We start from the raw sequence: 230686 nt of genomic DNA, 5'->3' as shown, positions 1-230686 counted from the left end.
GTCGACATATTCAAGTTACGCTTTATTAATGATGAGGTTCTCCGGAAGGAGAGCCTTTTTTTGTTTAACAAAGCAGAAAATAGGGCAAAATACTATTTGAATTTCCATTTTGGAAATAGTCGAGGAGGGATCAGGTTGATTGAGTTTCGGGATGTGTCAAAACGTTATGAGGACGGGACGTTAGCCGTCAAAGAATTAAGCTTAACAGTGGAAAAAGGAGAAATCTTTGTATTGATCGGACCTTCCGGTTGTGGAAAGACTACAACAATGAAAATGGTGAATCGTTTAATTGATCATACGGATGGAAAGATTCTAATCGATGGAAAAGAAATCTACCAGTTCAATATTTTCGAATTGCGTCGTAACATCGGTTACGTGCTCCAACAAATTGCTTTATTCCCCCATTTGACAGTGGAAGAAAACATTTCTGTCGTACCTGAACTATTAAAATGGAAAAAAGAACGAACAAAAGACCGGGTGACGGAATTGATGAAAATTGCCGGTCTCGATCCAAAACTACGTTCGAAGAAGCCTTCGGAACTATCTGGGGGTCAACAGCAACGTGTGGGTGTATTGCGCGCCTTAGCGGCTGACCCGGACGTCATCCTCATGGATGAACCTTTCTCTGCACTTGACCCGATTAGCCGTGGCCAATTGCAAGATGACATCAAACGATTAAATGATGAACTCGGAAAGACGATTCTGTTTGTCACACACGACATGCAAGAAGCGATGAAGCTCGGGGATCGCATCGCATTGATGAGGGATGGTGAATTAATGTTAGTTGGTACACCTGAGGAGATATTAGCGAGTGAAGACCCATTCGTCTTAGAATTTACACAACGCGGAAGAGGTGAGCTGGATGCTTGAGACGTTCCAAAATAGACAAGGACAGCTTGTCGAGGCACTGATTGAGCACTTACAGCTCTCTGTCGTATCACTTTTGATTGCCGTCTTAATTGCCGTACCATTAGGGATTTGGCTGACGCGTCGCAAGAAAATCGCCGAAACCGCCATTGGTGTCACTGCGATTATTCAAACAATTCCTTCGCTTGCCTTGCTTGGATTGATGATTCCGCTCGTCGGGATCGGGGCATTACCTGCCATCATTGCGCTTGTTTTATATGCGCTCCTACCGATTTTACGAAACACATTCACTGGTTTAAACGAAGTGGACAAATCGTTACTTGAAGCAGCTCGAGCTTGTGGGATGAAACCGAATCAAAGTTTGATGAAAGTCGAACTTCCGCTCGCCCTACCTGTTATCATGGCAGGTATCCGTACAGCGATGGTCCTCATCGTCGGTACGGCGACACTTGCCGCACTCGTCGGGGCAGGCGGACTCGGTACGCTGATCTTGCTCGGGATTAACCGTAACGATAATTACTTAATACTACTGGGTGCCATCCCGGCCGCCATTTTAGCACTACTGTTTGACTTCTTGTTACGTCAGATGGAAGGTGCGACAGCGACCCGTAATAAGACGAAATTGATTGCCGTCTCTACCGTACTCGCCCTCATCATCATCACACCGCTCGCATTTGGTCGTTCGCAAGAGACAGACCTTGTCGTAGCCGGGAAACTCGGTCCAGAGCCAGAAATTCTTATGAATATGTATAAGTTGTTGATTGAAGAAGAAACAGATTTGACTGTATCGGTGAAGCCGAACTTTGGGGAGACGACATTTGTATGGGGCGCCCTCCAATCTGGTGATGTTGACATTTATCCAGAATTCACCGGAACGGCACTCGCGAGTCTCGTCAAGGAGACGCCAGAATCAAATGATGCCCGTGAAGTATATGAACAAGCTAGAGAGGCGCTTGCCGAAGACGGGTACGTCATGCTCGAACCGATGCAGTTTAACAATACGTACGCACTCGCGATTCCACGTGACTATGCCGAGGCAGAAGGTATTTCGGCCATTTCAGATTTACGAAACGTTCAGTCAGATATTAAAGCAGGCTTTACACTTGAATTCACCGACCGTGAAGACGGATATCCAGGACTTCAAAACGAGTACGGTTTTGATTTCCCTTCTGTCGTCTCGATGGAGCAAAAATTACGCTATCGTGCCATTTCACGAGGAGATGTCAATTTAGTAGACGCATATGCAACGGATCCTGATATCGCCGAGAACGACCTTGTCGTTCTAGAAGACGATCGGCAATTCTTCCCGCCATACCAAGGGGCACCGCTCCTGAAGGAAGAGACGCTTGAAGAGTATCCAGAGATTGAGGATGCGCTCAATCAGCTTGCAGGTAAAATCACAGACGAACAAATGTCTGAATTGAACCGTCGTGTGGCGTACGGAAACGAGCGTGCATATGATGTAGCGAAAGACTTCTTAGAACAGGAAGGGTTATTATGAGAGCATTGATTATTTCGAATCCGAAGTCTGGTACGAGCGAAACGATGCTCGGGGAAGTCCTCGGAACGATTGAATCGCTCTATGAAGAAATCATCATCAAGAAGACAAGAGAAATCGGGGACGCACTTCGATTTGCAAAAGAAAGTGGATTGTTCGACCATCTGATTGTCATCGGGGGAGACGGTACACTCAATGAAGTAGTCAATGGGTTGATGACGTTAGAGCTTGAGGAGCGACCGACAGTAGGAATCATTCCTGCAGGGACGTGTAATGACTTCGCACGAGCGCTCGAACTTCCCATTCAACCAACACAAGCCGCGAGCATCATCAAATCGAACCATGAGCAACATGTGGACGTGATTCAAGTAGATGAGATGTATGCCCTCAATTTCGTTGGAGTCGGATTGATTGCAGACACATCACGTCAAATCGACCCGGACGAGAAAGAATCATTAGGTTCAATCGGCTACTTTCTGGCAACCATTCGTCAATTTCGTGAAGCTGACCCGTTTCAGATTCGGTTACGACGAGGAGATGAACTTCTTTACGAAGGAGACGTCAGCTTCTTATATGTAGGGAACGGGAGTTATCTCGGAACCGTACCGACGAAATTGGAGACGCAATCGTTTTCGGATGGTATGTTAGAAGTCGTTCATAGTTCGTCAATTGGATTTCCGATGATTCGACAATTGTTGGCCCAACAGCTCGGTCTTGATCAAAAATCGCCAGAGTGGAACCACTTTCAAACTTCACATGTCGATGTCGAATTGAATGAGGCTCAAATCATCGATATTGACGGTGAACATTTCGAGACCAATCATCTAACGATCCAGATTCGAGAGCGTGCACTCACGTTTTTAACGCCATAAAGCATCAACAGAGAAAAGTATTCAGACTTTTCTCTGTTTTTATGTTGTTCTGACCCTTGAACCGTGTTAGTATTTCACTATTATTATGAAAATGAAATGAAAAACAGGAAGTAGGGGTAATCATGGCGCAAAACTCATTCGCCTCAAAAATTGGATTCATTCTAGCTGCCGCAGGGTCGGCAATCGGTTTAGGTGCGATATGGAAATTTCCATACGTCACTGGAACTAGTGGGGGCGGTGCCTTTTTACTCATGTTTTTGGCGTTCACATTATTACTTGGTCTGCCACTATTGATTGGTGAATTCATCGTTGGACGTTCAACTCAAAAGACGGCACTTCTTGCCTTCAAAAAATTAGGACATGGTCGTTGGAGCATTATCGGTTACTTAGGTGTCATCGCATGTTTCTTGTTGCTTTCCTTCTATAGTGTTATTGGAGGATGGGTCCTTATATATATCGGGCTCGGTTTAAGTGGGACATTAAGTGGTCGTACAGCTGACGAGTTCGGAGATGTATTTGGAAATGTTGTGTCAACACCTGGCATCGCGGTACTCGGACAATTTTTATTCTTGTTGATCACGCTATTGATTGTTTTACGCGGGGTCGAAGCTGGGATTGAACGGATGAGCAAGATTTTAATGCCGCTTTTGTTCATCAGCTTCATTGTACTCGTCGTCCGTTCATTGACACTCGACGGGGCGATGGAAGGGGTTCGCTTCTTCTTACAACCTGACTTCTCTGCATTGACGGGTGAGTCGGTACTATTTGCCCTAGGACAAGCCTTCTTCTCCTTATCGTTAGGGGTAGCGGCGATGTTGACATATGCGTCGTATATTAAGACGAAAGGAACGTTGAACCGTTCTGCGAACATGATTGTTCTCTTGAACATCACGGTTTCACTCTTAGCTGGACTTGCTATTTTCCCGGCAGTCTTCGCTTCAGGACTTGATCCGGCTGAAGGGCCGGCGTTACTGTTCGTTGTATTACCAGCTGTATTTAACCAAGTACCACTTGGCGGGTTCTTCATGGTGTTGTTCTTCCTCTTATTCGCGTTCGCATCGATCACGTCGTCAATCGCGATGTTAGAAGTTGTTGTCGCGGGTGTGACAGATCGGTTGAACGAAAAGAAATCGACTTGGACGAAGAAGCAGGTGACCGTAACGGCAGCCATTCTCGTGTTCGTCGTAGGCGTTCCATCTGCATTGTCATTCGGACTATTGAGTGATTTACAGATTTGGAATGGGCGTACGTTCTTCGATACAATGGATTACCTCGTCAGCTATATTTTGATGCCGGTCGGGGCGCTCTTGACATCGATTTTTGTCGGATACGTCATCGATCAACGTATTTTGAAAGATGAGATTCAAACGTCAGAACCGGGTAAGAAGCTTTATCCGATCTGGCATGCGCTCATTCGCTACGTCATTCCTGTGACAGTAGCCATTGTTATGGTATCAACGTGGGTTACAACATAATGGACAAACCGTAGGCTTAAAGGTCTACGGTTTTTTTCATAGCACAACGGGAAAGAAGTCGATATAGGTATTCGTTTTTACACCTGTGGACGGAGGAAACAACAAATTTTATTATGCTAAAATGATAGGGATGACGAAACTTTTTTTGATAGGTTTCGTAATGTACAATAGAAGTAACATGAGATGAGGTGAAAAGAATGAAAACATGGATGAAATGGGCCCTGACAGGGGCAGTCATATACTTTGCCATCAACGTATTCGATTTCTCCTGGTTATTCATCATAGTAGGGGCGCTCGTCTTGAATGAAGTCTGGTCGACGAACAAGCGCAAAAATCGTCAACGAACACCGACAATGGTCGCGAAACGTGCCAAGAAAAAACTGTTGCTCGATGAGGACGAACCATTCTCAGGTTCAAGAATCCTCAAGCCGATTGAAGAACCCGTCCCGGCGCGTCAATTTGAAGCGACGGACGATTTAGAACTTCAATTTTTGCAACGTACGATTGAACAAGGATATGAAAAGCTGCAACAGATTGACCGCGTCCTTCCTGAAATCAAAGATGTGGAAGTAAGGCGTGAGATGAAAGCTGTCTCCAAAGAAGCACACGAATTGTTCGAAGAACTTTTCGAAAATCCACAAGACGCAAAACATGTTCGAGACTTGTTCACATTCTACTTAGATTCCCTCGTCTCGGTCGTCTTGAAATTTAAAGAACTTGAAGGAAAACGAGTCGTCATTCAAGAAGAGACTCGAGAGCAATTAATCACGAATATGCGACTAATTGTCGATAAATTTAAAGAACAACGCGGACGTCTTCTTGAAGATGACGCCGTAGACTTCGAACGCGAACTGATCATGATGGAGCGAGTCTTATCTGATCAGCCGGAAGGGAGAAAGAAACATGACTTCATCGAATGAAACGAACTGGCAGTCATGGCCGGAAGAAGAGCTGACATCTGATACGAAAACGAAAACAGAAACAGAGGGATTTAGCGACCCATCTGTGGAATGGTCATCTGTTTCACAACCTCACGAAGTACCTGCCATCCAAGCCAAGCCAGACGTGCCTCAAGAGCACCGTGAGCGAATTACACGATTGGCGGAGTCGATTGATATTAAAAAGACAGATTCGGTCATGTTGTTTGGCTCGAACGTTCAACGTGAACTTTCACAATTCTCTGACCAAATTCTGACGGAAGTTCGAATGAAAGATGGCGGGGATGCGGGGAAACTCTTGTCTGACTTAATGCAGAACGTCCGAAAGATGGACCCGGACATGCTTCAACCGGAGAAAAAGAGTTTTATGGACAACATCCCGCTCATCGGTCGTGCAAAGAAGAAAGCCGAAAACTATAAGCTTCAATTCGAAAAAATGAACGTCTATTTGGAAGAGGTCATCCATAACCTCGATCGTGCGAAGTTCGGTCTAATGAAAGACATCACGATGCTCGATCAAATGTATGATAAGAATAAGCGGTATTTCGAAGAGTTGAACGTCTATATCGCTGCGGGTGAAACGAAACTTGATCATGTACGTGAACATGAAATCGCGCCACTTCGTCAAGAAGTCGAAATTTCAAAAGATCAGTCTAAACTTCAACAGTTGAACGATATGATTCAATTGGCAGATCGGTTTGAGAAGAAGCTACACGATTTGAAATTGAGCCGTACCATCAGCCTACAAATGGCGCCACAAATCCGAGTCATCCAACAGAACAACCAAATCCTCGCTGAGAAAATCGAGTCAGCGGTCGTCAATACGATTCCGCTTTGGAAGAACCAAGTCGTTCTCGCGCTCAGTTTGACGCGTCAGAAGACGGCACTTCGTATGCAACAGGACGTGACGAAGACGACCAATCAGTTGCTTGAGCAGAACTCGAAGATGCTCAAAGACTCTTCGATTGAAATCGCTCAAGAAAATGAAAAAGGCATTGTCTCTGTGGAATCCCTAAAAGTCGCCCACGAGAATTTACTCTCGACACTTGATGAAACGTTACGCATTCAACAAGAAGGTAAACAAAAGCGTCGTGACGCTGAACGTGAACTCGACCGGATGGAGCATGAACTCAAAGAGAAAGTCATTGAGATTGCCTCAAAAAATAAAGAACTGCCAAAAGATACAGGATATTAAGAAGGGAAGTCTGAGCAATCAGACTTTCCTTTTCTACGAGGAGGGGCTTATATGGAGAAACAACGATTGTGGGACGAGACGTGGCTATTGTTCGCCGATATGATGGCAGAACGACATTCGAAGTGTGCATCGAAAAGTGTTGCTTGTGTCATCGTAAAAGATGAAAAACCGATTTCAATTGGTCTGAATGGTACACCTTCTGGTCATACGAATTGTAATGAGATTTATATCAAGCAAGAAGACGGGTTCTATAAGCATGCTGATTATGTTTCATCGTCGGATCTCGATATGATCAATGAGCCCGCTCGGCTCATCCGGGATGGTGTGACATATATCAAATGTACAGACCCGTATGATCATCATCACTGGTCGAAACAACATGAGATTCATGCCGAAATCAATGCGATCGGAAAATTGGCTGCCGATTCGACGAATGCGTTCGGTGCAACGGCCTACGTCACTCATTCACCGTGTCATGCCTGCTCTCTTGCTCTGATTGCAGCGCGCGTCGCCCGCGTCGTCTATGCGGTCGGATATGAGCATGGTGATGGATTAGAATTAATGCGTGAGAGTGGGATCGAAGTGTTACATATGCCACTTGAAAAAATGTACAAAAATACATTGTAAACGTTTTCATTAGATGATATATTATTAATGTACTGCCAATGGTGTTTTACTCTTCCATTATTCGCCCCTCTACGGAGGGGCCTTTTTTGTTGTTCAAAATGAAGTGAGACAAACTTTACACATAATGTTCAACATTTCACAATATACTCTTTAAAATCTTTTATATAATAAAAGTAGATTCAGGAGAGGGGAATTTGTTCATGGAAAAACACGTTCGCTTTACAGATGGTGCATATGAAGTAGAAGCGTTAATCACACTTGAAGAAGTATGGGAAGATAAATTTGCGATTGGCATGCATCAGGAATTGGCAGTCAAATCGTTGACCATCAATGGAAATGAAGTTTCTGAGATTAAGCATGTCCGTGCACTTCTTCGTTACTATCCGACACTCGGGGTGTCAGGCATTTTGTTAGCACTCGATAAGGCAGCCGCTGAAATCGTTGCTTTATCAAAAGATCAAGATCCTGCCCTTCAATATGTTGAACTTGTAGCCCTCCAAATGGATGAGGCAGCGACAAACGACTTGAAAACTTTATACGCAGCGATGTGATTTTAATTGGGTGAACCATTTCACCCAATTTTTTGTTGCATCTATTCTTCGTTATGGTATGATATTTACAGATGAAGAAATGGAACGCCATATCGTTGTCAAACATAAGCATGGGGATCTAGATAGCTAGATCGCTGTCAAAAAGCCACGTTCATAGGAACGTGGCTTTTTTTTGTGCAATGATGTCGAATCCAGCTGCTACATCTTTAGCGAGGTGAGCATCTGATCCTAACGTGAAAGGGATATTCAATTGGCTCGCATATTTGGCGAGTCCTGCGACGTATGGCTCACCACAATCAGGCTTTCTAAGTCCGGCGGTATTAAAATCGAGACCGAATCCTCTGCCGGCAATCGCTCGCAAGAGACGTTCTTCCTCTTGTCTGACTGCTGAACGATCCCAGTCATAATTTTTTTGATATTTGATCGGTAAGTCGATGTGTCCAATCCGAGCGACTTGAATCGTTTCCCATGGAAAGCTAAGACTACGTTCAATCGAGTCATAATAAGCTTTCATCACGTTTTCAAATGAACCGAGCGCTTGAACGAGGTCATCAAACGTTTCAGCAGAATAATCTATCGGCATATACACACCATCTACCAATAAAAAGTGTTGGGACAAGATGACTTCATCAAGAAGGGGAGCATATGATTTTAACAAAGCAATCGTCTCTTCTTCTAGATGTGGTAACAAGTCGACTTCTAGTCCTACATTAATGTCAATGACCTCTTGATACTGACTTTTCATCTGATGCAACGTATTAAGGTAGTCAGGAAGGAGGTCAATCGACATCGCGGAGTCTTGATTCGGCACCGGATCGATAAATGCCTGTGGGAACGGTGCGTGTTCTGTGAACGTCATCGTTTGCAGGTTTTTTTCAATCCCGACTTGAATATACTGTTCAATCGGGTCTTTTGTGCCGTGTGGACAAAATGGGGTATGCACATGGCCATCATGGGTAAAGTTAAACATCCGTTACACGTCCTTTTCAGTTCAATTGGTTGACAGGTGTTTCTCTGTTTGATAAATTTAACACACTACTTTAGTTTGGTAAAGTGATAATAAGATAAAGGGTGGTTATCATGATTTGGTCAAATTCGAAAGGTTCAATTCCAGAAGGATGGTATGAACTACAATCAGGAGATGTCATTCGACCAAAGCGGTGGATGCTGTCATTTTTAGAAAAGGCAGAGGCGAGCGGTTATGCTGTCATCGACCCGCCGTTACTCGAATACTATTCGCACTATCAAAATTTGGCGCTCTTTGACGAGTCGGCCTATTATCGTTTATTCGGGAATGACGGGGAACTTCTCGTCATGCGCCCTGACTATACATTGCAAATCGCAAGAAAATTAGCAGACGGTCATGAACCGATGCGTGTCGCATACGCTGGGGCCGTCTATCGTCGGACGATCAAGCATTCCGGTCAACCACATGAACGACAACAGCTTGGACTCGAGTGGGTCGACGGGGAAATGAAGGACAGTCATCTTATCGAATCATTTCTCGATATGACGGAAGGAGTCCTGCCTACTGAGCGTTTGACAATCAAAATCGGATCAGCGGCTGTCATCTCGCTCATCGCGAAAGAGACAGGCATTCAAGAACGGACATTCCGAAAAATCTTAGCACTTCGAAATTTAGAATCGCTACGTGAGTTAGCCGAAACGTATCGCTATCCATTGATTGCAAAACTACCATTTTTAATTGGGAATTCAGCGCTCGAAGAATTACGGGCTGAGGCACCAGAATCTCTAAACGATGCCATCGATGAAGTCGATGAGGCCGTACAACATTTGCGTGCAATCGGTCTAGACGTATCGTATGATTTCGGTCAAACGGGAGATTTTGATTACTATTCAGGTTTGACCGTGACGGGAAGTGTAGAAGGAAAGCGTGTCCTTTCAGGGGGTCGATACGATTCACTATATGGTCATTTCGGACACTCAAGACGAGCGTTCGGCATGTCACTCGATTTAGAACAGTTAGATGAGGTGATCAAATGAAGGTAGCGGTCGCGAAAGGACGAATCGAAAAAGCAGCTCGTCAATTTTTTGTCGAACGTGATTTACCCGTTTGGCCAGAGAAGCGGGGACGTGAACTCACAGTAAAAGCAGGAGATCATGAATTTATTTTCGTCAAAGGGGACGACGTCTATAAATATGTGATGCACGGAGCGGCTGATGTCGGAATTGTTGGTGGAGATATTTTACGAGAGAAAACGCCAGGTGTACTTGAAGTCGTCGACTTACCGTTTGGACGCTGTCGGATGGCCGTATGTGGTCCGAAAGTTCGACGTAATGGCACAAAGAAATTAAAAGTGGCGAGTAAATATCCGAACATCGCCATCTCACACTTCGCGTCAAAGCGACAAAACGTAGAAGTCATCGCGTTGAATGGGTCTGTGGAGCTCGCTCCGTTAACAGGACTAGCGGATTGCATCGTCGATATCGTTGAGACAGGTGCGACGTTAGCAGCGAATGACTTAGAGGAATATGAAACAATTTTTTCAATCAATGCAAAATTCATCACGAGCGAAACGGCTTTGGCAGAGCAGCCTGACGAATTAAAGGCATGGATTCGAAAGCTGAGTCAGGAGGAGAATGCATGAGTACAGAAACGAATCGATCACGGCGAGAAGCTTGGGCGGAAGCGGTCAAACCAATCGTAGAAGCGGTTGAGGCACGCGGAGATGAAGCACTCCTTGAATGGACGCGTCAATTCGATGGGGTCGACCAAATCGAGTCTGTCGATTTGTCTCGCTTTACCCCGCCGGCAGCGTATGCTGAACTGACGGAAGCGTTAACCTTAGCGGCAGAACGAATTCGCGCCTTTCACGCGCATCAAGTACGTCAAGATGATGTGTTCGAAGATGCGATGTTCCGACTCGGAAGACGTTATATGCCGCTCGATTCGGTCGGTGTTTACGTACCGGGTGGGACAGCCGTCTATCCGTCGAGCGTCCTGATGAATATCATTCCGGCGAAAGTGGCCGGTGTCAAACGAGTCGTCATGGTCACCCCACCAAAAGCAGATGGGATCGACATATCCCTCTTGATTGCAGCAAAAATCGCAGGTGCTGATGAGTGTTTTCTGGTCGGAGGCGCGCAAGCCGTTGCCGCACTCGCATATGGGACAGAAACGATTCGTCCGGTCGATAAGATTGTCGGACCCGGAAATGCGTATGTCGCGACGGCGAAGGCGCTCGTCTCGCACATCGTCGGGATCGACTCTGTAGCGGGACCGTCCGAAGTGCTGATCATTGCAGATGAAACGGCAAATCCGAAGTGGGTCGCGGCGGATCTTCTCGCACAAGCAGAACATGACGTAGAAGCGACGGCAATCGCACTCGTCACGACAGAAACGCTTCGTGATGAAGTAGACCAAGAACTTGAGCGTCAACTTTCGCTCTTACCACGACAAGAGATTGCCAGGGAATCATTGAAACGTGGCGGAGTCATCGTTCGATCACTAGAAGATGCCATCGAGTACGCGAACACGATGGCTGCGGAGCACGTCCAGTTGGCCGTCAAAAATCCTGAAACGTTGATGGGTGCGATACGTCACGGCGGGTCTTTCTTCCTCGGTCACGAGGCGGCGGAAGCGTTTGGGGATTATATCGCAGGACCGAACCATGTCCTTCCGACAAGTGGGACGGCGCGATTCTCGAGCGGATTGTCCGTCGATGACTTTTATCGCCGTCAGACGTTCCTTGAGATGACAGAGCTTGATGAGGCGATCACAAAGGCTGCAATTCGAATCGCAAAACAAGAACAATTAGAAGGACATGCCCGTGCGATGGCTGTTCGGATGGAGGACGTATGAGACGAAATTATCAGAACATCCCGCGATATGTGCCCCATGCCGTATCAGGGTACGCGCTCAATCAAAATGAAAGTCAATATCCGTTACCAGAGCGGCTTGAACGAGCTATTCGAGACGTTTCACTCGAGGCGCTCAGCCGTTATCCGGTCGAAGAATTGCTTGCCTTAAAAGCGAGTTATGCGAACTATGCGGGAGTCGAGACGACGCAACTGATGGTCGGAAGTGGAAGCGACGAGCTGTTGGCCATTCTGAGTCAGGCTATTTTAGATACGGAAGACCGTGTGGTCGCACCGGCCCCAGACTTCTCGATGTATGGCATATACACACAGATTGCGAGAGGGCACTTCATGCAACTGGAGAAGCATGGATTGAGTTACGATGCGCTAACCGAACTCATTCAAACGAATGAGCCGAAGCTCGTTCTGATTTCGAATCCAAATAACCCAACCGGTAAGATGTGGACACTTGAAGAATTGTCGGACATTGCGACAAGTGTCCCTTATCTCGTTGTGGATGAAGCCTATATCGATTTCACGATGGAGGATTCATTTGTGTCTCGCTTGAACGAGCATCCGAACGTCATCATTTTACGGACGTTATCAAAAGCGTTCGGTCTTGCGAACCTTCGAATTGGATTCATGATTGCGTCAGAAGAAATCATCGAACAGATCGACCGGTTCCGTTCGCCGTTCAACGTGAGTGGACTCAGTGCCGCGGTCGCCAACGTTGTATTGCGTGATGAGACGTATATCCAAGAGTCGATTCAGTTCCACACGGCGCAACGTGAGAAATTAACTGAGTTGTTACGACCGATCGGTGAGATTTTACCGAGTCGTGCCAACTTTATCTATGTAAAAACCGATGACAGTGAAGGGTGGGCATCCCGCTTCCTTGAAAAAGGCGTCCATGTACGTGCGTTTCCGGATGGATTACGTGTCAGTGCAGGGACAGATGAGGCGTATGCCTATATCCGACAAACGATTGAAGAGGTGAATTCTGTTGAGAACAGCTGAACTAAAGCGTGAGACGAAAGAGACAAAAATTGAGATTCGAGTCAATCTAGATGGTACAGGAGAAAGCACCATCCAAACAGGAGTCGGTTTTTTTGACCACATGTTGACGTTACTTGCCTTTCACAGTCAGATGGACTTAGAGGTGAAAGTCGAAGGAGATACATGGGTCGATGCCCACCATACAGTGGAAGATGTGGGGATTGCGCTCGGTCAACTTATCGCCAAATCTCTCGGAGACAAAGTCGGGATTCGCCGCTACGGATCGAGTTATATGCCGATGGACGAGACGTTAGCGCGAGCGGTCGTCGATGTGTCAGGACGTCCCTTCCTTGTCTATCAGGCGGATATTCGCAATCCGAAGCTTGGGGATTTTGATACCGAGCTCGCTGAGGAATTCTTCCGGGCGGTTGCCATGAACGGTCGACTCACGCTTCACCTCGCGGTCCTATATGGATCGAACTCACACCACATGATTGAAGGGTTGTTCAAAGCGTTCGGACGAGCACTCGCTGAGGCGGTCTCGAGCGATGGGACGGATCGTCTCCCTTCTACGAAAGGATGGATTGAAGGATGAAAGTAGCGGTCATCGATTATGGGATGGGTAACGTATTCAACGTCGAACGTGCGTTGCAGGCCATCGGTTGCTACGTCGTGATTACGAATGAGGCAAGCCAAATTGAAGAAGCGGACGCCATTTTACTTCCTGGGGTCGGTGCTTTCCCGCAAGCGATGCAATCACTCGAACAGACGGGGCTCATCCCGCTATTACAAAAGATGGCGACGGAAAAGCCGTTTTTAGGGATCTGTCTTGGGATGCAGCTCTTGTTTGATTCGAGCACGGAAGGCATGCCGACGAAAGGTCTCGGGTTGATTCCGGGAACGGTTGAGCGAATGCGCGCGAAGCGTCTTCCACACGTTGGATGGAACTCGATTCTTCGCGATGAGGACGTCTACTTTGTTCACTCTTATCACGCCGTGACGGACGATGCCTATATCGTGGCGGAAGCGGATTATATGGGAGAGCGTGTTCCTGCGATTGTTCAAAAAGGACTCGTCACGGGCATGCAGTTTCACCCAGAAAAAAGTGGGGCGTTCGGTCTCAGTTTACTTCAAGAATGGAAGGAGGCGGTCGAGCGTGAAATTACTACCCGCCATTGATTTGATTGGAGGCAAGATTGTCCGTTTGACGGAAGGCGATTTTTCGACGGAAGAACAATACGGTGACCCGTATGAATTATTAAAAGCGTGGCAAGGGAAAGTGCCGATGATTCACTTGATTGACTTAGAAGGGGCTAAGGCAGGCGAACCGCGTCACTTAGATGTCGTCCGTTATGCGAAGTCTCTTGGCTTCCTCGTACAGACAGGTGGTGGGATTCGTTCAGAAGCCTCACTCGATGCGGTCATGGATACAGGTGCCGACCGTGTCCTCTTAGGAACAAAGGCGTTTACAGATCCTGACTTTTTAGACAAGGCGATTGAAAAGTATGGCAAACGAGTTGCTGTGGCACTCGATGCATATGACGGAAAGGTCGCCATTAACGGATGGCAAGAAGCGACGAAGCTCGATGACATCTCGGTCGCTCAAGATCTTGTCAAGCGAGGGATTGAGACGATTCTATATACGGACATCGGATCTGACGGAAAACTGAACGGACCGAACGTCGCGCGCATGAAGGCGCTACGCCAAATCGTCAACGTCACACTGATTGCTTCAGGCGGTGTGACGACTGAAGAGGACGTGAAGGAACTAAAGATGGCTAAGATTGATGAGGCCGTCGTCGGGAAAGCACTTCTGTCTGGTAAAGTAAGTATCGATGAACTGATTGAATGGGAGGCGCGTTATGCTTAAACGCAGAATTATTCCATGTCTCGATGTGAAGGAAGGCCGTGTCGTCAAAGGGATCGAATTCGTTCAACTACGAGACATCGGTGATCCGGTCGAAATCGCAAAATATTATGATGAGTCCGGAGCCGATGAACTCGTCTTTCTCGACATCACGGCAAGTACGGAACGCCGCCAGACGATGCTCGATGTCGTCAGTGCAGTGGCACGGAAAGTATTCATCCCGTTGACGGTCGGCGGAGGGATTCGTTCACTTGATGACATTTCGTCATTGTTAAAAGCAGGAGCAGATAAAGTATCGTTGAACACGCTCGCTGTCGAATCCCCAAGTCTTATTCGAGAAGCGGCCGATCGTTTCGGGTCACAATGTATCGTCGTTGCGATCGACGTGAAATTTGAAGACGGGGAATACTATGTGTACACATATGGCGGTAAACAGAAGACAGAACTATTAGCGGTCGAATGGGCGAAACAAGTGGCCGCACTCGGAGCAGGTGAACTTCTTGTCACGTCCATGAACCAAGACGGAAAGCAAAGCGGATATGACCTTGCGATTTTAGAACAACTTCGCGAAGTCGTCGACATTCCGATTATCGCCTCAGGTGGGGCGGGGAATGCCGAGCACGTAGTCGAAGCGCTCGAGAAGGTCGATGCCGCACTACTTGCCTCCATCTTACATGACCGAAAAACGACAGTAGAAGAGGTGAAGCACGTATGCACGAGTCACAACTTGCCGATGCGGTTCGTTTCGACGAAAATGGATTGATTCCCGCCATCATCGTCTCAGAAGAAGACGGGGCCGTTCTCATGCTCGGATATATGAACGATGAGGCCATCCGTCAAACGCTACGTGAGCGGGTCGTAACGTTCTGGTCTCGTTCAAAAGGTAGGCTTTGGATGAAAGGGGAGACGAGCGGCAACACACTTGACGTCGTCAGTATCCATGTCGACTGTGACCAGGATGCGCTTCTCGTTCGTGTCCATGCGAACGGTCCGACGTGTCATACCGGTAATCGAAGCTGTTTCTTTACGGAGGTGAACGTATGATTCATGAATTGGAGCAATTGATCGAGTCCAGAAAAAATGAACCAAAAGAAGGTTCATATACGACGTATTTGTTTGAACAAGGCGTTGAAAAAATTGCGAAGAAGTTCGGTGAAGAATCGTTCGAAGTCGTCATTGCCGCAATGACGGACGAAGATTTGGTCGAAGAATCGGCCGACCTTCTGTATCACCTGCTCGTCTTATTGGCGGCTAAAGGTGTGCGCTTAGAAGATGTGGAAGCGTTACTTGCCAAACGTCACGGCACGACGACGCCGGCGAAGCCTCGTCGAGACGTCACGGAATGGTAAAACAAAAGGAAGGAGCGCGTCTCCTTCCTTTTTTGTGTCAACGATTGACCGAGGCAGCCATGCGAATGTATGTATGACGTCGCCCGCGAATGGCAATTGAAAGTGCCTGAATGTTCTCTGGTACGGCAATCCCAGACAATCCGGCGTCACCGATATGAACGATATCTGCGCCCCCGCGCTTTGAAGAGAGTGCGATCTCGCGAACAGTCGCCACATCGGCCCCTTCTTGAGATGTCCCGATTGCGGCTAACGTGAGTGCGCCGAGTGCTTGCAGTTCTTGTACGAGTTCGTGGAATGCCTCTTCACGGACACCCGGAACGGTTCCTGGAGCCGGTAGAAGAATGATGTCTGCCCCTGCTTCAACGAAGCGGATGTATGCGTCGCGATCTAATACGCTGCCGACACCGGCCTGATGCATCTTCCCGGCAATGATAGCGCCAGCGAATTCACGACGTCCCCGGATGATGGCTTGTTCGATTGCTTCATTCGTGACCCCGGTATTCGGGTTACCTGTCAGACAAACAAAATCGATCCCGAGTTCAGACGCTATTTGGAACGCTTCGACTGAAGCGAGTCTACCTCGTTTCACTTCATTCATTTCAGACGATTTCTCTGAAAAGTCGACAGGCTCTAAATTGACTCCAATCGGTAACCCGATCAATCGCTTTAGTTCCAAAATCGGATGGTCACTCATCTCCTCACCTGGCATGTCGCCGAACAGCGCGTGACTTTCAAGTCCTTTAATGTAAGGATGGAACACATCTAACATGTTCAATAAAATCAAGTCGGCGCCGAACGCTCTTGCCAGTTCTGCATTCGTGACTTCTGGGTAGAGCGGTTGCACCGTCGGGATGACCTCCGCCATGACCGTTCGTCCTTCTGCTTTTCGAATCGACCCGACTAAATCTTGACGATTAAACGTGATAAAATCACTTGCCCGACACTCTAAAATACGTTTCATCACATCTTCCTCCTTCTGCTCATCCTTATCTCTATTCCCTAAATGATTTGAAAATCCTCTATACTGAGTGTAAGGAGGGATCATGATGACGGAAAAAGAGAAGATGATTCGTGGTGAATTATATTTAGCTGGTGATGAGACGCTCGTCGCAGACCGGAAGCATGCCCGGCGATTGACCGAGCGATTCAATCGTTCCGGGATTGATGACTTGGGTGAAAGGAAAGAAATTCTTGATACTTTACTCGGATCGACGAAAGAGTCGTATTATATCGAACCGAACTTCAAGTGTGATTACGGGTACAATATACACTTAGGTGAACGATTCTATGCGAACTTTGACTGTGTCTTCCTTGACATCTGTCCGATCACTTTCGGGGATGACTGTATGCTTGCACCGGGTGTACATATCTATACAGCGACACATCCGATTGACCCGATTGAGCGCATCTCTGGGTATGAGTTCGGAAAACCTGTGACAATCGGGAACCGGGTGTGGATTGGTGGAGGGGCCATCATCAATCCGGGGGTGAAGATTGGTGATGAGGCAGTCATCGCATCTGGTGCCGTCGTCACAAAAGATGTGCCACCACGGACGGTCGTGGGAGGAAACCCGGCGCGCGTGATCAAAACGATCGACTGAGAAAAACTCCTGAACACGAGGTTCAGGAGTTTTTTACGTGACTTGTTTCTATGAATTGCTGGATTGCTGTATGTGCAAGCTGAAGTGCCGCTTCGTCACCGATGGTCACTCGAATGCCCGTCGGTTGTTTCGACGTGTGTACGTTCAATGCGGTCAAATGCGTCCATACCGCTTCAGGTTGCTCGAGTTCGATGTACAAAAAGTTTGTCGAGGCAGGGTAGACATGACCAATTGAATTAAATGCGGATGCCCACTTTTGACGCATCTCGTCATGCCATTCGATTGTTTCTTGAAGATAAGTCGCATCTTTTAAGAAGATGTTACAAATCTTTGCACTCACCCCGCTAATGTTGAACGGTGGGATGAATTGACGGAAATAGTGTGCGAGTTCGTTGTTTGTCACCATGAATCCGATTCGTACGTTTGCCAATCCAAACGCTTTTGACATCGTGCGAAGCACGATGAGATTCGGATGGTTCGCAATGAACGGAATCATGCTGCCATCCGGTGTGAAGTCCATATACGCCTCGTCCACCACGAGGTACGGAACGAGTGAGGCGAGGTGCATCAATTCTGCTACGGTCCACAACTTCCCGGTTGGATTGTTCGGGTTCGAGAGAAGAAGAAGCTTCGGGTGATGCGTCTCGATTGCCTCTACAATTGCCTCATATGATAAATCAACGGCTTGAACATGTTGCCCGTGGGCGATGGTCGTAAAGACGGGATACATCGAAAAGTCAGGTGCCGGGGACAAGACGATGTCATTTGGTGCGAGCAATGCTTGCGTCACGACATGAATCATCTCATCACTCCCACAACCAACGAGCAGTTGCTCAGGTGTCACACCGACATACGCAGCGTATTGTTCGAACAACTCATTGATTGGTTCGACCGGATATTCGTGTAAGTCATGATACGTCAACGAATCAAGCTGGCTCTTGATTCGGTCAGGTAACGGGAACTGACTTTCATTTTGATTTAACCGATGTCCCGTCGGATAAACGACGGGATAGATCGGCAGCTTGACTTGTCTCATTCAGTTGGCTCCATCGAGAACCATTTTTTCACCAATTCATCGATTTCGCCAGACTCCATCATCTTGTTCAATTCTTCGTTGAACTGGTCGCGTAACTCATCATCTAATTTGAAGGCAGCAGCTGATCCTTTTTCGCCATCCTCTTTTAAAGCGAATGTATAGAAGCTGTCGTCTTGATCGAGATACTTTTGTGCGACCGTGTCTTCGATGACCATTGCATCGATTCGACCTGTATTCAACTCTTGAACGATTTCAGGGATCTTGTTCAATGATACGAGTTCAGCGTCAGGCGCTTGTTCTTTTGCGATGTTTTCTTGAATCGAAGCCGTTTGGACACCGATTTTCTTACCAGACAAATCTACGATTGCCTGAAGCGACTCGTCTTTTGTCATAATCAAGTTTGTCGCGGAAAGATAGATGTCTGAGAAGTCGGCGTTCTCTTTCCGCTCTTCTGTTGGTGTCATCCCTGCCATGACAAAGTCGACACGCCCGCTGTTCAAGGCCCCAAGTAAGCTACCGAAGTCCATATCTTCAATTTTCAATTCGTAACCGAGACGTTCTGTAATCGTTTCTGCAATTTCAATATCAAATCCGACAATCGCATCCCCGTTTGCCGTATCGACAAATTCATATGGGAAGTAATCGGCGCTCGTCCCCATGACGAGTGTTTTTTGCTCTGTCGCTTCACCTTCTGTTTCTTGACTACATGCACCGAGTAAAGCCGCGCTTAACATAAGTGTACCTGCTAATAACCATTTTTTCATATGTGTATAATGCCTCCCTGTTGTAGATGAGACTAAGTGTATATGTATAATTATTAATTGTAAAGCATAAAAATACAAAAATATTAAAAAGAAAAACGCTTTTGAAATGAAAGCGTTTTAGATTGATTTCAAGTAGTTTCTGACTGCCCGTGACGATTTTAAGTGTATCAAATTCGGTTGCTTTGGATGTTGTTGAATTTGTCGTAACAGTTGTGGCCGTTGAACGTCAGGAAAATTCCAAACCCACTTGAGGAATGCGAAATCGAGCTTTTCCTCACAGGATGCGCCCATATCTGGTCGCGTCGTACCACGATATCGGATGACTCGTTTGAGGACGCGATATACACAAACGATTCGCGGGAGGTCAATCAAAATGACGGTATCTGCTGCCTGTAAACGTAAATCGAGCGTGTTCCCGAAGTTTCCATCGATGATCCATTGATCTTTTTTCACGAGTTGTTGTTGAATATCGATTCGTTCCTCTCTCGGTGCCATCACCCATCCCGGTCTCCACATAAGAGCATCCAAATGATAGACATCGAGGTGTAATCGTTCCCCGAGTTGACGGGCAAGTGTTGACTTTCCTGCACCGCCTGAACCGATGATGAGGATTCGTTTCATGCTTGTATTGCGATTAATCGGTAAGTTGCTCATCTATTCTTGCTCATCCTCCAATACAATCCATTTCTTCAATTGCTCATCCTCTTCATAAATGACCCGGACATCCATCTGTCCGATGACGAGACGTTGTTCCGAACTGAACATGACAATCGGATAGTTCGTTGACACGGGTTTGTCGGTCTCGAAAATAGGGCTATGCGCCTGCATCGCGTAATACCCGTCCGATCTCGTATTGGCTGCCCCTGCATCAATCTGAGTCACGTGTTCAAATCCTCTCAGTCTGAGCACATAACTATAAGACGTTCTCGCTCCTTGCTCGAGACGCCATTCTTCGATGATGGCGAATTTGCCGTCTACTGTTCGTTCTTCTAGCACTTTCTGTGCCGTATACTCTTTTTCATAAGGAATCATCTCCTGGATGCTGACGACGGTCATCGTCGCGAGCTTGAGCGATTCCTCGGAAGGTGGGGTAATCAGTATACCAATAAAGATGAGGATGGGAATCAATAAATAAACCATGACACGACTACGCATTTTCATCACCTTACCTTTTCAGACTGTAAACTATTTCTGCATAAGAGAATCAGTTCCCTTTAAAAGAACGCTGGAATCTCAAAAACCGATTCATTTCTTCAATTTTTTAAAGGAGCAGGTATGATACAGATAGGAGGGATGTACATGAAAATCGGGGTCATAGGTGGAGGTGTTGCGGGCTTGACGGCAGCTGCGCTCGCGCAACAAAAAGGACATGTCGTAACCGTCTTTGAAGCATCGCGTGAATGGGGCGGATGTGCCGGCAAGTTTCAACGGGGTGACTACTTGTTCCCGGCAGGAGCGACGCTCGGAATGGGATTTGAAAAAGGTGGAGTCCATCAGCGTGTTTTTGAGAAATTGGACGAATCGGTCGAGGTCACTTTATTGGATGAGGTGATGGACATTCATCTGCCTGACGTCACCCTCACTTACTATCGCGACCGAGAACGTCTGCTTGATGAGCTCAGTCGAGTGTTCTCAGAGCATTATGAGGCAATCCATGCGTTTTATCGTGAAGTGTGGGGTGACTTTGAGAAGATTCGTCCGTTGTTTCAGCAGTTACCTGCACTTCCGTTTCGCACGACATCGGATATGGTATACGCGCTGAAAGGTTTTCGACCGAATCAAATCACAGCGCTCCTGAAACTCCAGCGGCCACTCGGTGACACGTTGGCTCGTCATGGATTAAACGGTACGATGTTCGAGCGATTTATTGATGGAGTCCTGCTCGATAGTTTGCAGACCGGTGCGAAAGAAGCGAGTCATTTACTCGGTGCAGTGGCGCTGTCGGTCTATCACGAAGGAGCGTACTATGTGGAAGGTGGGCTGTATCAATTGGCTCATGCGTTAGAGCGCGCCGTCCGAACGTTTGGTGGCGAGACGAAATTAGGGAGAGACGTCCAGTCCATCGAACGAGTGACGGATGGATGGCTCATCACCGATCGAAGAGGACGACTTGAACTGGTCGATGTGATTGTTTCCGCCATCCCAATCGAGCGGACGAGCGAACTTCTCAAAGGACAGGAACAACGACGCTTCAAACGGCAATATCGAAGACAGTTGAGGCAGTCGCAATGGGGCACGTTCAGCCTCTACCTCGTCTTGCCTGAGGATGTCTGTCAACAGCAACCACTATTTCAACAAATCTATCACGAGCGATTACCGAGTGGGCATGCGTTCATTTCCATGTCGGCGCCGGATGACGTGTTGCGCACAGAAAAACCGGAACGGACCATTACGGTATCCACACATATCGATTTATCAGAATGGCAACATTGGAAAGACCGGGCGGCATATGAGAAACTAGAACAAGATTGGACCAATCGTCTAGTCGACGTCGTCGCCACTGCGTTCCCTGCATGGAACCGTGAATCGTCACTGCTCCTTCCTGGTGGACCAGGGGCATGGGTAAAGTATACGAAGCGACCGCATGGGGCAGTCGGGGGGTATGCCCAGACACCAAGCCAAGCGTTGTTCCATGCCGCGAGTTTTCGCACAGACTTGCCGAACTTTTATGTATGCGGGGATACCGTCTTTCCAGGGGCGGGGACGATTGGCGCAATGACGAGCGGGTTACATGTCGCCCGAGCACTCGGGGTGACGATAGATTAGGGGGATATTGATGAAGAAAAAAGCATTTGATGAACTGACAACATTGGAATTGTATCGCTTACTGGCGCTACGGACTGAGATTTTCGTCGTCGAACAGAACTGTCCGTATCAAGAAATCGATGGAAAAGATGAACAAGCCATCCATTATTGGATTGAAGAAGACGGAGAGATTGTCTCTGCGCTTCGTGTTTTGACGGAAGCCTCTCCAGTCGCCATCGGACGTGTCGTCACGAAAGCGACGCATCGAGGCAAAGGGTATTCTCGCCTCTTGATGGATGCGGCAATCAAGGATTTTGGTCATGAGACGCTCTATCTTCAAGCTCAGACGTATGTGGAACCTTTTTATGCCTCGTTTGGTTTCAAACGGACGAGTGATGTGTATCAAGAAGATAGTATTCCACACGTCGATATGTTACGAGAATCAACGAATCCCGCTAGTACCGTTTCCGAATCGTTCATGTTAGAATGAGAAAGAACATTCACGTGCCTTTGAGCACGATTACATCATAGACATAAAGGGGTTTACAATGGTGACCGATCAACAAGTAATTGCAAAAGCAAGAGAATTGGCAGACGTATTAGCACAAACACCAGAAGTGGCGCGTTTCAAAGAAGCGGAAGCGAAAGTGAACGGAAGTGACCGCGTACAGACGTTGATTAAACGAATCAAGTTCTTACAAAAAGAAGCCGTCAACTGTAAGCACTATGGCAAGACGGAAGCACTTGCAAAGGTCGAGCAAAAGATTGATAAAGCGATGGAAGAACTCGATTCAATTCCGGTCGTTCAAGCGTTCCAGGAGACACAAGTTGAAGTGAACGATTTGCTTCAATACGTGACGGTCACGCTCGCGAACTCCGTGACGGATCGCATCATCGAATCGACGGACGGAGACGTCCTTGCAGGGAAGACAGGGAGCGGCATGGCGGCTGAACAAGCACGCGGCGGCTGCGGATACTAAAACGACACAGCTGGCCGATGGTCAGCTGTTGTACTTTCTAGAGGTGAATTAACATGCAAGAAGTCCATCAGACACCAATGATGAAACAATATTTCTCCATCAAGGCAGACTATCCGGACGCCTTTTTATTCTATCGACTCGGCGACTTTTACGAGTTGTTTTTTGAAGATGCGCAAATTGTCGCGAAAGAGTTAGAGCTAACGCTCACTTCTAAAAATGGGAAACAGGCTGAGCATCCAATTCCGATGTGCGGCGTCCCGCACCATTCCGCGGCAATCTACATCGAACAGTTGATCGAAAAAGGTTTTAACGTCGCCATCTGTGAACAGACGGAGGATCCGAAGGCAACGAAAGGGCTCGTGAAACGGGAAGTCATCCAAGTGATCACGCCAGGTACATATATGGCGTCACTTAGCGAAAAAGAGAACCGATATCTCGTCGCCATCTCAGACGTCGCAGGCAGATTCGGAATTGCTAGGGGTGACGTCACGACGGGGGAATCGTGGTTGACGACACTCTCGTCAGAAGAAGCCGTCTTACGGGAAATCGAAGGATTGCTCCCGAACGAGGTCATTGTTGAGGATGAACGACTCGCTGACTTGTTACGACAGACCGGGATTCCTCTTTCGATTCAAGTGGACAAGCGAGATAGTCCACTCGCGCAAGGTGCGAAAGACGAGGCGCAGCGCTCGGCATTTGAGTTGTTGTTCGCTTATCTCACGAAAACACAGAAGCGTTCGCTCGATCACTTGCAACCGGCTGTCGCCTATGAGGTCGAACAGCATATGCAGCTCGACGCCAATACGGCCCGAAACCTTGAACTGTTCCGTTCCGCTCGTTCGGGAGAACGGAAAGGGTCACTTCTCTCACTCCTTGATGAGACGACGACGGCGATGGGCGGTCGTTTGTTGAAACGCTGGCTCGAACAACCGCTTTATACCGAACAAGGCATCAAAGAGCGACAAGACGCCGTGGAGAACTTAGTGGACGACTTCATGTTGCGCGATCAACTACAGGAAGAGTTGAAGCGAGTCTATGACATCGAACGTCTTGTCGCTAAAGTTGGGTACGGAACAGCGAATGCGCGAGATCTCGTCCAACTTCGCGACACGCTCGAGCGGATGCCTTCTGTCCGGTCACTCTTACAAACGGTGAAGGCGGATCGCTTGCAGCAAATCGAACAGAATCTCGACTCGTTCGAGACGTTGAGTGAACAGCTCCGGACTGCCCTCGTCGACTCACCTCCGATTTCGACGAAAGAAGGCGGGATGATTCGTCACGGGTATTCAGAAGAGCTCGATGAACTACTTGAAGCGAAAGCGAACGGGAAATCGTGGATTGCCAACCTCGAACAACAGGAACGTATCGCGACCGGCATCAAGTCGCTAAAGGTCGGTTATAACCGCGTATTTGGTTACTACTTGGAAGTGACGAAGGCGAATGCGAAGTTGCTCGAAGAAGGGCGTTATGAGCGGAAGCAGACATTGACGAATGCGGAACGATACATTACGCCTGAGCTAAAAGAGAAGGAAGCCCTCATCTTAGGAGCGGAAGAGAAGAGCTGTACGCTCGAATATGACTTGTTTGTCGCACTTCGCGAAGAAGTGAAGACGTACACGAAGGCCCTTCAACAATTGGCCCGTTCACTCAGTGAGTTGGATGTGCTACTCGCCCTTGCCGTCGTAGCCGAGAAACGGGAGTATGTGCGTCCAATTACAGCGAAGCATGTACAAATCGAACGCGGGCGTCACCCTGTCATTGAAACGGTCTTGCCGCGAGGCGAATATGTCGCCAATGACTTGACGCTTGACGACACACGTCAAATGTTACTCATCACCGGACCGAACATGTCCGGTAAATCGACATATATGCGTCAGTTTGCGTTGATTGCGATCCTTCATCAAATCGGTTCATTCGTCCCGGCAGAAGCTGCGGAACTCCCGCTCTTTGACCGCATCTTTACACGGATCGGTGCGGCGGACGATTTGGTGAGCGGACAGTCGACGTTCATGGTCGAGATGACCGAGACGCGACAAGCCGTTACCGAGGCGACGAGCAATAGTCTGATTCTATTGGATGAGATTGGTCGAGGGACGTCAACGTATGATGGGATGGCACTTGCACAGGCAATTGTAGAGTATATTGCTTCGTCTATTGGGGCGAAGACACTCTTCTCGACGCACTATCATGAACTGACGGTGCTCGAGGACTCGATTCCGTCACTTGAGAACGTCCATGTCCGGGCGATTGAGCGGGATGGACGAGTCGTCTTCCTCCACGAAGTGCATCCGGGACGTGCCGATAAATCATATGGGATTCACGTGGCGGAATTGGCCGAACTCCCAGATTCATTGATTGACCGGGCACGGACGATTCTGTCAGAACTCGAATCCGAAGCAACGAAACCTGCTTTGAACGAGCAACCTGCTCCACCTCAAGTGGAAGAAGTCAGTCAGTTGTCATTGTTCGAGTCGAATGACGCTGTTCGAGAACAGCTGCTCAAACTCGATTTATTGGCAATGAATCCAATCGAAGCGATGCAGGCGCTCTACGAACTGCAACAGACCGCAAAGAAAGGGTGAGTCGATGGGAATCATTCGAGAGTTACCGGAACAACTCGCGAACCGAATCGCAGCCGGGGAGGTCGTCGAACGACCGGCTTCCGTCGTCAAAGAATTAGTCGAGAATGCGATTGATGCGGGAGCGACGAAAGTGGACGTGGACTTACAAGAGGCGGGCATTCGTCTCATCAAAGTGCGTGACAACGGGCATGGGTTCCATGAAGAAGACGCCGCGCGAGCCTTCTTGAGACATGCGACGAGTAAGATTCGGGACGAGCACGACTTGTTTCGCATTCGGACGCTCGGTTTCCGTGGGGAAGCACTCGCCTCGATTGCGTCGGTCAGTCACGTCTCGTTGAAGTCTAAACGAGCAGATGAAGACGGTTTTGAGATGACGCTTGAAGGCGGTGTCGTCAAGGAGACGAATCCGGCGGCGACGAACGTCGGGACCGAAATTGCGGTCAGTCAGCTCTTCTTCAACACACCGGCACGGCTGAAATATTTGAAGACATCGGCGACAGAACTCGCGAGCATTACCGACACGTTGAACCGTTTGGCATTGTCCCATCCAGAGATTCGCTTCACCGTCTTTCATGAAGAGAAAGAATTGTTGCGAACGAACGGCAACGGAGACTTGAAACAAGTCATGCTCGCCATCTATGGTCGCCAAGTCGCCGCGCAAATCGTCACGGCCTCGAGTAAAACGAACGACTATACACTGAGCGCGCATCTCGTGCGCCCGGAAGTGACTCGTTCGAATAAACAATACGTGACCCTCATCTTAAACGGCAGAAGCATCAAGAACTTTGCACTGACACAAAGCGTGCTCGAAGGCTACCATACGCTCTTACCGATTGGTCGCTATCCGATTGCCGTGCTCGAAGTGAAGATGGACCCGATGTTGATTGACGTGAACGTCCATCCGACGAAACGTGAAGTGCGCTTGTCGAAAGAAAAAGAATTGTGCCAGCTCATTCGAGAGACTGTTCAATTGACGCTCCGTGAGCAACGTCTTATTCCGTCTGTTAAACAAGAGCCAAAACCAAAACGAGAAACACCATCCGAACAGTCGAAACTCGATTTCTCGATGGAACCGCAACCTAAACAAGTAGACACGGTCGAGTGGAATTATCCGATTCCTCGCGAGCGAAAAGAGTCGCTCACGTCTCCTTCCCAGTGGAACCCGGCGCCGCTCGTTCATGAACCAGAGCCAGAGATGCTCCAGGCAGAACAGGCCGAGGAACCCGTTCTTCAGTCCGAACGTCTTCCAGCATTAGACGTCATCGGACAACTGCATTCGAGTTATATCATCTGTGGAGCGGAAGACGGGATGTACGTGATGGACCAACATGCTGCCCAGGAACGCATCAAGTATGAATTGTTTTATGAGCAGTTAGGACGTCCAGAAAAAGAGTATCAACTCCTGTTGATTCCGTTGACGTTGGAGTTCACACAGGAAGAGACGCTCGCCATCGAAGAAGTGCTCCCGCTACTATCGGAAGCTGGTATCACATTAGAACCGTTTGGCGGCAACACGTTCCTCGTGCGCGAGATTCCGACATGGTATCCGCAACATGACTTAGAGGGTACAATTCGTGATCTAGTGGAGATGGCCATTCAACAACGCTCGATTGACATCGCGAAATATCGTGAGGAAGCATCCATCCTCATGGCGTGTAAACGCTCGATTAAAGCGAATTATCCACTCAATATGGACATGATGCGACAATTGATTGAAGATCTTAGTCGAACGACTTCTCCTTTCACTTGTCCGCACGGTCGTCCCATTCTCGTGAAGTGGAGCACGTACGAACTCGAGAAGTTGTTCAAACGCGTCATGTAATCGTCTTGTTACCTTGTTTTAATACGATGTCACGTTTATTTACGAGTCCTCATGGGAAAACTATACACATGTCACTCAACGCATCGAGGTTGAGAGGTGGCTTTTTCACTGCCTCACCCTCAAGATGTCGACATGAAATGTATATCCATGTAGGAGGAAAAGAAAATGACGAACAAACTTCAAGTTTCAAAGCGAGAATTACGCCCACGATCACTACGCACGAAGTTGCGTAACGAAGGAAAAGCGTTAGGAGTTGTCTATGGTTATAAAGTAGACAGCACGCCAATCGTGTTTGACGAGATGGACCTTCGTAAAATTCTTCGAGACCATGGTGACAACGCCTTGATTGAACTCCATTTTGATGGAAACAAAATCAATACGCTCGTGCACGGATCGGAAACAAATCCGTTCACAAACTTCTATCAACACGTTGAATTCATGGCTGTGAAGATGGATGAAGAGACAGAAGTCGAAGCGGATATCGTCCTCGTCGGCGACGCGAAAGGTGTCAAAGAAGGTGGATATCTCGCTCAGTCGCTCTATAAAGTGACGGTTTCTGCGACACCTGCCAACATCCCTGAACGCATCGAACTCGACGTGTCAGACCTCGAAATCGGTGACTCGGTGACGGTAGCGGATCTTCCAGAAGACAAATCGTACACGATTGTCTCTGAACCAGATATGCACATCGCCTCTGTGAATGAGCCGGTTGCAGAAGTTGAAGAAGAATCGGAAGAAGCTTCATCTGAAGGGGAAGCATCAGAAACCTCTTCTGAAGAAACAGAAGAATCGGCTGAGGATAAAGAATAAGAGTTTCTTTCGTGTCTGAAATAATCACACGATGCAAAGGAGAGGAGCATTGTCCCAAAGAAGGGGCGATGCTCCTTTGTTTTATTTGTCGAATTAAATCTGAACTTTATACTTTTAAATAAAAAGGATGAATCATACTTAATCAAACCAAAATATTACAAATTAGCATATATTCAATGTGATTCTAGGTATGAATGAGGTAAACTATATAAAAGTTTATTTCGTAAGGGGATGTACGATGATATTTTATTAATTTGATAATGAAACTGGTAAGAAGATCACAATATTTAATTCGAACTTTGTGATGTTACGAATCATACAAACTGAAAAAGGTTCTAATATTGGTTGTATGCATTTAGATCCGGGTGGTGTCATCGGTTATCATCAAGCAGTTGCACCCCAACTTCTTCTCATTATGGTGAGTGAGGGTTACGTTAGAGGTGAAAAAGATGAATATTTTAAAGTGCAAGCTGGAGATGATGTTTTCTAGACGAAGAACGAGTGGCATGAAACGAAAACAGATAGAGGATTAACAGCTATCGTAATTGAAAGTGAAGAATTAGATCCATCAATTTATATGACTGAAATAAAATTAATTAAATTCTAATGAAGCTTAGACGATTACTGATTAGTAAAGTAAGAGTGGGGGATTGAGACTAAATATGTCGCATTTATATATCGATTTAAGTGACATTACTTCTTCTTCGGAACTACATCAAATATTAAAAGAAAGTCTTCATCTTCCTGATCATTACGGCGAAAATTGGGATGCCTTTTATGATGTCATTACTGATGTGGATTGTATAACTTTTCCTGATCAAATCACTTTCATAGGATATTCTTTGCTTGAAACGAAATTAAGTGAGGATGCTAAGTACTTAAAAATGTGCTTAGAAGAGTATAACGAAGAATATTCTGTTTCACATTGTCATATTGTTTTCTTGTAATCTAATTGGCTTACTAATATATAAAGCTAGTCTCTAAGAGAGTATCCATTTCACAATCACTAATTTTCAATATAATTTTTATAGTCCCCGACCATCATAAGAATTAATAGAAAAAAACAGCTGATTTAAATTACAAGGTCTTTAAACTGAAAAATCAAAGGTGATCACTATGCAAGAGCTTACAATTATTGAAAGGAAGCGTCTATTAGAGCATCTTGAAGATAATTTAGATAATTATTTCATTATGGGTGAAATTAAAAAGGTATATGAGATCACTAGTTATGATGATTTAACTATTAACGATAACCAAAAAGCTTTAATTGATTTTTTGGTTTACCAAAATGTATATCCAATGGTCATAACATTTATATTATCTAAAAATATAAGTCAGGATAATGAGATGGTTGAAAAAATGGATTCAAGGAAAAATAAATATTCTATGAACTATTGCTCTGAGGATGAGAATTCTTTTTATTACTGCAATGCAAAAATAGAAAACGAAAAAGATTTAAGGTTTTTGATTAACGAAACGTACTGGATGCCTGCTCAAAATAGGTTTTATAATATTATCTTTAAAGATAAATTGAATTTCACTTTAAAAAAGTATGGTAAGTGGCTGTTCTCTAGAACTCAAGTTGTACCTTTAATTGATATGAGTATACCAACTTCTTTTATTAAAATAGATGGAGATGGACTTGGGTTTATTTTGTTTTCTAATGAAAAAAGATATGAGTCTATTGAAGAATTAACAAAGAATTTACCTCGAAAATTTGATATAGATTATTTAAACGAACAATGAAATATGAGGGCCTCAGTTTGAGCATGTTTTAACGCATAGTCATGTTACATAGATACTATGAAAAATGATATGTATGATGAGGTTTGGGGGTTTACTCATGATGACTCTTTGTTAGAATTATATAAACTGACAATAGCGGGTTTATCGATGTGAGAAATACAGTCCGTAGAGTTGGAATAAGAGTAAATTTAGCCAAATCATATAGCTTTGTATCATGATGTCCATATATACGATCAAAATTATTAAAACCATTTAAAACTTGTGAAGCCACGTAGTTAAGCAGCACATATTCCATAGAGAAGGTGAAAAAATGAAAGCTCAGGAAATATTAAGAGAAATTGAAAAGATATATTATTGGGATGCGCGCGTTTTAGGATTCGATTGCCGTTATTTTGGAGATGAGGTTTTAATAAAGATTGAAGATGAGGAAGAGAGTTATCGTCACTACGAGATTGAATTTTTAGGTTGTATTAAAGTAGAGGTTTCTGCTGCTCTAGATGATCGAACAATGCCAATCAAAGAATTGACAAGGGGACAACGTCCATATTTCATGCAGGATATTAGCATTGATAGTTACGAATTAGAGGGGCAGGAAATATTTATATGCCATCTCTTATTGCCTCCTGTTACGGCAGAGATTCATTTCACAAAAATTAGAATCGGAACGGAATATCACTGATTAAAGTTTCTAGGATTTAATCGCTACACATAATTAAGAAAAATATGACGGACGATTTTTACCTATACTCTGAATTGATTATTCAAACGGAAAACCTAAATTTAGTCAATGAATAAACCATTTTTACATATCCATTTCAAAACCTTTTTACAAGAGGAGTAGGTAATGTCAAACCCCAGCTATTATAAAATTGAAATTAGTGGTAAGTGTTTTAATGAAGATATATCATGTACTGGAGAACAACTTGAAAGTATTCTTCAAGCTATAAATGAGATACAGACTGATAGTTTGATATGGTATCTTTTTGATATCTTTGGGGGTAGTAAGGTGTCACTATTCGAACTTTTCCCATCAAATGATTTTGGAATAATTAATTTTTTTAGTACATATGAACTGATAGGGAGAGTTAAACATATAATTCAGTTCGAAAGTGGAGTATTTATAGGGAGTAAATTCAAAAATATAGAAATTGACTTTGAAAATCAACCTCATTCAGAAGCTGAGCTAGAGTTTCAATTAAATCAAACTTCAATTGAAATTAGAGCTTTTGATTTCGAGTGCTTCGAAATAATCTTACAAGATGAAATGATTTATCATTATTTAAAGAATAAGTTTCTTTAATGATTAGACTATGCACATTCGAAATTAAAAGTAGGATGTAAGATTTATTTTGGAACAGGGAGATTGATATTAAAATTGAAAATGCTAATTCATAGACATTCTCCCGAAAATCGGGAGAATTTTTCTTTGTCACAAATCCGCCATATGTAAACGATTACGATGTGAACACTCTGTCAATTCATGCAAGACAGGATTGCCAACAGAGACTGTACAGTTTATATTGTTAATGATTTCACATATTAGAACTGATACTTTCCTATTTAATTATTCAGAAAGAAGGGTTTGTGACATGGCATCAATGGAAATCCATGCACTCGAATCATTACGAAAAAAAGCACAAGCTTCCTCACAAATGATTCATTATCGTCCAATGGAATACTTTTTACGGGCAATGTTAGCCGGGATCTTTATCGGCTTTGCCTCAATCTTTACCTTGAAAGTCGTCAACGGTATGTATTTAGCGGAATCTCCGTTCACGACACTCATCGGAGGCTTCTCGTTCGGGATCGCGCTTGTCATGATCATTTATGGGGGAGCTGAGTTGTTCACGGGGAATACGATGTATTTCACAACGTCGACGCTTCGTGGTTATACGACGCTCAGTGATACGATGCTCGTCTGGTTGCTCTGCTTCGTCGGGAACGCACTCGGGGGAATCCTATTCGCCTTACTACTTGCACCGACTGGCGTCATCCAAGAACTCGGGATGAACAACTGGTTGTTCTCCGTTGTTGAAAGTAAAATGCATCATACGACGGTCGAAATTTTCTTCCGTGCCATCTTCTGTAACTGGATGGTCTGTCTCGCTATTTTCTTACCGAAACAAATGAAAAATGAGTTCGCTCAAATCTTCTCGATGATTTTCCTTGTCGCCGTCTTCTTCGCTTCAGGATTCGACCACGTCATCGCCAACTTCGTCTTGTTCGCCTTGACGCTCGTCGTCCCACACCCGGAGACGATCAGCATGGCAGGTGCAATTCACAACTTGATTCCTGCAACATTCGGTAACATTATCGGTGGAGCGCTCTTCATGGGAGCCATCTATACCTGGCTCAACTCGAAGGGTCTTCGTGAAGCACAAGAATTAGAGGAAGAAGTCGAATTAAAAGTTGTAAAAGCTGTTAAATAAATGATGTTTGTCACATGTAGCGTAGAGCCTTGTCTTATCGAAGACGAGGCTCTTTTTTATCGTATGGCCACACGTAAACTGTCACAATATCGACTCGTGACCATCGAGAAAAACACATGCCATAATCTATATATAGGATTCTTAAAACGAATATGAATGTTTTGAATCCATATATAGTGAGGTGATGGGTTTTGAAATTACTGCAGTTGTATGAGGACGTCTGCGTTTTACCAGACCAAGACTTGGTGCAAGAGAATGCGAATGTGGACGGGAAATCCCCGCTCGGAAAACTAGCACGACTCTCTTCAGAAGTGTCGAAAGAATTGTCGCAGACGTATTTGATGTCGGAACGGTCAAAACAAGCCGTCACTGATAACTATTTATATGTGCACGACGCCGACTATTACATCACTGGCTCGACGACATGTTGTCAAATTCCACTCGGTCAATTATTAAAAGATGGATTCCACACAGGGCATGGAACGATCCGGTCGCCAAAGGACATTCGCTCTGCCATGGCACTCGCGTCGATCATCCTTCAAGCGAATCAAAACATGCAGCATGGGGGGCAGGCCTTCCCAATGTTTGACGTCGACTTGGCACCGTATGTCGAGAAGACATATGAGCGTCAACTGAGCCGACTTCAATCATTACCCGTTGACTGGGACGATGCGCAATTGAAACAACTCGCGGAAGAAGAGACGATCTCGGCGACGTATCAGGCGTGTGAGGCGTTCATCCACAATGCGAACTCGATGCACTCACGAGGGGGCGGGCAAGTACCTTTCGTTTCAATCAATTATGGAACGGACACATCAAAGTGGGGACGTATCCTCATTCGAGAGTTACTTCGTGCCACGGAACGTGGGTTAGGGAACGGAGAGACTCCGATTTTTCCCATTCAAATCTTTAAAGTGAAGGAAGGAATCAACTTTCGGGAGGACGATCCGAACGTCGATCTTTTCCGTGAAGCGTGTCGGGTAACAGGCAAACGATTATTTCCGAACTTTTCCTTCATCGATGCTCCGTTTAATGTCGCTTACTATGATGGGACGTATGCATCTGAAGTGGCGTATATGGGTTGCCGCACTCGGGTCATGGGAAACCGACACGGAGAGGAGACGTCGGTCGGACGTGGCAATCTTTCCTTCTCCACACTCAACTTGGTGAAGATGGCACTGATCTCGGAGTCACTCTCTGACTTTTACCGCATTCTCAACCGCTATATCGATATCGGCATCGAACAGTTGATCGAGCGTTTCGAGTATCAATGTACGCGTCTCGCTGAAGAATTCCGTTTCCTCTACACACAAGGGGTCTGGCGTGGAAGTGAACAGTTACATATTCATGATGAGGTTCGAGACGTATTAAAACAAGGAACGCTTTCACTCGGTTTCATCGGACTCGCTGAAACGTTGAAGGTGTTGACAGGCAGTACACATGCTGAGTCGCGTGAAGCGGAACGACTCGGTCTCGATATCGTCACGCACTTAGCTGATCGGATGCGAGCGGCGGCCGAATCATACGATTTGAATTTCTCATTGCTTGCGACACCCGCGGAAGGACTGTCAGGCAAATTTGTGACGCGAGACCAGGAAGAGTTCGGGATGATTGAAGGTGTCACCAATCGTGCCTTTTACACAAATTCATTCCACGTGCCGGTCTATCAGTCTGTATCGATTCGTGAGAAAATCCGAATCGAGGCACCGTATCACGCATTGTGTGACGCGGGACATATATCATATGTCGAAGTCGATGGGTCACTTGCCCACAATGCGGAAGCGGTGGAATCGATTGTCCGCTTGATGCGTCAGCATAACATCGGCTACGGTTCCATCAATCATCCGGTCGACCGTTGCGGAAATTGTGGATTAGAAGGACTAATTGATGATGCCTGTCCGACGTGTGGCGAGGATACAAACATCGAACGAATCCGCCGCATCACCGGTTATTTGGTCGGGACGATGGACCGCTGGAATACGGCGAAACGAGAAGAAGAACGGGCGAGGGTGAAACACGATGCGCATTCTATCCGTCGTTGAAGAATCCGTCGTCGATGGGCCGGGGATTCGAACGGTCATCTTTACTGCCGGCTGTCCGCATCACTGTAAAGGGTGTCACAATCCTTCCTCGTGGAATCCAGCTGGCGGTGAGGATGTCGAAATAGAGGAACTTGTTCAACGCGTCAAGCTCAGTGGTTGGGACGGGGTGACCATCTCAGGAGGTGAACCGTTTCTTCAATCGTCACCGTTAGCAAAACTCGTAATGGCATGTAAGTCGCTCGGTAAAAATGTGTGGGTGTATACGGGCTATACAATGGAACAGTTGGTAGCGATGCAGGACGAAGCCGTTCAAACGGTGTTAGACTACGCCGATGTGCTCGTTGATGGTCGCTTTGAGCAGTCGCAACGAGACATGAGGCTCCGCTTTCGGGGATCGAGTAATCAACGGATCATCTTCTTGAATAAAGTGTAATCGAGGCAGAGATGTCTCGATTTTTTGTATAATGATGTAAAAGGGGGAGTTTTAATGAAATGGTGTAGTTTTGAGATGCAAGAAGAGCAACGAGTGGGGATCGTCGAAGGTGATTTCGTCTACGATGTCAGCAATCAAGTACATACGACAAATTTATTAGAAGTGATCGCGCGTGAGTTCGAACCGGATATTGATTTAGACGTGGCACCTTCATACCGAGTGACGGACGTGAAATTGCTTGCTCCGTATCGACCGTTGAAAAATGTGATTTGTATCGGGAAGAACTATGAAGAACACGTGAAAGAAATGGATACAGCGGGAGCGGGGAAACTCGTCATCTTCACGAAAGCACCAACTTCAGTAGTCGGACCGGACGCTGTCATCGAGCGCCATCCGGAATTGACGGACAAACTCGACTACGAAGGCGAACTTGCCGTCATCATTGGAAAGTCGGGACGAGACATCGAATCGGTCGAAGAACACATTTTTGGATACACGATTCTAAACGATGTGACGGCACGGGATGTGCAAAAAGAACATGTCCAATTCTTCCGTGGTAAGTCGTTCGATACGTTCTGTCCGATGGGACCGTTCATCGTGACGCCGGAAGAGCTTCAGTTCCCTCTCCGAATCAAAACGAATGTCAATGGGGAGACACGCCAAGACGGAACGACGGCCGATATGATTCGCCCGATTGACGAGCTCATTCGTACGTTATCGAAAGGCATGACGCTTGAAGCGGGTGACATCATCGCGACAGGAACGCCAGCCGGAGTCGGGCACGGGATGACACCACCGACCTATCTTCAAACGGGAGACACCGTCGAAGTGACGATTGAAGGTCTGGGCACGCTAAGAAATGTGATTGTCTGAATGAAATGACGCAAAATGTGAAGAATCTTGTAATTCATTTATCATTTTATAAATGAGTGTTCCTCTTCGTTATAGTAAGGGTAGAAGATAACACAGAGGAGATGAATCATTATGGATCGTCACAATCAATCAAATGAACACGATCAATTACATGAATCAGAACAGCAAAAAGATTGGTTAGATACAGAACTCGGTTCATCCAACCGAGAAGAAACAAAAGTACGAACACAGTCAAAACCTTCATTCGTCAGCCGCATGTTCCCAGGACTTGTCGGTGGGGTCATCGGGGCATTGTTGACGGGCGCAATCGCTTATCCGTTTATCGACCAACCCGCAACGAATGTGAGTGATACGAACGTGACCTCGCAAGGGACTCCGGTCCAGACGTCATCAAACGTGTCTGACTCTTCAGTCACGAATGCCGTCGCAACCGCTCAACCTGCAGTCGTCACCGTGAACAACTTCGCCCAAACTGGCTTCTCGAGTGAAGCCGTCGAGGCTGGCGTTGGATCGGGCGTCATCTACAAAAAAGAAGGTGACTCGGCATTTATCGCGACGAACCATCACGTTGTCAACGGGGCAGACAAGCTGACGGTCACGTTTAATGACGGAACGACAGCGGAAGCGACGCTCATGGGAAGTGACGCGACGTATGACTTGGCCGTCTTGAAAGTGGACGCTGACAAAGTACCGGCCGTCATCTCAATCGGCAAATCGAGCGAGTTAAAACCGGGACAAACGGTCATCGCCATCGGGAATCCGCTTGGACAATTCGAGAACTCCGTGACACGCGGTGTCGTCTCATCGACGTCACGTCTCGTGCCGGTAGATACGGATGAGAACGGACAGGCCGACTTCAATGCTGAGGTCATTCAAACGGATGCGGCCATCAACCCAGGTAACTCGGGTGGTGCGTTAATCAACGAAGAAGGACAACTCGTCGGCATCAACTCGATGAAGATTGCGACGGCAGAAGTCGAGGGAGTCGGATTCTCGATTCCGGTCGACATCGCCCTTCCGCTGATCAATCAAATCGAACAGACGGGAGAAGTCAATCATCCTTCGCTCGGCGTATCGCTACGTGATGTGTCAGAGTTCCCTCCAGGTTACTTGACGGAACAAATCAACTTACCTGAATCGGTAACGGCGGGAACGATTATCGTAGAAGTTCAACAAAATAGTTCAGCCGCAAAAGCGGGTCTTGAGGCGCGTGACGTCATCGTGAAAATCAATGACAAAGACGTCAGCTCGTTCATCGACCTCCGTAGTGAATTGATTCGAGATACGGACGGAACGGTCGACATCGAATATGTCCGTGACGGAAAAACGGAAACGGTTCAAGTCGAGATTCAAAACGCTAACGGTTCTGCATTGTAAAAGGTGGGCAATAAGCCCGCCTTTTTTGCTATGCTTATACAAAAGGAGGATGAGATATGGTACGAAACTTATATGGGGTGTTACTATTCGGGGCAGGAATTTTACATTTTGTCAGAGAGAAGGCATTCATGTCGATTATTCCGAAATCTTGGCCGTTCCGCCGCTTGATGGTGCAACTGAGCGGAGTCGTGGAAGTCGTCTTCGGGGCAATGCTCTTACTAAACAAAGGGACGACGTTCGTAAAGCGGACGCTACCAGCATTCTTTATCGCCGTCTTCCCAGCCAATATCAATATGGCCGTCAAGCCATCTAAAATCGGTGGGAAAGTCATTCCGAAATGGATTACATGGGGACGACTCCCGCTACAATGGGTTTTGATCAAAGGTGTCAAAAAAATATAAAGGTGTGGAGATACATATGACAAACGTATTGAAATGGTTTGAACAATTTCATGCACATCCAGAAATCAGTTGGAAAGAAATCGAGACGACCCGAACGATTGCTTCGATTTTATCAGACTGGTCGATTCCGCATCGGACGTTCGAGGATGTGACCGGGGTGATCGCGGAGATTGGATCGGGAGAAAACGTGATTGCGGTCCGCGCCGATATCGATGCGTTATGGCAACAAGTGGACGGTACGTTTCGTGCGAACCATTCATGCGGGCACGACGCGAACATCAGCATGGTACTCGGTGCACTCGAACAATTGAAGGACGAGGCGTTACAGAAGCGGATCCGTTTCATCTTCCAACCTGCCGAAGAGCAAGGGAATGGTTCCCTCGCCATGATCGAACGTGGGGCGTTAGAAGACGTGACGCAACTGTTCGGGATTCATTTGCGTCCACAAGAAGAGTTGAAGAAAGGTCAATACGCGGCGGCGATTCAGCATGGCGCTGCCTTCTTCTTAAAGGGAGAGGTGATTGGGGATGACGCGCACGGCGCAAGACCGCATCAAGGACAAAACGCACTCGATGTCATCTTCACGATTCAACACATGCTCAAAAGCATTTACTTATCACCGTTTGAGCCACACTCCGTCAAGTTGACGAAAGTACACGCCGGGAGTGACAACATGAACATCATTCCAGGGAATGCGACGTTCTCGATTGACGTCCGCGCTCAACAAAATGAGGAATTGCTCGAACTGCGAAATCGTGTCGAAGACATGTTACTCCATGTCGGTCAGCTTCATCGTGTGACATTGGAGTGGGAGTGGCAAGACTTCACACCGGGAGCGGTCGTTGGGGAACAGTCGAGTCAGATTGCAAAGCAGGCGATCGAGCAACGCTTCGGTCAGTCGGCTCTCGTCGAGAGGATTGTCACCTCAGGTAGCGATGATTTTCATTTCTATACCGTCGAGAAACCGACGCTTGATGCGACGATGATTGGAATCGGTGCAGATTTAGGTCCAGGACTTCATCATCCGCATATGACGTTTGACCGTGATGCGTTAGAAGACGGGGCACGCCTGCTTGCGGATGCGCTCCGAATTGCAGCATCATAATTCAGGATGAGTGTGATAGACAGATGTCTGTCCACTCATTTTTTTATTGCATCAAATAAGTGTAAGCGCTATCATAACGTTATTAGCGACAATATAACGACAATTCTGAATTTTCGCTATAGGGGAGGAAGTTAGATGGAAACAACGGGGAACAAGCAAGACATGAAGCTAGGGTGGGCGCTCTTACCACTTGGTGTGATGATTGTTGTCATGCTCATCTCAATCGTCAAGCTCGGACAAGGACCACACATCCCGCTCATCGTCGGGACGGCGGTCGCTTCGCTCGTCGCCTGGCGTCATGGGTTCAAGTGGAAAGAGATTGAAGAGATGATGTATAAAGGGATTCGTCTCGCTTTACCGGCAGTCGTCATCATCATTTTGGTCGGATTGACAATCGGTGCTTGGATTGGTGGGGGAATCGTTGCCACGATGATCTATTTCGGACTGAAGATCATCTCGCCGGCATACTTTTTGTTAACGATTTGCCTCATCTGTGCGGTCGTCGCGCTCTCGATTGGGAGTTCGTGGTCGACGATGGGTACAATCGGTGTAGCAGGGATGGGAATCGGACTGAGTATGGGGATACCAGCTCCGATGGTTGCGGGGGCCGTCATCTCAGGTGCTTATTTCGGGGACAAGATGTCACCATTGTCAGATACGACAAACTTGGCGGCAGGACTGACTCATACGAATCTATTCGTACATATCCGACACATGTTATATACGACCATTCCGGGTCTCATCATCGCGCTAGGTGTATACGCATGGCTTGGAAGACGGTTTGCGGATTCGACGACGGACTCGTCAGAGATTACACAGACGCTTAACATTCTTGAAGACAGTTTTGTCATCTCGCCATGGTTACTTGTCGTTCCGCTCGCAGTCATTTTACTCGTCGCAAAAAAAGTACCAGCGATTCCAGCACTCGTTGTCGGGATTGCACTGGGCTTCTTGGCTCAAGTGTTCATCCAAGGCGGGTCACTTTCAGACAGCGTAGGTGCTCTTCAAAGTGGCTATGTCATTGATACAGGTAATGAATTGGTCGATAACCTCTTTAGCCGAGGCGGTCTCGATGCGATGATGTACACAGTCTCGATGACGATTGTCGCGATGACGTTCGGTGGAATTTTAGAATATTCAGGTATGCTTCAATCGATCATGAATCAAATCTTGAAGTTGGCGAAAACGGCAGGCTCGTTGATTGCTTCAACGATTTTGGCCGGGATTGCGACAAATGCGACCTGTTCGGAGCAATATATCTCGATTGTTGTTCCGTCACGTATGTTTGCAGGGGCTTATGAAAAAATGGGATTACAATCGAAAAACTTATCACGCGCACTCGAGGACGGTGGAACATTGACATCGGTGTTCATCCCATGGAATACGTGTGGGGTATTCATTCTTGGTACGCTCGGGGTTGGGGCATTCGAATACGCGCCTTACGCTGTCTTAAACTTTATCGTACCGGTCATTTCGATTCTGTATGCCTTTACGGGATTCACAATCGAGCGCATGGCCGTCATTCAGCAAGAAGAGTCAGTTGTGAAGCAAGCAGCACAATAAAACAATTCCCGGTCGTCAATCGACCGGGAATTGAAATTTATAGACGGTGCGCGGACGACCTTGGCTGTAGCTCATCTCTTCGCCAATCGGATGAACGAGTTTTGCATCAACCAATTTTTTGATGAGTCGCTCTGTCGTGCGACGGGTGACTTGTAAGTAATCGGTCAACTCTTTAGCCGTGAACTCAAGTTGATTACGTGAGAAGTGGATGAGTTTTTCGATATTGGTCGGACTCATACCGGTCTGTTTCATCATGTCGTAGACTCGTGTTTGCGTGACGCGAAAATGAATGGGTGATGGTTGATCAGAGAACATTAGTCGCTTCGAATCATCGACGATGCGCATCTGTCGTTCACTTTTTGCATAAAGCGCGAGTCGTGCATGGTCGAGAGCGCGCTGATAGTCTGAGCCATATCCGATGCCGACATGGACAGACGAGGGATTCGGTAAAACAATACCATTTGAAATAGCGGTCTCAATTTTGCCTTTATTCGATAAGATTGTGACCCCCTCTTCATTCGATTGTAGCAACTTGCCACCGAAGAATTGTTGGTCCGACACGTGTGCTAACGTCTCTTCACTCGAATTCGAATACTGAAGAATGGCAAACTGAGACTGATCTGATTTTTGCAATCGAATCTGTTTAAGAAAATCATTAAAATGGTGAAGGATTCTCTCTTGTGGTTCAATCATGAGTTGACTCCGATAGCCGTCACTCATTAACCGGCGATGGATTTGCTCGACACTCGTCAAAGCGAATCGTGTCGTCCCATTTTCTTGAAGTTGTTTATGAAAAGCAATCAAGTCCTCGAAATTCATGTTTGGATGAATCTGTTTCACTTGCGATTGCGAGATACGAGTAGGGAATGGCTCTAACACCGATGCAAGTCGTGATGTGTCGACGAGGTCAATCGATAGATGTTCAAGCTCGACGTGTTGCGTTAACGTCATATATAAGAGTGAAGTCAATAAGACGACATCGTCTTGAACGACATGATGAGCATACGGGAGGTTCGCCTTCTCCATCGCGTACGTATACGGAAATGAACCGGAGAAGAAAACACCGTCAAAAAAGTGTAGTTGATGGGCGATGTCTTTCGCTTCGCGTGGGTCATCATAAGGAAACCCTTCAATCCGGACATCGGGTAAGGAAGAACCATTTACAATATGTTGAATAAACGCTAGTGAGCCGACGACGGCGATATGGATGGACATCACAAAATCCCCCTTGCAATTTAACGACTATATAACGACAATATAGAGGAAAGCGTAGACGAAGTAAAGGAGTGATGAACTTGAACATTCAAAGCATTGAAATTTTCTCGGTTCGATTCCCACTAAAAGTTCCGTTTATCGTGAGTTATCATCGATATGACGATATGCCATCTGTCATCGTCAAAATGACCACGTCTTGCGGACTGATTGGATATGGGGAAGCGGTAGCGGATGAGCACGTGACGGGAGAGTCAGCTGAAAGTACGGTGAGTGTCCTCCGTCATCTATTGGCACCATTATTGATTGGGAAAAATCCGATGCATTTGGAGAGGATTCATGATGAGATGGACCGTGCGATAAAAGGTGTTCCTGCAGCAAAAGCAGCACTCGATATCGCCTGTCACGATTTGATTGGAAAGAAACTAAATCAACCGATTTACGAATGGATTGGTGGTCGGTACCATGAATCGTTCCCGGTCACACACGTCTTAAGTATCGGGGAACCGGATCACATGGCACAAGAGGCTCTTGATCAAATCAATCAGGGCTATACGGCCGTGAAGATGAAAGTCGGGGTCGACGTACAAACGGACGTGGCACGTGTCAAAGCCGTGAGAGAATCCGTAGGACCAAGTGTTCCGATTCGGGTCGACGTCAATCAAGGGTGGGTCAATGCAGCCAACACGGTCCAAGCTATGCGTCTACTCGAACCGTACGGAATCGATTGGGTCGAACAACCGGTCAAAGCGGATGATTTTGAAGGGATGGTCGAAGTGAAACAAAAAATCTCGGTGCCACTCATGATCGATGAAGGTCTGAAAGACATTCACGATATGAGACGGTTGACGATGATGCAAGCAGCCCATAAAGCGAACATCAAGCTGATGAAATGTGGTGGCATCTATCCGGCGAAGAAGTTGGTCCATATGGCGGAGATGTCAGGGATTGAATGCCAAATCGGCTCGATGGTCGAATCGTCGATCGCATCGAGTGCGGGATTCCATGTCGCCTTTTCTAGTAAGATTGTAAAAACGGTAGAATTGACAGGACCGCTCCGCTTCGGGAAGGATGTCGGGAACTTAACATATGATTTGCCGATCATCTCATTGAACGACCGTCCTGGTCTCGGCATCGATGTCGATGAGGACTTATTGCGTGAACTGACAATCGATTCATACGTGATTGGAGAAGACTCACATGTGGCAAGGTAAGGTTAAAGATCTTCTGTTTCAAGTGCGTGTTCTGACTTTGTCAGACTTACCTGAGTTGTTGTCGATTCAAGAGGCAGTGATTCAAGCGTTGGCTGAACCGGAGCACTATCAATCGTTATCAATTGAAGAATTCACAAAATTGTTGGCAGATCAGACGTTGATTGGGGCAACGGCTGAAGGGCGACTGATTGCATTCCGTGCCATGTTGATCCCGCCGATTGACGACGAACATTTAGGACGAGATATCGGCTGGCCGGAGGCTTCGCTTGAACGTGTCCTTTATCAGGAAGTGACGAACGTCCATCCAGATTTCCGGGGATTTGGGTTGCAGACGCACTTGGGCAAACTATTAATGTCACAAGTTGAAGCGGATGATCGATTTGATGTCGTCTGTGCGACGGTCGCACCGTTCAATATTCCAAGTATGAAAGACAAGTTCATGCTTGGACTTCGAATCGGCGCATTGAAAGAAAAGTATGGCGGGAAACTCCGCTATATCTTTTACAAGGAGCTTCATCGGTCATGGCAACCCACATCAGAAGTGGTGGATGTTCCAATGGAAGAACGGGCGAGACAAGTTAAGTTACTCCAAGATGGTTGGTTCGGGACTGGTCTCATGAAACAAGGGGAACAGTGGGTTGTTCGATACGAGAAGTAAAAAAATCCTCGTCAAGCTGACGAGGATTTTGATTATTCTAGGACGAAGAGTACATCATTCGCGAATTTTTCATACGTGCGGTCACTCGGATGGAACTGATCGGTCGCGAGATCACGTGATAAATCAGAGATATAGGCGAACGGGTCGATCACATCGATATTTTGCGCATTCGCTAATTGCTTCGCAGAGGCGTTCCAATCGAGGATGAGCTGATTGAACGCTTGTCCATTCTCATCATTTTGAAACGGGTTGTATAGACCGATGTAGACAATCGTAGCTGAGTCGTTCAACGCGCGAATCTCAGAAAAAATCGTTTCAAGATTTGTCTTTGCATCCGTGACCACTTGTTGAATATCGACAGATTCAAAGTTGTCGACGTTCTCCCCGCGGTTGAACAAATCGTTTCCGCCGATGGTCAACGTGATATATCGTGCGTTTTCAATTGTCCGACGTACTTCGGGTTGCTCAAGCTGAGCAAGTAGATCTTCTGTACGTGCCCCGGAAACGGCCAGGTTTTGTGTACGGAGTGACTCATCTTCCAAACCTTCGCTGACGGGTTGTACATATCCCGCGCCTGACGTCGAGCCGACACCGCGAGTCAAGGAATCGCCGAGGGCGACATAGATGTCTCCTTCTGGCTCAGGACGTTCGTCTTCAGAGACGGAAAGTGTTCTTTCTGGCGGATTGACGATATCTTGATAACCAATCCAGAGACCATATATGGCGATTCCGGTCAAAAGTACGGCGCCACTTAAAAATGCATACCATTTCGACTGTTTCATGGACTGACCTCGCTTTCTATACAGACATCATATCAAAAATGTGACGATGTGCCCTATGTGAATGTTCGAATAGGACAGATTTGATTTTGTCCGATAGAATAAAGAAAGAGGTGAGACAATGGAACCGACGTTAAAGCTACATCAACTGACAAAAGTGATAGGGAAAAAGACGATCATCGATAATATTTCGTTAGAAGTCAACCCAGGTGAGGTGTTTGGATTTTTAGGACCGAACGGTGCCGGGAAAACGACGACGATTCGGATGATCGTCGGCTTGATTAAACCGACAAAAGGAAATGTTTCGATTTGTGGCTATCGTGTCGATAAACAATTCGTTCAAGCGATGAATCAGATCGGAGCCATCGTCGAGAATCCAGAGCTGTATAAATTTTTGACTGGACGTGAGAACTTAGAAGCCTTCGCCCGCATGTTGCCTGATGTGGACGATAAACGAATTCAAGAAGTGATCGACCTTGTCGATTTGACTGCTCGCATCGATGATAAAGTGAAGACATACTCGCTCGGGATGCGTCAACGGCTCGGTATCGCACAGGCATTATTGAACAATCCACGCGTTCTTATTTTAGACGAACCGACGAACGGACTTGATCCGATGGGGATTCGAGATTTACGACTTTTCATTCGTAGACTTGTCGAAGAAACTGGGCTGAGTGTTCTCGTGTCGAGTCACATCTTGGCCGAGATTGAATTGTTGGCGGATCGAGTCGCGATAATGTCGCGCGGGAAGATTGTCAAAGTGGGGACGGTCGATGCTTTGATTGAAGAACTCACATCGACGGTCGATTTGCACGTTGCCAATAGCTTTGAAGTGCTGCCAATCGTTCAAGGTTATGAAGGAATCGATCAAGCGGACGTGATCGATGAGCGAACGATTCGAATCTCGATGAACGTCGAGGAGACGGCAAAGTTGAATCGATACTTAATGGAACGAGATGTCGACGTGTTCGGACTCGAACGTCGTGTACAAACGTTAGAGGATCTCTTTATTACATTGACGGGCGGTGACCACATTGCCTAATCCATCTTTACTCGGACTCATACGTAATGAAGTATTAAAAATTCATCGGAAGCGTAGGTTGATGGTCGTCTCGATCATCCTGATTGTACTCGTCTCGATGTTCACATACGCGAACTATCGGCAAATCGAGAAGCAACGTGAAGAACAAGGGACGATTGATTGGCGTGTTGATCTTCAGCAAGAAATCATCGATACACAAAACCGACTCGCTTCCGCCAACGTCCAAGACGAGTTTCGTCAGATTTTAGAATTCCGTGTCCAACAGAACCAATACTATTTAGACAATGACATCAACCCGAACTATCCAGGCGCTCCGACGTTTATGCGTGTCTTCTTCTCGCAAGGGACGACGCTCGTACTGCCACTCTTTATCATCGTCTTGATGGCAGATATCGTCAGTGGGGAGCATAATGACGGGACAATCAAAACACTACTGTCCCGACCGGTAAGGCGTTATAAAATTTTGCTTGCCAAATGGTTGACGACACTTTTGTATACATCAATCTTAATATTTGTGACCGCCGTCGTCAGTTATGCCATATCGGGGATTGTTCTCGGATGGGACGGTTGGACAGCTCCAATCCTGACAGGCTTCCAAGCTTCACCGACCGGCACCTTCTCAACCGATTTTGTCCATACGTTGCCGATGTGGGAATACTTGCTCATGTCAATGGGGCTCTCATGGCTTGTCGTTGCTGCCGTTGGTACAATTTCACTTATGATCTCGGTGCTGGTGAAAAACACGGCGACCGGAATCGGGATCATGATGGCCGTCCTCATTTCAGGACCGCTTTTGACGTCGCTTGGATCAAATTGGGATAGCTCGAAGTACTTGGTGAACGTCAACTTCGGCCTTCATACCTATTTGGAAGGACAAGCCCCACCGATTGAAGGGATGACTCTACCGTTTTCTCTAGTCGTCATTCTCATTTGGTCAATGGCTGCTCTCGCGTACGCGTTTTATCACTTTACGCAAAAAGATGTATATTAATTGTTTATAGTGCTACCCTCCTGGGTGGCACTTTTTTTAGTGGCTAAATGATTATGAAAGAGAAATAATTAGTTCTAAATACTCAATATTTAGAATTGTCAAAATAATTAAAAAGTTGGATACATTGTTTGTGGGAAACTGTGTAAAGTAAGAGTCATCACAAAGGAGGCAAACACATGAAAAAAGTTGTATCTACATCATTAATCGCAGGTGTCCTACTCGTACCACAATTGGTCGGGGCGGCAGAATTGAAGTCAGGCACGTTGACGAAACCATCTGAAAGTGCTCCGACGACAATTGTCAAAGAGTTCGTGAAAGCAAAAGGTGAATTCAAAACGATCGAGTCGAAATCAGACAAACTTGGTAAAGTCGTCAAGTTACAGCAGACGGTAGACGGTGTCCCGGTATTCGGTGGTGTCGTGGTCGGTGTCGTTGATGAAGACGGACAATTGAAAACAGTCGTAGATGATGCAAAATCAGTAAAGAATCTACATAAGTCAATCAAATTGAGCGAGAAGAAAGCCATTGCAAGCTACAAAACGCTTGTCGGACATAAAGGTGCTTACGAACTCGAACCTGAAGCTGAATTAATCGTCTATCCAAATGGAGACAAGTCGGTCTACGCGTATCAAGTGACTGGAACGATTTTAGATGCTGAAGAGCCATCACGTTGGACGTACTTCATTGATGCTGGTACAGGAGAAGTTCTTAACAAATTCGATCAGTTGGCACACGCAAAACCGACGAACGGTGTGACGGGAACTACATATACAGGAACAGGGATTGATGTTCTTGGGTATAGTCAGACGTTCAAGACAACGAAGAGTGGTTCATACTACTACTTACAAGACTCGACACGTGGAAAAGGGATCTATACGTACGATGCTGGAAACCGTACACGCCTTCCGGGTTCGCTTTGGGCTGATGTCGATAACGTTTTGAACACGACATATGACCGTGCTGCCGTTTCTGCACACGTCAACGCAACGAAAACGTATGACTTCTATAAGAACACGTATGGACGTAACAGCTATGATAATGCTGGTGCTGCCCTCAACTCGACGGTTCACTATAGCCGTAGCTACAACAACGCGTTCTGGGATGGAAGCAAGATGGTATACGGTGACGGAGATGGTCAGACATTCACATACCTCTCTGGCGCACTTGACGTTGTTGCGCACGAATTGACGCACGCAGTCACGGAGTATACGGCAGGATTGATCTATCAGAACGAGTCTGGCGCAATTAACGAGGCGGTATCGGATATCTTAGGTACAGTTGCCGAGTACAGTGTCGGCACAAACTTCGACTGGTTGGTAGGGGAAGACATCTACACACCTGGAGTTGCGGGAGACGGCCTTCGTTCGATGGCAAACCCTGCTGCATATGGAGACCCGGACCACTACTCAAAACGTTACACAGGTACGCAAGATAACGGAGGTGTTCACATCAACTCTGGTATCGTCAACAAAGCGGCATACCTCTTAGGTAACGGCGGATCGCACTACGGTGTGTCTGTCCAAGGAGTCGGTGTTATGGAGATGGGGGATATCTATTACCGCGCGCTCAATGTTTACTTGACGCCAACGTCTAACTTCTCAAGCCTTCGCCAAGCGGTCGTTCAATCGGCGAAAGATCTTTACGGTGCGACTAGCCCACAAGCGGTATCGGCTGCGAAATCGTTTGATGCTGTCGGAATCAACTAAGAGTCTAATTGAGAAATCCTTTCCGAAATATTTCGGAAGGGATTTTTTGTGTCGATTTGGGGTAAATCAAATTGGAATGATGACTGAAAAGGAGAAATAACATGAATCTAAAAGAATATATGGCTACACCGAACAAGCAAATTCAGTTGAGTGATTTCTCTACCCATGTGAAAGATAAACCTGATGATTCGACTTTGACGGATGAACTGATTCCGGACAGTGTAGAACGATTGAAAGAGTTACATTGGAGACTATACGCCGAGAGCAAGACCGGAATCGTTGTCGTGTTACAAGCACTTGATGCAGGTGGGAAAGACGAGGCGATCAGCTACATTTTTTCAAACTTGAACGCTCAAGGGTTAAAGACGAATGCATTTCAGAAACCTTCCGATACAGAGAAAAAGCATGACTATCTGTGGCGAATGCACGACCTGCTACCGGAAAGAGGTCAAGTTGGCATTTTGAATCGGTCTCATTACGAGGAAGTGATTGCTCCTCGTATCCATGACTTGTTAGGGGAGGAAGTACTTCCGAATGAACAGGATCAAGAAAAAGTGTGGGAAATGCGATTTCGCCAAATTAACGATTACGAATTGTACCTGAAAGAGAACGGATTTGAAGTCATCAAGTTCTTTTTTTATGTGTCGAAAGATAAACAACGGGATCGTTTGCTCGAACGACTGAAAGACCCGAAGAAGAATTGGGAGTTCTCGTTCAGCGATGTGGAGGAACGGCAATATTGGGATGATTATCAACACATCTTTGAAGAGATGATCACACACACATCAACGGACGTTTCACCGTGGTTTATCTTGCCGGCAGATGACGAATGGTATAGTCGCTATATCGTCTCATCCGTCATGATCGATGTCCTCGAGCGAATCGACCCGCAATATCCGACGTTTTCGGATGAAGAGCAAGAACGCATCGATGAGGCGATTCAAATACTTGAAAATGAATAACGGATGACGTTCTCGTGAACAATTAAAAATCCCCTTGCGCTGAAAGCGAATTCAAGCTAAAGTGATACAGTAGAATAGAGGTCAGACATCTGTACAAAGGGGTAATGAGTGTGGGTAACGTAAGTTTATTATTTGGTGGCGTCGCGCTATTTTTAAATAGTCTTGTCCTTCTCGGGAAGGTTGATATGAAGAGTGCCGGTGTATTCAGTTTGTTCACAGGACTCTTGCAAACGTTTATCGCAACGTGGTTACTAATTGGGGCAAGTCCTGAAGAACAGTTCGGTCTCGCGAGCATATATTTGTTTGCGTTCACGTATTTATATGTCGGTGTGACATTCATTTTGAATTTAGACGGACGTGGCGTCGGCTGGTTCTCGTTATTCGTCTCGATTGCAGCTACTTTTTATGGGGTGATGGCAATCGCTGTAGCCGATCCAATGGGTGCATTGACATGGTTTTTCTGGTCACTATTATGGGGACTCTTCTTTTTCGGAATGGGACTCGGGAGACCGAATGAGGCCATCACAGCACGTGTCGCTCTCGTATTGTCGTGGTTGACGCTGATCATCCCGGCGATGGTTGGGATGGCCGGACTCATGAACGGATTGTATGACATGATTTGGTGGGCAGCGAGCGGGACAGCGATTCTGTATTTTATCGTCTCCGTCAAACGAACGAAACAGGCCGTAGAAGTGGCTTAAGTATATAGAAACACATATGAGGTCATCTGGTGAGGTATTATCGCATCGGATGACCTTTTTGTATAACATGAAATGGTTTGGTATATACTACATTCAACAGAACACGTTGTGTAGAAAGGGGACAGTGGATTGATTGCCTTAGAAGCATTGAAAAGTCGACTTACAGACAATCAATTGAAAGTACAAAGGGAAGAAGGGGATGTGGACACGTTACGATTTTCCTTCAATCAGCCTGCGACAGAACTTGAAATCAAACAATTGCCAAAAAGAACACCCGAAGCCATGATTCACTTTTTGAACATGCATAACGGCGCACAGCTATTCGTCCATCCGACATACGGTGGAGGGATTCAACTCTTTAGTGTGGAAGAAATTAACGAGTATCGGGAAGTATGGGAATGTCCTGAGCAGTTTATCCCCGTCGGCGCTGGTATGGATGGAGAATGGATTGTTTGTGAGGTCGTCAACGAACATGAAAACTACATTTGGGTCGGAGAATTTTTGACTTATCAAGATGACATTGAAAAACTTCCGATGGATTATACACGTTGGTTCGACTATTTGATTGTCGCGCAAGGTGCCCATTTTTGGGATTGGTTTAGAAGATAAGGTCTAACTAGTCGTTTCCGCATATATCTTAGTTGGCACACTCATCACGAGTGTGCTTTTTTCTCATTTATTTTGTGTCTAAAATGTGAAAAGTGGGAATGAGGATGCTAAAGGAGGCGAAAGCAGATGAGTGATGGACTCGTGTTATTACTCGGATTACTTTTATGTGGTTGGATGCTGTTTGCCGTCGTATTTGATGATAGAATAAAAAGAAGAATTTGATGGCCCGTCTCATGAGGAGACGGGTTTTTAATTGAGGAGTGAGAAGTATGGAAAAAACACCTGTCGTCGTCATCGTCGGACCAACTGCTGTTGGGAAAACAAAGACGGGCATTGAACTCGCGAAAGCGTTCGACGGCGAGATTGTATCAGGTGACTCGGTTCAAGTATACCGAGGCATGGACATTGGTTCGGCAAAAGTGACGAAAGAAGAAGCCGAAGGAATCCCGCATCATTTGATTGATATTTGCGACCCGGATGATGCAATGAGTGTCGCAACTTTTCAACAGTTGGCTCGTGCTGCCATTGATGATATCTATGCCCGTGGTAAGTTACCGATTATCGTCGGAGGAACAGGTTTATACATTCGTTCGATTTTATATGACTATGAATTTGTGGAGCGATCTGTGGACGAGGCGTTGCGGGCTGACCTCGAACGATTGGCAGAAGTCGAAGGACGTGAGGCGTTACATCAAAGATTAGTTCAACTTGATCCGGAACGTGCGGCTACGATTCATCCGAATAACGTCCGTCGCGTCGTGCGAGCGCTCGAAGTAGCGATGCAAGGCGATACGCAGACGACAGATAGCACACCGTCCGAACATTATGATTACCGATTATTCGTCCTTCACGCTGACCGGGAACTTCTATATGACCGAATCAATCAACGGGTCGATGCGATGATGGAAGCAGGACTTGTTGAGGAAGTAGAGAGCTTGATGGCGAAAGGATATCGAGATACTCAGGCGATGCGTGCCATTGGATATAAGGAAATCATTCCGTATGTTGAGGGATATATTTCGAAAGACCGTGCGACAGACTTGTTGAAACAACATACGAGACAGTTTGCAAAGCGTCAATTGACGTGGTTCCGTCATCAATTTGATGGAATTTGGGTGGATATGGGACGAAAATCATTTGAACTATCATATAAAAATATTTATGATGATGTAGAGGGGTTTTTTCGAAAATTCCGATTATTTTAAAGAGATAAAGACTAGGGGGAATCCAGCATGAAAGCGAGCTACAACATCCAAGACCATTTTTTGAATCAACTCCGAAAAGAAATGGTGCCAACGACCGTCTTTTTAGTGAGCGGGTTTCAAATTCGAGGTGTCATCAAATCATTTGATAACTTTACTGTCATCGTCGAATCGGAAGGTCGTCAACAATTGATCTATAAGCATGCGATCTCAACATTCTCACCGGCACGTAACGTCACGTTATACGAGCCAGATGCAGTCGAAGTAACAGAAGGATAAGCATAAGAAAAGGAGCGGCCCGGGGACCGCTCCTTTTCTTATGCTGTTTTTGATGTACCGGGCTGTTTGATTGCCTCTAAGACGCGCTGGACGGCGCAACCACCGAGGAGCGAATCCATTTGGTCACAAATTTGTGTCGGTGTCGAACGGTGTAACAATGTATATGTTCGTTTCCATGCCCGTTCTGCCGATTGAATCCGTACTAACAGGTCGGCATGGCTCAGTTCTTTCAACTTATCAATGTTAAGACGGTTCGTTCGTGTGAAAGCAGATAGAATGACCGCTTTCGCAAGTGGAGTTTGAAGTGGGTAACCAGATAGCTCGAGAGCGGCCATAGCGCCTTTCATCTCGTGTTCGACGATTTTATCGAGTGATTCATCTTTTGTATATGGATTACCCGAAAGGTGAGTGAGTGACTGTTCTAAGTCCTTCATTTCTATCGGACAACTAGACGCCTGTAGAATATGTTCAATGGATTGTTGCTCTTGTGCATAACGTGTCGCTTCCCCCGAGGCGATGAAACGCTCATACGTATCGATTAATGAAATCATTATCGCTTCCCCCTTTGTAGAACTATCTTTATCGTACCAATAATCGTAAGCGCTTTCAATATAATGAATGTGAAATCATGACCCTACTAGAAAGTATGTTCGCCTAATGTGTAGAAACGCGATACAATGTCAGAAGATGCGAGGAGGGAATGTTCATGAATTATTATCAACAGATTGATTCGGTCACAGGTTTATCGACGAACCGTGAAAGATTTCAGATACCACACATTGAAAAATCGGAAGAGCGGTTAGATCAGTTGCCAGACGGGGCTCCTGTTCAGACGAAAGCGCTCGTTAGTACGGTCGAAGTGAGAGAAGGGAAAAGCGGGGCGAAATGGCTACAGTTAAGTGTCACGACGGCGAGCGGGATGATGCGTGCGAAGCATTGGCTACGTGGAAATGAGAGTGAACTACTTCCGATTTATGAATCGGGTGTCATCGAATTGTCCGGGAAAATCGATGTCTATCCGAAACCGGACGGTGCTAAGTCGATTACAATCGATCGTGTCCAACCGATTTCAAAAGATGAGGCGATTTCTTTACTCCCAGGGTTACCGGGTGATGAGACGATGGAGCAGTTTGCAGATGAATTGTTCAGTTTAATCGATACGTTGTCACCGACCTATCAACAGATTGCATACGGACTCCTTGATTTCGTCTGGGATGACTTTGTACTTTCGCCTGCAGCTCTTTATCACCATCACAATTACGCAGGAGGATTGCTGAAGCATACCGCCTGCATGTTGCGTCTCGGATATCGAATTCAGGAGCAGGACGATTATTTGGCAATGGTGTTCCGTGTGATCAAGGAAGCCGAGCAGTTGCATAAAGTCGACCTTTGGAATACGATGAACGGTGTTAAAATCGAACAAGCCTATAAAGGTACGTTCGAATCATTATATGCGGCATGTGAAGCGATGGCAGAGCGGAAGGAACCACTCAATTGGGATGAGCTTGCGCTAGGAATCCTCTTCCATGACATCGGAAAAATATATGAATACAGTCACCTTTTATCGAGCCCTAACCGTTTTGAAAAACTGTCGCCTGTCGAAGGAACGAGTGAGACGACAGGGATCTCCATCAATCCGCTAGGAACGTTGATTGGGCATATGCCGTATGGTGGACTTCTATTCGAAGAAACGCTGCGTCGTGCAGATGTCCGTCTGCCAATTGATGTCCATCACCGTATTTGGCATATGATCTTATCGCATCATGGGAAACGTGAGTGGGGTTCGAGTGTATTACCGATGACGACAGAAGCGTGGATGCTTCACTTGATTGATTTATTAGACGCACGCTATGAGAAATGGGCTCGTGCGCACGAAGATTTGTAAGAAAAGGGTGGTATTATGATTCCCGTTCAATTAGTTACTGGATTTTTAGGAGCAGGAAAGACGACGTATATGAACCGTCTACTCGCTGCGACAGATGAGAAGATTTGTTTAATTGTCAATGAACTCGGGGCGGTCAATATTGATGAACAGTTGATCGTAAAAATGGACCAGGAGCAAATCGAACTCTCGAATGGATGTATTTGTTGTTCGATTCAAAATGACTTGAGTAAGACATTTTATCAACTTGTGGCAAAGAAGGAGACGTTTGACCGAATCATCATCGAGACGACTGGTGTTGCCGACCCGGCCCCAATCATCCAGACGATTTATTATGATGAGTACTTACGTCAACATTTTAAGATGAACGCCATCTTGACTGTCGTCGATGCCAGTCAAATGGATCGTGACTTATTCAAAGAAGGCATTCATCAAATCGCGTATGCAGACATGATCTTATTAAACAAGACAGATTTAGTCTCGAGCGAGGAATTGAAACACGCCCGGGCACGGATCACTCAAATCAATCCGACCGTTCGTGTAGTGGAAACGGTCCAGACGGAAGGGGAATTTGACCTTCTTGAAAATACGTTCCAACTGTCGCGAGTCGATGAAGAACAATTGAGTCGTCTAACAGAAGCGACCGAATCTGTCTCTTCGCTTCGGGCCGTCACGTTGAATGCAGATCGTCCGCTCTCTCGTGAACGCGTGACACGATATGTTCGTGAGGTATTGATGCATTATGAGGATTCAATTTATCGGATGAAAGCAATTGTTCGTCTCAAGGATGAGAATCGAAAATTTGTCATTCAAGCGACGAATCAACTCATGGGCGCGACGTTTGCGAACGAGGAACATGAAGGAAACCGCTCGGTATTCGTATGGATTGGAAAAGAACTAGATGCCGATGCATTGGCACGAGGACTAAAAGCATGTGAGGTGGAGCAGGATGAAACTCATTCTCGTTGATGGATTTAACTTATTATCACGTTATTATTTTGCAACGGAGCGTAGAAGAGCACTCGACCCAGATGTGACGGTGAAAGGGTTGCTGCGAAAAGTCGATGCCTGGACGACGGACTTTTCTCACATCGCTTTCTTTTGGGACGGGACGAGAGAAACGACGCATCGTTATGCCCTTTATCCTGAATATAAAGCGACGCGTAACGGATTGCCGGAACCGCTTTTCGAAGACTATGTCAAATTGAGAGCGGCTTTGGACGAGCGAGGGATTCTACAATCAGAATTGACCGGTTATGAGGCGGACGACTTGATGGGAGCTGTGGCGACAGCGTTCCCAGGAGAATCGTATCTTTACTCGTCTGATCGTGACTTATTACAATTATTGTCACCAAACGTGTTTCAAATCATGCCGAAAAAAGGTGAAGAACAACTCGTCAATGAGAGTTCGTTTGAAGCGATGTATGGGGTGAAACCATATCAGTTTGTCGACGTGAAAGCATTACAGGGTGATTCTTCAGATAATATCCCTGGGGTTCGTGGCATCGGGCCAAAAACGGCAACCATCTTGATTCAACATTACGATACGGTCGAAACTCTCTACACGCACGTTCAAAATGCAACGCTCGAGGCACCACACCAGAAGTTTGCAAAAAAATTAGACGGGCATGAAGAGATTGCGCTCTTATCTAAACGTCTGTCACAAATTGATATCCATGCGCCGATTAATACGGACTGGGAGGCGTATCGATTTGGTTCACATTTATTTTGACGCAGCAACAAATCAGACAACCGAAGAGAACGGGCTCGGTGTCTGGATCAAGTCATCAAACGGTACAGTCTCGACGTTCAAGCGTCAAACGCAAGGTTTGTCCAGTGTCCATGCAGAATTAGCGGCTTGTGCCTATGCACTTGAAATGGCGCATTCGATGCAAGGAGAGACGTCATTCATGCTCTACTCCGATGCGGAAGTGATTGTTCGTGCGTTGGAGCAACGGTTCATGAAAGATTCCTCGGCCAAACCCCTCTTTCTCAAAGCGTTGATTGCGTACGATGATTTACCGAACGTCTTTATCAAATGGATTCCTCGTGCAGAAAATCGTGCAGATGTCATTGCACGTGAAGCATTAAACGGAACGAAGTAAGCGACTAAGATCATTCTTGGTCGCTTTTTGGATTGAGTCGTTTCTTTTTAGATGGTTTTTCGCTAAAATGAAAGCGTAGTCAACTATAGAGGGGGAATTTAGCATGAAGGATTATCGAATCGAACGGGACACGATGGGGGAAATCAAAGTCCCGGCTGATGCAAAATGGGGAGCACAAACGCAACGTAGTCTTGAGAACTTTAAAATCGGTGCAGAAAAGATGCCGCTTGAGATTATACGTGCCTTCGCAATCTTGAAAAAAGGGGCGGCTCTCGCCAACGCTGAACTTGGAGTACTGGAAGAAGAGAAAGCTGAAATCATTGCGGAAGTAGCCGATGAGATTTTAGAAGGAAAGTACGACGCTGAATTTCCACTCGTCGTCTGGCAAACGGGATCGGGTACCCAATCAAACATGAACGTCAACGAAGTAATCGCGAACATTGCGAATATCAAATTGCATGCGCGTGAGCAATCGATTTGGATTCATCCGAATGATGATGTCAACAAATCTCAGAGCTCGAATGACACGTATCCGACAGCTATGCACATTGCGGCCATCCTTTCCGTGCAAGATGACGTCTTGCCGGCAATCGATGCCCTTCACCAAACTCTTTCGCAAAAAGCGGAAGCGTATATGGATATCGTCAAAATCGGACGCACACATCTTCAAGATGCGACACCGGTCACGCTCGGTCAGGAAATCAGCGGCTGGGTGCGGATGCTCGAACTCTCAAAACAAATGATTGAACGGACGATTGAACCGCTGACGGAGCTTGCTCTCGGTGGAACAGCTGTCGGTACTGGAATCAACGCTCATCCCGAATTTGGGGAAGTCGTGGCGAAAAAGATTTCTGAAGAGACAGGTAAACCGTTTGTCACGGCCGTAAACAAATTCCACGCACTTACAAGTCACGATCAACTCGTCTTTACACATGGTGCTTTAAAAGCGTTAGCGATGGATGCAATGAAGATTGCGAACGACGTGCGTTGGTTGGCATCGGGCCCACGTGCGGGGATCGGCGAAATTACGATTCCTGAGAATGAGCCAGGAAGTTCAATCATGCCAGGGAAAGTCAACCCGACACAAAGTGAGGCACTCACGATGGTTGCCGCTCAAGTTCTTGGTAACGACGCGACGATTGGTTTCGGGGCGAGCCAAGGGAACTTTGAACTGAACGTCTTCAAACCGGTCATCATGTATAACTTCTTACAGACTTGTCGTCTCTTGACGGACAGCCTACATTCATTCAACGATCATTGTGCGGTCGGGATTGAGCCGAATCATGAAGTGATTTCTCGTAACGTGGAACAGTCGCTCATGCTCGTCACAGCACTCAACCCACATATCGGATATGAAAATGCTGCGAAAATCGCAAAACTGGCACATAAAAACGGTACTTCTTTAAAAGAGGCGGCATTGGAAACGGGACTATTGACAGAAGAGCAATTTGATCAATGGATTCGTCCTGAAGAGATGACATCACCAAACCTAAAAGTGAAAAAATAACATGAAGCGGTCGGAAGACCGCTTTTCCTATGTCTATTTTAGGGCGTAAGACCTATGTATATGTAAAACAATAGAAAATAAATAAGGAAATAGTTGTATTTTATCTGTAGAAGTCGCATAATCGATACATAAGAGAATTCGGGGAGTACGAACGTAGGGGGGACGAAGATGGAGCAAGGTCAACTCACTGAGCGTATACATATGATTTTAAAAAAAATATCAGAGTCTAGACAAATTCCCAAATCCGATATCGAGTTTCTACTTGATTGGGTGAAGAAAGAGGTTAGACAGCGACGCTTTATGCATCTGTTAGAAATATTTAGTCGTGTCGAGTCTGATGCGAAGGAGTTGCCTAGCGTCCTTACCCAAGCAGAGGCAATGACCTTGATCTCACCGGTGAAACGATACATCCATACCGTTCTGGGAATCGAACAAGAAGATGAGGACCTCGTTTTGATTCTTTCTGCAAGTTTTTCGACATTTAGTCGGTATAAATCGCGTGTTGAGAAGCTTGGAGCACGTCCTGTATTCTTGCAAACACTCGAAGAAGCGGTCGAGTATGACTATGAGGACGTCCCAAAAGCCATCATCATGGACGTTGAACTATGGCCACAGTTTAAAGAACGTGACATCCAATCGTTTGTGAGCAAGATGAGAAAACTTTACGTTCCGCTCATCGTCATCGGAACGAATGAGCATTATCGTCTCGCTGCCTATTCCTATGGATTCGATGACTATTGGGAATCATGGGTACCGATGGAGGAACGGTTAGTCCGTCTTGGTCTTCATATTGAAAAGTCTCGTTTAGTTTCAAAGGCATTACTTGTCGATGAACTGACAGGTGCGTTCAACCGGAAGTATTTAAAAGCGACATTTACGCGCTTCATCTCAAGGTTAGAGCGCTCAGGTGAGAGCTTTGCTGTTGCGCTCCTCGATATCGATCATTTCAAGCAATTGAACGACACGTTCGGTCACTCTTATGGGGATGACGTTCTCCATCGTGTCTCCGAAGAAATTCGACACGCGATTCGATCGAGTGATGAACTCATCCGTTATGGAGGAGAAGAGTTTTTAATTCTCTTGAACGTATCTGACCGAGCAATCGTCGAATCGGTGTTAGAGCGCGTCCGTACCCGAATTGAAGAGATGGAGTTCCCTTACGAGCATCACGTGACCGTATCAATCGGATATACTCGTGTCTGCCAGACAGGATATACGCTTGGGGAATGGTGTGCATACGCAGATGAGGCGCTCTATAAGGCAAAACGTGATGGTCGAAATCGGGTTGTCCGATACACGTCGGCGGTTCGTGAGGAAAAGCGGATTGCTTACGTGACGATGTCCGAGAACACGTACACTTCGCTTGCAAACCGCTTGCCAAAAGAGCATCGTCGCTATGAGGTCGTGTATCGTCCATACGAAGCGTATTCTTGTAACGACAACATCGAAATGTTCGTCTTAGATGATACCCGCGTCCATGAAGCGAAAGGGACGCTCTCTGCTGTGAAAGAACAGCGTGGAAAATATAGTCACATCCTCGCGGTTTCGAAGCGTACAGCCTCCGAACTAGAAGCGATTTATGACGACTACGCTGATGATAATCAAGATGAAGTCATCACGAAAAAAATTGAACAGTGGTTAGAAAAACTACCTGACTAAAAAAGCAGACATCGATTAATGATCGATGTCTGCTTTGTCATATTGTATGAACGAAAAGGCATATGCATGTCTTTCGTCTTGCGGATGATCTGTCTGACTTTGGATCGTCCATGAACCGCTCCGTTCAGGGTAATACGTGTCTGCTTCGAACGTGGATTTTACTTCGGTGGCATAAATTCGACTTGTCATCGACATGGTCTGCTCATATAGCGTTGCGCCGCCAATGACAAACCATTCCTCGTTTTGACTTTCTTCAACGAGACGTTCTAAATCATGCCACACTTCAATGTGATCTGCTTTAAAAGTAGGATCGGACGTCACGACGATATTCCGTCGGTTCGGCAATGCCTTCCCGATTGATTCAAACGTTTTTCTTCCCATGACGACGGTGCCACCAGACGTGACAGATTTGAAGTGTTTCAAATCATCCGGCAACCGCCACAATAAATCATTGTCTTTCCCGATTTCCCGATTGAGTCCGTATGCGACGACATGCGAAATCATACGCTCACTTCTCCTTTAATATGTGGATGTGGGTCATATCCGAGAATCTCAAAGTCCTCAAAACGGAAGGATTCAATTGAAGATACGTCACGGACAATCTTGAGTTGTGGTAACGGACGAGGGTCACGCGACAGTTGAAGTTCCACTTGTTCGAGATGGTTATGATAAATATGAGCATCTCCGAGGGTGTGGACGAAATCGCCAACTTCTAGGCCGGTCACATGAGCGACCATATGTGTCAAAAGTGCATACGATGCGATGTTAAATGGAACACCTAAAAATGTGTCGGCGCTTCGTTGATACAACTGGCAAGAGAGCTTCCCATCAGCGACATAGAATTGGAAAAGTAAATGACACGGTGGAAGGGCCATCTCATCGAGCTGCCCAGGATTCCATGCGGAGACAATCAACCGTCTTGAATCAGGATTCGTTTTGATTTGTTCAATCACTTGAGCTAGTTGATCGACGGACGAGCCGTCCGGGCGTGGGAAAGAGCGCCACTGTGAGCCGTATACTGGGCCGAGGTTTCCTTCTTCATCTGCCCATTCGTTCCAAATCCGCACTCCGTTCTCTTGTAGATATCGAATGTTCGTCTCCCCCGAGATGAACCAAAGAAGTTCATGGATAATCGAACGAGTATGTAACTTTTTCGTCGTGATGAGGGGGAAGCCTTCTTGTAAATTGAATCGCATTTGATAGCCGAAAACGCTGGTCGTCCCTGTGCCGGTACGGTCTTCTTTCACTACTCCGTTTTCGAGGATATGTCGACATAAATCATGATATTGCTTCATAAGGTGATAAACCTCCTTCTCAATCTCCATTGACTAAAGGTATCATAACATAACACAAGATATAGTATCTAGGAGCGTATTCCATCCATATACTGAAAAAAACAACCTTGATTCTTCGTTTTCGCGAACCTCTGTTTCGGGTATAATGGGGAATGAACAAAAGGAGGGGTTTGATGAAACTACAAGGAAAGAAAGTCCTTCAACTTGTCAGTAATGACTTCGAGGATTTAGAACTTTGGTATCCTGTACACCGTCTTCGTGAAGAAGGAGCGCATGTCATTTTAGCCGGGGAAAAGGCAGACCATGCCTACATCGGGAAGTATGGTGTGCCAGCGAAGTCGGACGTATCATTCGATGATGTGGATATCACATCGTTTGATGCGATCCTCGTACCGGGAGGCTGGTCACCTGACTTGTTGCGCCGTTTTGATTCGGTGAAAGGCTTCGTCCGTTATATGGATGAACAAAAACGACCAATCGGTCAAATTTGCCATGCTGGATGGGTCTTGATTTCAGCGAATATTTTGGACGGGGTGAACGTCACGAGTACACCAGGAATCAAGGACGACATGGAAAATGCAGGCGCCATTTGGCATGACGAAGCTGTTGTCGTCGATGGACACATCGTCTCAAGTCGTCGACCACCCGATCTACCAGACTACATGCGTGCGTTTATCGACGTGTTCGCAAAACAGTAATTGAACCATAAAGGAGCTATACAACGTTGAACTTAAAATCGAATCCACTACTTCGTAAATCAATGCAGTCTACAGCTTACAGTGCCGAGCCGATGACGAAAGCAGGAACATGGTCAAAAGTGTTCACCTTGCTTCTTCTCGTCACAGCGGCAGCCGGAACGACTTGGCTCGTCGTTCCTACAATCGGGGAAGGGCTCTTGTTCCCGCTCATGATTGGGTCACTCATCCTCGGTTTCATCTTTGCATTACTCATCACGTTCAAGCCGAATACGGCACCAGTCGTTGCACCGCTATACGGAATTATCGAGGGTGTCTTCGTCGGTTCAATTTCATACTTCTTTGAAGCGATGGTCCCTGGTATTGTCGGCCGTGCCGTCATGACGACGTTCGTCGTCGCCTTTGCGATGTGGTTCGTCTATACGACAGGTCTTGTCAAAGTGACGCAAAAATTCAGAGCAGGGGTCATGGCTGCGATGTTTACGGTCATGTTATTGTACCTTGTTCAACTCGTCATGAGCCTATTCGGTTCAGGATTGGCGTTCATGACAGGTTCAAGCCCACTTGCAATCGGCGTACAGTTTGTCATTGTAATCGTCGCTTCGCTCGCACTCGTCTTAGACTTCGATTTCATCGCACGTCAAGTCGAAGAGCGGGCACCAAAACAATTGGAATGGGTTGCCGCGTTTGGTTTAATCGTCACGCTCGTCTGGTTGTATATTGAATTGCTAGACTTACTGTATCGTCTAGCGATGAGAGAATAACAATCAATCATCGATCCATTGGGTCGATGATTTTTTCACGAAAGGATGTGTTCATCTGTCTGAAAAGACAGGTACATGATGAAGAAAATTGTGATTATTGGGTCGGGCATCGTTGGTGTCTCCACAGCCTATCATTTAGCAGGAAAAGCTGACGTGACGGTCATCGACCGTAAGGAGGAAGGACGGGCGACAGATGCGGCAGCGGGAATTGTTTGTCCTTGGATTGCGCAGCGGCGTAATAAAGCTTGGTACGCACTCGCTAAAGGTGGTGCGCACTATTATCCGCATGTCGTGAGAGAGTTGGAAACTGAAGGGGAGACAGACACCGGATACAAGCGTGTCGGGACACTTGCACTCCATGAAGAGTCTAAACTTGATCAAATGATGGAGCGGACGATGGTTCGTCGCGAAGAAGCACCAGAAATCGGTGACTTAGAACGATTGACAGCAGAAGAGGCACAACGTCTTTTCCCTCCACTATCAGATGAATATGATGCGCTTCTAGTCAAAGGTGGCGCACGTGTGGATGGTGGGAAATTCCGTGCAGCACTTGAACGAGTCGCTATGAAGCGTGGTGTGAAATTTGTATACGGTTCGGCACGGTTGACCGATGGGGACGCGATTGGCGTCGAGTGTGATGAGATGTTTTATGAAGCAGATGAAATCATCCTTGCGACTGGGGCGTGGCTCCCGGAGCTGTTACAACCTCTCGGATATACGGTTCGCGTCGACGGAGAAAAGGCGCAACTCGTTCACGTCCAGTTAAAAGATACCGATGCGTCGGATTGGCCGGTCGTCATGCCACCAAGGCGACGTTATTTACTTGGATTTGAAGACGGGAAGGTCGTCATCGGCTCGACTCACGAGAAAGGTAAAGCGTTCGATGTTCGCCCGACGGCAATCGGTGTCCACGAAGTGCTGACGAAAGGGCTTGAATCAGCACCAGGACTTGCGGAAGCAGAACTCATCGAGACGAAAGTCGGTTTCCGTCCGGTCACACCGAACTCGATCCCTATACTCGGGAGAGTACCAGGTGCTGAAAAAATGCTTGTGGCGAACGGACTAGGGTCATCCGGTTTGACGGTCGGTCCGTTCATCGGAAAGGTGTTAAGTGACCTCGTGCTGACGGGCGAATGCGAAGTGGATCTTTCACTCTATCCGATTGAAGACTTTATATTCAAAGCATAAGAAAAGGTGGCTGTCTCTTTATAGACAGTCACCTTTTTAGCGTTTGATGACCCCGTTCAAAAAGAAATGAAAATAGTCTTCCATTGTCTCTTTCATGTCGCCGATTGAAAAATGCGGGTCGGACAGGATGGCCTGCTGCATCAATTGCACATAGCGTAAATAGGATGTGGTCGATAATGTGGCGTCGATCGCCCCTTCTTGTTTCCCGTATTCGATCAAACGGGCGAAAGATGCATAACCACGGGACGCCAACTGCTCCCAGTTTGGATCCTGTTGAATCATCGTGGTGATGGTCTCATCAAAAAGAACGGCAGTTTTGATTTTTCGTTTCAATATATCGACGAGTAACGTATCAAACGGAGCGTTCGACTCGATTTGTTCATCAATCCAGCTCATTTGTTCTTCCGTCATCTGTTGTAACACTTCAATGATGACTTGTTCTTTCGAGCCGAAGTAATTATAGATTGAGACGGGGGATACATGAGCTTGCTTGGCGAGTTCACTAACGGTAAACCGAGATTGTTTCTCCGTCATCAGGTCATATGCGGCACTTAAGATGGCCTGTCTTTTTTCTTCGGTGCGTTTTGCGAATCCGTCCATTGGTCGGAGCGCTCCTTTCTGTAGTTTTGTAATAAATATACCATTTCCATTTCAAAAAAGAACGTGATATACTAGTTTTGTAATCATATTAATCTTATATTTCAAAAAAGGAGGGTTTGTGATGATTCGGATTGAACGATTAACAAAACGATTCGATGCAACCCACGGTATTTTTGATGTGACACTCGATGTGTTACCCGGAACGATTTTTGGATTCATCGGACCGAACGGTGCTGGGAAATCGACGACGATTCGTCATCTAATGGGTCTGTTGAAACCGAGCGAAGGAAAGGCGACCATTAACGGGTTCGACTGCTGGAGCGAAACCGAGCAGGTCAAACGAAATGTCGGTTATTTGCCTGGGGAAATCAATTATCCACAACATATGACTGGAGAAGAAATCATTCGGTTAACGCGTCATTTGCATAAAACGGATCCTGCACGAGAGCGACGACTTCGCGAGCGATTCGCGTTCGATGAGTCGACGAAAGTTCGGAAGATGTCTAAAGGGATGAAACAAAAGCTCGCCATCATCACGTGCTTCATGAAAGAGGCACCCGTCTATATTCTGGATGAGCCTACGAGCGGACTCGATCCGCTCATGCAAGAACGTTTGATCGATTGGCTAATCGAAGAAAAAGAAGCAGGTAAGGCGATTTTGATGAGCTCTCACCATTTTCCTGAGATGGAGCGGACGTGTGATCGAGCCGCATTGATTAAAGACGGGCGCATCATCATTGAGGAAGACATGGAAGAACTTAGACAGCACAGTGTGAAACGATATCAGATTGAGTTTTCTTCCGAGGCAGAGGCAATCCGATTCATCAAAACTACTGGAACACAAGATGGAATACACGTAGAAGTCGCCATCACGTCGCCAGAAGAATTGAACAAATTGATTCGAACGCTTGCCGACTATGAGATTCTTTCATTGGAGAGTGGCGCTGACGAACTCGAACACTTGTTTATGCAGTATTACGGGGAGGCGACATAAATGTTAATACGCTCAATGTTTAAACAGAATCGCAGTTGGATTCTCGGTTATTCGGTCGGGACAAGTGTCTATCTCTTCTTTTTGGCCGCTATATTCCCATCCATTCAGGAAACGGGACTGATTGAGGCGAAATTAGAGTCACTTCCACCTGAGTTGCTCGAAGTGTTTCAAATTGATGCGACGATGGCGATGGATAATCTGCTCAATTTATTGTCGAGTAATTACTATGGATTAATTTTTTATGTACTTGCCGTGTTGTTTGCGTTGACGTTTGCCTCGAAACTTCTTGCTAAACCGATCGATTCAGGTGAAATCATGCTGTATATGGCAGCTCCGATTTCTCGTGTCAAATATGTATGGTCTACGTTCGTCATCCTGATCATTGCAGTTGGCTTGTTTGTCGGGTTAAATGGCTTCAGTCTCATGGCGGCAGATGTATTATTCGATTTACAAATCGACTATGCAGTATTATGGATGCTTCAATTGAACGGAGCGCTCATGCTTCTCGTATTAGGGGTCGTTGCCTATATGCTGGCCAGTCTGTTTGATGACAGTAGTAAATCTTATATGGTGACCGGCGGAATCTTCACGTTCTTCTTGATGGTGAATATCATCAACGGAGTAAGCGAGCAGTTCGAATGGTTAGGGAACATCTCTTTCTTTTCTCTCTTCGATGCTCCGGCCATCATGCGTGAACAGTTCGGTGGTGTTCACTTTATTTGGTTAATCGGCTTGTTAATCGTCTTTTCAGCACTCTCATTCATCCGCTTTACCCGAAAAGATTTAACGATTTAGTTTTCCGAAATAAATTGTCGGGTATGATACAATCAGCTCGTTAGAAAGAAAAGGGGATGAATGAAATGCTATATGCTACGTTACGAAACAAAGTAGAGATTCCGATGATTGGGTTTGGGGTATGGCAAGTCGACAATGAGACGGAGGCACCTGCCGCTGTCGTCGAGGCACTCAAGACTGGCTATCGCCATATCGACACGGCTGCCATTTATAAAAATGAAGAAGGCGTCGCAAAAGGGATTAAAGTCTCGGGAGTCGACCGCTCAGACCTATTCATCACATCGAAAATTTGGAATGACGATATTCGTGAAGGGAAGACGAAAGAAGCGTTTGAAGACTCATTAAAACGCCTCGAGACAGACTATTTAGACCTTTGTCTGCTTCACTGGCCAGTTGATGGTTTCGTCGATGCTTGGAAAGATCTGATCGAACTATATGAAGCCGGAAAGATTAAAGCAATCGGTGTATCCAACTTCAAAGAACATCATCTTGAGACGTTAAAAGAAGAAGGACTGATGGCACCGCTCATCAATCAGGTAGAACTTCATCCACAGCTTCCACAACCGGATTTGTTGGACTATTGCCAGGATGAAGGCATTCAAATTGAGGCGTGGAGTCCTCTTATGCAAGGGAAGTTTTTAGAGATCGATGCCTTCTCAGAAATTGCGGAGAAGCATGGAAAAACGCCTGCACAAGTCGTGCTTCGTTGGCACCTCGAGTCAGGTCATGTCGCATTGCCGAAGTCGGTGACACCGCATCGCATCCGTGAAAACTTCGATGTATTCGATTTTTCACTCGACGCGGACGATTTGGCAAAAATCGACCAGGTGGCGACAGGTGAACGTCTTGGACCAGATCCGGACGGAATCGACTTTTAATAACAAGGGGCTCGCATTTGCGAGCCCCTTTCTACGTGTAGAGTCACATGTATGCGGGTAATGATTATTATGTTGCTAAAAGGAGGTGTTTGATCTTCATTCAGAAGATCGTGCTTATGGACTTATCAAAATGGCCAATTGTCAACTGGGTCGCTTTTCTAGCGACCGTCGTCATCAATTATTTTGCGAGCGGTGATAATGCCGCGGTTTCAGATCGAATTGACATCTACTTTAAACCGGCGGGTTACGCCTTCTCCATTTGGGGCGTCATCTATGTCGCATTACTTGTCTGGTTAGTCTTACAATTGAAAAAAGGGACGACGGCCAACCGACAGGCCGAACGTATGAAAGCAGGATTTCTGATTTCATGTGTGTTGAACGGATTGTGGCTTCTCGCATTTACGAATGAGTGGTTCGTACTCTCGCTCGTAATCATGGTGTCATTCTTAGCGTCTCTATGCTGGCTATACTATATTGCATTCCGAACATCTACAAGTTGGCTCGATCGTTTCCCGTTCTCAATCTATATCGGTTGGGTGTCGGTCGCAACGATTGTCAATACGTTCGTCGTGATGAAGACAGAACAGATCACTTCTTTATTAGGTCTTGATGAACTTGCATGGACATCGCTCATGCTGATGGTCGGTGTTGTATTAGCTCTACTCTTCATGTGGTGGCATCACGATTTCATCTATCCACTCGTATTCGTTTGGGCCTATATCGGTATTTTCGCAAGAATCGAAGAAGGGACACTGTATGTCGTCATCGTCAGTGCGCTCGCACTGCTCGCGATTGGATATATCGGTTTGATCTTGTGGAAGCGTCCGAAATCGTTTCTACATCATCCACGTAAAACAGTAGAACATTAAGTTAGAAAAGGATATCTTAACAGGTATCCTTTTTTTGAGTTCTTGAGAACCTATAAATAAATAATATTCATGGATATTTATTCTTTATTTAACATAACTAAAACAGTAGAACCTATTGATATCAGATATGTATACGCTTTCAATCGTAATAGATTCAATTCTTATTATGCAAAAATACATACAGTCCACTTGATTTTTCAGAATATTTAGAACAGAATGTTAATTACGAAACTGTGAGTGAAAGGGGTCGATGATATGAGTCGAGTTGGACTGTATGACTCAAGATTTGAGAAAGACGCGTGCGGGATTGGATTATACGTCAATTTAAACGGACTAAAAAAACATGAGATTGTCCGTAAATCACTTTCGATGCTATGTAAATTAGAGCACCGAGGAGGGCAAGGTGTCATCGATGCCGGTGATGGTGCGGGTATTATGACTGAAATCCCACATGAACTTTTCACGCAAACGATGAACCTTCCGTCACTTGGTCGTTACGCTGTCGGAATGGTTTTTTTTCAGCCATCAGACGATCGACTAAAGGAAAAAATAAATTTGATGGAACGCATGGCAGATGAATTAGACTGTTCGACCATCGAGTGGCGAGAAGTACCCGTGGACGCAACGCAAATCGGGGAACATGCACGCGTGACGCAACCGGTCATTTATCAGTGGTTCATCTCTTGTCCATTTCTCGATGAAGATGCGAATGAACGTGTGTTCTATGAACTCCGACGAAAGATTGAAAAAGTTGAATCGCTAAACTTATATATTGCGAGCCTGTCGACGAGAACGATTGTATATAAAGGCATGCTGACGCCAGTTCAAATTGATGCCTTTTATTTGGACTTGCAATCACCGCATTATAAGAGCACGTTCGGAATCGTTCACTCTCGCTTCTCGACAAATACGTTTCCTTCATGGGAACGTGCACACCCAAACCGGATGATTGTCCATAATGGGGAAATCAACACGTTACGAGGCAATATCGATGCGATGCGCGCTCGCGAAGGGGTCACATCGACCGATCTGTTTGAGGATGTGAATCATTTGTTCCCAGTTCTCCAAGAGGACGGCAGTGACTCGTCGATGCTCGATAATGCCTTCGAGTTCTTCACACGCACCGGTCGATCGATTGCGCATACGGCGATGATGTTGATTCCCGAACCGTTTGTTGAAGGTAAGATGGAACCGTTCAAACGTGACTTCTACCAATATCACTCATCCATCATGGAGCCGTGGGATGGTCCAACGGGCGTCGTATTTACCGATGGGCGACAGATCGGTGCAATTTTAGACCGTAACGGGTTGCGCCCGATGCGTTACGTCGAAACATTAGACGGAGAATTAATCCTGTCATCAGAGACAGGAGTCATCCCTGTCGATGCCGAGAACGTCAAATCAAAACAGCGCCTACGACCTGGACAATTGCTCTTGATCGACTTGATTGAGAAACGTTTGATTCCCGATCAGGAAATTAAGGAGACAATTGCAAAATCGGAGCCGTATCATAAATGGCTCAAACAAATGATGAAAGTGGAAGATAAAGGTGTTCAGGAACAAGACGTCTCAGAACTCGATCGTGTGCAACGCACGTTCGGGTATACAAAAGAGGATATCGAACAGTATATGATTCCATTGATCAACGACGAGAAAGATCCGATTGGGTCGATGGGGCATGATCAACCAATCGCAGTTCTCTCTACCCGTCCTCGGTCGCTCTTCCATTACTTTAAACAACATTTCGCGCAAGTGACGAACCCGCCAATTGATGCCTTACGGGAGAAAGTTGTCACAGCGACGTTCACTTGGATTGGTCCGCAAGGTGATCCGGTCCATACCGGACGTGGTCATGCGAAACGTGTGTGGCTGGATCATCCAATCATCGATGGTTCGACACTCGATCAAATTGGTGAGCGACTCAAACTCGCTCGCGTCGATACGACGTTCACAAATGATTTAGAGGCGGCGCTTGAAGCTCTTTTGCAATACGTCAGCGAAATTGTACGAAATGGTGCGAACGTCATTGTCCTATCTGACCGTTATATGTCACGTGATCGGGCTGCGATGCCGGCGCTCCTCGTGCTTAGTGCCGTTCATCAACATTTGATTCGGGAGAACTTGAGATCGGACTGTAGCGTGATTTGTGAAAGTGGCGAAGTGCGAGAAGTGCATCAGGCTGCGACTTTGATCGGTTATGGAGCCGATGCGGTCTACCCTTATGTTGCCTATGCAACGATTCAACACTTGGTCGAACATGAACAAATCGCTCATTCATTTGAAGAGGCAATTCGCTCCTATCAAAAAGCAGTCGTTGAAGGCATCGTCAAAATCATGTCGAAAATGGGAATCTCGACGATTCAAAGTTATCGTGGGGCTCAAATCTTCGAAGCGGTCGGATTAGACCGTGATTTGATCGAAACGCATTTCCGAGGAACGACGTCTCAGCTATCAGGAATCGGATTCGTTGAATTAGAGGACGAGGCAAAAACACTCCACACACACGCATATGAGACAAATCGCCCGCTCGAAGCGGGAAGTGATTTCCAATGGCGTGCAGACGGAGAGGAACATGCGTTCAATCCGAAGACGATTCACTTGTTGCAACGCGCCTGCCGTGAGAATGAGCGAAAATATTACGATGCCTACGTGAAGTTACATGAGTCGTCGGGACAATTTATCCGTCAGTTGTTCGCGTTTAAGGAACAACGTCCGGTGCCGATTGATGAGGTGGAACCGATCACGTCGATCGTAAGCCGCTTTAAGACGGGGGCGATGTCATTCGGATCCTTGTCGAAAGAAGCACACGAGACGCTCGCTATTGCGATGAACCAAATCGGTGCGAAAAGTAACTCAGGTGAAGGTGGGGAAGACCGTGCTCGCTTTGTCCCGGATGAATTCGGGAACGAGCGCATCAGCCGCATCAAACAAGTAGCGAGTGGCCGTTTCGGCGTGACGGCGGAATATCTATATCATGCCGATGAGATTCAAATCAAGATGGCACAAGGGGCAAAACCGGGGGAAGGTGGACAACTTCCAGGGAACAAGGTGTATCCATGGGTCGCCGAAGTCCGGGGATCGGTCCCAGGCGTCGGACTCATCTCGCCGCCTCCGCATCACGATATTTATTCGATTGAGGATTTGGCACAACTTATTTTTGACTTAAAACATGTGAACCCGAACGCGAAAATCAGTGTCAAACTCGTTTCAAAATCAGGGGTTGGGACGATTGCAGCAGGCGTGGCGAAAGCGAACGCGGATACGATTGTCATTAGCGGATACGACGGTGGGACCGGTGCTTCTCCGAAAACATCAATTAAGCATACAGGTCTTCCGTGGGAACTGGGTCTCCTAGAGACACATCAAACGCTCGCATTGAACGGACTCCGGGGAAGAGTCACGCTCGAGACGGACGGGAAGCTTATGACGGGTCGCGATATCGTCATGGCAGCCATCTTTGGTGCAGAAGAGTTTGCGTTTGCGACAGCACCGCTCGTCGTTCTCGGATGTATCATGATGCGCGCATGTCATTTAGATACTTGTCCGGTCGGTGTGGCGACACAAGACCCGGTACTTCGTCAGAAATTTATGGGGAAACCAGAGCATGTCGTCAACTTGATGACGTTCTTGGCTGAAGAAGTGCGGGAAATCTTGGCGTCACTCGGTGTCACATCACTCGACGAAGTGGTCGGTCGAACGGATCTACTCGAAGAAAGCGTATGGAAGACGAATCATCCGAAAGCGCGACGTCTAGATTTGTCTCCAATGATTTCGATGCCGACACCGTTGCCGGAACGAGAAGAACTCACTCATCCGGCATACCGTTCATACGATCATCGTAAGCTCATCCCAGCTGTATCACGTTCCATCACTTCTGGCCAACCGACGTTCTTCGTAGGTCGCATCCGAAACACCGATCGAGCGGTCGGAACACAGTTAGGTTTTGAAGTGACGAAAGTTCATGGTCAGGTCGGTTTACCGGACGATACGATTTCGCTTCGCCTTAGTGGATCTGCGGGACAAAGTCTGGGGGCATTTTTACCGAACGGGATCACTATCTCTGTCATTGGCGATGCGAACGATTATATCGGCAAAGGCTTGAGCGGAGGGAAACTGGCATTGATTGCTGAAAAGCATGCGCCGTTTGATGAAAGTGAACAAATGATTGCCGGTAACGTCTGCTTGTATGGAGCGACGAGCGGTCAGGCGTTCTTAAACGGACATGTCGGTGAGCGGTTCGCCGTTCGTAACTCTGGTGCGACGGCAGTCGTCGAAGGAGTCGGGGATCACGGGTGTGAATATATGACCGGTGGGACGGTACTTGTACTCGGACAGATTGGACGAAATTTTGCGGCCGGTATGTCCGGTGGTACAGCTTATATTTACGGAGCGCAAGCCTATGAACAACTCGTCAATGAGGAGCTTGTTTCCGTCGTACGGGAGTTGGACGATGAAGATATCGAACAAATTTATGCGCTTCTTGAAGCGCACCAATTCCACACAGATAGCGTCAAAGCACGGACGATTTTAGAGTCATTTGAACAAGTACGTTCACAGTTTGTGAAAGTCGTTCCTAGAGACTATGCGAACGTCTTAGACGTGATGCGTCAAATTGAGGCAAATCGTCCTGAATTGAGTGAGGCCGACCGAGCACTTGAATTGTTCCGTGTCGTGACAGAAGGAGGTACCGTATGAAACATAACTTTTTGAACATCGCGCGAACGACGCTGCCAGAACGTCACGTCGAAGAGCGGGTGAGGGATTATGATGAATATGCGTCTCGTATGGATGATCAATCCGTTCAACAACAAGCCGCGCGCTGTATGGATTGCGGCACACCGTTCTGTCACGTCGGTGATTTGATTGGTCAGGAGACGATTGGATGCCCGATTCACAACTATATTCCAGAGTGGAACAAACTTGTCACGAAAGCTGACTGGATGGGTGCGTACCATCGATTGATGGAGACGAACAACTTCCCGGAGTTCACGGGAAGGGTTTGTCCGGCACCTTGTGAAGGATCGTGTACACTCGGGATCAGTGAAGATCCGGTTGCCATTAAGTCTATCGAGCGAACGATCATCGACCGGGCATTTGAAGAAGGATGGGTGAAACCGAGACTAGTTCATCGAAGAACCGGGTTGACGGTCGCTATCATCGGAAGTGGTCCTGCTGGTCTAGCCGCCGCTGATCAATTGAATCAACTGGGACATTCGGTCACCATCATCGAGAAGTCGGATGAAGCGGGAGGACTGCTCATGTATGGCATCCCAAACATGAAACTCGATAAAGATGTCGTAAGACGTCGCGTTCGGTTACTCGAACAAGAGGGTATTGTCATCCGGACGAACGTCGAGGTTGGTACGGATGTAACGGTCGAATCGCTTCGGAACGAATACGATGCGGTCATCTTGGCGACCGGAGCTCAAAAACAGCGCACGCTCGGGATTGACGGAGATGATGCCGCTGGAGTTGAAATGGCGATGGATTATTTGACGGCATCCATGCATGAACGAAAAGGAGCTCCCCTTGCCTCTGATTATGACGCCAAAGACAAAGATGTCATCGTCATCGGAGGAGGAGATACAGGAGCGGACTGCGTGGCGACGGCAATCCGTCAAGGTGCAAAATCAGTCGTTCAATTTGGGAAGCACCCGTCAAAAGGGTTGCTCCGTGCACCAGAGAAACCTTGGCCACTTCAACCTGACACGCTTACGACCGATTATGCGTATGCGGAATCACTCGCGGTCTATGAGAAAGACCCGAGAACATATTTGATTCGCTCCAACCAAATCGTCACGAAAGAAGGACGTGTCACAGGGATTGAAACGGAACGGATGACGAAAGTCGTCAACCCGGATGGTCAAGCGACTTTCTTCGTAGAGGAAGATTCGATGGAGACGTACCCGGCGGACCTCATCCTCGTCGCCATTGGATTTGAACGACCAGAGCACGAGTTGCGGAAAATCGGCGTCGAGAAAACGATAGATTTCCATACGGCAACGGATAACGTCTTTGTAGCTGGGGATGCGAAGCGGGGGCAAAGCCTAATTGTATGGGCAATTCGAGAAGGACGAGAGGTGGCAGAAGTGGTCGATGCGTATCTCGATACTTGCAAGACCGTTTTAAAAACCTCATCATAAAAAGGAGCGACAACTGTCGCTCCTTATCTTTTGTTTAGGAGGAGTTTTATGTTCACCGAAATCCTCATGTATACGGGAATCTGGTTTATTCTCATCCTGATTTTATTAGGAACCATTTATTCACGACGGAAAAAATGATCAAAGCACCATCGCGGCAATCACCCCGAAGATGATGAGTGGAATGTTGTAGTGTAAGAACGTTGGCCAAACCGTTTCACGAAGGTGATCGTGTTGACCGTCAGCGTTCAATCCACTCGTAGGTCCGAGGGTCGAGTCACTTGCAGGACTCCCGGCGTCACCAAGAGCACCTGCAGTCCCGATGATGGCAATCGTCGCCTCGACAGAGAAGCCATACTGTACACAAAGCGGTACGAAGATGGCCGCAATGATTGGAACAGTTGAGAAGCTCGAGCCGATGCCAAGTGTAATGACGAGTCCGACAAGTAACATGACAAGAGCTGCGATCATTTTAGAATCACCCATCAAATCGCTCGCACCGTTGACGAGCGGATCGATGGCACCTGTTTCACGAATAACGGCTGCGAATCCACTAGCGGCAATCATGACGAAACCGATGAATGCCATCATGCGCATCCCGCTCGTGAAGATGTCATCGGCCTCTGACCAAGGGATGAGGCGGAAAATCGAGAGTAAGATTAGTCCTGTCACCGCTGAAGCAATCATCGACTCCGTCTGCAATTGGACGATGAGGACGATGAGAACGACGACAAGTGTCATGATCATCTTGAAACCACTCATTTGACGAACTTCATAGTCAGACGGTCCGAGTGCAATCGTTTCGTACGTTCGTGGTTTCCGGTAGTGAATGAACGCGGCAATCAATCCAACGACCATCCCAAATGCCGGGATTCCCATAATCGAAATGATATTGACGTCTCCGACAGCTAAGCCGTTCGCTTCAACGTTTGCAATCAAAATCTCGTTCAAGTAAATGCCACCGAACCCGACTGGTAGCAACATATACGGTGTCACGAGACCGAACGTCAAGATGGTTGCGACGAGGCGGCGATCTAACTTCAACTCATTGAATAAGACGAGTAACGGCGGAATCACGATCGGGATAAAGGCGATGTGAATCGGGAGTACGTTTTGTGAGCTGATTGACAACAATAAAAGAAGCGACAATAAGAACGCTTTGACGTACATCACGCGCTTTCCTGACACGTCACGACCTGACATCGCAATTAACTTTTCAGCTAAGACGTCTGGTAGACCCGTCTTCGACAATCCGACGGCGAATGCTCCGAGAAGCGCATAGCTAAGGGCGATGCTCGCTCCGCCGCCAAGACCGTCGCTGAAAGCGGTCAACGTATCGTTAAATCCGAGCCCTCCAACAAGCCCTCCGACAAGCGCAGCTAATATTAAGGACAATACAATGTGCACACGACTGATGGCGAGTGCAAATAAGACGATGACTGCAAGTAATACTGCGTTCATATCCATCCAACACCTTTCACAATTTCTTTCTCTTGGTATCACTTTAATATGATAAAGACTTTTTGAAATTTAACATATGATGTGACCCTTGTCAAATCGATTATGAAAAAAAGCGATAACTCGTGAAAGTTATCGCTTACGTGTTACAGATCGACGTTGTGATACACTTGGCGAACATCTTCCAAGTCTTCGAGCACATCGATTAATTTTTCAAACTGTTCTTTCGAATCGTCATCGAGCGACACTTCGTTTTGTGGAAGCATCGTCAACTCGGCGACGGCGAACTCTTCAACCCCGGCAGACTTGAATGCAGTCTGAACGGCATGGAACGCTTCTGGCTCGGCGTAAACAATGACTGTCTCATCTTCTTCGATGACGTCACGAACGTCGAGGTCGTGTTCCATCATGAGTTCAAGGACATCGTCTGCCGACATTTGATTGACACCGATGACGGCTGTCGCATCAAACATGTAGGCGACCGAACCGCTGACACCCATGTTTCCTCCGTTTTTACCGAAAGCGGCACGTACTTCAGATGCTGTACGGTTTACGTTGTTCGTCAACGTATCGACGATGACCATCGCACCGTTCGGTCCAAATCCTTCATAACGTAGCTCATCGAAGTTTTCCTCGTCGCCACCTTTTGCTTTATCGATGGCGCGATCGATAATCGCACGGGGCACGTTATACGTTTTCGCACGCTCCACAACGAATTTTAATGACTGGTTCAACTCAGGATCAGGTTCCCCTTGACGGGCGGCCACATAAATCTCGCGACCGAACTTCGCATAGACGCGACTCGTGTTCGCGTCTTTCGACGCCTTCTTCTCTTTAATGTTGTTCCATTTACGACCCATTACATGTCATCTCTCTTTCCATTTGTACGTAGATTCATTACAGATTATATAAGAAGTTGCGTGAATTGACGAGAAAAGTTTTACTCGTCGCCCTTATCCATCTTCTCAACAATCTCGGTGAGCGTCTTCAAACTGTCAATGAGGCGGTCGGTTTCATCCTCGTTTAAAAAGGCGAGACGCTCCTCAAAAAGCCTCCGGAACGAGTCTCTCCGTTCGAGTAAAATACGCTCACCTTTCTCTGTCAACTGGTTCCAAATGACACGGCGGTCCCGTTCATCCGGTACGCGTGTAATATATCCTTCATTTAACAGTTTCGTGATGAGCGGGGTAACATTGGGCGGCGCGATGGAGAGTGTTTCACTAATTCGTCCATTTGTGACAGCCCCCTCGTCCTCAATCAACATCAACAGATGGAAATGAGAGAAGTTCAAGTTCGGAATTTGTGGGAAATCAGATCGACGTAGCAGTTTACGACGAATTAAAGGGATCAGTTTGACGAACTGGTCCGCAGCATCTTGTTTCGGCATAGTAGATTCACTTCCTAGTTAGGTTCTATTTTCATTATACACGAGTTAGGTGCAGTTGAACCTAAAAACGGGTTGATGTGATGATTGATACATCTTAGAAGAAATAGAACCGACACAATTTATGTAAGCGTTTACATAAACGGAATTACTTGTTTTCATGAAAACGCATTCGATTTTACTGAGGACACAGTTAAAAATCAAGGGGTATCAACAAATGACAAAAAAATATTGTGAAAGAGTTCACATTGTTGTCACCCACAAACTCTGAAAAACATTGTATTCTATGAATGTGAAGGAAAGCACAATCTCTTGAAAGCAGTCATCACATTGTGTCTTCCATCAAGTCAATATGTTCATTAAAAGCTCTCAATTATGAGGAGGAACCTAACATGGCAGTCAAAGAGAAAGCAAAAGTGGAAACTACGGCAGAACAAATGGTGGATACGCTTGTAGCGGGTGCACATGCCGCACTCGATACGTTGATGACGTTCGACCAAGAGAAAATCGATGAAATCGTACAAGCGATGGCGCTCGCTGGTCTTGAGCAACACGTCGCACTTGCGAAATTAGCACATACAGAAACTGGCCGCGGTGTCTTTGAAGACAAGATGATCAAAAACATCTTCGCGACAGAATATATTTACAACTCACTCCGTGGAGAAAAAACAGTTGGCGTTCTTGAAGACGACGTTCAAAACGGAATCACATACATCGCAGAACCAGTCGGTGTCGTAGCTGGGGTCACACCGGTCACAAACCCAACATCGACAACGATGTTCAAAGCGATCATCGCCATCAAGACACGTAACCCAATCATCTTCGCGTTCCATCCATCCGCTCAACAGTGTTCAAGTGAAGCGGCACGTGTTCTTCGTGACGCAGCGATAGCAGCAGGTGCTCCTGAAAACTTGATTCAATGGGTTGAAGTCCCGTCACTCGACGCAACAAAAGCACTCATGAACCACCCAGGTGTGGCGATGGTTCTTGCGACTGGTGGGGCAGCAATGGTCAAATCAGCTTATTCGACTGGTAAACCAGCACTCGGTGTCGGACCTGGTAACGTACCGGCTTATATCGATAAGACTGCGAAAGTGAAACGTGCCATCTCGGACGTCATCCTTTCAAAAACGTTCGACAACGGTATGATTTGTGCGTCTGAACAAGCAATCATCGTCGACCAAGAAGTTTATGAAGAAGTGAAAGCAGAAATGACGGCACTCGGTTGCTACTTCTGCTCACCTGAAGAAAAAGCGAAACTCGAAACACTCGTCATTCGCACGGACACATGTGCGGTCAACCCAGAAATCGTCGGGAAGCCAGCAGCGTGGATCGCTGAAAAAGCAGGTCTCAACGTACCGGCTGATACGAAAATCTTGATTGCTGAACTTGAAACGGTCGGCGCAACTGAACTTCTTTCTCATGAGAAGTTGAGCCCGGTTCTCGGTGCTTATAAAGTACAGTCACGTGAAGAAGGATTCGCGATCGCTGAAAAAATGCTCGAAATCGGTGGTCTCGGTCACACAGCGGTCATCCACTCAACAGATGACGATGCCATCCTTGACTTCGGTCTTCGCATGAAAGCTTGCCGTATCATCGTCAACTCACCTTCAGCACACGGTGGAATCGGTGACCTTTATAACGAAATGACACCATCCCTCACGCTCGGCTGTGGGTCATACGGTAAAAACTCCGTCTCAGAAAACGTGACGGCGAAACATCTACTCAACGTGAAAAAGGTGGCGAGACGTCGCGTGAATATGCAATGGTTCAAAGTACCTGAAAAAATCTACTTCGAGAAAAACTCGGTGCAATACCTTCAATCGCTCACAACGAAAAAACGGGCGATGATCGTCACGGATGAAATGATGGTCAAACTCGGATTTGCTGACAAAGTCATCAAAAACTTGCCTGCAGGTGTTGAGTACCGCATCTTTGACCAAGTCGAACCAGACCCATCTGTCGAAACGGTCATGAACGGTGCCGAAGCGATGCGTCACTTCCAACCAGACATGATTATCGCACTCGGTGGTGGATCACCGATGGATGCTGCAAAAGGAATGTGGCTCTTTTACGAACGTCCAGAAGAGAAGTTCTCAAACCTTCGTCAGAAATTCATGGATATTCGCAAACGGACGTACAAGTTCCCGACGCTCGGTAACAAATCAATGTTTATCGCCATCCCGACAACTTCTGGTACAGGTTCTGAAGTGACACCGTTCACCGTCATTACAGACAAAAAACGTAACGTGAAATATCCGATTGCCGACTATGCGATCACACCAGACGTTGCCATCGTCGACCCTGAGTTCGTCATGACCGTGCCAGCATCAATTACGGCTGACACAGGAATGGACGTCATGACGCACGCGATCGAAGCATACGTTTCAGTCATGGCGAATGATTACACGGACGGCCTCTGCCTCCGCGCCATCAAGATGATTTTCGACTACCTACCAAAAGCGTATGAAAACGGTAGCGATGCGGAAGCACGTCAGAAAGTGCACAACGCTTCAACGATGGCTGGTATGGCGTTCGCGAACGCGTTCCTTGGAATCAACCACTCGATCGCTCACAAAATCGGTGGAGAGTTCCACGTACCACACGGTCGTACGAACGCAATCCTTATGCCACACGTCATCCGTTACAACGCGACACGCCCATCAAAACTTGCGGCGTTCCCGAAATATGAGTCATTCATCGCAGACGAGCGTTACGCAGAAATCGCACGTTACCTCGGCCTCCCGGCAAGTACGACAGCAGAAGGTGTCGAGTCACTCGTCCAAGCGATCATCGAGCTCGGTCAACGTTTGAACATCAAACTCTCGTTCAAAGCACAAGGCATCAAGAAAGCAGAACTCGATGCGAAGATTGACAAAATGGCAGTCGACGCATTCGAAGACCAATGTACGACGGCAAACCCGAAAATGCCGCTCGTTGAAGAGTTGAAAGAAATCATGTACGCAGCATACGAAGGCGTATAAGAAATCAAATCAATCAAGGTGCCCGTTCGAGAGAGCGGGCACCTTTTTTGAGTAGATAAAAGGTTAGTTAAGAAACGGTACAGGCGACGACATATTTTTTTGGTCGTTCGTTTCGGGTATGATAGAAGTGGAGGCGATACGATGAAACAAGAGATGACGATTACGACAGCGTATGGAACAATTGCAGGAACTTTTCTTTCGCATGAGGAGCCTCGGGCGACCATTGTCATGTTGAGTGGAAGCGGACCAAGTGACCGTGACGGGAATATGGGTGGCGTCGGCTTTAATACGTACGGAAAGTTAGCTGAGGCGCTATACGATCATGGCTATAACGTCTTTCGGTATGACAAACAAGGAATCGGGAAGTCGGATGGTGACTTCAATAAGGTCGGGTTACATGATTTGATTAACGATGCGATTCTAGTCGTGCGGACGATTCGACAACTCGCAGATGTGAATCATCTCTATATACTCGGTCATAGTGAAGGGGCAATCCTTGCGCCAGCTGTACAATTGGAGACGAAATCCGATGGACTCATTTTATTGTCAGGGTTCCATGAGTCATCGAAACAGATGTTTTTATATCAGGCAGACGCCTTAGCAAAGGACGTCGAACGTGTCAAAGGATTAAAAGGCATGTTTTACCGGGTGACAGGGGTGGCGAAAAAGGTGAGACAGCGGCAGGATGACTTGCTCGAGCGATCTTTACGCACGAAAGTTTCCGCTTTTAAATACAGAGGACAAGTCGTGAACGCAAAATGGATTCGCGAACATGCCTCGTATGACGTACGGGAGCGGTTAGAACATGTCACTGTTCCGGTCCTTGCGATTACAGGAGGGCGTGACGTACAAGTCCCACCGGAGCACGTCCATATGATTCAGACGAAAGGGGAGGTTACGTCCTCGATCATCGATGACATGAATCACCTTCTCGTGAAGCGAGATTCACCGCATTCTCTTCTGACGCTTCATAAAGAATACCGTGAGGCGATTGATGAACCGATTCATCCAAAACTCGTCCAAGAAGTGGTGGAATGGTTAAGAAAACAGTCATAAACATAAAAAACGGTCATTATATGACCGTTTTTTATGTTATAATTGTGACAAATTGAATGTATCTGAATGTTTTTGAATGATTTTAGTTGTTTTTATAATGAAAACGCTTTATATTAGACATATGGAGGGAACAAGATGTTAACGAAACAACGACATCAGTTGATATTACAACGCTTATCTGAGCAGAAAGTCGTCAAATTGAAAGAGTTGGTTGATTTGACGGATTCATCCGAGTCGACGATTCGTCGTGATTTGACGGACCTCGAAGCGGAAGGATATCTGGCAAGGGTGCACGGGGGAGCGACACTCATCGCGACTCCTGACGAAGAACCGACATTTGAAGAGAAACGAGATCGTTTCGTCGATGAAAAAGTTGCGATTGCACGGAAGGCCGCAACATTCATTGAAGATGGGATGTCGATCTATTTAGATGCCGGGACAACGACTCAGGCGATGGTACCGTTTTTAGAAGGAAAGAAAATTGTAGTCGTCACAAACAGTCTACCGATAGCGAATGAATTATTTGATCTTGATATTAAGACGTTTGTGATCGGCGGAGAATTGAAACGGTCGACTCAAGCGCTCGTTGGATACAATGCCCGCGAGAGCATGATGAATTATCGAGTTGACCTCGCTTTCCTCGGAATGAACGGAATCGACCTTGACGCAGGCTACACGACACCGGACCCAGAAGAAGCGCTTGTCAAAAAGACGGCAATTGAATTGGCACAGACGTCATACGTGCTCGCGGACGCATCGAAAATCGGGAAACGAACGTTCAGCCGAGTCGCCACGTTAGACGCTGCGCAATTGATCACATCAAGCGATGCATCAATGAGTTCCATCCAAACAATAACAAAGGTGGTGAATGCGAAATGATTTACACGTTAACACTCAACCCTTCTATTGATTACTACGTGACATTACCAGAAGTAAATTTAGGAGAAGTGAACCGAATCGAAGAAACGACCGAACGAGCAGGTGGAAAAGGGATCAACGTTTCGATCGTGCTTCGAGAATATGAAAAAGAAACGAAAGCGCTTGGCTTTATCGGTGGAACGACAGGTGATTTCATCAAAAAGTCGCTCGTCGACCATGGCGTGCACACGGATTTTGTTGAAGTAAACGGAAATACTCGAATCAACGTCAAGATTCGTGCAAAAGAAGAGACCGAATTGAACGCGAGCGGACCGAACATCACGGATGGTGAACTCGAACAATTGAAAGCCAAGTTCGACCAAGTCGATGAAGGTGACATCGTCGTTCTTGCGGGAAGTATCCCAAGTAATTTACCGGACTCATTGTATCGGACAATCGCTGAATCGATTCGCGAAAAAGGTGCCGACTTCGTCGTCGATACGACGAAAGACGCCATGCTTGAAGTCCTTTCTCTCGAACCGTTGATGATTAAACCGAACCATCACGAGTTAGGCGAACTGTTCGATACAGAGATCGAGACGTTCGAGGACGCCCTTCCTTATGCGGAGCAACTCGTCGAACGTGGCGCGAAAAACGTCATCATTTCATTTGCAGGGGATGGAGCACTACTCGTCAACAAGGACGGCGCGGTCACGGCGAACACACCGGTCGGTAAACTCGTCAACTCAGTCGGTGCCGGAGATTCACTCGTTGCCGGATTTGTCGCAAACGTCAAAGAAAAAGGCGAACAGGAGGCGTTCCGCTACGCTGTCACAACAGGTAGTGCGTCCGCATATACGTTTGGTCTTTGTTCAAAAGAAGATATTGATCGATTGATTGATCAAGTACAACTCACACCACTCAAACGAATGGAGGAAACAACATGAAAATCACGGACTTGCTTCAACGCGATACGATTCAATTGAATCTTCGTGCTAGCTCTAAGCGTGAGGTCATCGAAGAACTCGTCGATGTCCTCGACCGTGCCGGCAAACTATCTGACCGCGACGGATATCGTGACGCCATCTTAAAACGTGAAAGCGAGAGCACGACTGGACTCGGAGAAGGGATTGCCATCCCTCACGCGAAAACGAGTGCTGTCCAAACACCAGCAATCGCCTTCGGACGCTCAGAAGGAGTCGATTACGAAGCGTTGGACGGTCAACCAAGCCGCCTTTTCTTCATGATTGCGGCAGGGGAGAACGCGAATAACGAACACCTTGAAACGCTCTCTAAATTATCGGTCTACTTGATGGACCCAGCATTCCAAGAGCGCCTCTATGCAGCGACTTCTGAAAGCGATGTCATCCGTGCCATCGAGGAGAAGGAAGCGGCAGAAGAGAAGCCGGAAGTCGTCAAACCGACGAACGAAGATGCTCCGTTCATCTTAGCGGTCACGGCTTGCCCGACAGGAATCGCCCATACGTATATGGCAGCGGACAGCTTGAAACAAAAAGCGGAAGCGATGGGCGTCGATATTAAAGTCGAAACGAACGGTTCTACTGGAGTGAAGAACGAGCTTACACGAGCAGACATCGATCGTGCGACAGCTATCATCGTCGCAGCGGACAAAGCCGTGGAAATGGATCGCTTCGCTGGAAAACGCGTCATCGAAGTACCGGTCGCACAAGGGATCCGGAAACCGGAAGAACTCATCAATCGTGCCGTCAATCAAGATGCGCCGGTATATGAAGCTTCCAAAACGTCTGGTGCACCGAAAGAACAACGCACAGGTGTCTATAAGCACTTGATGAGCGGTGTATCTGCGATGCTCCCACTCGTTGTCGCAGGTGGTCTCTTGATCGCAATCAGTTTCTTCTGGGGCATCAACTCTGCTAACCCGGATGATCCATCTTACAATGAATTCGCAGCACAGTTGATGACAATCGGTGGAGCAGCATTCGGCTTCCTCGTTCCGATTCTTGCAGGTTTCATTGCGATGTCGATTGCCGATCGTCCAGGTCTCGCACCAGGTCTCGTCGCAGGGGTACTCGCAAGCCAAGGGAACGCCGGATTCCTCGGTGGCCTTATTGCCGGTTTCTTGGCAGGTTACGTTGTCCTCTTCTTGAAAAAGGCACTCGCGAAATTGCCTGCTTCACTTGAAGGAATTAAGCCAGTTCTTTTGTATCCGTTACTCGGATCGTTTATCTCAGGTATGATCATGTTGCTTGTCGTCAATGAACCGATTGCAGCACTTATGACATGGTTGATGGATACATTGAACAGCATGAGTGGCGCGAATGCGATCCTTCTCGGTGTCATCGTCGGTGGTATGATGGCAGTCGATATGGGTGGTCCGATCAACAAGACAGCATACGTGTTCGGTACGGCAGCCCTCACAGCAGGAAACCAAGAAGTCATGGCAGCCGTCATGGCGGGTGGAATGGTACCACCAATCCTTGTCGCACTTGCATCAACCGTATTTGCTCGTCAGAAATTCTCGAAACAAGAGCGTGAAGCTGGTAAGACTGCTTACATCATGGGAGCTTCATTCATCACCGAAGCGGCCATTCCGTTCGCTGCTGCTGACCCAATTCGCGTCCTACCATCTGCCATCCTCGGTTCTGCAATCGCAGGTGGATTGTCAGCATTCTTCGCGATTCAATTACCGGCCCCGCATGGTGGAATCTTCGTCTTCCCACTTCTTGAAGGTGCTGGAAATGTCGCGATGAGTATGGGACTCTATGCCGTTGCCATCTTGACAGGTGCCCTCGTCGGTGCATTGCTCCTTTCATTCTTGAAAAAGCCGTTGACGACATCTGCACCAGTGCAATCAAAAGAAGTCGCATAAACCGAGAGAGTCGTTGCCTCAGTAGAGGTGGCGGCTCTTTTTTTGTGGTAGAAGAACAATGAAAATTCACATAATCTCGGATTGCAAGTTGGGGATTTGTGGTAAACTATTTGTAAAGCTTCGGGTTAGGAGGGGGTCACATTGGACATTCGAGTCGCCAAACCAGATGATGTGTATGGGATTGCGAGAGTGCGTGTGAACGGATGGCGTACGACCTATCGGGGGATCGTACCGACTGAGTATTTATTGAAAGTTTCGTCCGGTTCTATCGAATGGGCAGAACGGTTGCGGACAGCGCTTCGTCGGCAGGAAGTCGCCGGCTTTGTGGCGATCGTGGATGATGAGATTGTGGGCTTCGTCCTCTACGGAGAAGAGCGTACGGGTGAGTATCCAGACCATACGAACGAAGTGTATGCCATTTATATTTTGGAAAATCATCAAGGGAACGGAATCGGGTCCGCTCTCCTTGAACATGCCGTCCAATCGATGTGCGAGGCGGGACTTTTGATTTGGGCGCTTGAGATGAACCCATTCCGCACATTTTATGAGCGGAAACAAGGGCAGGTCATCGACCAAAAGGATCGGGAATTTGGTGAATTGTTACTCCGTGAAGTGGCGTATGGTTGGGAAACGACCCGTCATGATTCGATTATGGGTGCCTAAGCTTAGTGACTGTAGAATGTTCTACGGTCTTTTTTTGTGCCGATTGGAGCTTTTTTCTTGGACGATGAAGTCTACTTTTTTGCTACAATCATAAATATATATGAAATATATTCACCGTTTCATTTTCTATGTTCAATAAATCATAGTAATATGCATCTAGTTATAATTGGGGAATTCATATTGCTACTTCATGTGTGGTGACAAAATGGTATTCAAATCACCTAGTTAAATTAGGGGGAAGTAGTGAAAATTTGGTTTTTTTAGGGGTAGAGAAAATGATAAATTTTGATCAAGAAATCCAAAAGATACAAACTATGGCACAATCACCAAAGAAGCTGTTCCTTGCAATCCGTGCTGCCAGAGAATTAGTCCGAGAGTACCCAGACGAATTCATCGCCTGGACGACTCTCATTAGTGCTGAAATGGATACGCCGGAAGAAGACTATGAAAGTGCCTCCAAACACTTATTCGAAGCATTTGATAAGTTTCCGGAGCATTCGATTTTCTTCGCCCTCGGCGTATATCTTGAATCAACTTTCGTCTATCCAGTATATGACGAAACAAAGATTGAGGAGATCGAGTCGATGCTGAATAAAATGGATGCTAAGTCAAAAGGGATCCTCTACTATTCAATGGCCAATCTACATGAATTCGAATATCCAGAACAGTATGAATCGTATCTATTAAAGGCGATAGCGGAGTACCCAGAATTTCCTCGTTACTATCTTTGTCTTGGACGGTACTATATCTCAAACGAGAGTATTGAAAAAGGAAAGCAGTATGTAAGAGAAGGTTTGCTAAGAGTAAAAGAGTGTTTCAATGAAGCATCACTCCCAGACTATGAAATTTCTCTATATTCGTTCATTGATGAAGAAATCGGTGGACTTTATATGTTCGATGAGTTTTACAAGGAATATAAAGAAATGTCCTTATGAATCAATTAAAAATAGTGTTGTTCCATTATATAAACTCTTCTATACTGAATTGAACATAAAATTCCAAATGAAGGGTTGGGGAAAGATGGAACACCGAAAAATCTGTATCAAGTTAAGTGGAGCCGCTCTAGCTGGTGATGGAACGGATAATTTTGACGAAATGAGCCTCAGCCTGATTGCAGAAGAAATATTATCACTCGCAAATAGCGGGGTTGAAGTGTGTGTCATGGTCGGCGGGGGAAATCTCTTCCGAGGGAATCAAGCAGAAGCATGGGGGATCAATCGAGTGGAAGCTGACAGCATCGGGACGCTCGGGACAGTCATGAACTCATTGATGCTGCGTGGCATCTTGAAACGTGATGCCAATCGAGAAGTACGCGTCATGACGTCGATTCCAATGCCAAGTGTAGCCGAGCCATACATTCAACTTCGGGCCATCAATCATTTGAAAAAAGGGTATATCGTCATTTTCGCAGGCGGTAACGGTCAACCGTTCGTCTCTTCAGATTACCCGGCTGTTCAGCGTGCCATCGAAGTGGGATGCGACGCTTTGTTTGTGGCCAAGAACGGTGTCTCCGGCGTATTTGACCGAGACCCTCGGTTGGACTCCGAGGCGCGTCAATATGAAACCCTACACTATAACGACGTCATTGCTCATGATTTAAAAGTGATGGATCAATCGGCATTACTCCTCGCAAGAGACCACGGTTTGCCGATTCACTTGTTCGACTTCAAGGAACGGAACGCCATTCATCGGATTCTCCAAGGAGAGACCATTGGAACGATGATTCATCACCATGACACGCAACTTTTGCAGAATTGAGGGGACGATATGCATGAAGTAACAGATGGTCAAGTCGTCGGGACAAACGGAATATCTGTCTCGTATTCGTTCCTGCAGCCTGATTCGTCATCCAACACGCTCGTGATGTTGTTGCCCGGATACGGATATACGAATGATTCCCCGATGTTTCGCTATACGACAGCGTTATGTTTAGAGAATGGATTGAACGTTCTTGAACTCAACTACAATTATCGGGATGAGCGGTATGATTCAGTCGATGTATCAGTGGCGATTGTTGACGATGTTCGTCTCGTCATCGACCAAGTGATACAATCCCATTCTATTAATGAATACATAATCATCGGAAAATCGCTAGGTACGATGGCGATGGCAAGTGAGCGTACCCGAAACGTGTTTCATGATGCCAAGCTGGTTTGGTTGACACCGTTGTTGAAACAAGACGACGTATACGAAGCAATCCTGTCTCATAAAGGTAAACAGCTCGTGCTAATGGGAACGGCGGACCAACATTATGTAGATGAGAGAATGAAGCGTCTTGAACATCTGGCCTTGACCGAACTCGAGATTGTCAAGGAGATGAATCATAGCCTCGAGTACACAGGAGAGACATACCGGTCACTACGGTTACTTGAAACACTTCTCAAGCGAGTGGAGCAATTTATCATTGCACCATAAAGTTGTAAGGTGGTGAAGAGAATCCATGAGGACACTCACTACGTTCAGCAAGGAGGAGTTAACGTGAAATTTACCACTGAACGTCTAGAAATAAGACCATTTACGGAGAAAGATTTGCATGCTACATTCGAAATGTATAGAAAACCAGAAGTATGTAGATATCTTTTACATGACCCTTGGACTTCCGAGAATATGAATGAAGCGTTTGCTAAAAAAATGACGAATTCTACTCTTACCGAGACAGGTACGTTAAATTTAGCGGTCATACATCAAGATGAAGTGATTGGAGATCTCACGGTCTGGTATGCGGGTATGAAAGAAACGGTAGAGATCGGGTATTGTTTTCCTGATTCACATTCAGGAAAAGGGTATGCGACTGAAGCAGTTAAGGGATTACTTGAAAAATTGTTCCATGAGTTCAACCTACATCGAATACAAGCCAATCTTGATACAAGGAATGTCGCTTCCCAAAAATTATGCGAGCGAATTGGAATGAGAAAAGAAGCTCATTTCTTGAAGGACTATTGGAATAAGAATGAATGGACCGATAGCATGGTGTATGGAATACTACATGAGGAACTCAAGAAGTGATCAGACGATCAGTAAAAATAAGACAAAGAAAAGGAGATGACACACGTCACCTCCTTTTTCGTTTATAGTTTCTCAACGACCGTTTTCGGGTCGACTCGTTCTGTATAGTCAGCGGGCACATCACTGAATGAAATCGCACCATTCGGTTGGATGATGAACGTCGCTGGCTTCGGAAGTTGCCAGTCCTCATTGCCGTTATGTGCATCGACGTGAAGACCAGACGCCTCATAAATCTCAATCAAATAATCCGGCATATCAAAGACAAGGTCAAATTGGCGTGCGACTTGATTATCCACGTCGCTCAACACGTAAAAATCGAGCTCATTCTTCTCTTTCGTAGATAGTGAGTAATCCGGAGTCTCCGGGCTGATTGCCACGAGCGTCGCACCCTTTTCCTCAATTTGTGCCAATTCTCGCTGATACGCTCGGAGTTCGAGGTTACAGTATGGGCACCATCCACCGCGATAAAACGTGACGATGACAGGTCCTTTTTCAAGAAGTGTTTTCAAACCGACTTCTGTCCCATCCGCATGAGGCAATTCAAACAGCGGAGCTTGATCCCCGACTGCTAAACCGGTAGCTACCCCTGATTCTTTCAATTCTTGTGTCGCCTGCGCCATCAAACGTTGTTTTTCGGCTGGCGCTTTTTGCTTGAATTGATCTTTATACGCTTTGATTTCTTCCAATAATGTGTTCATGTTTTTACCCCCTTTTCCGATATGTTAACTTAATACACTTCAGATTTCGAATATAATGATTTGTCGTTATGTTCTGAATAAAGTGAAACTCCATTTCAGCTTCCGAAAAATAATTTTCGAATAATTCAATCAATGATTAACATCTATTTTTCCTAACCGATATTGAAAGTAACCCAAGGAGGAATCGGTACCCCATACCGATGCTTCTTGAACAATCTATTCGGGGTAAGGAGATGTTTTATGAGACAGAAACGTACCATCAGCATCAAACAGAAATTAATTGTCTTATCAGTTCTATTACTACTCATTCCAGCAACATTGATCGGGGTCGTCGCTTATACGCAGGCGAAACAAAAAATCGAGTCACAAATGATCCAGTCTGCCAATTCGGGGGTAGACCGGATGAATAATGAAGTGACGAATTTGATTGCTCCGATTCAGACGGACATTTCATTCTTCTCCAATCGGATTGATGCATCCATCTATGAAGAAGGTGAAGACAATCAAGCGTTAGCAGAAAAGTTCATGGAATACTTAGACACACACCCTAAAGTGACAAATATTTATTTTGCCTCAGCGGAAGGTACGATGACAATCTATCCTGAGCAAGAATTGCCGGAAGGGTACGATCCACGGACCCGTCCTTGGTATGAGGCGGCAGAAACGAGTGGTCAAGACGTCGCCATCACAAATCCATACGTAGACGCCGCTTCTCAAAAAATGATGATCACGGTCTCTAAAAAGACGACGGATGGTCGCGGGGTCGTGGCGGTTGATGTGGACGTGAATGATATTGCAGAAGTCGCAAAGAATATTCAAATCGGTGAAGAAGGATATGTGGCCATCTTCGATGAGGCCAAACAAGTCGTCATTCATCCATCGATTGCTGTCGGAGAGAAATCAGAAGAGTCATCGATGGGATCTGTTTTTGCAACAGATGAAGGAATCCTGTCCGCTGAAGAGAATGGAGAGGGTGTCGAAAAAGCGTTCGTGACGAACCCGCTCACAGGGTGGAAAATCACAGGAACCCTATACGATGGCGAAATTCAAGACGAGACTGTCGGCATCCTTTGGACGACCGTGTTCGTCATTATCGGTATGTTCGGTGTGGCGGCTATTCTTCTATATTTCGTTCTTCGGTCGATTTTGCGCCCTCTACGCTTATTAACCGAGGGGGCAGAACGGATCAAATCCGGCGATTTGACTGAACCGATCAGTGTCTTATCGAACGATGAGATCGGTCGTGTTTCAGAGAGTTTCAATGAGATGAGTGCCTCACTGCGAATGGTATTACTTCGTCTAGACGATTCAATTAGTCAAGTCGCAGCATCTTCGCAGGAATTGATGGCGAACTCCGCACATAATTCCGCTTCGTCAGAACAGATTGCTCGTGCGGTCGACCAGATGGCGGTCAGTGCCGATGGTTCAAAACGTCAGCTCGATGACAACGCGACGTCACTTCAGGCCATCACGTCCGGAATCATGCGCATCTCAGAGAGCTCGATGGACGTGTCTGAACTATCACGTGAGACGTCAAACGAAGCAGAAGATGGGTCGACGACCGTGCGAGAGAACGTTAAACAGATGCAGGCAATCGATGCATCGGTCGTCACGTTTGAAGGTGTCATCCAATCGTTGGCACATCGTTCAAGTGAGATCGGGGAAATCGTCTCGGTCATCAACGGGATTGCAGAACAGACGAACCTGCTCGCTTTGAACGCAGCGATTGAAGCGGCACGTGCCGGTGAGAACGGGAAAGGGTTCGCCGTCGTGGCGAGTGAGGTCCGAAAGCTTGCGGAACAGTCCCAACAGTCGACGAAACAAATTGCGGCATTGATTGACCGCATCAAACAGGAGACGGAGCAATCCGTTTACTTGATGCAAGAAGTATCCACTCATACGAAAGCCGGTCTCATTTCTTCAGAAATGACAGCAGACCGATTTGAGAAAATCAAAGAGCGAACGGTCGCGATGACACCGCGAATCGAAGATGTGACCGCAACTGTAGAAGAGATTGCGGCAAACGTCCAAGAAGTAGCGGCGACCGCATCCCAAATTGCTGACATCGCCGACGAGAACTCAAGTGTCTCCAAACAAGTCGCAGCGACGACAGACGACCAGTTGAAATCGATTGAAGAAGTGTCACAATCGGCGAAGGCACTCGCGACGATGGCAGAAGAACTACAAGACCTCGTCTCACGATTCAAACTATAAAATGAAAAAGAAGCAGAGCGCCGAGCTCTGCTTCTTTCGTTATAAAATCGGGCTGAGGAGTCGTGAGACACCCTCCCGAGCACGTACTGTCCATTTCCGCTTTTCATAGTCTTCCATCGTATACGTTCGACTTACCGCCGTGTCTGTCTCAAACAGGGAAACGAGTTCGAGAGCGACGCGTTCGTCGTAAATGACTGCGTTCACTTCAAAGTTGAGACGGAAGCTTCGGGCATCCAAATTCGTCGTTCCGACCGTCGCAATCTCCTCATCGACGACAAGCGTCTTCGCGTGGAGGAAGCCTTCATCATACAGATAGACGTTTGCCCCATAATCAAGCAACTCTCCAAGGAAGGAGAGAGATGCCCACATGACGAACGGGTGGTCCGGTTTTCCTGGGATCATGATGTCCATCTGAACGCCGGAGTTGAGTGCCATTTTACATGCATCCATAAAACTCGTGTCGGGTATGAAATAAGGGGTTTGGATGACGACCCGTCGTTTCGCTGACATGATCATTTTAATCATCATATTTTTTAAATGTTCGGTATCCGAGTTTGGACCGCTCGTGACGATTTGCATTGGCGAATTGTCTTTAATCTCATGTCTCGCGAAGCAGAACGTATTCTCCGGGTCATGCTTGCGGTGACCTGAGTAATTCCAGTCCAGGATGAAGCGGTGTTGGAGATTGTAGACGACGTCTCCTTCGACGCGTAAATGGGTATCGCGCCAATATCCGAACTTCTCAACGAGTCCGAGGTATTCGGTCCCGACATTAAAGCCACCGACATAACCAATCTTCCCATCGATGATGACGACTTTTCGGTGATTGCGGTTGTTCAACTTGAAATTGATCATCCCGAGTGTCGGTGGGAAGAAAACACGTACTTCTCCATCGTTCGCAATTAATTCTTTGAAGTCTGAGTTCCGAAGACTACGAGAACCGACCGCGTCGTAAAGAAGCCGTACTTTGACACCCGCTTTCGCTCGTTCAATCAATTCCTTTAAGAGTGCTTGTCCGAGAGCATCACGCTGGATGATATAGTACTGAATATTGATTTCGGTTTCAGCGGAGCGGATGTCATCCATCAACGCCTTAAACTTTTGTTCGCCGTCATGTAAGATGAGGGAACGGTTATGTACACTGATCAATGATTTTGAAGAGCGCAAGTTCATTTGAAGCAGTTGGTCATACTTTTCGAACAGTGGTTGCGCAAGTTGCGTCTGACGTGTGTGAATCTGTTCGAGCTGTGCTTCCACTTGTAGCGCATGAAAAGAGCGTTCTTCCACACTCAAATTATAAAAGTTATCCTTTTTTAGTTGTCGCCCGAGGAACAGGTAAATGATAAAACCGAGCACCGGCAAGAAAAATAGGACGAGCAACCAGGCCCAAGTCGCGCCGACGTCACGTCTTTCGGCAAAAATGACGGCGAGTGCGAACAATAAGTTTAACCCGAGGACGATATATAGCCCCCAACTGAAAATAACGGACCAATCCAACGACATACACCCCTTAAAATCGATTTGTAGCTTAATCATACAACAAATGCGGGAATAGGTTGCTATCAAATGAAATAGGGGGAGAAGACAATGAACATGGAAGTCGTATGGAAGCAAGGCATGGCGTTTGAGACGCATACGCCATCGGGGCACACGGTGACACTTGATGCGTCCGAGGACGTGGGCGGTCTCGACACGGGACCTCGTCCGACGGAGATGTTACTTCACGCCACCGCGTCTTGCACGGGGATCGATATCGTCTCCATTCTGCATAAGATGCGTCAACCGTTAGAATCGTTCGAAATGAAGATTGATGGGGTTCGGGCAATCGATCATCCGAAACGCTTTACAGCTATTCACATCTTGTATATTCTGAAAGGCGAAATGTCAGAAGAGCGAGTGCGACGTGCGATTGAACTATCTGTTGAACGCTATTGTTCTGTTTCACATAGTCTCAACGCCACTTTATCCTACAGCTATCAATTAAACGATGGCGAGGTCACACCGTTCGAACTTCAACAGTGAGCAAGATGGTTGAAAGGCAATCTGTTCTCCGTTATATTTGTATTTCAAATACTGTATAACTAAAGGAGGACGTTATGATTCGACTCGCGACGAAGCGCGATGCCAACAACATCGCGAACCTAATCGAACAACGAGCCGTAGCGCTAAATGAACAAGGAAGCGACCAATGGACCGAATATTTGGAACAGGACCTCGTAGAGCGTGTGCGCACTGACATTGCAGAAGGCAGTGTATATGTCTTTGAAGATGACCAACAAATTTTAGCTTCAATCGCATTGTTGCCCCCGGACGATTGGGATGACAACTTATGGGATGACAGTGAGCGTGGACAATATATCCATCGAATCGTCGTCAGCGAAAAGCTGAAAGGTCGTGGCGTCGGGCAGCAGCTCATGGAGCACGTACTAGAGGAAGCCGATGAGGATGAACCAATTCGTCTAGATTGTGTCGCTGACAATGAATTTCTAAATAGTTATTATCCACGTTTTGGTTTCGTCTTTGTCGATTCACGAAACGGGTACAATACGTTCGAATACAGATTAGATGAGAGCATGAGTGCATAAGGGTCTTTGGACCCTTTTTTTTGATACAATGATAAAAGCGAAAAGGAGGAGTTTTCATGATTAAAACCATTTTGGTAGGGTTCGGCTTTTCAGCGAATACATTCCATCTGCCGTTTTTAAAGGCAATTGATTCATTCAATGTGAGTGGTGTTGTGTCATCACGTCCGGATGAAGTAAAGGCTGAATTACCGGATGCCACGGTGTATGCGACATTAGACGAGGCACTTCAAACGGATGCTTCTTTATATGTCATTACGACACCATCGCATTTACATAAAGAGATGATTGTTGCCTGCCTCAAAGCTGGGAAAGATGTGTTGGTTGAAAAACCAGCGTTCCTGACAACTGAGGAAGGAATTGAGTTGATGGAACTTGAAGCGAAGTCGGAAGGCATCGTCAACGTCTATCAAAACCGTCGTTATGACGGTGATTTCCTAACGATTCGGTCATTGCTCGACTCAAATGTGTGTGGGGAGTGGAAAGTGATTGAATCCCGATTTGATCGTTTCCGACCGAATGTACGCGACCGTTGGCGTGAAAATGCAGGTCCGGGATCAGGAATTTTGTTTGACTTAGGAAGTCATCTCATCGATCAGACGCTCGCCTTGTTCGGAAAACCTGACAAGATTCAAGCGGATGTGATGATTCAACGCGAGGGTGGACAGTCTGACGACGGATTCTATGTGACATTCTATTATGGAGAGAAGCGAGTGTATCTTCGCTCGAATCCATTCATCGCTGGCGAAACTCCCCGATTCGAAGTCCATGGAACGAAAGGTAGCTTCGTGAAGTTCGGGCTCGATCCTCAGGAAGAGGCACTGAAGCATGGGAAGTTGGCGAGTGACGTGTTAGAGACTGGGATCTTGTCGACGGATGAGGTCGAAACGATTCAAGTCGAGAAAGGTGACTATTTGATGTATTATCATCAGTTAGCCGAAAGTGATCAGACACGGCAACCTGTCGTTTCATTGAAGGATGCGACACTCACGACGCAAATGATCGAACTCGCTCGACAATCGTCCGAGACGGGTCAAGTGATTTCAGTAGATTGATGTCCTTAAGACTTCTATAAGAACGAATTCGCCTAAGTGCGAGTTCGTTCTTTTTTTGAACAAAAACGTAAAAAGAAATCACGATATTTATTTCGTGAATTACTTTAAACGGATATTGATTGTTAACAACAAAAAGTTAATTTTTTCATTGGTGTAATAATCCTCAAATGGGAAAAGTGGTTATGGAAATCACTTACTTAAAAGGGGATGAAATGATGGAATTCAAAATCATTAAAGACCGTTTGGAATGGGAGAAATGGTTAGATTTGATATCTTGTGATGTATATGATCATTTTGATTATATCAATGCGAACTGTGAATATAACGATAGGCAAGAAATGTTTGTCGCTGCCACATCGAAAGGAATGTTGGTTTATCCTTACATTCGACGACGTATTAATCAAAATTACGATGATCTTGTGACAGCTTACGGGTATGGTGGTCCGTTCCGAGTAGGAGAGTTCACGGACGATGAAGTAATGATTGCCCGCCAACATTTTGTTGCGCTTGAGGAGAATGATAGAACGGTAACTGAAACGATTCGCTATCATCCATTTAGGATGGATCATGCCATTATGAAAGCGTTTGGGAAGGCGGTCCCCGTTCGACAGACGGTGCACGTTCAACTGAATGAACCGTTTGAAAAATTGACCGAACGATTCCATAAAATGACGAAGCGAAATGTGAAACGAGCAATTCGTGAACAGTTGACTGTCGTGCGTGGTGACGCCTCGGATATTCATACGTTCATGCATCTATATGAGGCGACCATGAATCGCAGGAGTGCGATTGACGACTATTATTATCCCGATTCTTATTTCAATAATTTGATGACTAGTGAATCATTCGAATCCGAGTTTCTATTTGCTGTATTTGAAAATACTGTGATTGCAGGAGTTTTAGTAATGTACGGAGACGATGGAGCAAACTATCATCTGGGAGGTTCTCTGAAAGAATACTTACCTCTTCGTCCGAATCATTTCTTATTTAGTGAAATGATTCGTCGAGCAAGGGAAAAAGGAAAAACGCATTTGCATCTTGGTGGAGGTGCAACGGGACAGGACGCACTCTTTAAATTTAAATTGAGTTTTTCTGGAGATGAACCACTTCCTTACTACATTGGTCAATGTATTTTTAACGAGGAGATTTATCAACAATTGAATACCATTCATATACAACAGCACGGACTGTCTGATTACTTCCCTATCTATAGAACACCAGTGAGAATTGAAACTACACTTACTAAAACAAAATAAAAAATCGATGCCGCCGAACGAATTGTTCAAGCGTGCATCGATTTTTTATTTAAGCTGCGTCTTCTTCTGTCGATTCAACTTTTTCAGTATGTCGGACAATCGGGAAGTTTTTAAAGAGTCGACTTCCAATCAATCCGAATCCGATTCCAAGGATGAATAAAACAACAGCTGTCAGTGTGACGGTCTGCCAGTCGTTAAAACCATACATGACGAGTAGACCAGGAATACCCGCAGCCGACCCGGGGGCATCATTAATCATACCGGTCATCGCTACAATCAATCCTGCGATTGCACCCCCTACAAAGTTCACACTGTAGATGGGGATTGGATTCGCCGAGATGAGGTCGGCCTGTGTCAACGGTTCAATGGCTACAGAAAGCTGGTCTTTTTTCGTACCGATTTTCAGTTGACGGAACAACAGGTAGTTCATCGAAATGGATGCAGTCAACGCGAGAGCGGCAATCGCCATCGGCACACCTGTCAATCCGAGCATCGCTGTCAAAGCCATTGAGCTGAGAGGTGACGTCGACACGACAGTAACGATTCCACCGAGAACGAGTCCCATGACGACCGGGTTTTGCGTCGCGGCGAGTTCGATGACTGCACCGATTTGTGCAAGTGTATTTGAAACCAGTGGGTCCACGCCAGTAGCGACGAGACGTGCGAGCGGTGCCATCACGATGACGTAGAAAATCATATCGACACCTGTCGGAAGATAGCGATTGATTCGTGTGCCAGCCAGAGCCAGGATATATCCTGCGAAAAATCCAGGAAGGATCCCGAAACCAGATACGGATAACCCGATCATTAAACTATAAACGGGATTGATTCCGAGTGCGATGGCGACGAGTGCCGCGGCAGCAGGACCAGATAATGAACCGGCTGCCTGCCCGACTTCTTCATATAAAGGGAGTGGCAGTAATCCGCCGATGGCATAAGCGTTGAATGCTTCGACGAGAAAGCTTGCGATTGCCGCACCTGCCAATGCGCCCATCGCTTTCATTCCGTATGGCGCCTTGTAACTGAAAAGTGTGAACAAGGCGAGGATGAGCAGTAAAAGTGCAATTCCTTGAATAATGACCATAAACTCTTCCTTCTTTCTATCTATCTGTATTCATTCATAATTTCTTCTATATTCAATGATTGAAAGGCTTCTGTAAAGCCATTTTAATCAGAAAAATCAAAATTGATTCATGATACCGTTTACATGAAGAAATAAAGAATCATGGGAGCGTTTTCTTTGAAAAATGACATCAATTATACAAGTTTGGACGTGTCGAGCCGCATCAGATTGGGAACAGATAGGGGATAGATGTTTCATAAAGTATTGGTCGAGGAGGAAGGAACATGCAGAACGAAAACAGGGAATGGCATGCGCTCGAGGTAGACGAGGTTCAGTCCCACGTGGAGACTGATGTGGAATCAGGTCTCTCGAAGCAAACGGTCACTAATCGTCAGGAGGAGTTCGGAAAAAACGTCCTACCTGAAAAGGAGAAGACGCCTGAAATCATAAAATTTTTAAGACAGTTCAATGATATTCTCGTTTATGTTCTTTTAGGAGCGGCAGTTGTCACCGGTTTCCTTGGCGAATACATCGATACGATTGTTATCGTCTTGGTTGTGACGGTCATCGGAGTTGTCGGTTATCTTCAAGAGAATAAAGCGGAAGAAGCACTAGAAGGAATCAAAAAGTTGCTAGAGACGAAAGCGACCGTCATTCGCGATGGTAAACAATCCGAGATTGATTCAAGTGATCTCGTCGTCGGGGATATTCTCGTGCTTGCTGCCGGCGACAAAGTACCAGCCGACGCAAGGGTCATTCAAGCGGAAAAATTTAAAGTGGAAGAATCCGCATTGACCGGTGAGGCCACAACGGTCGAGAAAAAAACAGACATCGTTAAAGAAGAGGCCGTGCTCGCAGATCGCAAGAACATGGTCTATTCAGGAACGAGTGTGGCGACCGGAAGTGCAAAAGCCATTGTAACGGCAATCGGAGAAGGTACGGAACTTGGTCAAATCAATGCGTCCATTTCAGAAGTACAAACCGTGAAGACGCCACTGATTCGTCAGACGACGAAGTTTGGTCAGACCGTCTCCATCGCCATCCTAATTATCTCAGTCATTATTTATGCATTCGGTTATTTCTTACGAGATTATGAACCAGTCGAACTCATGTTAACGACGATTGGTCTAGCAGTCGCGGCCATTCCGGAAGGATTACCAGCTGTCATTTCGATTATCTTGGCGCTCGGGGTCCGAAATATGGCTGAACAAAAAGCAATTGTTCGAAGTTTGCCATCTGTTGAGACGTTAGGTGCAGTCTCGGTCATCTGTACCGATAAGACCGGAACGTTGACGAAAAACGAGATGACCGTCAAACAAATCGTGACGGCGAAACATGACATTGAGGTGTCAGGGAGCGGGTATGCACCGAACGGAGACTTAGAATTGAACGGTCAACCGTTTGACTTGGATGACGATGAGTCAATGATTGACCTATTAACTGTTGGGAAGACGTGTAATGATGCACAGTTGAACGAAGAAGATGGGGGTTGGGTGATCAATGGGGACCCAACCGAGGCGTGTTTATTAACTGTCGCTGAGAAAGCGGAGCGCCCGATTGAGCGTCTTAAAGTCATCTCTAAAATCCCATTTGATTCAGAGTACAAATACATGGCGACGCTCGTTGAATATAAAGACGAGCGTATGATCTTCGTCAAAGGGGCTCCGGATCGCTTGTTTGATATGGCGACAACAGACGGATTCAAACAAGAGTATTGGGATGAAAAACGAAAAGAGATTGCCGACCGCGGTCAACGCGTCCTCGGGGCCGGATTAAAACGTGTCGACAGTTCAAAACAATCGATTGATCATGAGGACGTTGAAGATGGTCTGACTTTCCTCGGTTTATTTGGTATCGTCGATCCGCCGCGTCAAGAGGCGATTGACGCAGTCGCCGCATGTCGCGATGCTGGGATCCGAATTAAAATGATCACGGGTGACCATAAGGATACGGCTGTCGCCATCGCAAAAGAGCTCGGTATGGAAGTGGAAGGGGCGCTCGAGGGTCGAGAGCTGACAGACATGTCTGATGAAGAAATCAAAGAGGCGTCGGTTCATAATGACGTATTCGCGCGAACGAGTCCGAACGATAAACTTCGTCTCGTAAAAGGGTTACAAGAGAATGGGTTGATCACCTCGATGACCGGCGACGGTGTGAACGATGCGCCTGCCTTAAAACGTGCCGATATCGGGGTCGCGATGGGGATCAAAGGGACGGAAGTCGCAAAAGAAGCCTCTCAAATGGTTCTTGTCGATGATAACTTCAAAACCATCTATAACGCCGTCCGTGAAGGTCGACGTGTTTATGATAACTTGAAGAAAACCATCCTCTTCCTACTCCCTACGAACGGCGGACAGGCGTTACTCGTTGCGATGAGTATTTTACTCGGCGCAGCAGCACCACTCAGCCCGGTTCAAATCTTATGGGTCAACATGGTCGTCGCGATTACTCTTTCATTAGCGATTGCCTTTGAACCACTTGAAGAGAGTACGATGAAGCGTCCTCCACGACCGGCGAACGTTCCACTTCTCAGTCGCTATTACATCTTCCGTGTCACGTTCGTATCGATATTGATCGGGGGAGGTAGTTTATGGATCAACTACATGCTCGGAGATTTCGATTACTCCACCGAGAAATTACAGACCATTACTTTAAATGCGATTGTCATGGCACAGTTGTTCCACTTATATAACTGTCGTACCGAGTTGGTTCCCGCGTTCAATCGTCGTTTCTTTGATAATAAAATCGCGTTCCTCGTATCTGGGTTGCTCATCGCCCTCCAATTGTTCATCACGTACGTTCCGTTTATGCATACGCTGTTCGGGACTGCACCACTTACGTGGGAAGATTGGATTTATCCAGTGGCATTTGGAGCCGCCGTATTTATCATCGTAGAGATTGAAAAAGCCATCTCAAGACGAGTGATTGGGAATCAAAATATACATTGATACGTTTCATGCATATACAAAACGGATAAACAAATGGAGTAACGATGAAGGAGGGATACGATGAAACGAGACGAATCTCAACCAGGGGTACATCCAGATCCAATTCCGGATGATGAATCAAACCCGGCACAAAAACCGGCTCCGACCCAACACCCTGATCCAGATCCCGATGAAGAATCGGATGAATAAAAGGATTAACTTGTAAGTCAAAACCTCCTCGTCGATTAGACAAGGAGGTTTTTCGTGTCGAGGTTACTTTTTCGCTTTTGAGGAACGGCTGTTTTGTAGACGATTAAACTTCTTTTCATCCATATGTTCTGTGATGACGAAGTCACCGACAGGGCATTCCCACTTTCCTTTTGCGACAACACATTCACGCAACGTCACTTGATCATCATACAGATCAAGCTCTAGCGTTTCTTTTAAAAATTGATCTACTTTTGGATTTGGCACTTTTACATATTCATTCAAGACAAGTTCTTCATTCTTAACAGTCACATAAGAGGTGACTTGAAAATAGCGCATGCGATAATCTCCTTTAATTACAAAACTACTAACTAGTATAACGGTTCATGAGTCAAAACGGGATATCAATGTTTCATCTCGGCCCGCTCACGTTTTGGTGGTGCCTCGTTAAACGGTTTTTGATGCCGGATCATGAGCCAGAAGATCAAGCCAAATAGGGGAATGTATGGAAGAGGCCAAAGGCTCATCTTATAACGCTTCGCATCACGATTCATTAACGTGATCTGAATAAATGCCAATAAAAAGAAATCGACGGTCATCGTTCGGACGAACTGATTGTTCTCCACATACGACCAATATTCTGCTACATTCCCTGTATTTGCGGCGGCGATAAACAATCCGATTGTCACCAGCAACAATACGACACCAAGGATACGTGTCGGAAGCGGTTTAACGGGAGTTGGATAAGGGGATTGTCTCGCAAAAGCCAAATAGGGAGCGAGTAAGAAGCCTCCTACAAAAAAACTACTGATTGCCGCAAACAGCGGATTTGGTTTCAATTGGTTCACTTCTGACCAAAGCAGCGGGAACATGGCTAATGGAAATACACCTAGGATACTGAATAAGGAAAGAGAATAGCCTTCGTAGGCATCCGTATTATACGTCACGAAATCAAGTAAGAAACGCCCGTCGAACGGTACGTTCGGACCGAAAATAGCCAAAGCAATGGCCACGCCCCATGGAATCAATAGAAATTTTCTTGTCATACGAACACCTCACCCAATGATAGTCATAATAGTAGTATACCCTCTTTTGGAAACACGAAAAAATGAGAAGATGCGATGGCGCATGTTCTCATTTATTTTCACGTGCATACATTTTAATCATCGTGACAAGTTGTTGCGTTTCTTCCATTTTGGCATCAAGTAAAATACCATAATCGTATAATGAACCTAATTGACTGCGATGTCTGACATGTCCAATCAACTCAATAGGTTGAAGAGTCGGAACGAGATCGAGGACGAAGTGGACCTGCAAATCATCGGATAGTGGGAAAAGATAATCGGAGCGCAATTTCAGTCCATGTGAGCTCACATTCAGTAGAAGTCCTTCTCCATCATAAAGTTCCTTCTCTTCCCAAACGAGTCGATATGGGATCGTACGGGGATTCGGTAGAATATAGCGAAAAGTTTCTTGTCTGCGATAACGCATCAATTCACCCCATTTCTCTACTCCCTATATCGGACATTTACAATTCGAAATGAAGTGGAAATGTGTATAATTTTTAGATAAGCTCGCTTTACAAATGTGAAAACGCTTTCTATAATGGGTATACGATTTAAATAGGGAGGAGATCAGATGAATGTACATGATTTACTCCGACGTTACTCGATTCAAACACCAGTCATCTATGAAAAAAAACGTAACGGGGAGTGGGTTAAACTCGAGCGTTTACCTGCCTATACCATTCTTGAAGTCGAAACGAACGATCAAACGATCGAAGCGGTCGCCATTGATGCATTCAAGGCGATCACCGTCTGTCGAGAGTCGGCGTCGATTGAAGAAGCCCGTCCGTATGCTGTGCGTATCCAGATTGAACGACCATAAGAAAAGCCGTAACTTCGACAGTGAAGTTACGGCTTATTTTATGCAGCGTCTTGTTCGGTTTCATCTTGTGGATTCGTGCGTTTTGCATAGTACATGAACGGTGTTGCCATCCAAGCAATCACGAATTTCGCAACGTACGTCGTAATGAAGATATTCCACCAGATGTCCCAATCCATTCCCCAGAAAGCGATGATACAGAAAGTGAACGTATCAATTAACTGGGAGAGCACGGTAGAACCTGTCGTTCTGAGCCAAAGTTTTTTCTCGCCCGTTTTGGCGCGAATCTTCGAGTAGACGAAGACGTCAAACAATTGAGAGACGAGGTAAGCAGCAAGGCTACCAAGTGTGATCAACGGAAGCATCGAGAAGAGTGCCTCAAAACTTTCGTGCATGAAGAGCGCTTCTTCGAACGGTTCATACAAGAGGGCATACTGCATGAGTATCGTCGAAACAATCAAAATGAAGAACCCGAGCCATACCCCTTTTCGAGCCGCAGCTCGTCCGTGTTTTTCGTTCAAAATATCAGTCGCTAAATAAAGCGAACCGTAGACGATGTTACCTAGCGTAAAAATGTATCCGCCAATTACAATCTGTTGTGTGACTTGAATATTTGCGACAACCGAAGCCATCGCAATCCAAGCATATAATCCGACCCGTCCAAACAATTTGTAACTGAGGACGAGAAGACCGAGTGTAAGGATGGCAGAAGGAATCCATAACCATTCGTTTAGCATGAATCATGCTCCTTCCTCTAACTATTCAATGATTTCAACTTTTCAAGTTTATAGAGGAACGGAAATGATGTCAAGGTGATGAAGGAGACTCATTCTGAAGTGTATTAGCAAGCAAAGGAGACCTTTAGCTATTTCTACTCTATAATGTGGACTTGCAAACTCAGCTATGAAGGATAATCGTTCGACAAAATAAAAACCGATTCGACAAACGTGCGCTCGCTACATGAAAAATAGGAAAGTGGGAACGGGCAAAAAGAAAGCACCTCCTGTCATAAACAGGAAGTGCTCTGAACCGCTTCGTTGAGCGGTATTCTTGATGCCTCCGACGAGAATCGAACTCGTGCTGCAGCATTACCATTGCTGAGGTCTGCCACTAACCTACAGAGGCGTTACACCAACTATGTTACACACGTTCCTTCCATTTTTCAAGCTTTTTCAGAATAATAAGACCTCCAATCTTCTTTGTTAGAAGACTGGAGGTCAAATGGTTCATCCTTATTTTGTACGGATCCAAACAGCACCTGCAGAGTTGTCTTTCGCTTCACCGACAACGTCAATGACGAGCCCGTATTGCGGAAGTTTACGTCCTGCATCTGGGATGAGTGAGTTGATGTACGAATTCGCATCATTGAACTGTTTCACGCCAGCTTGTGCTTTGTAGTCATACACACCACGACTTGGTGAATCGATGTACCAAGCGAGTGTTTTATCAAGACTGAATGCAGCATCAGCGATTTGGTAACGCGTGCTACCTGCAACTGTCTCTTTCCCGTTCAAGTTTCCGATGAGCGCCTCTGGGTGAGAGTCGACGACACCGAGGAAGCCTTCACCAGGGTGGACACCGACCCAGTTGTCTGTGTACGAGTCATCACCGTACCATACGACAAGACCAGTGTTGTATTTCACGCCACGGCCGTTGAGAAGACCCATATCCGACCCGGCATGGTTACGCCATTCGAGGTAGTAGTAATGCGGTTTTGAATCGTATCCGTCTGAGTTGACAAATCCATCAAGTGTGACGGCTTCAGCACCTTCCGCATCGTCTGCGAAAAGTGTTGCTGATTCTGATTGGATTGACAAGTTGTCGACCGCGAAGCCTTTCATTGCGACGCCGCCATCTGTCACGTATTCGAATACAATCTGGACATCTTGTCCAGCGAATTGTGAGAGGTCATAAGATTTGTTGACCCATGCACCGTTCGTCGTCTCAGCAGGGTATCCAGCTTCGTTTGCACCGTTGACGTCATCACCGAACACATCGAGAACAACTTCTTTACCGCCGCTGACGGCTTTCACATACAAGTAGTCGTAATCTGATTCAACTTCATAGAATGAATCGAATGTGAGGACACCGTCCGCACCAAGTTTCACGCTAGGTGTAGCCATTTCCGTATGGATGTCGTCACCTTTTGTCGAGTAGTAGTAGCGCTCGCCATAAGCTGGTTCGATTCCTTTAATCTTCTTATCAGGAAGGTTGACTTTGATAATTCCTGGGTTGTTTGACTTCGTCACAGATTGGTCGAGTTGTGAGACAAAACCTTGTGAGTTGATATCTTCAAGGTCGACTTCTGTGATGTTCGCCCAGTTTCCACCCATGATTTTTTGGAAGTACTCTTTGTTTTGTGGTGAGAAGCTTGTTGGCTCTGTACCAGCGACTTTACCAGCCCAGCTACCACCACTCATGATTGACCATGATTGTACTGGCTCACCTTGACCTGTGTACTGCGTATCGTACTCATCTGGAAGACCGAGGTCATGTCCAAATTCGTGTGCGAAGACGCCGACTGCGCCGTCTTCTGGTTGAATCGTGTAATCGTACGCCGCCATTTTACCGCCCCAGTAAGGAACTGCAGCTTCTGTGTTGGCTACCGGATAAACGCCGTTAAGGACCCAACGGTGTGACCATACTGCATCGTCACCGAGTGCACCACCACCAGCTTCTTGACCAGTACCAGCGTGGATGATCATCAAGTGGTCGACGAGGCCGTCTGGCTCATTGAAGTCACCGTCGCCATCCAAGTCGTAAAGATCGTATTGATCGTGCTCGGCAAGATTGATTCCTGATGCGACAGCAGCGTTCAATGCATCTTTAACAAGTTGTCGCGGACCAGGACCGACGTTATCATGACCACCATCGCCTTTGTCTGCACCATAGTCTTTCGCAGTTCCTGGTACGGTTAACCATTCAGAAACTTCTCCGTCGACCGTGTAACTTCCACCTGATTGTTCTTCATAGTATTGTTTGAACGTTTGAACCTTTTCTCCGTTGAAGAGTTCAAATGGTTGGTCACCAAACATATAGTTCTCATAGTGCTCTTTGCTGAAGTTGTTACTATACATATAGCCTGCTTCTTGAATAATGTTATTGTGTTTGAAGTCGCTATACTCGACGAGAAGGACGAGGACCTTATCTTCACGCACTGCACCGTTATAAGATGATTGTTGTGCCGGAGAAACCTTCACTTGACCGTTCGGTTTTCCTTTACGGTAGTTCGCTTGTCCCTTTTTCGCTTTGTCGAGAATTCGTTCAGTTTCTTTTTCGAATTGAGTATGTATCTTCTCTTTTGCTTTTGAAGCCTTCTCATTCAATTCGTCGTCGTGCTTATGTGGATCTTTCGCTTCACCTTGTTTTTTCGCGATGTACGCGTCGACCGCTTTCATGCGCTCAGATGCTGACAATCCTTTTTTGATGACGCCACGCTTCTCGAGTGCTTTTGCGAGACGATCTTCATCGATGATGTTGTGGTCGAACGGAGCGAGCTCGCTCGTTGTCGGTACAGATGGTGCAACCGATAGCGGTGCAGCACCAGCAGCCGGAACGATACTGACTGTCATGGCAGATGTCATGAGAGCCGCGAGTGTCGTTCGACGGATGGAACGATTTTTCATTTGTATGAACCTCCTGTAAAAAAATAATGGGAAAATGTGTGAGCTTGTTGTAAATGTACCGTTTGTGTCTGATTAATGTCAATATTCAGAAAATAATAACCAGAAAAAGAGTCTAAAGACCTATTTAGTCAATATGAACTAAATAGTCTTAGACTCCAGGTCGATATATCCATAATGGAACTTCGATGTTTTTCGCTTTATGTGAGTAAAATCATAGCGTTTGAAGGCATCGCTCTCGAAATGCGCCTTTAAGACAATTCGTTTCTTAGCTACTCGTTTCGCTTCAACCATCAACTCTTCCGAGAGTGGGGAGGTGTCGGCGATTGAACGAAGTGGGTTCAGATGAACCGATTCTGAAATCGTCTTTTCGAACATCGGATCAAAGTAAATACAGTCGAACGAATTTTCCGCACATGTTTTCAAATATGCGAGAGAATTCGCATGAACGACCTCAATACGGCGCATCGCCTCATTGACCTGCTCATCTTTTTCGAACCATACGGACATACCTTCCCGGACGAGTTGTGCCGTTATGAATTGGCTCTCAAGACCGATTACTTTTCCGGTTGAGCCGACGGCATGGCTCATGACGATACTGTCCGATCCGAGTCCGAGCGTACAGTCTAACATACGATCACCAGGTGTTGCTTGTAATGCGTCAATGAGTGGATCTGTTCCACCACGACTGAGTTGCTTCACGCGAAAGACCGAGCTAGAAGGGTGAAAAAAGAATGGCTCTTTACTTTGCAGGGGTGTGAACTCAACACGTCGCTTGTCAAAGACAAGTACATCTTGGTGATGCCGCTTTTTCAATTCTTCAATTGAATGTTTGCGTCGCTCGACAAATTTCATATTGTATGTGGTGGCATGCGTTTGCGCCCGATACAATACTTCGTCTGTCGGACGTAAACAAGTGGTTACGATATACATGGGACGGGCTCCTTCATAAAAAATGAGACGCACTCGCGTCTCATTTTTTCTTACTGAGTAAATCTGACAGTTCGTCAATCAGTGCTTTGTGAGAAGCAAGTTCTTTCTTCTTCTCGTCGTTCACGTTCACCGGACGTTTTGAACGGCTTTGAAGTGCTTCGAGTGTTTCGTCGATTGACGATTTCAACGTATCACGCTCTTCAGGTTTCAAAGATACTTCGTGCGGATTTTCTCCAGACGCATCTAACTCACGAAGGCGCGCCATCAATTGTTTCGCCTCACGATTCAAATCCACTAGTAATCTGTCAATTTGTTCCAAACGTAATTTGATTCCATCTCGTTCTGTAAACATCTGTTTCACCTCTTTTGCGGTTTAACCCTAAGGTCTCTTCCTGTTTACTTTACCATAAAATTTGTTAAACGAAACTACCGGGAATATATTCCATTTATTTTGGCTGTAAGAAACATTGTTTCTCTATCCCCACACGAAGTTCACCTGCTATACTAACTGAGCTAATAAGGAGGTGGGCGGATGGAGACTACAAATCATCCACCAAAAGCGCTCAAGGGAGCGATTGTGTCGATCACGGCATATTTGATCTTATCTATATTAAAAGTGTTCTTCGGATACTTATATGAATCTGAGGCGGTTTTAGCCGATGGATTCAACAATACGACGGATATTATCGCGTCGGTCGCCGTCTATATCGGAATTCGGGTTGCGGCGTTACCACGGGATGCCGAGCATAAATATGGTCACGCGAAGATGGAGACAATCTCCGCTCTCATCGCTTCATTGATCATGATTGCGGTCGGTATTTTCGTCTTCTTTAATAGTCTGTCGAATTTAATCGGGGGGGAATATGCAGAACCGAACCCGTTGGCAGCGGTCGTCGCATTCGCCAGTGCGCTCGTCATGTTCGGGGTGTATCGCTTCAACTTGAACCTCGCGAAGAAGACAAAGTCATTGGCACTTAAAGCTGCGGCGAAAGACAATTTGGCCGATGCGATGATTTCAGTCGGAGCCACACTTGGTGTGCTATTCGCTTATTTCCAACTCCCTTGGATGGACACGGTCTTAGCAATCATTATTGCCGGTATGATCATCCGGACAGCGATCCAAATCTTTTTAGATGCCACCCATCAACTTTCTGACGGATTCCCTCCACACCTTGTCGAGACATATGAGGAAACGATTGAACAATTTGAGCGTGTGAAAGAAGTTCGGGAAATTAAAGGGCGTCATTTAGGAAATCACGTAATGCTCGATGTGACGATTGCAGTTGACGGAGATTTGACCGTGGACGCGGCCCATGAATTGTGTGACGAAATCGAACGAAAACTGGATGAACAGCATGCGGTCGATTCGGTGCATATTCATATTGAGCCGATTTGACGTTCGGTTATCTTTTGCGCTTCATGATTGGATTCGTTTATAATAAGCGCAGACAGATATTGAACTACTAGTTAAGGAGGGCACGGGATGAACATCGTGCGTCAACCTATTCGCCAGATTGATGAGATCGAGTATGAACATTTTCAGAAATATGGAGAAAACTCATATGGCGTTTCTGCTGAAGAGTTGAAAGGGATCCTCGAAGAAATGGGGACGGAGCAACTTTATCATGCAGAAGAGCATAGTTACGGAGAAGACTTTTATTACGACTTGATGGTCGATGACAAACTTGTCGGTAAAGTCTTGTTGCTCAAGCTTGCCCGAGTTTACCAACTTGACCTGATGGTGTTCGATGCATACAAAAATAAGGGATATGCGACGGAAGGTTTACGTCTCGCCTTATTGGACTCAAAATTGATGGATGGACAAACAGTCCGGGCCGGCATTCCACCGACAAGCCCACATCAACAAGAGATGCATCAAGTGCTCGTTCAAAACGGATTTGAAAAGCGGAACGGTCTATATTATTTAAATTTCAAGAAACGATATGTAGTAAACCATTAAGCTGACGGCGTCTCGCACGTCAGCTTTTTTCATATGGAGGGGTAAGGATGAAGCAGGTCACCATTAAAGATATCGCCGAACTCGCAGGGGTCGCAAAGAGTACAGTCTCCCGCTATTTGAACGGTGGGTCGGTAGGGAAGGCGACGAGAGAGAAGCTCGATCGGGTCATTCGGGAAACCAATTATGAACCGAATCAATTCGCCCAAAGTCTTAAGTCAAAGCAGACGAAGATGATTGGGGTCATCGTTCCGCGACTCGATTCTTACGCTGCCTCGCGTACAATGATGGGAATTGATGAACGATTGACAGAACGAGGCTATCAGATGCTTGTCGTCAACACGGCACAACAGACGGAACGAGAGATTGAACAATTATACAACCTCGCCAAACAAAAGGTCGCCGGCATCATTTGGCTCGGGACGACTGTCACCGACCGTCACCTCGAAGCGATAGAGGCGATTCAAATTCCTGTGTTGCTGATTGGTCAACAGCACGACAACGTGCACAGTCTCGTCTATCCGGATTATGAAGCAGCATACGCCCTCGGTAGTGAGTTCACGAAATGGGGTCATCGAGACGTCGTCTATGTCGGTGTTTCGGAAGCAGATATCGCAGTCGGACAAGATCGGCGCGATGGTTTTTTGAAGGCGCTTCATGAGGCGGATGCACGCGTCACAGTCGTTCAGACAACATTTAAAATCGAGGATGCCATCCCGATTGGAGAACGGTTGGCGAAAGAGATTGGCTCGACCTCGCTCATTATTTGTGCAACGGACAATATTGCCCTTGGTGTATTGAAGGGACTGGCGAATCAAGGGATTTCTGTTCCAAATGACATCTCTGTCAGTGGCTTTGGTGGCTATGATTTTACGGAAGTCTTACATCCATCGATTACGACCGTTCATCTTCCGTATCGGCGAACTGGGGCCAAGTCGGCAGATATGATGCTTCAACTTTTACAAGGAAATGACGTCCCGATGAAAACGTTCACAATTTTTGAATTAAAAGTGCGCGAAAGCGTTGACAAGTTGAATTAAATCGTTTACATTTGTGTTGCGGAACCGGTTCCGCAACATTTTTTATTCTGAATTGGAACCGGTACCAATCGTATATAGAACTTATAAGATTTTTGGAGGTGGACGATATGAACACCGTACATTGTATCGGCGAATTGTTGATTGACTGGGTATGCGAGGATGCCTCGAGCGACCTCGTCAACGGAACGACGTTCGTCAAAAAAGCAGGTGGCGCACCTGCAAATGTGGCGGCAGTCGTCAGTAAGCATGGTGGACAGTCGAGTTTTCTCGGACAAGTCGGGAATGACCCGTTCGGTCTTTTCCTGAAACAGACGTTGACCGACAACGGAGTCAGCACAGATAACCTTGTTGAATCGGGAGATACGACATTCGCTTTTGTGTCGATTCAAGAGGACGGAGAGCGGGACTTCACATTCCGTCGCGGAAGTGATGGAGATTATGCGTTTGAATCCATCGATTTGTCATTGATTCAAAAAGGTGATCTCATTCATTTCGGTTCTGCGACAGCATTACTAGACGGAAAACTAAAAGATGCGTACTTCAAATTATTACAATTTGCAAAGCGGGATGGTTTGTTCATCTCATTTGACCCGAACTATCGAGATGCGTTAATCACGGACCTTGAGCAGTTCAAACAAGATGCGAGACATTTCATCGCAGAATCAGACTTCATTAAATTGAGTGAAGAAGAAGCGCATTTGTTGACCGGTAAAGAGCAACTTGAAGACGCTGTTCAAGCACTACTTCAATTAGGTGCAAAACAGATTGCCATCACACTTGGGTCTCGTGGCACGTTGATTGCGACAAGCGCGCATCATGAAATCGTTCCTTCAATCTCGATCGATAGTGTCGATTCGACGGGAGCAGGAGATGCGTTCGTTGGTGCTTATCTATATCGGTTGGCGACGCTCGGATTTGACCCGGAGCGCTTACGTTCCGACATTGAATATGCGAACGTAACGGGTGCATTAACATGTACAGCTTATGGCGCAATTCCAGCAATTCCATCACGACAACTTGTGAATGAAACGTTAGGAGGGAAATGAAGATGGATTACAAAAAAGAAGCAGCATCGATATTAGAAGCGATTGGTGGGAAAGAAAACGTTGCGGCAGCAGCCCACTGTGCGACGCGCCTTCGTCTCGTATTGAATGATGAGTCAAAGGTTGATGAGAAAGCACTCGAACAACTTGATGTGGTTAAGGGAACGTTCTCAACGGGAGGACAATACCAAATCATCATCGGGCAGGGTACGGTCAACAAGGTTTATGCTGAATTTTCACAATTGACAGGTCTTGGAGACATGTCAACGACAGACGTGAAGTCAGCCGGAGCGAAAAAGATGAACCCGCTCCAACAGTTCGTCAAAATGTTATCGGATATCTTCGTTCCAATCATCCCGGCCATCGTCGCCGGCGGTCTCTTGATGGGGATCAACAATTTATTGACGGCACCGGATTTGTTCTTCGAAGGACGTTCATTGATTGACCAGTATCCAGGCATGGCAGACCTCGCAGCAATGATCAATACGTTCGCAAATGCCGCCTTCGTCTTCCTACCTGTACTCATAGGTTTCTCTGCAGCCAAGCGGTTCGGGGGTAACCCGTATCTTGGTGCAGCGCTCGGGATGATCATGGTTCACCCGGACTTGATCAATGCTTATGCACAGGCAACTGTTGAAGAGATTCCGGTTTGGAACATCTTCGGTCTCGAGATTGAGAAGTTAGGATACCAAGGACAAGTCTTACCAGTCCTCGTCTCGACGTATATTTTATCGAAGCTTGAAATCAATATTCGGAAGTTCATGCCGGCGTCACTTGATATCTTGCTTACGCCGTTACTCTCACTCCTCTTCACAGCGTTCATCACGTTCGCATTCGTGGGTCCAATCACACGTGAAGCAGGGAACTTGATCATTGATGGGTTGGTATGGACGTATGATTCACTCGGATTCGTCGGTGGTTTGATCATGGGTCTTCTCTACGCCCCAATCGTTATTACAGGTATGCACCATAGCTTCATCGCGATTGAAACACAGCTTCTTGCTGATATCGCCGAAACTGGCGGATCGTTCATCTTCCCAATCGCTGCGATGTCGAACGTCGCACAAGGGGCGGCTACACTCGCTGTCTTCTTCTTGACTGCTGATAAGAAGATGAAAGGTGTCGCATCAGCATCAGGGATCTCAGCATTACTTGGAATCACAGAGCCTGCCATGTTCGGGGTTAACTTAAAGCTTCGTTATCCGTTCATTGCAGCCATCGTCGGTTCAGCTATCGCCTCTGCTTTCATCGTCGGAAACGACGTATTGGCAGTAGCGCTCGGTGCTGCTGGGCTACCAGGAATCATTTCAATCGCACCTGGTTCGATCATCTCATATATCATCGGTATGGCCATCGCATTCGCCGTGACATTTGGATTGACATTCATCCTCGCGAAGCGACAAGCAAAAAAAGAAGCGGTCCAACAAGCCGCATAATGAAAAAGGAAGTGACACTATGAATTGGACGAAGGCCGAACGTTATCGTTCACTCCGTGACGTGAGCGCCATCGAAATGGAGGTGCTCCGTACAAAGACGGCCGCATCCCCGTGGCGGTTTGGATACCATATCCAGCCGCCTACGGGCCTCCTCAATGACCCGAACGGCTTCGCATATTACGATGGAGAGTACCATCTATTCTATCAGTGGTTCCCGCTCGGGCCAGTTCACGGTCTCAAACATTGGTATCATGTCAGTTCAACCGATCTCGTCCATTGGACGGATCGCGGGGTGGCGTTAGTCCCTGAAACGAAGGAAGATTCTCATGGTGCATATTCTGGAAGTGGATTCGTCGTTGATGACACCCTTCACGTGATGTACACCGGGAATCATCGTACCGACGATTGGACGCGTCACGCCTCGCAAATTATCGGTGTCTTACGTGACGGGGTAATTGAGCGTCGTAATGTGGCGATCCCGGATATTCCAGCAGGCTACACGGAACATTTCCGTGATCCGAAAGTATGGGAAGAAGATGGATCGTATTATGCGATTGTCGGTGCACAGCGAACGGATGAGACAGGATGTGTCGTCTTATATCGTTCGACCGACTTGAATGAATGGACGTTTTTAGGTGAAGTGAAGACCGAGCTTGAGCGGTTCGGTTACATGTGGGAATGTCCTGACGTGTTTGAACTGAATGGAAGACATGTCCTCATTTTTTCTCCTCAAGGGATTGAGCCTGAGGGTCATCGCTACCACAACATCTATCAATCCGGATATGTCTCAGGTACGCTTGATTTAGAAACGCTCGTCTTCACGCACGAGTCATTTGAAGAGCTCGATTTCGGTTTCGACTTTTACGCTCCGCAAACGACGGAGCATGAGGGTCGTCGTATTCTAGTCGGCTGGATGGGCTTACCGGAGATTGAATATCCGACAGATCGCTACGGTTGGGCCCATGCGTTGACGCTTCCTCGAGAACTCTCGGTTGAAGATGGCGTATTAAAACAACGACCAGTCCCTGAAATGAAGCAACTCCGAACTAATCAGTTCGCAGACGAATCAGGTACGCATATCGAAATGATTTCGCCCGAACGTTATGAATTGAAATTGTCGACGTCCGGAGAAGACTTCGAGCTTGAACTATTGAAGACAGAAGAAGAGTCGCTTGTGATTCGGTACGAGAAAGATACACGCGAATTGACCATCGATCGGACAAACGCGGGTGAACCGTTCGCGACCGAGTTCGGGACGACCCGGACAAAAGTGATTAAGGTCACGTCCCTTCATCTGTTCGTCGATTCCTCAAGTGTTGAATGTTTCGTCAATGACGGTGACGCAGTGGCAACGCTTCGCGTCTTCCCAAGTGACGACGAGAAAGGGATTCGCTACGTCGGAGTGGATGCGACATTAGTTGGTTGGAAGTATGAATGAGTGTAAAAGCTGAGCGTTTGCTCGGCTTTTTTATTTTCCAAATTTTGAAACCGTTTCACAAAAACAAACGTATATAAAACGAGACGGGAGGTTAGAGTGATGGATAAATGGATTCGTTGGGCAGATGAGATTCGTAAAATGACGATGTCTTATAAAATCGATACAGAAGAACTCGAGAGAGAAGAAATGGAACGAGTGATGGTGGCGGAGTCATCAGAGCGCGGAACATTTAATCCAGAAGTAGCGTTAGAGTTCCATGAATTGAGCCAGGTGCGGGTGTTCGCGGAAATGCTCCGAAGTTCAGAAGAAATCGAAGGCATTGAGATTGAAGTGGCTCCTGATTTTGACCTTACAATACAGTACAAAGGCGGGGAGTATGAACGTTATCAACTTTGGCTCGGTCAACCGAACCGTCCGAGTGTGATCACGAAACTCGAACGGACGGACGTTATTTGGAAGTTACCAGAACATACGACGAATCGCTTGATAGATATCCTAGGATTAAATACGTAAAAAAGCACCTCTTTTGAGATGCTTATGAGTTGAATCGAATGAACCGTTCGATTTGTCGCTCTGATTTTCTCGCTTGCCGTCCGACCCAAATGAGGTGTCCCGGGCTGTTCAGGATCGTTAGCTGAGCATGGGGAATCAACCGCTTCGCATAATGAGCATGGCGTACGGGGACGGCTTTGTCATTTTTCGAGTGAATGATATAGGTCGGACACGTCACACCGATCAACACCTCGCTTGATACACGCTGCTTCAAGTCGAACTGTGCCCCTAAACCAAACGCCATTTGATTGGCGACACGTTTGAGGAGGAAGATGTCATAAGGAGACACCTCTTCCCGAATCGTCTCAAGTGCCAACACACTCGTCGATTGAATCATGCGTGCCGTCGCTTCGAACGGATGTTTTTGAATGGCACGAGCAACGAACTGTTTCATGATGTATTGAAGTGCGATGAATGCGGGTTGGACAATATTTCTGCTGACTGTGTCCCGATACGGAAAAACGACGACACTCGTCACGGCGGCAGCGAGTGTCAAGCTTCTTACACGTTGGTTTTGGGAAGCGAGCTCAATCGCGGTCGGTCCTCCGGCAGAGATGCCGTAAACATGATATCGATCAATTTTTAGCATTTGCATCAAGTGAGCGAGTCGGGATGCAAAGAGTTGAGGAGATGCTGAAAAAGAGTACGGTGTTTCTCCATATCCGGGTCTAGATGGGACTATGACCCGAAAACCGGACAAAACGAGCTGGTCCACATGGTATGGTTCTAAACTCGATGACTGGGTCCCATGAATCAGTACGATCACAGGACCGTGACCACGGTCTATATATTCAATTTTTGAGCCGTCGACGTGTGCGTAATATTTCACTTCAGATGGCGCCTCCTTAAACAGTTTGTAATGGAAAATACCTTTATTTCGTGGAAATAAAATGATAATGTCTGTTTATACATATTATAGATATAGAAATGAAAGGGGATAGAACCGTGAATAACCGAGAGCGGTTACTTGAAGTTCGACGTTTCTTCGAACGTTACACGGACGAAGCAAATCCTAAAACACTAGAAGATTTGCTCGAATACTTGTCAACAATTGGAGATACTTCTAAGTTAGCAAAAAAATCGGTGAAAGACGATATCCAAGCACTGAATAATTCGGGGTTTGAAGTGCAGGATGAGTTGGAGAAGAATGGTCTCGCCAAAAAATATTGGCACTCTGCTCGTTTGTTCGAGATTCACGAACTTCGGATGATGGTCGATGCCATCGTCGCAGCCAAATTCATCTCGGAAGATGTGACTGAAGAGATCGTTGAAAAGCTTCAAATGCTGACGAGCAATCCTGAGGCGCAGACGTTGCAATCGATCATTAAGACACCGAAGAAAAAGCACGGACAGATACCGTACCATATCGACCGCATTCAGCGTGCGATTCATGAACGGAAAGCCATCTCGTTCCAATATACGGATGTCATCGGATTCGACGTGACAAAGCGGACGTTCCCGCTCCGTCGTGATGGAGAGCGGTACGTCATCAATCCAATCGACTTGCATTGGAATCACGAACAGTATTACTTGATTGGGATCGATGAATCGATCGGAGAGGTTCGGAACTATCGGGTCGACCGAATCGTCAACTCCGAGATTGTAGAAGACGGCACCATTCGTCCGAAACACCATCTTCCAGATGACTATTACCAAAAGTCCTTCAATATGTACAACGGCTTGGATGAGCAAATCGTCTTGTCGGTCGATGAGCGCGTTCTCCCGGTCATCTTCGATAAGTTAGGAGAAGACGTCTCTGTGTCTGAACATGAAGAACGTTTCCTCATCCGTTTCGATGCGGCCGTGTCTGACGGATTCATTTACTGGTTGCTCTCTTTAGGGGCACAAGTAGAAGTCGTTGAACCACTCACGCTTCGCGACCATATGAAGGCAACGATTGAAAAAATGGCAAATACTTATGAGAATACAAGCATTCATTCATCCATCGAGTAATCAGATGTGCTATACTGCTTGCGACACTTAATGAAGGGGGACAGGCGGATGTTGAATTGGATGCCATTGATCATTCCGATTGTCGCTGTCATTTTCGTAACGATCGTCGCAAGGCGCGCCATGAAAATGGATAAAGAGAACTAACACGAAGAGACATCATCCTTGAATGGGAGATGTCTCTTTCGCTATGGAGGTAGAACGTGGATACGATTACACATACGTTATTCGGTTTAACGCTATATGGTGCAGCCGATAAACGTGATTTACAACAACATGAAAAACGAGCCTTGTTCGTTACGACGCTCGTCGGGAGTCAAATCCCGGACAGTGATGTGATTTCAAGACTATGGGACACGGAAGGGATGTATCAGATGTGGCATCGCGGCATCACACACTCCATCTTTCTCGTCCCGCTCTTTGCACTACTCATCTACATACTCGTTCGTCTTCTCTTTCGAGTGACGGACATCCGTTATTTTTGGTGGGCTCTGTTGTCTGTGTTCATACACAACACATCTGACTTGTTCAATGCGTGGGGGACGGGCTACTTCGAACCGATCTCGGACGTGAGGATTACGTTCGGTGTGATCCCGATCGTAGATTTTGTCTATTGGGGCATCTTCTTGGTCGCCTGGCTTGTCGCGCGTAAACAAGAAGTCCGCTATAAAACGTATCGGTATGCATGGTCTGCCCTCGTCCTGTATGTCGCGATTCAAAGTGCGCAAGGAGCTTACTTGTATCAGACATATGCAGATGAACATGACGAAGTGGCGCTCTCGGCTTCATTTATCCCGACTCAGTTCACCGTCATTACGAAGACTGACGAAAACGTATCGCTTTATACAGACTCTATTTACCAAGAGGCAACCTTGCAATACAAATTGACGTCTGACGAACAAGTAAGTCTCGAACCATTGTTTGAAGCGAATCAAGAAGCACTCACTTTGATGAAATGGTCGCCGTTCGTCGTCATCGTGGCGAATGAGGAACGGCTCGGTGTATTTGACCCGCGTTTTTATGACGGGGAGTCTTCTTTCTTATACGAATATATAGAAAGGTAGGACGAATCGATGGAACGCATCCGTTATCTCTTTATTTTCGCTTATGAACAAGCTCTCAGCTGTATTTTCCCAGTCGCCATCTTTGGTGCACTCGCCGTCACGAAATTTGTGGAGTTACCGCTCCCGCGATATGACGTTTTATTTATCTGGTGTGTGTTCGTCCAAGTGATCCTTGTAAAGTCAGGACTTGAAACGATGGAAGAAGTAAGGGTCATCAGCTGGTTCCACGTCATCGGTCTCGGACTTGAACTGTTCAAGGTGCAGATGGGGTCATGGAGCTATCCGGATGAGGCGTTCACAAAAGTGTGGGGCGTCCCGCTCTATGCGGGCTTTATGTATGCGAGCGTCGGGAGTTATGTTGTTCAGGCGTGGCGTCGCCTCGATTTACAGTTCACGAAGATGCCAAACCCAATCATCGCTTTCGGACTAGGCATTGCGATTTATTTTAATTTCTTCTGGCACCATGTTTGGCTAGATCTGCGATGGCTGTTGATTGCACTCATCTTCTTGGCGTTTGGCCGTTCGATTGTTTCGTATAAACTCGATGACCGGCGATTCAAGATGCCGGTCGTCCTGTCATTCTTCTTGATTGCCTGCTTCATCTGGCTCGCTGAAAATATTGTTACCTTTTATAACGGCTGGGCGTATCCGGACCAGTTGAATGGCTGGGACATCGTTGATCTAGGGAAACTATCCTCTTGGTTCCTACTCGTCATCATCAGCATCCTACTTGTCGCTTGGCAAAAGCGAAAGCCCAAATATGAAACGACTTAACTCGACGTGTGTCGAGTTTTTTTATTTTTTCTCCTTGCGTTGAAGTGAACTTCAAGGTGTACGCTTTTATTGTAAGTCGCTTGACGATAGTTTAAGGAGGGAAACAGATGAGTAAGAAAGTAACGGCAGGATACGATCAACTCAGGCAATTCGCACCTGCTTTCGCTAAAGTGAATGATGATGTGCTTTTCGGTCAAATTTGGAGTCGGACGGATGATCTGTCCGCTAGGGATCGCAGTTTGATTACAATTTCCGCGCTTATGGCAACTGGAGCATTTGAACAACTAGGTGTGCACTTGAATCGTGCAAAAGAGAACGGGATCACTCGGACAGTAATTGCAGAAGTCATCACGCATCTCGCATTCTATGTAGGTTGGCCAAAGGCGTGGAGCACATTTGGGATGGCGAAGGAAATTTTCGCTAGCGACGATGAAGCTGCAGATTCTCCGCTCGGAACCTTGTTTGAAACAGGCGACCCGAATCCTTACGGGGAGTTCTTTACAGGGAACAGCTACTTGAACCCACTGCTGTTTGATCAAGAAATGGGCGTGAGCATGGCGAATGTGACGTTTGAGCCAGCTGCAAGAAACCATTGGCACATTCACGAAAATGGCTATCAGTTGCTGATTGTGACTGGTGGCGAAGGTTGGTATCAAGAAGATGGAAAAGAAGCGAAGTCACTTTCGAAAGGTGACGTCATTCTGACAAAAGAAGGAATCAAACATTGGCATGGTGCAAAACGTGACCAATGGTTTGAACATGTTGCGATTACGTTTGGACAGGCGAAATGGTTTGAACCGGTCGATGAATCGATATATGAGGGATTAGATTCAGGAGGTTGACATGAACATTAAACAAGCGGCTGAACAGTTCGATTTAACGACAGATACATTGCGATATTATGAGCGGATCGGATTAATTCCGCCAGTTTCGAGAAATGAAAGTGGTTATCGAGACTACAGCGATATTGATTTGAACTGGGTCTCCTTTATCAAATGCATGCGGGATGCGGGCGTGTCAGTCGAAAGTTTGATTGAATACGTGTCACTGTTCCAAGAGGGAACGGATAGTATCTCGACACGAAAAGAAATTTTGATTGACCAACGCCAGGAACTGGCTGAAAAGATTAGAGTTATGCAAGAGACTTTAGCGAAACTCGATGAAAAAATAGAGGGTTATGAAGAAAATATGCTTGCATTTCAAACTGAACATTTACTAAGCAAAAAAGGAGAGAGCGTACATGAATGAAAACTATACACTAGCGAATGGGGTTAAAATTCCAAAGTTAGGTCTCGGGACGTGGATGATTGATAACGACAAAGTGGTTGAAGTCGTGAAGCAGGCGATTGATCTCGGTTATCGCCATATCGATACGGCACAGGCTTATCAAAATGAAGAAGGGGTCGGACGTGGCGTTCGAGAAAGCGGTATTGCGCGGGAAGAACTATTCCTGACAACAAAACTCGCAGCGGAGATTAAGACATACGAAGAGGCGAAACAGGCAATTGATGAATCACTTCAAAAAATGGGTACCGACTATATCGATCTGATGCTCATTCATAGTCCGCAACCGTGGATGGAATTTGGCGAGGAAGATCGATTCTTTGATGGGAATGTAGAGGCATGGCGTGCATTAGAAGATGCATATGAAACAGGGAAACTCCGGGCAATCGGTGTTTCGAACTTTATTGAAACTGACTTAGAAAACTTGTTCGAACATGGGACGATTCAACCGATGGTCAACCAAGTGCTAGCACATATCAGCAACACGCCATTTGATTTGATTCAATATGCGCAAGACAAAGGAATTCTTGTCGAAGCGTATTCTCCGATTGCGCACGGTGCCGTTCTCGACAATGAAGACTTAATTGAAATGGCGAAACGATATGGTGTGTCTGTCGCGCAGTTATGCATTCGATATGACTTACAGTTAGGTCTCTTACCGCTTCCGAAAACGCAGACATACGAACACCTCCGATCAAATCAGAAGCTCGATTTTACGATCTCAGATGAAGATATGGAGACGTTAAAGCATGTTGAGAAAATCAAGGACTACGGAGAAGCTCGTGTCATGCCTGTCTTTGGTGGCAAGTTAAAATAAAGTGAATCCATCGCTTCCTTTGTTACGTATTGTAACGTGAGGTGATTGGGTTGTTGGAAATTGTATTCTATTGGTTCATTGGATTATTGTGTCTCGCTTCTCTTGTCATCTATTGGATGGAGTGGCGGAAGACACGCGATCGTGTGAAATTAGGTCAAGTCTTTCTCGCGATTTTTTGCTCTGTTCTTGTAATTGGAATGGCTGGAATGGAGACGTACGATCGTGCGACGACGAATTACATCGTCGAGACGGGAGAATGTTATGTAGTCGCTGACCGATCATCGAAGGGTTCATCGAACGTGACGCTATGGTTCGGCGATCGGACATACGGCTTCAAGGAAATTCCGGATGTTGCATATGGTCCGGGGCATGTTTTTACATGTCGCGCGACGATGACGAAGCAGATGCAATCAGGAATCGATTATGAGTTGCGCTCACTTGACGGTGAGTTATTGTTTTCGACCGAATAAGATCGGAATAGAGATGACTTGTACTAGGACTAACCTGGTACAAGTTTTTTTATTTGTTAATGGTTATGAAGTAGAAAACGTTTTTACAAAAAAAGTAGCTTAATACCAAATTTTATGTATATTAGAATTATATAGAATTTATGAATATGAAATGAGGAGGGAAGTAATGGGTACATTCGTGTGTAATCAAATGACTCGAACGTTTTCAGGTGAAGGGGTCGAAACCAATGCGTTATCAGATGTTACTTTGACGTTTAAAAGTGGGGATTTCATATCCATCATCGGTCCTTCGGGTTCGGGTAAGTCGACGTTGTTGAGTTTACTTGGAACATTAGACGTTCCATCGAGCGGTGAACTGTATTACAGTGATCAGCTCTTGAATAAACTGAAAGCTAAAGAGTTAGCTGACTTCAGGTTCGAAAAAGTCGGATTTATCTTTCAACAGTTTCATCTCATCCCAACTCTGACCGCGGTTGAGAATGTGATGGCACCGCTATTCGGTCGTAAAGTCGACTATGATCCGAAAGAACGCGCACTCGCTTTGTTGAATCGGGTCGGGTTAAGCGACAAGGTAGATGCTCTCCCGTCACAGTTGTCAGGCGGACAGCAACAACGTGTCGCGGTCGCACGCGCGCTCATCCACGAGCCGGAATGGCTGCTCGCGGACGAACCGACTGGGAACCTTGATTCGGAGACGGGCGAGGTCATCTTTGAGTTGTTACGAGAGTTGAACCGAGAGAAGGGGTGCGGGGTCATCTGTGTGACCCACGATTCGGGTATTGCCGAGCGAGGCGAGGTGCAGGTTCGAATGAAGGATGGTGAGGTCATCGAAGTGATCGATACGAGGGTGACAGGACATGCTTAAGTTCATCTGGAATTCATGGTGGCGCAACAAGGAACGGTTCATCCTGCTCCTCGTCGGTGTCTTGATTGTCAGTACGGGGCTGTCATATCTCGTCGGATTGACCGAGTCGAACAAAGGGACCGTCGTCTCTGAGCTCGAGAAACGGTGGAAGTCTTCTTACCACATCGTCGTTCGGCCACCGGGCACGCGGAGCGTGACCGAGGAGTTGAACCTCCTCGAGCCAAACTATATGAGCGGACTACAGGGTGGGATCACGCTCGAACAGTATGAACAGATTAAGCAAATTGACGATATCGAGGTCGCGGCACCGATCGCGATGATCGGGTCATATGACTATTTCAAAGATGTCGGGGAGTTTAAACTAGATCGGCCGGTCGTCTACCGTGTCAAATTCACGGAGAAAACAGATACGGGTGCGAGAGTCGAGTCGGATGAATATTCCACCTATTTTCTAGGACAGTGGCAACCGACGGATGCTGATCCTGGTTATGGTCTAAGTCCGACCATGCCAGGTGAAAAATTTACAGCCGGTTTCGGTTCGAACTTTATGATAGCAGGCATTGATCCAGAAGCAGAGGCAGCACTTGTCGGATTAGATGAGGCGATGATTGAGAAAGAGAACGTCAGTCAATACTTTGAGCAGACGGGTCAAACGAAAAATGAAAATGGAATTATCGAGATGCCTGTCATCATGAGTACGAAAACGTTTGTTGATTCAACGATGGAGTTCGACTTAGAAGAGGTTCAGTTACCATTTGATTCGACGAACACGAGAGAAATTGCTTCGAAAATTCGAGATGCGGGCGGACAAGAGTATCTTGATACGCTAGATGGAAAGACCCTTGATCAAATCGAACGTATTTCTTCCCAACAAGTACATAAGGAGCTTGTCGATACATTTCTAAAGGATGGCACGCTTGATTTTTCGAATGGGGATCAAGCCTTCAATTTCCTGGCGTTTAAGCCTTCGTCGTTAAATTATCAGACTGTCAAAAGTCCGTTCGATGAGCGGTGGCCATTTGCCTATCAAGTACAGCCGTACGAAGTGCCCGAGGATAGCATCTATCCGTTCAAACAAATGTATCGCCCTTTATCTTTATATGGTGAAACAAGTGAGGATTGGCCGAGAGTCAAACTGAATTACATCGGCGTTTTCAATCCAGAAAAGCTCGACATGGCGCGCGACCCGCTCACCGATTTGCCGATGGAAACGTATTTTCCAGCAAAGGCTGATTGGGTGATCGATGCGAATGACGAGCCGGTTAACCCGGTGAAGGAGATGTTGCCGGTCAATAACGACCGTGGTTTCTTGACGCGCCCACCTCTCGTCCTGACGACACTCGAGGCGGCCGTCGCCATCATCGGTGAGAAACCGATTTCAGCAATCCGGGTCAATGTGAGCGGGGTCGACGAGTTGAATGAGGAGAGCGAGGCAAAACTCCAAGCGATCGCGAAGGAGATCGAGGAGATGACGGGGCTCATCACTGACGTCACACTCGGGTCGTCCCCGCAGATGGCGCTCACGTATTTGCCGGGCCTCAAAGAGGGTGAAGCGCTCGGCTGGGTTCAACAGCCGTGGGTCCGCCTGGGATCCTCGTTCACCATCTTTGAGGAGACGAAGATGGGCATGGGTGGCGTCATCGCAAGTGTCATTCTCGTCGCGATTTTGTATGTGTTCACGTCGAACGTGATCATGTTGTACGCCCGGAAGAAAGAGTTCGCGGTCCTACTTTCACTCGGCTGGGGACCAAGACAACTCTCACGCCTCCTCTTGCTAGAGGCATGCTTACTGGGCAGTGTTGTTGCCCTCATCGCATGGTTGATTTTAGGTTCATTTTTGCTCGCGGGGGATACGGCGACAACAGGATTACGTGTGATCCTGATTGGATTCGCAGGTTTAGCCATCTATCTTTTAGGTTCGCTTGTGCCAATGATGATGATTCGACGTATCAAGCCATACGAGGCACTGCGCTCCGGTGCGACGACACGCGGGCTACGGCTCGTTCGGTCCGAAGGCGTGATCGGGATGGCGTTCAACCAGCTCGTCACGCAGTGGAAGCGCACGCTCTTGACGCTCCTCGCGATCGCCGTGCCGACGAGTCTGTTCATGTTCTTCTTATTCGTCTCCGTCCGACTGCAAGGAGTCATGTTCACCTCGCTCCTCGGAGAGTATGTCGCACTGGAAGTGGGGATGATGCATTATGTCGCCATGGGTGTTTCGCTCCTGATTGCTGTCCTGACGACGACGGAGGTCATGTGGCAGAACATCAACGAGCGCAGAAGTGAGATTGCGATCCTGAAGGCGACCGGATGGCGCTCTTCCAACATTCGAGGACTCGTGCTCCTCGAGGGAGGTCTGCTTGGCCTTTTGGCAGGGGTGCTCGGTCTGATAGTTGCAGGAATCCTTGTCTGGAACGTATATGGATCACTCCCATTCATCGAGGTGCTTTTCCTCACGGCGACTCTACTCGTCCCAATCATAACGGGGCTCGGCGGGGCACTTCTTCCCGCACAGATGGCCGTCAATGTGATGCCTTATCAGGCAATGCGTGGGACACAGGTGAACACGAAGAGGACAGAGAGACGCTTCAAGTGGGTCTTGGGGACCGTCGGAGGTGGTCTCGGAGCAGCCGTAATATTACTCTTTTTCTTTGCACTCCCAGAAGGCGGAGAGTTGGAAACGACTGATAAGAGCAGACCAGCCGTTCAGGGAACGACGGGTGAGAAATTAGCGGACCTTAAAGAGGATCAAAAGAAACAGCAACCTGCTAAAGACGAAACTGATTTGGAAGATGCTATTCAAGAGCGAGGGGAAGCTGCATATCAAGTTTTTGAAGTGGATGGCTTAAAACAAGAAAAAGAGGAAATCCAGGTCTTCAAACCGGTTGATTCACCAAAGGAAATTAACATTTCGAATTCTAAATCACGCTTACTCACGATTCCAGTAGAACTTACATTGAAAGTAAAAGATGTTCCGGGTCAGGAAGACTTCATCTTTAGATTTATGCCGCAACATTATCCTTTACTAGACGGCAATGGTGACAAATATGAGGTGGAAAAGGTAACGATACTTAAAAAAGATGGATGGGATGGTAAAAATCAATTAACTGCACCGGCGGATATAAGAGCTTTATTGACTTATGAGATCCCAAAAAATGTTGAACAGGTTGCTTTGCTCGTGAATGGGCAATTATTTATTGGTGAGCATGTGTATGTTATAAATTTAGATGTAGAGTAATGGAAGTTGTGATTTGATTATAAGCATATATGATGCCTAAAAAACTAATGTCAAAAAAACATGTTCGAAGCCAGAAATATAGCTTCGAACATGTTTTATATGTAATTACTTATTTTTAATTGAATCTGATTCCTTTTTTGATTCCATCAGCTTATTTCGTTTTTTCTCTAAAAAGATCGGAAGAAGATTTAAAAAGATTGCCGCAATCGTCAAGAACCATAATGCGCGTGACATTCCGGGCACCACATCCTTTAAGGCAGCCCAGTCCTCTGCTTCGACCCACATATTGATTAGGCTATACTCGGCGCATAGCGTGAGAGCAGTCAAGGATAGCGCAATCGCCATAGGTAGTTTGTAATCCTTTTCCATCATAAAGACAGTCAAATTCAATAGCGTGGCTCCAATGGCCGCCAATCCAAAAATAATCCACATGCTTCAACCCCCTAAATATTTCTATAAATCCATCATAGCATACATCATTCCCCATATTAATTTCTGAAAATTGTTTCTATTCACATAATAAATATGCTAGAATCAATAGAACGTGACTTTGGATATTATTCCCTTTACAAAGTGAAGGAATAACGAGAGTCATTCCACACTTATGATTGAGATATGTCATCTAAAGGAGACAGAACTATGGCCTATATTGCACGAAAATCTGCACATCTTGTCATCGCATTCTTTGTCTTGATTGCGATCAGTGCGCTACCGACGATTGTCGTTCAAACAGATTTTAGTCTGACGAGTTACTGGAACGGTATCCAACAACAGCTGGACCAACTCCAAAAGCTTGATGAAATTACATACTACAACGTCACCGCTCAAACAGATTTACCTTTATTACCTGCACTTGGACCGCTCGTCAAAGAGTCGGTCATCATTTTTACAACGGCGCTTGCCGTGTCGACCATACTTGGTCTCCTGTATGCCTTCTTCTATTATCGGAGCGGCAGACGGGTTCGCACCGTCCTGCACCAAACGAGTCAAACGCTCGAGATGGTGCCTGATTTATTTTGGTTAATCTTTTCACAATTTCTCGCTATTTCTATACATAGAGCAACAGGGTTTGACCGAATCGAAGTAGCTGGTGGGTTCGCAGAATACATACGATTTCTACCGATTGTCACATTGACACTGACAACGTTGTTCTTCTTTATCAAATGGTTGACCATCCATATCCATGAACAAGAAGCCATCTCTTACCTTGAACTTGCCCAAGCGAAAGGGATTCGACCGAGAGGACTGTTTTGGAACCATTTGTTGCCGAACATCATCTATCGCTTCTACCTTTTTTTCCGTTCAAACATCATCACTATCTTATCGACGCTACTCATCGTCGAATATCTGTTCAACGTTCAGGGACTGTTTCGATTCGCCGTCTACAATCCACAGATGGAGATCTTACTCGTCATTCTATTCGTCATTTATATCCCGATTTTTCTGTTGGACCTATTTATTGAGTGGATCATTCCGAATGCATGGAAAGGAGGGATTTGATGCGACGCGTATTAATGCGTGACCCGATTTTTATCTTCTGCTTTGTCATCGTCACGGGTCTATTGTTGATGAGTGTTGGAAATACCGTGTTTCGTGAGGGGAACGTTGACCAAACCCTTATGCTCTACTCAGATGAAGGGAGACTCATCGGAATACCACCACTAGAACCTTCGAAATACCAATGGCTCGGGACAGACAATGCTGGATATGATTTATTTCAGATGCTCGTGGAAGGATTTAAATGGACCGTTAGTATCTGTGCGATTGTCGCACTCGGACGAATGGTCATCGGCTTATTGATAGGGATACCGCTTGCTTTTAGAGGAGCGCGATTGAATCACTTTTTTAAAACGTTGCTCGATGGATTCTTGATTTTGCCGATATCTTTACTCGCATTAATGATGCTCGCCTCGACGATGATTTTTTGGGATTCGACACAAGTGCCTCCACTATGGGATCGGGTGAAGATTGAGCTAATCGTTTTAGTCGTTCTCGGATTACCTGCCGTCACGCTATATCTCATCACGGAGATTCGTCAATTGTTACAACAAGAGTTTATGATTGTTGCCCAGACACTTGGTGGAAGCGTCTGGCATCGCGTGAAACTTCATCTCTTGCCCCATCTGATTCCGACGCTTGTCATCGTATTTATGCAACAATTCGTACAGACACTCATGTTGCTCATTCATCTTTCATTGTTTGGAATCTTTTTTGGAGGGACTGTTCTTTTGCATGAAGGAGTCATGCCTACGATTTATGAATGGTCTTCGATGTTTGGATACTATTTCGGACAATTCACAGCGATGACATGGATGACAAATCATCTATTCCTGATCCCTGCGATTGCGCTCGCAGCGCTGATTTTTATCTTTAATTTATTGACCAGTCGACTCGAACGGGCGTTCCGGCTACGTCGTCAAGAACCGATGGTGACCGAAATTAACATTGCACAGTCAGAAGCGGCAGCCGCGTCACTCGACAGTCCGTTTTCTCTCGTCAATGCGAGTGTATCATTTAAGAATGAACCGGATGATATCGTATGATGTCATCTGGTTTTTCTATGCCAAATCGACTGAACCCTCGTGATTGCGGGAACGTGTATAACAGAATGAGATGAATAGCCAAAAAAGGAGTGAATCAACGTGAAAGCTGCGATTTGTACGAGGTATGGGGGACCAGAAGTGTTCGTCATTCAAGACGTAGACCGACCGAAGCCGAAAAGTAATGAGTTACTGATTCAAGTACATGCATCGGCCGTTCATTCAGGAGATCGACGTCTTCGCGCACTGGACGTTCCTGCACTCGGAAAACTACCGATGCGGATCGTTATGGGGTTTAATGCGCCAAGACAACCGATTCTTGGTGTCGTGTTGGCGGGTGTTGTGGTAGAGGTCGGCAGCGGTGTAAAGAGTTTTCAAGTAGGGGAGAACGTCTATGCGCTCACCGGGATGAGGTTTGGCGGATATGCGGAGTTTGCTTGTGTGAACGAATCGAAATGTGTGTTTCAGATGCCCGAGCATGCCAGCTTTATCGAGGCGGCGGCACTTCCGTTCGGAGGGACGACCTCGCTACATTTTTTACGGAAAGCAAACATCGAACGGGCGAAGAATGTTTTGATTTATGGTGGCTCGGGTGCAGTCGGCTCCACTGCCGTACAGATTGCGAAACATTTCGGTGTACATGTCACAGCAGTTTGTCATGGGCGGAACATCGAGCTCGTGAAGCGACTCGGGGCAGATGTGGTCGTCGATTATTCGAGAGAAGGATACGACCGCGAATTGGGTACGTATGATGTGGTTTTTGATGCGTCTGGAAAAATTGATAAGAGATTGGCTCGAAAACATGTTTCGGGGAACGGGTCATTCCTCTCTGTTGCGGGGCAGGGCCCAGCGAGTGAACGAAAAGAGGATTTGATGTTCTTGAACGAACTGTTTGAAGCAGGAGAGCTGCAACCTGTTATTGATTCAGTTTATCCACTGGATGAGATTGTCGAGGCACACCGATACGTCGATCAAGGAAAGAAGATTGGGAATGTGATTGTGACAGTCAAATAGGAATAAGTCAGATGATCGATGGTATGATGAAGAAGGATTGAATTCGTGCTTTATGGTGAGGTGCATACGATCATCTCACATACATATGAATACTAGACGTAGTCAATGGAGCGGGGGACTAATGATGAATGTATTAATTGGACAACCAAAGATGGAACGAAATCTCGAGCAACTAAAGCTAGAGGTTGAAACGAACCCGACAGTAGACTTGATTCTCTATCCGGAGGGATATTGTACATATACAGAATTAGATATGATCCGTCAGTTAGCTAGTGCATTCAAGACGGCAATTGTTTTAGGTTATCGGGATGATACGAATAAAGATCGGGTCCTCATTGTAAATAAGAATGGTGAAACGCTGTTAACGCGACGGAAAACACCTGAAAGTGTGCGCTTGTTCATGCCATCAAGTGTCAAGGACGGAGCGGAGGAATACGGATATTTACTTTGCAGGGAGATTTTTATGGGGGTAGAGGGATTAAAGAATCATGAGCATCTATCAATCATATTCAATCCAATCGGGGTCGGGATGTTTAGTGAAGAACAATTCATGGAGTGGTCCGAAGAAGCGAGAAAGATTGCGATGGAACGTAAAGCGATGATTATCGGAACGAGTCACGCGGATGGGTCGTATCGAAATTGTGGTGTATCGATACCAATCGCGTATTGTTATGATGAAAAGGGTGAAGAAGTGTTTCTATCGAAAAATGATACGAGGACGAGAGTGTTAGATACTGTTTCAAAAGGTACAATGATTGTCTGACCTATTATAATATTATTTGTATTTTGTTATTTCACATACCGTATTTTAACTTAAAAATAGAAAGAGAGAATGTATGAGATACCCATTCAAACGAAAACACAACAAAAATTGTACTTGCTCAAAATGTGGCAGGAGTACAGAAAGTGAAGTTGGTTTTGGATCAATAATGCCAACAGTTCTAAACGGATTGACAACACGTGAGATGAAAAAACGTGTCGTATTGACAGATGATGTATGCGTCCTCGATGAAGCTCACTTTTTCATTTATGGATGCCTAGAAATTCCGATCATTGGGGAAGAAGACCCCTTCATCTGGAACGTCTGGGTGTCACTCAGTGCGGATAATTTTTTCAAAGTCATCGATTCATGGGATGAACCCGCTCGTGTTGACCTTGACCCGATGTTCGGCTGGTTATCGACGGAATTGCCGATTTACCCAGATACAATCAATCTGAAGACAAACGTCCATATGCGTGGAGTCGGATTACGTCCGTTGATTGAACTCGAACCGACGAATCATCCTCTTGCCATCGAACAGCGCAATGGCATTACGAGGTCGAGGGTCGATGACATTTTCCGACTCGTTGAAGGTGATGAATAAAGGAGTCAGGCCATTTGTAACGAGCTGTTAGGCATGGATATGAGTTCGGCAGCATATAAAAAATACAAACGAATGACCAAGTAAAGGGATGAAGAATAGTGATGAGGAATGTGAGGGAAGATTTCATGAGAATCACAGAAACGATGCTTTACACGAACCGGCTTGACGAAATGAAACGTTTTTATACGGAAAAACTTGGATTATCAGTCATTGAAGAAGACTCGACGAGTTTTCGAATCAATCTAGGTGAAGATGCGCTGGTGTTTCAAGAGGCAGCGACCGTTCGAGAGCGACAGTATCATTTCGCCATTAATATCCCGTCCAATCGATTCAAAGAAGCGAAAGAATGGATTAAATCACGTGTTCCACTTTTGAGTGAAGATGAGGAGGATGAGATTTATTTTGAAGGGATTGATGCCTCGTCACTTTATTTTTACGATGCGGACGAGAATGTCGTCGAATTGATTGCTCGACACTCGATTAACCGGGAAAGTGATGCAGAGGTATTTTCTACTGTTGATTTTCTTGGAATCGGCGAGATGAGCTTGACTGCAGTAGACCCGATACATGTCGCACAGGAACTTGCGAATATCGAGATTCACCGCCGAGACGGCAACCCGATTGATGAGCATCACCTCAATTTTTTAGGCGCACCGAACAGCGATACATACATATTGTTGGTGCCTCCAGGTCGTGTGTGGCTGTTTTCACCAAAGCTGTCGATTCCGAGTCCTATTCAAATGACCATCAATCGACAATATGTCATTGAAATCGATGAGAATCATGAACTGAGCATCCATATGAATAAAAAATGAGTTCATTCCTGAACTCATTTTTTTTCGTCTTCACTCAAGTACATCCGAATCTCATCCAAACTCATAAATGAATTCTCTAAGGTCACTTCAAATGATTTATCTAAACAATCAATAGTAAGTGGTTCGCCATCTAGACGAGAGTATCCTTGTAACAGTGGTTTGATGCGTTCATGAACGATTTGTGCATTTTCGAGTGAGGTTTGAGGAAAAAGGATGGCAAAGGTATCGGAGGCAACCCGATATTTTTTATCGGTCCGTCGTGTCGCTTCATGTAATTCGTCACTGAAATAATCTAAAAACCATTCATATTCGGATCGTCCATAACGTTTTTCGAAATCGTTGAGGAGCGGTAATGTGACGAATGTGACGACGAACGTTCCACTATTTCGAATCAATCGATCCCGCTCTGCTTCAAGGTCCATGAAGAATCGATTACGATTATCAAACCCGGTCTCAGGATCGACGGCAATTAATTGACTGACTCTCGCTTCTGCGACACTCAATGCAAATTGTGAGCGAAATAAACCGACTTGAAGCAAGTAAGCTAGAATCGTTAACATCGCAAACAACAGAAGAATCAGTAGTTGAATATTTAAGGGAATTGTAGTTCCAGACATCATGATGAAAAAGTAAGCGCCGAACCCTAACGAGATCAGTACTCCAGATGCTCGGTGTATGAGTAGCGTTGAAAGATAGAGGACAGGGATACAGATCATCCACCAGACCGGTAGATTGTTCATCATCAGAACAGAAGACAATAGAGTACTTACAATCAATGAGCCAACGATGAGCGCAATCAGTTGAAGTGACATGGCAGACCAATGTCGCATCTCATCTCCTCCTTCCTAAAAGAAATAAATTGCAATAGTAACACTATTATCCATTTTCCGAAATAGTGATCATTCAAACTGATTCGTACACTTGATTCATTATAAGTGATTCTTTAATTGAATAACGGGATATTTTTGAAAATACGCCAATGTTTCAGAACACTTCTTTACCGAAAGAGAGTTCATTGATTGGTGTATAATGGAAATGAGGTGATGACATGAATCAAAAACATATTTTAATTGTCGGTGGTACCGGAATGTTAGCTGAAGTCACATCTTGTTTAGCAAGCGAACATCTTGTCACTGTCATCGGGCGAGACCCGGAAAGAATGGCAAAAGTCGTTCGACGAAACCCTGAAACGTGTCATTCACTACTACTTGATTATCGTAGCGAACAGGATTTATCAAAAGGGCTACAAGAATCGATCAAGCGGTACGGACCATTCAAACAAATCATCGCATGGGTACACCGGGACTCCGGGAAGGCGATGCAAATCATCTTGAATCATTCCTCACATGCAGATGTTCTACATATTTTAGGGAGTCAGGCGAACTCCGAACAGGAAAAACGGTCTTTATACATAAACGAACAACAAACGTACCGACAAGTCCAACTTGGCGCAATCTATGAGCATGAAACTTGGCGTTGGCTGACACACGAAGAGATTGTGAAGGGTATACTAACCGCTTTGCACCAACAATTTGATTATCAGTGTATTGGTATAAATAAGGAGGAATCGGATGCTCACGAAAGAAAGAATGAGTGAATTGATGAAGAAACATCATGTCTCTCAAATAGATATGGTATTTGTTAATGAGAGTGAAGAAATGTCTGTATATCGAATGGGAGATGCTTCTCCTGAGGGCAGAATGTTTGCCGCCTGTTCCATCAGTAAACTTGTAACGACTATTCTTATTCTTAAGCTAGTTGAAAACCGGAAGCTGAGTCTAGACTCTCCAATCAACGACTATTTTGCCTCTTTTTCGTTGAATGATCAAAATGGTATGCGTTCCCAGGTCACAGTCCGTCAACTCATCCAACATCAAGGGGGTCTGGTCGATTTACCGAATCAGTTTGGAACAACGGTTCAACGTACAAGCTTTCCGTCAATGAAAGAAATCCTATCGGGCACGACACCATATTATGAACTTCCTGTGTTTGTCCAGTCACAGGAAATAGGTAAGTTCCATTATTCAGATGCAGGTTACTGTTTACTTCAATATGCGATAGAGGAATGTATGTCATCTACATTCGAAAAGATTATGTCTGATTTCATCTTTACACCACTCGATATGAAAACGAGTTCGTATGACTTGGAGATAGTGGAGAAGTTTGGCGTTAATGGGATTGAGCCAGATGAATCAATCGTTTCTGCATATACTTGTTTTTACCCGTATCCCGCAGCGAGCGGTCTATGGACGACGACTTCGGATTTAGCGACGCTCGTCAACGCGATTACGACAAAAGGGTTCTTGAATACTGAGTCAAGAAGGATCCTGTTCACAACCTCTTCTATGAATGCTGAAGTAGGACATGGTCTATTTCTAAATCCGAATGAACCGAGTAAAGGATTCTCGTTCGGTTGGGGTATTGGGTTTCAAAGCATACTCGTAATGGAGAAAAACTCTCCAATATGTTTGATCTGTTTGTCAAATCGGAATGAAGGAATTCATCAGTTTGAAGGGATGATTGGACAGGTGCTACGTGCATACACATAACATAACGTGAGGAGGTATAAACGTTGGCTAGACACTATTCAACTGGAGATGTCGCGAAAAAATTGAACGTGTCGGTGCGTACGCTGCGATACTATGACCAAATCAACTTGGTTACCCCATCGTATACAAACGATGTACAGAAACGATTTTATAGCGACCACGAAATGTTTCGACTTCAAAAAATCATGCTCCTAAAATCAATGGCCGTTCCGCTTGAAGAAATTCGGAGAATCCTAGATGAGGAATCGTTGACAGCCATTTTGTCGGCACATCTCTTCTCTTTAAAAGGAAAGATAGAAGAATTGCAACAGGCGCAGAATCATACGATGACACTCCTTCAATCCATGAAGCTCGAAAATGAAAAAATCGATTGGACGAAACTACAACATATTCAAGCGAAATCAAATGACCGGAAAAAATGGACGGACTATTTTTCGGAAGAAGAGTCTGACTCATTGAAAGCAACTTTACCTAAATTAGAAGACGGTGAGCATGATACGAAAAAGTGGATCAACTTGATTCGGAGAACCGAAATTCTAATCGAACGTGGGGTCTCCCCTTCCTCAAAAGAAGCCCAAATTCTTAAAGAAGATTTGACGTGGTTAACAGACGAGACATTTGGAGAAGATCAGCAATTGATTGAATCATTTTGGAAGATTCGAAAATCAACTGATGCATCGAATGAATTAGGACTGTATCCAATCAATGCATCGATTCTTGCCTATATTGATTCACTATATCAAGAGATAGCAGACTGATTCATTCATGCCAATGCAGTCAATAGAACGGCCAGCCCATTAAAGGTACCATGGATGACCATGCTGGAATAAATGGAGTTTGTTCGTTCATAAACCCAGGCGAACACAAGCCCAGATACAAAATTGACGAGTAATGTGTTTGTTGTCGGTAAATGAGCGAGAGTAAAAATTCCAGCACTTACGATCATCCCAATCCAAACCCCAAATCGTTGCTCAAAGAAGCGGTATAAAAACCCGCGATAAAAGATTTCTTCATAGATTGGTGAAACGATGGCCGCCGATCCGAACGCAATCAGTATGGAGATAAGCGACAAGTCACTTTGTAAACTCTCTGTTTTTATGTTCGATGTACCGATGCCGAAATAGGTTTGGATTACAACAATGATGAGACTAATTACAATTAATACCATCGTCCATAGAAGGATTATCTTCGAATCTTTACATGAAATACGACGAAGCCCTAACGTTTCGAGGGATATGGCCCGTGGTCGTATTGCGACGAAATAGAGGACAGTCATAAACACTACGGCTAACGCCAAGCCAATACTTGTTCCTGAATAGAGGGTGTTTCCCCATGATTGCTCTAAAAAGTTGTGTAAGTGTTTTTCGATGAGTAGGGGCGTCACTCCGAATAGAAGAATCATTGTGATTGCGAACTGATTCCATGTCCAAATGGGAGTTGTTTTCTTTTGCATTAGACTGAACATCGTGTTTCCTCCTCATGTCGTTGTAGCCCCATCATATCGGGTGACGTAACGTCACCTGCAAGCAGAAAAATAAAAAAGGAGTAATAAGACTATGAAACAGTGGATTGGATCAGCTGCTTTATGCATCAACGACGAAAAGAAAGTTCTGTTCGTAAAGAATCGTGACGTACAAAAATGGAGTTTGCCATCAGGTGGTTTAGAAGAAGGAGAAACTCCTGAACAGTGTTGCCTGCGTGAAGTGTTCGAAGAAACGGGCTATCGCATTTCTGTGAATCGACTATTACATATCAAACGAGCCATCATTTCAACCTATCAAGTCGAGACGCATTATTTCTTGGCAACGTGTGACGAGCGAGTGGCGAATGCCATAATCGACTCGGACATCGATGAAGTCAAATGGTGGTCAATTCATGAAATAGAGCATTTAGTTCATGCATTTCCAGAAGATCTTGAACTGATTAAACGGTGGAGTGTATGAATGATCTGATTAAAGTAAATGGGTATGACATAGAATACCGGTTATTCGGTTCCGGAGAACAACTCATTGTGGTCATGACAGGTATAGGAGGTTCATTTGAAGAGTGGGTTTCTCTTTCTGAACAATTAAGCGAGTCTTATCAAATATTGCTTTATCATCGTTCCGGTTATGGTGAGAGTGAGATGAACAATCGTTCGAGTCGAACAGCATCACACTTTTTGGAATGTGTTGAATTGTTGGATGCCCTTCAGCTACATCAACCGATCATATTAGTCGGTCATTCGTACGGAGGTTTGTGTGCACAACACATGACCAAAGTTTTTCCGAATAAAGTAAGCGGGGTTGTACTCGTCGATTCTACTTCCCATGATCTTACTTTATTAGATAAGTTAGAGACGCCTGAAATGGATCGTCAATATTCAGATAAAGATTGGAGAACGATGTGTCATTCCTATGCGATCCTTTCAAAAGAAAAACTAAAGAAAGTTCATCAGCCTGATTTGTCAAACGAACAGAAAAACCTGTCATCAGATGCAATTGACCGTCTCAGAAACTTTTATCAATCACCAACGCTATACAAAACGATGTTGGAAGAAGAATCGTTTTGGCGTGATGACGCTGCAATTATCAAACAAATGGGAATATTTTCAGCGATTCCATTAATTGTCATCTGTCGAGACCGTGAAGCGATGATTCAGGAAGGAATAAATGGAGGGGCGCCTGAGTCAGAAGTACGCTTATTAGAGGAAACATGGCATGAACTCATCCATCAACAATTGAAATTATCGAATCAATCGGAACTCATCATCGCAGAAAAGGCAGGACACCAAATTCATTTACAACGACCAGACACAATCATCGAAGCGATTCATCGAATCGAACAAGCCGGTCGCATAAAAACGACCGGCTCATGACTTATGACGCTTCTTCAATTTGATTGTGTATGAAATACTCCCTTTTCGAGCGGTCGCGAATGACATATATGGTGTAACAACCAACGAGGAAGAAGACAATCGAGAATGCGAGATAGACTGGGCGAATCCCGATCATTTCGGCAAGGAGTCCAATCCCGAATGTGAGCAGGATGACAAGTAGCGACTCTGCCACATTGATGACACCAGAGAATCGGCCCATGATTTCCACAGGAACATGGTGTTGATAGAATGACAAAAATCCGGTATTGGCGAACGCAAGCGCGAACGTCAGAATAAAAAATCCGATGGAAGCCATCGTGAACGAAGAAGAACCTGCGAATAGGAGATAGCCGACTGGTGTCATGATTGCCCCGAAGCCGATACAAAACGATAAGGATAAACGGTGACTCCATCTTGAATTGATGAGTGACCCAACGATAATTCCAATCCCAGCGATACTGACGAGAAACCCATATCGGCTTTCAGACAAGTGAAGGACTTGGGTCGCGAATGACGCCTCCAACGAATCGAGCCCAGACATGAAGATGGTCATGACACAGAACAATCCATAGATGATCGTCACATATCTGGCATTCGAAGCGAATCGTACGACGACTTTCCAATCTTCGATAATTAATCGGACGGAGAAGGATTCAATAGATGCATTCGTTCGAAGATGAGACGGAAGGTGCGACAACATTCCGACCGAGAGAACGAGTGCGAACGCGTTCACGAAAATTGCAGTTGTTGGACTCCCGACTAGGAAGAGTAGTCCGGCAATTGTTGGACCTAAAATAAACCCGGATGACTGCACAAAGTTCTTCATCGCATTGAACTTTTGTCGATTCGAGGCAGGTACGAGTTGCGTCATGTAGACCAGACTCGATGATTCGAAAAACGAGCTCATTACATTGAGGAGAAAGACAATTACGTAGATGAGCCAAAGTGAATCAATCCAGCCTAAGCTGAATACGAGGAACGCGCGTAAAGCATCCAATATCATCATTAGTCGCCTCGTATCGACTCGGTCAATCAGGCTACCTGACCAAAGATTCGAGATGAGCGATGCGAGCGGGACTAATACATAGAGAATCGAGACGGCGAATGGGGATCCCGTCATCTCAAGTACAATCAAGTTGAGTGCGATAAAGTATACCCAGGCACCGAGGTTTGAGATTCCGACACTGACGAGTAGCAGCGCAGAGGTTTTTCGAAACGAGTTCAAGTAAATCACTCCTTCTATTTTTTATAATTTTCGGAACGCAAAAAAAATCCCACCCCCAAGAACGAATTCCTGGGGACGAGATTCTCATCGTGGTGCCACCCCTGTTCATCCGCACGTCTCCGTACGAACCTTGTTCGGTACTGCCGAAGGAGTCGGACTATACCTCAACTCTATAACGGGAGTGCCCGTCGCCATATCCCTCGGGGTGAGTTCCATGGCGCTGCTCAGAGGCTTGTTTCGACCAACGTTCTTTACTCCTTTTCACCGGGCGGAGCTCTCTTCGAAAGATTCATTGATGTACTGTTCTCTTCATCGCGTTTGTCAGATCATTTTGGTAAGGATAGCATATTGTGAAAATATTGGAAACAACATTTTATTGAATCTAACTCTAATCGCAATCAGTCAAGAAGTCGGGTTCAACAGTTCTGCTCAACTGAACAAGCATTTCACGGAATGGGTAGGTTGCACCCCGGCTCGATTCCGTGAGAATAAAGGGCATCAGCTCAAACGTGATTAGAGAGCTTCAATCTATCTTGGATTTGGTGGGGGAGGGCGTTGAACGGTCCCTCGCAAAATTGTACCGCATCTACATGATAAAACGTGCTCGTTTCCTCCATATTCATCATTTGATCACCCAAATCGTAAAGGAAAACGTGTTTATTCATCCCGAGAGCAATCCCGAGTTCGACGTGTGCGCCTTTGCCTCCAGGCAACAGGATGACAACGAAGTCCGCTGTTTGAATTCCAGAAACCTCTTCTTCGCCAATCGAGCGTAACGCATCAATTGAAGCGGCGCGTTCGTTTTGTGTCCAGTCATACGTATGCGTGTGACCGAGCGCAATCAGCTGATCACGGATGAACCGTACTTCTTCGATATTCGCAAAACTTGAACCGACATAAAATCTCATAGGAAACCCTCCAATTCGTTATAAGTGATTCATCTGGTAAAGCGCTACGACATAAAACATGGTGATCAACAGACAACAGAGTACAAGGAAAAAAATCACGCTAATCAGGACGAATTTTATCAAAGAAAGTGGAACGTATGATTGAATCAAGCGCGTGATCGATATAGACGAGAGGACGAGTAAAATGATTGTGCCAACTAACCAAATGCAGTCATACGCGATGTTTGGCATCTGCCAAAAGTAGACGATTGTTATGACGATTAGACTGAAAGCCATCACCAAATCTTTATGCTTTCGTGTCATCTGAAATCTCACGCTGATGTTCCAATTTCGATCTTACCTGTTCGGCATCTTCCGCATCAAACGTACTGTACCACCTCACATGATCGAAGTCGATGATACGATAATGTCCGCTGATGATATTTTGCTGAAGAATGAAGTGGGAACCTGACTCGATCGCATGCCAAAAGACGCGACCGCCGAGTGTTTTTTCTTTCGGTTCATAAGTGTTCTCGGTCGCAATCAGTTTGACGAACTCGACCGGGTCGTCACCGATTAAATGGATGAGGATCTCACTCTCATTGAACAAGGCGCATAGCGTCACTACGGTCGACCAACTCGCCTCATTTCGCTCCTTCTCGATTTGAATGAGTGTTTTTTTGGATATGCCAAGTAAATTCGCCATCTCATCCTGTGAATGCTGGGATTCAATACGAATCAATTTCATTTTTCGAGAGACTTGTCCAATAAATTCAGATTTTTGCATATAGTTTTTTTCCTTTCTATTCGTACAACTCAAAGTGACGCCGAGCTAATGAAGATCAGGATCCATGAGATGCCGAGAAACACGGTGAATAAGAGCAGGCAGACGACGATATAGCAGGAAATGTATTGCCAATATGTGAACCGTTTTGATTGATAAAAGTGGTATGTAAAACTGAAAGTCGCGATGCCGATGACTAAGAATGCGACGATATCCCAGATGATGCCGACCTTCAAAAACGATGGAGTAAGATATGATGCAACAAGTGCAAGTACAACCGTCACCACTCCAGTAGAAATGGCAGCGGATGGTGTTGAAGTGTTTTCCAACATAATCACCTCCTAATATATTACAAGTGTAATTTTACACTAAAAGTAGACAATGTCAATTTAAGAATCTAAAAAACCCTTCTCTATGGAAGGGTTCCGTCATTTGTCATGTTTATTCGTTAAGTATGTCGTCAGTGGGTAAACACCGATGCTTTGTAAGATCAGGGAGAGTAAAATGACTGCGAACGCGAGGGAGATCATTTCGCTCGACCCGTCGATATTCTCCGCTTCTAGCCAGAGGACGAGGGCAATCGACATCGTTCCTTTGATTCCAGACCACGTGAGTAAGGAAGTCGCCGTTAAATCGTCTTTAAATTCCTTACGCCAGACGGGGACCGAATAGACGAGGCCGCCGACGACAATGAACCGGGTCACGATTGAAAGCAGGAATAAAAGAACAGCGAACGTCCAGAGTGACACAGACAAATAGCTGGTCGCTTCGATTCCAATCAATAAGAACAAGAGAGCGAGCAACATCGGTATGACGATGTCCCAGAAACCATCCAAGTGACGCTGGACCGATTCGTAATCCTCTTTAGTTCCGAGTTCGTGAGACAACATCATACCCGCTGTCACCGTTGCGAGTACACCAGACACTTCTAGCGCATCGGCGAGGTAGAAGGCACCATATGCAGTCACAATCGTCAACATGACGAGCTCATGCTTTTTAAAGCTGACAATCATCAATTTCTTAAGTAAAAATCCAGAAATGAAACCGATGCCGATTCCTCCGGCAGACACAATCAAAAATTCGGTCAAAAAATTGAAGGTGGAGAAACGCTCTCCCGTTGCGAACATACTGAGAAAAATGGTGAAGATGACCACACTCGTTCCATCGTTCACCATCGATTCGCCTTCGACAACGTCCGCAATCCGTTTCTCACCTTTACTCCGTTTTAAGATGGCTGTCACAGAAACGGGATCGGTCGGAATCAAGATGGACGCTAATAGGAAGGAAGCGGTCAACGTGAGCGGGGTGAAGAACTCACTGATCCAAAACGTGCCATATCCCATCAAAATGGCGGTCAAGACAAGGCCCACCGTACTCAATATCGTGATGATCCCGATATTGTCCTTCAAATCTTTGTATTTGAACTGATAGGCAGATGTAAAGAGAAGTGCAGGCAGGAACACCTCGAAAATCATATCTTTTGAGATGAACACCGAATCAAAAAAGGCGATATACGAGAGACCAATCCCGATCAAGACCAAGATGACCGGAACAGGGAAGTAATTGCGTTTGGAATCAATCAAATAAATGAAATAGCCAATGAGTAGTAATGTGATCACCTGTTGCGCAATCATAACGACGTCCTCCTCTACATTCAACATGCTATACACTATCTTCCCATTCAAGGTCTAATCAAACGGGAAATGTGGAATATAGGGGATAGTACATTCATTTCATATAGGGAGGAATCGATATGGGAAACCCAATTGGCGATTTGTCGTGGACGTTTTATTCAGAGTGTGAGGTGCCGAGTGATATCACCGAGACATTCATCGATGGAGAGCGGGCCGTAGCTGCCTACAAGACGGTGCGTGACGTCGCCGTATTCACGAACAAACGCCTGATTGTCCGTGACGCACAAGGGCTCACGGGGAAGAAGATTGAAGTCTACTCACTTCCGTACGACTCGATCAATATGTACTCGACGGAGAACGCGGGACGCATGTTCGACTTGAACTCAGAAGTCCAACTGTTCACGCGCGCGGGAACGATCAAAATCAATCTGAATAAAAAAGTGGATGTGCGTAAGTTCGACCGTCTGCTCGCGGAAGCAATTTTGTAAAACAGTGGACCGAAAAATCTTCGGTCCTTTTATTTGGATTTTTCTGACAATCCATAATCTTGCATGATACGATAGGACATAATGTGTGACGGAGGTTACGATGCGATTTACAACCCGATTATTGATGATCATGCTCGGCAGTTTGGTGTTGGTGACTGGATTGATCCATCTGGCTCGTCTATTTTGGGAATGGTTTCACGACCCTACGGAGGGAGGGATTGTGCTCCTTTTTTCTGGAGAGGATGGTGAGAGCAGCGGTTTTTATGAAGGGAAGTCACGCCAGATGAGAGAGGACGATGAATTACAGTTCTTGAATATCGACTTTCTAGATTACACGTTCGGAGCAGATGGGACGGTGACGGAGTCAGGGAGTTCATACTGGTTATGGTTCCTTATTGGAGGATTGATTGTTTTAATGATTCTACTGATCATCGCGATGCGAAGAAGAAAGCGTGTCGTCTCGACCATTGATTTCTCGAGTGACGCCGTAAAACGAAGACGGAGAAAGACTAAAGCAAAAGAGTTTGTAGAATCCAAAGAGATTCAATGGACCGATAGCGAGATTCGGAATGCGCTCATCCAGTTCAACTTGGATTTACCGGTTTCATTAAAGCATCAATCGAATGAGACCGTTTTGGACTGGTTCAAACGAATCGGTGTTGAAGAGGTTGACCTCTCTCCTTATTGGAAATCGAGATATGTGGATGAAGGAGTGACTGATGTAGAATCTAGACAGTTTCGAGAGGCGTTACAGTTCATACGATTGGAAGAGGATAAGGGGTGATTGTGTATGAACGATGAAATAGAGGTGGTTGATTTCGATCTGCAGAAGTCAATGGGCTCCGCTCGTTTGGTAAAGTCCAATCATCGATTCTACATTAATTGGGATGAGCTGGTCATAGACCTTAAACAGCATGAATATGTCTCGGGTATTCGAATCATTGAAGAGAGTCACTTGTTCATTTGGGCGTTTACGTTAGAAGGAGAACTGACCAATGTGTGGGTGATAGATGCAGACGGCGACATCAAACACTCCTTTCACGCAGGTAACGCGATTGCAGCAGTTGTAATGAATGATACGGGAATCTGGATTGGATATGGGGACGAGGGCATCTTTGGAGATGGGATCTCTACCGAGGCACTCGTCTGTTTCTCAAAGGAGGGAACCGTACGTTTTCGCTATAATCAAGAAGTCAGAAAGGCTCCAGTTCTTCATGATTGTGACGTGATGTGTGCGTCAACGAATGGAGTTTGGGTCATCTCTTCAATCGATGCTCGTCTCGTCCATGTCAAAATGAACGGACGGATTGACTCCTATCCGATGCCCCGTCATCTCCTTGACTGTTCGTCATTGATGATTGAAGACGGTGTTGCCTATGTCGAGAAAGACGAGCAGGTGTATCGCTGGCCATTCGAGGATAGAAAGCGTGCCGAACTAGTCGAAAGTTAACGAAGATATAAAGTAGATTAAATGGGCAATCAATTGAATTCTTTATCGCATTGAGAGTCAGTGGATTTAGTCACAAAATTAAAGGTCAAAAAAGCTAGGGGTATTATTTCACATACCTAAATCATACTAAATATGTGTTTAAGTCATGAACAAAAAATAATCCGCTCTCACTCAAGAATTGCTTTAACAGATGGATATGTCCTAAACCATAAAGTACAAAGATGCGATCATTTGATTCCCTTAGTGACATCAATTCCTTAAAAATCATTAAGTTACGAAAATACCAGTAGTGTGATACCCACCTAATACCAGACACTTCAAGAGATGCAATCTCTAAATAGGCGCGATGCATAGATAATGTAATTGTAGGGTGATTGATTTCTTTATAATAGTCAGAAATCGTACGACTCTTAAATATTTTTTCGATATGATTCATGACATCTTGTTGGGATGATAATATTTCCTCCATTTCTCGCTTCTCATCTTGAATAATGGTTTCTAAACTGAATCCCTCATCCTCATTCCAATCGATTGGATATACGAAATCTAGATGAGATTGTTGTGCAAGTCGGAATGCAATTTGTTCGCGTTCATTAGCGGTTGCTAATTTCGGCTGCTGAATGATACGTTGTAATTGCTCATTTATGTATTCTTTCTTTGAAGTATTCATTTCTACACATACTTTAGTAGGTTCAAATTTTGCTAATTGATTCACGAATTGTTTAATTTCTAACTGACGTTTTTCGCTTAACACATCTGGCATGTCCGGCATAAATAAATCACCATTGTTTGGCATGTTTAGATGCGTTGTGCCAACGAGCAATATATCTGTTTTATTCATAGCAATTCTCCTAATCAATTTGATGTATAGTGTTAACTACGCTTATACTTCTTCTAGGTTTCATATTTTGTTACTTGATTTCAAAAGAACCAAGTCAATATTTCTCATGGACCTTCGAGTTCATCCTAGTTAACAAACTTGTAAAAAATCTACATAGAAATGAGGAATTCACATGATCCGTTTCGGCATCATAGGTACAAACTTCATCACAGACTGGTTTATCGAAACAATCAATCAGTTGGATTACGTAGAAGTGACGGCACTTTACTCGCGCACGGAATCACGTGTTAAAGAATACGCAGAAAATCACTCCATTGTACATACGTTCACGTCACTTGAAGAGATGGCTCAGAGTGATGTCATCGATGCCATCTATATTGCGAGCCCGAACTCACTTCACGCCGAACAGAGCATCTTGTTCATGCAGCATGGGAAACACGTCCTGTGTGAAAAACCGCTTGCCTCGAACGTCCAGGAAGTCACTCGTATGATTGAAGTCGCAAAGGAGAACCACGTCGTCTTACTTGAGGCATTACGTAATCTGTTCATGCCGAACCTTGAACGGGTTCAACAAGCGATGGAACAAATCGCTCCGGTTCGCCGGGCCGTCTTCAATAAATCACAGTATTCTTCACGATACGACCTGTACAAAAAAGGGGAGAATCCGAACACGTTCAATCCTGATTTTTCGAACGGCTCGTTGATGGATCTTGGTGTCTATCTCCTCGGACCTGCTTTGAAACTGTTCGGTCAGCCGAATGAGATCCAGGCGAGCGGCGTAAAGTTGGAATCTGGAGTGGACGGGAGTGGTACGGTCCTTCTCTCTTATGCCGACCTTGATGTAGTTGTCATGCACTCAAAAATCCATGCGACATCGACGCCTTCTGAGATCATTGGGGAAAAGGGACGCATCATCATCGACGATATTGCGACGTGCGATGAAGTCCGTCTAGAGTTACGGAATGGCACGTCAGAAATCATATCAGAAGCGCAGAATGCTCCGATGTCCTATGAGGTCGAAGCGTTCGTCCGTGCAATCGAAGCTAGGAAATCAGAGACGGATGCGCATTCAGGAACTGATATGATTCGTCTTGCTGATGTGATGACAACGGTACGAAAACAAGTTGGTGTGGTTTATCCAGCAGACAAATAAGTACACAAATAAAACGGTCCTCGATGTCATGTGCATATCAAGGACCGTTCTCATTATTCTTTGTTCAAATAGAGATATCTCAGAAACAGTCCCAAGACGATTGTCATGACGACGGCAGGGATGAGTCCGATGAGCAGTAATGTGTTCATACCGTTTCCTTTCTGAGCGATTCGAGTCGTTCACGCATCTCATCAAAGGAATGGCTATCCGTCAACATACTGAGCTCTGCAGCGGCGAGTTCTTTCACCTGATTCGACCACTCTCGTTCAATCTCGATTTCAGAATTCCTGATCTCCTCGTTTGCCCGCTCGACCTGTTTCTTATGAATGCTCTCGAGACGAGTGCGAATCATGTCACGGAGGAGTGCCGTCAATTCATCCTTCAGTTGCGTCCGACCATCCCCTTCGAAAAATTGACTCGCGTTCTTATAGCGCTTCAACACCGACTGATAAGGTGGTGTCTCGAGATGAATCGGTTCGACAGCCTCTCGAAGCCATGCCACGTCGAGTTCACGGTCGAATTCAAGCGTCGGTAGGATAGACACTTGACGTTCGGTCAACCGTTCGACCAAGGCTACGAATTCGCGTTTAACGTATCGCTCTAACCGATATTGAAACACTTGGAGCTCTTGTTGGATGTCATAGGCGTATTTATCGAGTGTACGTCCAAGTGCACGCTCCAAGCTCTTCCTCGACCCGTCGACCTCGACCGGGTGGAACGTCTCTTTGACGAAGTCCGAGAGGCGGAGAAGCGAACGGGTCTCGAGGTGGGCGAGGAGTTCTTTCGCTTCCCGGTCAAATAGGTCGATGAGTGCTGACACATCGAGTGCCGGCGGGTTCTCGAGTACGGCAATCAATTGCTTACGACGTTGTTCTTTCAACGACTCGTCTTCTTCCGCTTCGTGTAAGACGCGATTGAAGGCGACGAGCAATGCTGTCGTCTCTTCTTGTATACGCATCGCGTTCGCGAGACGAAGGTCTTTGTCGACATAGCGTTCAAGCGTCGAGACGAACCGATCGAATCCCGCGTCATCCCCTTGCATGGCGTTTCGGCTTGAGATGGGGAGAACGGTCGGTCGTCGAACACCGAGCGCGGTCAACTGTTGCGAGACATAGCTTGTGACCGCATCCCGTTCTTCGTCATCTGTCGCAAGATCGGAGGCGTTCACGAGGAAGAACATCTCGTGGTCTCCGGTCCCTTGGACACGACCGAGCTGGATGACGAGCTCTCGGTCCGCTTCCGTGAACGCATGATTATAATACGTGACGAACAAGACAGCATCCGCGTCACGCATGTAACCGAATTGCACCTCGCTGTGTCGGTTGAACTGCGAATCGGCACCTGGTGTGTCGACGAAGACGATGCCGCGTCGTGCCCACGGTGAGTCGAGATACAGTTCAATCTCCTTCACGATACAGCTTTTCTCTTCTTGTGCGACGAACGCGCAGAACGTGTCATAGTCGACGGTCTCCATTTGCCCGAGATAATCGAGCGGTGCTGATTTAACAGCATTGACGAACGGGTGGTCGACATCGAGTAAGGCGAGGGAAGTCCCATAACCTTGTAACTCATCCTCAAGTTCATCTCGTGACTTGAAGGTGATTGTCGCCGTACGATTCGTCCGATTGTTCGGCGGAACAATCTTCGTGATTGACGCCGTGAGCGGGTTCGGCGATGTCGGTAACACCGTCTCTCCGAGAAGGGCATTGAGGGTCGAAGATTTTCCGGCTGAAAACGCACCGAAGATGGCAAACGTATATTGTTCATGCTTCGCACGCTCGATTTTCTTACGAAGAGTCGTGACACGGGAGCGGAATAAAGGATGACTCTCTAATATTTCACATACCGCATTTTCATAAGAAAAATTAAAATCAAATAAATCATGATCATCTTCCAAAATCGATGTCGACGCAACCTCTGATTGGACAACTCCCGCTTGTTTTTCAGGGAGATACGTTGCATCGACATAGTTTCGAACGGCCAACTGATCTAACTGACCTGAATCAAGTTGCAACGCTTCATATTGACCGATAGCATCTAGACGGTTCAAAAGGCGTAAGCGTAATGCTTCATTATCGAGCGCTTCATACAATTCGTCTTCTTCAGTCGAAAATTGTTCCAAGCGCATGTCGACTTCAGCTTTCATATACGTATCCGTCGAATGGACCCAAGGTTCCGAGACTTTCGTCACCCATGTCGCAAGGGCCGTCTCGATGTCACGACTGAACTGTAACACCGTATCACCACTGAGTGATGCGCCGGACTTCACTTGTTCAGTGATAAGTGAGCTTGGTGCAATCGGGAGGACATCACCTTTCGGTAGCAAGGTCTCTGGAAGTTTCAAATCCCGAATGATGTCTTCTGCATATTTCACGAGGTGCGGACGTAAATTCATATCAATCAAACGGTTGAACTCTTTTACGGCCACGTCTTCACGACGAGTGCGTTCTTGTTTTGTTTTCTCTTTCGAGAACAAAAGACCGACCTTGAAGGAAGGGGCACAACTCTCGAGATAGGAACGAAGCAATTCACGAAATTCATAGGTCATGATGGGTGCACTCTCGACGATTGGCGCTTGGTGTTTGAAGAATTCACGACGGAACGATATCCACCATGCCCGTTTCTTCTCAAGGCGGTGCAGGCGAGATTGCATTTCCTTCGGACTCTTCTCATAGGTCGGTAATTGATTCAACGTCGATTGAATCGAAGCTTCGTTGCGTCGGACCAACGTATTGATCAATGCATCCGCATGCTCGACTTGCTGCTGTCTCGATTCCGTGATGACTTGTCGCACATACGACCGCAAGCGCTCGACTTCGTTATGTGGATGCTTTAAATCACGAAGTGAGATGTAGAACGTGTCATTTGGAACGATGTCATGATGACGGAATGCTTTCGTCAATGACGCCTTGAAGTCCACAAAGGAAAGCTCATCCTCATCATGCTTGTCGATTTGGTTAATGATGATGGAGTAGGGACGTCCTTCCCGGCTAAATTGTTTCATCAGTCCGATGTTTTGTTCCGATTGGACATGGTTGTAATCCATCATAAAGAACAAATGATCAGCCAAGAAGAGCGATCGTTCCGTTGCTTGGCGATGTCGTTCATCCGTTGAATCAATCCCAGGAGTATCCATCAACACGACATGTTCATCAAATGGGAATCGGTCGATTGTATATTCGACTTCCTTGATTTCCTCGACTTTGCAATAGTCACTGATGTTTGATAGGGAAGAAGCGTCTAATGAAATCCAATCCGTATCATTGATTGCGACGGCTGCCGCTGATTCTCCACCACGTAACGTGACGATATTGGCACTTGTCGGAATCGGACTTGTCGGAAGGAATCCATCTTCTAGCCAGTCATTGAGCAATGTCGACTTCCCGGCTGAGAAGTGACCACAGACGGCAATCCAAACTTCTTCATTCATTACTTTTTGTAAGGCGGTGCGGGCGAGTCGTGCTGCGTCCGTCATCTCCTCTTGTTCAAACGTTAAAGCAAGCCGTGCTAATTGTTCTCGTTGTTCGTGCATGTTTCCCATCCCCTAATTATGATTCCGTCGTGATGCCGACACGATGTCCGACATATTCATCATTCGTTAAACAATCCAGCACCAACTCGGCGACATCGTCTCTCGAGATTGGACCTGATTGTTTCGTGCCTAACACTTCTTTTGAGACGATGATGTCTCCGCTCGATGGCTCATTGATCAGTTGAGTCGGACAGATGACTGTGAACGCCAATCCGGAGTCTCGTAATAATTCATAAGCCCGCGCATGATCCTCTGCTGCGGTTGTCATCGAACGCTTCGATTCTTTCGTTTCAAAGCGATAGTTGTCGCTATCATGCGCCCGCAAGATGCCGGCGGTCCCGACAGTGATGATGCGTGTTACATCAAATTGTTTCATCACGTCAATCACGAGTGGTGTGAATGTAGACAATACGTTTTGTTTGTCCGTCCCTAACGCCGAGATGACGATGTCTGCAGATTGTACCGTTTCTAGGACTGCTTCTTGGTCCGTCGCGTCTCCGATGATTTCGTTGACACCTTCCTTTGAATCCAACGAATGTCTCGTTAAGAGTTTGACGTTATGTCCTTGATTTAATAAACGCTCAAGTATCCGTTCCCCTGTACGGCCACTTCCGCCGAATAAAGCAATTGTTGACAAGTAAACCCCTCCCCATCAATATGAAAGAAATATCCAACGCCATCATAACACGGAAGCGTTCACAAAACTGCCTGAAATGGTTCGATTCTGCTTGAAAAGAATGTGGTACGTTTTAGAATTGAGGAAGAAGGCAAAAAATACATATGACAAGCGTAAGAGAGGAAGGCATCATCACATGAAATTTGGGGCTCGAACTATTAAGACCGGACTATCGGTCGCAATCGTTTTACTGATTGCCGAGGCGTTTCAGTTCCAACAGATCGTCGTCCCGGCACTCGCTGCGTCACTCGCGCTTCTCCCGTCTGTTTATCAGACCGGGCTTCGCCTAATCGAGGAGATGAAAGGGAACTTGATTGGGGCATTGCTCTCCGTCGGGTCCTTGTTGCTCACTCCGAATCCGACACCCATCGCCATCGGATTCGTCATCATCATCGCCATCTCCATCCTTTTGTTTTTAAATTTAGAATCGACGACACGGACCGTCATCTTGACGACGATTCTCATCATGGAAGGGGCAAGTCAGTCGGACATGCCGGTTTGGGTGTTTGCGGGTGAACGTTACTTACTCATCATGATGGGGATTACCGTTGCATTAATCGTAAACGCACTTTTGTTCCCACCTCGATATGAACGGAAGCTGGAAGAGCAGGTGACTGAGGTATTTCAAATGGTCGTTCGGATCGCACGATTGTTTGCGGAAACGGAAGGCGGTCGTTCATCCTTTGAATCCTTGCCTGAGACGAAGAAGTTGCATAGTGATTCAAAACAAACATATGCCTATTTTGAAGAAGAAATCAAAGCGAATCGTTGGCTCGAGAAGAAGACGCCGATTTTCCGTCGTGCCGTCCTGAAGTCCAAGATGATTGAGACGAACCGAGCCGCGCTCCATGTCATCGAGAAACTCGATCATGATTTCCATACGATTGAACAACTTCCTCCACAATTGAGCGATGAGTTGTATCGCCACATTCGGCATTTGTTGCGTCGACATGAGCGTCTGTTCTCAGCTTATGAGCTTGAGAACGAGCACCTCATCGACCGGGATGAGGATCTTATTCATGAGAACTTTGACTTTGCGAAGTTAATGATCGAGAGGATGCGAGAAGAAGAGGAAGAACTCATCCTCATTGTCGTGCCGCTCGTGGCGACGATGACTGACTGGGTCAAGGCAATGAATGAACTCGAACGCTACCTTGTGACGGAAATGAAGAAGCATGGAGATAACTTAAAAGTGGAACCACGTAAGAAATGGTTTTTTGAAGACTGAGAAACGGGCCGACATTCGGCTCGTTTTTTAAGAGAGTTAATTTTGTTATAGAAGAGAGGGCATTGAGTATGAAGAAATCTTTTCAACACATCACAAAGTATTGGAACATCATCGTTATAGGTGATGAATTTGCTGTAAACTACGGAAAAATCGGGACAATCGGAAAGGTACAAGTAAAATCTTTTGAATCCGATTCGGAATGTATGAAAGAAGCAGAAAAACTTATTCGTCAAAAGTTGAGAAAAGGATATGTTGAATGCCCTTTTGATTGGGACAACCATATGTATGTGGATGACCCGGAAGTTGGACCGAGTTTTCTGACCTCTCATCCGAAGTATCAGGAATGTTTCAACGATGAATTCTATATGGATTGTACGGAAGAATATGCTCCGTTCGGGAATGATGCTGGAGCCGATGCATTGGTTATGTACGAAGAAGTGCTCCGAAAGGATAGAGACCTTTGTTATCTTTCATACGCTTACGCCTTAATTGAAAGTTGGGTTGATCGAGATGTTTCCGGTCCAGAAGATTGGTCAACGTATGAATATGCCTATACATGTGATCAAGTCGTCGTCGCTGGTGCGTTTGCTTCCATAAAGATGACGGGAAAGCTGACAGATAATTTGAAAATAACAGGATTAGCTGCCATCCATCGATTAAAGCAAGCTTTCGAAATAGAGGATCAGTCTATATTTGATGAGTTATATGCACGCTTAAGTACATTCCCGACCGAATCCTGAAACTTTTCGTAAAGAAACACGTATACAATAGAGACAGATACATATGAACGATAGGGGGATTCACCATGTCAGAAACAACACCGACACCAGAAGAAGGTGTCACACCACAACGAATCAGCGGAACGCTTCCGATCGAGGCACGGGCGGTCTTTCGATTATCGAGCGCGATTTTTTATCTCATCGGTCTCCTCATCACGGGAGCTCTCGTTGTCGCATCATACTGGTTCGACTGGCCGACTTGGCTACAGATTGGCTTTGTCGTGCTGCTTGTCATCGATGTCGTCTATAGCTTGATTGATCTCATCTGGTTCCAAAAGTGGAAACAGGAACGATTCACGTATGATGTCCAGCCACTTGAGATTCGGATTCATCATGGGATCATCACGACACATGACGTACTCATCCCGATGACGAAGGTCCAATATGTTCATGCGGAACAAGGACCGCTTCTACGTAAATACGGGTTACAAACCATCACGATCGGAACAGCGGCCGGTTCACACGAAATCTATGCGATCGAAGAATCATTCGCGAAAACACTCCGTGAGCAGATTGCCATCTATGCACGTATTGAAGAGGAGGATGTCGTATGACCGAGACCGCGTTAACATGGCATCGACTCCCGAGTCGCGTTTTGGTGCTGCGTATTCTCGAAGTCATCAAGTCGTTCGCTATTCCAATCGTCCTACTCTTTGTGCTCAACAACGACTGGGAGTCGACAATCGGCATCATCATTCGAGTCGGGATCCTACTCTTCCTATTACTCGACATTGTCCAGAAGTTCTTTGGATGGTTAAACTTCCGATATGCACTGGATGAAAAGACTGTCTATGTGATCGAAGGGAACTGGTTGAAAAAAGAAAAGTCGCTTCCACTTTATAAAATTCAAAGCGTTCATTCGAACAGTCCATTCCTCTATCGATTGCTTGGTGTAGTGGAATTGACCTTCGATACGAATGCCAACAGTGACGATGCATCATTCAAACTGGCTGGTGTCTTTCCGACCGAAGCCAAACGACTTGAAGAGATTCTCGAGCAAGTCCGGCTTCGGAAACAGAATGCACAAACCGAAGACAATCCAGAAATGACAGATGCGACAACAGAACAGGCAGAATCTTTACCAAGCCGTCTGTTATATGCCTTGTCCACGCGCGAAATCGTGTTGGCCTCCATCACGTCGCTCTCTGTCTTCGCCATCTTCCCGGTCGCTTCAACGATCATCTCTTCGATTGATGACTTCATCAATTTGGATGGGGCGTTCAACCAGGTCGAAGATTATGTGGTCCATGCGTCCATCATCGTCATCGGTCTTCTCGTCATCGGGGTGCTGATGCTGTCGGTCGTGATCGGCATGGTCATCAACTTCTTGAAATATGGGAACTTCCGACTCGAACGAAGAGGGGAGCGCATTCGCGTCGAAAAAGGATTATTGAACCGGAGTGCGAAAGAGATCCCGTATGAGAAGATTCAAGCGATTCGAATCAAAGAGACGTTCATCCGTCGCTGGTTCCATATCGTTGGAGTCGAACTTGTCGCAGCAGGAACGATGGATGAATTAAAGGACGAATCATCAACAATTCTTCCGTTCGTTCGACGTGACCGTGCAATGCGAGTACTCCGTGAGCACTTCACGCACTTCACATGGTCGGATGAATTACATCGACTTCCAAAAAAAGCGTTAGGAATCAAACTACTGCGAATCAGCTGGTTCGGCTTCATCTTATCAGGACTCGTGCTCTATTTCTTCCGAGATTATGCATGGTGGCTACTTCTTTTATGGGCCATTATCATCGGGGGACGTGTGCTCAGTTACGTCACGACAAAATATGTCCGTACCGATCAATTCATTCAATTGCGGACAGGTGCATTCAACGTCCGGTCGTTCTTGACGGACAAACCACGAATCGAACAGATTCAAGTGAAGCAATCGCTCTTGCAACGTCGATTCGGACTGTGTACGGTTCAGTTCTCGACTCGAGGAGGATTCTTGTCCGTCGAGACAATTGACGACATTCCGAAAGAAGAAGCGGACGCGATGCTCGTCTGGTTCTCTCGTTATAACGAAATGAATGAAGAACGCTCAGGATAAAGTTTCCTGAGCGTTTGAATTATTTGTGATTTTCGTATCAAATGATGTTTCTCTTACTGAAAACGCGGATAAAGTATGGTATGATGCAAGTAGAAAGAGACCGGTGCTGGACACACCGACCTCTGGCTTACAGGCTCCCACTTTAAGAGTGGTCCCAGCCGCCACAATGGTTAGTGAATCAGAAAGTGACCCATCTCATTGCGCCGAGGGGGTCATTTTTTTGTGCGTTCAGACGTTGCACGATCGGATGTTCGGTGTATCACCAAGTGAACGATGATCGGAGCGAGGATTGGGATCATGACATAATCTCCAACCCAGGTCCAAAGTTGTTCCATCCGCACCACCGCCTTCCTCCATTGTGGACTTGGCGGCTGACCCCACTATTGCTGCGTTAACCTGCCCCTTCATTATAACAGATTTGTTCGTAAAATGGCGTTAAAAATAAGAACAAACGTTCTCGTTTCGTAAAATGAATCTTTTGATGGAATCGGTCTCATGAATGGGTCCAAAGAAGGAATTGAGTCGAATCGCTCTTGCTTGTTAGATGTCTGACAGGATATAATCAATCTCGTGTGTATACACGGGTGGGTGAGGGTGCCAATAAAGGATTGATTCCTATGGCAAAACAAACAGAATGGAAAACAGAAACATACGGGGGCGTGCTGAACTTCCTGGCGACAGCATACATCCCGGCCGTGCATGCGGCAATTTTGACACAAGCCGGACTCCCGTTCGAGGGGGCGCTCGTCGGAGCGATTTTGACAAGCATCATCGGGACGTTGATTGCGGGATTCTTTAATCTACCGCTCCTCTTGTTACCGGGAATGGGGATTAACGCGCTCTTCACGTACACGCTCGTCTTACAGATGGGATTGAGTTGGCAAAGCGCGCTCGCCGTCTCGTTCGTCTCAGGTGTACTCGTCGTATTATTGACGGTCACCAAAGTGGCAAGAAAATTGGCGAACGCGTTTCCGCCAATCATTCATGACGGATTGACGGTCGGTCTCGGCCTCTTCCTCATTTTGATTGGTCTTGAGGCGGCAGGAATTGTCTCAGGTGGGGGTGGGGCATTGCTCCACATCGGTGACCTCGGTGAGCGTAACGTCCAGGTGGCCTTTTTATCACTCTTTGTCGCCATCTTGCTGTTCTTGAAGATGGGACCGAGCAGCTTCCTATGGACAATCGGTTTCGGTGTCGGCCTCAGCGCCGTGATGGGAACGCTGGAGTGGACGGGAAGCTTCTCATTGTCACCGTTCTTCGAGTCGTTCGGCACGGTGTTTGGGAACATTTCGTTCGCGGAATCTGCGTCTCCGCTCTTCTTAGTCGCGGTAGGTGTACTGACGCTCGTCTTGTTGATTGAAAACATCAGCTTGATCCAGAATCAGACACGTGCAATCGGCAAAGAAGAAGATGCACCGAAAGGTCTCGTCGCACAAGGTCTGTCGACGATGGCCGGGGCCATGTTCGGTTCAAGCCCGACCGTCTCGACGGTCGAAGTTGCTGCAGGGATATCGGTCGGTGCACGAGGCGGGATCGCTTCATTCGTCACATCTGGATTGTACGTAGTATCGCTCTTATTGCTACCGCTCTTTGCCATCATTCCTGTGACGGCGATCGCACCGGTGTTGATTATCATTGGCATGATGATGTTCCAGAACGTGAAGCATTTGCCGCTCGATAACTGGGAGCATGCCTTCCCGGCGATTCTCGTCATCATTATGATTCCGTTCACGTATTCCATCGTCGATGGAATCGGTCTCGGGTTCATCGCATACACGATGATTGTTTTGTTCAAGAAGGGCTACCGGTCACTCAGTCCGGTCGTCGGTGTCTTGACCGTATTGTTCTTAGTTTTTTTCTCATTACCAGTCTGGTTATAGAGATACGCACGGCATCGTTCATGACGAACGATGCCGTTTTTTGATTTGAAAAGACTCGTTCGTGCTATAATCGCAGTAATTTGAAGAAAACGGGGAGGGGATTGGATGCAAGTCCTTCAAAAATTCGCATCGTACACAGAATGGCTCAAGTCGTTAGAAAAGCTGAGTGAATCTGAGTGGAATAAACAGATCGACTCGGAGAAGTGGTCCATAAAGCAAATCGTCTTACATATCGCCCATTGGGACAATCATCTGTTGAATGTCATCATCCCATCGGTGAAGAACGGCGAAGGGATGATATTCCCTGACTTTGACTCGTTCAACGCGCGGGCGACGAAAAGAGCGGAAAAGTTGACAGGTGAGACCGTACTGAAAGAATCCCTTAACAGTCGGCGAACGCTCGTCACGATGCTCGACTCCTTAAGTGAAGAAGCACTGACTTATAAAACGACAGCGAATGGCGTCTCACATGATCCTCATCAAGGTGTCCCATATTCACTATATGTGATTGTCAGAGAATTCATCGAGCATGACCGGCACCATATGAAGCAAGTCGAGTCCATCCTGAAATGAGACATCGGAAAGTGCGTGGTCTGAAACGAAAGTTAAGTCGTCTTCAGCGTAATTTGCAAGAAAATCATTGCGATTTTCCAACTGAGTTTCATATGGTTATTGGAATACCAAGATTCCGGTCGGACAAACCTTTTTATTGGCTATTCAACATAATGCCCAAATCAAACAGGCAATCATCCATATTCTGCTCGATGAAGCGAAACGACTAGCAAAGCGGCGTGTGGATGAGCGAATGCGAGTTGTCGTGTTACTGGACCTCCCTACATTGTGGAACTCTGAGCTTCTCGTGTTTCAAGATGAAGAGGTGCTACAAACGTTCATGCGGCGTGATTCATCCCACCAAAAATGGATTCCGATTCCTCATGAAAAAATGTCTTTGAACAAATGGGTCATCCGTAGTGACCGAGATATTCGCGTGTACGGATTTGAAGAGTGGAGATTCGATGAAGAGAGTGAAGGTAGAGAAGTGTGGATGCTCGTTCAATGAACGGGCATTTTTCTTTAGTCTAAAAATAACTGAATATTCCGTTAAGGTTCATGGTATAATCCATTTAATCCAATTTCCAAAAAAAGGATTTAGACTATGAGAGGAGCCGTCACTTGAGATGAAACCGAATCTACATATACGGAAACGCCAATGAAACAAGCCAAAACGATTTTTGTGTCAGGGATTCTATTCTCCTTACTACTTGTCGCCCTCATCTCCTATTCCGGTCAACTGGGATACCGTTACTACCAATCATTAGATATCTCAGGGAGCGAGATTACGAGTTGGGTCACCGACTGTCATGACAAACGAAAGTTTTTAGGGATTTTCGAAGTGACGGATGTTGATTTTTGGTGTGGGGAAGACAAAATTATTGAAGAAGACTGGCGAGGGGTCGAGCTTAGCTCTTCTAGTGAAGCTCCAGACGATAAAGGTGGAACTCCAAGAGAGAAGGTTAATGACGAGTCACCTTCTTACGGAAACCCCTCATCAGAAGAGTCGAACAACGTCTCCTACCTCCCATACATGATTACCGCACTAATCATCTTGCTCGGATGGTGGCTTTGGAAGAAACGACGCCCATCGAAGAAACAAATCGAGGAGGGAGAGTTAGATATCGAGGATCACTCGCTAGTGATCTCTGACAACTTATCGGAGCAGATAAAGCGAGCACTCAATCCATTACCAGCCTCGGCTATTCGACAACAGTTGATTCAATTCGAGGCAGCGTTACCTCCACATAAACGTCGCCGTCCGTATGAGACGTTGTCGACCTGGGCGAAACGAATCGAGCTCGATGCATCCCTACTCACCTATTTAGAGACGCGCTATGACGAAGGGGACATCTCACCACAGCGTGAGCGAGCGTTCACCCAGCAACTTGATGAATACCTACTACGCACACAAAAGGAGTCGAACTCATGACCATCCGACACGTATTGGACCAATTAGACCGCATTTACCTCGGTAAACCGGAAATCACAAAATTATGTTGCACAGCCCTATTGGCGAACGGCCATATCTTGCTAGAGGATGTGCCTGGGACGGGGAAGACGTTACTTGCGAAAAGCATCGCCAAAAGCTTTGAGGCAGACTTCGCCCGAATTCAATTCACAGCCGACCTGCTGCCTTCTGACATCATCGGTTCAGACTTCTTCAATATGCAGACCCAGACGTTCGAGAACCGTACCGGACCGATCTTCACGAATATTTTACTCATCGATGAAGTGAACCGCGCCGTTCCGAGAACGCAATCCGCCTTGCTTGAAGCGATGGAAGAACGCCAAGTTTCCATCGGTGGCGTCACCTATCAACTACCGAGACCGTTTTTCGTCATCGCGACGCAAAACCCGATCGAGTCGGCGGGAACGTTCGCCCTACCAGACGCCCAACTCGACCGCTTCCTCATGTCCCTTCAAGTCGGATATCCAGGGGCAGATGAAGAGCGGAACTTGATTCTGCAGACGATTTCAAAGACGAGACATGTGGTACACGCCTTGATGACGAATGCCGCTTTCTTAGAAGCACAAGAAAATGTCGAGAGCGTACGGATTCATGAAGATGTCGTCACTTATTTGCTCGCACTCATCCAAGAGACAAGGCAACATCCGTTAGTCGAAGTCGGGGCGAGCCCACGGGCGACGCTTGCGCTCGTCAAAGCCTCACAAGCTTATGCGTACTTGAACGACCGTCAATTCGTCACGCCTGAAGACGTCCAAGCCGTTGCGCCACACGTTCTCTCGCATCGATTGACCCTCACCCTTGAAGGTGATATCAAATCGACGAAGCGCCAAGTGCTAGCGAACGTACTAGAGTCCGTAACTGTCCCCGTCGAAAAGGTGTAAAGATGCGACAGGTCGAAATCAGTACACCGTCCATCCTTCAGGACCAACTCTGGCCGGCTTATGTCAGTCTCGGTCTCCTCACCATGTGGATGCCTTATGTATGGCCCATCGCTTATGTATGCGGAGCATTATTAATCGTCATGTTCATCCGGAAACGAATCATTCGAACACTTTCAAACGAAGTCTCATTTTCCATCCGGCAGAAAGAAGATCTCTTGTTCATCGACGATGAGACATCATGTATCGTCCGTATCGATGGGTATGAGCGAATCATTGCCCTTGGTGTTCCGCTATTGATTCGACTAGAGGGTAATGAACGGATGGTATTCGAGGACGGGTCACAGGCATACGACACAAGGATCGAACAGGACATACATCATGTGAGCGTCTCGGCTGTGAAGCGTGGACCTGCTTCGATTCGTATGTGTGTGATGCGTGTCACGTTACCGTTTTATTTAGGTACTCTTTTTTTCACGGATGAGGAGATGGATATGCCCTCATGGATTGTGTTACCTACAATCACGAAGTCATCAATCACCGAATCTCGCATGATTCGGATGGGTGACCGTATCGTCAAGCACTCCCCGTTGAACGATCCGTTGATGATTCAAAGTGCAAAACGATATGAGAAGGAACCGGCTAAACAGATTGACTGGGTCGCCACTTCAAAGGTCGGTCATGTACAGGCAAAAGTGTTCGAACGACAAAATCTCGACACGTTCACGATTTCCCTTGATTTGAGCGGTCCTCTCGGGAACGGGCTCCATGCGCAATATGAAGACTTGATTCAACAGACGGCCTATTTGGTCTCTTATTTGATCAAGGAAGATTGTAAAGTGGAGCTGTTAATCAACCGACTCGACAAAAACAACCAAGTTGACCGTGTTACACTGGGAGAAGGAAGAAAACAATTACGGCTCATTCTCGTCCGACTGGCGATGATTCATGAATCGAACGCGTTTGTTGCGTCATCACGTTTCACTTCATATGTCAGTCGTCACAAACAGCCGCACGCCGAATTGATTCACATCAGTCATGCGATGCTGCTGAAATCTTCAGGGTGATGAAAGGAGAAACACATGCAACGAATGACGAGCTTACTCATAGGTTGTGTCGGACTGCTTGCAAGCACGACGACCGTATCAGCCGAGATGACTGAATCTTCGCCGGAACATTTTGCAGATGCATATTTCTATGACATTGTGATGGATCATATTCAGGGGGATGATCCGACTAATTATCATATGACGGACAGTGAGAACATCACGTTCGGTCCGTTGTTGGAGACGTATATCCCGTCATCCTCTTGCTACAAAACGGGGGAAACATGTACGTTAGTCCCAACAAAAGAATTTGTGGCGACCGTTTTTCAAGATGATGAACCGGTCAACGTGATCGGAACGTATGAACAATCAGCGGGTACATATGCGTTTTCAACGTTCGGTTCAGACAAAGAAACTCCGAAAGCGTTGATGGACGTACAGGGACATCTCGTGAAATACACAGAAAGGTCGGCATGGTTTGATTATGATGGGGACATGTTGGTGGCATTGACATCCTACTCAAAACAGATAATCAGTGGGGATGCAATTTCCACAAAGGACTTCCAAGCCTTATTGATCGAAGAGCATGAAAGTATTGAAGGGGATGTCGAAGAAGGGATGATGGATGGAGCGGGTGGCTATTCGGATGAAGCGAAATCAAATAATCCAACATTGAATACCAACCGATTGATTGGTTTTGCAGTGTTAGCGATGTTGCCATTCGGATATTGGTTCCTTAAAAGACGAAAAACAGCATGATGTCAAAAGATTTATACAATCAACATGAACCACTAGAATTAGTGATCATTCCGAGTCATGCACTGAGAGAAGGAGAAGCAAAGCGATTGATTTTTCGACATCTGAAAGATGAGGACTTTCCATTGCGCCTTGTACGTAAACGAACTGCGAAGGGTACGAGAAAACATCGCTTCTCTTTTGAACGTCAAGAAGAACATGTGACGACCAAAACCATCAAGAATCGTGAGTCATTAGAATCGGAATTGACACTCTCTTCGAATGAAATCATCGTCCTACAAAGAGAGACAGATTGGATTCTGAGTTATTATGAGGACGGTTTGACGCTTCAAGGAAAGCAAGTGAGTCGTGTCGGAACAAAGGGAATAGCCAATTTCGAGGTATTTTTTGAATATGTGACGACAGGTGCGTTTCCAATCGAGGTATCATTTTGTTTAGATGGAACGCTCGGTCCTCGTGAGAACGTGTATCGCTTCACGTTGCCTGACGCAGATTGGAAGACATTGATTGAAGACGAACTTTTGCCTCAGCTTCAAATTCCGAAAGCGAAGAATGTATGGCAGTCCCTTTTCTTTCCGACAAACAATCAGACAATCGAATGGTTCACTGGTGAATTTCATCCAAACATCTTGGGAAACTTCGTTTTCGCCCACGATGCCCATGACACGTATTATTTCTTGGATCACGTGAATGGAGACATCAAAGTGTTTTGAATGACCCAACTAAAGAAGAAGTAAATTTGCGTCAATCGATTGAGTCCATCAAACTCAAAACCCGAAGCAAAAAGTACTCCAGTTATGAGAAAGTAGGGATGGAACATGAACTATTTAGAACATCTAGAAAAACATTGTGGCACGTTCGTCAGCGGGTTTGATATCCCTTACTTGATAGAAGATGATGTCCAAATCATCGAACTTGAAGAAGAGTCCTCTAAAATCACGAGTATTTCGACATTAGGACTGCATTGGCATGCACTTCAATTCGAAAATGGTTCGATCGCTCACCAGGAGTTGCTGTTCCGCTTCAATCAACAGCATGCCAAAGAGGAATTTGTTGAATTGATGTGGCAGCTGACCGATTATGCGCTGGGAACGCACCAGGCGTTCGAGTTGGGCGAACTCTACGAACTGCCAGAGGAAGTGCTTGAACAATATTCATTTTCTTCGGTCTATGTGACCGCTCCTTTTTACTCAGATGAGTCGTTCATCACATATGAGAACGAGGAGCAGAGCGTCCTAGTCGTCTGGTTTGTACCGATTTACCCTTCAGAAGAGCTGTTCATCGAAGAACACGGAACCGAACGGTTTGACGAACTCCTATATGAGACTGATCGCGAGTTATTCGACTTGAACCGAAAAGAACTTGTCTAACGAACATCCCCTCATGCGCGCATGAGGGGATTCTTTACATATAGGGGCCGTTCACTTGGACGACGAACTGCGAGTGCTCGTAATGATACGTGATGCGTGAGTAGTCGAACGGTTTTCCATTCGTCAGATGAAAGATCGTTTCGATGCGAAGTGTCGGGTCATTCTCTTGCAATCCGAGGTGGCCTGCTTCCACATCCGTCAATCGACCTACCTGTAGATACATGTCAGAAAAACCAATTGTGACACCGAGCGCACTTTGGACGTAATCGAAAATGGAGTCGGCCACAATCTCTCGATTCAAGTAAGGGACGATGGCTTTTACATAATACGATTCTTCATGACAAAGTACTTCCCCGTCCACATACCTTACCCGTTCGACACGATACACATCGTCTGTTACGTCAATCCCGAGATTTTCGGCCACCAACGCATCTGGTTTCATAACAGACACATCGAGTACATCAGAGGTCAAGATTCGATCTCCAAGGTTACTCTTGAATCCTTGGGTGGAAAAGAGACTCATATAACCGGGACGATTATGGCGTCTGACGAAAATGCCGCTACCACGGAGTTGAAAGATGATGCCTTTTCGTTCGAGCAGTTCCAACGCTTTCGTGATCGTACTCTTACTCACGGCATATTGACTCATCATCTGCTCAAGGACAGGTAGCTTGTCACCTTGTTTTAAATTCTGTTCATGAATGTATTGTTCTATTTCATTCGCGATTTGTTGGTATTTTAACATGGTCATTCCTCACTTTTACGTCACTTCTTGTATTATATCATGAAAAAACAAGATTGTTTCATTGTATCTACCTTGTTAAATTGTACCGGTACAATTATACTTGACGTGTATGATTCATCAGAAGGAGGAATAGAGGATGAAGACGTTACCGAAAGATTTTCTATGGGGAGGCGCACTCGCCGCCCACCAATTCGAGGGTGGTTGGGACGCTGACGGAAAAGGACCGAGCGTCGTCGACGTCTTGACAGCAGGCGCACACGGTGTCGCGCGTCGGATCACGGACAAGGTTGAGCCGAACGAATTCTACCCAAACCATGAGGCAATTGATTTCTATCATCGTTATAAAGAAGACGTAGCGCTTTTTGCCGAAATGGGATTGAAATGCTTGCGTACCTCGATTGGATGGAGTCGCATCTTCCCAAATGGTGATGATGCAGAACCGAACGAGGCGGGTCTTCAATTTTATGATGATTTGTTCGATGAGTTACTCAAACATGACATCGAACCGATCATCACGCTCTCGCATTTCGAGATGCCGCTCCACCTCGCACGTGAGTACGGCGGATTCCGCAACCGTGCCGTCGTCGACCATTTCGTCCGTTTTGCAGAGGTCTGCTTCAACCGCTACAAAGACAAGGTCAAGTATTGGATGACCTTCAACGAAATCAACAACAAGATGGACGTCAACAACCCGCTCTTCTTATGGACGAATTCAGGTGTCCTTCTAGAAGAAGGGGAGAACGCGCGTGAAGTCATGTATCAGACGGGACACCATGAACTAATTGCGAGTGCCCTCGCCGTCGCCAAAGGGAAAGAAATCAATCCGGATTTTGAAATTGGGGCCATGGTCTCTCACGTTCCGATCTATCCGTATTCATCGAACCCGGACGACGTCATGTTGGCCGAAGAGATGATGCGCCAACGCTATTTCTTCCCGGACGTACAAGTACGTGGGTTCTATCCGAATTACGCGTTGAACGAGTTCGAGCGCGAAGGGTACAACATCCCGATCCTTGAAGGAGACGAAGAAATCCTTCAGAACGGAAAGGTCGATTATCTCGGTTTCAGCTACTATATGTCGACAACCGTGAAGAGTGATGTCGTCGCGGACAATCGTGGGGATATCGTGAACGGTGGTCTGCCGAACGGCGTTGAGAACCCGTACATCCAGTCGAGTGACTGGGGATGGGCCATCGATCCGGTCGGTCTCCGTTATGTGCTCAATCGTCTGTATGACCGCTATCAGATTCCGCTCTTCATCGTGGAAAACGGATTCGGTGCTGTCGATGAGATTGTCGACGGGAAGATTCATGACGCGGCCCGAATCGATTATTTGAAGGCACATATCGAACAATTGAAGCACGCCGTCCTCTATGACGGAGTCGACTTGATCGGCTACACGCCTTGGGGCATCATCGACATCGTCTCGTTCACGACGGGAGAGATGAAGAAACGGTACGGGATGATTTACGTCGACCGCGACAATGAAGGGAACGGCTCGATGGAGCGGATGAAGAAAGACTCGTTCGACTGGTATAAGCGGGTCATCGCGACGAACGGGGAAAAATTGAACAGCGAAATTTGAGAATTTCAGCATACATTTGTATAATGGCGTTATGAAACCATTACACCATCCGTCTATCGACACCATACCGTATACGAAAGTCCTTCACGCACTCAGTGAACCGAACCGATTGCGCATCATCCGATGCCTCAGAGAATCCGGTGAAAACAACTGTTCCACTTATTCACTTGAATTAATGTTAAATAAATCAACGGTGTCCCATCATATCAAAATCTTAAGGGAAGCCGGACTGATCAAAGGACGCATCGAAGGAAAAGAGCATTACTACTCGCTCCGAAAAGATGAGATTGAACAGAAGTTTCCTGGATTATTGAGTTCCGTGTTCGCCGTGAAAGATGAAGACTTATAAGCATGCGCTCGAGGCGCATGCTTTTTTTTTTGATCAAAATGCTTGCGAAGTATAACTTACGGTGATACGATACTTTTAGTTTGATGGTTATCGAACTATAAAACAATTTCCGAAGGAGTTTTGAAAGATGAAAAACGTATTAGTAATCAACGGACACGAGTATTATGACTTTGCAAAGGGTGAATTGAACAAAACGATGTTCGACGAAATCATTCAAACACTCGACGGAGCCTATGAAGTGAAAACGACGGTCATCGATGCCGGTTATGATATCAAAGAAGAGCAAGAAAAATATAAATGGGCGGACATCGTCATCTACCAAACACCAATTTACTGGTTCTCACTCCCAGCGAAGTTCAAAAAATACATGGATGAAGTGTACGAATATGGAGTCTTCTTCGCAGGATCTGCAGAAGGGTACGGAAAAGGTGGATTGATGAAAGGGAAGAAATACATGTTCTCGACAACGTGGAATGCCCCTGTCACAGAATATAACAATGCTGAAGGTTTCTTCGCTGGTAAAGACTTTGAAGATTCAATCGCCCACCTGCACTATGCACAGCAGTTCATTGGAATGGAACCATTAAAGAGTTTTGGAGCGCATGACGTGATTGCGAACCCGGACATCAACCTTTATAAGCGTGAACTCCAAGCTCATTTGGAAGACGTGTTCGAAATCACAGTAAATCAGTCTTGACACTCCCACGATTAAAACCGTGGGATTCTGAAGTGAGTGTGCGAGCGCAGTCCATTTCTGTTTTGCTCAAGCCTTCAGATGAGGGTGTGCCATCACCCCTCCTGAGACAGATCATATAGATTCTCAGGCTGGTGGACTGTTACCATCCACCACAGGTCGTTGCAGGTGTATCCATCTGATGTTTTAGCGTCTTTTGCATGACGACAGGCATCGTTTTACCGGTCATATGTTTTCATGACCGAACCGTATACGATTTTCAAGGGACGATGGACACAGGCGTTTTAGAGACTTGTTCTTGTCTATGGGATAAGTATATCCGAACGTCGGATGTAAAAACATCCGAACTCACTTCCATCCCATGCCTAAAGGCGGGCTATTCCCGATATGGGCTTTCCCGTTCGTAAAATCTGTAAAAGGAGAGAGGTCACATGCTTCGGGAAGAATTAGCAGCGGTACGGGACCGATTCTTAGATCGTGCGCCCACCCACGTCAAACAAAGTGTTGCGGAAGCGACAGCATCATTGATTGAATCAGGAGTTGGTCAAGGGTTACAAGTAGGAGAAAAAGCCCCTGACTTTACGCTCGTCAACGCTAAGGGTGAAAAAGTCACCTTGTCCGAATTATTACAAGATGGAAAGGTAATCTTGAACTTTTATCGAGGGGGATGGTGCCCATACTGTAATCTCGAACTGAAGGCGTATGAACGCATTTTGCCGAAAATCAAACAGAAAGGGGCACAACTCGTTGCCATCAGCCCTCAAATGCCAGATGAGTCTTTATCGACGTACGAAAAGAACAATCTGACATTTGAAGTGCTCAGTGACCCCGATCAACATGTAGCAGAATCTTATCGCCTACTCTTCGAGTTTCCAGCTCACTTGATTCAAACATATGAAACGGAATTTGGACTTCAACTCGCGAATTATAATGGAGATTCGAATCCGTGGCGCCTTCCAGTACCTGCGACTTATGTCATCGACCAGGATGGTGTAATTCAATTTGCCGAGGCGGACCCTGACTATATGGTTCGACCGGATCCGGAGCGCGTGCTCGCCTCTTTATAAGAAGAAAAGCCAAGGAATTCTCAGAAATAAGGGATTGCTTGGCTTTTTTCGATATAATGAAGAAAAATACAATATTGGAGGGGAAAATGATGCAAGTGAAACAGCATGGACCAGTGACCTCAGTTTGCGCCAAAGTGAAGAACGGTCCATTCGAGATGTCGATGTATGTGTATTATCTCGATGGGATGATCATCGATACCGGGACACGTACGATGCTCCCCGCTCTCCAACCCTTTTATGAATCGGTCCCAATCGACCTCGTCAGCATTACGCATCCACATGAAGACCACATCGGGACGGCCGCATGGCTCGAACAAACGTATCGCGTGCCAATCTACATACATGAGTCTGCCAGAGATATGTGCCGGACGGGGCTAGATATCCCCGATTATCGGGCACGCTTCTCCGGTGACCCGGAACCGTTCCAGCCGGTCGCCTATCACGACAATCAGATCACGTCAGAGCATCATACCTATCAGGTGATCCATACACCCGGTCATGAACCGAATCATATCGTCTTATATGATGAGGAGAACGGTCGACTGTTTTCAGGTGATTTGTTCGTTCATCCGTATCCAAAGGTCATGATTCCAGAGGAGTCGGTCCCTGAACAGATCCGTTCGCTCAAGCGTGTCCTGTCCCTCTATTTTGAGGAAGTGTACTGCCAGCATGCCGGACGTCTCGAACAGGGAAGGGAGCAGTTAAGCAAAAAGCTCGATTATCTAGAACGTTTGACCGATGACGTGTTAACGAAAACCGCTGCGGGCTATACGATTGACGATATCAACGCTCACCTTTTCCCTGACCCGTCGCCGCTCGTCCAAATCTCCAAGCGGGATTATGACTCCAGACATATGATTTCAAGTATTCTTCGAGAAGTCTACGAACAACTTCGTTGACAGAAGGCGAATCACCTAGTATTCTGAATACATGATTAAACGTTTAAACTTTTAAACGGAGTGATGAATATGAAACAACCAGATACAACACCCGAGGCGTCGCTATCTTTATTTGAAGATGCAATCCCATTGTTCCAAGTATTAGCCGACGTCAATCGTCAACGCATCATTGTCGAGATCGCCAGACATGAGCGATTGAACGTCAATCAGATTGATGAAAAGATCGAGTTGTCTAGACCGGCCATCTCGCATCACCTCAAACTGTTGCGACAAGCAGGAATCGTCTCATCCGAGAAAATCGGGACAGAGAACTTTTACTTCTTGACCCTCGAGGACGCGGTCGGACTGCTCAAAGCACTGACACGTGCGATCGAAGATGAATGTATCTTATGACCTTTCTTTTTGGAAACAAAGAGAAAGGCTTCTTTTCCACTAATCAGTTTAAAAGTTTAAACATATAAACATTAAGAGGAGAATGAAAATGAATCAAACCATTGTTATCACGGGAGCATCAAGTGGGATTGGTCGAGCGACCGTCGAACTGTTCAGCAAACGAGGCTGGCATGTCGCCGCGACGATGCGAAGTCCTGAAGAACATCAAGAACTGTCCAACCTAAAAGGAGTCTCGCTCTATCAGCTAGATGTGACGAACGAATCGAGCATTCTTGACGCCTTCGAGCAAATCGTCTCGGATCACGGCACAATCGATGTGTTATTGAATAATGCCGGGTACGGAGCGGTCGGGATTTTTGAAGAAGCCTCTTCTGAACAGATTCAGCGTCAGTTTGATACGAACGTCTTCGGGGTCATGAACGTGGTCCGAGCATCTCTTCCGTATTTCCGCAAACAGCGGAGCGGACGTATTGTGACCGTGTCTTCGGTCGGTGGTCAAATCACATTCCCAATCTATAGTCTGTATCATAGTTCAAAATGGGCAATCGAAGGGTTCATCGAATCGCTTCAGTTTGAACTGGCACCGTTCAATATCGACATGAAATTGATTGAACCAGGACCAATCAAGACAGACTTTTATGGTCGTTCCCAGGAACTCGTCCGTGACCAACCGCTCGACGTATATGATAACTATACGGAAGTCGCGCTCCATAACACGAATGCCGCTGGTGCGAACGCTGAAGGCCCGGAGGTCGTCGCCGAGACGATTTGGCGTGCAGCGACCGACCGGAAGAAGCGTCTCCGCTATCCATCGGGTAAACAGGCAGGACTGTTGATCGCGCTGAAGCGTTATCTGCCGAACCAAGTGTTCTTCTCTATCGTGCGACGTGTCGTAGAGAAAAACTAACAACAAGTATCTGTTTCGAACTTCATCAGTGTTAAAAAAGAATTTTTTCATCCACTCATTCAATGATAAATATCACACAAATTCACCCGATATAACTTGTAAGAGGAGGGGTTTGATGAAAAAAGTCTCACTGGCACTATCGACGTTCATTCTTATGATTGGATTGACGGCAACACCGACAGAGTCGGTCGATGCTGCGGCGAAACGCTTCAAAAACTGCACGGAGATGAACAAAGTGTATAAAGGGGGCGTGGCCAAATCGAAGACGACCAAAAACAAAGGTGGAAAGACGCGTTATAAACCTTATGTCAATAAAGCCTTATATGACGCGAATCAATCAAAAGACCGCGACAAAGACGGAATCGCCTGTGAACGGTGATCATAAATCATGCATCGAATCAGCCGCCATACGAGGGCGGCTTTTTGTATGGACATAGACAACGATTCGACCACATGATATTATCATAAATAATAACATTATCAAATATGACAACATTGAGGTGGAATCGATGAATCAAGACGTTTTAAAAAGTTTATTGAACCCGATTCGCATGAAAATCTTTCAACACGTTCTGATGAATGAAGGAGTCACGACCGGAGACTTAGCAAAAGCACTTCCCGATGTTCCTCAAGCGAGCCTCTATCGCCATATCAACAAAATGGTACAAGACGAGATTTTATCTGTCATGAGCGAAAATAAAGTTCGCGGGGTGTATGAGAAAGTGTATGCGATTCAAAACAATCCGTTGACCAGTATCAACAAGATTGTCGAGGAGGAAGACCGAGAGCAACTGTATATGGTCTGTTACACGTTTGCGATGTCACTGCTCATGGATTTCGGCAACTATCTGAAGCGCGACTCGATCGACCTCCCAGAAGACAAAGTCGGATTCCGGAGCATCCCGCTCTACCTATCCGATGCCGAAAGTGACCGATTCTTGAGAGATCTTTATGCCTTGTTAGACGATGTGTTGGACCATGATCCTTCCGAAGAACGTACGTTGCGAAAGTTCTCGTACGCGTTCATGCCGGTCGAAGAAAAGGAGGAGATGGATGATGTATAAGCAAGAAGAGGTATTCATTCAAGGAGAATCAACCATCTCGGCTACAATGACGACTCCACATGGTGGCCAGTCGCCATTTCCTGCCATCGTCCTTATCGGGGGGACCGGTGGATTGGACCGCGACGGGAATGGGACAGGCTTCAAGTCGAATCTGTATAAAGATTTGGCAGAATGGCTGACGACGCAAGGGTTCGTCACGTTACGTTTTGACAAACGTGGCATCGGCAAGAGTGGGGGAGATCGGAATACCGTCGGTCTGTCTGGGCTCGTTGATGACGTGGCAACGATGATCCGTTATCTGAAATCGCTTGACCATGTCTCAAAAGACATCTTGCTGCTCGGTCATAGCGAAGGATGTATCGTCGCGACGCTTGCGGCTGAACGCGAGTCGGTTTCCGGCCTGATTCTATTGTCTGGTGCCGGTGTGGCCTTGAAGACGAGCATGCAGGAACAGGCGCACTTCTTACTCGATGAAGTAAAGCGTACGAAAGGAATCAAAGGGAAACTACTCCGACTCAGCTTGAACGAGAAGTCGGTCATCGGAAAGCAACAAAAACTGTTCGAACGTGTCACAGCGACGGACCAGGGTACGATGCGAATCCAACTGATGAAATTCCCTGCCAAATGGTTACGGGAGCACCTTGCGTATACGGATGAGTCGCTCCGGGATCGCTTGGTTCAGTTGAATGTACCGACACTTGCACTGACAGGAGATCGAGATGTTCAAACGGACGTCCATCATCTTGACGAGCTCGATGCTCTTCACGCGGAACATGTCGAGGTACAAAAGATTAGAAACATGGACCATATGTTGAAACATTTCGACGGGGAGATGAGCATTCTGGACGTGAAAAAACAATATCGTGCACAACTTAAGGAGCCGCTTCATCCCGAGCTACAACACCAGCTCCACGAATGGCTCATACGCCACAACTGGATATCATGATGAAGAAGAAGGCAGCGGAGAATTATCCGTTGCCTTCTTCTGTACGTAAGAACCGCTCAACGTGTTCCATCGAGAAATGACGACTCCACTGGACGAAGTGCCCGCCTGGGACGGCAATCAATTGCACAGAGGGATGAAGCTCCCGTTCCGCTCGTTTGATATGCCGAAGCGTCCGTTTCGCCTCCTTCAAATCAATACCTGTGAAGTCCGCATAATAGAGTTGCGTCGGCACTTTGACCCGTCGAAGCAAATCCTTAAAGTCCAGTCCGTCGTATCCGAACAGTAAATGTAGGCCACCGGTCGACAGACGAGCGGGCTGTTCGAAAGCCGTTCGAATCATCGGTGTTGATTCTACCCCGATCCGTCGACAGAACAATTGGAACCGTTCCTCGGAAAATACGGAATCACTTTTGTTCATGCGAGCTTCAATCGAGTTCAAGAGGCGTTTCGGGGAACTGTGATAGAGCAGTCGCAACAGGGGGAAAGCGAATCCGAATATGCCATATTCACGAAAAGGCATCATGGCATTCGGTTTATGCCCTTGGTCGAGGAGAATCAACCGTCTGACCTGGTCTGGGTAATGGACCGCGTAAGCAAGCGCGATGGCCCCGCCCATGGAATGTCCGATTAACCGAATGGACTCCAGTTGTCGTGAAGTTCGGCACGACTCGACCCAATCCGCGAGCACTTTGGAGGTCGCATATGTATGTAGTCCTTCACTCTCACCAAAACCAGGTAAATCTAACAGATGGATTTCAAATTGTTTATGTAAGGCTTCGACAAACTGTTGTCCTTGAGACCCGGTGAATCCGCCACCGGGAAGAAATAGGATAGGGTCGCCTTGACCGTGGATGGTTGCCTTGAATTGTCTCACGTCATCTCTCCTCTATATAGATTGGGTACCATTCAAGTATAAAGATGATTGGAAATCAATTGAAGAAATTTTGCCATCTTTCTCATAGTGTTCGTGAACAAATGTGGGTATAACTTAGTGATAGGTAGATTTCTATCATCACGCATCATATATGCTCTTATGTTTAAAGGAGGAATGATGGATGAAACTTTCGGGGAAAACAGCAATCGTCACCGGGGCCGGCTCTGGTATGGGGCGGGCCATCGCTAAACTCTTCGCGAAGGAAGGCGCGCGGGTCGTCGCATTCGACATGAATGAAGATTCTGTGCAGGCGGTGGTCGAAGAGATTAAGACGGGAGGTGGGGATGTCGTCGGTATCGCTGGTAACGTCACGAATCAAACGGATATCGACCGTCTCGTCGATACGGCGAAAGAAACGTTTGGATCGGTCGACATTCTCGTCAATAATGCGGGCATCATGGACAACTTTATGACGGTCGGGGAAGTGACGGATGAACTATGGGACCAGGTCCTTGCTGTCAATTTGACCGGACCGATGAAATTAGCCCGTGCCGCCATTAAAGTAATGGAGAAACAAGATAGTGGCGGAGTCATCATCAACAATGCATCTGTCGGAGGATTGTTCGGCACTCGCGGAGGCGCAGCATATGTGGCATCGAAACATGCCCTGATCGGGTTGACGAAAAATATTGCAGCGACACATGGGACACTCGGTAAGATTCGTGCAAATGCCATCGCGCCGGGTGGTGTCAACACGAATATCGGTTCGACAATCACCGCTCCGAGCGAACTCGGGATGCGTGCCATCCAAGGTGCGGGGGAAGCACCAATGGGTGAGCCCGAACAAATCGCGAACGTTGCGCTCTTTTTAGCATCGGACGATTCAAGTTTTGTAAATGGCGATGTACTGAAAGCGGATGGTGGTTGGACGGCAAGATAAACGAAAAGAGCCGAAATCACTCGGCTCTTTTCGTTTGGTATTTTTTTCGATAGGCGAGCGGGGTGATCGAATGATGTGATTTAAATGTCTGGACGAAGTGACTGACTGATGAGTATTCATATAACTGAGCAGTTTCAGCAATTGATATTTGTGACGTAAGTAAAGTATTCGCAGCATTGTGCATACGAACTGACTGGATATATTGAGAAGGAGAAGTATCTAGATATCTAGTGAATAACCGACAACATTCACTTTTACTTAACTTGTTATGATCAGCTAACTGAGTTAATGTCAGCCGCGAATATTTTTCTGAATGAATCGAATGAAGAAGATTCGTAACACGATTTAGTGAACTAGAACGATACATCGGCTCGTTCATTCGTTGGATTCGATGGCGCCACACAACAGTTAAGTGAAGGAGTGAATCAAACAATGAAAAGTCATCGCTTGATAATAGTCGATTCACCGCTTTCTCAGCCGCTTGAAGTGCGGTACGATCTTGTTTCTGATTAGAATTATATATGTAGGGTGGGTAATGGTTCTCTATATACGGTCGAACATATATGTCTTCTAATAGTGTTGATAACGTCCCTTTCGGGGTAAAGCAAATTTCATATACGCGGCTCACCGATGTTGAAAGGCGTATCGAATAGAATTGATTCGGTCCAATCATACATCCTGACTTGGATGTAAGTTGATAACGAATCCCGTCAATTGATAAATCACATTCGCCGTCTATTACCCAAATTAAGTGGAATTGTTTCGAAACATAAAAATGAGACGTGGGGCAGTGTGAAGAGTCCCATATTGTTGCGGACGGAGATTGAGTCCCTTCCAATGGATCACCTCAAAATCATGATATTTTTTAATGAGTTATACCGGGAAATAAGAAATAAAACCGAAAATCATGCCAAAAATCATACATTTTTCCAGACTGAACGAATGATAACTGAACCAGTTTCTTCTATATTACTGATCAATCATTCCGCAGCTCACTCTTAACTCGGTCAATTGTACGGATATTCTGGTCTGATATATGTAATGATTGTTAAAATCGCATCATTATAGCCTGCGAGTTTATGTTCAATGGCTTCATCTTGGTGTTCAGATGTCTTGAATGAATCAGTTACTGAATCCAGCAACGTTAGATACTTGTTAATAAATTCATCTTCATACATAACCGTAACATCTTCTAACATTTGTTCGAATGCTACTAACCGACCTTCGTCATACGATTGATAGTAGGCTTTATCAAATATTGTCTGCTTATGAATAAACATGATTTCTCTCTCAATCATGTTTGCTAAAGTGAAACTCGACAACCATTCATTCTCCAAATGTCTCCCCTCCAGAGCGTCTATCAAAATGATCCCAAAACCTAAAAAAAAAGTTTTCATCAATCGGACTCTTCAAGTCAGTACAATAAACCCTCAAAGTAATCTTCTAACGCAATACAGAATTCGGGATCAATACAAGATAAGATATTGATGACTGCAGTAGTATAACCGTTCAGATGATCAGCCTGGCTTCGGCTCGAAAATCCACCCACTTTATATCGCTCATTCAAATCATCCATCTCTGTGAGGTATTTTTCTAAAAACTGATTCTCTTTCATCTCAATGGCATCTGATAACATATTACGTAGAGCCAGCAACTTGCCTGTTTGAAAATCAATTAGCCGACCTACTTGTAAATCGTTCACAAACAAATCTTCAAATGCTTTGTTCGTCTCAACAACTTGAATTTGTCTCTCAATCACATCAATGATTGTGAACGAAGATAGTTTCGTATGATTCACTAGAATGTCTCCTTCATAATTGATTCAAAAGATGAGCCACCCTGTAAAAGCCGCGTGGACGAGAATGGCAACAGGTACCCCGATCCGGAATTTAGGCTTCAATGTCTTATGTCGGAAGATGCGCATTGCCAAATAAGCACCGAATGCCCCACCAATCCATGCCATCGTCAATAACGTACGCTCCGAAATGCGCCAAGCCCCGACGCGAGACCGTCGTTTATCGACAAAAAATGACACAAACGCTAGTAAATTAGTCACAATGTAATATAGCAGTAATAGTTCCAAAGACCAAAACCTCCTTATTTCTCTCTTTATTATATCTTAAAATGGCTCTACAAAGCCGTTTTTATGGATTAAAACAATTTTCTGAATCCTCTCATCCCTATGAATTGTTCTGTAAATGAACTGATATGACTCTCATATCGTCCTGTAATCGCTATGAAATATAGAGGTGTTACAGTAAGGGGGCGTTAGAAAAGGGAGGAATATTCTTATGAAAAAACCACTATTGACACTAACGGCACTCGCTGGCCTTAGTTTAGGAGTCGCTGCTCCAGCTTCGGCAGCATCAACACACACAGTTCAGTCTGGAGATACACTCTATCGTATCGCCGTGAACAACAACGTCTCTGTAAACGACATTAAACAAGCGAACGGCTTAAACTCAAATATGATTTACCCGAACCAAGTCTTGAAACTTGGAAAGGCAGAAGCAAAAGCTTCTACTGCATCTAAAACGTATACAGTTAAATCAGGTGATACACTTTATCGTATCGCATTGAACCACGGGATCTCTGTTAATCAATTGATGACTTGGAACGGTCTTGATTCAGATCTTATTTTCCCAGGACAAGAGTTCGCCGTGAAAGGTGCAGCAGCTGCATCGGTAGCGAATGATGCGAAAACATCAGCACCGAAGACATCAACATCAGCACCAGTAACAAAAACAGCATCGTCTACAACGCAAACCCAAGCTCCGGCTTCAGGTAAGACAATGACTGTTGAAGCAACAGCTTATACACCATACTGCGCTGGATGTTCTGGTATCACAGCGACAGGTATCGACGTTCGTTCGAACCCTAACCAAAAAGTCATCGCGGTCGACCCTTCTGTCATTCCGCTCGGCTCTAAAGTATGGGTTGAAGGATACGGAGAAGCAATCGCAGGAGACACTGGTGGTGCCATCAAAGGTAACAAAATTGATATCTTGATGCCGACACAAGAGCAAGCGCTCAACTTCGGTCGCAAGTCAATCACAATCAAAGTCTTGAACTAATTCAAGCTCATCAAAGACACTGCCATCGGGCGGTGTCTTTTTTGTGCCTAGCCCTTTTCCCAAGGATTCTTTACTTTCGTCAATCCTAATCGTTTGGCGAGCGGCTTAATCGTCAATCCATGCAAGGCGACCGAGATAACGACGAGACCGAGCGTGGTCGGGAGCATCCGTTCTGCGTCTTCAATCCCTAATTCCGCAATCTCTTGTGCGAAAAATGCTGTCACCGTCATGGCGACGATCCCGCGTGGGGCAATCCAGCTGATGAGCGCCCGCTCTTTCGTCGTCAATGACGAACCGAGTAACGACGATTGCACCGAAACGGGACGTACGATAAATAAAATTGCTAGTATCGACAAGAGGAGCGGCCAGTCGAAGATGGCAAGTAAACTGTCACGGGTCAAACTCGCGGTCAAAATGATAAACACGGTGGAAACGAGTAAGATAGAGATATTTTCTTTAAATTCACGAAGTTGTTTCAAAATGTGGAGATGTCCATGTTTAGAGTTCGCCATCGTCAACCCCATCGCCGTCACGGCCAACAGTCCGACTTCATGCATGACCCATTCACTGATGGAGTAGACAAGAAGGACTCCGGAGAACGTCAACGTTGTCCGTAAATATTCTGGGACTTTCTCATTTCCGAACAAGCGGATGAGTAAATGTCCGACGGCAATCCCGAAAGCAACGGCGACGATACAGGACCAAAAGAACGGTAAATGGCTCGCTAGTCCGTCATTTTGATAAAAGATAAAGCCAATCCGTACGACGAAGAGACCCATCAATGCACCAAGTGGATCGACAATAATCCCTTCCCACTTCAACACTTTCGAAGGTCGAACGGATAAGTTTGCTTGACGTAATAACGGGATGATCACGGTCGGTCCCGTCACGACGAAGATGGCACCCAGTGTGAAAGCCGGTAACCAATGAAAATCTCCAATCCAAATCAATAAGATGGAGGTCAGGATAAACGAAATGAAGACACCGACGGTAACGAGACGAAAGATTGGCTTTCTTAAATCATCAATCTCTTTAAACTCGAGACTGAGACTACCTTCAAATAAGATAAGCGCCACGGCGATCGAGATGAGTGGGCTATATAAATCACCCAATATCAAGTCTGGATCTAACCATCCGAAAATCGGACCAACCAGGATACCCGCAACCGTCATGATCAAGATGGCCGGGAAGTCAAAACGCCATGCAATCAACTGCGAAAGTGCGCCGATGAGGACAAGTAAGCTGAATCCAATCATCATGTCTTCCATAAACACCCTCCATTTCATCGCTTCCTCATATATGTATACCCATATCATGAAAAACATCTGCTAAGATTGCCCGATTTCGGGTAAGAATTGAAGGAAAGGGAGGGATACGATGGAAGTAACAATCGGACTCATCATCGTCATACTGACATGGCTCATCTTATTACTTAACCTCACGTTCGCCGTCACCATCATCTTTTTTGAGAGGCGAGACATCGGTACGACGTGGGCATGGCTGCTCGTTCTCTTCTTCTTACCACTCATTGGCTTTTTCGTGTACATCTTCTTCGGCCGACTGATCAAGTCTCAAAACTTTTATGAAGTGGAAGAAGAGAAACGCGAAGCGTATCACCACCACGTCGAAGAACAACTCGATCAGCTCGACCGTTCGCTCGCCCCGTTCAATCATCCGCTTCTTTTAAAGTATCGTCGGCTGGCACGTCTGAACCTCGTGTCGACGAATGCGCTGATGTCATTCCACAACGATATCACCGTCCTGCACGACGGAACGGAAAAGTTCGACCAGATGTTTCAAGACATCGAGCGTGCGACGAAAGAAATCAATATTCAATATTACATCATCCAAAACGACCCGCTCGGTCAGTCGCTCATTCGTCTGTTAACGGAGAAGGCGAAACAAGGGGTACGCATCCGTCTCCTTTATGATGCTGTCGGATCGAGAGGATTAAGACATAAACACTTTAAGGATCTACTCGCTCACGGAGGAGAAGTCAAATCGTTCTTCCCGTCCAAACTCGGCATCAATTTCCGCGTCAACAATCGAAATCACCGAAAACTCTGTATCATCGACGGTGAACTCGGTTATATCGGCGGTTTTAACGTCGGGGATGAATACCTTGGAAAAGATGAGCACTTCGGCTATTGGCGTGACGTTCACTTACGAATCTCCGGCGACGCCGTCAAGGAACTGTTAGAACGGTTCATCTTAGATTGGAATCGCTCGGTCCCGACAAAAACGAAAGCGCGGAAAGACGATTTTGTCTGGCCGACCGAGGGAATCTCACATCATGCTGCACCGGTTCAAATCGTGACCTCAGGACCGAACTCCTCGACGGAGCACCTGAAGAACATGAGCGTCAAAATGATCACCCAGTCAAAAGATTGTATCTATATTCAGACACCATACTTCATTCCGGATGCAAGCTTCCTTGATGCCTGTCGGATCGCTCTCATGGCAGGTACCAAAATCAAGCTGATGATTCCAAATAAGCCGGACCATATGTTTGTCTACTGGGCAACTTATGCGAATGCGGCGGAACTCGTACGCTACGGGGCCGAGGTCTTTACGTACGAGGAAGGGTTCCTCCATGCGAAGACGCTCGTTATTGACGGAGAGGTCGCTTCCATCGGGACAACGAATATCGATGCGCGAAGCTTCCGTCTCAACTTTGAAATTTCAGCGCTCGTCTTCGACCGAGATGTTGCCCAGTCTGTCATCGATGCATTCGAACGGGACGAATCCCGTGCCGAACGGTTGACGATCGAGCGATACGAGTCGAGGACCCGTTGGATTCGATTTAAAGAGAGCGTGTCACGCCTACTCAGCCCGATCCTATAACACGAAACATCCGGAGAGATATTCCTCACCGGATGTTTTTTAACGTTTCTTCAATTGTGTGACAAGACGCTCGAATGATTCATTGACGTCTTGTGGAGCTTCCTTATCTCCATATTCCGCTGCCTCTAACCATTCAGCGTATAAGGCATGGTCCGTGAACTCAATTCGTTGTAACCAGTCAGATACCGTCTCTTCACGGAGACGTGGTTGCACTTGTTCGAGCTTCCGACCCGTTTCGAGAAGCTGAATTTGTCGTGGGGAGCGGACGATTCGTTTATCTGAAATCGTCGGATGATAAATACTCTTTGGAATCATCCCGTCTTCCTGGATGTCCCTTCGCTTCTGTAAATAGAAGAACAAACCGACACCAATCAATAGCGTGACAACAAAGATACCGATGAAAAAGAGTGACTCGTTCGAAGCAGACTCCAGTAGCGTCTCCTGCGACACCGTCTCCGCATCGATGTTTGGATTGTCTGGCACGAGGAAGCGATTCACACGGTCATTCGGATCCAGTGTGATGCCGTCGAACCAGCTGCCGATCCATAAGAAAAAAGGACTGATCCAGGCAATGACATTCCCAAACAACAGCTCTTTGATCGTACGGATGACGAGAGAGACAGCTAACCCGATTCCTAGCCCGAGAGCAAGCATCGTCACCATGCGCTTATAGTCACGACGATAGTAAAGGTTTCGCTGCCAGATCAAAAAGATAAACGGAAAGAGCACCATCGCGAGCGGCTGGGTCGCCGGTGGGAATAACCAGTCGGCCACTAAGAACAGGACACTCGCCATCGCGTAACGGTCCGTCCAATCCAACGTTCGGATAAATGCATGCACGTACGTGAAGACCAAAAGCAAGATGCTCATCTCATAAGAGAAGTACAGGGCACCGATCGAAAGGACCGTCTGCACGATAAGCTGTGTGTTCCGAGGGAGGCGTAGCGTCAATAAAAAGAGGAGCGGAAACACGTGACCGATATAAAATGCCGCAAAGACCCACCATAACCATCTCATTGACCGTCACCCCCTAACCGTAAAATCGATTGGTTCCCGCTATACTTGGCGACTTTTCGTTCGAACAAGGAGCGTGCCAATGGAAAATCGCTCTCCGACAGACAGGCGAACGTCGTCATGATCTTACGGAAATGCACCTCGCCGCTTCCAGGCGGTAGGTCGTATGTGATCCCATCTTTCGTAAGCGTCGGGACGATGAGACCATAACTCGCGTTCTCTTTCTCAAAATCGCGACATAGGGCTGCCGCTTGTGAGATGAGTCGTTCCATCTGATAGGTGAGGGCTCGTCCGTCTTTCGTCAACAAATCGAGGACGATCACATACTCGTTCGCTTGGACCGGTTGCTCCGTACGGGCAAGCAGTTCCCCTGTCTTTGCATAAGCGGACCAGTACAACTGTCGCATCGGTTGTCCGTGATACGGGGTGACCGACTGGAACGTTTCCGGGTCACGATAGGCGCTATGTCGGACCATCTCTTCACCAGGGAGGGTAGGTGGCCGTTTCGGGATCGGATACGGTGAAAACTCTGGGAACACATAACCGATTCGGGGAAGGGTGTCTTCCTTGTATAGAGAGAACATACGAAGCGGGTCACGAATTTCCATCCCGATTGCCTCAAGACGAATGGGGCCGCGCTTCTTAGCATGGAGCGGGATGGTAAAGTCGACGGTTGCATTCGTCTCGACAAAGTTCTCCTGGCGCCAAAACGCGTGACCTTCCGACTCGACGGTCGGATGTAAATACCCGGATAGCCGTACGACTCCGAGTGGTACTTTTGCAGTGGATATGAGTTTTAACACGTAGACGGCGTCGTCGTTCGGGAACAGTTTTAACTCCTCGGTGAGGTCGACATGCACATGCTCCGCTAACCGAAACATGAAAGCTGGCATGACCAGAGCATAGAGACTGAAGCCAATGATCAGACTCGCAATCAAGACGTTCCCATATAGTGCTGTGAAGACCCCGACGACAAACAAAAGCCACATGTATCCGGACTCGAGATAGCGTGGGCTGACTAACTGCATCTTACACCTCTGATGGGACCGGGATGGTCTCGAGTACAGATTTGATGAGCTTCGTCGGCTTCGTCTTCAAGGAAGCTTCGACCGTCAAGACGATTCGGTGTCCTAGGATCGGGAGAGCGAGCGCTCGGATGTCTTCTGGCGAAACGAAGTCTCGTCCTTCCATATAGGCATGTGCCCGAGCCGCCATCGTATAGGCAAGGGTCGCTCGCGGACTCGGACCCACCTCGATATCCCGGTGGTGACGGAGTGACTCCATCAAATCGAGGAGATAATCCTCCATCGCCTCATGGAACTTCACATCGCGTACCTCTTGTTGCATCTTCAACAGCTCGTCACGTTGAAGCGAGAATGGCTCTGTCGACAGATGCTCGTTCCGAATCAAACGACGCTCTGAATCTCGTGATAGGGGCGCAAGTGTCAATTTGAACAGGAATCGATCCAATTGTGCTTGCGGAAGCGGAAATGTCCCTTGTCCGTCGAACGGGTTTTGTGTGGCAATCATAAAGAACGGTTCCGGTAACTGAAGTGACACTTCCCCGAGCGTCACTTGACGTTCTTGCATCGCCTCAAGCAAGGCCGATTGCGTACGCGGTGTCGTCCGGTTGATCTCATCGACGAGTAAGATTGACGTAAAAATCGGCCCCGTCCGACGTTCGAACGCCCCCGTCGTCGGATTGAACAATTCCATTCCTAAAATGTCACTCGGTAAAGTGTCCGGCGTACATTGAACACGCTGAAACGTCGCCGATACGGAACTCGCGAGACTTCGGGCGAGAGTCGTTTTCCCTGTTCCTGGACGGTCTTCCAGTAACACGTGTCCTCCTGATAATAATGCGATCGAGGCAAGCTTGATTGCTTTTGATTGCCCGATGACTTGATCATTTAAATGTGAAACCCATGGATGCACCATTCAAAATCCCCCTATATTTTTCTGATAATTAAGAAAATCATAGCATAATCGACGATTGAGGTGTGCGGAAAATCCAACGATAATCTAAAAAAGACCGACCGGCATCAGCCAGTCAGTCAACGTTTTGGGGAATCTAAATATCGTTCAAAATGACGTTCGAGCCACTCTTGGAAAAACGACATGAACGTACAAATCGCCCAGTAAATCAATGCCACGACGATATAAACCGTCATATAATCAAACTCACGACCCCCGACGATTTTCGCCTTATTGAAAATCTCCGGGACAGTGATCATCGCCGCAAGAGAACTCGCTTTAATCAAATCGAGAAAGACGTTCGAAAGAGGGGGAAGGGCGATCCGTGTCGCCTGAGGTAGAACGACACCTTTGAGCGTCAACCATTTTCCCATCCCGAGCGAACGGGCCGCTTCCACCTGTCCGTCATCAACCGCACGGATCGACGAGCGGATAATCTCGGCGATATAGGCGGCAGAGTTCAAACTAAACCCGAGAATGGCTGCCGTCAATGCGGCAAACTCGATACCGATGAACGGGAATCCCGAATAGAGGATGAACAAGATGATCAGAATGGGCACACCACGCATGAATGAGATATAAAATGTCGATGGATAGCGAAGGAGTCGCGTCGGAGACAACTTCCCAAGCGCCAATATCAGACCAAGCACAAGACCGAAAAACATGCTCGTAAAGGAAATCCAAAGTGTGTTCGGTAATCCACCTAACAGATAAGGGAACGACTCGATGGCTAGGTCTACGTCAAAGATGGCGTCCCATTTGATGTCTGAGAACGTCATATCATGTCCTTACTTCGTCTCGACGATTGTCGCGTCCACATCAGGTTCAACCGAGACGTCCGCCCCGTTGTAGAATTGCTCTGACAACTCTTTGACTGTACCGTCCTCGAGCATCTCTTCTAATACACGGTCGATATTTTCTTGAAGCTCGTCGTTTTCGTTATCCATCAAGAATGCGACTTCTTGCGGGTTATAAGCGATATCAGGGTGAATCGTGATATCAAACTCTGGGAAGAAGGCGAGCGCAAGCGTTTGAAGATAGTAATCGTTCAAGATGACATCGGTACGTCCTGTCGAGACGTCACGCAAGTACTGGTCGTTCGTGGCGTTGTCATAGATGACTTCTTCAGCTCCGTATTGACGTGCCACTTCCATGAAGACGGTCGTCGCTTCGCCAGCGGCTTTTTTACCTTTCAAGTCTTCAAGCGATTCAATGCCTGAAAGGTCGCTCTTTCGAACGATGGCTGTTCCATATGTGTACTTATACGGTTTCGAGAAAGCGAACTTTTCCTTGCGATCTTCGGTGACCGAAATATCATTCGCCGCGACGTCGATTTGTCCGTTTTGAACGCTTGTCAACATGTTGTCAAACGCCATTTCTTTGAACTCGACTTCAAGCTCAAGGCGCTTCGCGATCTCTTTCATGAGTTCCACGTCAAAACCTGTCAACGTATCACTCTCTTCTTCACGGAAAGAAGCGGGGTAGAGCGTACCAGCCGTTCCGACTGTCAACGTTCCTTCTTCTTGAATTTCTTCCCAACGTGTCGTATCTGCTTGATTCGTGCTATCATCACCACAAGCGGCAAGTGGGATTGCTAAAAACAATGTTGCTGCCAAACCTTTTGTTGTTCGTTTCACAAGAATTCCTCCTTAGATGCTTCATCTGTCTAAAAATAGCATGACTTGTCCAGTCAGGCAACTTTGAAGAATTAAGAAACAGTGTATTTATAATCGATGAAACAATAATTCATAAAAACGCTATCAATATGATGAAACGGACTATCAACTAACTAGTACAGTTAGTAAAAATGATAGAGACAGTGCTTTGTGGAACAATGAGATAACTATGCGATGAGCTGTCTTAATAAGAATCAAAATAGTAGTTATTATTATGTAAAAAGGAAAATGCACATTCGAACAAATCAGAGTCGAACGAAATTTTTATTTATGATGTTCAATCATTGATTTAGTCAGCCTAAAATGACTTAGACTACAATGACTTAGCTTAGATATCTTATAGGAGGTAAATCACAATGGAATTTAACGTATTGCGAGACGGGAAGACGGTTTTAACGTTTAAAGATGGTGAATTAATGGGGAGAGCCGGATCGCTTCAAACAGTTACCGAAATGCTATCTTTAGGGGATGAGTACGGAACTAAATTAGGTGAGTATGATCCAATCCGCCCGGCCATTAAAGATCCATTGGCAATCCGGTTATGCTGCGAAATGTATTTAGGCAGCGTTACATTTACCGGAGACGTTCCTTTGTTCTCGGACGTGATTGAGTAAGAAGACTATCCTATGAAGCCGTAATCTTTAAAATACATCGAAAAGGGTGCTCTAAATGAATCAAATATAAGAACATCTCTTCACTAGTTTACATAACATATATTATCAGTAAAAATAAAGTCTCATCTCATTATCTTAGTATACTTATGATAGTGAGATGAGATAAAAAATTAAGAAGAGTGTGTATATCGAATTAATGTGACACCTGGTTCTGGTTCAAATTCAGCACTTCGCACAAACCCAAGTTTCGTATATAGACGCTTGGCGGGCCCGTTATGTTTGCCCGTATGCACGTATACGAGCTGTCCTTTATGAATACTCAAGACGTGCTCAAGTAGCGTCGTCGCCAGTCTCGCCCGGAAATATGTCGGATCAATACAAAGCTTTGTGATCTCCACCGTGTTTTCAGATGCTTCAATGGTGACAAATCCAATCAACCGCTCCTCGACATACAATCCATAGCTCGTACCTGGCAAGTTTTGAATGACATCAATCGTCTCATATCGTGCCGGAATCTCGTCAAATCCGAGTAATTCCGCTTCAACGGCATATGCATTCCGCTGAATCTCGAGCATCTGCTGTGCCTGTTCGAATTGATGGATCGGGATTTCTTTTAGTTGCATCGTCTCATCCCTCCATTATCGAGTAAACTTCCTTGCCTGTTTGCGTTTCGCCCGCTTCAATGCCAAATAGAGACGATGTGTCCCTTTGAGTGGCGGACCATGCCCGACAAACGTCAGGAGTGGTGACAAATCGACCAGCCGCTCCGCACTCCCTACAGCAACGGATCGGTTCCATGTCGCAAGACCAGGCAGCGGGAACAACGGACGGACGTCCCCCGCCACTGCGGCCCCTCCTTGCGACTGAAAAGCGTCTCCGGCGAATAACACCCGATTCGTTTCATCGTAATAGGCAATTGATCCTGGTGTATGACCGCTTGCTGCAAGAACACGTAGACCGAATAGCCGCTCCCCGGGATCTAACAACGTATCTGGTGTAGAACGGATCGTCGGCAATGAACCCCGTATCTTGTGCTCTTCCTCCTCATCTAGTGAACGGTCTCCTGATAGTAAGCGGGCATCACGCCGGGAGATGAACAATTCTGCGAGTGGATGCTCCGCTTTGATGGCGTCTACCCCGCCGACATGGTCTCCATGGGCATGTGTCAATAAAATGGCAAGGAGCGGTTTATCGAGTTCTTCAATATACGCCAGAATATGTGCCGCATTCCGTTTTAGCGCCGTGTCGATCAAGACGAGCCCGAGTTCATGTTCGATCAGCTGGACGTTGATCGGAAGAACGGGAGCGTAAAAGGTTAGTTGGTGGATATGTCCGTATCGTCTCACTTTCATCAAAAAATCCTCCTAATCGAATAAGGTGGTCCAGTCATCTTCTTGCCAGTGCGCATCGAAGCACATATGAATCTGTTCGAGCGTGTTTCGGGCAAGGGAGAGCTCTGGTAAATGGTCACGTTCAAAGAATCCGACATCCGTCGTCTCTACGCCGGCAGCACCTTCCCCGTCACCAATCAATGCACACTCGATAAAGAGTTTGTAATAGTGCTCAGAAAGTGGCGGGTGTGGATGTTCGTGCATATCAAATAAGGCGAGTAACCGCACCGGAATGACATCCAAGCCGGCCTCTTCTTCGACTTCTTTGATGATATTCGCAGCAGGAGAACGGTTCACCTCACAAAAACCACCTGGTAGTGTCCATAACCCGTCCGACCGCTCCTTGACGAGTAACAATCGGTCTCCCTTGAAAACGACGCCTCGTACATCGAGCTTCGGTGTGGGATACCCTTGAACATGGGCCAATTGTGAGATGGCCTCGTTCGATAAGTCCGAATGTCGTTCATACATCTCTTTTGCGATTTCTTGGAGCTCTTCATATCGTTCTCGGTCATATTGATCACGTGTGAACGTCAGACCGGCCTGAGACAGCGCCTGAATCCGTTTCGCCCACGTCAGCCATTGAGACATATAGATCCCCCTATCATTTGTCCTACATGTTTCTTTCGGCAAATCGTCGCGTTCTCCTTTTTAGATTTATATTCCCCGAAGACTCGGACAAGTCACGTATACTGAAAGTAAACAGAAAAGAGGTGCAGCATGAATCGTTATGAACTGACTCATTTCAAAGAAACTTTGTTACATTATTCAGAATCTGACTTACGGTATAAATGCTCCCCTGCGATTTGGTCAATTGGTCAGATGTACGATCATATCATGTTGGTCGCGAATGAGTATTTAGATGAAGTCGACCGTTGTCTTCAAGAAGACGGCCAACTCGGTGGAGAGAAGACATCATTTGGGAAAAAGTTGTTTCGAGAAGGTGGATTTCCTCCAATCAAAATCGAACTCCCTCCCGAGATGAACCAACCTCCGAACAATACCGATACGAATGAGCAGTTACTCGGGCGGATGACCGCCTTGATTTCAAGGATGGATGCGTTAGAAGCCCGTCTAGGGGACGCCACAGACGATCGGAAGACCTTTCACGGTGGGTTCGGCTGGTTGAATGCGAGAGAGTGGTTCGAGCTTGTCGAGATGCATACACGACATCACCGTCGACAGCAACAAGAACTAGAAGGATGGCTAACACAAAAAGACCTGTGAGCGGCGATTATGCCGATCGACAGGTCTTTTCTTTAATCGAGATACACGTCCTCGATCTCACCGAATGAATCTTCGTCGAAGACGAACGATCCGTTGGCATAGCGATCAAGTAGCGTGAGAGTTTTTGTCTTCACTTGTTTTGCTTTCTCTTTTCCGACGATATGCAAGGTCTCATCCCCATGTACAGGGAGCACACGACGGATCTGGTGCGGTTTTGATTTGACTTCACGAATGAGCATCGTTCCGCGAAGGTTGCGGTTCGTGCAATCGAACTGGTCTTCAAGTTTCATCTTCTTGACCGCTCCTCGTTGCGTCACGAGGACGAATAACGGTGGCGTGAAGAACGAGAAGGCATCTGCGACGACGTCACCGTCTTTCAAGTTCATCGCTTTCACACCGGCTGCCCGCTGTCCGACGACCGGGACGTCATCTTCTTTGAACCAGAGGCCGTATCCACGCTCGGAGACGAGGAACAACTGCCCAGGACCGTCACTGATCCCTGCGAAGACGACCTCATCGTCACCTTTTAGCTTCAAGGCCATGAGCGGCTTCGACTTTCGCTGCGCATCATAGTCGCGTAACGGCGTACGCTTGACCATGCCGTCTTTTGTCACGAAGAGGCAATGGGCGTCCGTCTCGAACGTCGAGACGACGTCTGCCGAAATGACCTGTTCTCCTTCGATCGGGACAAGGTTGGCGACGTGCTGACCGGCATCCTTCCACTTCGATTCAGGGATCTGATGGATTGGGATGAGGAGGTAGCTCCCTTTGTTCGTCCAAACGAGCAAGTGATCTGTCGTCATCGCTTGTGTCGTGAGGAGAGGACGGTCTTTATCCTTCATCTCCGGTAAGACGTCACTTGAGGCGCCGTATGAGCGCATCGAGGCCCGTTTGACGTATCCGTCACGACTGACGAAGACCATCGTCTCCTCAACGGCAATCATGACTTCCGTCTTCAGCTTCAATTCTTCGACTTCCGACTCGATGACCGAGCGACGGTCATCCCCGAACTCATCACGTAGCGCCGTGAGTTCTTTCACGATCAACTTCCGTTTCGTCGCATCCACGTCAAGGATGTTCGAGAGGCGGGCGATCTCTTTTTGGAGCGCCTTCGCTTCTTTTTGCAATTCGACGATGTCCGTGTTCGTGAGTCGATACAATTGGAGCATGACGACCGCTTCGGCCTGGCGTTCTGTGAATGAGAACCGCTCCATCAGTTTCTTCTTCGCGTCCGCTTTATCTTTCGCGGAACGGATCAATTCGAGCGTCTCATCGAGGACCGAGATGGCTTGTTCTAAAGCATCGACGATTTCAGCGCGTTTTTTCGCCTGTTCGAGTTCAAACGTCGTGCGACGTGTCACCACTTCTTCGACATGCTTCAAATAGGCGTCAATGATCGGGATGATGCCCATCTGTTTCGGTGTCCGGTTCACGATAGAGACCATATTGTAATTATAGGCGAGCTGCAGGTCCGTATGCTTCAAGAAGAAGTGAAGGACGCCTTCCGCGTCTGCCTCTTTCTTCAATTCGATCACGACACGAAGGCCGGTCCGGTCCGTCTCATCACGGACTTCCGCGACACCTTCGACCTTTTTGTCGAGACGGAGCTCTTCCATCTTTTTGACGAGGTTCGCCTTGTTCACTTCATACGGAAGTTCGGTGATCGTGATCTGTTCACGACCACCTTTTAGCTGCTCAATCTCTGATTTCGCGCGGATGATGACCTTCCCTTTACCGGTCTCGAACGCCTTTAGGATGCCTTCTTTCCCCATGACCGTTCCTCCGGTCGGAAAGTCAGGTCCTGTGACATACTCGAGGGCGTCTTTTGCCGTATCGACATTGCCTTTCAGGCGTGCGATGGCGAGGTTGAGCACTTCCGTCAAGTTATGCGGCGGGATTTCTGTCGCGTAACCAGCTGAGATCCCTGTCGTCCCGTTCATGAGTAAGTTCGGGAGGAGTGACGGCAAGACGAGCGGCTCTTCCGTCGAATCATCAAAGTTTGGCGTATAGTCGACCGTGTTCTTCGCGATCGACGTCAGCATGACCCCAGCAATCTTCGAGAGACGGGCTTCCGTATAACGCATGGCCGCTGCCGGGTCACCGTCCATCGACCCGTTGTTCCCATGCATGTCGATGAGCGGATAGCGTAGCTTCCAGTCCTGAGAGAGACGTACCATCGCCTCATAGACAGACGAGTCACCGTGCGGGTGATAGTTCCCGATGACGTTCCCGACCGTCTTCGCGGACTTCCGGTACGGCTTGTCGTTCGTATTCCCCTCATGGTGCATCGCATAGAGGATACGACGTTGTACAGGCTTGAGTCCGTCCCGTGCGTCCGGCAAGGCACGGTCTTGAATGATATATTTCGAATAACGCCCGAACCGGTCACCGACGACCTGTTCGAGAGATAAGTTTAAAATGTGTTGAATCGTCGACATCGTTACATCACTTCCTCAATCGCTTTAGTCACATGTTCATTGGCGATGATTGAATCATCTTCCTGGAGTCCGAAGGCGACGTTCTCCTCGATCCACTCACGGCGATGCGTGACGTTATCGCCCATCAAGACCGAGACACGCTTGTCCGCGACGGCCGCGTCGTCCACCGTGACACGGATGAGCGTACGGGTATCCGGATTCATCGTCGTCTCCCATAACTGGTCCGCGTTCATCTCACCAAGACCTTTATAGCGCTGGAGGATATAGCCTTTCTTATACACTTTGACCAACTTCTCGAGCGCCTCTTCGTCCCAGGCGTAGTCGAACTGCTCGGACTTGCCTTTCCCTTTTGAGATGCGATAGAGCGGTGGCAAGGCGACGAACACACGGCCCGCCTCAACGAGCGGTCGCATATAACGGAAGAAGAACGTGAGAAGGAGCACTTGGATATGCGCACCATCTGTATCGGCATCCGTCATGATGATGATCTTGTCGAAGTTACAGTCATCCAAATCGAAATCATGACCGACCCCGGCACCAATCGCGTGGATGATCGTATTGATTTCTTCATTCTTCATGATGTCCTGGAGTTTTGACTTCTCGGAGTTGATGACTTTCCCGCGTAACGGAAGGATGGCTTGGAACGTCCGGTCACGCCCTTGTTTGGCGGAACCACCGGCCGAGTCACCCTCGACGAGGAACAGTTCGTTCTTCGCGGCATTCTTCGATGTCGCCGGCGTCAATTTCCCGTTCAAGATGCTCGAACGTTTCTTCTTCTTACCGTTCCGTGCCTCTTCACGTGCTTTTCGTGCCGCCTCACGCGCCTGAGCCGCGCGAATCGCTTTTTTGATGAGCATCGTGGCCATCTGTGGGTTCTCTTCTAGGAAGATTGTCAGTTGCTTCGCCATGACGCTATCCGCACTCGCGCGCGCCTCTGGGGAGCCGAGTTTCGACTTCGTTTGGCCCTCGAACTGGAGGAACTCCTCAGGGATTCGGACCGAGACGATGAGCGTGAGTCCTTCACGGACGTCGCCGCCGTCTAGGTTCTTGTCCTTCTCTTTGAGCAATCCGTTCTTACGCGCATATTCATTCATGATCCGGGTCATCGCCGTCTTGGCACCGACCTCATGCGTCCCACCGTCACGCGTACGGACGTTGTTGACGAAAGAAAGGACGTTCTCGGAATAGGCGTCCGTGAACTGGAATGCGAGCTCGATCTCAATCTCGTTCTCTGTCCCTTCGAAGTAGACGATCGGATGAAGCGTCGCCTTATCGTCATTTAAATATTGAACGAACTCAGCGATTCCATCCTCGTAATGGAACGTCTCTTGTTTATCGGTACGTTCGTCCGTCAGTGTGATCGTCAATCCTTTTAATAGGAAAGCCGATTCACGAAGGCGTTCGGCGAGCGTGTCATAGTTATACGTCGTCGTCGAGAAGATGGATGCATCCGGTTTAAAATAGACGCTCGTTCCGGTCTGGCGCGTCTTGCCCGTCTCGAGGAGCGTCGTCTGCGGCACACCGCCGTCCGCGAATGTCTGCTCGAACACTTTCCCATCGCGATGGATGGTCACGACGACCTTGCTCGAGAGTGCGTTGACGACCGAGGCACCGACCCCGTGGAGACCGCCCGACGTCTTGTAACCGCCTTGCCCGAACTTCCCACCAGCATGGAGAACGGTGAAGATGACTTCAGGTGTCGGTTTTCCAGAGGCGTGCATTCCTGTCGGCATCCCACGTCCGTGGTCACGGACCGTGATTGCATCGTCCTTATGAATCGTCACATCGATTTGACCACCGAACCCGGCGAGCGCCTCATCGATCGCATTGTCGACGATCTCATAGACGAGATGGTGAAGCCCGCGATGGTCGGTTGACCCGATGTACATCCCCGGTCGTTTTCGTACGGCCGTGAGTCCTTCGAGAACCTGGATGGCGTCTTCGTTGTAATTAAATAGATCTGTTGACATAGCAGTCACCTCAATTTCGAACACACGTTCGTTTTTCTTTCCTATTGTATAGCTGTTCATCGATTCTGGCAAGCCTCCCTTGTCAGCCGTTGCTGAAAAAAAGGAGACCTACCAAGGAGGTAGGTCTTATCCGAGTAGACGAGCATGCTCCACGTACAGGCAGCGGTTCTCGATGTAGTCGAGCCCGGCATCGCGTACGATTTGCTCCGCCTCTGGACTTGAGAGACCGAGCTGGTTGAAGACGAGCCCGACATCCCTATGTCGTACCGCATCTTCCGCGACACCTGCCAAAAACTCGCTGCGACGGAACACGTCGACGATATCGATTCTACCCGGGATGCTCTCGACGGATGGATATGCCTTACGGCCGTTCCACTCCTCGAGCATCGGGTTGACAGGGATGACGGTATACCCGACACGTAGTAAATACTCCGCAATCTGGTTCGCCGTCTTGTTCGGGTTGTCGGACACGCCGACGACCGCGATGGTCTTCGCTTCAGACAAAAGTTGCTTCAAACGCTGATCATCCATCCAAAATCCCCCTTTGGTTTACGTTTACAGTGTAACGTTACCTGACTTGCCGTTTCAAGTCCTATTTTCATCATAAGGTATAATGGTCCAACATTACAATTTCAAGACAAATCAATATGGTTTACATAACAAATTATTGTCTACCATTTATTTTGCGATAAAACTTATTGGTCGATTAACCACTCGATTCAGAAACAATCACGTAACTCATAAACTTTGCGTGAAATATCTATTTCACGCAATAATAAGGACGTGTTATAAGGGGTTTTTATGGATGATTTTGATGACTTTTATATAAATACAAGTGTTCTTTCGCTATACTGAATGAGAGGAGGTGTGAGATGGGAACAATTTATGATGCCCGTCGCGGAACGCTGTATAATGAACGCATCATGTTTTATGGCAACGTCATCGCCTGGTTCGTTCATCTCTTGTTCTGTCTGTTATTCTGGCGATCGGATGTGACCTCTTTGTTCATCTCTAATGGAGTGAGCGTCCTATATTACACGATTTCATTTTATTTTGTACATAAGCGATGGTACGGTATTTTCTTCACCGGACTCTTCATCGAAGTCGTGTATAACGCAATCATCTCGACCATCATTCTCGGTTGGGATGTCAACATGCATTATTTCATACTCATGATGGCCTATGGCGTCTTTTTCATGCCGAGCGTGACAAAAGGACAACGAGTCTTGACGACCGCCCTCGCGATGATGATCTATAGCATCCTCTTCGTCAATGTGTCAGACGGAATGGTGACTTTGCCGCAACCTATCGAACAGGCGCTTGGGCTCTTTTGTATCCTTTCGACGGTCATGATGATTGCCGGTCTCTCTTTCATCTTTGAATCGGCCGTCGTCGAGGTGACGGATGAACTCGAGCAATCGAACGAACAATTGCAGGTTCTCGCTTCGACAGACGGATTGACAGGGCTGCTGAATCGAAAAATCGGGCACGAACGCGTCTCGGAATCCATCGAGCAGGCTAGTCGTGGCGGCATCTCTTACGCCATTGCGCTATGTGACATCGACGGATTCAAGTCGTTCAATGAGACATATGGTCACGATTGTGGAGACCGTGTCATCCAACAAGTCGCATCTATCCTATCCTCGGTTGACGGGCTTGCCGTACGCTGGGGCGGTGAAGAGTTTTTGCTCTTCTATACGAACTCGTCTGGAGACGTTTACGCCATAACGGAACAGTTGCGACATCAAATCGAATCCACACGTTTGGAATACGAAGGTGAACAACTCCATATCACGTTGACGTTCGGACTTGCCGTGCGTACACAGTTCGATACGTTAGAGGAGATTGTGAAAGAGGCAGATGATTATTTGCGTGAAGGAAAACAAAATGGAAAGAATCAAGTCAGATACGTAAGAAAAGGAGGGGTTCAATGAGTATCTTCCGTCAACTTGGACAACGGCCGACAACAACGAACTTGAAACGGTTTGAGCTGAACGGATTGCACCGATTACCTGTGTTCATCCAACAGTTCTTCCACCACTTAGCGGCCAAGCACTACTCCAAACAGACCGCTCAACGCTATGTCTATGATGTATTGGACTTCTTCCGTTGGGTTGAACACGTGAGCGGAACTGAATTAGAACCTGAGACAATTGATTTGGCGGCATTTACGGAAATCGATCATGCAGGGGCGGAAGCATATGCGACTTACCTCGCCCTCGAGCTCGAGAACGCCCCGAGTGTCATTAATCGAAAATTGTCTACATTACAATCACTCTTCAATTATTTGATTGAGACGAACCAGGCCACAATCAATCCATTTCAGGCCGTGGAGCGACCAAAACGAGGCAAACGGAACCCAATCTATTTGACAGAGTCGGAGTGGCTCGACTTCTCAACGCTCGTCCGAAGCAATGTCGGGATGACGAACCGTGAGGCGAGCTGGTATGAGGCAAATCGCGAACGTGACTTTTTGATCATCCAACTTCTCGGACTTACGGGTATGCGCGTGTCGGAACTCGTCGGACTCAATTGGACCGATATCAACTTCGAAACCGAAACCATCCGCGTTATCGGTAAAGGGAATAAGGAGCGCCTCATTCCGATAGCAGGTCCTCTTCAGCCTTTGCTCATCGAATACCGTCAATTGTCGCGTGAAGGTGCGTTATTTCAGAATGAAAAAGGGAAACGAATTGCCGTTCGTACAGTTCAACACGTGTTAAAAGGTCATATCGATCGATTGAAACCATATCTCCCTTTCTTGTCATATAAACAAGTGACACCCCATAAACTCCGCCACACGTTTGCTACACGACTGGCGATGAGCGGAATCGATGTATTGACGATTCAACAGCTGCTTGGTCATGAATCGGTGGCCACAACACAAGTGTATGCCCATATCGGTGACGAGCGGAAAAAACACGCGATATCAGGTTTACAATAATATGTTATGTAAACTATATATCCAAATATAAACACCACCTAATAAATGGGTGGTGTTTATATTTATGTGCTCGACATGGATAGGATTAATACGGCATCATCGATGACCATATAATAGGCATTTTCATAGGCAAAGCGTTCCTCTGTCTCTAAATCGAAAATGACGACGCCGCTCGTAAGACCTTCTGTATACTCATGAACGAGATAACGACGACCGATCACGCGCTCGAACGGTTCCACATCGATATAACGTGCTCCAGTCGCAATATCGATGACCTCCGTATGCATGTCACTCTCATCTACCTTAATGAAGATTGTCGAACTGACATCGTCATACGTGAAGTCGAGCGGTTCATAGGCACCCCAGTCGACAACCGATACTTCGTGTAACACATCAGGTGCCGTCAAATCATAGATGACTTCTTCGTTCAAAGAGTCGACGAACGCTGAAAATCGAAGGATACCCTCGTTCTCACCAAGGTATTGTACCGTGTCGCCTTCCCCTTGCAATCGGAGAACATCATCGAATGGCAATTCATCTCGTTGATCCCAGATCGCCTCGATCGCCTCCTCGAGAGGACAGATGAGTAGCGCCTCAGAATGGTCAATCGGATCGTCCGGAGAGACTCGTCCATTGTCGAGTGCATCATAGTAGTCAAATTCATCGAGTCTGGCGTTACAGACGATATACGCGATACCCGCGAATGTCGTCGTGAACAAATACAGCTCACGGAATCGTTCTGTCTTCCCGATTAGACGCTCGTCCCGAATACGCTCACGCTGACCGGTCACCCGATCATACAACCATGCCTCATCAGACGATTCAAACGCCGTCAAAAAGAGGAAGTAACGATGGTCGAGTACCCAGAATAGCGTACTATTCCCTCTCTTCTCAAATGTCGTTACAATTTCTTCTTTCCCTGCTTTATAAGAGAACGCGATCAACTCTGTCTTGATGATTCCCTTGCCGTCTGGGATCTCGTTTAAGAAGTACACGACGTCCCCATCCACAAAGAGTTTCGAATACCCGTAGTCTTCATAGGGACGACGGTTCAACTGGGTAATCATCCCGTCCTCTTCATCAAAACGATAGAGGGAGAAAGTCGTCTCATCTTTCTTTTCACGATAGTAGACCGAGGATGATGTGACAGCAATCAAATCCTCATGGTCGATCGGCATGGCACGTGCGTCCACAATTCTCATAAAGCACCTCTTTCATGTCCAGATTCAGCAGGTTCGACAGTGACAAGGCCCGGTGGTCGTTTCGGGAACGTGATACGGAGATGGGCATATTCAATCACATTCTGGTGTGGATGATTCTTATCGATCCAACGAATACGCTGTTGATTCGCCAGAGCATGACCAATTTTCTCTTCCATCTGAAACTTTGAGATGTCCCGATATGCGACTTCTTGGATATACGTCTCTTCATCGGTCTCGAACTGTTGCCAAATCCCCATAATCAGTTGACCGAGTGCTGACACGCGTCGTTCCGGTAACGTGATCGTCCCTAACGTCTGACTCACTTCCTTGAGACATTCGTTAGGGTCATCCGATACCGCAAACAATCGCTTCGCCGTATTGTTCATAACGCGATAGCGACGCTTTCCGCTCTCGAGTCTGAGTACTTGCGCATAAGGCTCGACCGGCACGCCATGAAAGAACGTCTCTGTACCACCCCATGCGAATCCGAAGGCAGGGTCGAACTTTCGAATCGTCTGCATGAACGACATCATAAAGTCCTCAACTTCTCTCCGCTCGAGTCGGAGCCATTCGGCAAGAGCGAGTGTGCCTTTGTGTTTTGAGATGCGGTCGACCGGAAAAAAGAGTTCACCGTCTGCCAGACGATGAGGCTTTAACTCGACGCCATCCGCCCGATAATCGGTCGATGGTCTACCCCCCCTACCTGCGTAAATGACCCATTCCTCATCTGTACTCTCGATAGCATACGCCTGGTGGGCCCACGGTGGGGTGACATATAAGGCCGGATATTCCTCGAATGTGTCAAGATGGATATAGGAGCGGTCATTCCATAGGTGAGCGACGAGCCGGACGACCTCGGCCGTCTCAGAATCTTTCGGGGCGATATAGTTCCCGGTATCACCGATGAACGTCAGCACATGGAATCCATATCCGTTGTATAAATGACGTACGATTCGTTCGAACACGGCTGTCACCATCCGCTCGAATAAGGGATGATCCTCATTTCGGTCAAGAGTCGGCGAATCGACCGCACACATGAGCCAGCCCATCCGCTCATACAATCGGACACGGAGCGGATAAGAAATCAACGGAGAAGAGCTCGCATGAATCTCAGTCAAGCGAATATTGGACATGTTTTCGACTTGCAAGGTGAATCCACTGCGCCTTAACTGTTCCTCCATTTTTTTCTTCCAATTGATCGTCTCCATCCCATCCACTCACTTTCTCTCATCATCTCATTGTGAATTTTTCCCGATTCTCGTTTTACACAAACGCTTTTCGCTTCATTTGCGTGCTGAGACGTTGGATTGCCTCGTCTAGCAATTCGCGACGCGTCCCGATATTCATCCGTTCAAACGCTTCACCTTGAGGACCGAACGGAGTACCCGGTGACAAGAAGATTCGTACGTCTTGATGTAGCCAAGACTTTCTCTCCTCGGCAGACATCGGGAGCTCCGAAAAGTCGATCCACAATAAATAGCTCGCCTCAGGACGCGCCGTACGGAGCATCGGTAGATTGGTTTCAATCGAGTCGATGACCTCGCTCATTTGTTGCTCGAGTTCTTCACGCAATTGATCGAGCCATTGCTCCGCACGTTTGTCTGTATAGGCCGCGATGATGGCTGTATTCGCAAACGGTGTCGGGAGGACGTGATGTTTGTTTTGTACTTTCGTGATCTGTTTCCGCCATTCATCGACCGGACAGATGATGTAAGATGCAAATAAACCTGCGATGTTAAACGCTTTTGAGGGCGCACTTACCGTGATGACACGGGGGTCGAGTGAGCCGATTGCATTATGTTTGTGAGAAGGAAACGTCAAATCCGCATGAATCTCATCTGCGACGACGATGACATCATATTGATTTGCAAGCTCGACGACCTTTTCCAGTTCTGCTCTCGTCCAGACACGTCCGACCGGATTATGCGGAGAACAGAGCAAGAAGAGCTTGGCTTGTTTCATCGCTTCCTCCAAGGCGACGAAGTCCATCTCGTAACGTCCATCGTTCTCATTCAATGGCGCATCGAACACCTGTCGCTTCGAACCGATGACGAGTTCATGGAAAGGTGGGTAGACGGGTGACTGAATGACAACACCATCCCCTACTTCCGTTAATGCCTCGACGATATGTGTCAATGCGGGGACGACCCCACTTGAGAATAAGACATGCTTCGGATCAATCTCCATATCGTGACGTCGTCCATACCAAGACTGAACCGCTTCCTGCGCTTCAGGTGCGAACAAGGTATAGCCGAATTCTCCTTGAGCGGCCTTCTTTGCGAGTGCCTCCGAAATAGACGGTGCTGTACGGATATCGATGTCGGCCACCCAGAGCGGCAACACCTCTTCTGACAGATGGAACCAACGCTCCAACCCATCCCACTTCACTGAGTTCGTACCAGTACGTTCAAGTTGTTGTTGTAAAATTGATTTCATGTTCATCCCTCCTCCTCTTACTGTATCAAAGTTGATTCGACTGCGTGCCAAAAAAGCATGGCAGTTTCTTGCCGACTTCGTTATACTCAATCGAGATATAGAGAGGAGGTAATGTATGAACGTCAACATCGTCAGACATAAACGAAGAAAAAAAGCCGCATTTTATGTCACACCAAATGGCATCGAGCTACGTATCCCAGCACGTTTGTCAAAACGAGTCGTCGATCGCATTTTAGAAGAGCACGACTCATGGATTCGTCATACATGGCACAACCTTCCGAAACAGACGTCTGTTCTTGATGAGGGGCTCGTCTTTCATGGAAAAAGCTATCCAACAAAAAGAGATGATGGCACGACACTCAGACATGACGGTTCCTCATTTTTCGTCCCGAGGACATGGGACGAAAACACTCTGTCTAAACATTATGAGGCATGGCTACGCGAACGTGCATTTGAATATGTGACCGAGCGGGCACCGACTTACGAAAGAATCTTAGGCGTGAAAGCGAAAAAGATTCGGATCGGTCACCAAAAGACACGTTGGGGGTCATGTAGTTCAAATGGGACCATCTCCATCAACGTCCGCCTCATGCTCGCACCAAAAGAAATGATGGACTACGTCATCGCTCACGAATGGGTGCATCTCGTCCACTTCGACCACTCTGCCTCATTTTGGAACACGTTACGTACAATATATCCAGAAACAGATCAAGCGAAAGCTTGGTTGAAGCAGAACGGCCATACATTACAGCTCAAAAAAACCGACTGACCCATCAAAGGGTCAATCGGTTCACAGGTTAGAAGTGAACGTGTCAGCCGTATCATGTAATTCGGCTGCTGCCTGCTCGAACGCATGGAATCGATCCATGGTCTGTTCCATCGTCTTTGCACTCAACTGAATTTCTTGATTGGATGCGGTGACACCTTCTACAATTTTTCGTAGTTCAAAGTTCATCCCTTCCGTATTTGAATTGACGTCGACGACCGCACGTTCAACCATACGGGAGAGATTCCGCACTTCCGTCGCCACGACATTAAAACCAAGTCCGTGTTCACCGGCGCGAGCGGCTTCGATGGCGGCATTCAGGGACAATAGATTCGTTTGTGCCGCAATCTCTTTGATGGACAGTGCGATTTTTGCGATGTCATCGGCTTGGCGTCGCAAGTTCTGAAGGGCATGGAGGTTGTCCGCTGCATCTTTTGCAAGCCGTTCAATCGTTTCATTCAATACTTTCGTATCTTGCATGCCTGTCTTCGCCCGTTCGTCGAGCACATCGGTCATCGATTTGAAGCGATAGGCGTAATCTTTAATCACCTGTTGTCGCTCCGTGATATCCGATGCGATCTTGACGACACCGACGACATCATCCCCTTCAAAGATTGGCATGTACGTCGCCTCGAGCCAGATCGTCTCTCCTTTTGCATTCTCACGCTCCACTTTATCCGAGAAACTGAATCCGCTCCAAAGTTTCTCCCAAAACGCCGAATACTCTGGACTATTGACAAAGGAGGAAGGGCAGAACAAATGGTGTTGCATGCCAACCATCTCTTCGCGTCTATATTTCATCGCTTTTGCGAATGTATCGTTCACATCGACGACCCGGCGTTGACGATCAAATCGAATCATCGCCATGTTCGTCTCGATGGACCGGAATACGTCATCTGAATGGATCATTTTCTGGTTCAATGTACTCATTAAAGATAGCAACCTTTCTTCTTCGTAGGATATTCGTACTAAATCGTGAACCTCAGTGTAACGTATTGTGAAGCAATCCATTGCATCCTTTTTGTATAGAAGGTCAATATCTTAAGTTTGAAGTATTTACCAAATGAAAAGACGCCGAGTGGCGCCTTTACTCTTTCAAGTCTGGAAAATAGCTGAAGAATGTCTCTGCTCCTGTGCTCGACAATTTGAACGTCTGCTTTCGATTTGAATCGGTTAAGTACACATCCACCTTTTTTGAGCGTCTCTGAAAGCTTAATTGAAACTCCTGACCGACCCACCCGTCGATGATCGTAAGCAGGGAATACTCCTCTATCTCCCCTTCTCGCTTGACCGGTTCTGCCTCATTGATTGCATCCATCAAATCAGACATCTCGATTCCTGCAGCCCGCAGCACGTTCGGGTAATCAATCGTTGCCTTTTCGTCTAAAGGAGTTTTATGGACGAACACGAACGGACCACTTGGTACGGCGGGATTCGATTCCTTGTCCGCTTCGATCGATTCATTCGTCGCAAATTCGCGATCCGTGTACGTGAGATGGACGTCTTTCGTCACACGCTTCCCGTCCTCAATAAAAGAGAACGTGTAGAGCGGTGTCTCGACCCCGGGTTCGAGCGATTCTGCCTGTAGTACCCGCTCAACTTTGAGCCCTTCAAATTGCTTTGGTTGCTGCTCTGGTTGCGAATAATCATCTTTTGTTATAAGGACAATCGGGTCATAAGAAAGTAACCCACCTTCCGACTTAGCGAAAATGTAAGCCTCTTTGGATTGTTCGTCGTAGCCGAGTGCGATTGTCATGCTTCCCATTTGCGCGTGATAAGGTTCAATGATTGAGAGCGGAAAGATTCCTTCGTCCTCTCCGATGGTTAAATGGATACTTCCATTCAAGGAAGGGGTCACTTGAATCATCGTTCCGTCAATGAGATTGACGGGATCCTCGAAAACATCGGAATAATCGCTTTCCTTCAAACTCTCTTCTTGTTCCGGAGTTCCATTTGCAATTGTCGGGTTACTTGGGATGGTGACGCCTTCAGAAGCCTGTACAAACGAAGGGAACTTCTCAACAAGTCCGACTCTCATCTTTGGAGAAAAGCCGTCCTGACAAATGACATAATTCTGTTCGCCTTTTACATACGTCACTAGCTTATAGGCATGTGCATCGTAGTCGGAAATCATGGCTTTTCGGTTCAAGACATACGAATGATAGACCGTGACGTCCTCATGGATTTGGGGAACCGGGTCATCGGTGCATGCAAGAAGTAAATCGCTCGCCCACGTCTCAGGACCAGTAGTAAAGCTGTTCGAGTTCATGTCTCGTACATCCCATTGTGAGGGCATATGGTCCAGTTTGACGACCTTTACCTCTTCACTACCACAACCCGATAAAATTCCAACTGTACATAACGTGAATAATAGTCGTTTCATCATGATTTTTCGTACTCCGGGAAAATATCCAAGAACACTTCCGCCCCTTTACTAGATAATTTAAATGTCTGCTCGCGAAGCGGGTCTGTCAGATAGATGTCGATCTTTTTTGACCGCTGTTTATAACTGACTTCAAACGCTTGACCTTTCCATCCATCCATCAACGTCAAGTATCGATAGTCTGCAGGCTCACCTTTTCGGCTGACCGGTTCTGCCTCCTTCAATACTTTCATGACTTGTTCAGATTCTTCCGTCGAGATTTCAATAAAATCAGGATAAGCGAGCTCATTTCCATCAAACGGTTTCCGGTGTGAGACGACTCTTGGACCATTTTCTTGGGCCGGCATCCACTCTTCATACATCGAATCGGGTTCTTCGCCTTCTTTCAGCAACGTACCTTCAACAAAGCGAACCGTCATCGTTTCAGTCACGGGTTCACCCTCCCGCATGTAATGGAACGTATATATGGGAACCGCTTCTCCTTTTTTTATCTCTCCAGGTTCGATGATGGTGTCGACGCTTAACTCTTCAAAAGACTGTTGTTCTATTGACGCAGGATCCTCTAGTTCTTCAAACTGTAATGGCTGATAAACAAAGCGTTCATTGAATGAAAAAAGAATATACGGTTGAGATGTTTGTCGATCGAGTCCGATGGCAATCTGTCGATGCGGCATATCGGTTCCGATTGGTTGAAAACTAGTGAGCGAATGTCTCGTCGCATTACCATCGAGCTCTAGTTCAAGCTCTCCGAATAGTGCCGGTTCAATTTCAAGCAATGTATCTCGGAACGGGATGATCTCGATTTCATCGATGTTCAGTCCGTCTGTTTTCATTAGCTTGTCCTTTGAGGACGAAGATGTTTGATGAAGGCTAGGTAATCGGGGGACGCTGATTCCTTCAGATGTATTCACAAAATCCGGAAACTTATCGATTGTCTTCGCCATCAATTGATTCGTATAATCTTCTCGACAAACCGCATATCGTTCGTCACCTTCTAAATAGGTAACTACCTTCATCGAGTACGGATCCATGGATGACACGATCCCATTTCGCCCTGCGAACACTGTCTGATATACAGTGACATCTCCTTTTAGCTCCGTCGTTCGTTCGCCCTCACATGCCTCGAGCACTTCTCGCGCCTCATGGATTTTAACAAATTCTCCTTCTTTCGTATAACTCTCGAGATTCCATTGATTTTCTATGTAATCTAGTTGAATGACTTCTATGTCAGATGCTCCACATGCGCTTAACAAGGAAGCGCTAAGTATCATTGTAATCCCTCGTTTAAACAAAATATCTCCTCCAGTCATCGTTCTATCCAATTTTACCATTATCTAACTATCCTATACGAAAAAAATCCGCCCATGTTTCATGAGCGGATGCTACATCGATTATTTACTTTGGTCGATCGCACGCTGCAATCTAGATTCGACGTCCGATGCAACGGCTTGTAACGATTCGTCATCTATGAGGCGAATCAACGTTGTCGGTTTCGGCATGCCGATTTGTGTGTGATTGTCCTTTTCGAAAACTGCAATTTTACACGGGAGGAAGTAGCCTCCCTCTAGATGGTGTGACAGCACTTCTTTTGCTGCCTTCGGGTTGCATACTTCTAAAATGCGATACTTCCCTTCAATGGCCTGCCCTTTTTTCTCTAACGTGTCGCTCAAATCAAAGTCCCATAATACACCGAATGCCTCATCTTTCAGCGCTTCTCCAAGACGGTCGATGACGTCCTCAACGGTACGGTCGGACTGTACAGTATAATCAAACATCTTCATTCCTCCTTATGTGGTCACTCTTGAAATCTGTACCCGAACGAAGTCTTCTTCAATCAAAAAGAAACTGTATGTGATTTGAAACATAATCACGAAACGTAACGTATAAAAAGAGATAATAGTTAGAACCAAACTGATGTAAAGGAGAAGTGGTTGTCGTGACGGTCACGGTATTCACGCATACGAGCTGCAGTTCTTCCAGAAAAACGATTGATTGGTTGCGGGAACAAAAGATTCCCTTCATCGAAAAGAAATTGACAGACCAAGGCTTATCCTTTGGTGAATTTAAAGAAATGCTAAGTCTGACTGAGAATGGGACGACCGACTTATTGTCGGTACAGAAGAGCGTCTATAAACAAGCGGCTGAGAAACTCGACGAGATGTCGATCCGCGAACTGTACAGTTTTGTCGCATCAAACCCTCAAATCCTGAAAAGTCCGATTGTCTTCGACCATCATCGCATCCAGGTCGGTTTCAGTGAGAAAGAGATTCGGACGTTCATTCCTCGGCATGACCGCATCGCTGAACTAAAACGTTTGCTCCACAACGCATAAATCGTGTCGCCAAGGCGACACGATTCTTTTTTAGGCTCGTTTTAATCTAGCTGCCAATCGGTTTCCGAATGACTGAATCGATTGAACGAGTAGGATAAGGACAAAAATCGTCACATACATGACTTCCGGTTCGAAACGAAGGTGTCCGTATTGATACGCGATGTCTCCAAGCCCACCGGCTCCAACGAGACCTGCCATGGCTGTCGCACCAATCAACCCGATTGTCGCAATCGTCAATCCGAGAACGATGGAAGAACGTGCCTCACGGATGAGGACGTACCAGATGATTTTTCTCGTCGAGATGCCCATCGCCTCATACGCCTCGATGACCCCGCGGTCGACTTCAAGAAGAGCAGACTCCATGAGTCGTGCGATGTATGGAGCGGTGAAGACGATGAGTGGTAGAAGTACACCTTGGACCCCGATCGTCGTACCCATGATGAAGCGTGTGAATGGCAAGATGAAAAACAAGAGAATGATGAACGGAATCGAACGAATGACGTTGATGACGCTCGATAATCCACCGTACACGAACCGGTTCGCGAGACGCCCGTTCGGTCTCGTCAGTACGAGCAACGTCCCGAGCGGAAGTCCAATCAAGGTCGAGATGAGGAGCGCGATACTCGTCATCGTCAACGTTTGAATCGTTCCCGTCCAAATGAGGTCACCCCAGTCTGTCCAGAACTGTTGCATGATTCGACACCTCCCTTACGTGTACGCCGCTCGTTTTCAAATAACGGACAGCAAGTTCTGTTTGATCGTGATCCCCGTCAAGGTGAACGAGCAGATTTCCGACAAGACCCGCTTTCAATTTCTTGATCCCGCCTCCGATGATGTTCGGTAAGATCCCGAATCGTTTCGTCAACTGGGCGAGCACCGCTTGTTCCGTTTGACTACCGATGAATGATAAATGAACGAGCGTGCCTCGCGTCTGTAATTCCGACACCACTTCTTCCGGTACATCGAGATTCGTCTTCAAGAACCGCTGCGTCGTTTCGTGTCTCGGGTTTGAGAAGACATCCAACACGTTGCCTTGTTCAATGATTTTGCCGTGATCGATGACGGCGACTCGGTCACAGATTCGTTCAATCACTTCCATCTCATGCGTGATCAAGAAGATGGTCAATCCGAGTTCTCGGTTAATCTCGAGCAACAACTCTAAGATCGACTCGGTCGTCTCAGGGTCGAGTGCACTCGTCGACTCGTCGCTGAGGAGGATGTCCGGTTCATGGGCGAGCGCTCGCGCAATGGCGACACGCTGTTTTTGACCGCCTGACAATTGTTCCGGATAATGATTCCGATGTTCGGATAAACCGACGATGTCGAGATAGCGGTCGACCCGTTCACGGATGACTTGCTTCCCGAGCCCTTCGAGGCGGAGCGGGATGGCGACATTCTCTTCGACGGTCGCGGTCTTTAATAGGTTGTAATGTTGAAAGATCATGCCGATTCGCTGACGTAACGTCGACAGACCTTTTTTCTTTAGCAGCGTGATGTCTTGTCCCTCAATTTCAACGACACCTGTCGTCGGACGTTCCAACAGATTGATCATCCGGATAAGGGTACTCTTTCCGGCACCGCTTCGGCCGATGATGCCGAAGATCTCCCCTTTTTCGATTGTGAGGGAGACGTCGTCGAGCGCTGTGATCGTATCTCCATTGACGTGAAATTGCTTGGTGATTTGTTTCAGTTCAATCATCGAATCCCTCCTCAGAACGCTGGTACGACAGATCCATTGAATTCCTCTTCGATGAAAGCACGTACTTCATCCGAATGGTAGTAAGACTTCAATGTCTCAACGACCTCATCTTCTTTGTTGGCCGAGCGGACGACCACATAGTTCGGATATGGGTTGTCGACCGTGTCCTCATGGAACAGGGCATCCTCGTTGATGGAGAGACCTGCACCCATCGCGAAGTTCGTGTTAATCGCTGCTAGTGCCACTTCCGGAAGTTGTGTCGGGAGCTGTGACGCTTCGAGTTCGATGAATTCGAGATTGAGCGGGTTTTCCGCGATATCTCGTTTAGTCGCTTTATCCGTCAGACCTTCTTTTAGTGTGATCAGACCTGCTGTTTCATATAGTCGCAAGGCACGAAGTTCGTTTGCCGGATCGTTCGGGACGGCTACTTTATCCCCTTCCTTTAAATCCTTGATATCTGTCAACTTCTCAGAATAAAGACCCATCGGGAATGCGACCGTTTTGAATACGTCGTCAATTTTATACCCTTTGTCTGACTTTTGAAGTTCGAGGAACGATAACGTCTGGTAACTGTTTACATCAAGGCTTCCCTCGTCGAGTGCCGTGTTCGGTGTGTTGTAATCATTGAATACTTTGATATCGATCTCAAGACCGTCCTCTTTCGCGAGTTCTTGTACTTTCTCCGCAATTTGCTCGTGTGGGCCACCAGTCACGCCGATCGTCAGTTCTTCCGTGCTGAGCGTCTCGCTCGCCTCGGATTGTCCACACGCAGAAAGTGCGATTGCTGCAAGGAATGACGTGCCTGCCAAAAGTGTTTTTTGTTTGATGTTCATGAATAGTTCCTCCTCCAAATGAAAAGCCCGCTACTCACGAAGAGCGGCGGGCACGACAAGTGAAAGTCGGACACGCTCATCTCCCAGACGTCTCGTCTGTTGGAATTAGCACCATGATCATACTGATCTGGTTGCCGGGTTTCATCGGGCCAGTCCCTCCACCACTCTTGATAAGCAAACGGTTTTATTATTTTGTTATTATATTACTGATAAAAGCATTATTTGTAAACAACTTCTTGTAGATTGATGAGAATTTCTTTTAACTGCTCTGAATCTTCAAGATTCCGAATCCCTTGAATCGTAATTTCTTCAACAATCGAAGTGACCAATTCATCGACTTGATCAGGATGAATCCCAAGTTGTGTTAGCGAAGTCGGCGCATCGATGGATTGAAGCCAGTCCTCGAGCAGGAAGGTGTCATCGGACCGAATCAACCGTTCTTGAACAATCAATCCGAACCCGACCTTGTCCCCATGTAACCAATGATGAGTCGAATCAAAGCGACTGAGTGCATTATGAACGGCGTGCGCAACGGCAACACGTGTGCCGGCATCCCCGAACCCACCGACCGCACCACCGATTGCGAGGACATGGTCGACGATATATCGGACGTCCGTTCCATAACGACGAAAGTCTTGTTCATGAATCGACAAGTCCATCAATTTACCGCACTGCGCAGCAAGTGATAACCCTGACTGAATCCCTGCATCCTTCGAAGTCGTCCCGCTAATATAACGAGCCTCGAACCACTTTGAGACCGTGTCGATGACGCCAGCCTTGAAATAGTCATAAGGCGAATCACGTAACAGTCGTTCATCTGCGATGACGCGCTCGATGACGACCGGAAACGTGTCATAGCGAATGTAAGAGCCTTCCTCACTGTAGATGACGCTCAGTGGTGTGAAGGCTGCACAGTTTGATACGAGTGTCGGGACGACAATGAGCGGGACTGACTGGGCGAATGCAATCCGCTTCGCCGTATCAATCAATTTACCTCCGCCGACGGCAATCCATACGTCTGGTCGATAGGCATTCAAACGATTTACTTCTTCGTCTGAACATTCCCCGTTGAACTGTACACTCGGAAGATTTGCTAGACGAGGGAACACGCGAACCGCTTCACCGTATCCGTTCGATCCTTTCAAAACGAGTGCCTTCCGGTTTCCAATCAACGTATGAAGGTTCTCGAGCGCATCATGCGAATGGTCATATTCGAGCACGGCCTGACGAATCACAAATGTACCTCCTCATAGGCTGCAAACAGTCTCTCAATCCGTTCTACCGCTTCATCAATCTTCTGTTCAGACGATACGAGACCGAAACGGATGTGGTGATCTCCCTCTGTTCCGAAGAAGTAGCCTGGTGTGACGGCAACACCCGCCTCGTGGAGTAACTTTGTCGAGAACGATTTTGCATCCCCCTCAGGTACTTTCGCCCATACAAAGAACGAACCCTTCGGTGCCTCAATCTCCCACCCCGCCCGGCGTAACCCATTAATCAATCGGTTTCGTCTTGTTTCGTAAAGTGAGGCTAGGTCATCACGTAAGTCGCGCGGAGATTCTAACGCCACAATCGCTGCCTCTTGAATGGCTGAGAAGACAGACACGTGGACGTGATCTTGATACGTGTTGATGGCTTCAATAATATCGGCATTTCCGACCGCGAACGCGACACGCCACCCCGACATATTGAACGCCTTCGACATCGTGTATACTTCAATTCCAATTTCTTTCGCACCATCTGCCTGAAGAAAGCTCGGGGGAACATAACCGTCGAACCCAATGCTTCCATAAGCGAAATCGTGGACGACCATCACATCATGCTTCTTTGCAAACGCGACGGTCTCTTCAAAGAATGCCGGCGTCGCGACAGCCCCAGTCGGATTACTCGGGTAGTTCAAATACATGAGTTTCGCGTGGGACGGGTCGAGTGTTGAATAGTCCGGAAGAAAGCCGTGTTCCTCTTTTAACGTCAAATCGATGATTTCCGCACCTGCGAGCCTCGCTCCAGAGATGTAATCCGGGTAACCCGGGTTCGGGAGCAAAATCCCGTCACCTGGTTCGAGAAGGCATTGTGGGAGTGTGATCAAACCTGATTTACTACCAATCAAGATGGCGACTTCTCGTTCCGGGTCGAGTTCGACACCATATTCACGAGAGTAAAATGATGCGACCGCCTCTTTCAATCGGGTCTGTCCTCGAAATGGACCGTATTGGTGTGTGGTCGGGTCCGTGATGGCACGTTCGAGCGCCTCACAGATTGGAGCGGGTGTCGGTAAATCGGGTGTCCCTTGCCCGAGTCGGATAACGCTCTTCCCGCTTGCCTCTACCGCTGCGACCTCTTCTGCTAATCCGACGAAGTGTTGCGTCGGTAAGGATTTTAATAATTGTGAACGTCTGTCTGCCATGATTCTTCCTCCTGATACGAAAAAACACCCCTTTCTGAGGAAAGGGGTGCTCAATACAGACGTATGTAGTCAACCACCTTCCCATCTCTCAAGGTCACCTTGCTGGAATTAGCACAGTATTTTGCAATCTGTTGCTGAAGCTTCATCGGGCCAGTCCCTCCGCTTCTCTTGATAGAAAGTGTTATTCGCTATGTAATTTTTGTATGTCCCTAAGTTAACCAGACATTTCCAACGGTGTCAAACATTTTTTTCAAAGTGAACATCTATTGAATCCTTTTCAAAAAACATTCATAGTAAAAGAGTAGAAAAATTATATTTGTATGAGGGGATAGAGCATTGGAGCTTAATCGTCAACTTATTTGGAAACTCAGTGTGATCGGTCTGATTTTACTCGTCTTATGGCGGGTCATCAGTGAACCGGATACCATCTCACGTGTTTTGCAGTACACGTTTCAGTTACTGACCCCAATCATCATGGGGATTGCCATCGCTTTGTTACTCAACACCGTACTCTCTTATATTGAAGAACGGTTCCATTTGAAGCGATATCAAGGTCTGCTCATCGTCTATATCACGTTTATCGGGATTTTAGCGATCTCGGTCGTCACGTTGTTCCCGCGGATCTACTCGAGTCTTTCATCACTCATCGAGGAGTTACCCGTCTACATCCGTCAAATCGATGCGTTCTTAGGTGATGTAAACAATTACTTGAAAGACTATAATGCGACGATCGCCCAGGCGATTGATTTTGCACGCTTCGAGGATCGTTATTCCGGATGGGTCGAGACGGCCGTCCTCTCTTCTGTCAGTTATGTCTCTAGTTTCACGATGACATTGATCAACTTCTTGATTGGGATTGTCATCTCCATCTATCTGTTAAAAGACAAAGAAGTCTTCGCTCGCATGTTCAAACGCCTTCTCTACGCGCTCTTACCAGTGGGCACTGCGAAGACGACAATCGATATCTTTCAGGAGATGGACTACATTTTTAAACGATACATCATCGGTAAATCACTCGATTGTCTGATCATCGGTGTTCTCGCTGTCATCGGACTCTTAATCATCGGGGCGCCATACGCGTTACTTCTTGGTGTCATCGTCGGGGTGCTCAATTTTATCCCATACGTCGGTCCGCTACTGGGGATGATTCCAGCGTTTATCATCACTTACTTCTATGATCCGTTCACCGCCGTATTGGTGCTCTTGTTCATCTTCTTGTTGCAGCAATTTGACGGGTTATGGCTCGGGCCGAAGATTTTGGGTGACAGCGTCGGAATCACTCCGTTTTGGGTCATCACATCGATTATCATCGGAGGAAGTCTATTCGGTCTCGTCGGCATGTTTGTGAGCGTTCCGATCACGGCGATGATTCAAGTCGTCTTGTCTAGACTGATTGATTATCGTTTGAATCGAAAAAATTTAAATGAATTACTCTAAATCCTCCCAATAATTTGTTGACACATTGATGAAATGTGTCATACAGTTGAAGAGAAGAACAACAATTAACAGAAAGGAGAGGTTCCCATGTCAGTAGTATCTTCGAAACCATTCATTCAAGTTCATACTGATTGGCAGGCACCTCTTCGATTGATTCATATCTAAGACGCCTGCCTAACTAGGCATGCATAAACAACGTGGGACGTCGTATGCCTTCATGCATATGACGTCCCTTTTGTGTCTAAAATTAAATAAAGCAGGTGACCTGTATGTTTCAATCACTCAAGCAACTCGACCGCAACATTTGGATACGTTTCTTAGGAGAAACGATCACGGGAATCATGATGTTCATGATTGCCCCATTCTTAGTCCTTTATTATAGTGACCAGTTAGACAGCTATCTTCAAGTCGGAATCATCATGGCGACGGGACCAATCATGGCGCTCCTCGGCTCGATGATTGGGGGACGGCTTGCTGATCTATACGGACGCAAACCAATCATGATGATCGCCATCGTTGGTGACGCGCTCGCCCTCATCGGTTTTGCGTTCGCCGACTCGTTTTGGCCGTTGCTCTTACTCAATGCCATGCTCGGCTTGACCAATTCATTGTTCCACCCCGCTGCCAGTGCAATGGTCGCTGATGTCACGGAACCCGAGCATATGAACGAGGCGTTCGGCCTCTTACGAATGGGGCATAACATCGGAGCCGCATTCGGACCGCTTCTCGGGAGTGCGGTACTGTTTATCGACAGGGAGCTCATTTTCTTTGCGGCTGCTTTCATCTTTGGATTATATGCCCTCGTGCTTGGGGCATTTATTCACGAGTCGTTGCCGGAGTTCACGGAAGATGAGACCCCGAGCAACCGTGAAGTGTTGCGCGTATTTTATAACGACCGCGTGTTTCTGATCTTTATCTTTGCGGGTATATTCATATCAATGGGGTTCTCGGTCGTCGAAAGTATGTTGCCGCTCTTTTTGAAAGAGTCGCTCCCGACGTATACAGATCAACAAAACCCATTCCCTTACTTGTTGGCACTTAACGGGATCCTCGTCGTTCTTTTCCAGTTCCCGATTGCATCGAAGCTTGGGAATAAGCCTTTTGGGAAAGTCATGTTTGCTGGAGCTACCGTATTCGGGATTGGGATGGTCTTGATTGCAATCGTCCCGAGAGCATTGTACGCTCTCGACGTTCCTTATCTCCCACTCGTCGGGATTTTACTCGCCGTCTACGCGTTTTACACGTTTGGCGAGATGATCATGTCCCCTGTCCAACAGACATTCATCGCCTTGATTGCGCCAGAGAACATGCGCGGCGCCTACAATGGGGCTGCGAGTGTCCAGTGGCTGATCGGCGGTGTGACGGCACCGATTATCGCAAGCGTCTTCTTCGATAATCGTGCCGGGCATATCGCACTGATTTTGATCGGCGGCGCGAGCTGTCTGTCAGGTATTATTTACTGGCAACTCGGACGTCACGTTCAAGCGACAGAAGCAAAGCAAAAATCCGCGTAATCACTCATTGACCACACTCTCTGTTTTTTAGAAAGTGTGGTCTTTTCATTCTTTTCATTCTTATTAAAATTTGAAATTATCATTCAATTCACTTTACAATCATAATAATCCTTTTTATGATAAAACGGTTAAGGAGGGATCTTTCATGGAAAGGATCGATAAACAGACAATCGTGGACAGTGTTCCACAAAAAGGCTTCTTCGGACAACCGAAAGGGTTGTTCACCCTATTCTTCACGGAGTTTTGGGAACGTTTCTCGTACTATGGCATGCGGGCCATCCTCGTATTCTATATGTACTATGAGGTTTCTGAAGGTGGACTCGGGCTCGACCGTAATGTCGCGCTGTCCATCATGTCCGTCTATGGTGCGCTCGTTTATATGTCAGGGGTCATTGGGGGATGGCTTGCGGACAGAGTATTCGGGACGTCACGTGCGGTCTTCTACGGTGGTGTGTTCATCATGCTCGGGCACATCGTCCTTTCGATTCCAGGTAGCGTCGTCTTCTTATTCATCTCCATGGCGTTGATTGTTATTGGTACGGGTTTATTGAAACCAAACGTATCAAGTATTGTCGGAGATATGTATAGTGAAACGGATCGCCGTCGTGACGCTGGATTCAGTATCTTCTACATGGGTATCAACTTGGGCGCGTTCATTTCACCGCTCATCGTTGGACAAGTTCAAAAAGACTACGGCTTCCATTGGGGCTTCGCCCTTGCTGCCATCGGGATGTTCGTTGGACTCGTCGTCTTCGTATTGACACGTAAAACGAACCTTGGCCTTGCTGGCTCGTACGTACCGAACCCGTTATCTCCTGATGAGAAAAAGAAAACGATTCGAATCGTCAGCCTTGTCACAATCGGAATCGCCATCTTACTTGCGATTTTGATTCCACTCGGCTGGTTTACGATTAACACATTCATCTCGCTCGTCGGGGTGTTCGGAATCGCGATTCCAACAGTTTACTTCATCATCATGTATCGCAGTCCGAAGACGACAGAGGTTGAGCGTTCACGCATCATTGCCTATATCCCGCTCTTCATCGCCTCCGTCATGTTCTGGGCGATTCAAGAGCAAGGGGCAACGATCCTTGCGAGTTATGCCGATACACGGACTGACCTTGAATTCTTCGGATTTACATTGTCACCAGCATGGTTCCAGTCGTTAAACCCGCTCTTCATCATCCTGCTCGCACCGGTCTTTGCTTGGCTGTGGGTTCGCCTTGGTGACCGAGAGCCGAGTATCCCGACGAAATTCGCTTTCGGGATCTTGTTTGCAGGGATCAGTTTCTTGGTCATCCTACTTCCTGCTTACTTCAGCGGTCCGGATGCCCTCGTCAACCCGCTCTGGCTCGTCTTGAGTTACTTTATCGTAGTGTTGGGCGAGTTGAGCTTGTCGCCGGTCGGTTTGTCGGCTACGACTAAACTTGCACCCGCTGCGTTCTCTGCTCAAACGATGTCACTCTGGTTCTTATCGAACGCTGCCGCACAAGGGATCAATGCCCAGCTCGTCAAGTTCTACTCACCAGAGAATGAGATGCTCTATTTCGGAGTCATCGGCGGAGTCGCCATCATCTTAAGTTTGATTCTGTTCGCACTCGCACCAAAAATCAAAGTATATATGCGCGGAATCCACTAATCATCAAAAACGCCAGCCGATTCGATCGGCTGGCGTCATTTTTTATTTGCGTACTTGAATGAGTGACAAGTAGCGGTCAATCATATTGTGGTTAAAGTAATCATGGAAGTTGTCTTGTTTCAGCGATTGAATTGATTCATGGAATGTCGCAGGAAGAGATGCGATTCCTTGGCTTTCGATTTGTTTCGCTGAATACTCGAACAAGTCGTCCTCGTTCGGCTTAGACGGTTCGAGCTTCTGCTCGATTCCTTCTAAACCAGCGTAAATGAGGGCAGCAAGTGCCAAGTATGGGTTTGCACTCGGATCAGGGTTTCGGACCTCTACTCGAGTCGCACTTCCACGAGAAGCCGGGATTCGAATCATCGAACTACGGTTCGACGGACTCCAGCAAATATTGACCGGTGCCTCAAACCCAGGAACGAGACGCTCATATGACTCAGGGAGTGGGTTTGTGAAGATGGCCGTCGCACGGGCATGCTTTAAGATCCCTTCGATGAAATGACGAGCAGTTTGAGAGAGGCCATAATCGGCGTCAGCCTCATCAAACGCGTTGTTTGTCGCCTTGCCCGCTTCGTCGTTCTTCCATACCGAGATGTTCAAATGCATCCCAGAACCGTTCACGTCACGCAACGGCTTCGGTAAGAACGAGACAGATGCCCCTTTTTCTTTCGCCGCAATCTTGACGATTTCTTTGAAGAACTGAATGTTATCTGCCGTATGGAGTGCATCGTCATATTTGATTCCGATTTCATGTTGTGCCGGAGCGACCTCATGGTGGACCGCCTCGATGTTGAATCCGACATTGCTCAAGCGGTTTGCAATATGCTGACGTACTTCATATCCTTTGTCTTCTGAACGAGTCGAGAAGTAACCGGCCTCATCATAAAACTCTCCATTTTCATCAAAGATGAAGAATTCAGGCTCTGCGCCGACGAAAACCGAGTAGCCATCGCGTGCAGCTCGCTCGAGTGCATCCTTCAACACATTACGTGGGTCGTATTCATATCGCTCACCCTCAGGTGTACAAACATCACAGAAGAACGCCAAAATACTCTCATCACCATCTTGCTCATAACGTGGACGATCTAAATCCGGTCTCAAGAATAAGTCGGAGTTTTTGATGGAAGAGAATCCGTTGATTGAAGAGCCATCAAACATTGTTTTTCCTTCAAAAACCTCTGGCAACAATTTTGCCGAAAGGGTCAAGAGTTTCAAATCACCGAGGACATCTGAAAAGTAAAGATGGATTTGGGTAATATTTTTCTCTTGTACCGTTTTCTCAATTTCTTGTTGCTTTTTTGCTACGTCATCCTTGTCTGTTCCGAATAGATTTGCCATGATTCTTAAAAACCTCACTTCAATGGATTTGACAGGCAAGCTGTCGTTACGCACCTTTCGTACGCTTCTCTATAGTTCATAACCGACTTCGTTTTTTTCTAAACATGAAATTTTGAAAGACGCAAAGTGGCTACATGACGTAAGACTTGATATGATGGATGGAGAATGTCACAGAGAGGGAGAACGCGATTGTATATTTTTATGACTGGTGGAACTGGATTTTTAGGAGGTCGACTCGCCAAAGAGTTGATTGAACGGGGGCATCGGATTTGCATGCTCGCCCGAACACCGGAAAAAGTAAATGCTCAGTTCACGGTGGAAGAAAGAAAATCAATCGATGTGTTGCCTGGCGATTTGACGGCACACGCACTCGGTGCTAATGAACAATTTATCGATTCACATAAAGGAAAAATGGATTTATTCCTACACATGGCAGCACTCGTCAAATTTGATGAAGAGTTACGCGATGAATTGTTTGAAACAAATGTAACGGGGACGAAAGAAGCTCTTCGATTGGCCAAGTTGATTGACGTTCCTCGGTTTTTCCATGTAAGTACCGCCTATACACTCGGGGCAAAAGAAGTCGGCGGCGAGACATTATATGATGTATCCCAATCCTTTTTAAATCCATATGAAGAGAGTAAGGCACATGCCGAACAGGCTGTCTGGCAATCGCGGGATGAACTCGACGTATCCATCTTCCGTCCAGCCATCATCGTTGGTGACTCGAAGACCGGAGAAGCGGATTCAAAGTTCACGATGTATGGCTATATGCGTGCACTCGAGCTGTTCAAACGGAAATTGGAGCGCCGCGGTCATGATTTTGAATCCATCCGTTTAATCGGATCGGCGACGGGCACCTCGAATCTTGTTCCGGTCGATTATGTCGCGGATGTACTTCTGGCCGCTATCGAGCATGCGAAAGCGGGCACGATTTACAATGTTACGAATGATAAGCCACCGCACAATGAGATAATGCTCGATTATATGAAGGAGTCGCTCTCTTTCCCGCATTTGACGATTACGGAGACGCCGTCGTCTACACTCAGTGCTGTCGAACAGTCATTTAACGACATGGTGAAAGTATTCAATCCATATTTGAATCGAAACATCACCTTCCATGATGAAAACACAAAACAATTGTTAAAAGATGCGGGATTCTCTCCACTTCGCCTCGACCAGCAGTCGTTGCGACGAATCGTGAATGCCTATTATCAAACAAAACACTAAAAAATGGACCGGGCTTCCGGTCCATTGTCATTTATCACAGACTAATACGATTTTTCCATCTTTGATTTCGCGCTCGAGTGAGTCGACCATCTCTTTCGTAAGACCGAGGCTTTCCATCTGTTCCATGCGATCTTCCGAGTTGCTCGTAAATTTCGAGAGCAACGACTCGAACATTCCCTTCTCAGGGATTCGGTACGGTTGGACACCGGCTTCTGCCGCCAGTCGAATCGTCAATTCTTCGTCTTTGGCGAATAAGTAGATGTGTTCGTTCACACACCCTCCTGAGACCATCTCGTTCACTTCATGGTCTACCGTTGTCATATCATTTACTACCCTTGTCTCTAACATGCCCCATCCTCCTAAACGTTCACAGTCATGGTTTTCACTGTTTTTGTTATTCCCGAAAAATGAGGTGGTAAACATAAATCGTCATCGTTTAATCATGAAAAGTCCATTCTTCCACATCAAAATGTTGCACGATTCCTTCGATGCGCTCACGTTCCCCTTCCATGGTAGCCCGCCCCAATATGCGCGCGGTCACAACGAATTGATTCCCATCTTCTCGGATGCGCGATATCCGATAATCCGCCTGTTGCAATAAACCAGCGATGATCTCCAGCTTTTCTCTCTCAGATGACCGAAATGTATGGTTCATGTTCATTCCCCCTCTGTATATATGCTACCATATCGTTTCGTGATGGAGATGATATACTAAGGACAGCGAAAAGGAGTGAGTGACGTGCCTAAACAAGATCTGAATACAATCATGCTGGAATACTTGAATGAAAAAGAAGATTATGAAGCGTTTGCCACAAAACTGAAAGCGCTCCTCAGTGAATTATTGACGGAAGCCGGGATCCAGTTTCATTCGATTGTCGCCCGAGCGAAAGAAGCGGACAGTCTCTATGCCAAACTCTCGCGTAAACCATACCAATACCGTTCGTTACGTGACGTACAAGACCTTGCCGGGATCCGGATCGTCACATACTTTCATGATGATGTTCGAGCAGTCGCACAAATATTAGAGGACGAGTTTACCATTGATCGAGAACAATCGATTGATAAATCGACTTTACTCGATGCAAATGAGTTCGGTTACTTATCAGTGCATTATGTCGTGGAACTAAGCGAAAAAAGACTTGCCCTTGGGGAGTACCGACGCTTTGCAGAAAAAGAAGCGGAGATTCAGGTCCGCTCGATTCTACAACATGCCTGGGCTGAAATCGAGCATGACCTCGGTTACAAAAACCCGAATGCTGTCCCTCCTGAAATCAAGCGTAGTTTCAGTCGTGTCGCTGGGCTTCTCGAGATTGCTGACTCTGAATTTGTGAACATCCGTAAACAACTAAGGACATTTGAACAAGAAACAGTTGAACAAATCCTCGATTCTCCTGAGAAAGTAGCTATTACTCGGGACAATTTAAACTATTATATTGCCAACGACCAAACCGTTGAAAAATTGGATCAAGCCATCTTCCAAAGCGAATGGTTGCTTGAAACTGATCTTTCGGCAATCGTGGAACTGACTCGAATGTTCCATTATGCAGATATTCGAACGTTCAAAGATTTGAACGACACGCTTTCGACCTACTTCACGCAAGCCATTCAATGTTCGACCTTACTCCCTTCTTCCCTTTTACCAAGACAAGGGATGGGTGTCGTCTATGCTGTCCTGGCCAAACTATTGGCAGAAGGTGATGATCCGCAGATTGAATTCTTCTTTAGACGTTTCTATCCAGATTTGAAACATTATGAGGAAATCATTCAACAAATCCGTGCGAAAGACGAGCCTTTATAACTTTACAGACAACATGTTTTTAATGTAGAATGTTTCTATGTTCTGAAGTATATATGAATAATATTATCACTAGGAGGTAGTTTCGAGGATGACAACACCTGTACCAACTGCTTCACGTCGTCAGCTCGTCGCTGATGCTGAACGTGGGATCCGGATGAACTATCGCGGAGTGAAAAAAAATCTCCGTTCGATGTTCTCACAATATTTGACTCGTAATGAATTCTTCATTCTACGTTCTCTTTGTCAACAGAGTCCTCAAATCGCCTCTGCTTTGTCGAATGAGTTTCAGTTTTCAGCTTCGATGATCACAGCACTCGCTGATGAGTTGACGAAAAAAGGGTTGATTTCTCGCGAACGCAGCGAACGTGACCGCCGTGTCGTCGAACTTCAAGCGACAGACGAAGGTCGCGAGTTGTTCGAGACGTTAGAGAGCATGAAAATTGAATACTTGATGGATGTATTTACTGATTTCTCTGATGAAGAACTCATTTTACTTTCAAAATTGTTAGACCGCATGGATGCTTAAGCCATGAACAGACCTCAGCCGTAATGGTTGGGGTCTATTTTTTATGAGACATGAAAAAGGAGATGCAAAACGTGTGTTTGCATCTCCTTGCTGTCAGTTTGTTTCAATCAGGTGTGCCGTGACGACGATCCGGTCACGATACCCAAGATTTTCATCGTATGGCCCTGCACATGTAATCAGTTGAATTCGTTTCGCCTGAGTCGCCGCAAAGATTGATGCAAGCGGGACTTGATCAAGGCGATATTGCTTCACACTGACCACTTCATACGTTGCGACTTGATCTTCCGCCTGGAGCGTCACCAGTTCTCCTAGGGGAAGTTGACCTAGATTCGCAAAGATGGCGGGACCGTTCAAGTCATCAAGATGACCCGACAAGACGACGTTTCCTGTCGCCCCTGCTTTCGCACCATACTGATACCAGCCGACTTGATCCACTTCAGACGGAGTATCCATTCGACCAGCCTCATCTTTCCCGACCGCTTCAATCGAGGCATCGACATCAATGGATGGAATGACCAGTCGTTTCGGGATGAAACTTTTCGAATGAAACGATTGTCTATCGACCTGTTTAGAGGTCAATACGAGTGGTTCAGCGAATTCGGCCGTCGGCATGACGAATGGTTTGTCTGGTGCTTCAGCTTGAGCGCCCGTCACTAGAAAAGTGATGGTACCTAGAAAAATCAGCTTAAGCGTCTTGCTTCTGACGACGAAAGACGTAGAATCCAGCCGCTGCTGCTCCAACTACTGCTGCTGCGAGCAACCAGTTCATTGATGCTGTTTGAGCGAGACCACCTTGTCCTGTTTCAGGGGCCATTGCCATCTCTCCACCGTCAGCGGCAAGGAGTACTTCAAACGCTGGTTCTCCTTCAAGGAGTCCGATTGCGAATGCTGTATAGTTCTTACCACCTTCGAGTGCGACACCGTCAAGTGCTTTCACGACATCAGTCGCTCCTGCTGGACGAACTTCAAGGTCATACGTGCCAGCATCGAGTGTGCCATAATCACTTACTGCTTTGAACTCGAGGTTCGAGAAGAGTGGGTCTCCACCTTTAGGTGCGACATCCACTGCTGGTGCATCTGGTGCAAAGTGTGCGACGCGGACTTTTGATTTACCGTCTTCGAAGTTCGCATCATCTTCCATTGCAGCGATTTCGATGTTTTCAAGTTGACCGATTGCAGCAGCTGTGTAGAATTTGCCTGCTTCGATTGAAAGGTCTGCTGCGACGACGACTGTTTCTGCGTCACCTGCCGGCTTGATCTCAACGTTGTAATCCCCTGCAGGAAGTGTCAAGTAGTCAGTGAGATCCTTGAACTCTGCTCCCTCGACCGCGACTTCCCCATCCACATACACGTCAACTGCCGGTGCATCAGGTGAAGCATGTAGCACACGGACCATCGCATTTTCATGTCCATCGGCGCTAACCGGTAGGATGAAAGCAAAGGCCAGTGCTAGTGTACCCAGTAAAGACATCAACTTCTTCATGTGAAATTTCCTCCTTTTGTCTACGGTAACCTACGACTTGCATACAACAAGTGTGATGCAGTGCTACATGGTGTGCTACATCTGATTGCTATGTAGCTCGGTGACATCTTAAACTTAAGACAATCCGACAATGACGTAAAGGGGACACTATGTCCTGAATGTGCTCCAATATGCTAGCGCATGAAAGCGCAACCTTTACATAAATTGTAGTTCCCTCCCATCAAATTATAAAACCCTTCAGTCGGCGACTAAGGGGTTTTACTTGCCCATTCGATATCATTGACGAAAATGGCGTCGACTTGTAACGCGTGGCAGCGCTCGAGTTGTGCATCTGTCTTGATCGTATAGGGTCTGACGGGCACACCATGTCGTTGCAACGATTGAATCTCTTCATCCGTGATGCGATCGATATGCGGATGAACTGAATCGGCACCAACCGATTCCAGATATCCAACGGTGTCATATAGTGGCTGCGCGAGTAAGATGGCCGCCTCGATGTCTGGTCTCAACTTTTTTAATCGGTGAACTGTCTCGTGATTGAATGAAGAGAAGAGGATACGAGACGGGTTGATGTCCGACGAATCGATTGTGTCGAGCAACCGGGATTCGATTCCAACGTATCGTAGCACATCCGTCTTCACTTCAAGATTTAATCGAATCGATTCATCCCTCACAAGTTCGAGAAGTTCTTGCAGGGTCGGGATGACCTCTTGTTGAGAGAATCGAAACCCGGCGTTAAACCTTCTCAGTTCGTCGAGCGTGTATGAAGACACCAACCCGCTACCGTCCGTCGTACGTTCCAGCGTCTCATCATGAATGAGCACGAGCTCACCATCTTTGGTCAAATGAACATCTGTTTCGATCCCATCTGCCCCCGTATCCAGCGCGAGTCTGAACGCCGACATCGTATTTTCCGGTTGAAATGCCATCACACCACGATGCGCGAATCGTCTCATTTGGACACAGTTTGATACTTGTCCGTCAAATAGCGAACAAGAGGTTGAACCGAGATTTCTTGACCCGTCACTTTTTGGATGAGTTCATTTGGTGTCAGACGCTTTCCGTATTGATGAACGTTTTCCTGTAACCAGTCTTTGATTGGCTCAATCTCACCATCTTGGATCAGTGTCTCAAATTGAGGTAGGTCTACTTTCAACGCCTCCGTCAACTGAGCTGCATAAATGAGGCCGAGCGCATAACTTGGGAAGTATCCGAACGAACCACCCGCCCAATGTACATCTTGAAGTACGCCTTTAGCGTTTGTTGGAACATCGAGTCCGAGATACTCTTTATACTTCTCATTCCACGCGGCCGGAAGCTCGTCTACGGATAACGTTCCTTGAATGAGTGCTTTCTCGAGTTCATAGCGGATGATGATGTGAAGGCTATACGTCAGTTCATCCGCTTCGATTCGGATAAGTGAAGGTTTTGCCTCGTTTACTCCACGATAGAACGTATCAAAATCGATGTCACCATATACCGGGTAGAGCTCTTGGAGTTTCGGATAGACGCGGCGCAAGAACGCTTCACTCCGACCGATAAAGTTTTCAAAGAAGAGCGATTGTGATTCATGGATTCCCATCGATGCGCCACCGCCTAGCCCGAGCTCGTCAAGCATTGGGTCGATTTGTTGTTCATACGTCGCGTGCCCTGCCTCGTGCATCGTTCCGAACAAGGCATTACGGAAATCAGCCTCATCATATTTCGTCGTGATTCGTACGTCGCGACGGTTGATCGTGATCTCAAACGGGTGCACCGTCGCGTCGAGACGACCACGGGACAAATCGTATGCAACGACATTCATCCAGTCATGACAAATCTTTTCTTGAATGTCTGCCGGCATCGACCAATCTAGTGAAAGTGACTCTTTTGGAAGCTGTTGAATGAGCGGCACCAGCTCGTCTCGGAGAGAAGCGAACAGCTGATCTAACAATTCGACGGTCATCCCAGGCTCATAGTCATAAAGCAGGGCATCGTATGGATGCTTCTCATAGCCAAAATATTCCGCAAATTTTTGTTGGAATCCGATGATCTTTTTCAAATATGGAGCAAACATGTCCCAATCGTTTTGATTCTTTGCTTTTTCCCAAGCCGTTTCCGCTTCAGATACGAGCGTCACGTACGCTTGATACTCATCATGAGGAATCTTTGCGTTTCGTTCATATTGCGTTTTTGCGATTTCAAGCGAACGCGATTCGACTTCAGACAATCCACCTTCTTCAGACATGCGTCCTAATAAAGAAGCGAACGACTCACTCGTTTGTCGTTTGAACGCCTCGGTCGACAAATATCCGATTGTTTCCGCACGAAGCGGTGCCGACTGTTCCGGCATCTGAGTACGCATATCCCAATATAAGAGAGAGATTGCTTCATCGAACGCACGCAATTGCTTAAAATGTTCACGCCATTCTTTTGTTAGTTCCATCTGTCATTCACCCCTATGTGTTGTTCTGTTCTCTTTCTACTTTATTATAGCTATCAACCTTTGCCTATACTAGTTTACAAATCTTCTCGCATCTTGTAGGGAAGTGGTTTTGTCGCAGGACCTTCTAGGACGGCTCCTTTCGCATCAAAACGAGACCCATGACAGGGACAGTCCCAAGTCCGTTCCGCATTGTTCCATTTCACCGTACAACCGAGATGGGTGCATGTCAGATTGACTACGTGACAATGGTTGTCTAAATCTCGATACACCCCTTTTGTTTGATGGTCCACTTGCACGATTCCGCCTTCATCTAGTTGAAGGTCCTCGACACCCCGGCGCTCGAGTGCGCGTTCCACGGTCCCTTTTGCGAATTGTGTCGCTGTATCGAGATTGGTTTTAACAAATGATCCGACATCAGTTGGTTTGACGATTTTCCGAAGTGGAGACACCAACTCCGAAAATCGATTCGGCTGATTGGTAAGTTGATCCGCGAGTAAATTCCCTGCTGCAATCCCATTAGTCATCCCCCATTTTAGAAATCCTGTAGCTAGTAAGATGTCTGGTTCCCGTTTGAGCATTTGCCCGACATAGGGAAGCGAGTCCAACGTGATGAGATCTTGAGAAGACCAGCGATACGACGCCCGATTCGTTCCAAAATAATGTTGTGCATCATTCTCCAGACGATCATAGCGACTTCGGGTGTCCGTCACCTGTCCCGCTGTATGTCCTTCTCCGCCAATTAATAAATACGTTTTTCCATCATCTACATATGACCGATACGATCGACTGTTTTGGTCAACACTTAAATACATCCCTTTCAGCGGAGCTGTATCCGTTTCACAAGCGACGATATAGGAGCGCTCTACTGAAAATTTTGACACGTACAGGCCGCGTAGGTCATTGAACGGATAATGAGTCGCAATCACGACCTGATTGGCCTGAACCCTTCTTCCTGTAGCAGTCGTGACAATCGGACGTGGGCCTTGACTCACATCTAACGCCCTCGTCTGTTCATAAATCTTCCCACCCAGTCGGACGAATCGATTTGCCAATTCACGTAAGTACTTAACTGGGTGGAACTGTGCTTGCTTTCGTATTACGAGCGCTTGATTGATTGAAAAGGGAAGCGTGTTTCTGACTTCCTCCGTCGCCTCCCCTCCGTCAAGTTTCAACCGACGATAAGCATCTAGTTCTCTAGACAGTTGTTCACTCGGTTCCGTTGAATATAAAAACGAGTCTTCTATCGAATAGTCACATTCAAATCCTTCATCGATTTGCTTTTGGAGATAGACGAGTGCCTCTGCATTAAATTCGTAGTATAGTCGGGCAGTCGTTTCATCGAAATGTCGAATCAGCTTCTGATATATCGCTCCGTGTTGGACAGAACACTTCGCCGTCGTGTGTCCTGTCGTGCCGTGTCCAATCTCTAATGCTTCTAGAAGCGTTACTTGTTTTCCTCGCTTTTGGAGTTCATAGGCACAGACTAGCCCGGCGATTCCGGCTCCGATGACCACGACATCAGAAGATTCCGAAGCAGTTAACGGTGGATAAAGTGTCCCTGTGTCATGTTGTCGCCAGATGGAGTTCGTGAACGGATAACGTTGCATGGCTTATTCCCCTCTCATTAATGGCATTCTTACCTCTATACCCGATACACCATCGTTTCATCATCAATCATTGACCTAGTTCTTTATTTTATCGGCGCAATAAATATGCGTTTTCTATTATCTTTATAGAGTAACGATAAAGGAGGGACTTGTTTTGACCCGTAGAAGGAGACACCGAAGAAGAACGTACATCATGCGAAGAATGGTTGCAGCGGTAGTGTTGCTCGGAATCGTCGCACTGATCCCGACATTGGTCGGATTTAAGCAGGATAAAGAAGCACCGACACCCACTGAAACTGCGGCGCCAAAAGTAGAACCGATGAAACAAGGTCCCGTATTCCCCGACATCAAGATGGGAACTTGGCACCCAAGTGAAACGATGTTACTCCATAACGAAGACATTCCAGTCGGCGCGATGACTTTCGTAAATGTGGACAAACAAGAGATCATGATTGACAAAAATGCTGACGACCGCGTCTTCCCTGCCAGCACGACAAAACTGATGACAGCTTTACTCGCCTACGAGAAAGCATCGGCGGCAAACGAACTCGACCAGCCGCTCATTTCAATCCAGACTTCTACACTCGACATCCCTTGGGACAGCCACATCGCGCATCTTGAGATTGGCGATACATTAACGGTACGCCAGGCGTTATACGCCACGCTTCTTGAATCAGGGAATGATGCCGCAAACAGTCTGGCAGAGTATACGAGCGGTTCGACCGAAGCATTCGTTCAATTGATGAATGAACGGGCAAAAGTTCTTGGATTGACAGGTACCCATTTTGTGAACGCACACGGATACTCCGATCCAAATCACTACACGACGGCGAATGATATGGCCAAAATCACATACGCATTTAGTACATATCCTGAACTCGTTGAGATTGCCGGTACATATGAATTCAAAGCTGAATTCAATGACAAAGACGGAAATGGCAAACGACGCTGGTGGTATCACCTCGGCTCATCCGTCAATGAGAGAAGTATCCATTACTCAAAGTATGTGACCGCTACGAAAACGGGGTATACCGACGAGTCGGGCTATACGATGGTGTTTATCATGAAACATCAAAACGAGACGTATATCTTGGTCACAATGCAGGCAAAATCCGGGCAAACTTTCCCGACGATGCGTCTGGTCGAAGAGAAGGCTTTTCAATAATGTAAGAAAAGGGCATGTAAATCCATGCTCTTTTTTCGTTTTTTCAGAAAAAAAGACGTCTAATGTTACATTAATGTTACAGAGAGAAGTCTTCAACATTTCAAATATTCAGAATATTTAAACTTTTTAACGTCTAATTTTCACTCTCATCCGTTGATATGATGGGCTTTAGAGCCATTTTTCTGAAAAGGTGACAGTTTGCAATCATTTAAATCGTTCGGTAAGGTAAGACACAAGTTCGCCTTTTCAACTTTTGTTATTGACTGTGTGATGTGTTCACACAATCGCGAACGAGTTTGATAAAATAGATTTTCTTAACTTAATAGGAGGTAATTCAATGCTATGGCAAGAATGGGTATCAATCGCGCTTTATCTCGTGATGATGCTTCTTATCGGATACGTTGCGTATAAACGAACGACCGATTCATCAGATTATATGTTAGGTGGCCGTAAAATGGGGCCAGGAGTTACAGCCATGTCAGCCGGAGCTTCGGATATGAGTGGTTGGATGTTAATGGGACTACCGGGTGCAATGTACGCAACTGGACTATCAGCAATTTGGTTAGCCGTTGGATTGGTCATCGGAGCTTACTTGAACTACTTGTTAGTTGCTCCACGACTTCGCGTCTTCACAGAGATGGCGAACGATTCGATTACGATTCCAGACTTTTTAGAGAATCGGTTCCGAGATCACTCGAACTGGCTACGGATCCTATCTGCATCCGTCATCATCATCTTCTTTACGTTCTATACGTCAGCCGGACTCGTTTCTGGCGGGAAGTTGTTTGAAAGCTCATTCGGATTAAACTATCAGACAGGTGTCATCGTTACAATTAGTGTCGTGATTTTGTATACCCTCTTCGGTGGGTTCACGGCAGTTAGTTGGACAGACTTCGCACAAGGTGTCATCATGTTCTTGGCACTCGTGCTCGTTCCATTTGTTGCTTTGACGGATCTTGGTGGAGTAGACACTGCTGTCAACTCTGCAACGACAATCAATGCCGACTTGTTTGATCTCTTCAAAGGGACAACGACACTCGGAATTATCGGTCTCCTCGCTTGGGGACTTGGCTACTTCGGTCAGCCACACATCATTGTTCGCTTTATGGCCATCCGTGATGTGAAATCATTGAAAACAGCACGTCGCATCGGAATGAGCTGGATGACCGTATCGATCATCGGTGCAGTCATGACAGGTTTCGTCGGAATCGCTTATTTCCGTGGACAAGGAAATCCACTCGGTGACCCGGAAACAGTCTTCATTCAATTCTCAGAAGTCTTGTTCCACCCGTTCATCACTGGATTCTTGTTAGCCGCAATTCTTGCAGCTGTCATGTCGACTGTATCATCACAATTGCTCGTTACTTCATCTGCTTTGACAGAAGACTTCTATCGTAAGTTCTTCAACAAAGAAGCAAGTGAAAAAACAATGGTACGTGCTGGACGTATCGGTGTCTTGCTCGTCGGATTTGTGGCGACGCTTATGTCACTCAACCCATCTAGTACAATCTTGACACTTGTTGGTTACGCTTGGGCCGGTTTCGGTTCTGCATTCGGACCAGCAATCCTGTTGTCACTCTACTGGAGCAAGATGACACGCCAAGGTGCCCTCGCCGGTATTCTTGTAGGTGCCATCACGGTTATCCTTTGGATCGTGACTGGACTTTCAACAGTCCTTTACGAAATGGTTCCTGGCTTCTTCTTAAGTATGTTGGCAATCGTACTTGTCAGTAACTTTACAAGCCAGAAAGAACAGAAACGCATCAACCGTGAATTCGGTGAAATGGAAGCTGAATTGGCAGCTGCGAAAAAAGAATAATCCAGATCAATTTAAAAACTCGGTCCCTTCGAAGGGACCGAGTTTTTGTATTACATCGATGCTGCGATTAACCAGACACGAATTACAAACGGCACGAGCACCAACACGAGCATCGCATTACGCATCCATTTGCTCCGATTCCAGTAATACGCCATCAACACGAACGGATGAAGTGCGACTAGCTCATATGGATTGAACCAGAACCACGTGATAATCAGGACAATCAAGTAATACAGAACCGACTTTTCCTTCGTTGATCGATATTCACGCCACATGTCATACGCCCCTTTGAAGAACGCAATGAATGTCGCAATCCAAAACAAAATGACAATGATATTGTCGAATCCACTAAACAACTGAGTAACCACCTTTTAGGAAGCATTTTCTACATAAAAACCGCCCCAATAAATATGACGGTACGTAAACTCTTTTCCACTCTCTACAGTAATCACAATTTCATCTTCCGTCAATACGAGGACGTGAACAGGTACTTCTCCTTGGCGTAGCATCGGGCTAAACAATTGAAATTGTTTATTGAGCCATTTGCGTTCTGAGAAATTTTGATAATGATGTAGCGCAAGCATCGGATGACTCAAGTATGCGGCCCCAACGATCGCGATGGCGATAGGTGGAGCTCCAATTTCCATCAAGAATGTGAAGACGAGAACGAGTGACAAAACTGAATAGCCAAACTCAACCAATTCCATGAAAGAAGCACGACTGGCGATGACATATTGTATCACGCGAAACATGAGATACAATATGATACTCACAATTAGAAACTCAGAGAATGGCGAATGGCGAAACGATACATCCAAATAGAACAAGACAGGTAACAGGAGGATCCATTTCCACAGATGTAAGGCGAGGTAAAACAATGATTGATCGATGAAACGACGATTGTGTACGAGCCGTTGCATATCCATGTTTCCCACCTCCGCTTAGATGATGTGACCTTACGTTACCATTCCCTATTCTTTTAAATGATAACTAGCATTTACACGTCTAACGAAGTTTTTCTTTTCTCTCGATTAATGTTGCGTTTAAGAGTCCTCCTAGCAAAATCACAGAAGCAGCAAGGTAAAACCAAATCAACAAGACGATGAACGCTCCAAGTTGACCGTAGAACTGTTCATAGTTCGCAAACTGGGAATAGTAGCTGAACACGTTTGAAACGATGAGGATTCCTATAGTCGCAAATGCCGCCCCAGCCCAACTATTCTTGAATGTACCTGAAACACTCGGTAACCACTTATAAACGAAGATAAATACGGTAAAGAGTAAACCAGTCCCTACAATCCATCTAAAGTAAAACCATATCTGGGCATAGGTCGTGACGATCTCATCGATGAACAAGATATATGAAGACACTTCACGTAACGCGGTTTCGATCACCGGTACGAGTAATGAAAACGGGAGTACAAACATGAGTGCCAATGTGATTGCGATGTCTTGCAAGACACCTCTCCAAAAAGCCTTATTTCGGACCGCCCGATAAGCATCGTTTAATGCCCGGACCAACGACTGCACAGCAATCGATGAAATCCAAAGTGCGGGTAAGATACTGAATGATGCCAATTTCAATTTAGAGTTATCGAAAATCGCTTCGATGTTCCCTTCTAACAGCCGATAGCTCGCTTCAGGCATAATGAGGGATAACGCTTGTATCACATCACCGCTCGTAAATGGTAAAAAACCGACAATCCCTAATACGAATAATAAGAACGGGAACGTGGATAAAATGAAGTAATATGCCAACATGGCAGCTTGGTCAAAGAAGCGTTCTGTAAAAAAACGCTTGACGACTGTCGATAAAACTTGTTTCATCTTTATTCTCTACTTTCTTTAATATAATATGAATACGGTATTTGAAATATTATTGCTAAAATGAAGGAGAGGCTTCCGGTAACGGAAGCACTCTCATATGGGTTAACTGATTTCTTCTTTTTTCGCTTCCCACGCCTCGATGTGTTCTTTTCCGGGAAGATCGACGCCTTCTTTAAAGAATTCTGGGTCTCGCCCTTCTTTCTTCTGGGCCATGTAATCATCGAGTAACGTCTTCGCGACTTTACTCAAGCGGAAGATCGCATACATGTTGACGAGCGCCATGAGTCCCATGAAAATGTCAGCGATGGACCAGACAAGCCCTGCCGACCGTACTGAACCAAACATGACCATACCGACGACTGCAATCCGATAGATGATGAGATAGCGTTTCTTTTCCGAGATGAACTCAATATTCGTTTCACCATAATAGTAGTTCGCCAGAATGGAACTGAAGGCGAAAAGTAAGATGGCGATGGTCATGAGCGTCGTCGCAATCGGTCCAATCTCGACGAGAAGTGCCTCTTGCGCAAGTTCAATCCCTTGGAACGACTCGGACCCTTCAACACCCGAGATCAAGACGATCATCGCCGTCGCTGTACAAATGAACAACGTGTCCACAAAAACGCTGAGTGATTGGATCAATCCTTGTTTGACAGGGTGACTGACTTCAGCCGTAGCTGCCGCATTCGGTGCGGAACCCATCCCCGCCTCGTTCGAGAAGAGCCCACGTCGAATTCCTTGAAGGACAGCCGCACCGACCGCACCACCGAACAATTGTTGGAAACCGAGTACACCTTCAGAGAAGATGGCCGAGAAGACTTGTGGCACGACATCAAGATTCGTCAAGACGACCCAGATGGCCAGCAAGATATAACCTCCTGCCATGATTGGTACGATGATTCCCGATAGTGTTGAAATTGAACGTATCCCCCCGAAGATGACGATGGCGGTGACGACTGACAGAATCAAGCCGACCCATACCGTGTCGACCTCAAACACATTGTTCACGGAGAGTGCAATGGTGTTGGCTTGTACTGAATTGAAGGCAAAACCGAACGCAAACGTAATTAAGATTGCAAACACGATACCGAGCCACCGTGCTCCGAGCGCCCGTTCGATGTAGTAGGCCGGTCCCCCACGCCAAGCCTTGCCGTCATGCACTTTATACACTTGGGCAAGCGTGCTCTCAACAAATGCCGAGGCCGCTCCGATCAAGGCGATGAGCCACATCCAGAACACGGCCCCAGGACCACCTAATGCAATCGCCGTCGATACACCGGCAATATTCCCTGTACCGACACGTGCTGCGGTCCCGATTGCGAACGCTTGGAATGAAGAAACTTGACCTTTCTCGTGTTTGAGCCCCTTGACAAATAGTAGTTTGAACATCTCAGGTAGCATTCGGAACTGGACGAACCCCATCCGAATCGTAAAATAAAGACCTCCTGCAATCAAGACGAAGATGAGAAGGTACGACCATAAATAGTCATTGATTTGCATAATGAGTTCACGGATATCCAACGAAATCGCCTCCTTTTATCGGGTTTTTACCCGCTATGAATCTGACAGAAACAGTGGGTTCATTGCACGTTTTTAAGAATCTCTTCACAAAGACGATGTGTCTCTAAACTATCCTCAGCTAGGACTGACTTGTTCGCTTCCCCATTTAAAAGTTTGATGAAGTCATCAATCAAGTCGATAAAGCCCCGACGCTTTAAATTTGACTCCCACGGATCGAGCGGCCACTCTTTTATCCCATCGACGCCATAGTCTATGACTCGTTCGACGTCCCGCGTGACACGCTTCACAGATGGAGACATGACTTCCATCACTTCTTCCGTGCATCCGTTATCCCGGTTCATCCAGCCGATTGCTTCAATCCCACCCGCCTGAAAATGAATCATCACCTGTTTCAACACATCTCCTTCATATCGCGGCGTGACAGACAAGCGTTCGACAGGGTGAAGGTCCGTCAAATAACGAAGCGTATCGACGACGTGCACAAAGTCCTCGATGATAAATTCTCGAAGTGTCGCCGGTTTATACGTTCTGTTCTTTTGAATAAGTATCATGTTCTTTTGTTCGACTTGTTTAAGCGCCTCTGTCGCCGTAGCAAATCGGCGATTAAAACCCGTGACGAGATGAACACCCTTCTCTTTCGCAAGTGCAACAAGACGTTCCGTCTCTTCAAGTGAGAACGTGATCGGCTTGTCGATGAAAACATGCTTCCCTTGCCGTAAACAATATTCGGCTTGCTCGTAATGGACAGCTGTCGTCGAATGAATCATGACCGCATCGATTTTTGTCATCGGTACGTCTTGAAGGTCCGTATATCCTCCTTCGAAACGATAGGTCGATATGATGTCCTGTAACTTCTCTTCATCCCTTGAGACAAGATACACGTTCACGTTTTTTAATCCGGCGTATACTGGCAGATATGCTTTTTTTGCCACGTCACCAATGCCTACTACTAAAATATTCAATCGGTCCACTCCTTTATGTCATATGTAGAAAGCCCGAAGCGACTGCCTCGGGCTCACGTAATAGATACAATCTCAAAACTGGTGATCGGTTCACGAATCGCGTCGGATACAATCTGGTAAGCCGCATTTAGTTCCTCTTGATTATTTAAATCTGGCACCCGGTCCATCTCCACCTCGACCGTCCGAGTGTTCTGTTCTTTCGCGTGTAATTGATATTCAACGGTATACTTTTGCATCACATGTCCCCCTCTAATTATACATATGTTATGTATAACCTGTTCATCGAATGATGAAACAAGTGAGTTTGTTCATCGGAAGCAAAAAAATGACCGCTCGCTAGAACGGTCATTCGTTTATGACTCCGATTTTGGTGACGCGTCACGATCTGGTCGTGGACGACGTTTTCCAAAGTACTGATAATATTGAGTTTCGATGTTACCGTTGTACAACTTCCGACGTTTCGTCGCTGGGCGACCGTATGCTTTTTCGAAGTCCTCATAACTCGTCAGCATGTAGACGCTGTATCCAGGATACTTCGCATATTGTGCGCCGATGCGCTCATACAAGTCGATGATTTCTTCTTCTGACTGAAGTCGTTCCCCGTAAGGCGGGTTACCGATGATGACGCCGTACTCTTCTTTCGGTTTCAATGCGGCCGCATCACTATGGACAAACGTGATCGCATCACGGACATCGGCGAGTTCCGCGTTGTCTTTCGCAAGTTTCACCATACGCGGGTCGAGGTCGATTCCATAGATTTTGAGCGGTTTATCCCACTCCGCTTTCTCGTTCGCTTCGTTCATGGCTGCATACCACGCTTTTTTCGGGATACATGTCCAGTCCTGAGCGAAGTATTCGCGATTGATACCCGGCGCGATGTTCCGTCCGATCATCGCCGCCTCGATTGCGAGTGTCCCTGAACCCGTGAAGACATCATAAAATGGCATATCTGGACGCCAGTTCGTCAATTGAATCATTGCCGCCGCCATCGTTTCTTTAAGTGGTGCCTGTGAATGCAACTCACGGTAGCCTCGACGGTGAAGCGGTCCTGACGTATCGATTGTGATTGTCGCTACATCTTTTAACAAAGCGACTTCAATCGGGAATTTCGCACCTGACTTCGGCAACCATTCCCCTCCCTTATGGTAGCCACGTTGCATCGCTTCGACGATTGCCTTCTCCGTGATCTTTTGACAGTCCCGGATTGAGAACAGTTTCGATTTGACCGAGCGACCGTCAACCGTGAACGCAGCGTCCCACGGCATGAGATCTGTCCACGGCAATGCCACAACCCCGTCGAATAGTTCTGTGAATGTTGTCGCCTTGAACTCCGTTACGACGAGTTTGACACGGTCTGCCGTACGCAACCACATATTTAATCGTGGAATGTCTTCCATTTCCGCATCAATGTAAACTCGACCATTCTCGACTTCACATGTGTATCCTAAGTCTCTTACTTCTTTTGCAACGAGTGCCTCGATTCCCATCGCTGCTGTCGCAATCAGTTTACGTTTTGCCATCTGCAATCGCCTTCTTTCTACATTAAAATCTTTCATTCATACTGTAAGTTGTAAAAAAATCATGAAAAAAGGAGCTCAAGTATATGTGCTTGAACTCCTTGTCGTTGTCAGTTGAGACTATGTTGTCCTGTAAGCCATGTTCTGTACTCCGGTGCTCATAGCGGTCTCCCTGGCACGATGGAGTGACAATCATCTATCTGCGCACATCGGCGCCCTCCGTCCCGTTCGGTTCCGGTTCGGAAGTTCCCCTACCATAGTTTGGGTTTCTCGCTCGTGGGGTTTACCTCGTTCCACTCTGAACGTTTCCGATCAGACTTCGTCACTGTGGCACTTTCAAGAAGCGTACACCATATCCGAGGACTTAGGTGTTTCTTCTGCCGTCAACTTGCGTTGCCTACACTTATCTTTTCGTGTAGCACGATCACTACAGCCATCACAGGCTGTGCGAGCATGGACTTTCCTCAAAACTTGCGTCCCGCGATTGTCCAGACCTCATAGTCACTTCAACCATTGTAGCGGAAATTTCAACGATTGACAACTGAAATTCGAAACTTGATTTTACATTCAGTCAGCGCTAAAATAAGGCGTGTTCATTGAATAAGGAGGGATTTTGATGCATCAAGATGCAAAAAACGGTTGGATTCAACGTCTGACTTATGTAATAGAAATCGATGACATTAAAGTGCTCCACCCGAACAACGGCGTGTTCGCCTTCTACCGAAATAATCGTCTCGTCCGAGGGTTCGAACCGTTCGATATTAAAGCACCGAACGAATTCTCGAAACGATCTTATCATTTTGACCATCATAATTTAGCACACTTAGAAGAGCGTTTCCCTGACGCGATTCCGGTGTTCGACGAAACCCTTGAAACGCGTCGCGCTTGGAGTGATCGGGTTCGTGTCGGATTATGCGAAATCATCCGCGATGGTAAACTCAGTTTTGAGCATATTGACGACCAAGGAAATGTATTAGAAGCGAGTATCCGTTGGTGTGGAGAAGCCATCACCATCGATTAAATTAGATTAGCCGTCTCTCCTTTCGGAGTAGACGGCTTTTTTCTTTATAATGATTCGACAACTGGCGGTTCTTCCTCGACCGCGGGCGGTGTATAACTCGCCGATACGACTTTTTCACGCACATCTGTCGGCTTTAGAATCACCGTCAACGGTTTTGTCGTATCTCCTCTCACCGGGAACGTTCCGGCGATATGGAGAGCTTCATACATTTTGTTGCCTTCCGCATCGAGAACGGTGACGACCCCTTTACGAGTAGTCTGTAAGGAGAACGTCTGAGCATCTGCCGCATCAACCGATACGGACGTTTTGACCGTATTGATATAATCAATCGTCTTACTCGTAGACCGTTTGTATTTTCCATCGGTCATTTGGGCGACAAGCCGATACTGCCCACTCGGTAGCCAATCACCATATGCAAACATCGTGAAATTTGTATTCGGACTTAACGTTTTAATTTTCTTACTGCCCATATACAGTCCATACGTCGTTTTGATTGTCGGACGCTGCATGAGATTCAGTTTCACATCGGTTATATATCGTTGCTTCCAAATAGAATCAGTACTTAATGTCAATGGTCGAGGGGTCGCATCAAGTAGTTTAGATGTATTCAACTCCGTATACGTTTTCCCTTG

232 protein-coding genes, 1 tRNA gene, 1 other RNA gene, 4 pseudogenes, 2 riboswitches and 1 other annotated feature (2 of these 241 running past the window's edge) are annotated in these 230686 nt (G+C 46.5%); of the genes and pseudogenes, 153 read left to right on the top strand and 85 right to left on the bottom strand.

What is annotated here, in order from left to right; translation table 11 throughout:
- The 9 genes and pseudogenes from ACQKD4_RS07350 to ACQKD4_RS07310 form a co-directional block, all read left to right on the top strand.
- Positions 1 to 29: the 3' end of a 3D domain-containing protein gene (locus ACQKD4_RS07350; protein ID WP_427372938.1), read on the top strand. Its footprint begins 709 nt before the window's first position; only the last 29 of its 738 coding nucleotides appear in the window; its start codon lies beyond the left edge, outside the window; it ends in the stop codon at positions 27 to 29.
- 106 nt (positions 30 to 135) lie between these two features.
- A pseudogene (locus ACQKD4_RS07345) lies at positions 136 to 852 on the top strand (ABC transporter ATP-binding protein); the annotation flags it as partial.
- Between the two features lie 10 nt (positions 853 to 862).
- A complete protein-coding gene (locus ACQKD4_RS07340; protein ID WP_214691955.1) occupies positions 863 to 2368 on the top strand; it encodes an ABC transporter permease/substrate-binding protein in 1506 nt (501 codons plus the stop codon).
- Positions 2365 to 3237, top strand: coding sequence for a diacylglycerol/lipid kinase family protein (locus ACQKD4_RS07335; protein WP_427372937.1), 873 nt, complete (start codon positions 2365 to 2367; stop codon positions 3235 to 3237). Before ACQKD4_RS07340 ends, ACQKD4_RS07335 begins: the two co-directional genes overlap by 4 nt.
- Positions 3238 to 3359: 122 nt before the next feature.
- A complete protein-coding gene (locus tag ACQKD4_RS07330) occupies positions 3360 to 4712 on the top strand; it encodes a sodium-dependent transporter (protein WP_427372936.1) in 1353 nt (450 codons plus the stop codon).
- A gap of 197 nt (positions 4713 to 4909) precedes the next feature.
- Positions 4910 to 5632, top strand: coding sequence for a 5-bromo-4-chloroindolyl phosphate hydrolysis family protein (locus ACQKD4_RS07325; protein WP_214691961.1), 723 nt, complete (start codon positions 4910 to 4912; stop codon positions 5630 to 5632).
- A complete protein-coding gene (locus ACQKD4_RS07320; RefSeq protein WP_074034586.1) occupies positions 5616 to 6845 on the top strand; it encodes a toxic anion resistance protein in 1230 nt (409 codons plus the stop codon). Before ACQKD4_RS07325 ends, ACQKD4_RS07320 begins: the two co-directional genes overlap by 17 nt.
- 51 nt (positions 6846 to 6896) lie before the next feature.
- Entirely contained in the window at positions 6897 to 7472 is a 576-nt protein-coding gene (locus tag ACQKD4_RS07315; protein WP_214783582.1) for a deoxycytidylate deaminase, read from the top strand.
- A gap of 200 nt (positions 7473 to 7672) precedes the next feature.
- Positions 7673 to 8023, top strand: a complete 351-nt coding sequence (locus tag ACQKD4_RS07310) for a hypothetical protein (RefSeq protein ID WP_074034584.1) — start codon at positions 7673 to 7675, stop codon at positions 8021 to 8023.
- A 151-nt stretch (positions 8024 to 8174) separates the two neighbouring features.
- On the opposite strand, the gene hisJ is transcribed toward ACQKD4_RS07310, so the two are convergent.
- Positions 8175 to 8993: a histidinol-phosphatase HisJ gene (hisJ, locus tag ACQKD4_RS07305; protein WP_427372935.1), complete on the bottom strand. Its 819-nt coding sequence runs from the start codon at positions 8991 to 8993 to the stop codon at positions 8175 to 8177.
- A 110-nt stretch (positions 8994 to 9103) separates the two neighbouring features.
- Between hisJ and ACQKD4_RS07300 the strand changes: the two genes are divergently transcribed.
- From ACQKD4_RS07300 to hisIE, 9 genes and pseudogenes are all read left to right on the top strand, one after another.
- On the top strand, positions 9104 to 10027 hold the full coding sequence (locus ACQKD4_RS07300; protein ID WP_214783576.1) for an ATP phosphoribosyltransferase regulatory subunit: 924 nt from the start codon (positions 9104 to 9106) through the stop codon (positions 10025 to 10027).
- A complete protein-coding gene (gene hisG, locus ACQKD4_RS07295; protein ID WP_214691980.1) occupies positions 10024 to 10632 on the top strand; it encodes an ATP phosphoribosyltransferase in 609 nt (202 codons plus the stop codon). Before ACQKD4_RS07300 ends, hisG begins: the two co-directional genes overlap by 4 nt.
- Positions 10629 to 11846, top strand: a complete 1218-nt coding sequence (hisD, locus tag ACQKD4_RS07290; RefSeq protein WP_427372934.1) for a histidinol dehydrogenase — start codon at positions 10629 to 10631, stop codon at positions 11844 to 11846. Before hisG ends, hisD begins: the two co-directional genes overlap by 4 nt.
- Complete coding sequence (locus ACQKD4_RS07285) at positions 11843 to 12859, top strand: pyridoxal phosphate-dependent aminotransferase (RefSeq protein ID WP_427372933.1); 1017 nt, start codon at positions 11843 to 11845, stop codon at positions 12857 to 12859. Before hisD ends, ACQKD4_RS07285 begins: the two co-directional genes overlap by 4 nt.
- On the top strand, positions 12846 to 13433 hold the full coding sequence (gene hisB, locus ACQKD4_RS07280; RefSeq protein WP_427372932.1) for an imidazoleglycerol-phosphate dehydratase HisB: 588 nt from the start codon (positions 12846 to 12848) through the stop codon (positions 13431 to 13433). The genes ACQKD4_RS07285 and hisB overlap by 14 nt, the downstream gene beginning before the upstream one ends.
- The gene (hisH, locus tag ACQKD4_RS07275; RefSeq protein WP_427372931.1) at positions 13430 to 14017 is read left to right on the top strand and encodes an imidazole glycerol phosphate synthase subunit HisH; all 588 of its coding nucleotides are present in this window, start codon (positions 13430 to 13432) and stop codon (positions 14015 to 14017) included. Before hisB ends, hisH begins: the two co-directional genes overlap by 4 nt.
- Positions 13995 to 14708, top strand: coding sequence for a 1-(5-phosphoribosyl)-5-[(5-phosphoribosylamino)methylideneamino]imidazole-4-carboxamide isomerase (hisA, locus tag ACQKD4_RS07270; protein WP_427372930.1), 714 nt, complete (start codon positions 13995 to 13997; stop codon positions 14706 to 14708). Before hisH ends, hisA begins: the two co-directional genes overlap by 23 nt.
- Positions 14701 to 15468, top strand: a complete 768-nt coding sequence (hisF, locus tag ACQKD4_RS07265; RefSeq protein ID WP_214692002.1) for an imidazole glycerol phosphate synthase subunit HisF — start codon at positions 14701 to 14703, stop codon at positions 15466 to 15468. Before hisA ends, hisF begins: the two co-directional genes overlap by 8 nt.
- Positions 15417 to 16054 (top strand): annotated as a pseudogene (gene hisIE, locus ACQKD4_RS07260) (bifunctional phosphoribosyl-AMP cyclohydrolase/phosphoribosyl-ATP diphosphatase HisIE). The gene hisF and the pseudogene hisIE overlap by 52 nt, the downstream one beginning before the upstream one ends.
- Positions 16055 to 16091: 37 nt before the next feature.
- On the opposite strand, the gene ACQKD4_RS07255 reads toward hisIE, so the two are convergent.
- Positions 16092 to 17015 (bottom strand): haloacid dehalogenase-like hydrolase, encoded by a 924-nt coding sequence (locus ACQKD4_RS07255; RefSeq protein ID WP_427372928.1) that lies wholly within the window; start codon positions 17013 to 17015, stop codon positions 16092 to 16094.
- Positions 17016 to 17100: 85 nt separating this feature from the next.
- Between ACQKD4_RS07255 and ACQKD4_RS07250 the strand changes: the two genes are divergently transcribed.
- Positions 17101 to 17655 (top strand): maltose acetyltransferase domain-containing protein, encoded by a 555-nt coding sequence (locus ACQKD4_RS07250; protein ID WP_427372927.1) that lies wholly within the window; start codon positions 17101 to 17103, stop codon positions 17653 to 17655.
- Between the two features lie 22 nt (positions 17656 to 17677).
- Here the strand turns inward: ACQKD4_RS07250 and ACQKD4_RS07245 are convergent, their stop codons facing one another.
- The 4 genes from ACQKD4_RS07245 to ACQKD4_RS07230 form a co-directional block, all read right to left on the bottom strand.
- Positions 17678 to 18691, bottom strand: coding sequence for a pyridoxal phosphate-dependent aminotransferase (locus ACQKD4_RS07245; RefSeq protein ID WP_427372925.1), 1014 nt, complete (start codon positions 18689 to 18691; stop codon positions 17678 to 17680).
- Positions 18688 to 19455, bottom strand: coding sequence for a transporter substrate-binding domain-containing protein (locus ACQKD4_RS07240; RefSeq protein WP_427372924.1), 768 nt, complete (start codon positions 19453 to 19455; stop codon positions 18688 to 18690). The genes ACQKD4_RS07245 and ACQKD4_RS07240 overlap by 4 nt, the downstream gene beginning before the upstream one ends.
- A gap of 117 nt (positions 19456 to 19572) precedes the next feature.
- Entirely contained in the window at positions 19573 to 20076 is a 504-nt protein-coding gene (locus ACQKD4_RS07235; protein ID WP_427373285.1) for a DNA topology modulation protein, read from the bottom strand.
- Between the two features lie 33 nt (positions 20077 to 20109).
- On the bottom strand, positions 20110 to 20616 hold the full coding sequence (locus ACQKD4_RS07230; RefSeq protein WP_427372923.1) for a hypothetical protein: 507 nt from the start codon (positions 20614 to 20616) through the stop codon (positions 20110 to 20112).
- A gap of 69 nt (positions 20617 to 20685) precedes the next feature.
- Between ACQKD4_RS07230 and ACQKD4_RS07225 the strand changes: the two genes are divergently transcribed.
- The 19 genes and pseudogenes from ACQKD4_RS07225 (at position 20686) to nhaC (ending at position 40363) form a co-directional block, all read left to right on the top strand.
- Positions 20686 to 22221, top strand: coding sequence for a phytoene desaturase family protein (locus ACQKD4_RS07225; RefSeq protein ID WP_427373284.1), 1536 nt, complete (start codon positions 20686 to 20688; stop codon positions 22219 to 22221).
- A 10-nt stretch (positions 22222 to 22231) separates the two neighbouring features.
- Complete coding sequence (locus ACQKD4_RS07220; protein ID WP_427372922.1) at positions 22232 to 22690, top strand: GNAT family N-acetyltransferase; 459 nt, start codon at positions 22232 to 22234, stop codon at positions 22688 to 22690.
- A gap of 58 nt (positions 22691 to 22748) precedes the next feature.
- Complete coding sequence (locus ACQKD4_RS07215) at positions 22749 to 23180, top strand: RicAFT regulatory complex protein RicA family protein (RefSeq protein ID WP_012726155.1); 432 nt, start codon at positions 22749 to 22751, stop codon at positions 23178 to 23180.
- A gap of 53 nt (positions 23181 to 23233) precedes the next feature.
- Positions 23234 to 25762 (top strand): DNA mismatch repair protein MutS, encoded by a 2529-nt coding sequence (mutS, locus tag ACQKD4_RS07210; RefSeq protein WP_427372921.1) that lies wholly within the window; start codon positions 23234 to 23236, stop codon positions 25760 to 25762.
- Between the two features lie 4 nt (positions 25763 to 25766).
- The gene (mutL, locus tag ACQKD4_RS07205; protein WP_427372919.1) at positions 25767 to 27584 is read left to right on the top strand and encodes a DNA mismatch repair endonuclease MutL; all 1818 of its coding nucleotides are present in this window, start codon (positions 25767 to 25769) and stop codon (positions 27582 to 27584) included.
- Positions 27585 to 27749: 165 nt separating this feature from the next.
- Positions 27750 to 28394, top strand: coding sequence for a 50S ribosomal protein L25/general stress protein Ctc (locus tag ACQKD4_RS07200; protein ID WP_427372918.1), 645 nt, complete (start codon positions 27750 to 27752; stop codon positions 28392 to 28394).
- A gap of 277 nt (positions 28395 to 28671) precedes the next feature.
- Positions 28672 to 29001 (top strand): annotated as a pseudogene (locus tag ACQKD4_RS07195) (cupin).
- Positions 29002 to 29056: 55 nt separating this feature from the next.
- Positions 29057 to 29341, top strand: coding sequence for a barstar family protein (locus tag ACQKD4_RS07190; protein WP_427372917.1), 285 nt, complete (start codon positions 29057 to 29059; stop codon positions 29339 to 29341).
- A 169-nt stretch (positions 29342 to 29510) separates the two neighbouring features.
- Positions 29511 to 30140 carry a hypothetical protein gene (locus tag ACQKD4_RS07185; RefSeq protein WP_427372916.1) on the top strand — a complete coding sequence of 210 codons (630 nt, stop codon included), beginning with the start codon at positions 29511 to 29513 and terminating at the stop codon, positions 30138 to 30140.
- 310 nt (positions 30141 to 30450) lie between these two features.
- Positions 30451 to 30819, top strand: coding sequence for a hypothetical protein (locus ACQKD4_RS07180; RefSeq protein WP_427372915.1), 369 nt, complete (start codon positions 30451 to 30453; stop codon positions 30817 to 30819).
- Positions 30820 to 30984: 165 nt separating this feature from the next.
- A complete protein-coding gene (locus ACQKD4_RS07175) occupies positions 30985 to 31440 on the top strand; it encodes a hypothetical protein (RefSeq protein ID WP_427372914.1) in 456 nt (151 codons plus the stop codon).
- 298 nt (positions 31441 to 31738) lie between these two features.
- Positions 31739 to 32569: a formate/nitrite transporter family protein gene (locus tag ACQKD4_RS07170; RefSeq protein WP_041918029.1), complete on the top strand. Its 831-nt coding sequence runs from the start codon at positions 31739 to 31741 to the stop codon at positions 32567 to 32569.
- A gap of 191 nt (positions 32570 to 32760) precedes the next feature.
- Positions 32761 to 34611 carry an anaerobic ribonucleoside triphosphate reductase gene (locus ACQKD4_RS07165; RefSeq protein WP_427372912.1) on the top strand — a complete coding sequence of 617 codons (1851 nt, stop codon included), beginning with the start codon at positions 32761 to 32763 and terminating at the stop codon, positions 34609 to 34611.
- Entirely contained in the window at positions 34589 to 35044 is a 456-nt protein-coding gene (gene nrdG / locus ACQKD4_RS07160) for an anaerobic ribonucleoside-triphosphate reductase activating protein (protein WP_427372911.1), read from the top strand. The genes ACQKD4_RS07165 and nrdG overlap by 23 nt, the downstream gene beginning before the upstream one ends.
- A gap of 54 nt (positions 35045 to 35098) precedes the next feature.
- Positions 35099 to 35917: a fumarylacetoacetate hydrolase family protein gene (locus ACQKD4_RS07155; RefSeq protein ID WP_427372910.1), complete on the top strand. Its 819-nt coding sequence runs from the start codon at positions 35099 to 35101 to the stop codon at positions 35915 to 35917.
- Between the two features lie 111 nt (positions 35918 to 36028).
- Complete coding sequence (locus ACQKD4_RS07150) at positions 36029 to 37294, top strand: S1C family serine protease (RefSeq protein WP_427372909.1); 1266 nt, start codon at positions 36029 to 36031, stop codon at positions 37292 to 37294.
- Positions 37295 to 37350: 56 nt separating this feature from the next.
- A complete protein-coding gene (locus tag ACQKD4_RS07145; RefSeq protein ID WP_427372908.1) occupies positions 37351 to 37695 on the top strand; it encodes a DoxX family protein in 345 nt (114 codons plus the stop codon).
- Between the two features lie 16 nt (positions 37696 to 37711).
- Positions 37712 to 38800: an amidohydrolase gene (locus tag ACQKD4_RS07140; protein WP_427372907.1), complete on the top strand. Its 1089-nt coding sequence runs from the start codon at positions 37712 to 37714 to the stop codon at positions 38798 to 38800.
- 135 nt (positions 38801 to 38935) lie between these two features.
- A complete protein-coding gene (nhaC, locus tag ACQKD4_RS07135) occupies positions 38936 to 40363 on the top strand; it encodes a Na+/H+ antiporter NhaC (RefSeq protein WP_214745263.1) in 1428 nt (475 codons plus the stop codon).
- Between the two features lie 15 nt (positions 40364 to 40378).
- On the opposite strand, the gene ACQKD4_RS07130 is transcribed toward nhaC, so the two are convergent.
- Complete coding sequence (locus ACQKD4_RS07130; protein WP_427372906.1) at positions 40379 to 41578, bottom strand: hypothetical protein; 1200 nt, start codon at positions 41576 to 41578, stop codon at positions 40379 to 40381.
- A gap of 80 nt (positions 41579 to 41658) precedes the next feature.
- On the opposite strand from ACQKD4_RS07130, the gene ACQKD4_RS07125 reads away from it, so the two are divergent.
- Entirely contained in the window at positions 41659 to 42789 is a 1131-nt protein-coding gene (locus tag ACQKD4_RS07125; RefSeq protein WP_427372905.1) for a mandelate racemase/muconate lactonizing enzyme family protein, read from the top strand.
- Positions 42776 to 43447 (top strand): N-acetyltransferase family protein, encoded by a 672-nt coding sequence (locus tag ACQKD4_RS07120; RefSeq protein WP_427372904.1) that lies wholly within the window; start codon positions 42776 to 42778, stop codon positions 43445 to 43447. Before ACQKD4_RS07125 ends, ACQKD4_RS07120 begins: the two co-directional genes overlap by 14 nt.
- Positions 43448 to 43479: 32 nt before the next feature.
- Here the strand turns inward: ACQKD4_RS07120 and ACQKD4_RS07115 are convergent, their stop codons facing one another.
- Positions 43480 to 44229: a GDSL-type esterase/lipase family protein gene (locus ACQKD4_RS07115; RefSeq protein WP_427372903.1), complete on the bottom strand. Its 750-nt coding sequence runs from the start codon at positions 44227 to 44229 to the stop codon at positions 43480 to 43482.
- Between the two features lie 118 nt (positions 44230 to 44347).
- On the opposite strand from ACQKD4_RS07115, the gene ACQKD4_RS07110 reads away from it, so the two are divergent.
- The 8 genes from ACQKD4_RS07110 to hfq all read left to right on the top strand — a co-directional run bounded on the left by ACQKD4_RS07110 (position 44348) and on the right by hfq (position 51718).
- Positions 44348 to 45268, top strand: coding sequence for an ABC transporter ATP-binding protein (locus ACQKD4_RS07110; protein WP_427372902.1), 921 nt, complete (start codon positions 44348 to 44350; stop codon positions 45266 to 45268).
- Positions 45261 to 46259: an ABC transporter permease gene (locus ACQKD4_RS07105; RefSeq protein ID WP_214745254.1), complete on the top strand. Its 999-nt coding sequence runs from the start codon at positions 45261 to 45263 to the stop codon at positions 46257 to 46259. The genes ACQKD4_RS07110 and ACQKD4_RS07105 overlap by 8 nt, the downstream gene beginning before the upstream one ends.
- Positions 46260 to 46435: 176 nt before the next feature.
- On the top strand, positions 46436 to 47965 hold the full coding sequence (locus ACQKD4_RS07100) for a M4 family metallopeptidase (protein WP_427372901.1): 1530 nt from the start codon (positions 46436 to 46438) through the stop codon (positions 47963 to 47965).
- Positions 47966 to 48066: 101 nt separating this feature from the next.
- Entirely contained in the window at positions 48067 to 48927 is an 861-nt protein-coding gene (locus tag ACQKD4_RS07095; protein WP_427372900.1) for a PPK2 family polyphosphate kinase, read from the top strand.
- A gap of 104 nt (positions 48928 to 49031) precedes the next feature.
- Positions 49032 to 49628 (top strand): AmiS/UreI family transporter, encoded by a 597-nt coding sequence (locus ACQKD4_RS07090; protein ID WP_427372899.1) that lies wholly within the window; start codon positions 49032 to 49034, stop codon positions 49626 to 49628.
- 129 nt (positions 49629 to 49757) lie between these two features.
- Complete coding sequence (locus tag ACQKD4_RS07085) at positions 49758 to 50237, top strand: SMI1/KNR4 family protein (protein WP_427372897.1); 480 nt, start codon at positions 49758 to 49760, stop codon at positions 50235 to 50237.
- 269 nt (positions 50238 to 50506) lie between these two features.
- Positions 50507 to 51442 (top strand): tRNA (adenosine(37)-N6)-dimethylallyltransferase MiaA, encoded by a 936-nt coding sequence (gene miaA, locus ACQKD4_RS07080; RefSeq protein WP_427372896.1) that lies wholly within the window; start codon positions 50507 to 50509, stop codon positions 51440 to 51442.
- 27 nt (positions 51443 to 51469) lie between these two features.
- Complete coding sequence (gene hfq, locus ACQKD4_RS07075; protein ID WP_012726185.1) at positions 51470 to 51718, top strand: RNA chaperone Hfq; 249 nt, start codon at positions 51470 to 51472, stop codon at positions 51716 to 51718.
- A gap of 38 nt (positions 51719 to 51756) precedes the next feature.
- Here hfq and ACQKD4_RS07070 read toward each other — a convergent pair whose 3' ends face one another.
- Positions 51757 to 52269, bottom strand: coding sequence for a hypothetical protein (locus ACQKD4_RS07070; RefSeq protein WP_427372894.1), 513 nt, complete (start codon positions 52267 to 52269; stop codon positions 51757 to 51759).
- 155 nt (positions 52270 to 52424) lie between these two features.
- Between ACQKD4_RS07070 and ACQKD4_RS07065 the strand changes: the two genes are divergently transcribed.
- The 6 genes from ACQKD4_RS07065 (at position 52425) to ACQKD4_RS07040 (ending at position 58871) form a co-directional block, all read left to right on the top strand.
- The gene (locus ACQKD4_RS07065; RefSeq protein WP_427372893.1) at positions 52425 to 53603 is read left to right on the top strand and encodes an HD domain-containing protein; all 1179 of its coding nucleotides are present in this window, start codon (positions 52425 to 52427) and stop codon (positions 53601 to 53603) included.
- 15 nt (positions 53604 to 53618) lie between these two features.
- Positions 53619 to 54569, top strand: coding sequence for a CobW family GTP-binding protein (locus tag ACQKD4_RS07060; protein WP_427372892.1), 951 nt, complete (start codon positions 53619 to 53621; stop codon positions 54567 to 54569).
- Entirely contained in the window at positions 54550 to 55332 is a 783-nt protein-coding gene (locus ACQKD4_RS07055) for a 5'-3' exonuclease (RefSeq protein WP_214692097.1), read from the top strand. Before ACQKD4_RS07060 ends, ACQKD4_RS07055 begins: the two co-directional genes overlap by 20 nt.
- A complete protein-coding gene (locus ACQKD4_RS07050; RefSeq protein ID WP_427372891.1) occupies positions 55313 to 55705 on the top strand; it encodes a reverse transcriptase-like protein in 393 nt (130 codons plus the stop codon). Before ACQKD4_RS07055 ends, ACQKD4_RS07050 begins: the two co-directional genes overlap by 20 nt.
- Positions 55706 to 55808: 103 nt before the next feature.
- Positions 55809 to 57212, top strand: coding sequence for a class II fumarate hydratase (fumC, locus tag ACQKD4_RS07045; RefSeq protein ID WP_214875721.1), 1404 nt, complete (start codon positions 55809 to 55811; stop codon positions 57210 to 57212).
- A 168-nt stretch (positions 57213 to 57380) separates the two neighbouring features.
- Positions 57381 to 58871, top strand: coding sequence for a GGDEF domain-containing protein (locus ACQKD4_RS07040; protein WP_427372890.1), 1491 nt, complete (start codon positions 57381 to 57383; stop codon positions 58869 to 58871).
- Positions 58872 to 58886: 15 nt separating this feature from the next.
- On the opposite strand, the gene ACQKD4_RS07035 is transcribed toward ACQKD4_RS07040, so the two are convergent.
- Together ACQKD4_RS07035 and ACQKD4_RS07030 are read right to left on the bottom strand one after the other, a co-directional pair.
- A complete protein-coding gene (locus ACQKD4_RS07035; protein WP_427372889.1) occupies positions 58887 to 59375 on the bottom strand; it encodes a dihydrofolate reductase in 489 nt (162 codons plus the stop codon).
- Positions 59372 to 60166 (bottom strand): thymidylate synthase, encoded by a 795-nt coding sequence (locus ACQKD4_RS07030; protein ID WP_214692107.1) that lies wholly within the window; start codon positions 60164 to 60166, stop codon positions 59372 to 59374. Before ACQKD4_RS07030 ends, ACQKD4_RS07035 begins: the two co-directional genes overlap by 4 nt.
- Before the next feature lie 173 nt (positions 60167 to 60339).
- Here ACQKD4_RS07030 and ACQKD4_RS07025 point away from each other — a divergent pair, with 173 nt between their 5' ends.
- From ACQKD4_RS07025 to ACQKD4_RS07015, 3 genes are all read left to right on the top strand, one after another.
- Positions 60340 to 60864, top strand: coding sequence for a type 1 glutamine amidotransferase domain-containing protein (locus ACQKD4_RS07025; RefSeq protein WP_427372888.1), 525 nt, complete (start codon positions 60340 to 60342; stop codon positions 60862 to 60864).
- A gap of 26 nt (positions 60865 to 60890) precedes the next feature.
- Entirely contained in the window at positions 60891 to 61625 is a 735-nt protein-coding gene (locus tag ACQKD4_RS07020; RefSeq protein WP_074034536.1) for a Bax inhibitor-1/YccA family protein, read from the top strand.
- 78 nt (positions 61626 to 61703) lie between these two features.
- Positions 61704 to 62813 (top strand): NAD(P)/FAD-dependent oxidoreductase, encoded by a 1110-nt coding sequence (locus tag ACQKD4_RS07015; RefSeq protein WP_427373282.1) that lies wholly within the window; start codon positions 61704 to 61706, stop codon positions 62811 to 62813.
- Positions 62814 to 62849: 36 nt separating this feature from the next.
- Here ACQKD4_RS07015 and ACQKD4_RS07010 read toward each other — a convergent pair whose 3' ends face one another.
- A complete protein-coding gene (locus ACQKD4_RS07010) occupies positions 62850 to 63413 on the bottom strand; it encodes a TetR/AcrR family transcriptional regulator (RefSeq protein WP_427372887.1) in 564 nt (187 codons plus the stop codon).
- 121 nt (positions 63414 to 63534) lie between these two features.
- Here ACQKD4_RS07010 and ACQKD4_RS07005 point away from each other — a divergent pair, with 121 nt between their 5' ends.
- From ACQKD4_RS07005 to ACQKD4_RS06980, 6 genes are all read left to right on the top strand, one after another.
- Positions 63535 to 64407, top strand: coding sequence for an ABC transporter ATP-binding protein (locus ACQKD4_RS07005; protein WP_427372886.1), 873 nt, complete (start codon positions 63535 to 63537; stop codon positions 64405 to 64407).
- Entirely contained in the window at positions 64408 to 65202 is a 795-nt protein-coding gene (locus tag ACQKD4_RS07000) for an ABC transporter permease subunit (RefSeq protein WP_214875731.1), read from the top strand. It abuts the gene before it with no gap.
- Between the two features lie 65 nt (positions 65203 to 65267).
- Positions 65268 to 66080 (top strand): aldo/keto reductase, encoded by an 813-nt coding sequence (locus ACQKD4_RS06995; RefSeq protein ID WP_427372885.1) that lies wholly within the window; start codon positions 65268 to 65270, stop codon positions 66078 to 66080.
- Positions 66081 to 66196: 116 nt separating this feature from the next.
- Positions 66197 to 66949, top strand: coding sequence for a tryptophan-rich sensory protein (locus ACQKD4_RS06990; protein WP_214761809.1), 753 nt, complete (start codon positions 66197 to 66199; stop codon positions 66947 to 66949).
- A 255-nt stretch (positions 66950 to 67204) separates the two neighbouring features.
- A complete protein-coding gene (gene gltB / locus ACQKD4_RS06985; RefSeq protein WP_427372884.1) occupies positions 67205 to 71644 on the top strand; it encodes a glutamate synthase large subunit in 4440 nt (1479 codons plus the stop codon).
- A complete protein-coding gene (locus ACQKD4_RS06980) occupies positions 71641 to 73092 on the top strand; it encodes a glutamate synthase subunit beta (protein WP_427372883.1) in 1452 nt (483 codons plus the stop codon). The genes gltB and ACQKD4_RS06980 overlap by 4 nt, the downstream gene beginning before the upstream one ends.
- A gap of 138 nt (positions 73093 to 73230) precedes the next feature.
- Here ACQKD4_RS06980 and ACQKD4_RS06975 read toward each other — a convergent pair whose 3' ends face one another.
- The 3 genes from ACQKD4_RS06975 to ACQKD4_RS06965 form a co-directional block, all read right to left on the bottom strand.
- Positions 73231 to 74550 carry a Na+/H+ antiporter family protein gene (locus tag ACQKD4_RS06975; protein ID WP_427372882.1) on the bottom strand — a complete coding sequence of 440 codons (1320 nt, stop codon included), beginning with the start codon at positions 74548 to 74550 and terminating at the stop codon, positions 73231 to 73233.
- A gap of 143 nt (positions 74551 to 74693) precedes the next feature.
- Complete coding sequence (locus ACQKD4_RS06970; protein ID WP_214783428.1) at positions 74694 to 75407, bottom strand: YebC/PmpR family DNA-binding transcriptional regulator; 714 nt, start codon at positions 75405 to 75407, stop codon at positions 74694 to 74696.
- An 80-nt stretch (positions 75408 to 75487) separates the two neighbouring features.
- Positions 75488 to 75934 (bottom strand): MarR family winged helix-turn-helix transcriptional regulator, encoded by a 447-nt coding sequence (locus tag ACQKD4_RS06965; RefSeq protein WP_031423822.1) that lies wholly within the window; start codon positions 75932 to 75934, stop codon positions 75488 to 75490.
- Between the two features lie 389 nt (positions 75935 to 76323).
- On the opposite strand from ACQKD4_RS06965, the gene adhE reads away from it, so the two are divergent.
- From adhE to ACQKD4_RS06915, 10 genes are all read left to right on the top strand, one after another.
- Entirely contained in the window at positions 76324 to 78915 is a 2592-nt protein-coding gene (gene adhE / locus ACQKD4_RS06960) for a bifunctional acetaldehyde-CoA/alcohol dehydrogenase (protein WP_427372881.1), read from the top strand.
- 141 nt (positions 78916 to 79056) lie between these two features.
- The gene (locus ACQKD4_RS06955) at positions 79057 to 79971 is read left to right on the top strand and encodes an alpha/beta hydrolase (protein WP_427372880.1); all 915 of its coding nucleotides are present in this window, start codon (positions 79057 to 79059) and stop codon (positions 79969 to 79971) included.
- A gap of 135 nt (positions 79972 to 80106) precedes the next feature.
- Positions 80107 to 80850 carry a DeoR/GlpR family DNA-binding transcription regulator gene (locus tag ACQKD4_RS06950; protein WP_214875742.1) on the top strand — a complete coding sequence of 248 codons (744 nt, stop codon included), beginning with the start codon at positions 80107 to 80109 and terminating at the stop codon, positions 80848 to 80850.
- On the top strand, positions 80847 to 81776 hold the full coding sequence (gene pfkB, locus ACQKD4_RS06945; protein WP_214875744.1) for a 1-phosphofructokinase: 930 nt from the start codon (positions 80847 to 80849) through the stop codon (positions 81774 to 81776). Before ACQKD4_RS06950 ends, pfkB begins: the two co-directional genes overlap by 4 nt.
- A complete protein-coding gene (locus ACQKD4_RS06940; RefSeq protein ID WP_337873777.1) occupies positions 81773 to 83680 on the top strand; it encodes a fructose-specific PTS transporter subunit EIIC in 1908 nt (635 codons plus the stop codon). Before pfkB ends, ACQKD4_RS06940 begins: the two co-directional genes overlap by 4 nt.
- Positions 83681 to 83821: 141 nt before the next feature.
- Positions 83822 to 84343 carry a GNAT family N-acetyltransferase gene (locus tag ACQKD4_RS06935; RefSeq protein ID WP_214692154.1) on the top strand — a complete coding sequence of 174 codons (522 nt, stop codon included), beginning with the start codon at positions 83822 to 83824 and terminating at the stop codon, positions 84341 to 84343.
- A 314-nt stretch (positions 84344 to 84657) separates the two neighbouring features.
- Entirely contained in the window at positions 84658 to 85278 is a 621-nt protein-coding gene (locus ACQKD4_RS06930) for a hypothetical protein (RefSeq protein ID WP_427372879.1), read from the top strand.
- Between the two features lie 85 nt (positions 85279 to 85363).
- The gene (pyrH, locus tag ACQKD4_RS06925) at positions 85364 to 86101 is read left to right on the top strand and encodes a UMP kinase (protein WP_427372878.1); all 738 of its coding nucleotides are present in this window, start codon (positions 85364 to 85366) and stop codon (positions 86099 to 86101) included.
- Between the two features lie 9 nt (positions 86102 to 86110).
- Positions 86111 to 86758 (top strand): alpha/beta family hydrolase, encoded by a 648-nt coding sequence (locus tag ACQKD4_RS06920; RefSeq protein ID WP_427372877.1) that lies wholly within the window; start codon positions 86111 to 86113, stop codon positions 86756 to 86758.
- 63 nt (positions 86759 to 86821) lie between these two features.
- On the top strand, positions 86822 to 87349 hold the full coding sequence (locus tag ACQKD4_RS06915; protein WP_427372876.1) for a GNAT family N-acetyltransferase: 528 nt from the start codon (positions 86822 to 86824) through the stop codon (positions 87347 to 87349).
- Positions 87350 to 87411: 62 nt separating this feature from the next.
- Here ACQKD4_RS06915 and ACQKD4_RS06910 read toward each other — a convergent pair whose 3' ends face one another.
- A complete protein-coding gene (locus tag ACQKD4_RS06910) occupies positions 87412 to 88047 on the bottom strand; it encodes a peroxiredoxin-like family protein (protein ID WP_427372875.1) in 636 nt (211 codons plus the stop codon).
- 240 nt (positions 88048 to 88287) lie between these two features.
- On the opposite strand from ACQKD4_RS06910, the gene ACQKD4_RS06905 reads away from it, so the two are divergent.
- Positions 88288 to 90261 carry a methyl-accepting chemotaxis protein gene (locus ACQKD4_RS06905; protein ID WP_427372874.1) on the top strand — a complete coding sequence of 658 codons (1974 nt, stop codon included), beginning with the start codon at positions 88288 to 88290 and terminating at the stop codon, positions 90259 to 90261.
- 39 nt (positions 90262 to 90300) lie between these two features.
- Here the strand turns inward: ACQKD4_RS06905 and cls (ACQKD4_RS06900) are convergent, their stop codons facing one another.
- The gene (gene cls, locus ACQKD4_RS06900; protein WP_427372873.1) at positions 90301 to 91764 is read right to left on the bottom strand and encodes a cardiolipin synthase; all 1464 of its coding nucleotides are present in this window, start codon (positions 91762 to 91764) and stop codon (positions 90301 to 90303) included.
- 84 nt (positions 91765 to 91848) lie between these two features.
- On the opposite strand from cls (ACQKD4_RS06900), the gene ACQKD4_RS06895 reads away from it, so the two are divergent.
- The 4 genes from ACQKD4_RS06895 to ACQKD4_RS06880 all read left to right on the top strand — a co-directional run bounded on the left by ACQKD4_RS06895 (position 91849) and on the right by ACQKD4_RS06880 (position 95154).
- Entirely contained in the window at positions 91849 to 92283 is a 435-nt protein-coding gene (locus tag ACQKD4_RS06895) for an OsmC family protein (protein ID WP_427372872.1), read from the top strand.
- Positions 92284 to 92357: 74 nt separating this feature from the next.
- A complete protein-coding gene (locus tag ACQKD4_RS06890; protein WP_074034518.1) occupies positions 92358 to 92846 on the top strand; it encodes a GNAT family N-acetyltransferase in 489 nt (162 codons plus the stop codon).
- A gap of 56 nt (positions 92847 to 92902) precedes the next feature.
- Positions 92903 to 93898 carry a Gfo/Idh/MocA family oxidoreductase gene (locus ACQKD4_RS06885; protein ID WP_427372871.1) on the top strand — a complete coding sequence of 332 codons (996 nt, stop codon included), beginning with the start codon at positions 92903 to 92905 and terminating at the stop codon, positions 93896 to 93898.
- A 215-nt stretch (positions 93899 to 94113) separates the two neighbouring features.
- On the top strand, positions 94114 to 95154 hold the full coding sequence (locus ACQKD4_RS06880; RefSeq protein ID WP_427372870.1) for a lipid II:glycine glycyltransferase FemX: 1041 nt from the start codon (positions 94114 to 94116) through the stop codon (positions 95152 to 95154).
- Positions 95155 to 95203: 49 nt separating this feature from the next.
- On the opposite strand, the gene ACQKD4_RS06875 is transcribed toward ACQKD4_RS06880, so the two are convergent.
- Positions 95204 to 96238 (bottom strand): PTS sugar transporter subunit IIC, encoded by a 1035-nt coding sequence (locus ACQKD4_RS06875; RefSeq protein WP_224860897.1) that lies wholly within the window; start codon positions 96236 to 96238, stop codon positions 95204 to 95206.
- A gap of 263 nt (positions 96239 to 96501) precedes the next feature.
- Between ACQKD4_RS06875 and ACQKD4_RS06870 the strand changes: the two genes are divergently transcribed.
- Positions 96502 to 99165: a cation-transporting P-type ATPase gene (locus ACQKD4_RS06870; RefSeq protein WP_427372869.1), complete on the top strand. Its 2664-nt coding sequence runs from the start codon at positions 96502 to 96504 to the stop codon at positions 99163 to 99165.
- Between the two features lie 60 nt (positions 99166 to 99225).
- Positions 99226 to 99354 (top strand): hypothetical protein, encoded by a 129-nt coding sequence (locus tag ACQKD4_RS06865; RefSeq protein WP_256441151.1) that lies wholly within the window; start codon positions 99226 to 99228, stop codon positions 99352 to 99354.
- A gap of 63 nt (positions 99355 to 99417) precedes the next feature.
- On the opposite strand, the gene ACQKD4_RS06860 is transcribed toward ACQKD4_RS06865, so the two are convergent.
- The 3 genes from ACQKD4_RS06860 to ACQKD4_RS06850 all read right to left on the bottom strand — a co-directional run bounded on the left by ACQKD4_RS06860 (position 99418) and on the right by ACQKD4_RS06850 (position 100842).
- Complete coding sequence (locus ACQKD4_RS06860) at positions 99418 to 99690, bottom strand: hypothetical protein (protein ID WP_427372867.1); 273 nt, start codon at positions 99688 to 99690, stop codon at positions 99418 to 99420.
- Positions 99691 to 99755: 65 nt separating this feature from the next.
- A complete protein-coding gene (locus ACQKD4_RS06855) occupies positions 99756 to 100397 on the bottom strand; it encodes a hypothetical protein (RefSeq protein ID WP_224860901.1) in 642 nt (213 codons plus the stop codon).
- Positions 100398 to 100485: 88 nt separating this feature from the next.
- Positions 100486 to 100842: a PilZ domain-containing protein gene (locus ACQKD4_RS06850; protein ID WP_214692194.1), complete on the bottom strand. Its 357-nt coding sequence runs from the start codon at positions 100840 to 100842 to the stop codon at positions 100486 to 100488.
- Positions 100843 to 100989: 147 nt separating this feature from the next.
- Here ACQKD4_RS06850 and ACQKD4_RS06845 point away from each other — a divergent pair, with 147 nt between their 5' ends.
- On the top strand, positions 100990 to 101238 hold the full coding sequence (locus ACQKD4_RS06845) for a hypothetical protein (RefSeq protein WP_214692196.1): 249 nt from the start codon (positions 100990 to 100992) through the stop codon (positions 101236 to 101238).
- Positions 101239 to 101276: 38 nt separating this feature from the next.
- Here the strand turns inward: ACQKD4_RS06845 and ACQKD4_RS06840 are convergent, their stop codons facing one another.
- The 5 genes from ACQKD4_RS06840 to ACQKD4_RS06820 all read right to left on the bottom strand — a co-directional run bounded on the left by ACQKD4_RS06840 (position 101277) and on the right by ACQKD4_RS06820 (position 106143).
- Positions 101277 to 101972 carry a queuosine precursor transporter gene (locus ACQKD4_RS06840; RefSeq protein ID WP_214760835.1) on the bottom strand — a complete coding sequence of 232 codons (696 nt, stop codon included), beginning with the start codon at positions 101970 to 101972 and terminating at the stop codon, positions 101277 to 101279.
- 317 nt (positions 101973 to 102289) lie between these two features.
- Positions 102290 to 102360: transfer RNA gene (locus ACQKD4_RS06835), tRNA-Thr, on the bottom strand.
- Between the two features lie 107 nt (positions 102361 to 102467).
- On the bottom strand, positions 102468 to 104861 hold the full coding sequence (locus ACQKD4_RS06830; protein ID WP_427372866.1) for an immune inhibitor A domain-containing protein: 2394 nt from the start codon (positions 104859 to 104861) through the stop codon (positions 102468 to 102470).
- Positions 104862 to 104999: 138 nt separating this feature from the next.
- Positions 105000 to 105791, bottom strand: a complete 792-nt coding sequence (locus ACQKD4_RS06825) for a class I SAM-dependent methyltransferase (protein ID WP_427372865.1) — start codon at positions 105789 to 105791, stop codon at positions 105000 to 105002.
- A 40-nt stretch (positions 105792 to 105831) separates the two neighbouring features.
- Positions 105832 to 106143: a hypothetical protein gene (locus ACQKD4_RS06820; protein ID WP_026826028.1), complete on the bottom strand. Its 312-nt coding sequence runs from the start codon at positions 106141 to 106143 to the stop codon at positions 105832 to 105834.
- Between the two features lie 180 nt (positions 106144 to 106323).
- Between ACQKD4_RS06820 and ACQKD4_RS06815 the strand changes: the two genes are divergently transcribed.
- From ACQKD4_RS06815 to ACQKD4_RS06785, 7 genes are all read left to right on the top strand, one after another.
- Entirely contained in the window at positions 106324 to 107187 is an 864-nt protein-coding gene (locus ACQKD4_RS06815) for a cation diffusion facilitator family transporter (RefSeq protein WP_427372864.1), read from the top strand.
- 87 nt (positions 107188 to 107274) lie between these two features.
- Positions 107275 to 107751: an N-acetyltransferase gene (locus tag ACQKD4_RS06810; protein ID WP_214783163.1), complete on the top strand. Its 477-nt coding sequence runs from the start codon at positions 107275 to 107277 to the stop codon at positions 107749 to 107751.
- A gap of 47 nt (positions 107752 to 107798) precedes the next feature.
- The gene (locus ACQKD4_RS06805) at positions 107799 to 108788 is read left to right on the top strand and encodes a LacI family DNA-binding transcriptional regulator (protein WP_214745164.1); all 990 of its coding nucleotides are present in this window, start codon (positions 107799 to 107801) and stop codon (positions 108786 to 108788) included.
- A 107-nt stretch (positions 108789 to 108895) separates the two neighbouring features.
- Positions 108896 to 109834 carry a carbohydrate kinase family protein gene (locus ACQKD4_RS06800; protein ID WP_074034503.1) on the top strand — a complete coding sequence of 313 codons (939 nt, stop codon included), beginning with the start codon at positions 108896 to 108898 and terminating at the stop codon, positions 109832 to 109834.
- A gap of 2 nt (positions 109835 to 109836) precedes the next feature.
- Entirely contained in the window at positions 109837 to 111267 is a 1431-nt protein-coding gene (locus tag ACQKD4_RS06795; protein WP_427372863.1) for a sucrose-specific PTS transporter subunit IIBC, read from the top strand.
- Between the two features lie 19 nt (positions 111268 to 111286).
- On the top strand, positions 111287 to 112705 hold the full coding sequence (locus tag ACQKD4_RS06790; RefSeq protein WP_427372862.1) for a glycoside hydrolase family 32 protein: 1419 nt from the start codon (positions 111287 to 111289) through the stop codon (positions 112703 to 112705).
- A gap of 99 nt (positions 112706 to 112804) precedes the next feature.
- Positions 112805 to 113218 carry a hypothetical protein gene (locus ACQKD4_RS06785; RefSeq protein WP_427372860.1) on the top strand — a complete coding sequence of 138 codons (414 nt, stop codon included), beginning with the start codon at positions 112805 to 112807 and terminating at the stop codon, positions 113216 to 113218.
- 22 nt (positions 113219 to 113240) lie between these two features.
- On the opposite strand, the gene ACQKD4_RS06780 is transcribed toward ACQKD4_RS06785, so the two are convergent.
- On the bottom strand, positions 113241 to 114086 hold the full coding sequence (locus ACQKD4_RS06780; protein ID WP_427372859.1) for an alpha/beta fold hydrolase: 846 nt from the start codon (positions 114084 to 114086) through the stop codon (positions 113241 to 113243).
- 116 nt (positions 114087 to 114202) lie between these two features.
- Between ACQKD4_RS06780 and ACQKD4_RS06775 the strand changes: the two genes are divergently transcribed.
- From ACQKD4_RS06775 to ACQKD4_RS06735, 9 genes are all read left to right on the top strand, one after another.
- Positions 114203 to 115210 (top strand): helix-turn-helix transcriptional regulator, encoded by a 1008-nt coding sequence (locus ACQKD4_RS06775; protein WP_214692229.1) that lies wholly within the window; start codon positions 114203 to 114205, stop codon positions 115208 to 115210.
- Positions 115211 to 115410: 200 nt separating this feature from the next.
- Positions 115411 to 116271: a metal-dependent hydrolase gene (locus tag ACQKD4_RS06770; protein ID WP_427372858.1), complete on the top strand. Its 861-nt coding sequence runs from the start codon at positions 115411 to 115413 to the stop codon at positions 116269 to 116271.
- A gap of 9 nt (positions 116272 to 116280) precedes the next feature.
- Positions 116281 to 117045 carry a DUF817 domain-containing protein gene (locus tag ACQKD4_RS06765; RefSeq protein ID WP_427372857.1) on the top strand — a complete coding sequence of 255 codons (765 nt, stop codon included), beginning with the start codon at positions 116281 to 116283 and terminating at the stop codon, positions 117043 to 117045.
- A 107-nt stretch (positions 117046 to 117152) separates the two neighbouring features.
- Positions 117153 to 117887, top strand: a complete 735-nt coding sequence (locus ACQKD4_RS06760; RefSeq protein WP_427372856.1) for a carboxymuconolactone decarboxylase family protein — start codon at positions 117153 to 117155, stop codon at positions 117885 to 117887.
- 1 nt (position 117888) lies between these two features.
- Positions 117889 to 118293: a MerR family transcriptional regulator gene (locus tag ACQKD4_RS06755; protein ID WP_427372855.1), complete on the top strand. Its 405-nt coding sequence runs from the start codon at positions 117889 to 117891 to the stop codon at positions 118291 to 118293.
- Complete coding sequence (locus tag ACQKD4_RS06750; protein WP_427372854.1) at positions 118286 to 119146, top strand: aldo/keto reductase; 861 nt, start codon at positions 118286 to 118288, stop codon at positions 119144 to 119146. The genes ACQKD4_RS06755 and ACQKD4_RS06750 overlap by 8 nt, the downstream gene beginning before the upstream one ends.
- Positions 119147 to 119199: 53 nt before the next feature.
- Positions 119200 to 119616, top strand: a complete 417-nt coding sequence (locus ACQKD4_RS06745) for a hypothetical protein (RefSeq protein WP_427372853.1) — start codon at positions 119200 to 119202, stop codon at positions 119614 to 119616.
- A gap of 166 nt (positions 119617 to 119782) precedes the next feature.
- Positions 119783 to 120481 (top strand): ABC transporter ATP-binding protein, encoded by a 699-nt coding sequence (locus ACQKD4_RS06740; protein WP_427372852.1) that lies wholly within the window; start codon positions 119783 to 119785, stop codon positions 120479 to 120481.
- Complete coding sequence (locus ACQKD4_RS06735) at positions 120474 to 123719, top strand: FtsX-like permease family protein (RefSeq protein WP_427372851.1); 3246 nt, start codon at positions 120474 to 120476, stop codon at positions 123717 to 123719. Before ACQKD4_RS06740 ends, ACQKD4_RS06735 begins: the two co-directional genes overlap by 8 nt.
- A gap of 105 nt (positions 123720 to 123824) precedes the next feature.
- Here the strand turns inward: ACQKD4_RS06735 and ACQKD4_RS06730 are convergent, their stop codons facing one another.
- The gene (locus ACQKD4_RS06730; RefSeq protein ID WP_427372850.1) at positions 123825 to 124151 is read right to left on the bottom strand and encodes a hypothetical protein; all 327 of its coding nucleotides are present in this window, start codon (positions 124149 to 124151) and stop codon (positions 123825 to 123827) included.
- 207 nt (positions 124152 to 124358) lie between these two features.
- On the opposite strand from ACQKD4_RS06730, the gene ACQKD4_RS06725 reads away from it, so the two are divergent.
- The 6 genes from ACQKD4_RS06725 (at position 124359) to ACQKD4_RS06700 (ending at position 129452) form a co-directional block, all read left to right on the top strand.
- On the top strand, positions 124359 to 125219 hold the full coding sequence (locus tag ACQKD4_RS06725; protein WP_427372849.1) for an ABC transporter permease subunit: 861 nt from the start codon (positions 124359 to 124361) through the stop codon (positions 125217 to 125219).
- On the top strand, positions 125219 to 126262 hold the full coding sequence (locus tag ACQKD4_RS06720; RefSeq protein WP_427372848.1) for an ABC transporter permease: 1044 nt from the start codon (positions 125219 to 125221) through the stop codon (positions 126260 to 126262). The genes ACQKD4_RS06725 and ACQKD4_RS06720 overlap by 1 nt, the downstream gene beginning before the upstream one ends.
- Before the next feature lie 99 nt (positions 126263 to 126361).
- Positions 126362 to 127273 carry an NAD(P)-dependent alcohol dehydrogenase gene (locus ACQKD4_RS06715; RefSeq protein ID WP_427372847.1) on the top strand — a complete coding sequence of 304 codons (912 nt, stop codon included), beginning with the start codon at positions 126362 to 126364 and terminating at the stop codon, positions 127271 to 127273.
- A gap of 124 nt (positions 127274 to 127397) precedes the next feature.
- Positions 127398 to 128036: a hypothetical protein gene (locus ACQKD4_RS06710; protein ID WP_427372846.1), complete on the top strand. Its 639-nt coding sequence runs from the start codon at positions 127398 to 127400 to the stop codon at positions 128034 to 128036.
- A gap of 73 nt (positions 128037 to 128109) precedes the next feature.
- The gene (locus ACQKD4_RS06705) at positions 128110 to 128637 is read left to right on the top strand and encodes a DUF2199 domain-containing protein (protein WP_427372845.1); all 528 of its coding nucleotides are present in this window, start codon (positions 128110 to 128112) and stop codon (positions 128635 to 128637) included.
- A gap of 125 nt (positions 128638 to 128762) precedes the next feature.
- Entirely contained in the window at positions 128763 to 129452 is a 690-nt protein-coding gene (locus ACQKD4_RS06700) for a VOC family protein (protein ID WP_427372844.1), read from the top strand.
- Positions 129453 to 129466: 14 nt separating this feature from the next.
- On the opposite strand, the gene ACQKD4_RS06695 is transcribed toward ACQKD4_RS06700, so the two are convergent.
- Positions 129467 to 130282, bottom strand: coding sequence for a GGDEF domain-containing protein (locus ACQKD4_RS06695; RefSeq protein WP_339963019.1), 816 nt, complete (start codon positions 130280 to 130282; stop codon positions 129467 to 129469).
- 218 nt (positions 130283 to 130500) lie between these two features.
- Here ACQKD4_RS06695 and ACQKD4_RS06690 point away from each other — a divergent pair, with 218 nt between their 5' ends.
- From ACQKD4_RS06690 to ACQKD4_RS06680, 3 genes are read left to right on the top strand one after another with little or no spacing between them, the layout of a single operon-like run.
- The gene (locus ACQKD4_RS06690; RefSeq protein WP_427372843.1) at positions 130501 to 131049 is read left to right on the top strand and encodes a hypothetical protein; all 549 of its coding nucleotides are present in this window, start codon (positions 130501 to 130503) and stop codon (positions 131047 to 131049) included.
- Positions 131024 to 132001, top strand: a complete 978-nt coding sequence (locus ACQKD4_RS06685) for a serine hydrolase domain-containing protein (protein WP_427372842.1) — start codon at positions 131024 to 131026, stop codon at positions 131999 to 132001. Before ACQKD4_RS06690 ends, ACQKD4_RS06685 begins: the two co-directional genes overlap by 26 nt.
- A 23-nt stretch (positions 132002 to 132024) precedes the next feature.
- Positions 132025 to 132759 (top strand): MerR family transcriptional regulator, encoded by a 735-nt coding sequence (locus ACQKD4_RS06680; RefSeq protein WP_427372841.1) that lies wholly within the window; start codon positions 132025 to 132027, stop codon positions 132757 to 132759.
- A gap of 5 nt (positions 132760 to 132764) precedes the next feature.
- Here the strand turns inward: ACQKD4_RS06680 and ACQKD4_RS06675 are convergent, their stop codons facing one another.
- A complete protein-coding gene (locus ACQKD4_RS06675) occupies positions 132765 to 133466 on the bottom strand; it encodes a CPBP family intramembrane glutamic endopeptidase (RefSeq protein ID WP_427372840.1) in 702 nt (233 codons plus the stop codon).
- A 91-nt stretch (positions 133467 to 133557) separates the two neighbouring features.
- On the opposite strand from ACQKD4_RS06675, the gene ACQKD4_RS06670 reads away from it, so the two are divergent.
- On the top strand, positions 133558 to 133944 hold the full coding sequence (locus tag ACQKD4_RS06670; RefSeq protein WP_427372839.1) for an NUDIX hydrolase: 387 nt from the start codon (positions 133558 to 133560) through the stop codon (positions 133942 to 133944).
- Complete coding sequence (locus tag ACQKD4_RS06665) at positions 133941 to 134858, top strand: alpha/beta hydrolase (protein WP_427372838.1); 918 nt, start codon at positions 133941 to 133943, stop codon at positions 134856 to 134858. Before ACQKD4_RS06670 ends, ACQKD4_RS06665 begins: the two co-directional genes overlap by 4 nt.
- Position 134859: 1 nt before the next feature.
- Here ACQKD4_RS06665 and ACQKD4_RS06660 read toward each other — a convergent pair whose 3' ends face one another.
- From ACQKD4_RS06660 to ACQKD4_RS06640, 5 genes are all read right to left on the bottom strand, one after another.
- Positions 134860 to 136092 (bottom strand): MFS transporter, encoded by a 1233-nt coding sequence (locus ACQKD4_RS06660; RefSeq protein ID WP_427372837.1) that lies wholly within the window; start codon positions 136090 to 136092, stop codon positions 134860 to 134862.
- Between the two features lie 59 nt (positions 136093 to 136151).
- Positions 136152 to 136405: a binding site (T-box leader), on the bottom strand.
- Positions 136406 to 136586: 181 nt separating this feature from the next.
- Positions 136587 to 136991 (bottom strand): nucleoside 2-deoxyribosyltransferase, encoded by a 405-nt coding sequence (locus ACQKD4_RS06655; protein WP_427372836.1) that lies wholly within the window; start codon positions 136989 to 136991, stop codon positions 136587 to 136589.
- 286 nt (positions 136992 to 137277) lie between these two features.
- The gene (locus tag ACQKD4_RS06650) at positions 137278 to 137757 is read right to left on the bottom strand and encodes a helix-turn-helix transcriptional regulator (protein ID WP_427372835.1); all 480 of its coding nucleotides are present in this window, start codon (positions 137755 to 137757) and stop codon (positions 137278 to 137280) included.
- 29 nt (positions 137758 to 137786) lie between these two features.
- Positions 137787 to 138083 (bottom strand): hypothetical protein, encoded by a 297-nt coding sequence (locus ACQKD4_RS06645; RefSeq protein WP_214874358.1) that lies wholly within the window; start codon positions 138081 to 138083, stop codon positions 137787 to 137789.
- 99 nt (positions 138084 to 138182) lie between these two features.
- Positions 138183 to 139388 (bottom strand): cation:proton antiporter, encoded by a 1206-nt coding sequence (locus ACQKD4_RS06640; protein ID WP_427372834.1) that lies wholly within the window; start codon positions 139386 to 139388, stop codon positions 138183 to 138185.
- 119 nt (positions 139389 to 139507) lie between these two features.
- Here ACQKD4_RS06640 and ACQKD4_RS06635 point away from each other — a divergent pair, with 119 nt between their 5' ends.
- From ACQKD4_RS06635 to ACQKD4_RS06625, 3 genes are all read left to right on the top strand, one after another.
- Entirely contained in the window at positions 139508 to 139876 is a 369-nt protein-coding gene (locus tag ACQKD4_RS06635; protein ID WP_214692319.1) for a PH domain-containing protein, read from the top strand.
- A gap of 100 nt (positions 139877 to 139976) precedes the next feature.
- Entirely contained in the window at positions 139977 to 140660 is a 684-nt protein-coding gene (locus tag ACQKD4_RS06630; RefSeq protein WP_427372833.1) for a hypothetical protein, read from the top strand.
- 6 nt (positions 140661 to 140666) lie between these two features.
- The gene (locus ACQKD4_RS06625) at positions 140667 to 141326 is read left to right on the top strand and encodes a hypothetical protein (protein ID WP_427372832.1); all 660 of its coding nucleotides are present in this window, start codon (positions 140667 to 140669) and stop codon (positions 141324 to 141326) included.
- A gap of 121 nt (positions 141327 to 141447) precedes the next feature.
- On the opposite strand, the gene ACQKD4_RS06620 is transcribed toward ACQKD4_RS06625, so the two are convergent.
- Positions 141448 to 142167 carry a DUF5694 domain-containing protein gene (locus tag ACQKD4_RS06620; protein ID WP_427372831.1) on the bottom strand — a complete coding sequence of 240 codons (720 nt, stop codon included), beginning with the start codon at positions 142165 to 142167 and terminating at the stop codon, positions 141448 to 141450.
- A 172-nt stretch (positions 142168 to 142339) separates the two neighbouring features.
- Here ACQKD4_RS06620 and ACQKD4_RS06615 point away from each other — a divergent pair, with 172 nt between their 5' ends.
- Entirely contained in the window at positions 142340 to 143320 is a 981-nt protein-coding gene (locus ACQKD4_RS06615; protein ID WP_427372830.1) for a Gfo/Idh/MocA family protein, read from the top strand.
- Positions 143321 to 143465: 145 nt separating this feature from the next.
- On the opposite strand, the gene ACQKD4_RS06610 is transcribed toward ACQKD4_RS06615, so the two are convergent.
- Both ACQKD4_RS06610 and ACQKD4_RS06605 read right to left on the bottom strand, forming a co-directional pair.
- On the bottom strand, positions 143466 to 146852 hold the full coding sequence (locus ACQKD4_RS06610; protein WP_427372829.1) for a dynamin family protein: 3387 nt from the start codon (positions 146850 to 146852) through the stop codon (positions 143466 to 143468).
- A gap of 16 nt (positions 146853 to 146868) precedes the next feature.
- The gene (locus ACQKD4_RS06605) at positions 146869 to 147489 is read right to left on the bottom strand and encodes an NAD(P)-dependent oxidoreductase (RefSeq protein ID WP_427372828.1); all 621 of its coding nucleotides are present in this window, start codon (positions 147487 to 147489) and stop codon (positions 146869 to 146871) included.
- Between the two features lie 175 nt (positions 147490 to 147664).
- Here ACQKD4_RS06605 and ACQKD4_RS06600 point away from each other — a divergent pair, with 175 nt between their 5' ends.
- The 13 genes and pseudogenes from ACQKD4_RS06600 to ACQKD4_RS06540 all read left to right on the top strand — a co-directional run bounded on the left by ACQKD4_RS06600 (position 147665) and on the right by ACQKD4_RS06540 (position 159538).
- On the top strand, positions 147665 to 148756 hold the full coding sequence (locus ACQKD4_RS06600) for an FUSC family protein (protein ID WP_214692333.1): 1092 nt from the start codon (positions 147665 to 147667) through the stop codon (positions 148754 to 148756).
- A gap of 68 nt (positions 148757 to 148824) precedes the next feature.
- Positions 148825 to 149496 carry a WGR domain-containing protein gene (locus ACQKD4_RS06595; RefSeq protein WP_427372827.1) on the top strand — a complete coding sequence of 224 codons (672 nt, stop codon included), beginning with the start codon at positions 148825 to 148827 and terminating at the stop codon, positions 149494 to 149496.
- A gap of 65 nt (positions 149497 to 149561) precedes the next feature.
- Positions 149562 to 150089, top strand: a complete 528-nt coding sequence (locus ACQKD4_RS06590) for a PH domain-containing protein (RefSeq protein ID WP_427372826.1) — start codon at positions 149562 to 149564, stop codon at positions 150087 to 150089.
- Positions 150086 to 151585 carry a PH domain-containing protein gene (locus ACQKD4_RS06585; RefSeq protein ID WP_427372825.1) on the top strand — a complete coding sequence of 500 codons (1500 nt, stop codon included), beginning with the start codon at positions 150086 to 150088 and terminating at the stop codon, positions 151583 to 151585. The genes ACQKD4_RS06590 and ACQKD4_RS06585 overlap by 4 nt, the downstream gene beginning before the upstream one ends.
- Positions 151586 to 152202: 617 nt before the next feature.
- On the top strand, positions 152203 to 153465 hold the full coding sequence (locus ACQKD4_RS06580) for a solute carrier family 23 protein (protein ID WP_427372824.1): 1263 nt from the start codon (positions 152203 to 152205) through the stop codon (positions 153463 to 153465).
- Between the two features lie 105 nt (positions 153466 to 153570).
- Positions 153571 to 154038 (top strand): DinB family protein, encoded by a 468-nt coding sequence (locus ACQKD4_RS06575; RefSeq protein ID WP_427372823.1) that lies wholly within the window; start codon positions 153571 to 153573, stop codon positions 154036 to 154038.
- A 106-nt stretch (positions 154039 to 154144) separates the two neighbouring features.
- Positions 154145 to 154525: pseudogene (locus ACQKD4_RS06570) on the top strand (DUF3916 domain-containing protein); the annotation flags it as partial.
- Positions 154526 to 154675: 150 nt separating this feature from the next.
- Positions 154676 to 155449 carry a hypothetical protein gene (locus ACQKD4_RS06565; RefSeq protein ID WP_427372822.1) on the top strand — a complete coding sequence of 258 codons (774 nt, stop codon included), beginning with the start codon at positions 154676 to 154678 and terminating at the stop codon, positions 155447 to 155449.
- A complete protein-coding gene (locus tag ACQKD4_RS06560; RefSeq protein ID WP_427372821.1) occupies positions 155446 to 156369 on the top strand; it encodes an AAA family ATPase in 924 nt (307 codons plus the stop codon). Before ACQKD4_RS06565 ends, ACQKD4_RS06560 begins: the two co-directional genes overlap by 4 nt.
- Before the next feature lie 2 nt (positions 156370 to 156371).
- Positions 156372 to 157433, top strand: a complete 1062-nt coding sequence (locus tag ACQKD4_RS06555; RefSeq protein ID WP_427372820.1) for a DUF58 domain-containing protein — start codon at positions 156372 to 156374, stop codon at positions 157431 to 157433.
- A 15-nt stretch (positions 157434 to 157448) separates the two neighbouring features.
- Positions 157449 to 158171 (top strand): hypothetical protein, encoded by a 723-nt coding sequence (locus tag ACQKD4_RS06550; protein WP_427372819.1) that lies wholly within the window; start codon positions 157449 to 157451, stop codon positions 158169 to 158171.
- Entirely contained in the window at positions 158168 to 158881 is a 714-nt protein-coding gene (locus tag ACQKD4_RS06545; RefSeq protein WP_427372818.1) for a hypothetical protein, read from the top strand. Before ACQKD4_RS06550 ends, ACQKD4_RS06545 begins: the two co-directional genes overlap by 4 nt.
- 105 nt (positions 158882 to 158986) lie before the next feature.
- Positions 158987 to 159538 carry a suppressor of fused domain protein gene (locus ACQKD4_RS06540; protein WP_427372817.1) on the top strand — a complete coding sequence of 184 codons (552 nt, stop codon included), beginning with the start codon at positions 158987 to 158989 and terminating at the stop codon, positions 159536 to 159538.
- A 34-nt stretch (positions 159539 to 159572) separates the two neighbouring features.
- Here ACQKD4_RS06540 and ACQKD4_RS06535 read toward each other — a convergent pair whose 3' ends face one another.
- Positions 159573 to 160283, bottom strand: coding sequence for a GntR family transcriptional regulator (locus ACQKD4_RS06535; RefSeq protein ID WP_427372816.1), 711 nt, complete (start codon positions 160281 to 160283; stop codon positions 159573 to 159575).
- 136 nt (positions 160284 to 160419) lie between these two features.
- Between ACQKD4_RS06535 and bglA the strand changes: the two genes are divergently transcribed.
- The 10 genes from bglA to ACQKD4_RS06485 all read left to right on the top strand — a co-directional run bounded on the left by bglA (position 160420) and on the right by ACQKD4_RS06485 (position 168187).
- Positions 160420 to 161868, top strand: a complete 1449-nt coding sequence (bglA, locus tag ACQKD4_RS06530; RefSeq protein ID WP_427372815.1) for a 6-phospho-beta-glucosidase BglA — start codon at positions 160420 to 160422, stop codon at positions 161866 to 161868.
- A 31-nt stretch (positions 161869 to 161899) separates the two neighbouring features.
- The gene (locus ACQKD4_RS06525) at positions 161900 to 162217 is read left to right on the top strand and encodes an ArsR/SmtB family transcription factor (protein WP_214749121.1); all 318 of its coding nucleotides are present in this window, start codon (positions 161900 to 161902) and stop codon (positions 162215 to 162217) included.
- A 127-nt stretch (positions 162218 to 162344) separates the two neighbouring features.
- Complete coding sequence (locus ACQKD4_RS06520) at positions 162345 to 162914, top strand: NAD(P)H-dependent oxidoreductase (protein WP_427372814.1); 570 nt, start codon at positions 162345 to 162347, stop codon at positions 162912 to 162914.
- Between the two features lie 428 nt (positions 162915 to 163342).
- Positions 163343 to 163978 (top strand): peroxiredoxin-like family protein, encoded by a 636-nt coding sequence (locus ACQKD4_RS06515; protein ID WP_427372813.1) that lies wholly within the window; start codon positions 163343 to 163345, stop codon positions 163976 to 163978.
- Positions 163979 to 164067: 89 nt separating this feature from the next.
- A complete protein-coding gene (locus ACQKD4_RS06510; RefSeq protein WP_427372812.1) occupies positions 164068 to 164877 on the top strand; it encodes an MBL fold metallo-hydrolase in 810 nt (269 codons plus the stop codon).
- Positions 164878 to 164946: 69 nt separating this feature from the next.
- Positions 164947 to 165270, top strand: a complete 324-nt coding sequence (locus ACQKD4_RS06505) for an ArsR/SmtB family transcription factor (protein ID WP_214692369.1) — start codon at positions 164947 to 164949, stop codon at positions 165268 to 165270.
- Positions 165271 to 165358: 88 nt separating this feature from the next.
- Positions 165359 to 166177 (top strand): SDR family oxidoreductase, encoded by an 819-nt coding sequence (locus ACQKD4_RS06500; protein ID WP_427372811.1) that lies wholly within the window; start codon positions 165359 to 165361, stop codon positions 166175 to 166177.
- Positions 166178 to 166331: 154 nt separating this feature from the next.
- Positions 166332 to 166556 carry an excalibur calcium-binding domain-containing protein gene (locus ACQKD4_RS06495; RefSeq protein WP_427373281.1) on the top strand — a complete coding sequence of 75 codons (225 nt, stop codon included), beginning with the start codon at positions 166332 to 166334 and terminating at the stop codon, positions 166554 to 166556.
- Positions 166557 to 166686: 130 nt separating this feature from the next.
- On the top strand, positions 166687 to 167241 hold the full coding sequence (locus tag ACQKD4_RS06490) for a helix-turn-helix domain-containing protein (RefSeq protein ID WP_427372810.1): 555 nt from the start codon (positions 166687 to 166689) through the stop codon (positions 167239 to 167241).
- Positions 167234 to 168187, top strand: coding sequence for an alpha/beta hydrolase (locus ACQKD4_RS06485; protein ID WP_427372809.1), 954 nt, complete (start codon positions 167234 to 167236; stop codon positions 168185 to 168187). The genes ACQKD4_RS06490 and ACQKD4_RS06485 overlap by 8 nt, the downstream gene beginning before the upstream one ends.
- Before the next feature lie 22 nt (positions 168188 to 168209).
- On the opposite strand, the gene ACQKD4_RS06480 is transcribed toward ACQKD4_RS06485, so the two are convergent.
- Entirely contained in the window at positions 168210 to 169061 is an 852-nt protein-coding gene (locus ACQKD4_RS06480; protein ID WP_427372808.1) for an alpha/beta fold hydrolase, read from the bottom strand.
- Positions 169062 to 169242: 181 nt separating this feature from the next.
- Between ACQKD4_RS06480 and ACQKD4_RS06475 the strand changes: the two genes are divergently transcribed.
- Entirely contained in the window at positions 169243 to 170001 is a 759-nt protein-coding gene (locus tag ACQKD4_RS06475; protein WP_427372807.1) for a glucose 1-dehydrogenase, read from the top strand.
- Between the two features lie 16 nt (positions 170002 to 170017).
- On the opposite strand, the gene ACQKD4_RS06470 is transcribed toward ACQKD4_RS06475, so the two are convergent.
- The 4 genes from ACQKD4_RS06470 to ACQKD4_RS06455 form a co-directional block, all read right to left on the bottom strand.
- Positions 170018 to 170368: a helix-turn-helix transcriptional regulator gene (locus ACQKD4_RS06470; RefSeq protein ID WP_427373280.1), complete on the bottom strand. Its 351-nt coding sequence runs from the start codon at positions 170366 to 170368 to the stop codon at positions 170018 to 170020.
- Between the two features lie 640 nt (positions 170369 to 171008).
- On the bottom strand, positions 171009 to 171398 hold the full coding sequence (locus ACQKD4_RS06465) for a hypothetical protein (RefSeq protein ID WP_427372806.1): 390 nt from the start codon (positions 171396 to 171398) through the stop codon (positions 171009 to 171011).
- A gap of 17 nt (positions 171399 to 171415) precedes the next feature.
- Complete coding sequence (locus tag ACQKD4_RS06460; RefSeq protein WP_427372805.1) at positions 171416 to 171799, bottom strand: hypothetical protein; 384 nt, start codon at positions 171797 to 171799, stop codon at positions 171416 to 171418.
- A 24-nt stretch (positions 171800 to 171823) separates the two neighbouring features.
- Positions 171824 to 172084 carry a DUF1294 domain-containing protein gene (locus tag ACQKD4_RS06455; protein ID WP_214749089.1) on the bottom strand — a complete coding sequence of 87 codons (261 nt, stop codon included), beginning with the start codon at positions 172082 to 172084 and terminating at the stop codon, positions 171824 to 171826.
- Positions 172085 to 172292: 208 nt separating this feature from the next.
- Here ACQKD4_RS06455 and ACQKD4_RS06450 point away from each other — a divergent pair, with 208 nt between their 5' ends.
- Positions 172293 to 173075, top strand: a complete 783-nt coding sequence (locus tag ACQKD4_RS06450; RefSeq protein WP_214692395.1) for a LysM peptidoglycan-binding and 3D domain-containing protein — start codon at positions 172293 to 172295, stop codon at positions 173073 to 173075.
- 47 nt (positions 173076 to 173122) lie between these two features.
- Here ACQKD4_RS06450 and ACQKD4_RS06445 read toward each other — a convergent pair whose 3' ends face one another.
- The gene (locus ACQKD4_RS06445) at positions 173123 to 174343 is read right to left on the bottom strand and encodes a cation:proton antiporter (RefSeq protein WP_427372804.1); all 1221 of its coding nucleotides are present in this window, start codon (positions 174341 to 174343) and stop codon (positions 173123 to 173125) included.
- A gap of 109 nt (positions 174344 to 174452) precedes the next feature.
- Here ACQKD4_RS06445 and cls (ACQKD4_RS06440) point away from each other — a divergent pair, with 109 nt between their 5' ends.
- Positions 174453 to 175919: a cardiolipin synthase gene (cls, locus tag ACQKD4_RS06440; protein WP_427372803.1), complete on the top strand. Its 1467-nt coding sequence runs from the start codon at positions 174453 to 174455 to the stop codon at positions 175917 to 175919.
- Positions 175920 to 175958: 39 nt separating this feature from the next.
- On the opposite strand, the gene ACQKD4_RS06435 is transcribed toward cls (ACQKD4_RS06440), so the two are convergent.
- From ACQKD4_RS06435 to ACQKD4_RS06415, 5 genes are all read right to left on the bottom strand, one after another.
- Positions 175959 to 176936 carry a hypothetical protein gene (locus ACQKD4_RS06435; RefSeq protein WP_427372802.1) on the bottom strand — a complete coding sequence of 326 codons (978 nt, stop codon included), beginning with the start codon at positions 176934 to 176936 and terminating at the stop codon, positions 175959 to 175961.
- On the bottom strand, positions 176933 to 177961 hold the full coding sequence (locus tag ACQKD4_RS06430) for a DUF58 domain-containing protein (protein WP_337873857.1): 1029 nt from the start codon (positions 177959 to 177961) through the stop codon (positions 176933 to 176935). The genes ACQKD4_RS06435 and ACQKD4_RS06430 overlap by 4 nt, the downstream gene beginning before the upstream one ends.
- 1 nt (position 177962) lies before the next feature.
- Positions 177963 to 178871 (bottom strand): AAA family ATPase, encoded by a 909-nt coding sequence (locus ACQKD4_RS06425; protein ID WP_214692405.1) that lies wholly within the window; start codon positions 178869 to 178871, stop codon positions 177963 to 177965.
- Between the two features lie 116 nt (positions 178872 to 178987).
- Entirely contained in the window at positions 178988 to 179686 is a 699-nt protein-coding gene (locus ACQKD4_RS06420) for an amino acid ABC transporter permease (protein WP_214692406.1), read from the bottom strand.
- Positions 179687 to 179695: 9 nt separating this feature from the next.
- The gene (locus ACQKD4_RS06415) at positions 179696 to 180544 is read right to left on the bottom strand and encodes a transporter substrate-binding domain-containing protein (RefSeq protein WP_214692415.1); all 849 of its coding nucleotides are present in this window, start codon (positions 180542 to 180544) and stop codon (positions 179696 to 179698) included.
- A gap of 395 nt (positions 180545 to 180939) precedes the next feature.
- Here ACQKD4_RS06415 and ACQKD4_RS06410 point away from each other — a divergent pair, with 395 nt between their 5' ends.
- Positions 180940 to 181197, top strand: a complete 258-nt coding sequence (locus ACQKD4_RS06410; protein ID WP_427372801.1) for a hypothetical protein — start codon at positions 180940 to 180942, stop codon at positions 181195 to 181197.
- A 170-nt stretch (positions 181198 to 181367) separates the two neighbouring features.
- On the opposite strand, the gene ACQKD4_RS06405 is transcribed toward ACQKD4_RS06410, so the two are convergent.
- Genes ACQKD4_RS06405 through ACQKD4_RS06395 form a run of 3 tightly spaced genes read right to left on the bottom strand, consistent with a single transcriptional unit; the run spans position 181368 to position 183179 of the window.
- Positions 181368 to 181820, bottom strand: a complete 453-nt coding sequence (locus tag ACQKD4_RS06405; RefSeq protein WP_214692424.1) for a GNAT family N-acetyltransferase — start codon at positions 181818 to 181820, stop codon at positions 181368 to 181370.
- Positions 181821 to 181835: 15 nt separating this feature from the next.
- A complete protein-coding gene (locus tag ACQKD4_RS06400) occupies positions 181836 to 182549 on the bottom strand; it encodes an MBL fold metallo-hydrolase (RefSeq protein WP_427372800.1) in 714 nt (237 codons plus the stop codon).
- Positions 182550 to 182561: 12 nt separating this feature from the next.
- Entirely contained in the window at positions 182562 to 183179 is a 618-nt protein-coding gene (locus ACQKD4_RS06395; RefSeq protein ID WP_214749061.1) for an NUDIX hydrolase, read from the bottom strand.
- Positions 183180 to 183308: 129 nt separating this feature from the next.
- Between ACQKD4_RS06395 and ACQKD4_RS06390 the strand changes: the two genes are divergently transcribed.
- Positions 183309 to 183815: a DinB family protein gene (locus ACQKD4_RS06390; protein ID WP_427372798.1), complete on the top strand. Its 507-nt coding sequence runs from the start codon at positions 183309 to 183311 to the stop codon at positions 183813 to 183815.
- A 32-nt stretch (positions 183816 to 183847) separates the two neighbouring features.
- On the opposite strand, the gene parC is transcribed toward ACQKD4_RS06390, so the two are convergent.
- The 3 genes from parC to ACQKD4_RS06375 all read right to left on the bottom strand — a co-directional run bounded on the left by parC (position 183848) and on the right by ACQKD4_RS06375 (position 188754).
- On the bottom strand, positions 183848 to 186253 hold the full coding sequence (gene parC, locus ACQKD4_RS06385; RefSeq protein ID WP_427372797.1) for a DNA topoisomerase IV subunit A: 2406 nt from the start codon (positions 186251 to 186253) through the stop codon (positions 183848 to 183850).
- Between the two features lie 2 nt (positions 186254 to 186255).
- A complete protein-coding gene (gene parE, locus ACQKD4_RS06380; protein WP_224862736.1) occupies positions 186256 to 188223 on the bottom strand; it encodes a DNA topoisomerase IV subunit B in 1968 nt (655 codons plus the stop codon).
- Between the two features lie 126 nt (positions 188224 to 188349).
- Positions 188350 to 188754, bottom strand: coding sequence for a CoA-binding protein (locus ACQKD4_RS06375; RefSeq protein ID WP_427372796.1), 405 nt, complete (start codon positions 188752 to 188754; stop codon positions 188350 to 188352).
- Between the two features lie 341 nt (positions 188755 to 189095).
- Here ACQKD4_RS06375 and ACQKD4_RS06370 point away from each other — a divergent pair, with 341 nt between their 5' ends.
- Together ACQKD4_RS06370 and ACQKD4_RS06365 are read left to right on the top strand one after the other, a co-directional pair.
- Positions 189096 to 190157 carry a GGDEF domain-containing protein gene (locus tag ACQKD4_RS06370; RefSeq protein ID WP_427372795.1) on the top strand — a complete coding sequence of 354 codons (1062 nt, stop codon included), beginning with the start codon at positions 189096 to 189098 and terminating at the stop codon, positions 190155 to 190157.
- The gene (locus ACQKD4_RS06365; RefSeq protein WP_074034446.1) at positions 190154 to 191167 is read left to right on the top strand and encodes a tyrosine-type recombinase/integrase; all 1014 of its coding nucleotides are present in this window, start codon (positions 190154 to 190156) and stop codon (positions 191165 to 191167) included. Before ACQKD4_RS06370 ends, ACQKD4_RS06365 begins: the two co-directional genes overlap by 4 nt.
- Positions 191168 to 191229: 62 nt before the next feature.
- Here the strand turns inward: ACQKD4_RS06365 and ACQKD4_RS06360 are convergent, their stop codons facing one another.
- From ACQKD4_RS06360 to ACQKD4_RS06350, 3 genes are read right to left on the bottom strand one after another with little or no spacing between them, the layout of a single operon-like run.
- Positions 191230 to 192369, bottom strand: coding sequence for a hypothetical protein (locus ACQKD4_RS06360; RefSeq protein ID WP_427372794.1), 1140 nt, complete (start codon positions 192367 to 192369; stop codon positions 191230 to 191232).
- Positions 192366 to 193577 carry a hypothetical protein gene (locus ACQKD4_RS06355; RefSeq protein ID WP_427372793.1) on the bottom strand — a complete coding sequence of 404 codons (1212 nt, stop codon included), beginning with the start codon at positions 193575 to 193577 and terminating at the stop codon, positions 192366 to 192368. Before ACQKD4_RS06355 ends, ACQKD4_RS06360 begins: the two co-directional genes overlap by 4 nt.
- Before the next feature lie 55 nt (positions 193578 to 193632).
- A complete protein-coding gene (locus tag ACQKD4_RS06350) occupies positions 193633 to 194805 on the bottom strand; it encodes a MalY/PatB family protein (RefSeq protein ID WP_427372792.1) in 1173 nt (390 codons plus the stop codon).
- A 115-nt stretch (positions 194806 to 194920) separates the two neighbouring features.
- Here ACQKD4_RS06350 and ACQKD4_RS06345 point away from each other — a divergent pair, with 115 nt between their 5' ends.
- Complete coding sequence (locus ACQKD4_RS06345) at positions 194921 to 195574, top strand: M48 family metallopeptidase (protein ID WP_427372791.1); 654 nt, start codon at positions 194921 to 194923, stop codon at positions 195572 to 195574.
- A gap of 21 nt (positions 195575 to 195595) precedes the next feature.
- Here the strand turns inward: ACQKD4_RS06345 and ACQKD4_RS06340 are convergent, their stop codons facing one another.
- From ACQKD4_RS06340 to ACQKD4_RS06325, 4 genes are all read right to left on the bottom strand, one after another.
- Positions 195596 to 196501: a methyl-accepting chemotaxis protein gene (locus ACQKD4_RS06340; protein ID WP_427372789.1), complete on the bottom strand. Its 906-nt coding sequence runs from the start codon at positions 196499 to 196501 to the stop codon at positions 195596 to 195598.
- A 157-nt stretch (positions 196502 to 196658) separates the two neighbouring features.
- Positions 196659 to 197957 (bottom strand): hypothetical protein, encoded by a 1299-nt coding sequence (locus tag ACQKD4_RS06335; RefSeq protein WP_427372788.1) that lies wholly within the window; start codon positions 197955 to 197957, stop codon positions 196659 to 196661.
- Positions 197954 to 199225, bottom strand: coding sequence for a hypothetical protein (locus ACQKD4_RS06330; protein WP_427372787.1), 1272 nt, complete (start codon positions 199223 to 199225; stop codon positions 197954 to 197956). Before ACQKD4_RS06330 ends, ACQKD4_RS06335 begins: the two co-directional genes overlap by 4 nt.
- Positions 199226 to 199345: 120 nt before the next feature.
- Positions 199346 to 199729: a DUF302 domain-containing protein gene (locus ACQKD4_RS06325; protein ID WP_427372786.1), complete on the bottom strand. Its 384-nt coding sequence runs from the start codon at positions 199727 to 199729 to the stop codon at positions 199346 to 199348.
- Positions 199730 to 199890: 161 nt separating this feature from the next.
- On the opposite strand from ACQKD4_RS06325, the gene ACQKD4_RS06320 reads away from it, so the two are divergent.
- Positions 199891 to 200286 carry a Spx/MgsR family RNA polymerase-binding regulatory protein gene (locus tag ACQKD4_RS06320; protein WP_012726343.1) on the top strand — a complete coding sequence of 132 codons (396 nt, stop codon included), beginning with the start codon at positions 199891 to 199893 and terminating at the stop codon, positions 200284 to 200286.
- Between the two features lie 30 nt (positions 200287 to 200316).
- On the opposite strand, the gene ACQKD4_RS06315 is transcribed toward ACQKD4_RS06320, so the two are convergent.
- From ACQKD4_RS06315 to ACQKD4_RS06295, 5 genes are all read right to left on the bottom strand, one after another.
- On the bottom strand, positions 200317 to 200979 hold the full coding sequence (locus ACQKD4_RS06315; protein ID WP_274664170.1) for a methionine ABC transporter permease: 663 nt from the start codon (positions 200977 to 200979) through the stop codon (positions 200317 to 200319).
- A complete protein-coding gene (locus ACQKD4_RS06310; RefSeq protein WP_427372785.1) occupies positions 200951 to 201985 on the bottom strand; it encodes a methionine ABC transporter ATP-binding protein in 1035 nt (344 codons plus the stop codon). Before ACQKD4_RS06310 ends, ACQKD4_RS06315 begins: the two co-directional genes overlap by 29 nt.
- 11 nt (positions 201986 to 201996) lie before the next feature.
- Positions 201997 to 202818, bottom strand: a complete 822-nt coding sequence (locus tag ACQKD4_RS06305; protein ID WP_214782904.1) for a MetQ/NlpA family ABC transporter substrate-binding protein — start codon at positions 202816 to 202818, stop codon at positions 201997 to 201999.
- 73 nt (positions 202819 to 202891) lie between these two features.
- A riboswitch (SAM riboswitch) is annotated at positions 202892 to 202995 on the bottom strand.
- Positions 202996 to 203036: 41 nt separating this feature from the next.
- Positions 203037 to 204053: an iron-containing alcohol dehydrogenase gene (locus ACQKD4_RS06300; RefSeq protein ID WP_427372784.1), complete on the bottom strand. Its 1017-nt coding sequence runs from the start codon at positions 204051 to 204053 to the stop codon at positions 203037 to 203039.
- The gene (locus tag ACQKD4_RS06295; protein ID WP_427372783.1) at positions 204050 to 205225 is read right to left on the bottom strand and encodes an aminotransferase class I/II-fold pyridoxal phosphate-dependent enzyme; all 1176 of its coding nucleotides are present in this window, start codon (positions 205223 to 205225) and stop codon (positions 204050 to 204052) included. The genes ACQKD4_RS06300 and ACQKD4_RS06295 overlap by 4 nt, the downstream gene beginning before the upstream one ends.
- Before the next feature lie 78 nt (positions 205226 to 205303).
- A riboswitch (SAM riboswitch) is annotated at positions 205304 to 205403 on the bottom strand.
- A 158-nt stretch (positions 205404 to 205561) separates the two neighbouring features.
- Between ACQKD4_RS06295 and ACQKD4_RS06290 the strand changes: the two genes are divergently transcribed.
- From ACQKD4_RS06290 to ACQKD4_RS06280, 3 genes are all read left to right on the top strand, one after another.
- On the top strand, positions 205562 to 206662 hold the full coding sequence (locus tag ACQKD4_RS06290; RefSeq protein ID WP_214749008.1) for an AI-2E family transporter: 1101 nt from the start codon (positions 205562 to 205564) through the stop codon (positions 206660 to 206662).
- Positions 206663 to 206931: 269 nt separating this feature from the next.
- Entirely contained in the window at positions 206932 to 208176 is a 1245-nt protein-coding gene (locus ACQKD4_RS06285; protein WP_427372782.1) for an MDR family MFS transporter, read from the top strand.
- 145 nt (positions 208177 to 208321) lie between these two features.
- Complete coding sequence (locus tag ACQKD4_RS06280; RefSeq protein WP_427372781.1) at positions 208322 to 209815, top strand: peptide MFS transporter; 1494 nt, start codon at positions 208322 to 208324, stop codon at positions 209813 to 209815.
- 42 nt (positions 209816 to 209857) lie between these two features.
- Here ACQKD4_RS06280 and ACQKD4_RS06275 read toward each other — a convergent pair whose 3' ends face one another.
- A complete protein-coding gene (locus ACQKD4_RS06275) occupies positions 209858 to 211153 on the bottom strand; it encodes a glutamine synthetase family protein (protein WP_214748999.1) in 1296 nt (431 codons plus the stop codon).
- 189 nt (positions 211154 to 211342) lie between these two features.
- Here ACQKD4_RS06275 and ACQKD4_RS06270 point away from each other — a divergent pair, with 189 nt between their 5' ends.
- Positions 211343 to 212383: an SDR family oxidoreductase gene (locus ACQKD4_RS06270; RefSeq protein WP_427372780.1), complete on the top strand. Its 1041-nt coding sequence runs from the start codon at positions 211343 to 211345 to the stop codon at positions 212381 to 212383.
- 27 nt (positions 212384 to 212410) lie between these two features.
- Here ACQKD4_RS06270 and ACQKD4_RS06265 read toward each other — a convergent pair whose 3' ends face one another.
- Complete coding sequence (locus ACQKD4_RS06265) at positions 212411 to 212731, bottom strand: general stress protein (protein ID WP_214692491.1); 321 nt, start codon at positions 212729 to 212731, stop codon at positions 212411 to 212413.
- An 88-nt stretch (positions 212732 to 212819) separates the two neighbouring features.
- On the bottom strand, positions 212820 to 213038 hold the full coding sequence (locus ACQKD4_RS06260) for a hypothetical protein (RefSeq protein WP_427372779.1): 219 nt from the start codon (positions 213036 to 213038) through the stop codon (positions 212820 to 212822).
- Between the two features lie 84 nt (positions 213039 to 213122).
- Here ACQKD4_RS06260 and ACQKD4_RS06255 point away from each other — a divergent pair, with 84 nt between their 5' ends.
- Positions 213123 to 214181, top strand: a complete 1059-nt coding sequence (locus tag ACQKD4_RS06255) for a GTP pyrophosphokinase (RefSeq protein ID WP_427372778.1) — start codon at positions 213123 to 213125, stop codon at positions 214179 to 214181.
- 88 nt (positions 214182 to 214269) lie between these two features.
- Positions 214270 to 214707 carry a MarR family winged helix-turn-helix transcriptional regulator gene (locus tag ACQKD4_RS06250; RefSeq protein WP_074034413.1) on the top strand — a complete coding sequence of 146 codons (438 nt, stop codon included), beginning with the start codon at positions 214270 to 214272 and terminating at the stop codon, positions 214705 to 214707.
- Positions 214708 to 214800: 93 nt separating this feature from the next.
- Here ACQKD4_RS06250 and ACQKD4_RS06245 read toward each other — a convergent pair whose 3' ends face one another.
- From ACQKD4_RS06245 to ACQKD4_RS06225, 5 genes are all read right to left on the bottom strand, one after another.
- Positions 214801 to 215361 carry a class F sortase gene (locus ACQKD4_RS06245; RefSeq protein WP_427372777.1) on the bottom strand — a complete coding sequence of 187 codons (561 nt, stop codon included), beginning with the start codon at positions 215359 to 215361 and terminating at the stop codon, positions 214801 to 214803.
- Positions 215362 to 215392: 31 nt separating this feature from the next.
- On the bottom strand, positions 215393 to 216190 hold the full coding sequence (locus tag ACQKD4_RS06240; protein WP_074034410.1) for a DUF4397 domain-containing protein: 798 nt from the start codon (positions 216188 to 216190) through the stop codon (positions 215393 to 215395).
- Positions 216191 to 216438: 248 nt separating this feature from the next.
- Positions 216439 to 217119, bottom strand: coding sequence for a glycerophosphodiester phosphodiesterase (locus ACQKD4_RS06235; protein WP_427372776.1), 681 nt, complete (start codon positions 217117 to 217119; stop codon positions 216439 to 216441).
- A gap of 23 nt (positions 217120 to 217142) precedes the next feature.
- Positions 217143 to 218615 carry a carboxypeptidase M32 gene (locus tag ACQKD4_RS06230; RefSeq protein ID WP_427372775.1) on the bottom strand — a complete coding sequence of 491 codons (1473 nt, stop codon included), beginning with the start codon at positions 218613 to 218615 and terminating at the stop codon, positions 217143 to 217145.
- Between the two features lie 74 nt (positions 218616 to 218689).
- Positions 218690 to 220222, bottom strand: a complete 1533-nt coding sequence (locus ACQKD4_RS06225; protein WP_427372774.1) for an FAD-dependent oxidoreductase — start codon at positions 220220 to 220222, stop codon at positions 218690 to 218692.
- A gap of 193 nt (positions 220223 to 220415) precedes the next feature.
- Between ACQKD4_RS06225 and ACQKD4_RS06220 the strand changes: the two genes are divergently transcribed.
- Together ACQKD4_RS06220 and putP are read left to right on the top strand one after the other, a co-directional pair.
- A complete protein-coding gene (locus tag ACQKD4_RS06220; RefSeq protein WP_427372773.1) occupies positions 220416 to 221387 on the top strand; it encodes a D-alanyl-D-alanine carboxypeptidase family protein in 972 nt (323 codons plus the stop codon).
- 337 nt (positions 221388 to 221724) lie between these two features.
- Entirely contained in the window at positions 221725 to 223206 is a 1482-nt protein-coding gene (gene putP / locus ACQKD4_RS06215; RefSeq protein ID WP_214782866.1) for a sodium/proline symporter PutP, read from the top strand.
- Between the two features lie 50 nt (positions 223207 to 223256).
- On the opposite strand, the gene ACQKD4_RS06210 is transcribed toward putP, so the two are convergent.
- The 8 genes from ACQKD4_RS06210 to rnpB form a co-directional block, all read right to left on the bottom strand.
- A complete protein-coding gene (locus ACQKD4_RS06210) occupies positions 223257 to 223562 on the bottom strand; it encodes a hypothetical protein (protein WP_083600139.1) in 306 nt (101 codons plus the stop codon).
- Positions 223563 to 223577: 15 nt separating this feature from the next.
- Positions 223578 to 224132 carry a hypothetical protein gene (locus ACQKD4_RS06205; RefSeq protein ID WP_214692517.1) on the bottom strand — a complete coding sequence of 185 codons (555 nt, stop codon included), beginning with the start codon at positions 224130 to 224132 and terminating at the stop codon, positions 223578 to 223580.
- A gap of 79 nt (positions 224133 to 224211) precedes the next feature.
- Complete coding sequence (locus tag ACQKD4_RS06200) at positions 224212 to 225033, bottom strand: YihY/virulence factor BrkB family protein (protein ID WP_214874431.1); 822 nt, start codon at positions 225031 to 225033, stop codon at positions 224212 to 224214.
- Positions 225034 to 225135: 102 nt separating this feature from the next.
- Positions 225136 to 226554 carry an alanine/glycine:cation symporter family protein gene (locus ACQKD4_RS06195; protein WP_274664391.1) on the bottom strand — a complete coding sequence of 473 codons (1419 nt, stop codon included), beginning with the start codon at positions 226552 to 226554 and terminating at the stop codon, positions 225136 to 225138.
- 59 nt (positions 226555 to 226613) lie between these two features.
- Positions 226614 to 227525, bottom strand: a complete 912-nt coding sequence (locus ACQKD4_RS06190; protein ID WP_427372772.1) for a Gfo/Idh/MocA family protein — start codon at positions 227523 to 227525, stop codon at positions 226614 to 226616.
- A gap of 44 nt (positions 227526 to 227569) precedes the next feature.
- Complete coding sequence (locus ACQKD4_RS06185; RefSeq protein ID WP_074034388.1) at positions 227570 to 227752, bottom strand: hypothetical protein; 183 nt, start codon at positions 227750 to 227752, stop codon at positions 227570 to 227572.
- A gap of 117 nt (positions 227753 to 227869) precedes the next feature.
- A complete protein-coding gene (locus ACQKD4_RS06180; protein ID WP_427372771.1) occupies positions 227870 to 229036 on the bottom strand; it encodes a THUMP domain-containing class I SAM-dependent RNA methyltransferase in 1167 nt (388 codons plus the stop codon).
- A 125-nt stretch (positions 229037 to 229161) separates the two neighbouring features.
- Positions 229162 to 229529, bottom strand: an RNA gene (gene rnpB / locus ACQKD4_RS06175) — RNase P RNA component class B.
- Positions 229530 to 229649: 120 nt separating this feature from the next.
- Between rnpB and ACQKD4_RS06170 the strand changes: the two genes are divergently transcribed.
- Positions 229650 to 230054 (top strand): hypothetical protein, encoded by a 405-nt coding sequence (locus ACQKD4_RS06170; protein WP_427372770.1) that lies wholly within the window; start codon positions 229650 to 229652, stop codon positions 230052 to 230054.
- Between the two features lie 44 nt (positions 230055 to 230098).
- On the opposite strand, the gene ACQKD4_RS06165 is transcribed toward ACQKD4_RS06170, so the two are convergent.
- A protein-coding gene (locus ACQKD4_RS06165) for a S8 family peptidase (protein ID WP_427372769.1) crosses the window boundary here: on the bottom strand, positions 230099 to 230686 show its end. 861 nt of this gene lie beyond the right edge of the window; 588 of the gene's 1449 nt are visible here — the last part of the coding sequence; its start codon lies off the right edge, out of view; it ends in the stop codon at positions 230099 to 230101.

Source organism: Exiguobacterium sp. NPDC077395 (assembly GCF_050269125.1).
Taxonomy (GTDB): Bacteria; Bacillota; Bacilli; order Exiguobacteriales; family Exiguobacteriaceae; genus Exiguobacterium; species Exiguobacterium aestuarii_A.
This window is presented reverse-complemented; position numbering and strand designations above follow the sequence as displayed.

Bases quoted from the DNA above. Each gene is read 5' to 3' on its own strand.
- ACQKD4_RS07340 (WP_214691955.1), top strand. From the start codon at position 863: ATGCTTGAGACGTTCCAAAATAGACAAGGACAGCTTGTCGAGGCACTG.
- ACQKD4_RS07335 (WP_427372937.1), top strand. From the start codon at position 2,365: ATGAGAGCATTGATTATTTCGAATCCGAAGTCTGGTACGAGCGAAACG.
- ACQKD4_RS07330 (WP_427372936.1), top strand. From the start codon at position 3,360: ATGGCGCAAAACTCATTCGCCTCAAAAATTGGATTCATTCTAGCTGCC.
- ACQKD4_RS07325 (WP_214691961.1), top strand. From the start codon at position 4,910: ATGAAAACATGGATGAAATGGGCCCTGACAGGGGCAGTCATATACTTT.
- ACQKD4_RS07320 (WP_074034586.1), top strand. From the start codon at position 5,616: ATGACTTCATCGAATGAAACGAACTGGCAGTCATGGCCGGAAGAAGAG.
- ACQKD4_RS07315 (WP_214783582.1), top strand. From the start codon at position 6,897: ATGGAGAAACAACGATTGTGGGACGAGACGTGGCTATTGTTCGCCGAT.
- ACQKD4_RS07310 (WP_074034584.1), top strand. From the start codon at position 7,673: ATGGAAAAACACGTTCGCTTTACAGATGGTGCATATGAAGTAGAAGCG.
- hisJ (WP_427372935.1), bottom strand. From the start codon at position 8,993: ATGTTTAACTTTACCCATGATGGCCATGTGCATACCCCATTTTGTCCA.
- ACQKD4_RS07300 (WP_214783576.1), top strand. From the start codon at position 9,104: ATGATTTGGTCAAATTCGAAAGGTTCAATTCCAGAAGGATGGTATGAA.
- hisG (WP_214691980.1), top strand. From the start codon at position 10,024: ATGAAGGTAGCGGTCGCGAAAGGACGAATCGAAAAAGCAGCTCGTCAA.
- hisD (WP_427372934.1), top strand. From the start codon at position 10,629: ATGAGTACAGAAACGAATCGATCACGGCGAGAAGCTTGGGCGGAAGCG.
- ACQKD4_RS07285 (WP_427372933.1), top strand. From the start codon at position 11,843: ATGAGACGAAATTATCAGAACATCCCGCGATATGTGCCCCATGCCGTA.
- hisH (WP_427372931.1), top strand. From the start codon at position 13,430: ATGAAAGTAGCGGTCATCGATTATGGGATGGGTAACGTATTCAACGTC.
- hisF (WP_214692002.1), top strand. From the start codon at position 14,701: ATGCTTAAACGCAGAATTATTCCATGTCTCGATGTGAAGGAAGGCCGT.
- ACQKD4_RS07255 (WP_427372928.1), bottom strand. From the start codon at position 17,015: ATGAAACGTATTTTAGAGTGTCGGGCAAGTGATTTTATCACGTTTAAT.
- ACQKD4_RS07250 (WP_427372927.1), top strand. From the start codon at position 17,101: ATGACGGAAAAAGAGAAGATGATTCGTGGTGAATTATATTTAGCTGGT.
- ACQKD4_RS07245 (WP_427372925.1), bottom strand. From the start codon at position 18,691: ATGAGACAAGTCAAGCTGCCGATCTATCCCGTCGTTTATCCGACGGGA.
- ACQKD4_RS07240 (WP_427372924.1), bottom strand. From the start codon at position 19,455: ATGAAAAAATGGTTATTAGCAGGTACACTTATGTTAAGCGCGGCTTTA.
- ACQKD4_RS07235 (WP_427373285.1), bottom strand. From the start codon at position 20,076: ATGAAACGAATCCTCATCATCGGTTCAGGCGGTGCAGGAAAGTCAACA.
- ACQKD4_RS07230 (WP_427372923.1), bottom strand. From the start codon at position 20,616: ATGAAAATGCGTAGTCGTGTCATGGTTTATTTATTGATTCCCATCCTC.
- ACQKD4_RS07220 (WP_427372922.1), top strand. From the start codon at position 22,232: ATGAAGAAAAAAGCATTTGATGAACTGACAACATTGGAATTGTATCGC.
- ACQKD4_RS07215 (WP_012726155.1), top strand. From the start codon at position 22,749: ATGGTGACCGATCAACAAGTAATTGCAAAAGCAAGAGAATTGGCAGAC.
- mutS (WP_427372921.1), top strand. From the start codon at position 23,234: ATGCAAGAAGTCCATCAGACACCAATGATGAAACAATATTTCTCCATC.
- mutL (WP_427372919.1), top strand. From the start codon at position 25,767: ATGGGAATCATTCGAGAGTTACCGGAACAACTCGCGAACCGAATCGCA.
- ACQKD4_RS07200 (WP_427372918.1), top strand. From the start codon at position 27,750: ATGACGAACAAACTTCAAGTTTCAAAGCGAGAATTACGCCCACGATCA.
- ACQKD4_RS07190 (WP_427372917.1), top strand. From the start codon at position 29,057: ATGTCGCATTTATATATCGATTTAAGTGACATTACTTCTTCTTCGGAA.
- ACQKD4_RS07185 (WP_427372916.1), top strand. From the start codon at position 29,511: ATGCAAGAGCTTACAATTATTGAAAGGAAGCGTCTATTAGAGCATCTT.
- ACQKD4_RS07180 (WP_427372915.1), top strand. From the start codon at position 30,451: ATGAAAGCTCAGGAAATATTAAGAGAAATTGAAAAGATATATTATTGG.
- ACQKD4_RS07175 (WP_427372914.1), top strand. From the start codon at position 30,985: ATGTCAAACCCCAGCTATTATAAAATTGAAATTAGTGGTAAGTGTTTT.
- ACQKD4_RS07170 (WP_041918029.1), top strand. From the start codon at position 31,739: ATGGAAATCCATGCACTCGAATCATTACGAAAAAAAGCACAAGCTTCC.
- nrdG (WP_427372911.1), top strand. From the start codon at position 34,589: ATGCGCATTCTATCCGTCGTTGAAGAATCCGTCGTCGATGGGCCGGGG.
- ACQKD4_RS07155 (WP_427372910.1), top strand. From the start codon at position 35,099: ATGAAATGGTGTAGTTTTGAGATGCAAGAAGAGCAACGAGTGGGGATC.
- ACQKD4_RS07150 (WP_427372909.1), top strand. From the start codon at position 36,029: ATGGATCGTCACAATCAATCAAATGAACACGATCAATTACATGAATCA.
- ACQKD4_RS07145 (WP_427372908.1), top strand. From the start codon at position 37,351: ATGGTACGAAACTTATATGGGGTGTTACTATTCGGGGCAGGAATTTTA.
- ACQKD4_RS07140 (WP_427372907.1), top strand. From the start codon at position 37,712: ATGACAAACGTATTGAAATGGTTTGAACAATTTCATGCACATCCAGAA.
- nhaC (WP_214745263.1), top strand. From the start codon at position 38,936: ATGGAAACAACGGGGAACAAGCAAGACATGAAGCTAGGGTGGGCGCTC.
- ACQKD4_RS07130 (WP_427372906.1), bottom strand. From the start codon at position 41,578: ATGTCCATCCATATCGCCGTCGTCGGCTCACTAGCGTTTATTCAACAT.
- ACQKD4_RS07120 (WP_427372904.1), top strand. From the start codon at position 42,776: ATGTGGCAAGGTAAGGTTAAAGATCTTCTGTTTCAAGTGCGTGTTCTG.
- ACQKD4_RS07115 (WP_427372903.1), bottom strand. From the start codon at position 44,229: ATGAAACAGTCGAAATGGTATGCATTTTTAAGTGGCGCCGTACTTTTG.
- ACQKD4_RS07110 (WP_427372902.1), top strand. From the start codon at position 44,348: ATGGAACCGACGTTAAAGCTACATCAACTGACAAAAGTGATAGGGAAA.
- ACQKD4_RS07100 (WP_427372901.1), top strand. From the start codon at position 46,436: ATGAAAAAAGTTGTATCTACATCATTAATCGCAGGTGTCCTACTCGTA.
- ACQKD4_RS07095 (WP_427372900.1), top strand. From the start codon at position 48,067: ATGAATCTAAAAGAATATATGGCTACACCGAACAAGCAAATTCAGTTG.
- ACQKD4_RS07090 (WP_427372899.1), top strand. From the start codon at position 49,032: ATGAGTGTGGGTAACGTAAGTTTATTATTTGGTGGCGTCGCGCTATTT.
- miaA (WP_427372896.1), top strand. From the start codon at position 50,507: ATGGAAAAAACACCTGTCGTCGTCATCGTCGGACCAACTGCTGTTGGG.
- hfq (WP_012726185.1), top strand. From the start codon at position 51,470: ATGAAAGCGAGCTACAACATCCAAGACCATTTTTTGAATCAACTCCGA.
- ACQKD4_RS07070 (WP_427372894.1), bottom strand. From the start codon at position 52,269: ATGATTTCATTAATCGATACGTATGAGCGTTTCATCGCCTCGGGGGAA.
- ACQKD4_RS07065 (WP_427372893.1), top strand. From the start codon at position 52,425: ATGAATTATTATCAACAGATTGATTCGGTCACAGGTTTATCGACGAAC.
- ACQKD4_RS07060 (WP_427372892.1), top strand. From the start codon at position 53,619: ATGATTCCCGTTCAATTAGTTACTGGATTTTTAGGAGCAGGAAAGACG.
- ACQKD4_RS07055 (WP_214692097.1), top strand. From the start codon at position 54,550: ATGAAACTCATTCTCGTTGATGGATTTAACTTATTATCACGTTATTAT.
- fumC (WP_214875721.1), top strand. From the start codon at position 55,809: ATGAAGGATTATCGAATCGAACGGGACACGATGGGGGAAATCAAAGTC.
- ACQKD4_RS07040 (WP_427372890.1), top strand. From the start codon at position 57,381: ATGGAGCAAGGTCAACTCACTGAGCGTATACATATGATTTTAAAAAAA.
- ACQKD4_RS07035 (WP_427372889.1), bottom strand. From the start codon at position 59,375: ATGATTTCGCATGTCGTCGCATACGGACTCAATCGGGAAATCGGGAAA.
- ACQKD4_RS07030 (WP_214692107.1), bottom strand. From the start codon at position 60,166: ATGAAGCAATATCATGATTTATGTCGACATATCCTCGAAAACGGAGTA.
- ACQKD4_RS07025 (WP_427372888.1), top strand. From the start codon at position 60,340: ATGAAACTACAAGGAAAGAAAGTCCTTCAACTTGTCAGTAATGACTTC.
- ACQKD4_RS07015 (WP_427373282.1), top strand. From the start codon at position 61,704: ATGAAGAAAATTGTGATTATTGGGTCGGGCATCGTTGGTGTCTCCACA.
- ACQKD4_RS07010 (WP_427372887.1), bottom strand. From the start codon at position 63,413: ATGGACGGATTCGCAAAACGCACCGAAGAAAAAAGACAGGCCATCTTA.
- ACQKD4_RS07005 (WP_427372886.1), top strand. From the start codon at position 63,535: ATGATTCGGATTGAACGATTAACAAAACGATTCGATGCAACCCACGGT.
- ACQKD4_RS07000 (WP_214875731.1), top strand. From the start codon at position 64,408: ATGTTAATACGCTCAATGTTTAAACAGAATCGCAGTTGGATTCTCGGT.
- ACQKD4_RS06995 (WP_427372885.1), top strand. From the start codon at position 65,268: ATGCTATATGCTACGTTACGAAACAAAGTAGAGATTCCGATGATTGGG.
- ACQKD4_RS06990 (WP_214761809.1), top strand. From the start codon at position 66,197: ATGGACTTATCAAAATGGCCAATTGTCAACTGGGTCGCTTTTCTAGCG.
- gltB (WP_427372884.1), top strand. From the start codon at position 67,205: ATGAGTCGAGTTGGACTGTATGACTCAAGATTTGAGAAAGACGCGTGC.
- ACQKD4_RS06980 (WP_427372883.1), top strand. From the start codon at position 71,641: ATGAAACATAACTTTTTGAACATCGCGCGAACGACGCTGCCAGAACGT.
- ACQKD4_RS06975 (WP_427372882.1), bottom strand. From the start codon at position 74,550: ATGAACGCAGTATTACTTGCAGTCATCGTCTTATTTGCACTCGCCATC.
- ACQKD4_RS06970 (WP_214783428.1), bottom strand. From the start codon at position 75,407: ATGGGTCGTAAATGGAACAACATTAAAGAGAAGAAGGCGTCGAAAGAC.
- ACQKD4_RS06965 (WP_031423822.1), bottom strand. From the start codon at position 75,934: ATGCCGAAACAAGATGCTGCGGACCAGTTCGTCAAACTGATCCCTTTA.
- adhE (WP_427372881.1), top strand. From the start codon at position 76,324: ATGGCAGTCAAAGAGAAAGCAAAAGTGGAAACTACGGCAGAACAAATG.
- ACQKD4_RS06955 (WP_427372880.1), top strand. From the start codon at position 79,057: ATGAAACAAGAGATGACGATTACGACAGCGTATGGAACAATTGCAGGA.
- ACQKD4_RS06950 (WP_214875742.1), top strand. From the start codon at position 80,107: ATGTTAACGAAACAACGACATCAGTTGATATTACAACGCTTATCTGAG.
- pfkB (WP_214875744.1), top strand. From the start codon at position 80,847: ATGATTTACACGTTAACACTCAACCCTTCTATTGATTACTACGTGACA.
- ACQKD4_RS06940 (WP_337873777.1), top strand. From the start codon at position 81,773: ATGAAAATCACGGACTTGCTTCAACGCGATACGATTCAATTGAATCTT.
- ACQKD4_RS06930 (WP_427372879.1), top strand. From the start codon at position 84,658: ATGGCACAATCACCAAAGAAGCTGTTCCTTGCAATCCGTGCTGCCAGA.
- pyrH (WP_427372878.1), top strand. From the start codon at position 85,364: ATGGAACACCGAAAAATCTGTATCAAGTTAAGTGGAGCCGCTCTAGCT.
- ACQKD4_RS06920 (WP_427372877.1), top strand. From the start codon at position 86,111: ATGCATGAAGTAACAGATGGTCAAGTCGTCGGGACAAACGGAATATCT.
- ACQKD4_RS06910 (WP_427372875.1), bottom strand. From the start codon at position 88,047: ATGAACACATTATTGGAAGAAATCAAAGCGTATAAAGATCAATTCAAG.
- ACQKD4_RS06905 (WP_427372874.1), top strand. From the start codon at position 88,288: ATGAGACAGAAACGTACCATCAGCATCAAACAGAAATTAATTGTCTTA.
- cls (WP_427372873.1), bottom strand. From the start codon at position 91,764: ATGTCGTTGGATTGGTCCGTTATTTTCAGTTGGGGGCTATATATCGTC.
- ACQKD4_RS06895 (WP_427372872.1), top strand. From the start codon at position 91,849: ATGAACATGGAAGTCGTATGGAAGCAAGGCATGGCGTTTGAGACGCAT.
- ACQKD4_RS06890 (WP_074034518.1), top strand. From the start codon at position 92,358: ATGATTCGACTCGCGACGAAGCGCGATGCCAACAACATCGCGAACCTA.
- ACQKD4_RS06885 (WP_427372871.1), top strand. From the start codon at position 92,903: ATGATTAAAACCATTTTGGTAGGGTTCGGCTTTTCAGCGAATACATTC.
- ACQKD4_RS06880 (WP_427372870.1), top strand. From the start codon at position 94,114: ATGGAATTCAAAATCATTAAAGACCGTTTGGAATGGGAGAAATGGTTA.
- ACQKD4_RS06875 (WP_224860897.1), bottom strand. From the start codon at position 96,238: ATGGTCATTATTCAAGGAATTGCACTTTTACTGCTCATCCTCGCCTTG.
- ACQKD4_RS06870 (WP_427372869.1), top strand. From the start codon at position 96,502: ATGCAGAACGAAAACAGGGAATGGCATGCGCTCGAGGTAGACGAGGTT.
- ACQKD4_RS06865 (WP_256441151.1), top strand. From the start codon at position 99,226: ATGAAACGAGACGAATCTCAACCAGGGGTACATCCAGATCCAATTCCG.
- ACQKD4_RS06860 (WP_427372867.1), bottom strand. From the start codon at position 99,690: ATGCGCTATTTTCAAGTCACCTCTTATGTGACTGTTAAGAATGAAGAA.
- ACQKD4_RS06855 (WP_224860901.1), bottom strand. From the start codon at position 100,397: ATGACAAGAAAATTTCTATTGATTCCATGGGGCGTGGCCATTGCTTTG.
- ACQKD4_RS06850 (WP_214692194.1), bottom strand. From the start codon at position 100,842: ATGCGTTATCGCAGACAAGAAACTTTTCGCTATATTCTACCGAATCCC.
- ACQKD4_RS06845 (WP_214692196.1), top strand. From the start codon at position 100,990: ATGAATGTACATGATTTACTCCGACGTTACTCGATTCAAACACCAGTC.
- ACQKD4_RS06840 (WP_214760835.1), bottom strand. From the start codon at position 101,972: ATGCTAAACGAATGGTTATGGATTCCTTCTGCCATCCTTACACTCGGT.
- ACQKD4_RS06830 (WP_427372866.1), bottom strand. From the start codon at position 104,861: ATGAAAAATCGTTCCATCCGTCGAACGACACTCGCGGCTCTCATGACA.
- ACQKD4_RS06825 (WP_427372865.1), bottom strand. From the start codon at position 105,791: ATGTATATCGTAACCACTTGTTTACGTCCGACAGACGAAGTATTGTAT.
- ACQKD4_RS06820 (WP_026826028.1), bottom strand. From the start codon at position 106,143: ATGTTTACAGAACGAGATGGAATCAAATTACGTTTGGAACAAATTGAC.
- ACQKD4_RS06815 (WP_427372864.1), top strand. From the start codon at position 106,324: ATGGAGACTACAAATCATCCACCAAAAGCGCTCAAGGGAGCGATTGTG.
- ACQKD4_RS06810 (WP_214783163.1), top strand. From the start codon at position 107,275: ATGAACATCGTGCGTCAACCTATTCGCCAGATTGATGAGATCGAGTAT.
- ACQKD4_RS06805 (WP_214745164.1), top strand. From the start codon at position 107,799: ATGAAGCAGGTCACCATTAAAGATATCGCCGAACTCGCAGGGGTCGCA.
- ACQKD4_RS06800 (WP_074034503.1), top strand. From the start codon at position 108,896: ATGAACACCGTACATTGTATCGGCGAATTGTTGATTGACTGGGTATGC.
- ACQKD4_RS06795 (WP_427372863.1), top strand. From the start codon at position 109,837: ATGGATTACAAAAAAGAAGCAGCATCGATATTAGAAGCGATTGGTGGG.
- ACQKD4_RS06790 (WP_427372862.1), top strand. From the start codon at position 111,287: ATGAATTGGACGAAGGCCGAACGTTATCGTTCACTCCGTGACGTGAGC.
- ACQKD4_RS06785 (WP_427372860.1), top strand. From the start codon at position 112,805: ATGGATAAATGGATTCGTTGGGCAGATGAGATTCGTAAAATGACGATG.
- ACQKD4_RS06765 (WP_427372857.1), top strand. From the start codon at position 116,281: ATGGAACGCATCCGTTATCTCTTTATTTTCGCTTATGAACAAGCTCTC.
- ACQKD4_RS06760 (WP_427372856.1), top strand. From the start codon at position 117,153: ATGAGTAAGAAAGTAACGGCAGGATACGATCAACTCAGGCAATTCGCA.
- ACQKD4_RS06755 (WP_427372855.1), top strand. From the start codon at position 117,889: ATGAACATTAAACAAGCGGCTGAACAGTTCGATTTAACGACAGATACA.
- ACQKD4_RS06750 (WP_427372854.1), top strand. From the start codon at position 118,286: ATGAATGAAAACTATACACTAGCGAATGGGGTTAAAATTCCAAAGTTA.
- ACQKD4_RS06740 (WP_427372852.1), top strand. From the start codon at position 119,783: ATGGGTACATTCGTGTGTAATCAAATGACTCGAACGTTTTCAGGTGAA.
- ACQKD4_RS06735 (WP_427372851.1), top strand. From the start codon at position 120,474: ATGCTTAAGTTCATCTGGAATTCATGGTGGCGCAACAAGGAACGGTTC.
- ACQKD4_RS06730 (WP_427372850.1), bottom strand. From the start codon at position 124,151: ATGTGGATTATTTTTGGATTGGCGGCCATTGGAGCCACGCTATTGAAT.
- ACQKD4_RS06725 (WP_427372849.1), top strand. From the start codon at position 124,359: ATGGCCTATATTGCACGAAAATCTGCACATCTTGTCATCGCATTCTTT.
- ACQKD4_RS06720 (WP_427372848.1), top strand. From the start codon at position 125,219: ATGCGACGCGTATTAATGCGTGACCCGATTTTTATCTTCTGCTTTGTC.
- ACQKD4_RS06710 (WP_427372846.1), top strand. From the start codon at position 127,398: ATGAATGTATTAATTGGACAACCAAAGATGGAACGAAATCTCGAGCAA.
- ACQKD4_RS06705 (WP_427372845.1), top strand. From the start codon at position 128,110: ATGAGATACCCATTCAAACGAAAACACAACAAAAATTGTACTTGCTCA.
- ACQKD4_RS06700 (WP_427372844.1), top strand. From the start codon at position 128,763: ATGAGAATCACAGAAACGATGCTTTACACGAACCGGCTTGACGAAATG.
- ACQKD4_RS06695 (WP_339963019.1), bottom strand. From the start codon at position 130,282: ATGCGACATTGGTCTGCCATGTCACTTCAACTGATTGCGCTCATCGTT.
- ACQKD4_RS06690 (WP_427372843.1), top strand. From the start codon at position 130,501: ATGAATCAAAAACATATTTTAATTGTCGGTGGTACCGGAATGTTAGCT.
- ACQKD4_RS06685 (WP_427372842.1), top strand. From the start codon at position 131,024: ATGCTCACGAAAGAAAGAATGAGTGAATTGATGAAGAAACATCATGTC.
- ACQKD4_RS06675 (WP_427372840.1), bottom strand. From the start codon at position 133,466: ATGTTCAGTCTAATGCAAAAGAAAACAACTCCCATTTGGACATGGAAT.
- ACQKD4_RS06670 (WP_427372839.1), top strand. From the start codon at position 133,558: ATGAAACAGTGGATTGGATCAGCTGCTTTATGCATCAACGACGAAAAG.
- ACQKD4_RS06665 (WP_427372838.1), top strand. From the start codon at position 133,941: ATGAATGATCTGATTAAAGTAAATGGGTATGACATAGAATACCGGTTA.
- ACQKD4_RS06655 (WP_427372836.1), bottom strand. From the start codon at position 136,991: ATGAGATTTTATGTCGGTTCAAGTTTTGCGAATATCGAAGAAGTACGG.
- ACQKD4_RS06650 (WP_427372835.1), bottom strand. From the start codon at position 137,757: ATGCAAAAATCTGAATTTATTGGACAAGTCTCTCGAAAAATGAAATTG.
- ACQKD4_RS06640 (WP_427372834.1), bottom strand. From the start codon at position 139,388: ATGATTGCGCAACAGGTGATCACATTACTACTCATTGGCTATTTCATT.
- ACQKD4_RS06635 (WP_214692319.1), top strand. From the start codon at position 139,508: ATGGGAAACCCAATTGGCGATTTGTCGTGGACGTTTTATTCAGAGTGT.
- ACQKD4_RS06630 (WP_427372833.1), top strand. From the start codon at position 139,977: ATGCGATTTACAACCCGATTATTGATGATCATGCTCGGCAGTTTGGTG.
- ACQKD4_RS06625 (WP_427372832.1), top strand. From the start codon at position 140,667: ATGAACGATGAAATAGAGGTGGTTGATTTCGATCTGCAGAAGTCAATG.
- ACQKD4_RS06620 (WP_427372831.1), bottom strand. From the start codon at position 142,167: ATGAATAAAACAGATATATTGCTCGTTGGCACAACGCATCTAAACATG.
- ACQKD4_RS06615 (WP_427372830.1), top strand. From the start codon at position 142,340: ATGATCCGTTTCGGCATCATAGGTACAAACTTCATCACAGACTGGTTT.
- ACQKD4_RS06610 (WP_427372829.1), bottom strand. From the start codon at position 146,852: ATGCACGAACAACGAGAACAATTAGCACGGCTTGCTTTAACGTTTGAA.
- ACQKD4_RS06600 (WP_214692333.1), top strand. From the start codon at position 147,665: ATGAAATTTGGGGCTCGAACTATTAAGACCGGACTATCGGTCGCAATC.
- ACQKD4_RS06595 (WP_427372827.1), top strand. From the start codon at position 148,825: ATGAAGAAATCTTTTCAACACATCACAAAGTATTGGAACATCATCGTT.
- ACQKD4_RS06590 (WP_427372826.1), top strand. From the start codon at position 149,562: ATGTCAGAAACAACACCGACACCAGAAGAAGGTGTCACACCACAACGA.
- ACQKD4_RS06585 (WP_427372825.1), top strand. From the start codon at position 150,086: ATGACCGAGACCGCGTTAACATGGCATCGACTCCCGAGTCGCGTTTTG.
- ACQKD4_RS06580 (WP_427372824.1), top strand. From the start codon at position 152,203: ATGGCAAAACAAACAGAATGGAAAACAGAAACATACGGGGGCGTGCTG.
- ACQKD4_RS06575 (WP_427372823.1), top strand. From the start codon at position 153,571: ATGCAAGTCCTTCAAAAATTCGCATCGTACACAGAATGGCTCAAGTCG.
- ACQKD4_RS06565 (WP_427372822.1), top strand. From the start codon at position 154,676: ATGAAACAAGCCAAAACGATTTTTGTGTCAGGGATTCTATTCTCCTTA.
- ACQKD4_RS06560 (WP_427372821.1), top strand. From the start codon at position 155,446: ATGACCATCCGACACGTATTGGACCAATTAGACCGCATTTACCTCGGT.
- ACQKD4_RS06555 (WP_427372820.1), top strand. From the start codon at position 156,372: ATGCGACAGGTCGAAATCAGTACACCGTCCATCCTTCAGGACCAACTC.
- ACQKD4_RS06550 (WP_427372819.1), top strand. From the start codon at position 157,449: ATGCAACGAATGACGAGCTTACTCATAGGTTGTGTCGGACTGCTTGCA.
- ACQKD4_RS06545 (WP_427372818.1), top strand. From the start codon at position 158,168: ATGATGTCAAAAGATTTATACAATCAACATGAACCACTAGAATTAGTG.
- ACQKD4_RS06540 (WP_427372817.1), top strand. From the start codon at position 158,987: ATGAACTATTTAGAACATCTAGAAAAACATTGTGGCACGTTCGTCAGC.
- ACQKD4_RS06535 (WP_427372816.1), bottom strand. From the start codon at position 160,283: ATGTTAAAATACCAACAAATCGCGAATGAAATAGAACAATACATTCAT.
- bglA (WP_427372815.1), top strand. From the start codon at position 160,420: ATGAAGACGTTACCGAAAGATTTTCTATGGGGAGGCGCACTCGCCGCC.
- ACQKD4_RS06525 (WP_214749121.1), top strand. From the start codon at position 161,900: ATGAAACCATTACACCATCCGTCTATCGACACCATACCGTATACGAAA.
- ACQKD4_RS06520 (WP_427372814.1), top strand. From the start codon at position 162,345: ATGAAAAACGTATTAGTAATCAACGGACACGAGTATTATGACTTTGCA.
- ACQKD4_RS06515 (WP_427372813.1), top strand. From the start codon at position 163,343: ATGCTTCGGGAAGAATTAGCAGCGGTACGGGACCGATTCTTAGATCGT.
- ACQKD4_RS06510 (WP_427372812.1), top strand. From the start codon at position 164,068: ATGCAAGTGAAACAGCATGGACCAGTGACCTCAGTTTGCGCCAAAGTG.
- ACQKD4_RS06505 (WP_214692369.1), top strand. From the start codon at position 164,947: ATGAAACAACCAGATACAACACCCGAGGCGTCGCTATCTTTATTTGAA.
- ACQKD4_RS06500 (WP_427372811.1), top strand. From the start codon at position 165,359: ATGAATCAAACCATTGTTATCACGGGAGCATCAAGTGGGATTGGTCGA.
- ACQKD4_RS06495 (WP_427373281.1), top strand. From the start codon at position 166,332: ATGATTGGATTGACGGCAACACCGACAGAGTCGGTCGATGCTGCGGCG.
- ACQKD4_RS06490 (WP_427372810.1), top strand. From the start codon at position 166,687: ATGAATCAAGACGTTTTAAAAAGTTTATTGAACCCGATTCGCATGAAA.
- ACQKD4_RS06485 (WP_427372809.1), top strand. From the start codon at position 167,234: ATGTATAAGCAAGAAGAGGTATTCATTCAAGGAGAATCAACCATCTCG.
- ACQKD4_RS06475 (WP_427372807.1), top strand. From the start codon at position 169,243: ATGAAACTTTCGGGGAAAACAGCAATCGTCACCGGGGCCGGCTCTGGT.
- ACQKD4_RS06470 (WP_427373280.1), bottom strand. From the start codon at position 170,368: ATGTATCGTTCTAGTTCACTAAATCGTGTTACGAATCTTCTTCATTCG.
- ACQKD4_RS06465 (WP_427372806.1), bottom strand. From the start codon at position 171,398: ATGAAAACTTTTTTTTTAGGTTTTGGGATCATTTTGATAGACGCTCTG.
- ACQKD4_RS06450 (WP_214692395.1), top strand. From the start codon at position 172,293: ATGAAAAAACCACTATTGACACTAACGGCACTCGCTGGCCTTAGTTTA.
- ACQKD4_RS06445 (WP_427372804.1), bottom strand. From the start codon at position 174,343: ATGGAAGACATGATGATTGGATTCAGCTTACTTGTCCTCATCGGCGCA.
- cls (WP_427372803.1), top strand. From the start codon at position 174,453: ATGGAAGTAACAATCGGACTCATCATCGTCATACTGACATGGCTCATC.
- ACQKD4_RS06435 (WP_427372802.1), bottom strand. From the start codon at position 176,936: ATGAGATGGTTATGGTGGGTCTTTGCGGCATTTTATATCGGTCACGTG.
- ACQKD4_RS06430 (WP_337873857.1), bottom strand. From the start codon at position 177,961: ATGCAGTTAGTCAGCCCACGCTATCTCGAGTCCGGATACATGTGGCTT.
- ACQKD4_RS06425 (WP_214692405.1), bottom strand. From the start codon at position 178,871: ATGGTGCATCCATGGGTTTCACATTTAAATGATCAAGTCATCGGGCAA.
- ACQKD4_RS06420 (WP_214692406.1), bottom strand. From the start codon at position 179,686: ATGACGTTCTCAGACATCAAATGGGACGCCATCTTTGACGTAGACCTA.
- ACQKD4_RS06410 (WP_427372801.1), top strand. From the start codon at position 180,940: ATGGAATTTAACGTATTGCGAGACGGGAAGACGGTTTTAACGTTTAAA.
- ACQKD4_RS06405 (WP_214692424.1), bottom strand. From the start codon at position 181,820: ATGCAACTAAAAGAAATCCCGATCCATCAATTCGAACAGGCACAGCAG.
- ACQKD4_RS06400 (WP_427372800.1), bottom strand. From the start codon at position 182,549: ATGAAAGTGAGACGATACGGACATATCCACCAACTAACCTTTTACGCT.
- ACQKD4_RS06395 (WP_214749061.1), bottom strand. From the start codon at position 183,179: ATGTCTCAATGGCTGACGTGGGCGAAACGGATTCAGGCGCTGTCTCAG.
- ACQKD4_RS06390 (WP_427372798.1), top strand. From the start codon at position 183,309: ATGAATCGTTATGAACTGACTCATTTCAAAGAAACTTTGTTACATTAT.
- parC (WP_427372797.1), bottom strand. From the start codon at position 186,253: ATGTCGACGATTCAACACATTTTAAACTTATCTCTCGAACAGGTCGTC.
- parE (WP_224862736.1), bottom strand. From the start codon at position 188,223: ATGTCAACAGATCTATTTAATTACAACGAAGACGCCATCCAGGTTCTC.
- ACQKD4_RS06375 (WP_427372796.1), bottom strand. From the start codon at position 188,754: ATGGATGATCAGCGTTTGAAGCAACTTTTGTCTGAAGCGAAGACCATC.
- ACQKD4_RS06370 (WP_427372795.1), top strand. From the start codon at position 189,096: ATGGGAACAATTTATGATGCCCGTCGCGGAACGCTGTATAATGAACGC.
- ACQKD4_RS06365 (WP_074034446.1), top strand. From the start codon at position 190,154: ATGAGTATCTTCCGTCAACTTGGACAACGGCCGACAACAACGAACTTG.
- ACQKD4_RS06360 (WP_427372794.1), bottom strand. From the start codon at position 192,369: ATGAGAATTGTGGACGCACGTGCCATGCCGATCGACCATGAGGATTTG.
- ACQKD4_RS06355 (WP_427372793.1), bottom strand. From the start codon at position 193,577: ATGGAGACGATCAATTGGAAGAAAAAAATGGAGGAACAGTTAAGGCGC.
- ACQKD4_RS06350 (WP_427372792.1), bottom strand. From the start codon at position 194,805: ATGAAATCAATTTTACAACAACAACTTGAACGTACTGGTACGAACTCA.
- ACQKD4_RS06345 (WP_427372791.1), top strand. From the start codon at position 194,921: ATGAACGTCAACATCGTCAGACATAAACGAAGAAAAAAAGCCGCATTT.
- ACQKD4_RS06340 (WP_427372789.1), bottom strand. From the start codon at position 196,501: ATGAGTACATTGAACCAGAAAATGATCCATTCAGATGACGTATTCCGG.
- ACQKD4_RS06335 (WP_427372788.1), bottom strand. From the start codon at position 197,957: ATGATGAAACGACTATTATTCACGTTATGTACAGTTGGAATTTTATCG.
- ACQKD4_RS06330 (WP_427372787.1), bottom strand. From the start codon at position 199,225: ATGATACTTAGCGCTTCCTTGTTAAGCGCATGTGGAGCATCTGACATA.
- ACQKD4_RS06325 (WP_427372786.1), bottom strand. From the start codon at position 199,729: ATGTTTGATTATACTGTACAGTCCGACCGTACCGTTGAGGACGTCATC.
- ACQKD4_RS06315 (WP_274664170.1), bottom strand. From the start codon at position 200,979: ATGCAACAGTTCTGGACAGACTGGGGTGACCTCATTTGGACGGGAACG.
- ACQKD4_RS06310 (WP_427372785.1), bottom strand. From the start codon at position 201,985: ATGATTGAACTGAAACAAATCACCAAGCAATTTCACGTCAATGGAGAT.
- ACQKD4_RS06305 (WP_214782904.1), bottom strand. From the start codon at position 202,818: ATGAACATCAAACAAAAAACACTTTTGGCAGGCACGTCATTCCTTGCA.
- ACQKD4_RS06295 (WP_427372783.1), bottom strand. From the start codon at position 205,225: ATGGCAGACAGACGTTCACAATTATTAAAATCCTTACCGACGCAACAC.
- ACQKD4_RS06285 (WP_427372782.1), top strand. From the start codon at position 206,932: ATGTTTCAATCACTCAAGCAACTCGACCGCAACATTTGGATACGTTTC.
- ACQKD4_RS06280 (WP_427372781.1), top strand. From the start codon at position 208,322: ATGGAAAGGATCGATAAACAGACAATCGTGGACAGTGTTCCACAAAAA.
- ACQKD4_RS06275 (WP_214748999.1), bottom strand. From the start codon at position 211,153: ATGGCAAATCTATTCGGAACAGACAAGGATGACGTAGCAAAAAAGCAA.
- ACQKD4_RS06265 (WP_214692491.1), bottom strand. From the start codon at position 212,731: ATGTTAGAGACAAGGGTAGTAAATGATATGACAACGGTAGACCATGAA.
- ACQKD4_RS06260 (WP_427372779.1), bottom strand. From the start codon at position 213,038: ATGAACCATACATTTCGGTCATCTGAGAGAGAAAAGCTGGAGATCATC.
- ACQKD4_RS06250 (WP_074034413.1), top strand. From the start codon at position 214,270: ATGACAACACCTGTACCAACTGCTTCACGTCGTCAGCTCGTCGCTGAT.
- ACQKD4_RS06240 (WP_074034410.1), bottom strand. From the start codon at position 216,190: ATGAAGAAGTTGATGTCTTTACTGGGTACACTAGCACTGGCCTTTGCT.
- ACQKD4_RS06235 (WP_427372776.1), bottom strand. From the start codon at position 217,119: ATGGCATTTCAACCGGAAAATACGATGTCGGCGTTCAGACTCGCGCTG.
- ACQKD4_RS06230 (WP_427372775.1), bottom strand. From the start codon at position 218,615: ATGGAACTAACAAAAGAATGGCGTGAACATTTTAAGCAATTGCGTGCG.
- ACQKD4_RS06225 (WP_427372774.1), bottom strand. From the start codon at position 220,222: ATGCAACGTTATCCGTTCACGAACTCCATCTGGCGACAACATGACACA.
- ACQKD4_RS06220 (WP_427372773.1), top strand. From the start codon at position 220,416: ATGCGAAGAATGGTTGCAGCGGTAGTGTTGCTCGGAATCGTCGCACTG.
- putP (WP_214782866.1), top strand. From the start codon at position 221,725: ATGCTATGGCAAGAATGGGTATCAATCGCGCTTTATCTCGTGATGATG.
- ACQKD4_RS06205 (WP_214692517.1), bottom strand. From the start codon at position 224,132: ATGGATATGCAACGGCTCGTACACAATCGTCGTTTCATCGATCAATCA.
- ACQKD4_RS06200 (WP_214874431.1), bottom strand. From the start codon at position 225,033: ATGAAACAAGTTTTATCGACAGTCGTCAAGCGTTTTTTTACAGAACGC.
- ACQKD4_RS06185 (WP_074034388.1), bottom strand. From the start codon at position 227,752: ATGCAAAAGTATACCGTTGAATATCAATTACACGCGAAAGAACAGAAC.
- ACQKD4_RS06180 (WP_427372771.1), bottom strand. From the start codon at position 229,036: ATGGCAAAACGTAAACTGATTGCGACAGCAGCGATGGGAATCGAGGCA.
- ACQKD4_RS06170 (WP_427372770.1), top strand. From the start codon at position 229,650: ATGCATCAAGATGCAAAAAACGGTTGGATTCAACGTCTGACTTATGTA.